The following is a 192,819-nucleotide window of genomic DNA, read 5'->3' as shown; positions in this document are numbered from 1 at the left end:
CCAGAATCCCTCCTTTTGGGCCATCCGAAAAATAAAAATCACCGATAAAAAATAAACGATAACAATTGCAAAAACCGCATATGTGTGACCCGATTGTCAACACGGTCGTATTTGACGACTGTGGATAAAAAAAGTCGAAAAATAGGGATTCTGCTCGCAGAAGAGAAAAAAAGCAGACGGTTATCCTCATCCCTGTGTGTAACGACATACACATAGGAAGGAATCTGTCCACAAACTTATCCACACCCTGTGGAAAAACCGATTAGCCTATCGGAGTTATTCACGCTTCAAAACAAAAACATAATAACAGATATAAGGCATGGCATCAATGGTTTTTTCATACTTATCCACAAACACAACCACTGGTACTAGCCACATATTCACATATCTATATTTTGTGTACAAGCTGTAGATAAAGTTGTCGAAACCTGTTTTTGTGGATAAAACGATATCCACAGACCCGGGAAATAGTTTTGTGGGGATATTTGCCTTGGAAAGGAAATTCCATCGCTGCTTGACTTTTTTTATATATGTCCTTATAATGCAAAAGAATGTCTGTGCTAGACGGAGGTGTATACGATAATGAAACCATCATTCAACCCTAACAATCGCAAGCGCAAAAAGGATCATGGATTCCGTAAGCGCATGAGCACAAAAAACGGCCGTAAAATTTTGGCTGCTCGTCGTCAAAGAGGTAGAAAAGTTCTTTCCGCGTAGGCCACATTTCCAGTGGCCTTTTTGTTTGCCAGATGATGTCGGAAAATTCTTTTTTTAGGTGGAAAGAGGAAGTCTCGCCGCGGCGTGGAACCTTTTGGTGGAGAATCATTACCTAGCTACCAAAAAAGTTCTTGATTCATGCTGTTTGAAAAGAGCGGGAGGGACGATGAAGCCTAATGAAGAGAATTTCACCGACTTTTTTATTGGGGTAGGCCGTGATTTTGTCCATGAGCTGGCTTTGCCTGACTTAGTTTGCGCCTATGCAGGAGGTTCGGTTGGGAGAGGGGAGGCAGACGCCTTCAGCGATCTCGACTTGAACCTTTTTGTGGAGGGAACAAGGGAACACCGCAGCGAAAATCATTCGTTTCGCGGTCAACTGATTCAGCTGCATGTCCATCCTGTGCCGACTGCGGATGATGTACGCGACAATCCTTGGCGTTGGCGCTATTTGCAGGAAGCACGGCTGGTGGCAGATCCAACTGGCTGCTTTGCAGACTGGTTTCCACAGATGCGTGCTTATCTCGAATCAGAAGAGGCAAAAGCGAAGATGATTGCACAGGCGAGGGCGGCGGTCGAGGAGTACGAGCGAATCGCAGATGAGGCTTTGGCAGAAGGGCGCTTGTACTCCGCTGCTTTGCTCGAATGGGCAGGGTGGCTGGAGGCCATGCAGCTGATTGCTTTCGTCTCGCAAGGACAGCTCAGCGATCGTGCGCTTTTCCAGCTCGTGAGTGGGTTAGGCGGCTGGTCGGAGCTTGAGCGGCACTTTTCCGTGAGATACGCTGCAAGAGAAGCGCTTATGGAAGGGCTGGCGGTGCTTTCCGATTATCGTGCCCACTTGCAAACGAAGGCTGGTCCAGAGGCGTTCGCACTCGGAGCGGAAAACGATGTTCTTTTGCAGCAGAAGATGGGAAGACTTTTGCAGAAGGAGCAGTATGTCGAAGCGGGGTTCCTGTTGTTTTCCGAAGCGGTTTGGCTGTATTCGAGCACAGACGCCGACAACTGGTGGGAGGAGCATCGACAAGAGCTTCCGCCAGGGCTTGGGGAGTCGCTGCTGGAGCTGGGCTTTTTCCAGATGGATCAGGCGAAGGCGGCAGAACTGCGAAGCGCAAGAGCCGAGCTGATCGCGAAAATCGGCTAAATTTCTTGCAAAGTATGTGTACTTTGGGAAAAAAGTGGACGAAACAAGGATATACTGGTAGATGCTGTTTGCGTTTTCTACTATAATTGTGATGTTAGGGGTTGTTTACCTTGCATCGTTCACACCGGCTCAAAAAAAATGAGCACTTTCAAGCGGTTTTTCAACGAGGAACTTCTGCTGCCAACAAGCAATTTGTCCTGTATTCAGCCAAGCAGGAGGGACAAGCTGCTTTTCGCGCTGGAATTTCCGTCAGCAAAAAAATTGGTAACGCTGTTATCCGCAACAAAGTCAAGCGGCTGATTCGAGAAGCGGTAGCGCGGTTGGAGTCAGTCATTCCACTCGGCCTCGATCTAGTCATCATCGCCCGTCCGGGAGTGGAAAACATGTCGCTTGAAGCCATTGAGCAATCTTTGTTGCATGTGATGAAGCGGGCCAAAGTGATCAAACGGGCACCCGTACATAATGGAAAAAGAGGGTGAAACGATGGTTGCGAAAATCATGGTTTGGTTGATTCGGGGATACCAGCTGTTCATATCTCCGTTAAAGCCTCCTTCATGTAGATTCGCGCCCACCTGCTCACACTATGCGATCGAGTCGGTTCGCCGATTTGGCGCGTGGCGTGGAGGCTGGCTGGCTCTTCGTCGCATCCTGAAATGTCATCCGTTCCACCCGGGCGGGTTTGATCCAGTTCCGGATCAACGCAAATAGCATACCTCACTGAAGCGGGGAAAAGGAGGACCACCCTTGAGTAGACGTACCCTCAGCATAATTATGCTGACTATGCTGGTTCTTGTTCTGTCAGGCTGTAACCCGACGACTGCTGCACCAATCGGGCCTGACGCAACCGGCTTCTGGGACAAATATCTCGTATATCCCTTGTCCTGGTTGATTAAAGAAAGCGCTTTGATCCTTGGCAACAACTACGGCTTTGGTATCCTGGTAGCGACGGTCATCATCCGTTTGATCGTACTGCCATTGATGGTCAAGCAAATCAAGAGTTCCAAGAGAATGCAAGAGCTTCAGCCGGAAATGCAAAAAATCCGCGAGAAGCACAAAAACGATCCGCAAAAGGCTCAGCAAGAAACAATGGCTCTGTTCCAGAAAAACGGCGTCAATCCACTCGCGGGTTGCTTGCCGATGCTGGTGCAAATGCCAATCCTGATCGCCTTTTACCACGCGATCATCCGAACAGAAGAAATCAAGACTCAAACCTTCCTGTGGCTGACGTTGGGCGAAAAAGACCCGTTCTACATTTTGCCGATCATCGCCGCAGTTACGACTTACTTGCAGTCGAAAATGATGGGACAGGCTACACAGGGCAACCCGCAAATGCAAATGATGCTGATCATGATGCCGCTGATGATTTTGGCTATCGCAGTAACCTTGCCATCTGCGCTCTCCCTGTACTGGGTATACGGTAACCTGTTCACTATCGTACAAACGTATTTCCTGTATCGTGATAAAGGCAATAAGCTTACTCCCAAGGAGGGAACCTCCAAGTGAAAAAGGTGGTAGCTACGGCAAAAACGATAGACGATGCTGTGCAAAAAGCTTTGCTGGAATTGGGTGTACCGCGTGAAAAGGCGAGTATTCGCGTCCTGGAGGAACCAAGCAGAGGGTTGTTTGGCCTGATTGGGGCGAAGGACGCCAAAGTGGAAGTGGAATACCACTACGACCCGGTTGCACAGGGACGTGACTTTCTTCAAGATGTTTTGTCTAACATGAAGGTGAACGCCAAAGTGGAGACTCGTACTAATGAAGAGGGCATCCTGTTTGATATCCAGGGCAGCAACCTTGGAATCATCATTGGCCGCAGAGGGCAGACTCTGGATTCCTTACAGTATCTCGTAAACGTCGTAGCGAACCGTCATGCGGACAAACACGTACGCATCACATTGGATGCCGAGAATTACCGGATGCGCCGCAAGGAAACGCTGGAGCAGCTGGCTGACCGGGTGGCGAAAAAAGCTTTGTCGACCAGACGGGATGTGCGGCTGGAGCCAATGTCGGCTGCCGAGCGCAAAGTAATTCACGCCTTCTTGCAAAAAAGAGCGGACGTCGTTACCTTCAGCGAAGGAGACGAGCCAAACCGATACATCGTCATTGCACCGAAAGAAGCCTCGCGTTAGGCTTCTTTTTTTGTGTCAAAAGGAATGTGTTATCGACAAAAGTCGACGTTTGCGCATGTAGGCGCAGCTTATGTCGAAGCAAACGGTTGTCCACTGTGGATAAATCAAAGCGAGGGTTGAGCTTTTCGAAAAAAGATCATACTGTGGATAACGAGAGCGGACAGCAACCTTGGACGGCAGGGTTGCTTTTTCCTGTTGATGAAGAGAGGGTGTAAAATTTACACTTTCATTTGGAATTTTTCAAGGCGATCTGTTAAGCTAATAAGTTAGTGGCTGACTTGTCTGATTGGAAAGCTTGAGGTGAAGGTCATGAAATTCGATACAATTGCAGCGGTTGCGACGCCGATGGGGGAAGGTGGCATTGCCGTCATTCGGGTAAGCGGTGCGGAAGCGCTCGAAGTTGTGGATAAGATATATAAAGGAAAACAGCGGTTGTCCACTGTGGACAGCCATACGATTCATTACGGGCACTTGTACGACCCGCATACAGGAGATCGGGTGGAAGAGGTGCTGGTGTCTGTTATGAGGGCTCCGCGAACTTTTACGCGAGAGGATGTAGTGGAAGTAAACTGTCACGGAGGAATCGTGTCCGTTGAAAAGGTGCTGGAACTGATTCTCGATAACGGAGCCAGACTGGCGGAGCCGGGCGAGTTTACGAAGCGTGCGTTTTTAAACGGACGCGTTGATTTGTCCCAGGCGGAAGCTGTCATCGATCTGATTCGGGCGAAAACGGACAGAGCGATGAAGGTGGCACTGAATCAGGTAGAGGGGAAGCTGTCGCGTTTGATCCGCCAGCTGCGCCAAAATTTGATTGAAGCCATGGCCCATATAGAAGTAACGTTAGATTATCCCGAGCATGACGTGGAGGAGTTTACGCAAAACTTCCTGCGCGGAAAATGCCTGGAGGTAAAAAGCGAGATTCAACGTCTTTTGCAGACCGCAAAGCAAGGAAAAATCTTGCGTGAAGGCTTGTCGACAGCGATTATCGGGCGGCCAAACGTGGGGAAATCCTCTCTTTTGAACAGCCTTGTTCAAGAGGAAAAGGCGATTGTCACGGATGTAGCCGGGACGACTCGCGACGTTATCGAAGAGTACGTCAATGTGCGCGGGGTGCCTTTACGTCTGATTGATACGGCAGGCATTCGCGATACGGACGATATCGTGGAAAAAATCGGGGTAGAGAAATCGCGGCAGCTTTTGCAAAAGGCGGATCTCGTCTTGCTCGTGATCAACTACAACGAACCGCTCACAGCTGATGATTATGCGATTTTTGAAGCGGCAAAAGGGTTTCAGGTCATCGTGATTGTGAACAAGTTCGACTTGCCGCAAAAAGTGGACCTGGAAGAGATCAAACGCCATTTTCCACAGCAGCCGCTCATCATGACGTCGGCGCGCGAAGAAAAAGGCATCGATTTGCTGGAGCAGGCGATCGGAGAAATTTTCTTCAGCGGCCGTGTACAGCAGGATGATTTGACGTATGTCAGCAATGCCCGGCATATTCAATTGCTGCGCCAGGCGGAAAGAGCGATTGACGAGGCGCTCGGCGGCATTGACGATCTGATGCCAGTCGATATGATTCAAATTGACATCAAAAAGTCGTGGGAGCTGTTGGGAGAAGTCATCGGAGAGAGTGTCGGTGAGGATTTGATCGATCAGATTTTCTCGCAATTTTGTCTGGGCAAGTAGGCTGGTAATAGAAAAGAAACAGTTCGTCATTCGCCGCAAGCAGGGGATGCAGGCATGGCGATGTCGCGTAGTCCGTTAGAGCGAGGAAAGCTCGCGGCACAGGCAAGAAGGAAGTCGTACTGTATTGGCAGGACGCAATCGTTTTGATGAAAAGAAAGTTGTATGCGAGATAGCACTTATGAGCAAGGGGGAAAACAAAATGAACGCTGTACCTGCGTATGAAGCAGGCTCGTTTGACGTCATCGTAATCGGGGCAGGTCATGCGGGGTGTGAGTCAGCTTTGGCTGCGGCACGCATGGGCTGCAACACGCTGCTTTTGACGATCAATCTGGATGCGGTCGCTTATATGCCCTGCAATCCGTCGGTAGGTGGTCCGGCAAAAGGCCACGTTGTACGGGAGCTGGATGCACTCGGCGGCGAAATGGGACGAAATACGGATAAAACGCATATTCAAATGCGGATGCTGAATACGGGAAAGGGTCCTGCTGTACATGCTTTGCGTGCACAGGCAGACAAGTTTGCCTACCAGCACGAAATGAAGAAAACGATTGAAAATACGCCAAATTTGATCCTTCGCCAAGCCATGGTCGAGGAGCTGCTCGTCGAAGATGGAGTATGCGTAGGGGTCATCACCCAGACAGGCGCTCGCTACAAGGCTAAGTCCGTCGTGTTGACTACCGGAACGTACTTGCGCGGAAAAATCATTCTTGGCGACTTGCAGTATGAGAGCGGGCCGAACAACATGCGCCCGTCGATTCGCCTGGCGCTGCATTTGAAAGAGCTTGGTTTTGAAATGACTCGCTTCAAGACGGGAACGCCGCCTCGCGTTCATAAAAACAGCGTTGATTTTTCCAAAATGGAGATTCAGCCTGGCGACCCTGTTCCACGGGCATTTTCTTATGAAACGACAGAATTTATTATGGACCAGCTGCCTTGCTGGCTGACGTATACCAATGAAGACACGCATGGCTTGATCAATAGCAATTTGCACCGTGCTCCGATGTACTCCGGCATGATTGAGGGAACCGGGCCGCGTTACTGTCCGTCTATTGAGGATAAAGTGGTGCGTTTCAACGATAAGCCACGCCATCAAATCTTCCTGGAGCCGGAAGGGCGAAATACAGAAGAGATGTACGTACAAGGCTTGTCCACGAGCTTGCCGGAAGACGTGCAGCTGTCCATGTTGCGCTCGATGGCCGGAATGGAAGAAGTCAAAATGATGCGCCCTGGCTATGCGATCGAGTACGATTCGATTGTGCCGACACAGCTTTGGCCGTCGCTGGAAACGAAGAAATTGCCGGGATTGTTTACTGCCGGGCAAATTAATGGAACATCTGGCTATGAAGAAGCAGCGGGCCAAGGTTTGATGGCCGGGATCAATGCTGCACGCCGCGTTCAAGGGAAACCGCCTGTCATTTTGGGCAGGGAAGAGGCGTATATCGGCGTGCTGATCGACGACCTCGTGACAAAAGGAACGCATGAGCCGTATCGGCTGCTCACTTCCCGGGCCGAGTACCGTTTGCTTTTGCGCCACGACAATGCCGATTTGCGCCTGACTGATATCGGCTATGAAATCGGCTTGATCAGCGAAGAGCGCTACAGACGCTACAACGAAAAACGCCGATTGATCGAGCAGGAAAAGGAACGTGTGGAAAATACGCGTGTACGCCCTGATATGCAACATGTGCAGGAAGTATTGCGCGCTGCCGGTTCGCCGGAATTGACAGAAGTGATCGAGCTGGCTCAGTTGTTGCGCCGTCCAGAGATCAACTACAGCCACATTGTGGCGATGGTGCCAGCCCCGGAAGTTTTGCCGGACGATGTGACAGAGCAGGTAGAAATCCAGATTAAATACGATGGCTACATCAAAAAGTCTTTGCAGCAAGTAGAGCGGATGAAGAAAATGGAGGAACGCCGCATACCAGCCGACATCGACTATCATCAAATTTCCGGCTTGTCCAAAGAGTCCCGCGAGAACATGTCCAATATCCGCCCGCTGAACATCGGGCAAGCTGCGCGTATCGCCGGGGTTACTCCTGCGGACATCTCGGTATTGATGGTGTATCTGGAGTATAAACGCGTAGGGGCAGCGGAGTAAGGAGATTAGCCAAAATGACTAAAGAACAGTTTGCCGAGGCGCTTGCCGCACAAGGCATTTCCTTAACAGAGCGTCAAAAGGAGCAATTCGACCACTTTTTCCGTTTGCTCGTGGAATGGAACGAAAAAATGAATTTGACAGGCATTACGGAAGAAGGACAAGTGTACGTCAAACATTTTTACGACTCGATCACCCCTGCCTTCTACTTTCCTTTTGACCAGGTAAAATCGGTAGTGGATATCGGAGGAGGAGCCGGGTTCCCCAGCATCCCGCTGAAAATTTGCTTCCCGCATGTGAAAATGACGATTATTGATTCGTTGAACAAGCGCATGGGCTTCTTGCAGCATGTAGCGAGTGAACTGAGGCTGGAAGATGTTCATCCGGTGCATGGACGGGCAGAGGATCGCGGGCAGGAAGCCAACTATCGGGAAAAGTTTGATCTGGTCGTAGCACGGGCTGTAGCCCGCCTGAATTTGCTTTCTGAATTTTGTTTGCCATTTGCTCAGCCAAAAGGTCATTTTATCGCTCTCAAAGGGGCAGATATTACGCCGGAGCTGAACGAAGCGAAAAAGGCAATCAAGACGCTGGGCGGCAAAACACGAAAGGTCGAGACGTTCCAACTGCTGGAGGAAGCAGGAGAGCGCAACATCGTGATTATCGAAAAGGTTGAAGCTACACCCAAGAGCTATCCGCGCAAAGCGGGCGTTCCTGCGAAAAAACCGCTGGTATAGTCACTTAATAGGTTTTAAGGAACGAAGGAAGATCGCAGTTTGATGCTGCGGTCTTTTTTTGTGTGAAAAACGTCTCGACGTTTTTCATGAAATGGGATGTGACCACTCGCGGTCAACAAAACGGTCAGGTCATGACCGTTTTGTAGGCAAAAGTCTTGGCGTCTGGCTGCAAAAAAGAGATGCGCTTGAGTGCTGATTGCCCAAAACAGTCATGGGCGGTGTGGTTTCTGGTTTCGTTTCATGGAAAAAGCTTGTGCCAAGGAGAGTGAGTGCTTTGGGGCTGATGACGTGACGGGTATTTCCGTCTTTTTTCTCGAACGGGGCTTTTCTCATGACAAAAGGGAAAGAGATCTTTTGGTGGTCTTGTGATGTGTGCAGGGGAAAGGTGTTTGTGATTGTGTATCGGTCATTGATCGATGGTGATCGGGCAAAGGAATCTACTTTTTCAAGCATGGAGTTCTTTCAGGGGGCATATACATACCAGTAACGTTAAAGAGAACGACACCTGTTCTGAGAGGATGATAGACATGGAAGAAGTGTGGGTGTCTCTTTTTCCATCAGAGCTTCCGACCATATTGCTGAGGCTGTTTCTCGCTTTTTTGGCTGGAGCCATCATGGGGTGGGAACGCGAGCGTTTTATCAAGGATGTGAGCAGACAACGAGGAGCGGGTTTTCGCACGTACAGCCTGGTTTGCTTCGGCTCATGTCTGTTTGGACTAGCTTCGATTTACGGCTTTCAGTCCAGCGGGGTAAACAACGATCCGGGCAGGGTAGCTGCTCAGGTGGTGACTGGCATGGGCTTTTTGGGAGCGGGAGCCATCCTCAAATTTAACGGTTCCGTTAAAGGCTTGACTACGGCAGCAGGGATGTGGGTTGCGTCTGCCATCGGATTGATGTTTAGTGCCGGAATGTATATTACGGCGATTGTCGCTGCTTTCTTTGCCTACCTGACTTTGGACTTTCATCGACTGTTTCCGAAGCTTTTTGCTGTCACCAAGATTTCACATCCTACAGATGAGAGCATAGGAGGAGAGGAGCGGGGCAAACACAGCGGCAGAGCCAATTTCTATGACCATGATCACGATTGATGTTTCACGTGAAACGTTTTTCCCAAGCAGGAATTGGGCAAAGCTTGCAGAATTACTTATATAAAAGAAAACCGAAGTCATTTGCCTAGAAAATGACGATAGGTCAAAGGGGATTTTTCAAAACGATCGGATAGGCAAGAAGCGTCTTTTAGGAAGGACAGTCTGTAGGGCCTGAGAACCTTGTAAGCGAGAATTATGCGCTATCCTCTAAAGGGAACGGAGGAAATGAGGGAAAGAGACATTTCTGAGGGAAAGTGGCTGACGGTCTGAAATGCGAGGAGGGCGGAAACTAGCTCTGAAGAACTAGCCTCCTTTCACAGTGTGAACAGAACATCTATCTCCACAAGCATTTTCGAAAAGACTCGATCAGGTCCGTGCATGACTGAATGGTTGTCATTCACAGTAAGCATGTACTCTTCTGGCAAAACCTTGAAAGCGCACACGCTGATGGATTTTGTCATGGAAGCGGGGATGACAAACTGTAGGCACAAGGAAATTGGGTATACGGTGAATAGTCCCTTCCAGCCGATGTATAAGAGAGACAGACAAATAGCTTCATGAAAAGATTCTGTCGTATGCATCATGCATAGACAGGGCCTTTTTTTCACGTGGAGGATTGTCTGCGCCTTCGCCAAGCAAAAGGGAATGGAAAAGATGATGTCGCGAAACGATTGGGGTGTTGTCAGCAAACGCTGCCAGGAGCTTGCTTTTTGCTGGCGATTGTTTCAAAAGACTCATCTGGTCGAGTATGCGTGGTAATGAGGTTGGAATGACTGATGAAGAAGCCCGTGCCATTGTAGCAGCAAGATTTTTTGTGAACAGCTTGGCGATGTTGATTTTTCCAGAAGCAATCACAAGCAGCAGCGTAAGGATTACCAATAGTACGGATGGAACGGGTAGAAGTGGGGGATTTTTCTATGGCAGTAAGGGATTCATTTTCTCGGATTTTTGGATTAACGGACAAGACAGAGAATGAAGAGATCAGGCAATTACCAGTCGAGGAGATTGTACCGAATCCATACCAGCCTCGAACAGTATTTGATGACGAGAAAATCGATGAGCTGTGTCAAACGATACGCACTCACGGGCTTATTCAACCGATTGTTGTACGGTTGAGAGATGGTCAGTATGAGTTGATTGCCGGAGAACGACGTTTACGGGCAACAAAAAAGCTGGGCATGGAAAGAATCCCTGCGATTATCAAAGATTTCAATGATGCGCAAACAGCTTCCATTGCTTTGATTGAAAATCTGCAGCGCGAGGGATTAACAGCAATTGAAGAGGCGGTTGCCTACCAAAAGCTGATTGATTTGCACGACCTGACACAGGAAAGCCTGGCTCAACGCTTGGGAAAAGGACAATCCACCATCGCCAACAAGCTGAGATTGCTGCATTTGCCGCAAGAGATTCAAGATGCGCTGTTGATGCGACAAGTAACCGAGAGACACGCGAGAGCCTTGATCCCGTTGAAGGATGCGGAGTTGCAAAATAAAGTGCTGGCCGAGATCGTCGAGCGAGAGTGGAATGTCAAGCAAACAGAAGTGCGAGTCAAACAGCTTCTGGAAGCAGCAGAAAATCCAAAAGCGGAAAAAGAGTCGAAGCCGCGTTGGAAGGCATTTTCCCGAGACGCTCGTATCGCCATCAATACGGTGCGGCAATCGATTGATATGGTCATGCAGACGGGTCTGCCCGTAGAGACAAATGAAGAAGACCATGATGAATTTTATCAATTTACGATTCGGATTCCGAAAAACAACAAGTAGGAATGCCGCTTAGATTGGAGCAGATGACAGCGAGGGGGTCTTCGCTGTCTTTATAGAACATAGATAGCAAAAGCAGCAAGGGGATGGCGACAAGGTCGCCTTTCTTTTTGGGCAAATGTTGAAAGTAGCAAAACATGATGGTAGGACAAAAGGAGAAAAGCAGGTAGGCGGGCAGGGAGTTTTTTCTGTTCAAAATCGATTTGTCTGTAAACGTTTGTCAGAATCAGGCGCATCTTTTCCAGCAAAAAGGGGTCAATTGGAACTGTTCGGGCAAAATTAAAGACAAATTGTCTCAATATCAAAAAAACAGCGTACGGGCAAGCATTAAATCTGGTAACATGGGTATTACCGAGCCAGATCATGCGATTAATGGCTGTTCACTTCTGTAAAATGGAAGGGCGTCTTGCGGTTTGTTCGTATCCATAGCCCAGAGGATGAACGAGTTTTTGGGCACCATGTAGCGGATGGCAGAAAGAGTGCGTAATTATAGGTAACGAGGATCACTTTTCATGGTGGAGCAGGCTGATGTTGGCAGAGTACGTTATGTGTCAGACGGCGGGATTGTTGCACGAATGGCAAGCATCGCCCTGAACTGAACGTTCAGGCTGTACAAGCAGCTGGCCAGGCAATGAAAATGATCCATTTATGAGTCAATGAGCGTAAATAGATATTGATATGGGCGTTCCGGAAGGCTGTCGATTGTTTTATGGCATAATCAGCGGCATTCCTACACGAAGAGAATGAGGTGGAGAAGTTGGGTAAAATCATTGCGGTTGCGAACCAGAAAGGCGGCGTCGGAAAAACGACTACGTCCGTCAATCTAAGTGCTTGTCTGGCCGCATTGGGGAAAAAGGTGCTGCTGGTGGATATTGATCCACAAGGGAACGCAACCAGTGGTATCGGGGTAAACAAAGCCGATGTGCGCTATTGTATTTATGATGTTCTCATTAACGACATCAGCCCCGTAGATGCGACTTTGCCTACCGAGATCGAAGGATTGATGATCATTCCGGCTACGATTCAATTGGCGGGAGCGGAAATCGAATTGGTTCCGACCATTTCCAGAGAAGTACGTTTGAAAAAAGCGCTGGAAGTAGTGAAGGACAAATACGATTTCGTCATTATCGATTGCCCGCCTTCTTTGGGGATTTTGACAGTCAATTCGTTGACTGCTGCTGATTCCGTTTTGATTCCGATTCAATGCGAATACTATGCATTGGAAGGTTTGAGTCAGTTGTTGAATACGATCCGACTGGTCCAAAAACATCTCAATTCGCAGTTGTCGATCGAAGGGGTCGTGCTGACGATGCTGGATGCACGCACCAACTTGGGGCTGCAAGTCATTGAAGAAGTGAAAAAGTATTTCCAGGAAAAAGTATACAAAACGATTATTCCACGCAATGTTCGCTTGAGCGAAGCGCCATCACATGGACAAGCCATTATCACGTACGATCCACGTTCGCGTGGTGCAGAAGTTTATTCTGACTTGGCGAAGGAAGTGGTTGGGGTATGAGTAGAGGTTTGGGAAAAGGGCTGAATGCGCTTATTACCTCCAATCTCATTGAAGAAGGGGAGCAAGTGAAAGAAGTTTCCGTCAGTGAGATTCGTCCCAACCCGTATCAGCCTCGTAAAGAATTCGAACAATCGGCTATTGATGAATTGGCACACTCCATTCGGGAGCATGGCATTATCCAACCATTGATTGTTCGGAAGAGCATCAAGGGATTTGAGCTGGTAGCGGGAGAAAGACGTTTGCGCGCCGCAAAGCTGGCGGGATTGAAACAAGTCCCTGTAGTGGTCAAAGCTTATACGGATCAGCAGTTGATGGAAATCGCCCTGATTGAAAACCTGCAAAGGGAAAACCTGAACCCTTTGGAAGAAGCCGAAGCGTACGAAAAGCTGATCGCACACCATGAGTACACGCAGGAGCAGCTTGCACAACGGATCGGAAAAAGCAGACCGCACGTAGCGAATATGCTGAGGTTGTTGCAGCTTCCCGAAAGCATTCGCAAGCTGGTCGCAGCTACAGTGCTGACTATGGGGCACGCCCGTGCACTGTTGAGTGTATCGGATGAAAACATGCAAATGCAGTTGGCAAAGGATGTCGTGGAAAAAGGTCTGAACGTCCGCCAATTGGAAGAACTGGTCAAGCAGTTGAATGTTTCACGTGAAACAAAGAAAAAAAAGCCGGCAAAAAATGAGCCGATTTTGATAGAGATGGAAGAACGGTTGCGCAGTCGCTTTGGAACCGCCGTCAAAATTAAAAAGGGCGCAAAACGCGGCAAGATCGAAATTGACTTTTATTCGCAGGAAGATTTGCAGCGAATCATTGAGATATTGAATGATGAGAAGTAAGTCCGGGAGGTAGTCATGGCGATCATCTATTTGGATAACGCAGCGTCAACTTGGCCAAAGCCACCAGGCGTGAAGGAGCGAATGGCTGAGGCCATCGAAGATTTTGCCGCTAACCCTGGTCGAGGTGGACATACCTTGGCGATGAAAGCGAGCAAGACCGTGTTTCGGACACGCGTGCAGTTATCGCGGTTGTTTGGGATTCAAAACCCGAATAACCTCTTTTTTTATCTAAATGCGACACAAGCACTCAATCAGGCGATCAAAGGCTATCTGAAAGCTGGCGATCATGTGATTGCTTCTTCCGTGGAGCATAACTCTGTCAGACGTCCGATTGAATATATGCGCCGTGAGCATCAAGTAGAAGCGACTTTTGTCGAGCCGAGAGCGGATTTCCTTTTTCATGTAGAGGACTTTGTCAAGGCGATTCAACCGAATACGCGCTTGCTGGTAGTCAGCCACGCTTCCAATCTCACAGGTGTGATTTTGCCGATCGCTGAATTGGGGCAACTGGCAAAAGAAAGAGGTATCGCCTTTTTGGTAGACGCTTCTCAAACAGCCGGGGTACTGCCGATTCACGTAGAGGAAATGAAGATTGATATGCTGGCGTTTCCTGGGCATAAAGGGCTGTATGGGCCACAAGGCACGGGCGGTTTATACGTGCATGGCGACATCGATCTGGAGCCTTTGATTCATGGGGGAACAGGAAGCCAATCGGAAGCGATTGATCAACCGACTACACGCCCTGACCGATATGAGAGCGGTACGCTGAACACGGCTGGTTTGGCTGGCTTGCAAGCTGGCGTCGATTTCATTCTCGAACGAGGTGTCGATCGCATCCGTGAGCACGAGTGGGAGCTGGCGAAGCAAACGATCATTGGTTTACAGCAAATTCCCGGCGTTCAGGTGTATGGTCCAGGGATTGAGACAGAACGGGTTGCCGTCATCGCCTTCAATATCGGGGAAGTGGATGCTTCTGAAGTCTCGTTTATTCTCGATCAGCAGTATGGAATCGCTACGAGATCAGGGTATCATTGCACACCGCTTGGGCATCAAACAGCAGGGACCGAGCAGCGTGGAGCTGTGCGTGCCAGTTTTGGGATTTTCAACACAGAGAAAGACGTAGAAGCGCTTATGAACGCCGTGAGAGAGATAGCATCCGCGTTTTCGTAATGCAGCTATAGGGGGACACAATCGTGATCTTGTTAGGCACCCTGGTAAACGCTGGCGCCATCATCGTAGGAGCCTTGTTGGGCAGGCTTCTGACGAAAATTCCTGATTCGATACGACATACTGTCATGCAGGGCATCGGTCTTGCTGTCATGATTTTGGGAGTCAAAATGAGTCTTGGATCGGGGAATTTTTTGTTGGTGATCGTCAGTATTGTGTTGGGGGCAATCGTAGGAGAATTGATTGGGATTGAAAAAGGCTTGAATCATCTGGGGCATTGGCTGGAACGAAAGGTTGGCGGAGGCCAGGGAAGTATTGCCACAGGCTTTGTGACAGCGACTTTGGTCTATTGCATCGGTGCGATGGCTGTGCTCGGAGCCATGGACAGCGGATTGCGAAACAACCATGATATTTTGTTCACCAAAGCACTTTTGGACGGATTCTCCGCCATCATTTTCACTTCGACACTAGGAATTGGCGTCATGTTTTCGGCTGTGCCTGTATTTGTGTACCAAGGTTTGCTTACCTTGCTCTCAACGCAAATCTACAACTTTGTGAGCCAGACGATGCTCGATGCGATGTTGGCAGAAGTAACGGCAGTAGGCGGCTTGATGATTATCGCTATCGGGATTAACATTTTGGAGATTAAAAAGATCAATGTGGCGAACATGCTGCCAGCATTGTTGATTGCGGCTCTCGGGGTTCCTTTTAGCGAATGGTTGTCCAAGTTTTTATAAGAGAGTGGAAAAAGATTCTTCCTGAACGGGAGAGTCTTTTTTTTGTAGGCAAAATCAGCTTTGCATATGGGACTGAGGCAGTCAAACAGTGGGGTGGGCGCGGACCTGCTGGTACGGGCAACAAAAAGCAAAGGAACAAATGCCGATAATAAAAGAGTCGATGAAATACTGGCAAGCGCACTGCCAAAAATGTTAAGAAGCTTGCAAGAGCCGGCATGACATAAAAAACCGCTATCATCAAAAGAAAATGTCGTGCGATAATGACGAGTAGAACAGAAAGCGCGTTATGGGGAGAGAAAGTCAATGGTAGGTTTTATCGTCAATCCTGTGGCGGGTAATGGCAAAGGGAAGAGAATCTGGGAGAGGATAGAGCCTGCTGTAAGTGGTCTGGGAGCTGTTTTTGTCGTCAGGGAGACATCTGGTGACGGGTCAGCTGAAAAACTGGCAAAAGAGATGATTGAAAAAGAGGGAGTAAATAAAATCATTGCCGTAGGGGGAGATGGAACCGTTCACGGTGTATTGAACGGAATCTATCAATCGGGCCAGTCATGCAAGTTTGGCTTGGTGCCGGCGGGATCAGGAAATGATTTTGCCAGAGCGCACGGGATTGCCACAAATCCTGTCGTGGCAGTAGAGCGGGTTTTGTCAGAGACAGCGGAAAAACGAATTGATTTGATGTGGATGAACGGGCGTGTTGCGGCAAATTCGATTGGTGCCGGATTTGATGCGCAGGTAGCAAGAGCGACTGATCAGGCAAAATACAAGGCATGGTTGAATCGGTGGCGATTGGGCGGTTTGGCGTATGTGATTTCCGTGTTGCGTGAACTGCGCAAATTCCAGCGCAGCAATCTCGTCATGCAAGTGGATGGACAAGTCATCAAGATGGAGGCAGCATGGCTCGTAACAGCTGCCAATATTCCGAATTACGGCGGGGGAATGAAAATTTGTCCCATGGCTGTAGCAAACGATGGTTGGGCCGATATTTGCGTCGTCAGCAATGCGAGCTGTGGGGAACTGTTGCGCGCCTTTGCGAAAATTTATTTTGGCTCTCATATTCATCATCCGAAAGTTTCATTTTATCGAGGGCGCCAGATCACGATTGAGACCGTTAGACCGTATTTGGTTCATGCAGATGGAGAGTTGGTTGGTGAAACGCCGATCGAGATGAAAATGCTGCCGGATCAGCAAGCGATTTTTGTATAAAAAAGGGACCTGTCATCCACATGGGAGTAAGACAGGCCAAAGCAATACGTATAGATGTTGAAAAGGTCGAGGGAAGATGGTCAGTCGTGCAAAACACTATCCAAACGGTTCGGCGAAGCAGCCATTGAAGTGGCTTTGGCCAAACCAGAAGCAATAATCTCTGCCATGTTCATGACGACGGCAAGACGGGTGTTTTGGAGAACGAAATACTCCATGAAGCCGCCGACATTGACGATTCCCGTGATATGGAACGTACCGACAGGCGGCAGCTCCTTTTTAACCCCAGCGCCAGGCTTTAGAGGCCCGCTGATGACGTTGATGTTGCCTACGTGGCTGAATTGGCCGAGACAGGCATCGACGGCAATCAGGGTAGATCTGGGGTGAGTTTCTTGGATGGAATCGAGCTTTTCTTTGAGATTCATCGCATGCACCGGATCGTCCAGCGTGCCGTAAATTTGCAAATGGCTTGGTGCGGCCGCTTGTAGTTTGGTTCCGACAAGAGGACCGAGTGCGTCACCCGTGGACCGATCTGTTCCAATACATACAATCACAATGTCTTCTTCATACGGTTTTAAGCGAAAGCGCTGCGCAAGGTGTCTAGCCAGATGATCCTCTGCGTTTTCACTGCGGTATTCCACTTTAAAAGGTGGCAAAGAACAGTTTTTGAGATTTTCAAATGTACTCATGGCTACCCCCACTCTTGCGGTCTTGGCTTAAAAGTTATAGAAGAGTATTCACAGTATAGTACCGATCCGTCATTTTTATACCTGCTAATGAGAAGGTTGTGTAGGTTTTGAAAAATCAGGGAAGCTGGCAAGCGGGATTTTGAACAGGTAAAATAAGAAGTGCACGAAGGAAAAGCCTTGCCAATAAGAAAGCAAAAATCCGGGAGGGAGATGGATGGAAGGAGAGACTGTACTGATTGCGTTTGATTCCACGCAGCAAGCTTTACGTGCAGAGATGCTGCTGGAGTACGAAGATATTGATATTGACACAAGACCGACGCCAAAAGAGATAACAGCCGGCTGTGCCCTTTCCATTGAATTTCCTCTGCCTGATTACTCTCGTGCCAAAACGGTCATGGAAGAGCAGCAAGTAGTCATCCGGGGATACTTTCGCCAGTTCCTGGGCAAGTACCAGGAAGTCGACGAAAACGGCAACCAGAAGGAGAGGGCAGAATGAATACAGAAAGCTTTTTTGAAAAAATATACGGTGAAATTTACAACTACGTAGCAGATGCAAACATGTGGGTAAGTATAGGGATGACGCTGCTGAAAATCGTTGGAATCATCATCGCATCGCGAATTGTGGTGTCGCTGGTGCAAACAGCAGTCAATCGCGTTTTCCAGCATCGTCAGGGAGCCAAGATACACCTGGATCAGCGCCGCGTCGATACGATGCGCGTGCTCGTCAACAACATCGTCCAGTACACGCTGTACTTCCTGGCGATTTTGATGATTTTGCAGCTGGTCGGCATCGATTTGAAGCCTGTTTTGGTGAGCGCAGGGGTGTTGGGGCTGGCAGTCGGTTTCGGGGCACAAAGTCTTGTCCGTGATATCATCACCGGGTTCTTCATTATTTTTGAAGACCAGTTCGCGGTTGGCGATGTCGTAACGATCAATAACATGACAGGTACTGTACAGGAAATCGGCTTGCGAATTACCCGTGTGCGCAGCTGGACTGGAGAGGTTCATATTTTTCCGAACGGCACGATCACGCAAGTAACCAACTTTTCGCTGCAAAATACGTTGGCTGTCGTGGATGTTTCGGTAGCGTACGAAGAGAATCTGGGTCAGGTGGAAGAAGTTTTGAAGGAAGTGCTGGCAAAAGCGCAAACCGAGCTGGACGATATCGTGGCAGAACCGCAAATTCTCGGAGTGCATGCATTGGGGCCGTCTGAGGTCGTTATGCGCGTGACAGCCGAGTGCAAGCCGAATACCCACCACGGCGTCAACCGCAATCTGCGCGCCATGATCCGCACCGAGTTTACAAAGCGCGGCATCCAGATTCCGTATCCAAAAATCGTTGCGATGTCGGGTAAGGCACAGGGGCAAGCATAGAGCAGAGAGGAGAAGAGAGATGGAAAGGAAGCAATTTGGACTGGGGGACGTTGTACAAATGAAAAAGCCGCATCCATGCGGCACAAATGCGTGGAAGGTCATACGCATGGGGATGGACGTACGAATCAAATGTACGGGATGCGACCATAGCGTAATGATTGGGCGGCTGGAGTTCGAGCGCAAACTGAAAAAAATACTGGTTCGCGCAGAGGAAGAAGCGCAGGAGCAATAGCCATTAGCGATAGCGAAAAACTTTTGAAGGACCTGTCTGTCTTTTTCTACAATGCCCGTAAACGGTGATGACGGCCAAAAGCAGCTGCACCGTTCAAACGGGAGGGATTTTTGCGATGGATGTCAGACGGTTTTGGATGCAATGGGTAGTGATGCTGGGGGTTTTGCTGGTGTTTTCACATTCAGCTGCGGCGAAGGAGCCGAGCAGTTGGAAAGTGAACATTTTGCCCGAGGACAAAGCGGTCGGAGTCGCTGTGGATGATGTGATCACGATGACTTTTTCCGGGGCGATCCAGTTGAAAAATTCTCGGGACATCACTGACAAGTCGTGGTTGTCGCTCGTCCAACTGGTGGATGAGAAGAAAAAGAAGGTGGCTTTCGCAGCCGAGTGGAACGATTCAGCGAAAAGCCTCGTGATCGATCCTGTGGGCAATCTGGAAGCGGGGAAGACGTATCGCGTCACCCTTTTGGCGAAGAAGCTAAAGGATGCGCGAGGAGAGCTGAATCCTGAGCTTTCCGTTGCTTTTGCGACAAAGGCTCCCGTGGATAACATTGCGCCACAGGCGGTGATTTTGCCAGGGCATGGAGCCAAACAGGTGAAAAGCGGTGAGAAGGTGACGCTTCAGTTTGCCGAAGAGGTGGCATTGGTGAGCGGAGAGACGCTATCCAGCAAAACAGCGGGCAAATTGGTGCGAGTGACAGATGAACAAGGCAGGGCTGTCCCGCATACGGTCACCTGGAACAAAAGCAAGCGGACACTGACTGTCAAGCCAAAAGGAAAATGGCAGCCGCACACGAGCTATCAGGTTCATCTCGTTGGCGGGCTGCTGCAAGATCGTGCGGGCAATGTGAATAACTCACAATCGTCCAGTTTCACGAGTGGCGCGAAGTAGTGAAAACGGACTGTGGATAAGCAGAAAAAAAGGATGCAGCCTTATGACGAGGCGCATCCTTTTTCCTTTTGTACGATCAGATGTATCTCCCGGTGATTGTACGAAGGTTATGACTGATCATTGTTTATCGGCTGCATAGCCTGCTAATGATCTATGTGGAATGGGGAAGGTAAGATGCACTCTTGTGCAAGCTTACCTTCAGATAGGCCGGATGGCAGCGGGAAGCTTAGTTGCAGTCACAACCTACGATTACGAGGAGAATGAAGAGAACCAAGATCAGCGCGAAATCGTCAAAGCCGTTAAAGATACCCACTTGCTAACACCTCCTACCCTAGTTTCAATACTCATGCTATGTAGGAACATGAAAATGGGTATGGGCGAATGCCCTGGTTCCGACGAAAATAAGTTATCCACACTGTATCCACAGAAAATGTGGACAACTTTTTGTCGAAAAAAGTAGAAAAAAATGGCGAGTTGAAAGCGGAGTAGCTGTGGATAGGTAGTTATCCACAATCTTATCCACAAAACTGAATTTTCTCTGGATAAATTGACTGTTGTTAATAAATATTTAAAATATTTTTATTAATAAGAAGGAGTTTCAAGGTGGAATAACGTAATTACTCTAACTAGAAATTGGAAAAGCTATATAGAGAAGGAAAAGGGGCGATTTGGATTTGAAAAAGCAAGTATTTGCATCTGTTACTGCATTGGCCATTGCACTTTCAACTGTGTCGGTACCATTCATTCCGTACAGCACACCGGCAGTCGCTTTTGCTGCTGAAAAACCAAATTATCAGACTCGCGCAGACATTCCCGATGAGTACAAGTGGAAATTGAATCATATTTACCCGACCGTGCAGGATTGGGAAAAGGACGTAGCCAAGGTGGAAGCTTTGGCGAATGCATTTACCAAGCATCAAGGCAAGCTGGGAACATCTTCGGCAGCCATGCTTGCGGCTTTTGATGATTACGTGGAAATGATGAGGCTCAATGACAAGGCGTATGTGTATGCCAACATGTCTCTCGACGTAAACTCGGCAAATGCTGATTTGCAGAAGCTGGGAGACCGTGCTGAAAAAATGTACACGCTTGTCTCGGAAAAAACCGCGTGGGTACAGCCAGAAATCGTTGCGATCCCGGATGAGAAAATCAAAAGCCTGCTCGCTGACAAGTCGCTTGCGCCGTACAAGCTGTTCATTGAAGACATGCTCCGCACCAAGCCATACTCGTTGTCCAAGGAGATGGAGGAGCTGCTGGCGAAGTCTTCGCCGCTCGGCAATGCGCCGACCAACATTTACAGCATGCTGTCCAAAGACGTGAAGTTCCCGAAAATCAAGGATGAAAAAGGCAAAGAAGTCCAGCTTACGCGGGCCAACTTTATCTCGTATATGGAGAGCAAGGACCAACGCGTGAGAAGAGATGCGTTCAAGGCGTACTACAGTGCCCTGATTGACTTCCAGGATTCTTTTGCACAGACATTGGCGGCAAAAGTGAAAGGCGACAACTTCTACGCGCAAGCACGCAAGTACAACTCTGCGCTGGAAGCAAGCCTGACGCCGAACAACATTCCGACCAAAGTATACGATGAGCTGATCGATACCGTTAACGACAACTTGCCGCTGTTGCATCGCTACATTGCATTGAAGAAAAAAATGCTCGGAGTGAAAGAGCTGCACATGTACGACATCTATGTGCCGATCGTTCCATCCGACGACAAATATATTTCCTTCGAGGAAGGGAAGAAAATCGTCACCGACGGTCTGAAGGCTATGGGCGACGAGTACGTGAAAGTGCTGTCTGACGGACTCAACGGAGGCTGGGTAGACGTTTATTCGACGGATGACAAACGTACAGGCGCTTACCAGTGGGGAGCGTATGACACGCATCCGTACGTGCTGTTGAATCATCAGGGCACGCTTGATGACGTATACACAATCGCTCACGAAATGGGTCACGCGATGCAGTCGTACTACACGAACAAAAATCAGTCGTACATCTCGTCCAACTATCCGACTTTCACGGCGGAAGTGGCTTCGACAATGAATGAGACATTGCTGTTCAAGAGCATGTACGCGCAGGCGAAGACGAAAGAAGAGAAGATGTATCTTCTGAACCACTATCTGGAGAACTTCCGCTCGACCTTGTTCCGCCAAACGCAGTTCGCCGAGTTTGAAAAAGCGATCCACGACAAGGAACAGGCAGGAGAATCTCTCAACGCCGAGGCGATCAAAAAAATCTACCTCGACATCAACAAAAAATACTACGGCAAGGACATGGTTTCCGATGAGGAAATCGGCATGGAGTGGGCGCGCGTATCCCATTTCTACAACTATAAATACTACGTATACCAATACTCTACGAGCTTTGCGGCATCCCAGGCGCTGGCGAAGCAAATCATCGACGAAGGACAGCCAGCCGTTGACCGCATCCGCAAAAACTTCCTGGAAGCAGGCAACTCGGCACCTCCGATCGAAGTGCTGAAAGCGGCAGGGGTAGATATGTCTACATCCAAGCCGATCGAGCAAGCCATGGAAATTTTCGAAGAAACATTGATAGAGCTGGAGAAATTGGTGAACGAAAAGTAAAATCGTGTAAAAACAAAGCAAAGGCTCCCTGCTGGTTGATGGCAGGGAGCTTTTTGTTGATGATGAGTTTTCGCCAGAGAGTAGACGTTCTGCGTTAAGACAACATCACGGTAACTTTGACAGACGTTTAGCGTTTAATGATGAACTTGCAAAAATCAATGACATGCAAAAAAATCCAGAAACAGCCATAAGCGTATTGTATTCATGGTAACTGTTCATGAAAGACTGGACCATAGAAAAGCCCCATAGGAAAGCGGGGAAAACAAGAAAATAAAACAATTCAGTGCTGGACGAAAGTTTAACATAGAGCAGGACTGTGATTGTGGAAATGAGTAATGTCAGAATCATATTCTGCATTTCAGCGGAAGAAATGGACATGGGAATATCACTGGAAAGCATCATCTTATACAGCCAGAGAACAACGAACCAAACAGCAATGACAGCGTTAGCACAATACATCAAAAGCTTTTTCATCATGCTCCCTCCAGATAAAGCCAGACCGTAAGTCTGAGGAATAGGCTAATCGTTATAACGGGAAAAAAAGGAAAAGGTTTCAATGAATATGTGGTGCGTCATTGCAGTATCAGATATGCTCCTTGTTCACTAAATGGCAGCTTCCCAGCCAAAACAACACCTAATAAGCAATCCCCACCCGCATCCGCAAATAATCCAAACTATTAAGCTGCTTGTACGCAAACTCGGCTGTATCGGGAACGGAAATTTGCATGCCGTCTACAGGCAGGTGGTGCGCTTCCACCCGATAGTTGCCTGTATAGCTGCCGTCTGGCAAGTAAGTCGGGCAAACAATCGTCCAGTCCAGCCCGGATTGCGCAAGCAGCAAGTATGCCTTGTGGTGTTCTTCGGCGGCGCGGGTCAGTTTTTGCCGGGATTCACTCGATTGGTAGCGCAGCAGTCCAGGGGAGACTCTGCTTTGCAAAATTCCTGCCGTACCTACCGTGACAATCCGGCTGACGCCTTCCTGCTTCATGGCATCCAGGATGAAAGGCATGCTCTCGGTGAGAGTTGTGGTTCCGTCCGTACCGAGAGCGCTAATGACTGCACTGGCTCCCGACATGGCCTGCTTGACATCGTTTTCGTTGCAAACGTTTCCGGCAAGTACGCGCACAGTTTGGGGTAAATCGTGAGGGAGTTTGTCTACAGAGCGAACCAAAACGGTCACTTCATGGCCGTCTTTCAATGCATGCTGCAAAACATGGCTGCCGACGCGTCCTGTTGCGCCGAGAAGCAGAAGCTTCATTATGTATCCACCTCATTAACGTGTGATCGGGTCAAGTGCTTTTTGTAAAGTCTAGCATGTCTTTTTTTGTCCCACCAGCTTCAGCTATCGTAGAGCTTGAAAGGAGGGAGGATTTCACGCAAGCTGCTTCCAGACAGGGTCTAAAGTTGCCACAAGGAGACAATTGTATTCTTAAAACCAAATCTATATACTTAAAAGGATGTTAGGATGATGACAAGGGAGTGTATATAGATGGGTGCATCTTGCGGGATTGTTGGTCTCCCCAACGTAGGGAAATCGACACTGTTTAATGCCATTACACAAGCGGGCGCTGAGTCGGCGAACTACCCGTTCTGTACGATTGACCCGAACGTGGGGATCGTAGAAGTTCCAGATCCGCGTCTGACCAAGCTGACCGAGATCGTGGTTCCGAATAAAGTCGTTCCGACTGCATTTGAGTTCGTGGACATTGCCGGTCTGGTAAAAGGCGCGAGCAAAGGCGAAGGACTCGGCAACCAGTTTCTCGGACACATCCGTGAAGTAGATGCGATCGCACACGTGGTTCGCTGCTTCGAGGATGAAAATATTACGCACGTGGCAGGCCGTGTCGATCCCCTGAGCGATATCGAGACGATCAATCTGGAACTGATTTTTGCCGATCTGGACTCCGTTGACCGTCGGATCGACCGCATCGCGCGCAAGGTGAAATCCGGTGACAAAGAATCGAAGCAAGAACTGGACGTGCTGGAAAAGCTGAAGGCTGCTTTCGAAGAAGGTCAGTCTGCACGCAGCGTAGAGCTTGACGATGAAGAGCGCAAATGGATTCGCGACCTGCACCTTTTGACAATCAAGCCGATGCTGTACGTGTGCAACGTAGCGGAAGACGGCATCAACGACGCAGACACCAATCCGCATGTGCAAGCGGTTCGCGAGCATGCGGCAAATGAAGGGGCAGAAGTAGTTGTCATCAGTGCCAAAGTCGAGGCGGAAATCGCCGAGCTGGAAGGCGAAGACAAAGAAATGTTCCTGGAGGAGCTTGGTTTGGCTGAGTCCGGTCTGGACCGTTTGATTCGCGCTGCCTACAAGCTGCTCGGTTTGGTTACCTACTTTACCGCAGGGGTACAGGAAGTTCGCGCATGGACCATTCGCCAGGGCACAAAAGCTCCAGGAGCGGCTGGCGTAATTCATACCGATTTCGAGCGCGGCTTTATTCGCGCAGAAGTGATTGCCTACAACGATCTGGTAGATGCTGGTTCGGTTGCGGCAGCGAGAGAGCGCGGAAAGTACCGTCTTGAAGGGAAAGAGTACGTTGTTGCCGATGGAGATGTCATGCATTTCCGCTTTAATGTTTAGTACGAAATAGTTGATTCGCCATAGGCATTTTGCTATAATACGATAATGCGAGTATTTATGGAGTGCATGTTATGCGTTTCGTTTTAGCACTCGCTCCTTGCCCGAACAGGGCCGCAAAGTCCATAAGGAGGTGAAAAGGTATGCGTCAATACGAAGTTATGTATGTATTGCGTCCAGACCTTGAAGAAGAGAAAGTAAAATCCAATGTAGCTCGTTACAGCGAAGTTGTGACTAACTACGGTGGCGAAATCTCTAAGCTTCAAGAAATGGGTAAACGTCGTCTTGCGTACGAGATCAATAAGTTCCGTGAAGGTTACTACGTTCTGATGAACTTCAAAGCGAACTCCGATGCTGTTGCGGAAGCAGAGCGTTTGATGAAAATCAACGACGACGTAATCCGCTTCATGTTTGTTCGTGATGAGAAGTAATCATTGTCGCGGTCAGAGGGGGAACCAAGATGAATAAAGTTATTCTCATCGGCAACCTGACGAAAGATCCTGAACTTCGCTACACGCCAAATGGCGTTGCCGTTGCTACTTTTACCGTGGCTATCAATCGTCCTCGCACTAACCAGGCGGGTGAGAGAGAAGCCGATTTCATTAATATTGTCGCTTGGCAAAAACTTGCCGATCTTTGTGCAAGCTACTTGCGCAAAGGAAGACAAGCTGCCATCGAAGGGCGCCTTCAGACGCGTTCCTACGATAATAAAGAAGGAAAACGCGTATACGTAACGGAAGTCGTTGCTGAAAACGTTCAATTTTTGGGCGGACGAGGCAATGAAGGCGGCGGAGATAACGCAGGATACGATCCAGGACCGGGCTTTGGTGGCGGTAACAAGCCATCCGGTCAGAGAAACAATGACTTTGATCCGTTTGGTGATCCCTTCGCGAGTGCAGGCAAGCCGATCAACATCTCTGATGATGACTTGCCGTTCTAAGAATCGTACAACTTTCACATTCCTAAGAAGGAGGGACTATCATGGCACGCAAAGGACGTCCTAATAAGCGTCGTAAAGTATGCTTCTTTAAAGTGAACAAAATCAAGCACATCGATTATAAAGATGTAGACTTGCTCAAAAAATTCATCAGCGAACGCGGCAAAATCTTGCCACGTCGTGTAACTGGTACTTCTGCGAAGTATCAACGTGCTCTGACAATCGCGATCAAACGCGCTCGTCAAGTAGCATTGCTGCCTTACACGGCTGAATAATTTACACAAGTGATAAAAAGGGGGACACAATTGCGTGGCCCTCTTTTTTCCATATTTTTTGCTAATCTCAAACGAGGTGCTGACATGCCTTCCAAAACAAAGCAATTGGCTGAAAATGCCCTGATGCTGGGTATTGCACTGGTGCTGTTGTTCCTCAGTACATATACCGTGCTGGGATCACTGGTCAGTTTCCTTTTGCCGCTGCCTTTTATTTTTCTGGCCGTAAGCCGAAGCGTGTCCAACATGGTGTGGATTTCAGTCGTATACACCTTCCTTGGGTGGATTCTCGCAGGGCCGATTGCCGCCACGATCGCATTGATGGGCGCGGTCTGGGGTTCTGCCATGGGGATTGTTTATGCGAAAAGAGGAAAGGCGCTTCCCGCGATTGTGGCCGGAGCGGCGGTTGTTTTCCTCAGTACCGTTTTTGGACTGGCTTTTATGGCGTACGGGATGAACTTCAACTTTCAGAACATGCTGGAAGAAACCGCCCGCATGCGCCCTTCCTTTGTGACCAAGGAACAGTTTGATCAGATGCTGGCTTTGGTCAAGATGGTGTTGCCTACGAGCATCGTGATGTTCAGCTTTATTTCCAGCGCCATTACCCATGGTCTGGCTGGCCTGATTGGAAGACGGATCAAAAAGCCGATTCCGTTGCTTAAGCCGATCCGGGAATGGAGCTTCCCGAGATCTTTGATGTACTACTATTTTATCGCCATGATCAGTATTCTGGTCTTCGGCGCCAGTATGCAGGGAACGTTCTGGGAAACAGCAATCATGAACGTAAAGGTCATGCTGGATGCGATTTTTACGCTTCAAGGCTTGAGCTTCTGCCTGTTTGCCGCGTACTTGTACGGGTGGAAGAGATTGACTCCAGTGCTTGTTGTCTGTCTATTTATTTTTCCGTTCTTAAGCACTATACTTAGTCTGGTAGGGATATTTGACTTAGGGCTTCGTTTGCGTGAAAAACTGGAAACAAGAGTGAAGAGGGGCTGAGGAAATGCCCAAATTCCTGTTAAAGCGTTGGTACGGGATGCATATGGTCCTGGCACTCAGCTTTAGCTTGCTGTTGTTGGGGATTTTGACCCTGCACCATTGGATGTACGGGGCGATCGGCATTATCTGCTTGATTGGCCTGATTCTATACGCCCTTCAAGCGGAAAAAGGATTCCAGCGGGACTTGCGCCTGTATTTGGCGACAGTTACCCACCGGGTGAAAAAGGCCGGAGAAGGCGTTATTCAGGAGCTGCCGATCGGAATACTCCTATACAACGAGGAAAAGGCAATCGAGTGGGTCAACCCGTTCATGACACATATGTCCGGGGATGAGTCGATGATCGGGAAAAGCCTTCAAGAGGTATTTCCCCAACTTGTGTGGAAGCCGGAACAAAAACGGCTGGAATTTACTTATAATGAGCGGGTATACGAGGTCATGGTTCGGTCCGATGAGCGTCTTTTGTATTTCAAGGACATTACGGACTTTAAAGAATTAACGACGCGTTACCATCGAGAAAAGGCTGCTCTGGCGATTATTCACCTCGACAATCTGGACGAGGTTGGACAAGTCATGGACGATCAGAGCCGCACGCTGCTGTCGACGAGTGTGGCTGGCGTGATTACAGAGTGGGCCAACAAACATGGCATATACCTTCGCCGAATCACGGCTGACAAATTTTTGGCGCTGATGGAACGGGAAGCACTTGATAAATTAGAAGAAACACGTTTTGACATTCTCGATGTGGTGCGGGAAATGACAGCCGACAACAAAATTCCGATTACGCTCAGTATCGGGGTGGGAGCGGCTGCAACTACGTACATCGAGCTGGGGCAAATGGCCCAATCGAGCTTGGATATTGCCCTTGGCCGCGGAGGAGACCAGTGCGCGATCAAGATTGGCAACAAGCTCACCTTCTACGGAGGAAAATCGAATGCCGTGGAAAAACGGACGCGCGTTCGCGCACGGGTGATTGCCCATGCGTTGCGTGATTTGATCCACGAGGCTGAGCATGTGATCGTAATGGGCCACAAGCAGCCGGACATGGATTCCATCGGTGCTTCTCTCGGTGTGCTGAAGGCTGTGCAATTGCACAATAAGGCAGCTTATATCGTCATGGATGAAGGCAACAATTCTGTAGAACGACTGATGCGGGAGATTTACGCCAATGAAGAATTGGCAGAAACATTCATCACTCCGGAGCAGGCGATCAGACTGGTAACGGGCAGAACGCTGCTCGTGGTTGTCGATACGCATCGTCCGTCTTTGGTCATTGAGCCGAAACTGCTTGGTGAGACAAGCCGGATCGTCGTCATTGACCACCATCGACGTTCGGAAGAGTTTATCGAGCCGGTTCTTCTGTACCTTGAGCCGTATGCTTCTTCGACATCAGAGTTGGTTACGGAGCTTTTGCAATACCAGAGCGAGCGCTTGAATATTGACAATCTGATCGCTACGGCTCTTCTGGCAGGGATCGTCGTCGATACGAAAAGCTTTGCCTTCCGTACGGGTTCGCGTACTTTTGAAGCAGCGTCTTTCCTGAGACGGAACGGTGCCGATACGGCTGCTGTTCAACGTTTGCTGAAGGAAGATTTGAGCCAGTACGTGAAACGGGCTCGCATCATTATGAATACAGAGACCTACAGAGACAACATGGCGATTGCCATGGGTGATCCTGCCGAGAACTATACGCAAGTCCAGGTCGCACAGGCAGCGGAACAGCTGCTCACACTTTCTGGCATCCAGGCATCTTTTGTCGTTGCCGAGCGAGGCGATGATACGATTGTCATTAGCGGTCGTTCTTTGGGCGACATCAATGTACAGTCGATCATGGAGCTGCTTGGCGGGGGCGGACACCTGACAGGGGCCGCCACCCAAATCCAGGGCATTTCCGTCAAGGAAGCGACCCGACGTTTGAAAGAAGCGATTGATTCGGTCGTGTAGGCCAATATGAAAAGGGGGAAACGATGATGAGAGTCATTTTTCTTCAAGATGTAAAAGGCCAAGGTAAAAAAGGCGAGATTAAAGATTTGTCTGAAGGCTACGTACGCAACTTCCTGCTGCCGCGCAAACTGGCAAAGGAAGCGACAGATAGCAACGTGAAAACATTGGACGCTCAAAAGCGCAGCGAAGAGAAACGTAAGGAGCAGGAAAAACTGGAAGCGCAAGAACTTGGCGTGAAGCTGGGCGAGCTGACAGTGAAAGTAGCAGGAAAAGCTGGCGAGGGTGGACGACTGTTCGGAGCGATTTCCAGCAAGCAAGTCGCACAAGCGCTGGAAGAGCAGTTCAAAATCAAGCTGGACAAACGCAAGCTGGAGATGGATGCGATCCGTTCCCTTGGCGTAACCCAAATCAAAGTGAAGCTGCACAATGAAGTAACGGCGACACTCAAAGTTCACGTGGTGGAAGAATAATGACGCAAACTTGGAGGGTGTGACGTGAGCGACCTGTTTTTGGATCGTGTCCCGCCGCAAAACAAGGAAGCGGAACAATCGGTACTCGGTGCCGTGTTCTTGTCTAAGGAAGCTTTAATCACGGCTATCGAGATTCTCCGTCCGGAAGATTTTTATAAGACAGCGCATCAGCGTATTTTTCAAACGATGGTGGACCTGTACGAGAAGGGCGAGCCAGTCGACCTGGTTACCGTAACCGCAGATTTGCAGGACCACAAGCTGTTGGACGAAGTTGGCGGCGTAACGTATTTGACGGAAATCGCCAGTTCCGTTCCGACAGCAGCGAATATCGAATACTATGCCAAAATCGTCGAAGAAAAAGCTTTGCTGAGACGATTGATTCATACGGCAACCAAGATCGCCAACGACGGCTACTCCCGCGAAGACGATGTAACAGAGATCATCGCGGATGCCGAGAAGTACATCATGGAAATCGGGCAAAATCGCAACAGTGGCGGTTTTACACCCATTCGTGATGCCCTGTTGGAAACGTATGAGCGGATCGAGTTTTTGAGTCAACGCCGCGGAGACATTACGGGTATTCCATCGGGATACACCGATTTGGATAAAATGACCGCAGGATTTCAGCGCAGCGACCTGATCATTTTGGCGGCGCGTCCTTCTGTAGGGAAAACGGCTTTTGCCTTGAATGTCGCACAAAATGTAGCTGCACGAGCTGGAGAGACAGTCGCCATCTTCTCGCTGGAGATGGGTGCTTCCCAGCTGGTACAGCGTATGATCTGTGCGGAGGGCAATCTGGACGCTTCGCGCATGCGTTCCGGGACGTTGGAGGAAGATGATTGGCAGAAGCTGACGATGGCGATTGGGACACTGGCGAAAGCGCCGATTTTTATCGACGATACGCCAGGGGTAACCGTTCAGGACATCCGGGCAAAATGCCGCCGTCTGCAAGCAGAGCGCGGCCTCGGCATGATTCTCATCGACTACTTGCAGCTGATTCATGGCCGAGGCAAAGGCGACAACCGTCAGCAGGAAGTATCGGAGATTTCCCGTACGCTCAAAGGGATTGCCCGTGAGCTGAATGTGCCCGTGATCGCCCTGTCTCAGCTCAGCCGTGGTGTAGAGCAACGGCAGGACAAGCGTCCGATGATGTCTGACATTCGTGAGTCCGGTTCGATTGAGCAGGACGCCGACATCGTAGCGTTTTTGTACCGTGATGACTACTACGACAAAGAATCGGAAAACAAAAACGTGATTGAAGTCATCATTGCCAAACAGCGTAACGGCCCTACCGGAACAGTTGAGTTGGCGTTCCTCAAAGAATTTAACAAATTCGTCAGCCTGGATCAGCGCTTCCGAAACCAGGCAGGGTAATAGAAGAAAGAGAAAAACCGAAGCCGGAGTAAATTCCGGCTTTTTTTCTTGGCCAAAAAGATTGACAAGGCCAAGTTTTCTAAATTGAATTGCCGAACATATAATCTTTCCACTATTTAAATGTTCGTATTTTCCGTTGACATGCAAGAAATGGTTTAGTACACTTAGATTGTTTCAGGCCCAAAAGGACATGATGATATCAGGAGGTGTTTTTCGATGTCAACAGTCGTTGTCGTCGGAACCCAGTGGGGCGATGAAGGTAAAGGTAAAATTACAGACTATTTGGCTGAAAGCGCAGAAGTAGTAGCTCGTTACCAAGGTGGTAACAATGCAGGCCATACCATTATTTTTGATGGTAACAAATATAAGCTGCACCTGATTCCATCCGGAATTTTCTATACTGACAAGACCTGCGTAATCGGAAACGGCATGGTAATCGATCCGAAGGCATTGGTAAAAGAACTGGAGTACATTCACAGCTTCGGATTCTCTACGAAAAACCTGAAAATTAGTGATCGTGCGCATGTCATCATGCCATACCACATCAAGCTGGATGGCGTGGAAGAAGATAGCCGCGGAGCTAACAAAATCGGTACAACCCGCAAAGGGATTGGCCCGGCATACATGGACAAGGCAGCTCGCATCGGTATCCGTATCGCAGACTTGCTCGATCGTGAAGAGTTTGCTCGCAAACTGGAGCGCAACCTGGCAGAGAAAAACATGCTGCTGGAAAAGCTGTACAATACAACTGGTTTCGAACTGCAAGAAGTGCTGGATGAGTACCTCGCTCTGGCTGAAATCATTCGTCCATACGTAGCTGATACTTCTGTTGTACTGAACGACTCTATCGATAACGGCAACCGCGTTCTTTTTGAAGGCGCACAAGGGGTATTGCTCGATATCGACCAAGGCACGTATCCGTACGTAACGTCCTCCAATCCGATTGCAGGTGGAGTGACAATCGGTTCCGGTGTGGGACCAACCAAGATCAACCAAGTAATCGGTGTAGCAAAAGCATACACCACGCGCGTAGGTGACGGTCCGTTCCTGACTGAGCTGACTGACGCTACTGGCGATCACATTCGCGAAGTTGGCTTCGAATACGGCACCACAACTGGTCGTCCTCGCCGCGTAGGCTGGTTTGACAGCGTAGTCGTTCGCCACGCTCGTCGCGTGAGCGGTATTACTGGCTTGGCGATCACCAAGCTGGATACTTTGTCCGGTATTGAGACTCTGCGCATTTGCACAGCGTACAAATACAACGGCGAAATCATCGAATCGTTCCCTGCAAACCTCAACCTGTTGGCAAAATGCGAGCCGGTTTACGAGGAACTGCCAGGCTGGACAGAAGACATCACAGGTGTTCGCAACCTGAACGACCTGCCAGAAAACGCTCGTCACTACATTGAGCGCATCACCCAATTGACTGGTATTCCAATGTCGATCTTCTCCGTAGGACCAGATCGCGAGCAAACCGTTGTTGTACGCGGCATTTGGGGATAAGCATCACGTCAATAGCATACGCCCTCGCCAGTACATGTGCTGAGAGGCGATAAGAAAAGCTGTCGATGATTCGGCAGCTTTTCCTTTTTTTACGGACAGACAAGAAACGACACCCTCTGGGCATAAGGTTAGACATAAGGAGAAATGGAGAGGTGATCGTGATGATGGGATTTGATCAAAAAGCCAAGAAGCTGCTTGGGAAAAACGTACAGGTGAAGATGATCAACGGCGTCGTGATCAAAGGAACCATGACACATTTCAACAACGGTTACCTTTGCTTCATCACCACTTACAAGCAGCAAAATGACGCTGAAAAGACAACGATTCGCAGACTCGCACTCAAAGATGTAACATCGATGCAAGAAGTGTAAGTCTGGATGTCCGCGACGAAATAAGCCATCTTTCCGTACGATCAGGAAAGATGGCTGTTTATTGTTTGCCTCAGGCTATTGCTCTCCCAGTAATGAAAATATCCCCCAAATGTTTGTCCATCTGGTGAATATTCGCTCGTCATAATTTTTATTCGACAGCAATTTACACTTGATGTTGTCGTGAAACTTATGGTAAAGTCGACATAGTTGGTTTCTTTGGGCATTTTGGCAGATAATTGGAAACTAAATTTTGGGATATATGACCTAGTCGGTATTTTTAAAATTTTCGGAAATGGAACGAGATAGTTGTATCTGTTTTCAGGAGGGACAAGTTATGCAATGGTCTGAGTGGACGGCCAAGCTGCAAGAACGGTCAGAACGTATCGTTCGAGATTGCAGCGATCTGGCGAAACGCGCAATGAAACGTACAAGCTCGTACATCCAAGAACATAAAAAGCAGACACTTTCCATCGCAGCGGGATTGGTCGTTACGGTGGCAGCGGGAGCTTCTGCACAATATTACTACACGAGCAATGTCACATCCGTTTATCATGTCATCGTCAACGGACAGGAAATCGGTGTGGTGAACGACCCGAAAGTCATTCATGACTGGACGACAGCGAAGCTGGAAGAGGAAAAAGCAAAAAAAGGTCTGAACCTGACGCTCGCTGATTATGTAACATTCCAGGAAGAGCGTGAATTTAAAGCATCTTACGACAACGATGCAGCTGTCAAAGCACTTGCTTCGATCGCAGACATCAAAGTTCAGGCAGTGAAGCTGATCATTGACGGAAAAGTAGTCGGTTACTTGCCTGATCAGGAATCAGCAGACAAAGTGCTGGCTGACGTGAAGCAAAAATATTCCGGCGTACCAGCTTTGACTGGCAAGCAAGCGGCAGTAGCAGCAGCTTCCATGTCTGAAGTGAAAGCAAACCCGGTAAAAGAAGTAACATTCAAAGAAAACGTAGAGTTGCAGACCGAACCAGTAGCTGCAGCTCAAATTTTGCCTGCCGAAAAAGTGGAAGAACTTTTGGTCAAAGGCTCTTTCAAAGATTTGAAACACACCGTAGTTGAAGGAGATTGCATCGGCTGCATCGCCAAAAAATACGGCATTACTTCAAAAGACATCTATGCCAACAACCCGGGCATTACGGAAAATACACTTTTGCAGCTCGGTCAGGAAATCAATGTGACAGCGATTCGTCCGTTGGTTACCGTACGGGTAAAGGAAGAAGTATCCCAGCAAGAAATGATCGCGTTCTCTACGCAGATCAATAACAACGAGAAGCTTCCCAAAGGGGAAACAAAGGTTATTCAAGAAGGTAAAAACGGTACGAAGCTCGTTCAATACGAAGTAGTGAAAGAAAATGGACAAGTTGTCGATCGCAAAGTTATCAAACAAGATGTAGTTGCACAGCCTGTAGCAAAGATCATGGAACGCGGAACAAAAGTGATTCCTTCGCGTGGGACAGGCCGTTTGAGCTGGCCAGCCAGCGGATATGTGAGCAGTGGCTTCGGTTCTCGTTGGGGCAGACTGCATAAAGGAATTGATATTGCCGGACAAGGGTCTGTCATGGCGGCAGACAACGGCCGCGTAAAATTCGCGGGCTGGGACGGCGATTACGGAAAAGCAATCATCATCGACCACGGCAATGGCATGGAGACGCTGTACGGTCACCTGAACACGATCAGCGTAAAAGTCGGCGATGTTGTTGAACAAGGAAAGAAAATTGGCGTTAAGGGTTCGACAGGAGACTCCACAGGTGTCCATCTCCATTTTGAGGTTCATCAAAATGGACGAGTTCAAAACCCGATTCGTTACTTAAAATAGACATGTAATTTTTGGATGAAGAAGGGCGACTCTTTGGAGGAGCCCTTTTTGTCGTATCAGGATGTTTTTGCATACAAGGGCAGGGAGTGTCTGGCAGGGGTTTCTATGCAGGCCGGACATGGTGTATTGTAGAGGAATAGCGATGTGCGAAGTGGAATTGTTATAAGGAAAAGGAGGGAGCGGGATGGCAAAACTCCTCGTGGTAGATGATGAAAAGCCGATTGCAGATATATTGAAGTTCACTTTTGAAAAAGAAGGGTACCAGGTCGTGTGCGCCTACGATGGCGATGAAGCGCTCGTTGTCGTGCAGGATGAGAGACCGGACCTGATTTTGCTGGATGTCATGCTGCCTGGCAGGGACGGGATGGATGTATGCCGCGCTGTCCGTCAAACACATGATATCCCGATTATCATGCTGACAGCCAAAGACTCGGAGCTGGACAAGGTGCTTGGATTGGAGCTGGGGGCGGACGATTACGTCACGAAGCCTTTCAGTACGCGCGAGCTGGTGGCACGGGTGAAGGCTCACTTGCGCCGCAATCGTCCGAAAGCCGAAGAGAAAGACAGCCAGCATCTGTTGCGGGTACACGAGCTGGAGATCGATTTAAATTCCTACACGGTGGAAAAAGTGGGAGAGCTGCTGGATTTGACTCACCGCGAGTTTGAGCTGCTGATGTACTTGGCCCGCCACCAGGGACAAGTGATGACGCGGGAGCACCTGCTTCAGTCTGTTTGGGGCTTTGACTATTTTGGCGATGTGCGGACAGTGGACGTTACGATTCGCCGCTTGCGTGAAAAGATCGAGGACGATCCTAGCCAGCCGAAGTACATTATCACTCGTCGCGGCTTGGGCTACACGATGCGCAATCCCGGAGTGGGAGGCACGCCTGGATGATGAGGCGGCTGTTTAAAACGATCCAGTGGAAAATGGTCGTCATCTACATGCTGCTGATCCTGCTTGCTATGCAGTTCATCGGCGCTTATTTCGCTCGGGAAGTGGAAAGCTATTACATAAATAACTTTTCAGAGGCGTTGAATGCTCAAGCGAGTCTGTTGGCGAGTCTCCTGGAAAGCGATTTGCGGCCGCGTGACGGAAAAGAACCGAGCGTGGAGCAAAATCGCCAGGACATCGACAATCTCATCAACAACCTGGTGAAAATAAACGGCGCCAACGTCCAAGTCATTGACCAGACGGGAACGGTGGTCAGCACGACAGAGGACAAGAGCACGATCGGCCAGCGTACCTCGCAGCCGGAAGTTACGGTGGCATTGCTCGGAACGCGCAGTGAATCGATGCGGATTGATCCGCGGACCGGAGCGCGAGTCAAAGTGCTGGTTCTGCCCGTAAAAGGCGATCAGATTGTTTACGGCGCTGTCTACATGATGGCTTCCATGGAAGGAACCTATACGACGATTCGCAAAATGAACGGGATCTTGGCGACGGGCACGATGTTTGCGCTCGTCATCACAGCGGTGCTTGGCGTGGTGCTCGCCCGGACCATTACGAAGCCGATCAAGGAAATGACGAAGCAGGCAAGGCTTGTTGCCGATGGTGATTTTAACAGCAGTGTGCGCGTGTACAGCGACGACGAAATCGGACAACTCGGGATGGCTTTCAACCATATGACGCTGCGGTTGCAGGAAGCGATTTTGCAGCAGGAAGAAGAGCGGGAAAAGCTCGCCGGTATTTTGAGCAACATGACAGATGGCGTGATTGCGGCCAACCGCAGCGATCAGATTATTTTGTTCAACCGCGCTGCGGAAGAGATGCTGCAAGTGCGAATGGCTGACGTCCTGCGCAAAAAGAGAACGTTGGCTGATTTGCTGGGGCTGCCCCCTGAGGACGAAATGTCGTTGTACGCCCAGGAGGAGCCGCTCTTCATTGAAATGCGCCTGCCCAATCAGGAAGAAGTTATTTTGCGCGTGACGTTTACGCCGTTGCAGCACGACAGCGGCAAAAAGGGCGGAATCATCGCAGTAGTGGCAGACGTAACAGAGCAGCAGCGGCTGGAGCAACAGCGCAGGGAGTTCGTCGCCAACGTATCGCACGAGCTGCGCACTCCACTGACGACGATCAAAAGCTATGTAGAAGCTTTGCTGGATGGTGCGGTGGACGAGCCTGATCTGTCCAATCGCTTCTTGAAAGTCACCATGTCCGAGACGGAGCGGATGATCCGTCTGGTCAACGACTTGTTGCAGCTAAGTCGCTTCGACTCCCAAGGTGTGCGCCTGCATTGCAAGGAGGCGGACCTCGGCCGGCTGTTGCGCTATGCGGCGGATCGCTTTTCCATCTTCAGCGAGCAGCAGGAAGTTCAGCTTGCCGTTGATGTGCCGAGCAAGCTCCCGCCTGTTTACATCGACCTGGATGCGATCAATCAGGTACTGGACAATTTATTGTCCAATGCGATCAAGTATACGTCCCAAGGCGGCACGGTCGTGCTCTCTGCCAAAGAAAACCGCAGCTTGAACCGTGTGCAAATCTCCATCAGCGATACAGGGATCGGGATACCTGCCCGTGATTTGAAGCGGATTTTCGAACGGTTCTATCGGGTGGACAAAGCCCGCTCGCGGGGACAGGGAGGTACTGGTCTGGGACTGGCTATCGCTCGTGAACTGGTACAGGCCCATGGCGCAGATATCGAGATTACCAGCGAATGGAACGTGGGGACGACGGTGACGTTCTGGGTCCCATTTGCCCAAGGAGGTAGTGCGGGATGAAGCGGATGCTGGAGCCTGCCAAGACCGTCTTGCTTATCGTGCTGGTAGTGTCCAGTTTTTGCCTGACAGCGATGCTGTGGGCGAACCAGCCCAATTTGCAATTTATCGAGCCTGCACAATATACAGAGTCCAAGCCCGTCAAGGAAAAGACGTTGGAGCAACTGGTCACTCCGGAGTCGGTGGTCTTTCATTACGGGGAAGAACGCCATACGCGGGCAGTCGCCACGGATGCTCCGTACAGCTTGATCGTGAGTGAGATGTCCAAGTGGATTTTTCTCGATTTTTCTCCGTATGCGTTGTCGAATGACAAGTGGGGGGAAATTGCCCGGGAAAAGTTAGGGATCGAGGTTCGCTTTCGCAGCACGATTCCTTTGTCGATTGTTGGCCGCTTGGTAACGTTTCGCGACGAGTATGACCGCGAAATCAAAGGAATCGACCGGATTTGGCTGTACTACGAAAAAGACGAGGATGTCGTCTATGCGCTATTTCTCTCCACAGAGGAAGGCCAGATGATGCGTTCGCGCACGTCGATCAGTCCGAAAGATTTGCGAGAGTCTTACCTGGCTTCCGGAAGCTCCATGCCGGAGCAAATTATGAAGGTGGTCAAACCGGAACGAACTTTTACAGCGATTGAAGGGCCGTCGCCGATTTGGAGTACGTACTATTTGCCGAAAAATCAGTCGCGCATGCAGCAATTCCGCTACAGCTATGTGCCAGTCACCAACGATCGTCTGATGGAAGCGTATTTTATCGACCAATCGCTGGTGAGACAAATCATGGAGCGGGACAAGACGGTTATTTTTACAGACGGAAGCAGATCCATTCAGTTGAGGGCAGAGCAGCAGGCGATTACTTTTACAGACCCGGCTTACCAGCAGCGGGCGCAAGAGTTGTCTGATGAGGAAAAAGTCCAAGGCGCAGTTACTTTCATCAACAAGCACCTCGGATGGCTGGATGACTTTCATTTTGAGCGGATTAAAAAAAGCTACAATGAAAAAGACCTGATTACGTTCCGGCAGTATGTGGGCGCCTATCCGTTGGTCAGCACAAGTGTGCCGATTCAGATTGATACGATCCAGATTACTTCGGAAGCGGGACAAGTTGTGACAATGAATCGCTCTCTGCTCGATTTGGACAAATATATTGGCAACAGCGAGCAGACCATCCTGTCGGGACCGGAGCTGTATCAGTTGATCAGGGACAAAAAACTGGCAGATACGGAGCAAATCACCAATGCGTATCTCGCCTATCAAACGGTCATCGGAAACGGTTATGTCGACTTGATCCCAACCTGGATCGTCGAGCTGGCGAATCAGGGGAATCTCTATATTCTCGCACGGGTGAAGCAGGGAGGGGGAGAGACGCATGGATTGGAGTAGAACCAAGACCATTCTGATCTGGGCCTTCCTGCTGCTCGATCTGTTTCTGTGCTACCAGGTGTACGTGACGCGCATCAGCTTGTGGAATGACAAGGAAGTGGCGCAGGGCGAGAAGTGGAATATGGAGATGTATCTCAACCAGCAAAATATTTCCCTGGACACGGAAGTGCCTCAGGAAACGCCCGAGATGGCTTATTTGAACGCTGAATACGTCGGGATTAATCCGATTAACCTGCATGATTTACCAGGGATTCAAGCTACGGTGGAAAAGATGTCGCTTGCGGCAAGACTTGATCCGCCGATTCAGCTTCGCGGTCAGCTGACGCCAAATGAGTTGCTGCGTCAGATCGGGCCAAAACTGATGTACGCCGATCAGTACGGGCCGGATTCGTACCAGTCGAACCAATCACGTCTGCTGTACTGGCAAGTTCACGAAAAGATGCCGATCTACATTGCCCCTTTGGAAGTGTACTTGGAAAGCGGGACGATTTTGGGATACAGGCAAACCTTTTTCCATGTACGGGAACAAAAAGGCGTGCGCCAGGTCATCTCCGGTTACAAAGCATTGCAGTCGATGGTGGAAAAGAAAATCATTCAGCCGGGAGAACGGATCGAGAATGTCAGCTTGGGCTATTACGGTTCATATGACGCGGACATTCAGGCGCTTGCTCCGGTATGGCGAGTCATTCACGACGGCAAGCAGCATTTTGTCAATGGGTTCACAGGTGCTCTGGAGCGCGCGATGGTTACGAACAGGTAGCAGATATAGACAGACTGTCAGGGAAAGTTACGGGAAGAGGGATGTTCGGTGAGATTTAGTGTGTTGGCAAGCGGGAGCACAGGCAATGCCATTTACGTAGCGACAGATCGTGTTTCCGTGCTGATCGATGTGGGGATTACGGGCAAACAGGCCGAGGCGGCGCTTCAGACGATCGGCGTCAATCCAGCCGATTTGAGCGCGATTCTCGTTACGCACGAGCACGTCGACCATATCAAAGGGGTCGGAGTGATGGCGCGGCGATACGATCTGCCGATTTACGCCAATGAAAAAACGTGGGCAGAGCTGAACGGGCAGATCGGCACGATCAAGGAAGACCAGAAGCGGCTCTTTGCCGTAGGAGAGAAGCAAGAGCTTGAGGATTTGGGCATTGAATCGTTTGGCATCTCGCACGATGCGGCGGAGCCGATGGGCTTTTGCTTTTACCATGGCAAGAAAAAGCTGAGTGTCGCAACAGACCTGGGCTATGTCAGCGATCGGATCAAAGAGACGATTCGCGGTGCGGATGCGTATGTATTTGAATCCAACCACGATGTGGAGCTGCTGCGCATGTCGCAATATCCGTGGAGCATCAAGCGGCGCATTTTGAGTGATGTGGGCCACTTGTCCAATGAAGCGGCAGGCGACGCCCTGATCGATTGTCTCACAGGGGGAGCAGAGCGAGTGTATTTGGCCCACTTGAGCAAGGAGAACAACATGATCGACCTCGCCAGACTGACGGTGAAAAACATTTTGGAGGAAAAAGGTCTGGCGGTCGGCAACGATGTGCATTTGCGCGATACATACCCTGATCGGCCGACCAAGCTGGAAGAGCTATAGGAGCGGTTTGGTCTGGGTTTGGCGACGGCTGATGGCGTTCGAAAGCTGGGCGATCGTATCGAGTTGAAAGCTCAGTTGACTATCCAGCTCGTTCACTTTTTCTGTCAGTTCGTCATGTGTCAGCAAGCCTTTGGCAACGAGGATATCGATGAGAGCGTGCAGGACAAGCGTGTTGTGGTAATCGGTTTCTTGCAGATCGGCAAGCTTGGCGATGATCTGTACCTCTTTCATATCTATCAACCCTTTCATATTGGATGGGGTCGTAAAAAGCTTCTAATCTAGCATATCCGGGCTCTCGGTGAAATATTCCGAGGGCTTTTTGCATTCCACAACCTTTCCATATTTCTCACGCGATTTTGCCGAAACCAAGACGTATACTAAGGGTGTCAAAAGGAAGCAGTCAACCAGAACTCATACATGCAAACCTGTGATACAGGTGTATAGGAGTAACGCAAACCTGTAACCCTAGTATTAGTAGAGGAAGAAGGAGAGTGTGAATCATGGGGTACTATGATGATTTGACTCATGTGGAGCGGAAAAAACGAAGCGGTTCAATCGGTCGTACTGTTCTGACGTCAGTAACGTCAGCGGTGATTGGGGGAATGGTCGTCCTGCTCATGCTGCCGACTCTCTCCAACTCCGGATATATCAACATGGTCAAGCCAGGGACAACGAATGTCATGAGCAACCCGGCAGCCAACCTGTTTGCCCAGCCTGTCTCTGTAAAGGTGGAAACGGGTACAGTCAACGCAGTGAAAAAAGTGGAGAACGCAGTAGTCGGCGTGATTAATATCGGACGAACTCGAACCAACTGGTTCAGCAATACACAAGATGTCGAGCAGGGCGAAGGCTCTGGCGTCATTTTCGAGAAAAAGGGCGGAAAAGCCCACATCATCACCAACTACCACGTAATCGATCAGGCGCAGAAGCTGCAAATTGCTTTGCCAACTGGTGAAAAGGTAGACGCGAAGGTTTTGGGTGCCGACCCGTACGCTGACTTGGCTGTTCTGGAGATCGATGGAGCGAAAGTAACGACAGTAGCCGAGCTTGGGGATTCCTCCACGCTGCAAGTAGGCGAGCCGGCCATCGCGATCGGGAACCCGCTGGGAATGAAGTTTTCCCGCACAGTGACGCAAGGTATCATCAGCTCGCTGGAACGCTCGATGCCAATGGACTTTAACGAAGACGGCCAGGACGACTGGGAGCTGGACGTTTTGCAAACGGATGCCGCGATCAACCCGGGCAATAGCGGGGGCGCACTGGTCAACATCGAAGGCCAGGTCATCGGAATCAACACCTTGAAGATTTCCAAAGAAGGCGTGGAAGGCTTGGGCTTTGCCCTCCCAATCAATGATGTAAAAGTCATCGTCAGCGAACTGATGGAAAAAGGCAAGCTGGAGCGCGCTTACCTCGGCGTGCAGCCATTCGACCTGACAAACGTGCCGCGAGTGCATTGGAAAGAAACACTGAATCTGCCGGACGATGTGCAGGCAGGGGTAGTGGTTCAAGGCGAAGTAGGCAAATTCTCGCCAGCAGGGCAAGTCGGCCTGAAGCAATATGACGTCATCGTCAAACTGGACAACAAGGACATCTCGAATGGCGCCCAGTTGCGCAAATTCTTGACCTTGAACAAAAAGCCAGGCGATTCGGTGGTCATTACCTACTATCGCGATGGTGTTAAGAAGACAGCTACAGTTAAGTTGACGAAAACACCGCAGTAAGTAGAGGCAAAGCATCGATTGGAATGACTCGTGAAATGACCCGCGCTTGCTATGGCGGCTGATGGCTTACGTATGCCGGATGCCGCTCCTTTTTCAAGCGAGGACAGACGGATGGTAGATGTAAGCTGATGCCGTTCCTCTTTCAAGCGAGGAGAGACGGATGGTAGATGTAAGCCGGATGCCGTTCCTCTTTCAAGCGAGACAGACAGATGGCATATGTAAGCCAGGCCGTGTGAGTGTAAGCGTTGCGGCAAGAAGGCAGTATGTTGGTGCTGGTGGCTTGTGGCGGCATGAAAAGCCCGCAAGACGAGCAATCATTGGTGGCAATTCCGGGACGAATTTGTCCCGTTTGCATATATGTTCCCCCCTCTATCTATTTTTAAATAGATCCCTTCATTGAAGAGCGTCGAGCTGAGATCGGCGCTCTCTTTTTTTGCTGTTTAACATGTTTGTGCTGGGGTATCTTCGCGTTCTTCCGTGCATCTTTATTTATGGTTCAGGAGGTGCTGGGAGTCCAGTGCTCTGGCGCGGGCTACGGGCTAGGTTATGACGTGACGGAGCGTCCACGATGACAAGTCAGCTTAGCTCGGTTCGAAGCAGATGGATTTGTTTTGCTGTCGTTCTGGGGTAGAATAGGAAACGACATGAAAATGCGCGGAAAAGAGGCAATGGACATGGACAAAGGCAAAATGATGGACAGCATTCAAATAGATGGGCAAAAGGTGGAGTTGGAGGCGGGGTATCCTGTACGGTTTTCTTGCATGGAGCATATAGAGCAGGAACTGGACGACTACGTAAACGACTTCGAGGCAGCGCCGGACACCTATCCGGCAAAAGCAATTGACGACGACGCAGCAGACAAGCGCTGCCGAGTATGCGGCGAGCCAGGCCAGATTGCGCTTTTGAAAGAGAAAGGAATGTAGACGATCGTGCAAATCACAATCATTACGGTAGGCAAACTAAAGGAAAAATATTTGCGCGAAGGCATCGACGAGTACAGCAAGCGCCTGTCTGCCTACTGCAAGCTGCAAGTAATCGAAGTCAGCGACGAAAAGGCCCCGGAAGAAATGAGCGCCGCCGAGATGGAGCAGGTGAAGCGCAAAGAAGGCGAGCGCATCCTGGCGCAGATCAAGCAGGACCAGTACGTAATCGCGCTGGCGATCGAGGGACAGATGTGGTCATCGGAAAAGCTGTCGGCGGAACTGGACAGGCTGGCTCTGCACGGGCGCAGCCAAGTGGCCTTTGTGATCGGCGGATCGTTGGGACTGGCAGACACGGTTCTGAAGCGTGCGGATGCGCTGTTGTCGTTTTCAAAGATGACGTTTCCGCATCAGTTGGTGCGGTTGGTGTTGTTGGAGCAGGTTTATCGGGCGTTTCGGATTAGTCGGGGGGAACCTTATCACAAGTAAAGGAAGTTTCTACAGAGACGGAATTAGCAAAAATTTGTCTACCCAACACCATACCATTTATACCCAAAAAGCCCCCACATTAGCCAGGGGGCCTTAAAACTGTCTATTCACATTACCGCCATTTAGAACCAAACATGACTACTTCGTCTTCGCAGTATCAGAATTTTTCCAAAACAATTTTCCCAATGGTCCGTCCGGATTCCAACTTTTCATGCGCGAGACGAAGGTTTGCTGCATTAATAGGCTCCAGTCGTTCAGTCAGTGTAGTTTTTATTTTTCCATCGTCGATTAAGTTCGCCAGTTCATTCAACAATTCGTGTTGTTTCATCATGTCATTGGTATGAAACAAGGACCGTGTGAACATGAACTCCCATACAAATGTTACACTTTTAGAAAACAGCAAGTCCATTTTCAGGCTCCCTGCCCAGGTAGCCTTATTTACAGGAACGATCGAGCAAATTTTACCTTGGGGCACGATGACTTCCGCCATGTTTTCAAGATGTTGAACAGTATCATTCAAGCAAAAGATATAATCTACAGCGTCAATGCCAACTTCCTTGAGCTGAGGGTGAAAAGCGTTGTTGTGGTTTATGGTAAAATCCGCACCGAGATTTTTGACCCATTGGATTGACTCTGGACGTGAAGCCGTACCGATGACGGTCAAACCTGCTGCTTTTGCAAGTTGAATGGCAATCGATCCTACTCCTCCAGCTGCACCGATAATCAGTATGTTTTTGTTTTCACCTGTATTTGCGCTAATTCCCAAACGATCAAACAGGCTCTCCCATGCAGTTATCGAGGTAAGCGGCAATGCAGCGGCGGCTGCGAAATCCAAACTTCTTGGCATATTTCCCACAATACGTTCATCAACCAAATGAAATTCACTGTTACTGCCTGGACGAGACACACTGCCCGCATAATAGACCTTGTCCCCAGGTTTAAACAATTGGCAGTCGGGACCAACTTGTTCTACGATTCCAGCGGCATCCCAACCAAGAATTTTCGGTGACTCGGCTTCGTAGTTATGTGTTTCGCGAACGCCTACGTCGGCAGGGTTGACTGAGATTGCTTTTACACGTACAAGCAAATCGCGGCCTGTAGGTTCTGGTTTATCCAAGTGCAGATCAATAAGGCTTTCCGGGTTGGATATGGGGAGGTATTGGTAAGCACCGACAGCTTTCATCTTTTGGTGAGTATTCATGGGTATCATCCTCTCAATAGGAAATGTTGTATAGTTGCATTGTAAATCGATGCAATTACTTTAAGTAAGTACGCATATTTTTATGGTATAGTATTAAAAATCAAACCATTGGGGGATAAGCTGATGGGAGACCGGAGAAATAAATATGGAGCAAGTCCGGATATGCAAGCATGTCCGGTTGAAACAACGCTGGATGTTATTGGTGGAAAATGGAAGGGGATTATTCTCTATCAGCTCCTAAACGGAACGAAAAGATTCAATCAATTAAGGCGCCTCAATCCGGGAATAACGCAGTTTATGCTCACATTGCAGTTAAGAGAGCTTGAACGGGATGGCGTCATTCATCGCGAAATATATAAAGAGGTTCCTCCGAGAGTGGAATACTCCCTTACTGATTTCGGAAGGACTTTGGAACCGATCATTATGTCAATGAAAGCGTGGGGGGAGTCTTATAAAGTACGGCTTACTGAAAATCGAACGATACAAGAAGAGGAAAATTAAGGCGGTGGGTACAAGGCCACAGCTACGGGAAGGAAATCAGATATATATCATTTGAAGGCCATCCCCGCAAAGGATGGCCTTCGTAACTTGCTGTTACAGACAGCGCGGAGAACCTTACTATGAGTAAGGGGTCGTTTTTGCGGAATGCCTTGCGGGGCATGGATCTTCAGGGAAAGAGAACGATGGATTCGTTGGAGAGGTGAATAGTGCCATGAATTATATCGAAACGAATTTAGCGGACAATATCTCATATGATGACATAGCTCAGCTCGCCTGGTGCTCTACGTATCATTTTCAACCAATGTAATCGTATGCGCGCATACAACTTGGACAAAATCAATCGTCCGTTTTTAGTTTGTCCATTGAGTACGGCACAGTTATCCATTACGATTACCTTTATACTGATAACGATTATCATTTTCTTTAATAATTTTCGGGGGAGAACTTATATGCATCGAGGATCCAAAGCATTCGTTCTATTAAGCACTTTTGCGCTGATGGGGGGACTATTGTTAGGCTGCGGCAACAACGAGGCGAAGGAAAGCCAATCGGCAAGTCCTAGCCCTGTCGCTGAAACGGCGAAAGCGTCTGCCGCAACGACTCGTATGTTCACGGATTGGGCGAAGCATGAGGTCGAAGTTCCGGTCACACCGCAGCGCGTCATTTATCATGGAGAGACGACGGGGGATTTGCTTGCCCTTGGCGTCGAACCGATCGGAATCATGAAGCAGGCTATTGAGGGCACTGTGTTGGAAGACAGGCTGCCGTCTGCCCAGGACGTTGGATTTCCGCTGAACGTAGAGAAGGCTTTGACGCTTAACCCGGATCTCATTATTTTCTCTAACTCCGACACACAGCAATACGAAGCGATTTCCAAGGTGGCTCCAACCGTCACCTTCAATACGTTCGATACGCTGGAAGTACGGATGCGCACCTTGGGCGATCTATTGAATAAGAAGCAAGAGGCGGAGGAATGGTTGGCGGCTTATACGGTTAAAGCGGCGGATATGTGGGCAAACCTGCGTGCAAACGGCATACAGGAGGGCGAAACGGCCTCTGTATTCACGATGTACCCGGGCAATCGTCTTTTCGTAATGGCAGGGGCGGGCCTCCCTCAATTCTTGTATGAAAAGGGCGGGTTCAAACCGTTGCCGATCGTTCAAGAATTAATCGACCAGCAGACCGGATTCATCGAGATATCCACGGAACTCCTTCCGAAATATGCGGCCGACCGTATCTTCATTCTGAATCCCGTCGATTCTGCGGCGCAGGATTCTACGAAAGAACTTCGTGCAAGTGAAGTTTGGCTGAATCTTCCCGCAGTGAAGAGCGGTAAGGTCTACGACTTCGATATCTTGAAAGCAAACAGCGATGCGACATCGAGGGAATGGATGATTACGGAATTGCCCAAAGTATTGTTAAATCAAAAAGGGAATCATTAACTCCCGAAACCTAAAGCCAACATGAAGAAGCTCTTCAACGCTTGTTGAAAAGCTTCTTTTTTTTATTTATAATGTCCTCAATTGATAATCGTTCTCACGCGAGGAAAGAAGGTGTCCTATGACTCCGTCTCCGACAGTCCCTATACCGCTGCATTCCTTGTTGTTTCATTATATAAATGTCGAATTGCTCAACCATGGCGCCGGCGCGGTATTAGCCGAAGAAGTTACTTCAAGTTATACGTTATTCGTGTTTAAGAGTGGTAAAGGGAGAATCTATACGGAGTCGTTCAGCGCGGCCTTCTCGACGGACAGTGTTTTTCTACTTCCGCCTGCCGCCGTTTACCAATTCGAGAGCATGGACGATGGGCGAATCGAATATTTTCGGATCGCCTTTGGAGTGTTCCATATTGAGGACGGCAAAGCCGAGCCTTACAGTCAACCTTTATTCCCGGACCGCCAAGAGCTTCGCGTTTATCCGCAGTCGCAATGGAACGAATTGTTGGCCCAGTTGTATGTTGGCCATGCAAGCCGGCACGGCATAGAGGCGTACCGTCAACAATTGCAGTTCCAGGAGGTCATTGCCTTTCTGCTGGAGCATAATATGGGGGGCGATCAGTTGCAGGGTCCCACCCAAGCGGTAGAGCAAGCGATCCAATACATGCGAACGAGCTTCCAGGACCCGATCACCGTTGTCCAGCTCGCGCGCATGGCCAATGTTCCTTCGTGGCAGTTCACGTCGATTTTCAAAGAGCTGACCGGCAAAAACCCGCTCGATTACTTGACGGAGCTGCGTATTAATTGCGCCAAAGAGTTGTTAATCCGCACGGAGAGCCCCCTTCGGGAAATAGCTGAACTTGTCGGCTTTACCGATGAATACTATTTCAGTCGGCGCTTCAGGCACATGACGGGTTTCTCGCCTAGGCAATATGCCGTCTCCATGAGACAGAACATTCTCGTTAAAGATTGGAACGGCCACGAAGTACGAATCCCTTCCAACCCGCGCCGGATTCTGTACTGCGGGGAAACCGCGGGCGATATTAGCGCGCTGGGTATTCCGTTAATTGAGAAGCAGCTCTTCTGCAAAGATACACCGCTTGATCAGGAGCTTGCTTCCAAGCTCTCGCCGGACTTAATTATCGTCGATCATTCCGATGAGAAGCTCTATTCGCAAATTTCGCGGATCGCACCCACTCTGGCCTACAATTCTCGCGGTTCGCTGAACGACCGAATGCTCATGCTCGGCGAGTGGTTCGGCAGAAAAAAAGAAGCCCAGCAATGGCTTCTTCATCATAATAGCGATACGTTGCTGATGTGGCGTCAGCTTCGGCCGCTCATACGTCCCGAGGAGACGGCTTCCGTGTTCGTCTTCCATCGGGGAAAGCGGTTGTTCGTGATGGGGAATATCGGTTTGTCCGCCATCTTGTATCATCCCGATGGCTTCCGACCTGCGGGCAAGGTCCAGCAGATCATGAAATCAGGCAGGCCATACAAGGAAATCACGGCCAAGACCATCCATCACTACGCTGGAGATCGCGTGTTCATGATGCTCCCGGAAAGCGCCGAGTCCAGGACTGCGATGGAGGAGTTCATGAACGGCCCGATCTGGAACAATCTCCCCGCCGTGAAAGACGGGTTCAGCTATGTGCTGGACGAGAGGAATTGGAACTACGAGGACGCGAGGACGAGGGTCAAGCTGCTCTCCCTGCTGCCTACGCTCTTTACGCGGTCCTCGTAGTATCACGGAGAGATAGATTATCCGGATTCTTTATCTAGTTACTTTGGCCGGAAAATATGGACTACAACGATTCAAGTGGACTATATCACAAGTGACAGCAAGCTTTCGGGAATAACCCCGTACAGAAATATTCGATAGCAGTTAGACTGAGATGTCGTGAACACGTTGCGGACGATGGGCGACATTATGAACCGCAAAACGGAAGCGGAAGCGTGGATCGCCAAGTTCGAGGAAAAGCTGCAACGCATTCGCGACCAGATCGACGTGAAGATCAAACCAGGCACGACGGCGACGAGCTTCATTTTCTATGAAGGAGAGTTTCTGATCGGGGGAACGGATGGCACGCTCGGCAAGCTGATTTATGAGGATTATGGCTTCGAAATGCCCAAGAACCTGAAAAAGTTCAAGGACGGCGGCACGGGGCTTTCGATCGAGGCATTTGTAGCCGAACCAGCCAATTACTTCTTTACACAGATGACCGAGGCAGAATTGCCAAGTTTGCTGGAGCGCTTTAAGGAGCCGCTGTATCAAGGAATCCTGGCGATCAAGAACAACCGCATCATCAACGTATCCCGCGAAAACTGGAACTACGGCCCTTACCTGGTGGATAAAGCGGTTGACGACCTGATCTCGCAAATGAAAAATCTGCAATTATAAATGATAAGGGGCCGAGTGTTGCTGGCGTGAAGCTTGGCAAATCGCAATGACCCCTTCCTTTCTTTTCCGGCATCCGATTGGGTGCCTTTTTGATTCGCTAGACAACACCTAACAATTGGAGGTGCGGTTTTTTGTGCGCGGCGCCAATCAACCATGAGCGGGCTGTGTGTGGCCACCGTTGATCGGCTTATGCGCACATCACATTTATGCGTGATCAGATGACGGCAGCAACGGAACAGGCATGAATCGACGCTGATCTTGCTAGTGTCGGCTTCGAATGAGGAAGATGAGGAGGAGAATGCCGATTAGAATGAACTACGGATTCGTGCTTACGGTGTCGCTGTATCTGAACCTCAACCTTTTTGACACGACTATAACTGTCAGTTGCATGATAGCCTGTCTTCCTAAAACGAACACAAATGACGATATAGCCGTAGCCTTCACTACATTCATAAGAATATAATGAGAATAGTTATCATCTGGTGAAGGGGTGCAAAGATGGATGAGGACGACGAACCTTACAAATAAAGGTCATGAGGACACAAGCTCTTATTTGTTCAAATTAATCAAGGTAATTCAAATGGACGATGCGAGTTTGTCCGCAGCGCTGAGTAGAGAACACCATGCCTTGCTATATGTCCATCAATCCCGGAACGGTGAAGAGACTGCTCAGATGCACTATGCTGCGCCATACACTCCCTTCGTCTGGAAGCCGGAAGCTGCTGCTCAGCCTTCATCCTGCTATGAACTTCAATTTGCGTGCTACTCACCGAAAAACAATAATTATGAGCCTCATTTATCGCCGATCCTGCCTGCCCATGTGCCAATATCGCCATTTGCCGGCATTACCGACCTCGTGAAAGAGCTGGTACAACTGCAAGGTCATGCAATGGCGATGCAGTTGGAGCAAATGAAAGCCAATATCAAGTTTCAGGAATTATTGCTGGAGCTAATGGCAGGGTCAGCTGAAGAAAAGGATGGGCTTACCGAGCAGGGCATCGAGTATTCCCGCAAGTACATAGAGCAATTTTATGCTTCGGAAATTACAAGAGAGCACCTGGCAGCATTGGCAGGTCTAAATCCGGATTACTATTCACGCGCTTTTAAAAAGAAGTACGGCAAAACGCCGATCGAGTATGTAAATCAAGTGAGAATCAAGCATGCGAAGCAATCGCTTTTGCTGTCAAATGAGTCATTTCGTACAATCGCCCATCAAGTAGGATATAGCGATGAATTTTATTTTAGCCGCAAGTTCAAGCTGGAGACGGGCATGTCGCCCACTTTTTACATCAATAAAATCAAGATGACGGATAAAATTGCTTCGTTAAAGCATTTAACAACCGGGCATCTGGTAGCTTTGAACGTTCAGCCTTATGCTGCGGTTAAAAATAATATATACCCGATTGAAGATCGCCTGGAAGACACCATTAACATCGGACAGAGCACCCCTGAACTGGAAAAACTATTAGAGGCGCGTCCTGAATTGATCATCATGCGAGAACATACCCATGAAGACTTGTCTTTGAAGGAGCAATTATACAACCAGATAGCACCAACCATTACCTTGCCTTATCACCAGGACTGGCGTATTCACCTGCAATCCATCGCCAAAGCAATAGGCAAGGCGTCAGCCGCTAATGCATGGCTTGAGCAATACGAGGAAAAAGCAGAGCGAATCCGGCGGAAATATGCACAAAAAATCGAGGGCCAGACCTTTCTGATTGTAGGGATTGGAGCGGGGGAAATGTGCATTTACGGAAAACGGAACGTCGGGACTGTCCTGTATGGCGATCTACAGCTTGCTGTACCTGCTGGTGTCGAACAAATTGCCCACTATCAGGAAACGAATGTACAAGCATTGAAACAGTACGACCCGGAACATATTATTTTGACGAGCTATAGGCACGACGGATCAGAGAGGATGAATTACGCGATCAACCGTGAAGTCCAGCAATTGTTTAGACAAGCGGATTGGCAGGAGTTGAAAGCAGTCAGAAATTCATCTGTTTATCCGATGTACCAAAGGCAGCATCTTTACACTTGCTATACCTCTTTATCCCATGATCTGCTTCTGGATCAAATGGATCAGCTGCTAGAGTCTTATATCTCCAAATAACAGTCGGATACGTCCATGTTAAAAAGAAGATAACTTCATATAATTGATAATGAGAATTAATATCGGACAACAGTAGAGGAGACTGATGTATGCAGCAGAAACCGAAGTTATTGCTATTACTGCTTATGACGATGGTACTTTCGATTTTTACAGCAGCGTGTGGTAGTGCGGATAACAAGGTATCCAATAATTCGGAGGCTAAGCCAGCCGAGCAAACTCGCAAAATTACACATCCGCTCGGCACTACAGAGATCGTGGGAACGCCCAAGAAAGTTGTGACTTTATTTCAGGGAGCGACAGATGTAGCAGTTGCCCTGAATGTGAAACCAGTTGGCGCCGTTGAATCATGGTCGCAACAGCCTGTCTATGAATACTTGCGGGACAGCCTGAAGGATGTTGAAAATCTCGGAGTAGAAACACAACCTAATCTGGAACTGGTATCCAAGTTGAAGCCGGATCTCATTATCGCTTCTATTTCACGGCACGAGAAAATCTACGATCAATTAAGCAAAATCGCTCCAACCGTTATGATCGATCCATTATACGATTTTAAAAATACGCTGACTGTCGTGGGTCAAGCACTGAATAAAGAGGCGGAAAGTAAAGTTTTGCTGGATCAGTGGGACAAGCGCGTGGCAGATTTAAAAACAAAACTTCAAACCAAGCTTGGCAGCGCTTGGCCGCTTGAAGCAACCGTATTGAATTTCCGGGAAGATCATGCGCGTATTTACGTGACTGGATTTGCAGGGGATATCCTCGATGAGCTGGGGTTCATTCGTTCCAAAACGCTACAGGCTGAAGCCGATAAAGGAACGGTTCACATGAAGCTGACGAGCGTGGAAAGCATTCCTTCGATGAATGCAAAGGTCCTTTTTGTATTCAAGTTTGACGATTCTGGAGCAGAAAAAGTGCAAAAGCTGTATCAAGAGTGGACGAATCATCCGTTGTGGAAAGGTCTGGATGCAGTAAAATCCAACAATGTACATCTGGTTGATGAAGTCACATGGAATGTCGGTGGAGGGATCATTGCCGCCAATCTCATGCTGGATGATATTTACCAACGGTTCGGATTAGAGAAGTAACATGGCGCATCTATTGTTTGACCAATCGAAGAAAATTTGGGGGTGTGTGGCTGCGTTCGTTTTGTTTATTCTGGCTGCTACAGCCAGCGTATCTCTCGGACAGATCACCATTCCCTTTTCGACAGTCGTGGATGCGTTCGTTCACTTTGACCCAGCCATTACGGAGCACATGCTTGTTCGTACAACCCGTTTAACCAGAGCGATTATTGCCATGGTTATCGGAGGAGCGCTTGCTGTTGCCGGAGCCTATATGCAGGCGCTCACTCGAAATCCGTTAGCCTCTCCGAGTATATTTGGAATTAATGCAGGTGCGATGTTTTTTATCGTACTTGCTCTTTCCATTTTTCCGGCAGCTTCGATGCTGGTCTATATGTGGGTCGCCTTTCTGGGTGCTGCGGTGGCCGCCGTCATTGTCTACTTTTTAGGCTCTTTGGGCCGAGACGGGCTGTCTCCTGTAAAAATGGTGCTGGCGGGTTCAGCCGTGGCGGCTCTGTTTGCTTCCTTTACGCAAGGGACGCTTGTCTTAAATGAAGAGAACTTGGAAAGCGTGCTGTTCTGGATGGGCGGCTCTGTCTCGGTTCGTACAATGGAGAACGTCCAACCGCTGCTGCCTATTATGGGTGCGGCTTTTATTCTTGCCTTGTGTCTGGCTCGTCCGGTGAATGTGTTGATCTCCGGGGATGACGTTGCGCGCGGTTTGGGACTGAGGCTGGGATGGGTGAAATTTGCCCTTGCTGTAGTAATCGTCGTTTTGGCAGGCGGTTCGGTTGCGATGGGGGGAACGATTGCTTTCATTGGGTTAATCGTTCCTCATATCGTCAGAGGATTGGTCGGGCAGGATTATCGCTGGATTGTTCCTTACTGCGCGCTAATGGGAGCAAGTCTGCTGCTGTGCGCGGACGTGTTGGCCCGCTTCATCATCATGCCGCAAGAGATGCCGATTGGCGTCTTGACGGCTTTAATGGGAACCCCTTTCTTTATTTACATTGCACGCAGGGGGTTTGTGAAGAAATGACAAGGCATCAGCGGATGATAGTCGTAATGGCAGCAAGCTTGGCATTGCTGGTCTGCATGGCGGGATTAACATTGGGGTCGACCCTGCTTTCTCCTTTGGAAGTGATTGCGGAGCTGTTCGGTTTAGGCGACGGTGAAAATGCTTATATTGTCATGACACTGAGACTTCCGCGGGTGCTACTGTCTTTTCTGGCGGGTGCGGCACTCGGGATATCGGGTCTTATTTTGCAAAGCGTCATTCGGAATCCACTGGCTTCCCCGGACATTATCGGGATTACGAACGGAGCGGCCGTAGCCGCTACGCTGTATACGGCGCTGTTGATGGGAAAATGGGGAGTGGCTGGCTTACCTTTTGCCGCCATGCTCGGCGCAGGAACGGTATCTCTCCTTATTTATCTGCTCTCCTGGAATAAAGGCGTGACTCCGATTCGGCTCGTTCTGATTGGGATTGGGATGGCAGCGGCAGCAGGAGCGGTTACGACGATGATGACTGTGCTCAGTCCAACTATGGTCGCTTCACAAGCGTACATTTGGATGATCGGTACTGTTTATGCGGCAAATTACGCGGAGGTTGGAGCAATGCTTGTCGTCATCGGCGTTTTGGTGCCGTTGACCCTGATACTGACTCGACCGGCGCACGTTCAAGAACTGGGAGATGATGTTGCTACAGGCTTGGGTGACGCCGTGCAGCGCCATCGAACGCTTTTTATCGTGATCAGTGTAGCGTTGGCTGGCTCTGCCGTGGCATATGCGGGTACGATCGGTTTTGTGGGATTGGTAGCTCCTCATATTGCCCGAACCTTGATTGGGCGATCGTTCTATCTGCTTGTGCCTGTAGCCGGGTTATTAGGCGGCTTTCTTGTATGTGCGGCAGATGTGATCGGAAGAACGCTGTTTTTGCCGTATGATATGCCGGCGGGAATCTTTACCGCAGCGATTGGCGCGCCGTTCTTTATCTATTTGTTGTACCGAAATCGAAACCTCTAATACCGCTCGGGAGGAGACTATCAGTTTGCAGCTAGAGACGAAAAGTTTGACTTTAGGATACGGTCACAAGACAGTCATTGATGCATTAGATCTTCAAATTCATGAAGGCAAAATCAGCGTGTTGATCGGCAGTAATGGCTGTGGGAAATCGACATTGCTGCGTTCGTTGGCACGGTTGATTAAGCCCGAAGATGGAACGGTTTTATTGGATGGCAAACAATTGGCCCAGTGGTCTACAAAAGAGCTGGCGAAGCAGTTGGCGATTTTACCGCAAGGCCCCATTGCCCCGGAGGGATTGACCGTCAGGCAGCTGGTCGAGCAGGGAAGATACCCGCATCAAGGCTTGTTGACGCCAAAGTCCGCACGGGATGAATGGCTGATTAACCAAGCTTTGGAGGCGACACAGCTGACCTTGCATGCGCAGCGAGCGGTTGATTCCTTGTCAGGAGGCCAAAGGCAACGAGCGTGGATTGCCATGGCCCTTGCCCAAGATACTCCGATCTTGTTGCTGGATGAGCCGACGACCTACCTCGACATGACGCATCAAATCGAGATTCTGGACTTGCTGTTTGAGCTGAACCGCCAAGCTGGGCGTACGATCATAATGGTCTTGCATGATCTCAATTTGGCGTGCCGTTATGCCGACCATATAATTGCGCTGCGCGATCAGCGAATCTATGCGCAGGGCAAGCCAGAGGAAGTCATATCGGCAGCGGTTGTCAAAGCGGTTTTTGATTTGGACTGCGAAGTGATTCGCGATCCGCTTTTCGGCACACCACTGGTTATTCCTTACGGGAAACGAAAGAGCTATGCTGAATAAAAGCCCAAGAGCCCCTAGAGCAAGGGGGTTCTTGGGCTTTTGTGGTGTAGAGATATTGTAGAGAAGAGGTTGCGTCTTCCTGGAGCATCGCTGGGCTTTTTTACACGCAGTCTGTTCCCGTCCTTGCAACTGGTGCCTGCAATCCATGTGGAGCATTGTTCGGGGCGCGCAATAGGGACACAAACCAATCACCCGCGCCGATTCAGCTCTGCAAACCGTTGTATATTGACCTCAAACTCCGGCACGGATTGAGTTTCCTCAGCCTGCTTGACCAATTGCACAACGAGGTCGTTGTAAGGCGTCAAAATATCTTTGCCTGCCGCGAGCCGGGGAATGACACCGTTGATGCAATCGATTTCCGTTTTGCGTTTTTTCTCCAGATCTTGCAGCATGCTCGCTTTCAGCAGGCGGGAAGCCTTCATCAGCTGGAGCAGCTTTTGCGTGCTTGGGGAAATATCCTCTTCGCGGTTCAGTTCCAGTGATGCCGGATCAAATCCGTTCATGGCCGCGAACTGCACACCGTTGGCATGGCCGACCTTGATTGTTTCATCGGCAATATGAGCAGCGCTGATCAGGCTGATTTCATGATCGAGTACCCCGCCGAATGTAGTGTTAAGCGCCGCTGACAAGCCGCTGAACGCGTTGTTAATCAGCAATTTGGACCATTTTGTTCCGACCAGGTTGTCGGAAATGTGAGTGCCTCCCACGAGGTTTAAAATCGCTTGAATCTGCTGTAGCCGCTGTGTGGTGCTACCGTCCAATTCGCCGATTTGAAAAGCATACTTTTTAAAGTGACGATACTCGGTGGTAAGCTTGGAAACGCCCGGCTCCATAAACGTAGCGCCAAATTCGACCGACCCGGCAATGACGCGCTCGCGGCCTACGATAGAAGCTACCTTTTCTTCCGGTATCCCGTTTTGCAAAGAGAGGACGACGCTTTGGTCATGCAAAAAGGGCAGCAAGTCTCGCAGGACCGAATCGTTGTGCAACTGCTTGGTCAATAGCAGCACGAGGTCGTAGACGTCTGACATGTTGTCTGGGGTGACGGCTTTTACTTTTGCCTGGAAGTCCGTCGTACCGACAATTTTGGCGCCTGACTGATTCAGAGCATCCACATGCGCCTGGTAAACGTCAATCAACTCCACCTCTTGTCCTCCGGCAGCAATATAAGCTCCGGCAACTGTTCCCAAAGAACCTGCTCCTAGTATGGCAATGCGCATTTGAATAACCTCCCTTTATTTATTAGCTAAGTAATTATATGCGATTGTTGGAGAAGCCAATGACAGCTCGGTATCATGTAGCCCATCGTCGCAGAGGTATTCATTCGATTAACCTGGGCTGCTAATCCCTATTTTAAGGCGAGTTTATTATTTAATATAATACATAATAAACTATGAATTTATTTACGATAATAAATATAGGGGTGGCATTAATCGATGGAGTTGCTTCAATTAAAATACTTTCAAACGGTCGCCTATACCGAGCATATTTCCAAGGCCGCCGAGCAGCTGAGGATTGCTCAGCCTTCTTTGAGCCTGACGATCAAAAGACTGGAAGACGAATTAGGCACAAGCTTGTTTCACCGCAAAGGAAGACACATCGAGCTAAGCCCATCCGGACGTATTCTTCTAAAGCACGTGAACAAAATTTTTACCGCCATTGAAGCTGCAAAAATGGAGATTCAATCACAGACTGAACAAGCTGCGCGGACGATCAAAATATCGATCTCGAACCCCCGATTTCTTTCAGGACTGATCAGCGAGTACATTGCTTGCCATCCAGGGGCGAAAATCCAGCAAGGAATCGGATCGAGAAGCGTGATACAGACAAGTTTGAAGAAAGGAGAACTTGACTTAGGGATCGCGGGGCCGCCGATTGCCGATGAAGAGATTGAGAGCTGCGTGCTGGTGGATGAAGATATCGTGCTGGCGCTGCCCTCCGGCCACAAGCTGGCAGGACAGGCGGCGGTATCGTTAAGCCAAGCGGCCAATGACCCGTTTATTGCCTTGGCTAACAATGAAGAATATCGCAGCTTTACCATGGCGCTTTGCGAACGGGCAGGATTCGTTCCTGCCATCAATTTTGAACTGGATTCCGGACTGTTGGCGGAGATTGTCAAGCTGGACCAAGGGGTAGCGCTGCTCCCGGTTTCCGTGTGCAGAAAATTGAATTTAACTTACGTCAAGATCGCCGATATGGATTCCACCTATACGATCGGGTTGTCCTGGCTGAAAGATCGCCACTTGCCACCGGCAGTAATCGAGCTGCGAGACTTTATCATTTCCTACTTTCAACAACGATACGAAGCATACAAGGTGTACTGACCGTTTCCGCTCGATCCGGTGTCTTAGAAGAAAAAAAGAGTAGGAGAGGAATACTTCTTGGCACATGATTCACCGAAATACCACATGAAAAAGAGCCATATTGTCCTGCTGCTAGGGTTGTTAGTGGTTGTCTTGTCCGTGTCGCGCATTTTGTGGATGGATTTGTTTCGGTATCACCAAGTGTCGATTCAGAACGGACAATTGGATTTGCGCGACTGGAACGCAGAAGATGGCGACATTGTGCTGCTTGATGGGGAATGGGAGTTTTTCCCCTCGCAATGGTTGATGGGTAGTCGATCCGACCAAGTAGCAGGCGAGAAGAAGCCGGCACTTATCTACGTTCCAGGGGGCTGGAATGAAGCGTTGAATGGCGAAAAGCCAACTCCATACGGCTTTGCTTCTTATCGCTTGCGTCTTCATGTCAATCCGGAAAAAGAAAGGCGTTACAGCATTCGTGTACCAAGCGTGCGTACGGCATCGCAACTATATGTGAATGGCCGATTGCTTGCCAAATCGGGACGGACAGCGGAATCGAAGGAAAGCTATGTTGCCGAGAATTTGCCTTATTCCACAACCTTTACGGCAGATGAAAACGGCGTAATTGAACTGGTCATTCAGGCCGCCAATTATGTAGATGGGCGAAGCAGCGGCATTGTTCGATCCATCAAGTTTGGCTCAGAAGAAACCATTGCTAAGGAAATGAAAGCATCTGTTTTTACGCAGCTTTTGGCAGCGCTGATCTTTTTGATGCATGCCGTTTATGCGCTGATTTTATATGTACTAGGAAACAAGGAGAGAAGGCTGCTTTATTTTGCGTTGCTGGCATTAACGACGGCTTTTAGCACGGTGTTAAGCAATGATGAAAAGTTGTTCCATCAATTCTTCTACATGGGCATCGATTGGGATTTCCGTCTGGCTAATTTCTCTTTCATGCTCGGAGCTTACGCTTTGCTTGCGTGTACGAGCCATCGCGAGCTGCCTTATTGGAGCAGAATATATCCGGTTTACAAAATAGTTAGCCTGGGGATTGCGGGTATTACGCTGGGTTTAAACCCCGATCAAATAACGATGCTATTCCCGGTCTATCTCCTGTTGAGTGCGATTGCCGCAGCAGTTGCGATGATCTCCATTTTGAAAAGACTGATCAAGGATGTCATGGGCAATCTGCTGCTGCTTTGTGCTTTGCTCGCGCTGATTCACCATCTGATCTGGATGCTGGTCTGGCGGGAAAGCGGCTTGAGCCTGGTCTACTATCCGTTTGATCTGATCATTTCCATCGGGTGTATTGCTTCGGTATGGTTTAAAGGTTACTTCATCATGCATGCCCAAACAAAAGAGCTTGCTGCAACCTTGCAAAGAATGAATGACCACAAAGATCAATTTTTGGCGAATACTTCGCATGAATTTAAAAATCCGCTGCATAGCATGTTGAACATGTCGCAATCTGTTTTAAGCAGGGAACGGCATTCGTTGCAGGAAAGAAGTGTCAAGGAGCTAGAGACGGTTTTATCGGTAGGACGTCGGCTGACATTGATTTTGAACGACTTGATTGACGTGATGAGTTTGCGGGAAGGCAATCCGCGTCTGCAAAAAACCGTCATTTATATTCAGCCGATTGTGACAGGTGTGATTGATATGCTGCAAATTAACGCAGAAGTGAAATCTGTGAAAATGATCAATGAAATTCCGGAACAGTTCCCTCCCGTCCACGCGGATGAAAACCGGGTGATTCAAATCGTGTTCAATTTGCTGCATAATGCGGTGAAGTACACGAACGAAGGGATGATTTCGATTCAGGCTTTTTCCAAGGAGGGAAGGGCTTATATCGTTATAAAAGATACAGGGATCGGCATGGATGAAGACATGCTCAAGCGCCTGTTCCATCCGTATGAGCAAGCCAGCACGAGCGAGACCATGATTGAAGGCGGTTTCGGGTTAGGGTTAAGTATTAGCAAGCAGCTGGTTGAACTTCATGGAGGGACGCTAGAAGTGTCCTCTGTGTTGGGAAAAGGTTCAACCTTTACCTTTTCGTTAGAGCTGGCCAATGTGCAAGAGCAGGAAGAGGTCTTTGTCCCGGCCATGTCGATTCAGGAAAAAGCGGAAAGCTTGTCGACTACGAAACGAACAGCAGTAGTCAAAGCGAAAAGCGGCCGCCCCAGCCTGTTAATCGTGGACGATGATCCGATCAACCTGCAAGTGCTCGAAGCGATCCTGCCTCCAGAACAATACGATCTAACAATGGCGACGAGCGGAAAAGAAGCGTTGGCTTTATTGGATACCAAGGAATGGGACTTGGTCATTTCCGATATTATGATGCCGCAGATGTCCGGTTATGAGCTGACGCAGATCATTCGCCAGCGGTTTACGCTCACTGAACTTCCTGTTTTGTTGCTTACGGCAAGAAGCCAGCCGGAAGATATTCAGAGCGGTTTTTTGGCGGGAGCAAACGATTATGTGACGAAGCCAGTAGATGGAATGGAGATCAAATCGCGGATTGAGGCATTAACTACGATCAAGCAATCTGTTCGGGAACAACTGCGCTTAGAAGCTGCCTGGCTGCAAGCGCAAATCCAGCCGCACTTTATATTCAATGCGTTAAGTGCTGCGACAGCTTTGAGTGACATAAATCTGGATAAGATGCGTGAATTGCTTTATGAGTTCAGCAATTTTTTGCGGTATAAATTTAAATTTGAAGACATGGGTGGACTTGTGCCGATCGAAACAGAGCTGAGTCTGATCCGTTCGTATCTGTATATTGAAAAGGTGCGGTTTGAAGAAAGGCTGGAGGTTGTTTGGGAGATAGATGACTGTGAGGAAGTAAAAATCCCCTATCTGACGATTCAGCCTCTCGTTGAAAATGCGATAATACATGGCGTGATGAAGCGCAATTCTGGGGGGAAAATTCTCATTCGGATTGCTGTCCACGAAACGCAAGTGGAGATAACCGTTGAAGACGATGGGATTGGAATGGACGAAGCCCACTTGCGACAACTGCTGGAAAGAAAGGCTAACAGCAAGTCAGGCGTTGGACTGATCAATACGGACCAGCGATTGAAGCGGCACTTCGGGACGGGACTTCATATCAAAAGCGCGCCAGGTATAGGCACGAAGATAACTTTTTATATACCAAGCACAGGATAAGTGGTTATTGGCTTCACCGAGCCGACAAGCGGGAATCGCGCTGAAAATGAACAAGCCATCCTGATAGGGGATGGCTTTCATGCTGTAGTGGCATGTGTCTATTACTCAAAAAACCGCACCAATTCAATCTCGCGCTCCACATGCGTCGTGAGAATATCCAGCTTCGGTACAGGCACGTCGGCTTTTCCGGTCAACAGCAGCTTCAGCGCCAGGTACGGGAAGTTCACCCCGGAGCGGCAAGATGCATACATTCCGCCGGAAGCACGCGGATTGATTTCCAGAAGCTTCGGTACGTTGTCCTTGTATTTGATTTGCACATTATACAGGTAGGAAAGCTGGAGCCGCTGCTGTACTGCTTCGGCTATGCTCAGCAACTCTTCGTTATGTTCCAGCTTGCGAATACGGCCCTCGACTTTTTTGCGCGGCACTGCTGCCAGCAATTGTCCTCCGTAGGCGAGGCAGTCGATGCTGTATTCATACTGGTCCAAATACTCCATAACCATGATGTCGTCAAAAGTCTCGCGCGTGGACAGCACGCGGAGCGCTTCTTCTGGCGTGATCTGATAGTGGGTTGATCGAAACAGGCGATCAAACGGATCGAGCTGATCTTCCACTACATAAAACCCCGCCCCGCCTTCGCCACGGGCAGGCTTGAAGCACACCTTGTCGCCATTTTGCTTGAGCTGTTCATAGGCAGACTGGAACTGCTCGGCCGTGTTCACAATCTGATACGCGGGAAGCGGTACTCCCGGCACGTCATGGAACAGTTGAAACAACTTGCCTTTATCCGAGATGTCCTCCAACAACTGGTGTTCCTGAGCGATCATAACCTGTGTGCCCAGCCGTTCAAATTCCTCGATATGCTGGGAGATTTCCACGAGGCGATAGTTGGGGAGAAATACGTCAATCTTGTGCTTTTGACAAAACGACAGGCAATAGTCGATGTATTGCGGTACATCGAGTGTCGGCTCCAGTTCAGCATAGTCTGCGATTTGCAGCATCACGCTATGGCGTTTCGGGTGAGTCACAAAAATCTCGAAGGCGATATTGTCAGGGTTATTGCGAATCATTTCAACGATTGGATACGCCGTAGCAAAAGTCCGATTGAACCAGAGCCGTTTTTTCATTTAAGCCAAAACTCCTTTTTGTTTTGCTTCTTCCAGCCAAAGCGGGAACTCGTTCAGCAGCAGGTCGTAGAGAGCTGCGTTTGAAATCGTGTCGATGTTATCGATTTGAAAAAAGTTGGCGTTATCGACAAAGCGTCCTTCGATTGTATCGAGCTTTTTCAACACGCCGAAGTGTGCATTGCCGATCCCTACGAATTGCCAAAACAGCGGCTTTGTGGCTGACTCGATGATCAGCTTTTGAACGGAATCGCCAGCTTCATTTGCCCCTTTTTTCACGCCGCCATCGTTGATGAACGTGATGTAGGTGGGCAGACTGCTCGGCTCTTCTTGCGTATATTTGGCGATAATATCGCGCATGACTAACGGCTCGTCGTTCCGGCCGAACTTTTCAACAGCGGCGTTTTCGAGGATGGCACGGTTTACGTAGTTTTCAAAGTCTTGCTCAGTTACGGATGGAAGTCGGGAGAAGCGATGATCATAGACCCATACGTCGAGTGTCTGGTCATCGTCAAACTGGCTGGCTACTGCCAAAATGCGTTCTACTACCTTTTGCACCGTCCCGTTTTTATAGTACGGACGCATCGAGCCGGTTATATCGAGGACCAGGGCAACCCGTGCCTTCACCTGTTGCAGCTTTTTCTTTTCCAGGACCACCTGCACGTCTTTAACAAACGATATCATCATCTAGCCTCCTTTTTTCGAAAAGAAAAGCGAGTGTCTATTGACCTCGCTTTCTGCCTTTCCTATCATGCTGTTTCCGCAACTTTGTCTTTTGAAGCATCTTGATCTCCGTGTTTGCGCTTTTTCGCCCTATGCACGATGAATGTAGCGAGGAAGGTGAGAACGAGAACACCGAAGAAGATGTAAGACTCGATGTGGAAGCCAGCTGCGCCCAGGAACATTTTCACGGAGATGAGCGCAATCAGTACGAACGCTGTCGTCTCAAATTCAGGAATACGTGCGATCAACTTCAGGAAGATTTGAGCGACACCCCGCATCATCAGGACGCCGAGAATCCCACCGAGGAACAGTACCCAAACCTGGTTGCTGACACCAAAGGCAGCCAAAACAGAGTCGATGGAGAAGGCGATATCCATCATCTCAACAGCAAGTACCGTTTTCCAGAAACCTTTTCCTTTGTTCTCGATTTCTGGTTCGTCGTCGTTGCCACTTTTGAATACGCGGTAGAGCAGCCAGACGATCAGCAATCCACCGAGGATTTGTACCGCCAGGATTGGAATGAAGTACAAGCATGCCGCCATTCCCAGATAGAGCAATACATTGATTGCTTTTTGGGCTTTCTCGTTTTCACCAACGAAGTAATCGGCCGCGATTTTGAGCAAGTAGAGGGCACCCATTACTTTGATCGCCGTCATTTTGACTAAGAAGACCCCTAAGCCGATCGCCAGGAAACGGAATAAATAGGCGCCGAGCAAGCCGTAAAACAAGGCGCGTTTCTTTTGTTTTTCTGGCAAATGATTGACCATGACTGCCAGTACAAGTGCATTGTCTGCTGACAGCAAACCTTCCAGAATGACCAACGAGAGAATAATGGTCCAGTTGGCAGGGTTCGTTAATACTCCTTGCAAGACTTCCCACGAGAAAAAGCTTGAATAGGTTTCAATCAGCCCATTCAAAAATTCCATTTTGTCTTCCTCCTACGCTATTTGCTGCCTGCGGCCCAACGCATGTTCCAACCATAGTGGCGATCCATTTGTTCGTGTCCATTGAAGTATTCGACCAGGCGCTTGATTTGGAACGTATCGTCTTTTCTCTCAATCATGGCAATGGCGCACATGATCTTGCGCGGGTCATGAACATCCATGCGGACGACGATTTCCGGGTTGTCCGCTTGTTTGATCGTGACAACACCGTCTGTTTCCGCCCATTTTGCCACACCATCGTAAATGTAGGCAAAGATCAGAACCCGACTAAACTCGCGTACTTGGTTGCCGTTAATGCGGAGGTTCTCCCCATCTGTTCTGGCTCCCGTGCGGTCGTCACCATCCAGCTCGATGAACGGGAAGTCCGTATATTGGCCAAACTTCCTGCCAAGCGCTTGAATGCACCCTTTGTATCCGTCTGACAACTCATACAAGCAGCCGAGGTCGAGATCGATGCCAGAAGATTTGTCAAAACCTAAAAACCCGATAGATTTTTTGACTTTTCTGTTCCAGTTCAGGTTTACGCTGATTTGCCCAAGCGCTCCGCTCGATTTGCGCAGGCTGATCGTTTCGCCTTTTTTCGTCAGCTCTACTTTGGACAGATTGATAGGCGGTTCCGGCGGTTGCTCAACCTTTGGCGGCGCTGGAGGAGGTGGTGGTGGAGAAGATGGTTGTTCCTGTGCCACTTCCACGCCAAAGTTTCCGCACAAGGCAGCCAGCCCGCCGTTAAAGCCGCTCCCGATCGCATTGAACTTCCATTCACCCTTGTAGCGATACAATTCACCAGTCACAATCGAATTTTCCGTAGTGAAATCAACCAATGGGAACCGAATCATTTCAACAAAGGTCACGGGGTGCATGATCCGCAAATAAAGATCGGAAACCTGACGGAACGTTTGTCCGCGTGTAATGGCATCGTAAATCGTAATGGTAAAAGCGATCTTTTCCACGTCGGATGTTATTGCCGCAAGGTCCAGTTCGAATTGCTGATTATCTCCAGAGCCGTCGCGCAAGGAAACCGCTCCGTTTACTGATCTGGGGTTTCCGTAGAAAATGAAATCTTCCTCACGATTCACTTTCCCGGACGCGCCCAGTTGAAAAGCCGATGCATCCAGCTCAATTCCGTTGCCAGCGCGCCAGCCAAGGCCGACAATTACTTTGCTCAATCCCGGAAACTGCTTAGTAATATCGACTTTTTGCCCCTTCACAATCGTCATCGTCATCACTATCACCTTTATCTTCGAAAACTTGGCTTCGCCAAAAGCATGGCGTCGCCGCATTGTGTCCAGCTTAAAAAAAGCAAGAAAGGATGCTAGTCCCTACTATCAAACTAGCATCCTCAGGTTGACGAATTACCCTGCTTGTAATCCGAAGTTATTGCAAAGCGCTTTAAGTCCGCCGGAGAAACCGCTGCCTACAGCAGCAAATTTCCATTCGCCCTGGTGGCGATACAGTTCGCACACGACGATAGCCGTTTCTACGGAGAAATCCTCGCCCAGATCGTAGCGGAGAACTTCGCGGTTTGTCGTTTCATCAACGACGCGAACGAAGGCGTTGGAGACTTGTCCAAAATTTTGTCTTCTCGCTTCGGCATCGTGAATCGTGATAGTAATGGCGATTTTTTCGATCTCCGCTGGTACTTTGGTCAGATCGATTTTGATTTGCTCGTCGTCTCCATCGCCCTCACCTGTCAGGTTGTCGCCTGTGTGCGTAACGGAGCCGTTGCCGCCTTGCATGTTGTTGTAGAAAACGAAGTCTTGAATGCCAGTCGCTTTGCCGCCTGCACGGAGCAAAAACGCCGCAGCGTCAAGGTCGAAATCAGAGCCACCATTGTATTTGTTCGTGTCCCAACCAAGTCCAACGACTAATTTGGTCAGGTTAGGATTACCTTTCGTCAGATCAATTTTTTGACCTTTGGATAAGCTGATTACTGACATGGGGAGTTCATCCTTTCCACAAATCGTAATGGGTTATTAACCGATGTTTACACCGTAATCGCGAGCCAGTCCTGCGAGACCGTCTTTGTAGCCTGCACCAACTGCGCTGAATTTCCATTCGCTTCCATGACGATACAGTTCGCCAACAACTACAGCAGTTTCAACGGAGAAATCTTCGCCGAGGTCGTAGCGGATCAGTTCCTCGCCGCTGCTTGCGCTCAGTACACGCGCATACGCATTGGATACTTGACCGAAGTTTTGGTTGCGGGTAGCCGCGTCGTAGATTGTGATGGTGAAAGCAACCTTTTGTACACTTGCGGATACTTTGGACAGGTCGATTTCGATTACTTCGTCATCGCCGTCTCCAGCGCCAGTGCGGTTGTCTCCGGAGTGAACCACGGAGCCGTCAGGGCTTTGCGGGTTGTTGAAGAATACGAAATGTTTGTCGTCTTCCACTTTTCCGAGTTCATTCAGCAGGAATACGGATACATCGAGGTCAAATTCGCCGCCGCCATCGTACTTGTTGGTGTCCCAACCAAGACCGACTTTGATTTGGGTCAAGCCAGGGTTTGTTTTGGTCAAATCTACTTTTTGTCCTTTTTGCAATGAAACGGCCATGTGTGATTCCTCCTAATAATTGGGGTTTTATTGTGATGGGAAGTACAACCGGCAAAGAGCTATGTGTATCGTCCGACAAGATGGGAAATCGAAGTATCTGCTGTTCCTTCACCAATAGCAGCAAATTTCCATTCACCAGAGTGGCGATACAATTCACCCACGATTAGCGACGTTTTCCCTGCGTAGTTATCTGTCAGGTTGAATTTGCACAGTTCCTGGGTGGTAGATGGATTCATGATGCGGATATACGCGTTGCCGATCATCCCGAAATCTTGGCGACGGCTGACGCAATCGTAAATATTTACAACGAAAATGAGTTTGTGTACATCGGCAGGGACGCGGGAAAGCTCGACAGAAATTTGTTCATCGTCTCCATCGCCATCACCCGTCAAATTGTCTCCGGAGTGAACGACGCTGCCACAACCACTTCTCTTATTTCCGAAATAGACGAGATTTGTTTCTTTTGTAAATTTTCCGTTTTCGTTCAGCATGATGACAGAAGCATCGCAATCGATGTTGGCTTGTCCACCACCAAACAGTCCGCCAAGCAGTCCTCCCGATTTTTTCACCGGGTCCCAACCAAGTCCAACCAGCACTTTGCTCAAGCCAGCATTTCCTTTGGTCAGGTCAATTTTTTGCCCTTTTTGCAAACTGATAACTGACATGTACACCCTCCACTCTGTCCGGGTTTTCACCCATTCTTTTGCAGATTACAATTCGATTATTTCATTGCATGACGATAAAATCTACATAAATTTGCAAAAAACTTCAATTTATGCCTGATTTGTAACTTTTTCGGTCGATTTCCCGCGTTTCTTGTCTAGCGTGCTCGCAGCTCCTGGCGCAAGGAGGCGAGAACCGTCTGCAAAATCTCCTCGGAAGCGCTCATTCCTGATGCTTGCGTAAAATGAAAGCTGGCTACGGCGTCATTGTGGCCGCGAAGCTGATAGATTTCCCCGTGCGGAGGAACGACAGCGAGGTGTGCTGCTTCCAAAAGCGGCATGTCCAGCAGGGAATCGCCAGCAGCAATCATCCGATCGTCTTGCTCCAATGCGCACACGTACAGGGAAGCATCGCGCTTGTTTACGGCTTGCGGTACGAGGTAGAGCTTTCGGCCCTGAATGGACATGCTCCAGTTTTGCTCAGTGACCCACTGTTCGAAGTCGCGCAGTTCGTCGACAGGCATTTTTTCGCGATCGATGATGCTGTAGAAAAACAAATCTTCAGCCATTCGCTCGCGGATGACCCACTGCTCGTGGCTGATCCGGGCGAAGCCTGCCAGCATGTCGTGGATTGCTGCGCATTCGTTGATCATTTTACTGCGCACCTGACGGCTCCATTGCTCGTCGATTTGTCCGTCACGAAGCACATGGCCGCCGTTGCTCGTAATGGCATAGCGCGGTACAAGCTCGTTTTGGAAAATGGCAATGCGTTTATACTGCTCAATCGTTCTTGTAGTCACTGGTACAAACAAACACTGCAGGTGCACCTCATGAAGCAAGTGAATCGCCAGGTCAGACATGTGCGAGATAGGCGCGCCGTCCAGCACCTCGACCACCTGAAACGGTTGTGTATGGTCTGCAAGGAAGCGCGTTCCGTACAGGAGCGTCTGATCCAGATCGCTGGCAAAAATCATTGGTTTTCCCCTCTCATCGGTCGGATAATGCCGCAGCAGGAATAGCTCATATCCGAACGTTCCTCCACCAATACACCCCTGTCTTTGGCGAGCATGATGATATGGGCAAGATTCGGGTTGTCGACTGAATCGACGAGGATTTTCCACGGCACTCTGCGCAAGAGTACGCGAGTCGTTTCACCAACCCCCGGTTTGATCAAATTGACATCATCTATTTCCAGCTCCTGCTGAATCCGCGAAATATCGTGCATTCCTTTCCAGGTTGGCACGTAGTCGTCTTCATGGCGGATCAATTCGGCTGCTTGTTCCTTGGCTTCGGCGGCAATATCGGCAAAATGGGCCGAGATCGTATCGACGAACAAGTTCGAGACATCTTCTGCGATCCATTCCCGATAAAACTTGGCTCCATGAAATTCGCCAGTTGCAAGGAGATCATCGCGGTGGACGGTACGGCTGATCAAGCCGGACACAGTCGAGTTCAGGCAAGCGCTGGGGATCAAAAAGTCTTCGCGGGTGCCAAATGTTTGGACGCAATGCCCCGGGTCAGCGAGTACAGCCAGATCGGCATCAAGCCGCAGCAGGTACTTTTGATTGAAACGGGATATCGCCTCGTGCAACACGGACGTAATCGCCCCTTTTCCCGTCCAGCCATCCACGAACTGAATCTTTTTGCCCGGATGCTGTTCCAGAATGTAGTGCAGCGCGTTTTCGTCAATGCCTTTGCCGCGAATGATCGAAATGCTGTAGTGAGGTGCATCGAGCTGATGAATTTGGCGCAAATAGCGGCGGATCAAAACACCAATGGGCGTCCCGGCCCGCGCCAGCGAGGCCAGCACAAGCTCCCTGCCTTTTCGCGCCAGAATCAATTCAGCTACGACTGCTGACGCCAGCGCCACTTTGCGTGCCGTCGTCTGCAAGGCGTGATGAAACAAGGAGATGTACTCGGCAGAAGGCTGATACTCAACAGGAAGCATTTCCGAATAGTGGGTGCCTGCCTGAATCAGTTCTTCGCGGTCTTCCGTGTTGGTTTCTTCCATCAATTCGCTGATATCTTTCAACAGGAAGGTAACATCTTCTGCTGGATAGCTCCCCATTTGGGGCGGCTTCATAAGTTCTACAGCGTATACTGATCCTCGATCCATGCGGTTTCCCCCTCTCTTGGCTGTTAGCAAAACATGACGACATACTTGTGCGGAATCGGCAGTTGAGCCAAAGCTGCATACAAACTGTTCAGCCGTTCATCGCTCGTCCCGCGTTCAAGGAACAGGAACAACTCGCTATACCGCTGCTCCGGGATGTTGTAAATAAAGTTGGGAATGGCAGGATCATCGGGACTCTCGTAGGAAAATGCATTTTGCACGGCGTAAGCTTCTTTTGCTGCCGGATGGATGGGGCTTCGCGTCGTCGATTGATACAAGACGTCGTCGCCCATAAAAGCGGCGATCATCATCGGAACGTACATAAATTCGCCCGTTCCCATACATAAGGCCCTGCCTGTGCGGTATTGCTGCAAAGCTTGTCCCAACTCGCGAAGTGTGCCGTGCAATTTACGCTGCTTCTCGGCTGTTATTCCGAAGCGGCCCGTTTCCAGCAAGTATGGTTGCGTGTTGATGAACCCTGATGGAGTGATGGAAGAAAAGGACAGCTTGGTCAGCGCAGCCGTTTCCAGCGGGATAACAACCGGGGCTGTGCCTGCGTGGGCAGAGGCAACGATTGTTTGCTGTGTCGGTTGCTCGCCTATTGCTCCGTTTACTTCAATCTCCCCTTTGAGCAGAGAAATGGCCGTGATTTTGATGTCCAATTCGGCTTCAAGCTCCTGGAATTTGCGATGATCCTCTTGGGAACGCCAATCCAGCAAGGAAGCGACGATGTATTGCTTTCGCGGGAAGTGACGCTGAATCTCGCGAATGATGTTCAACGCTGTCTTGCCAGTCGTAATCTCATCATCTACTAATACGATTGGGCACTCAGAACGTAGCAAGTTTTTATTTACCGGATAAAAGTGATGAGCTACTGCGTGGGAATGCTCTTCTTCAAAGTCAATCGTGGACGGAAGCTCATTGATGCGCTCCCTGGTCGTATGAATGTATTCGGTCTTGCTGCCAAACGCACTGAACATGCTGTGTCCAAGTGCCGTAGCCGTCTCCGCAAAGCCGATGAACAACAACGGTTCGGGCAATTCAAAAGGATGCAGCAGCAGCTGGTGAAGAATCTCATCGCTTTTTTCCTGGTGGACGATCCCTTGCACAATCGCGGGCAGCTCTGCGACTTCGAGGGAGTACCGTTCTTCGAGGAGCCGGGCGGCCAATGCCATTCCGCTCAGCACAGATGTGGCGGGACGAACGGGCAAATGCTTGCCGAGAACTTTGCTGACAAACAGAAAGCTTCGTTTTTTGTTAATGCGGGCAGCCATCTGAAACAGTGCTTCCGGCGGGAGTTGATACGGATTTTGCTGAACGCGGATGGTGATGTCCAGATTACCGAGAATATTGAAGTTGAATATTTGATGTTCGGGCGAGGAGGTTGATAAAGTTGTTATGTTCATGGAACACCCCGTACACTTTTGATTTGATCATGATTTTTTTCGCCCAGCTCGTATGCGGCTTGATTTCGTTCATCTTGTTGGCATATTGGCTCTTGGTCACGCCGTTTGTCTGGCTTTGCAGGATGGTACAGGCATCCTCGTATTCTTCTCGTGTAATCACTGCAAGGGAGTGGACAATTTTGATGTGGCTCGGGTGAATAATGGTTTTGCCAGTCAGGCCGTTTTCCTTGTCCAGCAACACTTCCTTGATCAGCCCGTCCTGCCAGTGATTCAACAGTTGTTGGCGAAGCCTTCTCCCGGATGAACCGCCGAGTTTTTGTTCAAAAGGAGACTGGCGAAGTTGCGGTTTCAGCAATCTTTCTCCGGTTCCAAAATACTCCCAGACCGGACCTGATACGACGTGCTCGCTGCCCTGGCGGGTAAACATGTTGACGATGTCGCCGATGCAGTCGCGAATCGTGGAAATATCGTAAATCGACACGTCCGGCCCCCGGCGTAATCCGAACAGGCTGGAAAAGTCGGTTGCTCCCATACGCACGTTCAGAACGAGGTGCCGGTATTTGTCTATCGTATTTTTGATAGAGAGCAGCTCGGCTGTCCGGGTCTCTTTGTAAATAACGTCGGCAGATTCCAGAATGGGCATGCCGTACACGGGAAAGGAAACATGCCGATTGCAGGATTCCAGCGCCTCCAGATACTCTTCTGCGTTGTGGCTGGTAAACTTCGGGAACACAAACCCTGTCAGGCAAATCAAGTCTTCTTGCAGCTCATCGACAATCCGGTTCATTTGGGCGACATCCCGTACCCGCACGAACATGATCGGAATATCGTCCTGGTGGATCAAGCCGTGCCGCATTTGGCTGGAAATATCGCGCACTTGCCGAATCAGCGATTGCTCCGCCTCTGGCACCTCATGATCACCGATGGCGTCTTCCAGGCAAATCACCATCGAAATCAAGCCTTCGTGTTTTTTGGTCATGACGTCCTGGGAGATGGTAGCCCGCATGGCTGGCATATAGAGCGTTGCTCCCAGTGCGTGGGCCAGCACTTCCTTTTCGGTACTTCGATTGATCGGAAGAGGGTGTATACTGAACAGTTCTGCTCTTTCATCTTCTAGCAAGTAATCAAAATGCCGCATAAAAAGAAACGACTCCCCTCTTCATCCCAATTCGCCATACGATAAAAAAACAAGACTGCCTCTGGTATAAGGCAATCCCGCTTGTTGGTTACAGCTGGAAATCGCCTGGATTCAAATTAACGGTCTGGCAAATTTCCCGAACTACCATTTTTTCTTTCTCATCAAAATCGCCGTCTGCTGCACCAATGGCACAACACACACTGATGAGAACTCGTGCTGCTTCCGAATTATTTTTGATTTTTCCGATTGCTTTGAGCGCTTCCATCTTGCCTACGCCATGATCAAATTCAAATCCGCTGACAAAATGGTTGAACCGGGCGATAACATCGTTCATATTAAAAACTTTCAATTCTTCGCTTCGGTTGATATAAGCGGCCATCTTTTGTTTTTCTGTGGAGTCTATTTGTCCATCGGCTGCGGCAACCAATGCGCATCCCGCGACGACTGCATCCATAAAGTCACGATTCTGAAACTTTTTAACCTGGTCCCGCAAGGTCGATTGCGTGCTTTTAAGCCAGTTCGAAAATGTGCCAGAAATTGACATTTTATTACCTCCATCAACAAACTTCTGAAACTATGACGCCTATGCTACAATCTTACAACATTTGATATAATTTGGCAAAATCATAACGGATTTGTAAGAATTCCAGTATTCTCTTAAATTATTTATTGTTGGTGAAAGTCTGTTTTTGCATGATTTTCGCTTAATACCGTTCGACAAAAACAGATAAATTTCCACAAACAACCAGCCTATATGTAAAAATTGATCCTTTTATACAATTGTGTGATCAAGTTCCGACTGACATAGGCTACTTGTTGCAGGCCATCGAATGTAACAATGTATGTTTGACCAGCCGGGTAGATGGCATGAATATCGTGGGGGGCAAAGCAATTGTACACATCCCCGAACGCTTTTTTGCGATGCGATCATATAATATCCCGCTATAAGGCAAAATAACGGAAGAACCCTGCCGATAACCCCGCAACACTCATCGAGCAGTGGCTTTGGTTTTTGTGCCTTTATAAGGTTTTATGACCGTTTTTCAGTATGTCTCTATTAAAAGTGCATCATTACTAAAATTTAAGGCACCTTTAATAGCATATAACTATCAATATATAGCAAATATTTTATTCTAAAGATAAAAGTGTTACACTATATACAGGTTGTAATTATTCCAGAAAAGGTGTGTACTAGGTAGCACCCTGACTTGCAACGGGGCCAGATCAGGAGCCGCCTGCATCTTTTCTCCAAATACCAGCGAGTTAGGACGGTAAAAATGAGTAGCAGACAAATGCAAACAGACGTTATCTTAATTGGTGCCGGCATCATGAGTGCGACCCTGGGGTCACTGCTGAAGGAATTAGTACCAGACTGGAAAATTACAGTGTTTGAAAAGCTCTCAAAAGCAGGAGAGGAAAGCTCCAACGAGTGGAACAATGCAGGAACTGGGCATGCTGCACTCTGTGAGCTGAACTACACCAGCGAAAAGAAAGACGGATCGGTCGACATCAGCAAAGCAATCAAGATCAATGAGCAGTTCCAAGTTTCCATGCAGTTCTGGTCTTATCTGGTGAACAACAAGCTGATCAGCAATCCGCAAGATTTCATTATGCCATTGCCCCATATGAGTTTGGTGCAAGGGGAGAGAAATGTATCGTTTTTGAAGAAACGTTTCGAAGCGATGGCAAACAATCCTTTGTTCCAAGGCATGGAGTTCTCCGATTCTCCAGAAAAACTGAAGGAATGGATTCCGCTTGTGATGGAAGGCCGCAACTCCGACGAGCCAATTGCTGCCACAAAGATCGACTCTGGAACGGATGTCAACTTTGGGGCCTTGACGCGTATGCTGTTTGATCACTTGAAGAGCAAAGACGTTGAAGTGAACTACGAGCACAGCGTTGATGACCTCAAGCGGGCCAGCGACGGTTCTTGGGAGCTGAAAGTGAAAAACCTGCATAACGGCAGTGTTCAACGCCATAAAGCGAAGTTCGTCTTTATCGGCGGTGGGGGCGGAAGCCTGCACTTGCTGCAAAAATCCGGTATCCCGGAAGGAAGACGCATTGGCGGCTTCCCGGTAAGTGGTATTTTTATGGTCTGTAAAAACCCGGATATTGTGGCGCAACATCATGCAAAAGTATACGGTAAAGCCAAGGTCGGCGCTCCGCCGATGTCCGTACCTCATTTGGACACACGTTATATCGACAATAAAAAATCGTTGCTGTTCGGGCCATTTGCTGGCTTCTCGCCTAAGTTCCTGAAAACCGGCTCCATGTTCGATTTGATCACTTCTGTCAAACCGAACAACGTGATGACGATGCTGGCAGCAGGCGCGAAAGAGATGTCATTGACCAAATACCTGATTCAGCAAGTCATGCTTTCGAAAGAACAACGCATGGAAGAGCTGCGCGAGTTTATTCCGAATGCGAAAAGCGAAGACTGGGATATGGTTGTTGCCGGTCAGCGCGTACAGGTAATCAAAGATACCGAAGCTGGCGGCAAAGGAACGCTCCAGTTCGGTACGGAAGTCATCACGGCTGGCGATGGTTCGATCGCAGCTTTGTTGGGGGCATCTCCGGGTGCTTCTACCGCAGTATCTGTCATGCTGGAAGTCCTCAAAAAATGCTTCCCGCAACATGTAACCGAGTGGGAAGTGAAGTTTAAAGAAATGATTCCTTCTTATGGCATGTCTTTGATGGACAATCCAGAGCTGTTGCATGACATTCATGTAAACACAGCAAAGACGCTGGGGCTTGACAATAAACTGGTTGCTGTCCAGTAGACGGCAGACGGTTCTTTAATCCAATCATAAGCAAGCGGCCTTTCTCCTGCATGTTGCGTTGCGGGATGAGAGGCCGTTTTATTTTGGCTGTTTGCTTGGTCAGCCGCTCGTCTGTTCGTGGATGACAGGCTGGCATGGGATTGCTACGGATAGGCCGCAAGTAGCATTTTCAAAGACTTCCCTGATTTCAAAGGAATATGTTGGAGAATGGTGGAAAAAGAAAGAGAGTCATTTCGGGAGACAATTTTCAGACAAAGTGGTGAACCGCGTGGAACCTGTATATTCGCAAATCGATGCTATCCTTTCTCAGATGCGGTCAGTCGTGCAAGCAATGTGCGAACAAGACCCTGACTTTTACGCGAAACATCCGATGCAACTGCTTGCCGAAGCAGACGAGCAAGCAATCAAAAGCGTGACGGAAACATGGACGCTGCCTGAGGAGTACGTGTACTTTTTGCAGCACTATGTTCCACAGTCTGTGTCCTGGAGCACGGATGATTATATCAACCTGGATATATACGGGGCAAAGGATTTGCCGGATGGCCAGCTCGGGTACAACTACAATCCGGTGACAGATGAAGTGATAGAGGACTGGCCGAAAAGCTTTTTGGTGATTGCTAACGACGAGGGCGATCCATACTGCATCGATCTGTCCAGAGGCGACACCGTGATTTATACCGCAGAACACGGCAGGGGAGTCTGGGATTTTGCTGTCGCGTACGACAATCTGGCGGAGTTGCTGCGCAGCGCTCTGCGACCGCGGAGCATCACGGAAACAGACGTAGAAGAGATGGAAGACTTTATATACAACAAAGTCATGATCACAGGTGCGGGTGCTGACAAGCTCAAGACGCTGCTGTTCATCAAAAAATGGTTCAAATGCGATTACGGGCAAGCAAAAGCTCATCTGGAAGCGGCTCCTCTGCTCGTGTTCAAAGGACTGGAGTCAGTCGCTGCCAAAGTCGCAAACGAGCTGGCCAGCATAGGTGCGGAGTACGAGGTAAGCGAAATCAGTTTTACGGAATTTGTGCAAAGATAGGCTGGTGGGAGCATAGGGCTTTCTTTTTATTTACCCGCATGAGCACTTGATGTATACTCTTTTAGTGATAATGATTATCATTTTCTTTATTGATCGTTATTCATTAATAGAGAGGGGCTTTGATTCAGCTATGTTTAAAAAGGAACGCCTGCTTTCTCTGCTCGGTCTGCTGCTCGTGATGGCGTTTTTGTCAGCTTGCGGCGCAACGACTGCACCTGCCACACCTGATGCTGGAAAAGCGAATGCGGGTACCGAGACAAGCAAAGACGCTGCTCCCGATACAAAACCGGCTACAAAAGTCGTAAAAGACGTGCAGGGACGCGAAGTGGAGTTCCCGGTTCAAGCGCAGAGGGTTGTTTATGTCGGCAGCAATCCGGGTGATTTGCTGGCGATCGGCGTGAAGCCGATTGGCGCCACCTTGAGCGTCATCGCGAGTCAGATTGCCTACCCTGAACAAATAAAAGGAATCGAAGACGTCGGTTATCCATACTCGCAGGAAAAAGTATTGGCGTTAAATCCGGACCTGATCATTTTCGACGACTGGGATGAAAAAGGGCTGGCGGCTCTGGAGAAGATTGCACCGACTGTCGTCACGGGGCTGGACGATGCCACACCGACCAAAGAGCGCGTGATGTTTACGGCAGATGTGCTCGGACGGACGGAGGCGGCAGAAGCTTGGTTCAAAGCGTACGAGGAAAAAGCAAAAGCGACCAAGGAGAAGCTGCAACTGAAAGGCGATGAGACTGCCGTATCGCTGCTGCTTTTGGGCAAAGAGATGTATGTGATGGGGAATCAAGGGCTGAATACGACGGTATACGGCCAGCTCGGTTTCAAGCCGTCACCAGGAACGCAAAAACTTGTAGACAAAAACGAGCGCTTCGTGGATGTCTCGAACGAAGTTCTCCCTGACTATATGGGCACCGATATTTTTCTGCTGACGGATGGTGGCAACGAGACGGTTGCCCTCCAGCAACAGTTGATGGACAGCTCCGTCTGGAAGACGATTCCGGCTGTGCAGCAAGGTCGCGTGTATATTTTGGATAGCAAATTCAACTACGATGATCCGCTGACCTTGGACTTGCTGCTGGACGAAATCGTTTCAGTCATGTCGGCGAAAGCAAACAAAAAATAACGGTCAACCGACCGGGTTATCAGAAGCTGCTCGCCACTTTTGCGGGCAGCTTTTCATTTTTCACCCGCCGCATAATCAAAGCGCAACAGGCAGCGGATCATCCGCGATGGAAATGATAAGACAAAAAGGAGTTCCATTGCAGATGCAGCTCGGGGTGGCCGGGAGTGTTATTTTGCGGGGAGGGTCGCGTGGTCGCTACCCGCGATTGTCTTCGATAAGGCGATGGACTATAGTAATAATATGAAAATGATTATCAATATCATAAATAAAACCGATTTTCTATGAAAAAGCGCAGGAGGTGGCTGAGCATGTTCAGGAATGAACGGAATCAAGGCAAGGAAAGCGGCATGGCTGCTCGTTTGTCGCTTGCGGAAGTCCGGGAGTATATCGCCAGCCGTTTTGCCGAACCTATATCGATTCATGAGCTGGCCCAGTTGACCGGACTTAGCCCCAATTACTTTGGAGATGCGTTCAAAAAAGCGTACGGACAGAGCGTGATGGATTATGTGACGGAGCTGCGCATCGGGCGTGCCAAGCAGCTTCTGCGCGATTCCGATTTGTACATGCACGAAGTGGCGCGAAAAGTCGGCTACACGGACGAGTTTTACTTCAGCAGAAAATTCAAGAAAGCAGTCGGCGTATCGCCTTCCGCATACAGCAAGGAGACGCGAAGGCGGGTAGCGGTCACGTCCACGGCCGGGACGGGAAATCTGCTCGCACTGGGGATTGTTCCGGTTGCGGCTCCGCTTGATCCGAAATGGAGTCCTTTTTACCACTATTACTATCAAGACCGGATTCCAATTCATTTAAGCTCACCGGAGACGGAGTTGGACGAGGAAAGCCTCAGAAAGCTGAGCTTGGCCAAGCCGGATTTGCTCATTTTGCACCATGAATACGACCAGGCGATTCGCAGCCAGCTTGAAACAGCCGGGATTAAGTGCGTCGAAATCAAAGCAACCAAATGGCGGGAGCAGCTTAGGGAAATGGCAGCAATGGTGGACAGACAATCAGATTGTGAGCAATGGCTGCAAGCCTACGAGGAAAGCGCAGGGCAAGCCAGGCAAAGCGTGCGCGAAGCAGTTGGAAATGACGTTTTCGTCACCTTGCGTATCTCCGGGGAGGACATCTATCTTTACAGCAACAGGGGGATTCGCGACATGCTGTACCAGGATTTGGCCCTGGCAACGATCCCGGAGCAGAAAAAGCTGTGCAACGAAGTGATTTCGCTCGACCAACTGTCTCACATTAATCCTGACAGACTGCTGGTATTGATCTGCCCGGACGCGCGGACGCGAAAATTTTGGCTTTCCTTGCAGTATCACATGCAATGGAGAAGTCTTGAGGCGGTCAAAAACAGCAAGCTGTACGTCATTCCGTCCAACCCGTGGTTTGAGTATTCCGCCCTGGCGATTATTCGGATGATGGAAGAAGCGACGCTGATGCTAACAGGGAAAAATCCAGCCTCTTCTCTTGTTCCTGTCCATGGAGTCACCTGATGTTTTCTTCTATAATCCTTTCTTGTGAGAATGGTTATCATTCGAAAAGGGGGACTTATTTATGATAAAGAGATGGAGCAAGCGACCAAGTCGCGCCCACAAAACAATGGCCCTGCTGTCAACCGTGCTGCTCGTATCCGGGCTGCTTGCCGCATGCGGTACAGAAACAGCCAAGCCACAGGACAGCAAGCAACAGACGGCAGCCGAGAGCACTCCGACCGATTCGGCAAAAGGTACTGCCCAGACAGAGGTTGCCTACCCGTTGACGGTAAAAGACGAGCTTGGTCATGAACTGACGATTCCGGCCAAGCCTGGCAAAGTATTTGCACCTGTCATGGAGGATTCTCTGCTGTCACTCGGGATCAAGCCCGCGATGCAATGGTCGAACGGGGTAAGCCCGCAAGAATACTTGCAAGACCAGCTTGGCAGCGTGCCGCAGATCAGCTTCGCTGGCGGAACCCCTTCTTTTGAAGTCATTTTGGAATCGCAGCCGGATCTCATAATTTTGCACAATTCGTATTCGGCGGAAAACGGCGCGTATGAGAAATACGCCAAAATCGCTCCCACCTACGTTTTCAAAAGCGCCTCTACTGATTTGAACAGCTCGGTTGGCACGTTGGGAAAACTGCTGGGGGTTGAAGACAAGGCGGAGCAAGCTTTGAAAAACTACGCGGACAAAGCAGCCGATGCAAAGGCAAAGCTTGCGGCAAAAGCAGAGGGTAAAAAAGCCGCGATCATCCGCTTTAACGCAAAAGGAATGTTTTTCATGAACAGCGATTACTTCAGCGGCTATGTGCTTGCCCACGATTTGGGCTTTGAACCGAGCAAGCTGGTCAAAGACGGCGCGTTTGAAGTATCGATGGAAATATTGCCTCAACTGGATGCCGACTACATTTTTCTCGTGAACGACGGCAACCAGGGGGATGCATTTTTAAAAGAATTGAAGGACAGTGCCGTATGGAAAAACGTCCCGGCAGTGAAAAGCGGCCACGTATTTGAGACATCCAATGACTACTGGCTGAGCGGCGGTTTTATCGCCCAAAGCAAAGTGATTGACGATGTGGTGAGGTTCATGCAGCCATGAACAAGATGATCGAAACACCTCATATTCCGGAGCGTTGCTACGAATACAAGCTGACATCGAAAAGACAGCTGGAATACCGGATTTTGCTCGGGAATCCAGCAGATGAGGCACCTCCCGGCGGGTATGCTGTCATCTACGCCCTGGACGGAGATGCGCTATTCCAGACGCTTGCCGAAGCAGTCAAGCTCCAGACACGCAAGCCTAAAGGCTTCGACCCCATTTTGGTTGTCGGCATCGGGTATCCTTCACGCGAGCCGTTTGATGTGGAGCGGCGATGCCGTGATTTTACGATGCATGTCGACGAAGCGTCGCTTCCCGAGCGCCCTGATGGCAGACCGTGGCCACCGCATGGCGAAGCGGATCACTTTCTCGATTTTCTCGAATTTGAGCTGATGCCGGCGATTGCCAAGGAATGGCCGATTGATCCGAACCGACAATTACTGGTCGGCCATTCGTTGGGTGGATTGTTTGCCTTGCATGCTCTGTTCACCAGACCACAATTGTTTACGCATTACGTGGCGGGCAGTCCGTCTGTCTGGTGGGCCAACAATGAGGTGCTCAAGGAAATGCAGAAGTTCAAAGCGGGCTGGCAGGGCGAGTATCAGCGTCAACTGTTGTTGACCATCGGAGCTGACGAGCTGGAGGATATGCTGGAAGGCGCAGAAGAAGTCGCCGCGGGTATGGCGACGCTTGCCGAGCAAGGTCTTCATCTGGAGTGGATAAAGTTCACAGGGGAAGACCATGTGACGGTCTTGCCTGCCATGCTTAGCCGTCTGCCGCGTTTTGTGTGGTCCGGCAAAGAACCGAAGTAAAGACAAGAAAGCGGATTGGCTGTCAAAAAGATGACAGCTGATCCTTTTTTGCGTTGCACGCTGACGAGCATCTATGATAATTTTTGTAAGGTCAACCGAGACAGACTAACCGTACAGCTGGGCGGGCGTCAATCCAGTGGCGCAAATGGCGTCCAGCGTCCAAGACTATTAAACGAGGTGCAGCATGTCGGCATATTTCATACCGATTCAAACGGCATTTATCGCATTCATCCTGCTGGGATTCGTGCTGGTCATTCCCTGGCTGATCTACAGCTATCGGAAGTACGGCTTTTTGAGCCTGTGGGCTTCCATCGTGGCCTATTCTTTTATGTACTATATGTTGTCTGCTTTGTTTCTGGTGCTGTTGCCTTTGCCGGAGTCCCGCAACACATGCGCCTACCAATCAGCGGATACCGTGTATTACTCGCTGATCCCTTTTTCCTTCGTCACAGATACGTTGAAGGATGGGGCGATCGTCTTGTCCAATCCCGCGACGTACATGCAGATTTTCAAGCAGAGCGCTTTCTGGCAGGCAGCCTTCAATTTCTTGCTGCTGCTGCCGTTCGGCGTCTACTTGCGCTATTTTTGGCAAGACAAGCGGTATTGGAAAAAGGCATTTGGCTTCGGCTTTGCCCTCTCCCTGTTCTATGAAGTCACGCAGGTAACCGGGATTTACGGCATCTACAATTGTCCGTACCGCATTTTCGACGTAGACGATTTGATGCTGAACAGCACAGGCGCGCTTGCTGGCTACTGGATTGGCCCGATCATTCTCGCCTTGTTCCCGTCCAAAAAGACGCTGCTTGCGAAAAAGGCAAAAATCGAGTCTAGCCGACTGGTGCCGCCGCTGTCGCAATTGCTGGCAGTGTGGGTCGACTATTTCTTGATTCAGGCAGTCTGGCTGGTCACGATCGGATTGTTCTCGTCCAATGACGTGATGGAGCTGGTGTACACCACGGTCGGTTTCCTCGTTGTGTACTTCGTCCTTCCGTTGCTGTGGGGCGGCCAGACAGTCGGAACGAGATTGCTGCGTTTCAGGCTGGCAGGCCCGCAAGGAGAGGTTCCTTCGTGGAGGGCGCTGTTAAAAAGGGCGTTTGCCCTGTACTTGCCTTGGGGAGTCTCGACTTTCATTGGAATCTTGAGTCGGGTGGAGATCGAGATGGATTCGGCACTGTACCCGATCCACGTCTGGATGACCGTGGTCCTCTTCGCGTGCATGGCGATCATGGTCGCCGTTCTCTGCCTGCACGTTTTGCTTGTGCTTCTGAAAAAGGGAGAGCGTACCTTCTACTTTGATGCCGCCGCCGATATCGTTCCGAGCAAAAAGTGAATACGTTGTAACCGCAACAGCAAATCTCTGAGCGAGGTTTGCTGTTATTTTTTTAAGGATTAGTTAAGGTTCGGATTAAAACGCTGTAAGGTACGGGCAGCTATAATCGTCTCAGAAGCAATCAAAAGGACACGAGGTTGGGAGAGGAAGTCATGAAAAAGAGCATGATTACGTGGATCGTCATTGCCGTCATCCTGATTGCTGCCGTGCCGCTTATGCAAAAAGTGAATTTGAACAGGCTGGGAGCAGACGTCTACTATACGCAAATTCAGGGAGAGGGCAAGAAGCTGGTCGACAAAATCGGCGGCGGAGAGACGCTGGTCCGCTACGAATACGAGTTGCCCGCCTACGATCAGGACGGCAGTCAAAAGACATTTACTTTCACGGCAGATAAACAACTGCGGGAAAAAGCATACTTGAGTCTGTTTGTGAAAGAGGGCAAAGGCGTGACTTCTTATCAGGAAGTAGCCAAGGAAGAATTGCCAAAGAAAGCGGACGAAAAACTGCAATAAAGAAAGGAGCACAAGCTAATGAATCCCTCTGTCCCGCAAAAGGAACGGATTGTCGCTTTAGATATCATTCGCGGTCTTGCCTTGTTCGGTATTTTGTTTATTAACATCAAAGGCTATATTATTCTGACGGAAGGAATGAGCATTCCTGAATTTACAGGAGTGAACCAATGGATTGATACGCTTACCCTCATTCTCATTGAAAAGAAATTTTTCTCGATTTTCTCGTTTCTGTTCGGAGTAGGGTTTTACATTTTCGCTTCACGTGCCGAGATGCGGGGAGACAGGCCGCTGCGCCGTTTTTCCCGGCGTTTGCTGATGATGTTTTTGATCGGAATTGTGCATGTGTTTATTTTTTGGGGCACGATCTTGCCAGCTTACGCACTGATTGGATTTCTCCTGCTGCCGTTTTACCGGGCAAAGCTTGCCACGATCAACAAATGGCTCGCCGGAGTTGTCGCTGTGTACGTAGTGGCGCTGATTGCCAAGCTGATCGGAACAGAAGGTGTCCTGTCTACGGTGCTTGATGTGATCATCGGTGATTGGACTTTGATTTTCACTATGTTTTTGGCTGGGTTCTCTGTCGCAAAGGCTGATCTGATCAGACGCGTCGGTGAATGCAAAAAGCAGCTGCGTCTTCTGGCAGCAGGTTTGTTGCCTGTCGTCGCTGGTTTTGCGATCTGGACGTGGTTTGCTTCGGCAGGAGCAGCCGAGAGTTTGCGACTGATCGTTTCGCTTGGCACGATTCCAACGGTCTTGTTCTATGTCGCTGTGATGTTTTTGCTTCTGGAGCATGCGGCGATTCGCGCTTTCTTCGCGCCAGTTGCCCGGGTCGGACAGATGGCGTTGACCAATTACGTGGCGCAAAGCTTTATCGGCTTGCTGATCATTTCGATCATGGGGCTGGAGTATGTATCTCCGGTGAATGTCGTCATCATCGCCAGCCTGATCTTCGTCGTCCAAATCATTTACAGCAATGTGTGGTTCAAATTTTTCGCGATGGGGCCATTGGAGAAGATGTGGCGCTTTATGACGTACGGCAAGCAAAAGGCGAAATAAGCAATCATGGCGCGCGCAAAAAGGCTGGCAGCAAAAGTCTTTTTGCGCCTTTTCTCTATGGAAGAACGGCTTGGCTTGCTAAATGGAGGGCGGTCAGGCATACTCTCACATAAAAAGGGTTCGGTTTTTAAAGGAGGCGAAGCGGCAATGTCCGGGAAAAAGGTACTGATCATTGACGACGAAGAAGATATTTTGAAGCTGATTCAAACGGTTCTGAAAAAAGAAGGGATCGAGCACGTCTGGACTTCGACCACCGCCAAGGACGGCCTGGCTCAATTTCAGGAGAAAAAGCCCGACCTCGTGCTGTTGGACATCATGCTGCCAGACGGAGAAGGTTATGAAGTATGCAAACAAATCAGAGGCTTTTCCAAGGTGCCGATTTTGTTCATCTCCGCTAAAACCGAGGAAATTGATAAAATTTTGGGCTTTGCCATTGGCGGCGATGACTATATTACGAAGCCGTTCAGTCCCAAGGAGCTTGCCTACCGGGTCAAAGCGCAACTGAGAAGAGCCGATTATGCGGTCGTTGAGCCTGTAGTCGAGGAAGATCCTGTGCTCAAGGCTGGGCCGTTTGAGCTGGACCCGCAAAAAGCAGAGCTTTTGAAGAACGGCAGTCCGATTGACTTGAAGCCGAAGGAGCTTGGGCTGATGAAGGTTTTTTTGGCAAACGCCAACAAAGTCATCAGCAAGGAAAAGCTGTACGATACGGTCTGGGGCGAGGATTTTATCGGGATCGACAACACCGTCATGGTGCACATACGCCGACTGAGGGAAAAGATCGAGGACCAGCCTTCTTCTCCCGAATATTTGATTACCGTGAAGGGTTTGGGTTATAAACTGGTGATCGAGGAGCAGTGATGGATGAAGTGGAAGGTCACAGGACGGTATTTGCTGTCCGTTGTCTTGGTTGTGATTTTGGTTATTTTCATCAATTTTTTCGTTATGCTGGGATTATTTATTGCTCAAAAAGGCTTCGACGTCCCGATTTTTCAGGATCAGGCGGCTTCTCCCGAGCAATTTACGAGAGAGTTTGAGCAGCGGCTCGATCTAGCGGGAGACAGCATCGCGATAACCGCGGAAGGAAAAGACGAGCTGCAAAAGAAAAACGCCTGGCTACAGATTCTGGACGAAAACGGCAATGAAGTGTTGACTTACCGAGTGCCCGCCGGACTAAAGAAGCATTACACGCCCGCAGACATGATTCAAATGTACAAATACCAGGAAGTAGATGGGGATACGACCGTTTTTGTCGGGGAAAAGGCAAGTGCAGCAAAGCGCTACAGCTACTTGATCGGGATTGAAAACCGCGACTTGAACAGGTACGTCATTTTCTACGACAACCAGGTTATCTTGCGCGCATTCAATGTAGGGCTCATCATTTTTATGATCGACATCCTGATCGCTTTGTGGATTGGCTATTGGTTCAGCAAGCGGCTTACGCAGCCTATGCATTCGCTGATCGACGGGATCAAGCAGTTGGCGAACAATCAGTTTTACGTCCATTACAAACCGGAAGGCGTCTACCAGCACGTATTCGATAACTTGAATCAGCTGTCGCACCAGTTGCAGGCGAACGAAAAGGAGCGCAAAAAGCTCGATCAATTAAAAGAGGAATGGATCGCCAACATTTCCCACGACATGAAGACGCCGCTTGCTTCGATTCAAGGCTACTCGGAAATGATCAAGGACCCGGACTATCAGTTTACATGGGACGAGATCAGGGAGTACGCAGGAATTATCGAGAAAAAGTCAGTGTATATCAAAGAAGTCATCGAAGACCTCAATTTGACGACACGCTTGCGGAACAAAGAACTGTCCATTCAAAAGAAGACGGTCAACATCGTTACCCTTTTGCGCGGCATCGTGATCGACATCCTGAACGATCCCAAGTATGCGAAGCGCCACATTGAGTTTACGGTAGCCGAAGAGTTCATCCCCGTGGAAGTCGACGAAATCTTGATGGTGAGAGCGATCAACAATCTGATTTACAATGCGATCGTCCACAATCATGACGAGGTAAAAATTGAGGTGAGCGTGGAAAAGCAAGAACGCGTGCATATCTCGATCAAGGACGACGGGAAAGGGATCAAGAAGGCGGAGCTGGAGCGGATTTTTGACCGCTACTACCGGGGAACGAACACAGGCGATGCCCACAAAGGATCGGGGCTTGGGATGGCGATCGCACGCGATATCATCGACGCACACCAAGGCGAGATTGTCATCAGCAGCGAAGAAGGACAGGGGACGTCGATTGAGATTGTGTTGTAAGACGTAGACTAAGGCGAGACACCTGCATAAGGTGTTTTCTTTTTGTGCAAAAGAATTTATTTTATCTATCATATATTTTTTAATTTTATATAATCCGAATATATTGATTTACCAGCTATTTTTCCAGGGAATATAATTGTTATTATCAAAAAAACGTATTACAATAAACAAGTGTTGCTGAAGTAAAGCATTAATAGGGAGAAGAATAATCTGACCAACTATTAGGAATGCTTTACAAGAGCTCACATGAAGTGGATGGTTTGCCCATGTTCCACAGTTTTCTGAGCATACGCTAGCCAAGGCAGAGAGGAAGAAGAACCGAAGTGGAAAACAAAGAATTGAAAAGGGGTCTGGAAGCTCGTCACATTCAGATGATCGCTTTGGGCGGCACGATTGGTGTAGGGCTATTCATGGGCTCTGCAAGCACGATCAAATGGACAGGTCCATCCGTAATGCTTGCTTATGCAATTGTAGGAATTTTTATATTTTTTATCATGCGCGCCATGGGAGAAATGCTGTATGTGGAGCCAAGCACTGGCTCATTCGCAACTTTCGGGCATAAGTACATTCATCCGTTAGCTGGTTATTTGACGGCCTGGAGCAACTGGTTTCAGTGGGTAGTCGTCGGGATGTCGGAGATTATCGCGGTCGGGGCGTATATGAAGTATTGGTTCCCTGATTTGCCAGCCTGGATTCCCGGGATTATTGCCATGGTGATTTTGGGCGCAGCGAACTTGTTCTCCGTTAAATCGTTTGGTGAGTTTGAGTTCTGGTTTGCCATGATCAAGATCGTTACGATTGTGTTGATGATTATTGCCGGACTTGGCCTGATTTTCTTCGGAATCGGCAACGGCGGTCATGCGATTGGCTTATCCAATCTGTGGGAAAATGGCGGTTTCTTTACCGGCGGCTGGACAGGCTTTTTCTTCGCTTTGTCATTAGTGATCGGGGCTTATCAAGGGGTTGAGTTGATCGGGATTACGGCTGGTGAGGCAAAAGATCCGAAGAAGACGTTGACCAGCGCGATCCAGAGCATCATTTGGCGGATTCTGATTTTCTACATCGGTGCGATTTTTGTAATTGTAACCGTTTACCCGTGGGATCAATTGCAGTCGATCGGCAGTCCGTTCGTAGCGACGTTTGCCAAGATCGGCATTACCGCAGCAGCGGGACTGATTAACTTCGTAGTCATCACCGCAGCGATGTCTGGCTGTAATAGCGGGATTTACAGTGCAGGCCGCATGCTGTATACACTCGGTGTCAATGGACAGGCGCCGAAAATTTTCACCAAGCTGTCCCATAACGGTGTGCCGCTTTTGGGAACGATCGGTGTTCTCGTCGGCTTGGGTGTCGGCGTCATCCTGAGCTATATCGCGCCGGAAAATCTGTTTGTGTACGTGTACAGCGCGAGCGTGCTTCCAGGGATGATTCCTTGGTTTGTGATTTTGATCAGTCAAATCAGATTCCGCAAACAAAAAGCGGCCGAACTGGGCAACCATCCGTTCAAGATGCCGCTCGCTCCACTGACGAACTACATTACCATCGCCTTTTTGCTGATGGTGTTGGTCGGAATGTGGATCAACGATGACACGCGCATCTCGCTGATTGCCGGGATCGTGTTCCTGGGGATCGTGACACTTAGCTTCTACGCTTTTGGCATTAACAAAGCCGTTCCGCTGGATGAGCAAGCACAAAGCGGCGAGCGAAAATAAGTATGCAGCAGAAAGGGACATCAGCGACGATGTCCCTTTTTTATTTAGACGCGACATGTACGACACGCATTCGAAAAGCGGAAAAGTGGAAGGCTGATGGAGGGAATGCAGTTGCAGACTTGAAATTTAAGATAGAGATTCTTAAAATAAAGATATTATTCGGAGCGAGAAGAATAGGGAGGGCTTTGTGGTGGAGATTGGCATTAGCACGTTTGTAGAGACGACTCCTGATGCACAGACAGGGGAGGTCATCAGCCATGCGCAACGATTGCGGGAAGTCGTCGAGGAAATTATTTTGGCCGATCAGGTAGGACTGGATGTATTCGGCGTGGGCGAGCATCATCGCGAAGATTTTGCGGCGTCTTCACCTGCGATGGTGCTTGCGGCTGCTGCGCCACAGACCAAACGGATACGGTTGACCAGCGCAGTTACCGTGTTGTCTTCTGCTGATCCGGTGCGGGTTTTTCAGGATTTTGCTACACTCGACGCGATTTCCAACGGTCGCGCAGAGATCATGGCGGGTCGAGGTTCTTTTATCGAGTCTTTTCCGTTGTTCGGTTATGACTTGAACGATTACGACGAGTTGTTCGAAGAAAAGCTGGAGCTGCTGCTGAAAATTCGCTCGTCGGAAAAGGTGACCTGGCGAGGCAAGCATCGTCCGGCCATTCAAAATCTCGGCATTTATCCGCGGCCAGTGCAGGACCCGTTGCCCGTCTGGATTGGCAGTGGCGGGAATACGCAGTCGGTAATCCGGGCAGGACTGTTGGGACTTCCGCTCGTTCTCGCGATTATCGGAGGGCGTCCGGTGCAGTTTGCGCCGTTAGTCGAGCTGTACAAGCGGGCAGCGATCCAGGCAGGCCACGACCCGCGAAAGCTGAGCGTGGCTTCCCATTCACACGGTTTTGTCGATTGGAACACGGAAGCGGCAGCGGACAAATTTTTCCCGCCAACCCAGCAAGTAATGAACGTACTCGGACGGGAGCGCGGCTGGGGGCATTACGACCGATCGAGCTTTGACGCGGCGAGAAGCTTTGAAGGCGCGCTGTATGTCGGCGACCCGGAGACGGTGGCAGCGAAAATCATTCACCTGCGCAAACAGGTCGGGGTTACCCGCTTCATGCTGCACGTACCTGTGGGCACGATGCCGCACGACCAGGTTATGCAGGCAATTCGGCTCCTGGGCAGCGAAGTCGCACCGCGCGTACGCGAAGAGGTTGCGAAGTGGGAAGCGACCCAGTAAGTACATTCGGGAAGAGCGCAAGGCAGTCGTTGCATCAGGCAACAGGCTGTCTTGTTCTTTTTTTTCGTCCAAATGTTTTTTCGAGCGAAAAAGGGAGAGACATAAATGGCAGATGAATCGTATAACTTGTAAGCAAATTCCAATCTGTCCATAAGGGTGAGTTTCCAGTGAAAAAAGCGCTCATCGTCTGCTTTGCGTTGGTCGTCGTGGCGGGCTTGCCAGGTTGCAGCCCGGAACAAGCCGCCAATCAGAGTCCAGTAACCATATCGGAAGGCAAAGGCACGTCCCAAGTGGAGGAAGCACAAAATTCTCCCGAGTATAATCAAATCTTCAACTATATGAAGGAAGAATCGAAAAAGGCTTTCTCCGCGCATTACGAATTGCTCGGTTTCGAGTTGTCTGATTATCAGGAGTCGAATGTGGCAGGAAAGGTGGAAGCTACTTTTGGCTACAAAGTGATGTACAAAAATTTTGACAAAGACCCGGACACCGTCGCCTACATCAAGGAGGCAAAAGAAAAGGGCGATCCCCACTACCAGCAGCTTCACGATGAATATTTGCAGCAAAAAGAAATGAATTTTCAGCTGAAAGCCGTCATCGAAAACGCCGATTCGGTCACGCTTTATACCAATGTGAATCCGAAAGGGATACAATGGGAGAAGGTTGTCATGTCTGATTTTATTTTGGAGAAGTAAGCGAGTGCGAGTAAACCGATTGTTATCCATGCTGCTCATTTTATCGCAAAAAGGGATGGTCACCGGAAAAGAGCTTGCCGACCATTTTGAAGTTTCCTTGCGAACGATTTATCGGGATATCGAAAAAATAGGGGAAGCAGGCATTCCCATTGCTTCGCTTGGAGGACGGGGTGGAGGGTACTACTTGATGGAACATTATCAGGTAGACAATCTGTTTCTGAACAAAGAAGAAGCCAATCTGTTTCTGGCAGTAGTGAACGATCTTGATTTTCTGTTCGGCAAAAATGAGGCGTTTAACGATGTGCTGCTCAAGCTCGGGCATACATGGAAAAGGGACAGTGGCGCCGCAGACAAGTGGAGCGTGGACATGTCCCATTTCAGCATGGAAGAGGAGCTGAGAGAGTACCTGCTGCTCATGAATCGGGCGATCACAGAAAACAGGCTGCTTCACTTCGAATACATCAACAGAAACATGGATGCTGCGTGCCGAGTGGCAGAGCCTGTGCAGATCGCGTTTACGTCCGGGCACTGGTTTCTCGTTGCTTTTTGCCGGATTCGCAATCAGTACAGAAGGTTCAAGCTCGTGCGGATGAGGAACCTGACCATCGGGGAAGTTTTTGCAAAAAGAGCGGCTTCCCGAGAAGAGATCGCAAAAACGATCGAAGCGAGCTATCAGGAACGCGGGGTTACGGTGACATTGCGGTTTTCCAGCCGGATTGGTGAACAGCTCACCGAGTATTTTTCCAAAGAGAGTATTACTAAAGGAACGGACAGTCAGTACATCGTAGTGAAGTCGTTCCCGTATGAGGAAGGGCTGCTGAAGTTCATTCTGGGCTTTGGCAAGGACTGCGAGATTGTCGAACCTCACTTCCTGCGGGAAGAATTAAAAGAATACGTTCGGGAACTGATGCTTTCCTACAATGGCTGACAGACTGGTGTCAGTCATTTTGTTTTATAGTGGGGGTGTGAAGACAATGGCTGGTGAAACGGATGTGATCAGGCATGACAAACTCGCTTTCCTGCACAGCAACATGGCTGCGGCGTCAGGGGCGCATGCTTTACTGTCGCTACTCGTTGCGACAAGACGCTCCTGCGGTTATTTTCATAGCGGGTTTGGGAGATAGCTGCGAGACGTGGGATAAGGTGCAAGCCCGGATCGCGCAGATGGCATCGACCTTTTCCCATGACAGGGCGGGCATCGGCAAAAGCGAGGCGGCCGCCAAAGTTCCCCGGACTTGTGCTGACTTGGTGGAGGAGCTTTGCGAGCTGATAGCGCAGACCCCCGTAAAGCCGCCCTATATTTTGGTCGGCCACTCGTTTGGCGGATTGGTCGCCAGGCTGTTTGCCAGCCGCTTCCCGAAACTGGCAGCAGGCATGGTACTGGTCGATGCAGCCGCCGAGTATAAAGAGCTTGCTTATGAAAAAGTGCTGCCCGCCGCGTTGATCGCGGAAAATCGGGCGTATTTGGAAAATCCGCTGTTGAACCGGGAGCAGATTGATAAACCGCAAAGCTACAGGCAAGTCTCGGCGCATACAGGCGTGAGCCGTATGCCTTTAGCGATCTTGATGCGAGGTCGGCCAGATTACGCACAAAATGATTGGCCCCACGAGGAAATCTTGCAGATTGAACAACAGTTGCAAGCCGATTTTCAAAGACTGTCGACGGCGAGCCGGATCCAGGTAGCCAAGGACAGCGGGCACGATATTCATCATGACGACCCTGAACTGGTGGCGGAAGAAATTACGATAATCGTGAATGAGGTGCGAAAAATGAGCGAAATCAAGCAGCAATTTGTCCGGGATATGGAGAGAATCGCAGCGAATCAATATCAGCTTGGCGCAGGTGAAAAGCCGGGGGACTTCGTGGAGCTGATGCTGCAATACATCGGCGACCCCGATCCACAGTTGCGGGATGAATCGATCTATCCGACGTTTTACGCCTGGATTCATCGCGAAAACAAGTTCACAGAGGGCGAGCTGCGCCGTTTGCTGCTCGTGTTGACGGATGAGCAGCATTTGTTTTATCAGATTGGCAGCGCCGGGGATGACAGCGTGTTTACGCGAACTTTTTCTGTCCTGCCGATCGCTTTGATTTTGGGACAGCATCGGAAGCAGCCTTTTCTCGATCAGACCGATTTCGAGCATGTCAAACGGGCGCTGCTGCGGTATTACAGGGGGGAGCGGGATTTGCGCGGCTACGTTCCCGAGGGCGGCTGGGCGCACAGCGCGGCTCACGGAGCGGATGCGTTGGACGAGCTGATTCAGTGCCCGGAGAGCGATGAGGCGTTGCAGTTGGAGGTGTTGGACGCCATTGCCGGGATGCTGCACAATGGCGCGCATATTTTTTGCGAGGAAGAGGACGAGCGGATGGCGACGATTGTCCATATGATGCTTGGAAAAGAGTTGCTGCCGATTGAGCGGATTGCCGATTGGATAAACAGTTTGGCTGAGTGTGGCAACTGGCCGCGGAGCCGCAGCCAACGCATCGCCCAGGTGAACAGCAAGCAATTTTTGCGTGCGCTCTTTTTCAGAAAAACAGGGCCGCAGAGCTGCGATCAGCGTGTCGCAAGCGCAATAGTGGGTGCAGAAGCGAAGCTGAACCGATTTGCGGAGTGAAGGGCTTGCATAAATATTCTCCTATCGAACGTTCAGTTCCTCAAAATGTATTGCGAGGAACTGGGCGTTTTGCTGAATTTTTCGAATGAATGGTTTCAAAGAATTGGAAAGTGGGGTATATTGCTAGGTGGGTAATAATGCTCAGCTTGTGAATGTGGGTGACCATAAAAGCACGCGAGGGAGGCGGCAGTTTGAAGACGACGCTATTTGCGCAAGAAACCCCTTTACATAAAGTGTTTTCCGATGATTATTTGTTTACCATTCCATCTGTACAGCGGCCTTATTCGTGGACAACGAATGAGGCTGGAGAACTATTGGATGATTTACTAGATTTCATGGAGCATTACAACGTAACGGAACAAAATGTTGGAGATGTAGAGGAACCATATTTCCTTGGCAGTATCGTGTTGGTAAAAAAAGATGGGCCTCAAGCCGAAGTTTTGGACGGACAGCAACGGCTTACCACTCTGACAATTCTGCTTGCGGTTTTAAGAGATTATTTGGGCGATGACTATGCCTCAGAGATTGATAGTATGATAGTTCAAAAAGGAAGCAAGATTAGGAACATAGCGGATACGTATCGGCTTTGTCTTCGCAATCGCGACAGTGATTTTTTCAAGGTAGGTATCCAAGAGCGTGGTGCCACACAAAATCTCAATGCAGGCACTCCGGTGAAAACAGACAGTCAAAAAGCAATTCGGGACAACGCGCTGTACTTCTTGGAACGTCTGAATGAATTAGAGCCACAAACTGTGAAGGCTCTGCCTGGGGTAATCGCTACGCTTTGTTATATTGTGGTAGTCTCCACTCCGAATTTTGATTCAGCTTTCCGAATCTTTACGGTGCTGAACGACCGCGGACTCGATCTTATGACGAGTGATATTTTCAAAGCACAAGTGATTGGGGACATTCCACAGCATGAACAGGATCACTACACCAATAAGTGGGAGGATGTCGAGGTCTCACTGGGAAGAGACCGTTTTAACAAGCTGTTTGATCACATGAGAATGATTATTCAAAAGCGAAAGGGTAGCGCTAATTACAAGGACGAGTATAGCGAAATCTTTTCTACAATAAGCGGAAGTCGGTTCATTGATGAATACTTAATTCCATATGGAGAGATTTATCTAAAATTAGTTAATTATAATTCTTACTTTGGGCAACAACCGCAGCTTATTAAAGTGTTGAGCTTGTTAAACCGAATTGATAACAGTGACTGGATTCCACCCGCAATGTTTTACTTGCGTAAGCACAATCAAAAGCTGGACATGTTTCTTAATCGCCTTGAAGTGCTGGCTGGCACGAGCATGATACTCCGGAAAAATTTCAATTGGCGCATGTCTCGCTACTCTCAAATTTTAAGGGAGATGGATAAAGGAGTAGATGTCTTTTCCAGTGAATCTGCTCTCGAGGTTTCGGATGAGGATAAACAAGAAGTGCTTCGTATGCTGAACGGGGATGTTTATACAGATCTGAAGGATACGGCAAGGCGATACCTTCTTTTGCGCTTGGATTCACTTTTGACACCGGGGCAGCCTTACTACGATTACTCCGTCATCACGGTTGAGCATGTCTTGCCTCAAACGCCCAAACCAGACAGCGCTTGGATGAAGCATTTTGATAATCCGTCCGAGTATGTCCATAAGCTGGCAAACTTAGTTTTGCTTACGCGTGTGAAAAATGCCCAAGCTAAGAACTACGATTTTCAAAAGAAAAAAGCATCTTATTTCCAAACTAGTAATGGTATCAGCTCGTTCGCGCTAACCACTCAAGTCATTCAGGAAAAAGAGTGGACGCCAGCTGTTCTGGAGCATAGGCAAAAAAATTTGATTGGTTTACTAGAAACGGCTTGGAACTTGCGCACGACAACTTCTCTGAACGCCTAACCGTAAACCAAAAACACAAGGACACTTTCGATTCCATGCGGAGGTGTCCTTTTGGCATGTTTGCCTCTGCGCAAAATGATTATGTGAAATTTTCTGAATACGGTTTGACATTCTTTTTTCTCGGGTGATATGATCTAAATGAAATAAAACGAAAGTATACAAAATAAAACGAAAGACAAAATAATCGCTGTAGTAAGGAAGTGAAGCATCATGCTGGCAGCTGAACGGCACAGCAAAATACTCGAGCAATTGAGAGCGGAGCAAAGCGTGACAGTCAGCGAACTCAGTCAGGCTCTCGATGTATCGGAAGTGACGATTCGCAAAGATTTGATCAAGCTGGAAAACGACGGGCTGTTGACGCGCATACACGGAGGGGCGACGATCACTGACTTTCTCCCTGTGGAACGCAGTTTTACCGAAAAGCTCGCGGAGCGCAGCGAAGAGAAGCTGGCGATTGCCCACCAGGCGCTATCCCACATCCAGCCTGGCGACACGATCATGATCGGCGCCGGAACGACGACGATGGAGCTGGCCAAGCTGCTGCGCGGGATGAACGATCTGACGGTAGTCACCAACGCGGTCAATATCGCGATGGAGCTGAACAGCCAGGGAAAACATCACGTCATTTTGATCGGCGGGGAGATGCGGCACAAGTCGTTTGCGCTCGTTGGCTCTGTTGCCGCAGAAAACTTGCGAAATCTGTCTGTCTTCAAATGCTTCATCGGAGCCGATGGCATCCATCCGGAGCATGGACTGACCACATTGAACCTGGCCGAAGCGCAGATCAACCAAGTAATGATGGAGCGGGCGAGAAAAGTGTACGTGCTGGTCGACTACAGCAAGTTTGGCGAAACGCATTTAGCCAAATTTGCCGGAGTGTCTGACGTGGACCGGATCATTACGGATGCAGCCGCACGCCCTTTTGTGGAAAGGTACGTAGAGCTTGGCATCAACCTGGAGCTGGCCAGTCCGCAAGGGGTATCGAGATGAAGCTGAGCAAGGGAATGGGGGAATCGTTATGGCGTTAGTATCATCGACACAAATGCTTGGGGAAGCGCGGGCGGCAGGGTATTGCGTCGGGGCGTTCAACGTTCACACGCTGGAAATGCTGCAAGCGGTAGTGGAGGCGGCAGAGGAAGCGAACGCGCCGCTGATTTTGCAGACAACGGTTGGGACGGTGCGGCATCTGGGACCGGAGTATGTGGCTGCGATGGCCCGGGTGGCGGCTGAGCGCGCTCGGGTGCCGATTGCCCTGCATCTCGACCACTGTCAGGAGGAGGAGCTGATCGCCCGGTGCATCAAGGCCGGGTATACATCGGTCATGATTGATGCCTCCATGCACCCTTTTGCGGAAAACGTGGAGCGGACGCAGCGGGTGGTGACATTGGCGCGGGCTTTTGGAGTCAATGTGGAAGCGGAGCTTGGCAAAGTCGGCGGGGTCGAGGACGATCTGGTCGTGGATGACGCAGACGCTTCTCTGGCTGACCCGCTCGAATGCGAGCGTTTTATGGAGCTGACAAAAGTCGATACGCTCGCACCAGCGATTGGGACGGCTCACGGAATCTACAAAGGGGAGCCGCGCATTGATTTTGTCCGCCTGGAGGAAATTGCCCGGCGCGTCCCGGCACCGCTAGTGTTGCATGGCGGCTCCGGGATTCCTGAAGCGCAAGTCAAACGGGCTGTCGCGCTGGGGATGGCGAAAATGAATGTGGCGACAGAGCTGCGCATCGCCTTTTCCAATGCGATTAAAGCAACGTTCGAGGAGCACCCAGCAGAAAACGATCCGCGCACCTACATGAAGCGGGCCAAGCAAGCCGTGAAGGAAGTGGCGCTCGCCAAGATGGAGATGTGCGGTTGCACGGGAAAAGCGTTGGTCAGGTAAGGGTAAGCCAAAACAAGCGATAGCGAGGAAAGGGACGATTGGCATGCGTATCAATCTGGATGATGTGAAGGTTTTGCGAGAGCTGGATACGATTCGGGCGTTGCAGGACACAGAAGCGTATGAGGAGCAGTTCCAGGCAGGTCTGAAATTATCTGATTATTTCGATGTATCAAACATTTCTGCTCCGATTGAAAATATTTTGGTACTGGGCACGGGCGGCGGCTCGGCTGCGAGCGTCAACCTGATCAAATCGTATTTGTTTGACGAGCTGCAAGTCCCGCTGCAACTGAATCAAGGCTACACGATCCCGGCTTTTGTCAACGAGCGCACGCTTGTGATCGTCGTCAGCCACTCCGGCAACACCGAGGAAGTGGTTAGCGGGTATGAGGCCGCGATTGCCAAAGGCGCGCAAGTAGCTGTCATCACCGCAGGCGGAACGGTGCTCGACATGGCGCGGGAAAATGGGCATGCATACTTGCTTGTGCCAGGCGGAATGATGCCGCGGATCGTGCTTGGCTATATCTTTTTGCCGATCCTCGCCATCCTGACCAAGTTGCAGCTTGTTTCCGACAAGCGCGCCGAGGTAGAGGAGACGATTGCCCTGTTTCGGACCTGGAAGCAGGAATACGGGCCAGATTCGCCGATTGAGCAAAACGAAGCGAAGCAAATCGCGGTGGAGCTGGATGGGCTGGTGCCTGTTGTGTACGGAACGCTACCTTATTTTGATGCTCCGGCCTGGCGCTGGAAAAATCAGTTGGGGGAAAACAGCAAGCTGATGGCTTTTTGGAACGCCATTCCGAGCTTGCATCACGACGAGGCGGTCGGCTGGGATTCTCCTGCGGCTCTTTTGAAAGGCTTTCATTTTACACTGATTCGAGATTGCGAGGACAGCGAAAAGACGGTGAAGCGGGTAGAGATTAGCGCGGATATTTTGCGAGAGCGCGCAGGGGCGGTGCGGGTTGTGCATTCGCGCGGCGAGTCACGTTTGGCCCGGTTGTTTTCCATCGTTTATTTGGCTGACTTTGTCTCCCTGTATGCTGCCTTGATTAGAGGTGTTGACCCTACCCCTGTGGAGGTCATCAATTTGTTTAAACAAAAAATGGGGCAGCCGCTCGTGACCGTGCAGGTGAAATAGCCATGCTCGTCACAGTGACGCTGAATGCGGCGATCGACAAAACGTACCGCCTCGCTCATTTTCGCGCGGGGGAACTGCATCGCACTCAGGAAGTATGGAGTTTGCCGGGGGGAAAAGGCATCAATGTAGCGCGGGTCGCGAATACGCTGGGCCAAAAGGTAGTGACGAGCGGGTTTGTGGCGGGGCATAACGGGAGGTTCATCGCCGAAGGATGCAACCGCGAAGGGATAGCCACCTCGTTCGTCGAGGTGCAGGGAGAGTCGAGGCTGTGCCTGACTTTTCTCGACGAGCAGGCAAAAACGGTGACGGAAGTATTGGAACCGGGGCCAGCGGTTGGAGCGGATGAGCTGGCTTTGCTGCAAGCGAGGTTGACGCGCTTGGCCCAGCAAGCGACGTATGTGGTTTTTTCCGGGAGCTTGCCGCGCGGACTTCCGGTGAACACGTACGCCGTACTCATAAAAGGGCTGGCTTCCTCGGGAGCCAAATGTGTTCTCGATACGAGCGGTGCGGCGCTGGCAGAAGGGATCGGGGCAAAGCCTGAGTTGATCAAGCCGAATCAGCCCGAAGCGGAGGCGATTCTCGGCTACTCGCTGGACAGTGACGATGCCCGGTACCGAGCCGTTCGCGAGCTGTGCAGGCGGGGCGCCAAGCGGGTGCTGCTCTCGCTGGGACAGGAAGGAGCCTGGTTCGGCGATCAAGACCAGACATGGCGCATTTCGGCTGTCCCGTTGACCGAAGCAGAAGTGAACAACACGGTAGGGTGCGGCGATTCGCTGCTTGCCGGAGTGCTGACCGGGCGCATGCGCGAGCTGGCATGGCCGGACGCGATCCGGTTGGGCATGGCTTGCGCTGCTGCGAATACAAGCTCGTTTGGGGCAGGCGTGGTGACGGCTGGGGCCGTTCAGAGCATGATGAACAGGCCGATGCATGTGGAGCAGGTTGGGTAAAGGAGAGGAGGGAGTGTCATGCGTCATGTAATCGGGCTGGATGTCGGCGGCACCACCATGAAAGGCGCGGTTATGGACGAGGCAGGGCGGATTTTGGTTCGGGGAGAAAAGGAGACGCGGGTGTACAACGATTTGCCCATTCTGATTGAACGAATGGCTGGGCTCATTGATGAATTGCGGAAGCAAGCAAAAGGGAGCGTCGAAGCGGTAGGCATCGGCTTTCCCGGTCCGTTCGACGCCGAGCGCGGCATATCGGTACATTCGCCCAATTTTCAGCTCCATCAGGCGGACATTCGTACGCCGCTCGCCAGGCTGGTCGACTTGCCGCTGTTTTTTGACAACGACTTGCGCACGGCTACGCTTGGGGAAGCCGTATTCGGAGCGGGACGGAACGCGTCTCACCTCGTCTTTGTACCACTCGGCACAGGCGTGGGAGCGGGGATCGTGAACGAAGGACGGCTCGTTACTGGCAGCAGCGGGTTTGCGGGAGAGATTGGGCATGTCCATGTTCCCGGGCTGACCGCTGCCTGCAATTGCGGCAAGATCGGCTGCGTCGAGACGGTCGCTTCTGCTACGGGAATCGCGAGGCTGGCCCGCGAGCGACTTGCTCGGTCGTTGGCGGACGGAGCGCCAAACGCGGAACCGTCGTCGGTCATGCATGCCTTGTGCGGCGGTGAGCTGGAGCGTCTGACAGCGGAACACGTGGCAAAAGCGGTTGCGCAGGAGGATCGGCTGGCGATCGAGGTATGGGAAAAAGCGTGCGACGTCATCGGCTGGGCGCTGTCTGTCCTGATCAATGTGTTCAACCCGCAGCTTGTTGTGGTAGGCGGAGGCGTTTGCCGTGCCGGGGAACTGCTGCTTGCGCCTGTGCAAAAAAGCGTAGCGCGCTATGCCATGGATGTCGTGGGACAGCAAGCCAAGGTTGTTTTGGCGCAGCTTGGGGCAGATGCAGGAATGTTGGGTGCGGGAGCGCTGGCGCTGCAAGCGATGCAGCGGGAACAAGGCACTTGCGAATCGTTACGAGGATAAAGGAGTGGACGCAGATGAAACAACTGAATGACTGGGCAAACCATCAGCTGCTGCAAAGGAACCGCTTGCCGGCTCGGGCTTACTTTTTATCGTACCCGGAGGCGACGCAAGCATTGACTTACGACAGGGGCGCGACCCCGTGGTTTCAGCTGTTGAATGGGCAGTGGCAATTCGCCTATGCGACATCGCCGCTGAGTGCCCCGGATGACTTTTTTGCCGACGACTATGACGCTGCGGAGTGGGGGCGAATCCAGGTTCCGGGTCATTGGCAGCTGCAAGGCCATGGGAAGCCGCATTATACCGACTTGTACTACCCGTTTCCCGTCGATCCGCCGCATGTGCCTTCCGATAATCCGACTGGCTGCTACTTGCGCGAGTTTACCGTTTCGCCAGAATGGGAACAGCATCAGGTCATTTTGCGATTTGAAGGGGTGGACAGCGCTTTTCACGTTTGGCTGAACGGCGCAGAGGTTGGCTACAGCCAGGGAAGCCGCCTGCCGTCCGAGTTCGACGTGACGCAATTGCTGCGTACCGGGAAAAATCGTCTCGCGGTTCAGGTGTATCAATGGTCGGATGGAACGTATCTCGAAGACCAGGACATGTGGTATTTGAGCGGCATTTTCCGCGACGTGTCGCTGATTGCCCGGCCCAAGCTGCACGTCAGGGATGTGGCGGTCGTAACCGAGCTGGACGACAAGTATCAGGATGGCATCCTGCGTGTGCGCGTACATGTGGAAAACAGCGGGGCGGAGCGACTTGGCGGGGTAAGCGTGACAGCCAAATTGCTCGATCAGTTCCGGCAGCCTGTGGCGGCGGAAGTGCAGCGGATTGGCGGTACGGTTGAAGCAGGCCAGGAAACGCTCCTCGATCTGCGGTTGCCCGTGTCAGGGCCGAAAAAATGGTCGGCGGAGGAGCCGAATTTGTACCACTTGCTGCTGGAGCTTGGGCAGGAGGCGAGCGGAACGGTGGAGGTCATTCCGATTCGCGTCGGCTTCCGTTCGATTGAGGTAAAAGGGAACAACTTTTTCGTCAATGGCGTGCCCATTCGTCTGAGCGGCGTCAATCGGCACGATCACCACCCCGATCTCGGGCGCGCCGTTCCTTTTGAAACGATGCGCGAGGACGTGCTGATGATGAAGCGCCACAACATCAATGCCGTTCGCACCGCGCATTACCCGAACGATCCGCGCTTTTACGACTTGTGCGATCAATACGGTCTGTACGTCATGGATGAAACGGATTTGGAGACGCATGGCTTCCAGTTGACCGGGAACATCAGTCAGCTCAGCGACGATCCCGAGTGGGAGAACGCCTATGTCGAGCGGATGGAACGCATGGTCGAGCGGGACAAAAACCATCCGTCGATCATCATGTGGTCGCTCGGCAACGAATCCGGCTTCGGCTGCAATTTCCGCGCGATGGCGGCGTGGTGCCGACAAGCCGATCCGACCAGGCTCATTCATTACGAGGAAGATCGGGAAGCAGAAGTATGCGATGTGTTCAGCACGATGTACTCTTCCGTCGAAAAAATGATGCAGCATGGAGAAAACGAGCAATTGCAAAAGCCGCATATCATGTGCGAGTACGCTCACGCGATGGGCAACGGTCCTGGCGGCTTGCGCGATTACGCCGACGTCTTTGACAAGTATCAACGCCTGCAAGGCGGCTTTGTCTGGGAGTGGATTGACCACGGTCTGCGTCAATGGACGGAAGATGGACGGGAGTATTTTGCCTACGGGGGAGATTTTGGCGACTACCCGACGAACGGCAACTTTGTCATCGACGGTTTGATCCGTCCTGACCGCACCCCGTCGCCTGGTTTGCTCGAATATAAAAAAGTGATCGAGCCGATTACGGTAGCCGCAGTCGACTTGAAAGAAGGCGTCGTCACTCTGCACAATCGCTACGATTTTTGCACGCTCGATCACGTGCGGATGGTTTGGAGCATCACCGCAGATGGACATGTTTTGCAAAGCGGAACGATGAGTCTGCCTGACGTAAAAGCAGGAAGCCGTGCAGACGTCGTGATCCCGTATAAAGTGCCGGAGTTTGCAGCAGAGCAGACCGATTATTGGCTTACCGTATCATTTGTGCTTGCCCAAGATGAGACATGGGCGCACGCCGGGCATGAGCTTGCCTGGGCACAATTCGCTTTGCCAGTGTCCGCACCGCAGCCAGCAGCAGCGGTTTCCCGGAAAATCTCGCCTGGACATCTGGAAGCGGCAGAAACGAAGCGAGAGATAACACTTGCAGGCGGCGACTTCCGGTTTGTTTTTGACAAAGCAGACGGCGTGCCCAAAAGCTGGGTGTTTGCGGGCAAGGAATTGCTTGTTGCGGGGCCGCGGCTGACGTTTTGGCGGGTGCCGATCGACAATGACATGTACGTGGTAGAAGACTGGCGCAAGGCGTTTCTGGACCGTTTGCAGACACGGGTCGACTCGGTCGCTTTGCAGCAGGAACGCGATGATCGCGCCGTCATTGTTTGCGATGTGCGGATTGGCCCGCCTGTCTACGCTTGGGCATTTGCCTGCCGATACACGTACACGGTATTCGGAAACGGCGAAGTGCATGTTGAGGTGCAGGGAACACCGCACGGCACGCCGCCAGCCATGTTGCCGCGAATCGGCTTGAAGCTGTTGATTGCCAAAGATTTGGAGCGCGTATCCTGGTACGGCCTCGGCCCAGGAGAGTCGTACAGCGACAGCAAGGAAGCGAATCGCGTCGGCGTATACCACGCCAGTGTCGATGAGCTGTACACGCCGTATGTGTTCCCGCAGGAAAACGGAAACCGCACGGACGCGAGATGGATGTCGATCACCGATCAGCGCGGGATAGGTTTGTTCGCGAGCGGCCAGCCGACGATGGATTTCAGCGCCCTTCGCTACGATACAGACGATCTGGAGCAGGCCAAACATGTGACCGACTTGGTGAAAAGGGACTATGTGACGCTGCATCTGGATTATCGGCAAAACGGTCTGGGAAGCAACAGCTGCGGTCCCAAGCAATCGGAACAACATGCGTTGCGTCCAGAAGCATTCCGCTTCCAGCTGCGCCTCGCTCCCTTTTCCAAAGACGCCATTTCGGAAATCCAGTTGAGCAAACAGCAAATAAGTGACTAAAGCACACCTATTAGCCACCTGAAAAAAGTTGTACAATTTAATTAAAGATTGAATAGTGCAACTAATCGAATAATGGTGGTGGTTCTGTCACATGAAATCATGGTTGCTCGTTCCGCGCAGAAGTATCCACGCCAAGCTGCTCGCTTGTATGCTCATCGCCGCCATCATCCCGCTGTTTATTCTCGGCAGCATGGCTTACTGGAAGTCGTCGATGGTCGTGCGGGAGCAGTTTGGCACATCCGGGGAGTACATTGCGACACAGCTGCAAATCCAGATCGACAACTACCTGAGTCAAATGCGCTACATCGCCTACGACATCAACACGTACTTGTCCGACCCCACGCTGATCGTCATGCGCGAGGAGCAGCCGAAAACATACGCGGGCTTTCTGGAGCAAAAAAACTTTGAACGTTTCTTGGGGGCGTACAGCACGCAGGATACGAAAGGCATCTTCATCGTGACGCCCTCGGGGTATTTTTTCGGGAAAAATGTGATCAACGGGCAAGACTTGCAGCGCGAACAATGGTGGAAGGCGTTGCCCGCGAAGCTCACAGGGGAGAGCTGGATCGGTTTTTACACCCCTCGGCATTACGTCGGGTTTGAACAAACCGAATTTCGCCATAGCGAAAAGGTGCTGGGACTGGTCGTGCCTGTTCTCAGCGGTTACGGCGTGCTCAAGGACAGCCGGATTTTGATTGAAATGAAAGCCGGAAAGCTGTTTCAGCTGTTTCAGAAGCTGGAAGACGACATGAAGGCGTACGTAACGATTACCGATGAAAACGGCCGCCTGATTTACCAGACAGCGGGCCGTTTTACCGAACAAAAAGACGACATCGTCTGGAACAAGCCGCTGGAATCGAACAACTGGATGATGCAGGTGCGCTTGCCTTACGAGCAGATGAATCGTTCTGCCGATGTGATTGGCTCTTTTTTCGTGGCTGCCCTCGTCTTGTCGGCAGCGCTGGCAGTCATGCTCGCCTATTTGTTTTCCCGACGAATCACCGGAAAAATTCGCAGGCTGGAAGAAACGATGCGGCTGGTCGGCACGGGCGAGCTGCAAACGCGAGCGACAGTCGATACGGAAGACGAGCTGGGCAGGCTCGGCGTGAGCTTCAATCAGATGGTCAGGAAAATCCAGACGCTGGTCGCTGAGGTGAGCAAAACCGAGCAATTGAAAAAAGAGGCGGAGCTGCGCGCCGTTCACTACCAGATTAACCCACATCTGTTGTTTAATACGCTCAACTCCATCCAGTGGAAGGCAAGGCTCTCCGGAGCGAATGAAATCGGCAGCATGCTCTACCACCTGATCAAAGTGCTGGAAGGCAACCTCGACATCTCGCAGGAGCTGGTGCCGCTGGAAAAGGAACTGAAGACAGCCGGGCATTTTTTGGAGATTCAACAGTTTCGCTACGGGCCTGTCTTTTCGTTTGAGCAGGACGGCGTGGAGGCGTGCAGCCGTTATTTGATTCCGCGCATGACGCTCCAACCGCTCTTGGAAAATATTTTTTTCCACGCTTTTGAAGACGGAGAAGGGATCATCCGGATTGCGGTTCAGGAAGAAGCAGGCATCGTGACGCTGCTGTTGCGCGACGATGGCGCGGGAATCGAGCCGCAGCGGCTTGCCCAGCTCTTGGACCCGGAACTGAAACGCTCCAGCAAGCGGGGTCTTGGCGTGTTCAATGTGGATCAGAAATTCAAGCTTCATTTTGGCAAGGAATACGGGTTGAACATCTCGTCAGTCAGAGGAGCAGGAACCACGATTCAGATCACATGGCCGAAAAGGGAGGAAGTGCCTGATGAGCATCAAGGTAATGATTGTGGATGATGAGGTGCTGGTGCGAAAAGGTCTGAAGGCGATGGTGCCGTGGAGCCGTTACGGTATGGAGGTAGTCGCGGATGCCCCGAATGGGCGCAAGGGCTGGGAAGCTTTTATGCAGATTCAACCTGAGCTTGTGATTACCGATATCGTCATGCCGGAAATGGATGGTCTGGAGCTGTGCAGGCGGGTCAAGGAACAGGCGCCGCAGACGAAAGTGCTCTTGCTGAGCTGCCACCGCGACTTTACTTTCGCCCAGCAGGGAATCTCTCTCGGTGTGTCTGGCTATTTGCTCAAAACCGAGTTTCAGGATGATGAGTGGGATTCCCTGCTGCAAAGGATGAGAGCTGAGCTGACAGGGGAGAAAAAGCAACCGCCTCAACCTCGCGAACGGCAAAAGGAGTGGAGGCTCGAATTTGGAACATGGCTGACGGGCTTGAATCGCGGCTTTGAGCAAAGCCTGGCTGCCATGCTGGAAGCGCAGTGGGGCTGGATGAACGATGCCACGCGCGTATGGTTGCTGGCAGGCATGGGCGAGTATCGGGAAGAGCAGGAACGGGTAATGTTGTCACGGGAGCTGGATACGACCTGGGAATGGATTCCGTGTGGAGATCACCGCTTCCTGTTTTGTCCCGCTGATTCGTGCAGGCAGGTGGAATCGCTGCTGGTGGAATGGAAGCTGGCCGGAACCGTGACAAGCTGGGAAACGGCGGGTCCTTTTAGCGGGCGCGAGCAGTGGCTGCTGACGGTGCGCACGCTGTACAAGAAGACGGAATGGGCGAAAAAATTCGGCGTGATGCAGGATGCGTGGCAGGAGCCGATTCGCCAGGCCGTTCACTATGCGCTCGATCGGCTGGACACGCCGCTGACGGTAAGCGAGGTTGCTTCACAGGTCGGGCTGAGCCGCAGCCACTTTAGCGTGTTGTTTAAAAAAGGCGTGGGCGAGAGCTTCGGGGAGTTTCTCGACAAGCGTCGCGTGAGAATCGCGCAAGGCATGCTTGGCGAGACAACGATGTCGATCCAGGAAGTGGCGGAACGCGTCGGTCTGCCTGACGCCAAATACTTTAGCAAATGGTTCAAAAAATACACAGGCATGAGTCCCAGTCATTACCGTTTCAAACAAAAAGAGGAGTCTGGCCGAACAATCGTCCACTCCACCGCGCAAACTTGATTCGGCCCGGAAAAAGGAAACAAATTCGCGTACTAATTACGAACAGATGGCGGTTTCCCCATATTTTTTCTTTCATTAGAATGGAGAAAAATCAGGCTGTAACTCAAGGGGGGGCACAGATGAAAAAGATGGCGTCAAAATGGATGACAGCCGGGATGGCACTACTTCTCGCTGTAGTGACGGGTTGTTCGCAAAGCCAGCCAGCAGAGACACAAAACACGGGCAGTAACACTGGCAGCACAACGCCGACATCGTCTGAAAAAAAGGAAACGGTTACATTGCGCTTTGCGACATGGGACACGGATGAAATGCTGAAAATTCAGCAAGATATCGCGAAGAAATTCGAACAAAAAAATCCCGGCGTGAAAGTGCAGGTCGAAGCGTATGCCGATGGTTTTGACCAGAAGCTGGTCGCGGCATTCGGTGCGAAAAACCCGCCGGATGTCATGTACATGTGGGATTTCCCGACTTACCATGCGTCGCTTGAGCCGCTGGATGAATTTGCAAAAAAAGATTCGACAGTCGCCATCGACGACTTTTATCAAGGGCTGTTGAATTACAACCGCTACAACGGGAACTTGTACGGATTGCCTGCCGGGTTCTCGACGCGCGTCATGTTTTACAACAAAAAGCTGTTCAACGAGGCGAATGTGCCACTGCCGACAGACGGCTGGACGTACGACGACTTTAAAGCAGCAGCCAAACAGCTGACGATCCGTGAGAAGAAGCAGTACGGATTTGCCGTTCGCTCTGAGCCGGATACGTACGACCTGCAGGAAGTGGTCTGGAGCAACGGCAGCAGCTTTATCAGCCCGGATGGAAAATCGATCGATGGATTCATGAATAGCAAAGAAACCGCGCAAGCTTTGCAAGTTTTCAGCGATCTGACGAAGGAAAAGAGCGCGGTGCTCGTCGGAGGCAAAAATCAGCAAAGCGGAAACGACTTGTTCAAAGCTGGCAAACTGGCGATGTATGACAACGGCGTATGGTCGCTGGAGTCTTACAAAAAGGCAAACGTCGATTTCGGCACGGTCGTAATGCCGCAGTTCCCTGGCAAGCAGGGCAAAGGTGTCATCGCCACTTCCTCGGTGTCGATCGCCAAAGATTCCAAGCATAAGGAGCTGGCTTGGGAGTTCGTGAAATACTTCGTTTCCAGCGAAGCGATCAAAATGCGCACGTCCGATCTGCCTGTACGGATCAGCGTGGTTCAGGAGAAAAAGCTCGATCAGGACACCCTGTACGCTCCGTTTTACAAGATGCTGGAGAAGTCGAACGATACGCCAGCGTTCCTTTTGCACCCGCATTGGAACGAGATCAATCGCAATCTCTCGGCGGCGGTCAATGCGATCATGCTGGGCCAAAATGCCGAAGAGCTGCTGAACAAGGCGGTCAAGGACTCCCAGAAGTACATGCAAAAATAAGGGAAGGATGTCAGGGACGTGAAAACAGAGACAATCGTGACGCTTGAGCAGCCTGCCATGACCGTACAACCCAAAAAAATGAACTGGGGGGCGCTTCTCACCCCCTATCTTTTTATCCTCCCATGGATCATCGGCTTTCTCGCTTTTACGCTGGGACCGATGCTGTTTTCGCTCGTAATGAGCTTTTTTGACTGGCCTGTAGTGGGGGAGGTTACCTTTGTCGGGCTGGACAACTACGTCAACATGTTTACCGATGACCCGCTGTTTTGGCAATCGCTTTGGGTAACGATCAAGTTCGCCCTGCTGTTTGTGCCGCTCAATCTGATCATCGCCCTGTTTTTGGCGATCATGCTTAACCAAAAAGTGCGGGCAAGCGGCTTTTTCCGGACGGTGTTCTACTTGCCGAGCGTGATTTCCGGCGTGGCGCTGGCGATGATTTGGGCATGGGTGTATGACGGCGAGTACGGCATTTTCAACTACTTGCTCAGCCTGATCGGAATTACCGGGCCGGATTGGTTGAATGACACGTCGTGGGCGCTCGTCGCCATGGTCATCGCCAGTCTGTGGGGGCAAGGCTCGATGGTGCTGATTTTTCTCGCGGGGCTGAAAGGGATTCCCGAAAGCTTGTATGAAGCTGCATCCATTGACGGCGCGGGTACGGTGCACAAGTTTTTTCGCATCACACTGCCGATGATCAGCCCGACGCTTTTGTTCAACCTGATCATGACGATCATCAGCGCGTTTCAGCAGCTCAGCCTGGCGCTTTTGCTCACCGGGGGCGGGCCGTTGCAATCGACTTACTTTTACGCCATGTACGCGTACGACAACGCCTTCAAATACTTCAAGATGGGGTATGCGTCGGCGAACTCGTGGTTTATGTTTTTGATCATTTTGGTGCTGACTTTCATCGTCTTCAAAACATCCGGAGGCTGGGTGTACTACGAAGGTGACAATCGCAAGGGAGGGGAGGAAGCTTGATTCGCAAAGCGATATCGTATACGAGCTTGATCTTTTTCTCCTTTCTGTTTCTGGCTCCGTTTTACTGGATGGTCTCTACTGCGTTGAAGTCGGATCAGGAGATTTACACGTATCCGCCCAAATGGATTCCTGACGTCTTGCACTGGGAGAACTTCGCCAATGCGTGGATGTCGCAGCCGTTCAATCTGTTTTTGCAAAATTCGTTGAGCGTGACGCTCTTGACGACGATCGGCCAGCTGATTTCCTCATCGCTGGTGGCATACGGGTTTGCCAGATTTACGTTTAAAGGCAGGGACTTCCTGTTCATGGTCGTGCTGGCGACGATGATGATTCCGTGGGAAGTGACGATGATTCCGCTGTATATGGAATTTAATTACTTGAACTGGATTAATACCTTGAAGCCATTGATTGTGCCCTCCTTTTTCGGGGCGCCGTTCTATATTTTCTTGATGCGTCAGTTTATTTTGACAATTCCTCGCGAGCTGGATGAAGCGGCACGCATCGATGGGGCAGGCCCGTTCCAGATTTACGCGCGCATCGTGGTTCCGCTGATGATGCCTGCGCTGATTTTGATTAGCGTCTTCAATATTATGAACACCTGGAATGATTATTTGGGGCCGTTGATCTTTTTGAATGACCAGAGCCAGTACACTTTGACGCTCGGGCTTGCGCAGTTCAAAGGCATGTACGACGTGGAAGCGACCGGGCTGATGGCGGTCACGATCCTGATCTCGCTGCCGCCGCTCGTGCTCTTTTTCCTCGCCCAGCGGTATATCGTCGACAACGCGGCAGGGGTCGGCATCAAGTGAGGAGGCGTGGCAGGTGAAACATCGGGAGAAATGGGAAGGGGCATTCTGGTCGGTTCATCAATGCGGAGAGTGGCTGTTGCGGCTGGCAGTAGCCCACCTGCTCTGGATCGGCGGCACGCTTTTGGGAGGCGTCGTGCTTGGCATTTTTCCGGCGACCGCAGCCATGCATGAGGTGCTTGGCGGGCAAGGCTCAGGCGGAAACAGGGATGACAGAGGAATCGCAGCGGCTTTCTGGTATGCGTACCGCCGTTACTTTTGGCGAAGCCAGCTATTGGGATATGCCCTGTTGCTGTCGGGAGTCGTGTTGTGGGGCGACCTGATTTTTTTCCTTGGTTTGGGCACAAAATGGAGCCTTGTCTGCGCAGCTTTGTTGGCAGGAATCAGTCTTCTGCATACCGCGATTTGCTGTCACGCTTTTGCCTTGCTTGTGCGCCTGGATCGCGGCTTTTGGGCAGGAATCAGGCAGTCGTTCTGGGCGGTGGCGGCTTTTCCCCTGCACGCTATGGTGACGGTCGGCGGCGTGTTTTTGTGCGTGGGCATCATGCTTGTCTTGCCTGCGCTGCCGATCTTGTTGGGGGCAAGTGCGCTTGTCTGGTGGATGGCAGTGCGGACGGTTCGCTTGCTGGAAAAGTGCGAGCGCAAAGCAACTACACAGCAACTACGGGGTGAAACATATGCAGTTTGATTTGGGAATCGTTCCTTTTAGCCGATACGGGTCTTTTCTCGTCGTTTCCCGGCTTGGCAGCGACAAGCGGGCAGAGGGACTGTACTTGCGCAACGTGCGTGGCGGAGACAATCGTGACGGAGCTGTATTTCGCCTGGAGCTGGTAGACGGCGGGGTGGCCGTTCCTTTTGAAGCAGTCGCTACGCCAACTGTGCTCGTGCTGCGGGCAGAGCAAGGCGAGCTGGAATTGTGCATGGGCGAGCCGCAGCTTGTTCAGGTTCGCGGACGGGGTGTCGGCTTGCGGCTGGTGGTGGAATCGGAGGCCGCGGATTACGTCATGCCAGCACCAGCCGACTGCCTGGTAGTCAACCATTTTACGACCGAGCTGTACTTTCGACTGACACCGCTTGCTGGAAAAGTGGCGGTAGAAGACGCGTGGAAGGCGACGCGAGACAGTCAGGTCAAGCTGTCGTTTTTGCCTGACGGTCAGACGGGTGAGCTGGAGGGCGTAATCGAGGAATTTCAGACGGTGTGGCGAGAGCGCAGCTATCCTGATTTTGCTTCCGGTCGCGCTCGGGTGGAGCAAGAGTATCGCGAATGGCTGGGACAGACTCTGCCACTTTCGGAAGCTGCTCGTGAAGACGGGCTGGCAGAAGCGCGCGAGCTGGCAGCGTATATAACGTGGTCGTGTGTCGTAAGGCCAGAAGGGTATTTGCCGCGTCCGGCGATGTACATGTCGAAAAACTGGATGACCAACATCTGGAGCTGGGATCATTGTTTCAATGCGATGGCCTTGACTCGCTGGAATTTGCCGCTCGCCTGGGATCAGTTGATGGTGTTTATCGACAGGCAGGATGAGAGCGGCGTGTTCCCCGATTTTATCAACGACAGGTATGCGCTCTGGAACTGCTGCAAGCCGCCGATTCACGGCTGGACGCTGGGCTGGATGCTGGCGCGCAACGACGATGTTACCGATGAGATGCTGACAGCGATATACGAGCCGCTATGCCGTTGGACGGACTGGTGGTTCCGCTACCGCGATGATGATCAGGACGGCATTCCTCAATACAATCACGGCTATGATTGCGGCTGGGACAACAGCACGGTTTTTCTCGACGGAACACCGATTGAAAGCCCGGATTTGCCCGCGTATCTCGTGTTGCAAATGGATGTGTTGGCGGGAGTGGCGAAGCGGTTGGGCCGGGATGACGAGGCGCAAGCCTGGGAAGAAAAGTCGGAAGCGACTTTGCAGCGATTGCTGGCACAGCATTGGGATGGGAAAAAGTTTTTTGCGACACGTTCGGGGAGCGACCAGCCCACCCGAGGTGACAGCTTGATCTGCTACATGCCGCTTGTGCTTGGCGAAAAGCTGCCCGAAGCGATGCGTGAGCAGATGATCGCAGACGTGCAGCAGCGTTTTTTAACGGACCACGGACTGGCTACGGAGAGCCCGGCAAGCCCGTTTTACCGCAGCGATGGCTACTGGCTCGGCCCGATTTGGGCGCCGGTGACCATGCTGTTGGTCGATGGTTTGCGCCGTGCGGGCGAACAAAAGCTTTCCCAGGAAATTGCCCGACGCTTTTGCCGGATGGCGGCGGCAAGCGGGATGGCGGAGAACTTCGATGCCCTGTCGGGTGCGGGACTGAGAGACAGGGCGTTTACGTGGACGTCCAGCGTGTTTTTAATGTTGGCGCATGAGTATGTGTGAGTGACAAAAAAGGACGATGGCTGCTGGAAAAGAGCGTAGCCATCGTCTTTTTCACCTTCCTTGCTAAGGAGTAGGGTTTTCTTTATAAGGATAGGTAATTTTCAAGCGGTAATAATCGTTACTCAAGTACTTATATTGTATCTTTAGAATTTTTCCTCCTTCATAAACTAAAAAACTTGATTCATTGACCAAAGCATGAAAGCTGCTAATCTTTCCTTCGTTTTTCAATATTGGCAATACTTCATTGTAAAAAGCATTAAACTCATTCTCATTGGAGTACGTCCGATAAAATGGTGAGCAGCTGTCTGTTATACCTTCAAAAACTGTACGTTCAGGAAGTGGCAGTTTGAGTTCCTCACACTGGAAGGAATGGCTAGGGGCCAGATAACTTTTTAGAGCATGTTGAAATTCTCTGTCCCAAAAAAACAATTGAATAAGGATGAGCAAGGAAAGAGCAAATACGATCTGCCACTTCCTTTGGCGCCATCCTGCGCGGCGAAGTACCAAAGAAAAGTAGATTAGGAAGATGACAAGAAAGAACAGGGAGTAAAAAATGTGGGACAGGGGAATTGGCATAGATCCTCCATGGTGAGCGTGTATTGCATTTTGAAATACAAAGTCATAACAAACCGCACTTCACTATCTGAAATACTATTTAGTTGTGTTTTATCGAAACATAGTAGGTAGACAAATAAATGGGGCGGATATAAGCGTCTTTAGAAGTCGCTCCCCAGTGATCATTTATCCTAAGAAACTCGTAAGTCCATACGTGGCGTGTATCATTGCTATCTCGAAAAGTTGCCTCGTATTCTTTGGCTCCCTTAACAGTGACTGTATGATCATAGTAAGGTTTCGAGTCCATGCTATAATACCCTGGCCCATCACTATCTAAATAGTTTTTAATATCGTCGTAATCTGGGGTGACTATTTCTTCATCATCACTTGTGGATTGAGATGAATCCCCTACTGCGTTAGCTGCAATTTTGTATAAGTTAGCATTATCCCAAGGATAGACCCCGTTGTCCGGTTTAACAAAGTATTTTGATTTAATCATTGCGTCGTATGCTTTCTTTTTATTGGAAGAGGATAAGTTAGAGTGATAGTTCATAATTTCTAATGTGCTAATTAATGCGCAATCATTATCGTAGTTATCCCATGGACTATCATCCTGATTTATTTCAGGAACATAGTAAGATTGGCTATACTCTTCGGATACTTTGACATTTGTATATCCATCATTTTCTAAGTATTTTTTTAACCATACGCCTGGATCTGTAATATAGTCGCCGTCGTATCCTTCGTTAGCACCTGAAAGAAAAGTTGAAAATAGTGAATCTAGCGTATCTTCAGTGGTATTCTCCCATTTATTCTGCATCTGAGTAGTGTTTATAATTCTCTTTTTGTTTGGCTCGCTATTGTTTTCCCTCTTCAATTCATCTATTGACTTTCCTTTATCCTTACCTTCAATTACAACGCCATCGTGATTAACTGAAAAATGCTGAAACTGGTTAGAATATAAAGTTTTGTTATTATCGAAATATGAAGAATCAATCTTTTCAAAGGAGAATTGAAGCAGCTCGCCGCTATCGGAGTCCACAATAACGAACCCTTCTGTGAAAATAACAAGAACCTCTGATAAGCGATCTTCCAAGTCATGCACAGGAATAATTTTCTTTACTTTAAATATGCCTTTCTTTATTTGTTCAGCCCAAGGGGATTCTGTATCGACTGCGGAAATAACCATACTCTCCATTAGAGCTTGAGCGGTGCCATTTGCTATTTTTTCAAGATCGTTTGTACTAAGTATTGATTTCCTATTCTTGGGAATATATTTTCCGATTTCTTTTACAAATCGCTCGTTACTACTTTTACTGATGAGCATAGATGAAGAAGACTCTTTTGCTACTCCGGTATCTGGATAAGCTAAAGTTGATAAAAGAAGTGCGCCAGCAACTAGTAAGAGATTTTGTTTACTCATACTACCTTCAAAGTAAAAAAATGTAATTAAATCACTTTGAGTATATTTATTATACATTTTATTGTCAATATTTTACCAATCTTTAACATTCATTAAAAATTGTAACACATTCCCTTAACATTCAAGGCTTATAGTAAAAGCAACAAGCAAATAGCTTCGGAACCATTGGGTGGAGACATGTGAAAACCCATAGTTTCTTCGTACGTGCGCCAGGTGGCATGCGGAAGGACTATGTGTTTTTTTTGTGTCTCCCTTTTTGTGTTCCGCTCAAAACGACAGGAGGAATCAGAGGATGAAACGTGGTTGGCTTGGCTTGACCTTGGCAGTGGCAATGGTGGGTATGGTCGGTTGCTCTGCGGCGGGAAGCGCAACTGGAGCAGCTGGGGGCGCCGGAAAAATGGCGATTGTGTACAACAACTCTGATGAATGGGCGAGCTTTGGCACGATTCGCCAGGCGTTCAAGGATAAGACCGGGATCGAAGTACCGAATGACAATAAAAACAGCGGCCAATCCGTGACAGCGATGATTGCGGAAAAAGACAGCCCGATCGCCGATGCGGTCTACTACGGAATCGTCTTCGGCTCTCAGGCGGTCGAGAAAGATTTGGTGGAAGGCTACAAGCCGCCGCATTTTGACGAGATTCCCGCAGCGTTGAAAGACGCTGACGGCAAGTGGATGACAGTGCACTACGGCGCGATCTCGTTCATCGTCAACAAGCAGGCACTGGGCAGCACCCCTGCGCCACAATCGTGGGCAGACCTTTTGAAGCCGGAATACAAGGGCAAAGTCGGATTCCTCGACCCGTCCTCGGCTGCCGTAGGCTACAGCGTGACCGTAGCGGCCAACCTCGCCATGGGCGGCGATTTGGACAACTGGAATCCGGGCATCGATTACTTGAAAAAGCTGGAGGCAAACGGAGTCATCCATCCAAAAGGAACAGCCAATGCCAAAGTGATGAAAGGCGAAATTCCGATCATTATCGACGCCGATTTCAACGGCTACAAGATGAAGTACGAAGAAAACGGCCCAATCGATGTGGTCATTCCAAAAGAAGGCTCGCTGAAGCTGCCGTACGCCATGTCGATTATCAAAAATGCGCCGCATAAAGAGGCCGGACAACAATATCTCGACTTCCTGCTCTCCGACGAAGGTCAGCAAATGTTCGCCAAAGGCTTTGTCCGCCCGATCCGCAACGTGCAGATTCCAGGCGAGGTCGAAAGCAAGTTCTTGCCAGCGGCTGATTATGAGCGCGTCCGCGACGTTGACTTTGCGAAAATGAATCAGGTTCAAAACGCTTTTATCGAGCGTTGGAAGAGTGAAGTTCTTGCCAACTAGAGGAGTTTGTCTATGAAAAGAATGGGCGTTGCCGTCTTTGTCTTACCGATTTTCCTGCTGTTTGCGTTCTTTTTCCTGTATCCGCTCATCGTGCTGGTCGTAGCGAGCTTTCAGCGCGGCGGCGAGCTTACGGCGGGCAATTACGCTCAGATCATCACCAACCCGCAGTATTTGCACTCGCTGTGGAACAGCTTGTGGCTGTCTCTGTCCGTGACCTTGGTTGCGCTGGTTTTGTCTGCTGTGCTCGCCTTCTTTTTGGCCCGGCATTCGTTTCCGGGGAAGACGCTTTACTTTACGCTGCTGACTTTTCCGATCTCTTTTCCGGGCGTTGTCGTTGGCTTCATGATCATTATTTTGTTTGGTTCGACGGGCATTTTGCCGATGTTGTCCGAGCTTTTGACCGGGGAAAAAAAGCTGGTGTTTGCCTACACGATTGCCGGAATTTTTTTGGCCTACCTGTATTTCGAGATTCCGCGCATTGTGATGACGCTGTACGGGGCGATCAAAGATTTTGACCAGACGCTGGAGGAGGCTGCCCGAACTATCGGGGCCACGCCATGGCAGGCGATCCGCTATGTGGTGCTGCCGACGCTTTATCCGATCTTTCTCTCGGCGGGAGCACTTGCCTTTTCCACGTCGATGAGTGCATTCGGCACAGCTTTCACGCTGGCGAACGACTTCGATATTTTGCCGATCCTGATGTACAACGAGTTCACGCTCAATTTCAACATTGAAGTAGCCAGTGCGATCGCGGTCGTCATCGGGCTTGTCTGCGTGGGAATTAACCTCGGGTATCGCGTGCTGGTCGAGAAGGAGGGGCGTTCTTGATGCAAACAGCAGGAAAAGCGTTGGTTTACGTGCTGGTTTTTCTGATCAGTGCGCTCATCCTCTCTCCCTTGTTGTTTACCGTTGCCGGATCGTTTGCGGTGTACTGGGGCGCTGACATGTATTCGGCGGGCGTAACCTTGTCCTGGTATGCAAAAGTATTCGAGAAATTTGGGCATACGATTGGCTTTACGCTGGTGCTCGCTTTTTGCACGGTGCTGGTCAATACGGTGCTGGGCACGATGGCCGGCTACTGGTTTTACCGTTGGAAAAGCCGCTGGGTGTTTGTGCTGGAGGAACTGCTGTCTTTGCCGATCGCCGTACCAGGCATTGCGATTGCCCTGGCGCTGATTCAGACGTATCCCGCGATGCGCGCATCCGGTGCCTTGATGCTGGTCGGGCATGTAATCATTACGTTTCCGCTGATGTTTCGGACTGTGCTCGGCACGCTGCGGACAAAAGATTTTCGCACGCTCGACGAATGCGCAGCTACGCTGGGAGCCGGGCCGATGTACCGCTTTTTCCATGTGATTTTTCCGAGCATTCGCGGGGCGATTCTCTCCGGTGCCGTCATGGTATTCATGCTGTCGCTCGGCGAGTTCAACATGAACTTTTTCCTGTACACGCCGCTGACGGTGACATTGCCGATCGGGCTGTACGAAGCGTACTCGACGCTGCGGATTGAATTGGGCAGTGCGTACACGACACTGTTTTTGGCGATGGCGATTCCGCTGATGTACTTGCTGCATCGCCTGAACCAGAGTTCGGCCTTTTCGCGAAACGGAGGGGTGTAGATGGAGGAGAGCACGGTGCAATCGATGGAAATTGCCATTCGTGGCGTATCAAAAACTTTTCAGGATGGAACGACGGCCTTGCAGCCGATCGATTTGCAGGTAGCGGCAGGCGAGGTGCTGGTGCTGCTTGGGCCATCTGGCTGCGGGAAAAGCACGCTGCTGCGGATGATTGCCGGGCTGGAGCAGCCGACAGCCGGACGTATTTTGATCGGGGATCGCGACGTTACCCAGCTTCCGCCGGAAAAGCGGGGGATCGGCTTTGTTTTTCAACAGTACGCCTTGTTTCCTACGATGACGGTGGAAGAAAACATCATGTTCGGCATGAAGCTGCGCAAAATCGGCAAGCAGGAGCAGAAGGCCAAGCTGGAGGAACTGCTCGCCTTGATGAACTTGACGGAGCTGCGCAAGCGACTGCCTATTCAGTTGTCTGGCGGGCAGCAGCAGCGTGTGGCGATTGCTCGCGTGCTGGCGACTGACCCGATGATTTTGCTGATGGACGAGCCGTTGACGGCACTGGATGCCAAATTGAAGGAGCACCTGCGGTTGGAGCTGGCCCAGTTGTTTCGCAAGCTGCACATTACGACGGTATACGTGACGCATGACCAGACAGAAGCGATGGCGATTGCCGACCGGATTGTCGTGATGAACAAAGGGGTCATCGAGCAGAGCGGTACGCCGAAAGAGATCTACCTCAAGCCGAAATCTTCATTTGTGGCCCAGTTTGTCGGGCAAGTGAACCGCTTGCGCGCAAAGGTCAAGACAGCGGAGCGTGGCAACGTCCTTGATTTGGGATTTTACCAGCTTCCGTACAAAGGGGAGAGCCGGGCAGTCGCGGACATCGACGTGTTCCTTCGCCCGGAGGACGTATATCTCACGCAAGAAGCAGGCTTTTCTGCACGCGTGCAGGACGTGATTTTTCTCGGCGATCATTACCGCGTCATTGCCGAGTCCGGCGGGCAAAAGCTCGTTATCGACGTCGGAAACGACACGCTGATCCACGAAGGAGATCAGGTGCAACTGGAAATACGCGAAGACAAAATCATTTACGCATGAGGTGACGGGGATGAAAAAAGAAATTTGCTACTCCGACTTGGCGCTTTTGACGCAGCCGATTGAGGCGAATATCGAGCTGCTTCTGGAACACGGGGCAGACAAAATCGAGCTTTTGATGGACGGGCTGCAATGGGATGCCATGGACGATCAGATCGCCCGCATGAGCAAAGTGCTGCCTCAGTACAACGCAGGGTACACGGTGCACCCGCCAGCGTGGGACACCAGCTTGACCAGCGAGAACAAAGCGATTCGCGAAGCGTCTTTTTCCGAGTACGCGAAAGCGATCCAGTTCGCGCATAACATCGGGGCAGAGCATGTCGTGATTCACCCCGGCTTTTGCTTCTCGCCCGTCTTTGACAAGGAAATTGCCCAGATGCGAGCGGCTGACGCGATTCATCGCCTGTGCAAAATAGCCGCGCCGCTCGGCGTGAAGCTGGCTGTGGAAAATGTAGGTTACAAAGGCGCGTCGATTTTCAGCGAAGCGGAATTTGCGGCTTTTCTGGATGGCATGGACAGCGTCGCAGGGTACTTGCTTGACACTGGACACGCTTATTTGAACGATTGGGACATTCCGGCACTCATTCGCAGTATTTCGCACCGACTGCTTGCCGTGCATTTGCATGACAACTACGCAACAGGAGACGATCATTTGCCGATTGGAGAAGGCGGCATCAGCTGGGAGCCTGTTTTTGCCACACTTGCGCAGACCGCGCCGGATTGCCAGCTGATTTTGGAATATGCGCCGGGCACAGAGCTGGTCAAGCTTCAGCAAGGAAAAAGCATGCTGCTGGAGCGATTGCAGCTCGTGTAAGCAAGCAAACCGCACTACTACCATGATCAAAAGGAGTGGAGAGGGAGCATGAAAAGAAAGCAGACGAAGCAAACAGGCAAAACAGGAACGCAAAAGAGGGCAGCGGCAGCATCTGTACTTGCGTTGACCGTCCTGCTCAGCAATGTCCCGGTGCATGCCGAGAATGCGACAGCGGTCACTGAGACAGAAGCAGGAAGCAGCACAGCAGGCGACACGAAGGCAGAAGAGACTGGGACAGACGCGACAGAAACCGGAGCAGCTGAAGACGCTACCGCTGGCGAGAGCGGCCCAGCAACTCCGGAAGCGCCAGGGGAAGTGCCCGCAGGTGATGCCGAGACGACACCAGGAGAAGCTCCTGCCAAGGTGCCGACTGATGCGCCAGCTCCAGAGGAAATTCCTGCTGTACCGAGCGTGGAAGCTTTGCAGATCATGCAAGACTCGCCGATCAAAATTACGGAAATTTTGTACGATGCAGACGGCTCCGACGATGGAACCGAGTTTCTGGAGATTTCCAATCTGGGAACGAAAACCGTCGATATTAGCGGCTACATGATCGGCGATGAGGAAACAAGAGGCGGCGGCGAGGGAATGTTCGCTTTTCCGCAAGGCACGAAGCTTGCTCCCGGACAATCCATCACGATTGCCCAATCGTCGCTGATCAACAAGGCCAAATACCGCTATACTCCCGATTTTGAGCTTCCGCCTGTCGAGCAGTACAACCCGCAAGACGACCCGGATGTGCCGAATTTGCTGCCGACCGATTGGGCAACAGGGACGATTGTCATGGCAAACGGCGGCGATGACGTGCTGCTGATGGACGACAAGTACAACGTTCTCGACTATGTTCCATACATCAAAGACACGACTTTTAACGGCAAAAAAGTCAAGGCGGCCAAGCCGTTGAACAACTTGGGCGAATCTTTGCAGCGAATCAAGCAAACGGGAGATGCTTCGGTCGACTTTTACTCGCTGTTCCCAAGTCCGGGAACGTGGAGCGACAAGGAGCCGGAAGAACCGGACTTTGGTCCGAGCGACTCTTTGATCATCACAGAGGTTATGAATGATCCGCTGTTTGATGAAAGCACGGGCGAATTTGTCGAGATTACGAACATATCGGATAAAGCTATCGACATTAGCGGCTATTTGATTGGAGATGAAGAAACAAAAGGCGGCAGCGAGGGAATGCACGCGTTCCCGCCGGGGACAATCATTCAACCGTACCAGCCAATCGTTGTCGCCCGTTACGCGGATGGCATCGTAGAGCGTCACCAGACGAAACCGGACTTTGAAATTTTCGAGTCGATGGACGATGTACCGCAAATGCTGCCGACGAAGTGGGCTACTGGCAGCCTGTATTTGGCTAACAGCGGCGATCATGTGATTTTGGCTGATCCAGAGGCGCGCGTCATTGACGCCATGGTATACGGCGATGCCAAATTCCCGCAAGTAACGGCACACCCGGGAGTGGCAGGCGGTCACACGATGGAACGCTTGACAGGTGAAGATACGAACGACGCTTCCAAAGATTTTGTCGACCAGCCTAATCCGACTCCGGGAGGTCTTCTGTTCGGCCCGGATGCTCTCGTAGACAAAATTCCGAAATCCGATTTGAAAGACAACGTCCTGATCGTGAAGGAGCCAGAGACTGGTGTTGTATCGCCAGTGACAGTAATTGGCTGCTATCAATCCGGCGATGTCTCGGCATTGGCTTCGTCCGGTGTTTCCTCCGTATTTTTGATCGTAGGCAAAAATATTGACGGACAACTGATTGTGTCGGCGGGAGACAGACCGCTTTTGGCCGATGCCCTCGATCAATTGGCGAACAAAGCGATTCCGATTTTGTCCATCGAATCGAAGGAGCTGGTGCCAGCTGTTGACCAACTGTTGACAGAGCGTTCCTTGACGGATGTGCACATCGTATCGAGCAACCCGGAGATTGTTCGTGCAATGCGGGAGAACAACGATGAGTACCGCGGCGCGATCCTGGACGGTGTGGACGAGCTTGATTTGGCCAAGCAAAAGCAGTTGGTAAAAACCGTGCGCGCCAGCAAATCGAACGTGCTGATTTTGCCTTACGACCGTGTGAATGCGGAAGTGGCTCGCTATTTCCGTCTGCGGGGAATTACGGTATGGGCAATTGAAAAAGCCGGAACCGTGCAGCATCACGATCTGGTCAGCATGGGTGTGCGCGGAATCATCTCTGCACAGCCAGAAACGGTGTTGTCTGCTCTGGCAGCCTATCCGACCGAGACGTTGACACAGCCGCCAATCGTCTACGCGCACCGCGGCATTCCGTCCAAAAAGCCGGAAAACACGATGTATTCGTTCCAGGAAGCGATTGACCTGGGAGCAGATATCGTGGAGACGGACATTCATAAGACGAAGGACGGCAAGCTTGTCCTGATTCACGACTTTGAGCTGGAGCGCACGACAAACGGCACGGGAAAAGTAAAAGACTACACGCTGGCAGAGCTTCGCGCACTGGTTGCCAACAAGCAAGACCCGGAAAACCCGGACTGGTACCAGCCTGAGATTACAGATGCCCGCATCCCTACACTCGACGAGCTGCTGGAAGCGGCAAAAGGCAAAGCCGTACTCGATCTGGAAGCAAAAAGCATCGGCTACGAAAGAGAAATCATCGAAGCCATTGAAGCGCATGACATGGTGGAAGACGTCATTCTTTGCAGCTTCAGCTCGGAAGTATTGAACCGTTTTGCCGCGTTGAATCCCGAAGTCGGACTTGGCTATGTGCTGAGCGGCTCCAAGCCGGAAACGAAGAAGGATCAATACGCGGAGAAGCTCGTCACAGATGCGATTCAGCTCAATGCCCAATACTTCCTCGACCAGGCGATTTTGACACCGGAGCTGGCGCGCTACGCCAAGCATCGCGGATTGCCGCTCGGCGTGTACACCGTAAACGAAAATGCGCAGATTGAAGAAGCGTTGCGTACAGGTGTGAGCGGGGTTGTTACCGACTACGCACAACGTTTGCTGACAGCGCCAATTCGCGTCGATGCGCCGCAAAGCTCGCTGGAATTGACCGCAGGTGAAGTGAAGCCGCTCGAAGCGATCATCGACTATCGCGTGGCGGAAGACCAGTTGGCGCCAGCCCGCATTCGCCTGATTGACAACCATGACGCCGCAGTGGAAGTGGCAGCAGACGGCAAGAGCCTGATCGCCAAAAAGGCTGGCACAGCCAAGGTTCAACTGAGTGTGGAAGTGCCATCTGGCGGCAAGACGTGGAAAATGGTCACGACCGTGATCGAAGTGAAGGTCAATTAATTGTTTCGCGAAACAGGAGGGGGAGCTGCTTCCCTCTCCTTTTGCTACTATGACGTTTGTGCGAAATCAGAGGACAGACCTTGAAACTTCTGAACATTCGGGATACTCTTGATGAAAAGGCTTGATTCGTAGAGCGGAGGGTGGTTGATGCATGCTCGAGGAAAGCGTTTCGTTGCGGATGTGGAAACGTTTTGTTCAAGAAGGTGTAATTGACTCAGCACGAATCAACAAACGGATTACAGAATCGTGGCATCGCTGCAAAAGCAGCCGGGTAAACCCGTATGCAGGCACAGGGCAGGTTGTACTCGCCGGGGATGCGCTGAAAAGACAACAGGAGAATAGTCGCCTGCTGCTGGAGCTTGCCTTGCCGCAAATTGACCGACTGTCGCCTTTTATCCACGACGTGGGGATGATCGCGCTCGTGATTGACCCCGAGGGCTACGTCTTGAGCATGCGTGGCGAAAAGCGGGCGCTTCACGATGCCAATGCGATCAATTTTGTCGAAGGGGTACGCTGGACAGAGGATGAGGTGGGCACGAACGCAATCGGCACGGCGCTTTTGGCAAAAGAAGCGATCATGGTCAACGGAACCGAGCACTATTCGGTTGCCTCGCATCGCTGGAGCTGCTTTGCGGCCCCCATCCGGGACGACAGCGGCTCGCTGCTCGGAATCATTGACGTATCAAGTCCTGTCGAGCGCAGTCACCCGCAGACGATGGCGACTGTCATGACGCTTGCTTACTCCATCGAGCAGGCTTGGATGAAGCAGCGGCAGCAGGACGAACTGGAATTGCTGCAACGCGCCATGATATTGCCAGGCGAAGGACAGCGGCCCATCATTTTTTGCAACCAGGAAGGCCGGGTAGTGTATGCGAGCGCAGATATACGCAAGCGAATCGCCAACTGGACCAATCTGAGAAGACATGAGGTTGCGGAGTACGGTTTTTTCGAAGCGCGGCAAGCGCCGTTGTTTTCCGAACGTCATCCGGGCTTGATTGGCTGGGTGATCGAGCTGGCGACAAGCGATGCGGGATTTGCGCGGATGTTTGTGAACCGTTCCTCCTCATTCCGCTTCCAAGGCGAGCCGGGAACGAGCGCAGCCTTTTGCAACGTCCTGCGGGAGCTGGAGCGGATCGCGCCGACGGACGGGAACGTGGTGATCTATGGCGAAAGCGGCACGGGAAAAGAGTTGGTCGCACAAGCGATACACGACAACAGTCCGCGCCGGGAAGGGCCGTTTGTGGCAGTCAACTGTGGCGCTATACCTCGCGAGCTGATGGAAAGCGAGCTGTTCGGGTATGTGGAGGGGGCATTTACCGGAGCGCGCCGCCGCGGATATACAGGAAAGCTGGCGCAAGCGAACGGCGGCACGTTGTTTTTGGATGAGATCGGGGAGATTCCCGCTGCCATGCAGGTCGCTTTGCTGCGCGTCCTGCAAGAGCGAAAAGTCACGCCGATCGGCAGTACGGAAGAGCATGCACTGAATATTCGCGTCATCGCCGCTACGCATCGCAATTTGCGGCAACAGGTGAGTGAGGGCAGCTTTCGCGAGGATTTGTACTATCGGCTGCACGTCCTCCCTGTATCACTGCCGCCGCTGCGGGCGCGAAAAGAAGATATTCCGCTGCTGATTCGCCACTACTGTCACAAAAACGGCTATCAGCTTGATTTGCCAAAAGCGTTGCTGGATGAGTTGATAGCGTATGATTGGCCGGGCAATATACGCGAGCTGTACAACGTTGTTGAACGTCTGCGAGTCCTTCCCCGAGAGGATTGGAAGCGGTTACTTTGCGATGTGATGCAGGCAGGAGCTGATTATGAGTTGCGTCCGCAGGCAAGACAGTCGATTCAGCAGCCGTCTTTTTACGAAGCCGACTCGCTCTGTTACCGCGAACAACTGGAGCGGCAGACGATCGTGCAAGCTCTGGAAAAAAGCGGCGGCAGCGCTTCGGTAGCGGCTGAGCTGCTAGGTATTCCGCGCAGCACTTTTTACCGCAAGCTGAAAAAGTATCGGCTCTGACGAAAGAGCACGAGAGGGGGATCACGCATGCCATTTTATTGGTGGGAGCAAACGCCTGTTCAACTGCTTGCTACGGTCTCCCGGCCGTATCGCGGGGAGGTGTTGATCCCTTTTAGCGTAGACGAGGCGTATGCCCGGCTATGTTCACAGGAGCCGACGACTGCTCCTGTCATTCACTTGTGGCGGCATGAAAAGGCGATTGTTTTGGGCGCGCGTGATGCCAAGCTGCCGCATGCGGCTGAAGCTGTGCGACAGTTGGAGGCAGCGGGGTATCAGACCGCTGTCCGTCCATCAGGCGGGGCTGCCGTTCCGCTGGCGCCGGGAGTGATCAACTTGTCGCTGGTGATGCCTGTTGCCGCTTCTGACTTGAATCCCGAGCCGTTTTTTCTGCGGATGGTGGAGTTGATTCGTGCGACGTTGGGCGACGACGGAGCGAAAATGAGCAGCGGTGAAGTAGAAGGGGCTTATTGTCCGGGCACTTACGATCTCGCCATTGAAGGATATAAATTTTGCGGGATCGCCCAGCGGCGTTTGACTCGGGCGGTTGCGGTCCAGGCGTTCATCAATGTCGAAGGCTGCGGGCGCACGTACGAAGCGATCATCCAGTCTTTTTACGAAAAGGCAGCTATGGGCGCTCCCGTCGAGCAGTTTCCGCAAGTACAGCCGGGGCGGATGGCAAGCTTGTCCGAGCTGGGAGTGTCCGGGGGAGTGGAAGGGTTTGTCCTGCGCTTGCAGGAACTGCTGCACGCACACGCGGAGTCATCTGTTGCGGTGCTGGATGCTTGTCCAGACTCGCTTGCGCACGAGGCGAAGCAGGCGCTCGATTTGTTAAAAGGCAGGCATCGTCAACTGGTCGGTTCTTAAAAAGAACCGGCTTTTTTTGTGCGTGAAAATCGGTTCGGCTTTTTCATGAAAAACGTATGAAAGCTCATGAACGCGGATGTACCTTTTCGCGTGCAATCACACGGTCATGACGGCTGGATCGTATCTGTACAGTCGGGAAACCGATCTCAAGTGAGCCTTCGCTCCACAAGCTGCTGTGAGAAAAAATGAGACAAAACGGGACGATGTCTCACTTTGTACTACCTGGTGCCGACAGTCCAAGCAGAAAAAGCCGCAAAACCGCGCAGTTGCTGGCTGGCACAGAGATTGCACATAAGAAAAGGCAAGAGCGATCGACCGGGTCGTTCCAAACAAGTCACGATGGAGGAGGCGTATCTGATGAAAGTAATCCAGGCGGAAGAACAGGTGCTGTCCCGTGAACAGGCGAAATGGATGTACCGCAAAATGCTGGAGATTCGCAAGTTCGAGGACGCTGTTCACGTATTGTTCGGACAAGGCAAGCTGCCAGGGTTTGTCCACTTGTATGCAGGGGAGGAAGCGATTGCGGTGGGGCTTGGCGTCCATCTGAACCAGCAGGACAGCATCACCAGCACACATCGCGGCCACGGCCACTGCATTGCCAAAGAATGCGACTTGAATGGAATGATGGCAGAGATATACGGAAAAGCAACTGGCTTGTGCAAAGGAAAGGGAGGCTCCATGCACATCGCTGACCTGGACAAAGGCATGCTGGGCGCGAACGGGATCGTCGGAGGCGGTTTCCCGCTGGCATGCGGCTCTGCCTTGACCGCCAAGCTGAAAAAGACCAATGCGGTCAGCGTTTGTTTCTTCGGAGACGGAGCCAACAACCAGGGCACCTTCCACGAAGGCTTGAATTTGGCGGCAATCTGGAAGCTGCCTGTCGTATTTGTAGCGGAAAACAATGGCTACGGAGAGGCGACGCCGTTTACATACGCCTCCAGCTGCACACATATCGCTGATCGTGCAAGCGGTTACAATATGCCGGGAGTGCGCGTGGACGGAAAAGATGTGCTGGCTGTTTACCAGGCGGCCGAAGAAGCGGTTGCCCGTGCGCGGCGGGGCGAGGGGCCGACTTTGATCGAATGTGTGACCTACCGCAACTACGGCCATTTTGAAGGGGATGCGCAGAAGTACAAAAAAGAGCTCGACAAGCAGGAGCATCTCAATGAAAAGGATGCGATCACTTCTTTCCGCAATCATTTGACGACATCGCAAACCATGTCTGACACAGAGCTGACAGAAATCGAGCAAGCCGTGGACAGTGCGATCCAGGAAGCGATCCGCTTCGCCGAGGAAAGTCCGTATCCGAGTGCAAGCGAACTGCTGACTGACGTCTACGTGTCGTACTAAGAGAGGGGGATGGAGGACATGACGAGAAAAATCAGCTTTTCCGCAGCGGTTAATGAAGCGATGAAACTGGCGATGAGAGCCGATGAAAACGTGATTTTGCTGGGCGAGGATGTGGCTGGCGGGGCGCAAGTCGACCATTTGCAGGACGATGAGGCGTGGGGCGGCGTACTTGGCGTGACCAAAGGGCTTGTGCAGGAATTTGGCCGCGAGCGCGTTCTGGATACGCCGATTACCGAAGCTGGCTACATCGGCGCTGCGATGGCAGCGGCGGCAACAGGCATGAGGCCGATTGCCGAGCTGATGTTCAACGATTTTATCGGCAGCTGTCTCGACATGGTGATGAACCAGGGGGCGAAATTCCGCTACATGTTTGGCGGCAAGGCACAGGTGCCGATCACGATCCGCACGATGCACGGAGCAGGCTTCCGTGCGGCAGCACAGCACTCGCAGAGCCTTTACGCCATGTTCACGCACATCCCCGGCATCAAGGTGGTTGTGCCGTCCACACCTTATGAGGCAAAAGGCTTGCTGCTTGCCGCCATCGAGGACAACGATCCCGTCATTTTCTTCGAGGACAAGACGTTGTACAACACGACAGGAGAAGTTCCGGAAGAATATTACACCATTCCGCTCGGTGTTGCGGATATCAAGCGTGCGGGCAGCGACCTGACGATTGTCGCCATTGGCAAGCAAGTTCAGACGGCGCTTGCGGCAGCCGAGCAATTGGCGAAAAAAGGGATCGAGGTCGAGGTGGTCGATCCGCGCACGCTGTCACCTCTCGATGAGGATACGATTCTCGCCTCTGTCGCCAAAACGAATCGCCTGATTGTGATCGACGAAGCGAATCCGCGGTGCAGCATCGCAACCGATATCGCCGCGTTAGTCGCCGACAAAGGCTTTGATACGCTGGATGCACCAATCAAGCGGATTACTGCGCCGCATACACCTGTTCCGTTTTCTCCGGTGCTGGAAGATTTGTATCTCCCATCGCCGCAAAAGGTCATTCAGGTCGTGTCGGAAATGATCGGAGACGAATCGATCACGGTCGTTTCCTGATCGACTGGGAGCACTCGGCGTCGGCAGCAGCTAATGCCGGGTGCTTTTCGCGCTGAAAAGGGACAGACAAAATAGGAGAGGAGAGAGCGGGATGGCAGAAAATATCATCATGCCCAAGCTGGGAATGGCGATGGTGGAAGGAACGGTGATCGCCTGGAAAAAACGGGAGGGCGAGGCGGTCAAAAAAGGAGAGGGCATCGTCGATATCAGCTCGGAAAAAATTGAAATGGAAGTAGAGGCTGCAGCAGATGGCGTACTGCTGAAAATTGAAGTTCCCGCGGGTGGCGTCGTTCCTTATGGCACCGTGCTGGGGGTAATCGGGCAGCCTGGCGAATTGGCAGCCACTCCTGCGGTCGTTGCCGAGGCGCACGCCAAAGCCGAATCGGCTGCAACGCTGGCGACCGCTGACGGACAGAGCGCTGCGACAGGTACGAGTGCAGGTGCATCCATAGCCGCGACAGCTGTTCTGGAGCGCCCGCGCGATGGCGTGAAAATTTCTCCCGTAGCTCGCAAAATCGCCGAGGAAGCAGGGTTTGACTTCACCACGATTGCCGGGACAGGGCCGCAAGGAAGAATCACCAAGGAAGATGTAGAGCGCGCGATCAAGGCTGCGCAGGAAACCGCAGCACCGCCAACGGCAGCCCAGGCAGCTCCCGTAGCTATCGCAGTAGAAACAAGCGAACGGGCAGCCGACCGCGCAGCGGAAAGCCAGCTGGAACGCATCCCTGTCGCTGGCATGCGCAAGGTGATTGCCGAGCGGATGTATCAGAGCCTCCAGCAGAGCGCCCAGCTGACCATCACGATGCAGGCGGATATTACAGAGCTTTTGCAGCTAAAAGAGAAGCTCTCGCCGGAAATCGAGAGCCGCTATCAGCTCAAGCCGTCTGTCACGGACTGGATTGCCCGAGCAGTAGTCTTGGCGCTTGCCAAGCACAAGCAAATGAACAGCGCGCTTCTGGACGACCGGATCGAGCTGTATGACGACATTCATTTGGGTGTGGCGGTAGCCCTCGACAAAGGTCTGGTCGTCCCGGTCGTCCGCCACGCCGGAAAAATGACGCTCGTGGAGCTGTCGCGCCAGCTGAAATCAGTGAGTGCGCGTGCCAAGCAAAATCAGCTCGCACCGGAAGAAATGAAAGGCTCGACTTTTACGATTACCAATCTCGGCAGCTACGGCGTAGACACGTTTACCCCTGTGTTGAACCCGCCGGAAACCGGAATATTGGGCATTGGCGCGGCAAAAGACACCCCCGTGTTCGTCGGTGACGAGTTGCAGCGACGAAGCCTTTTGCCACTCTCGCTGACTTTTGATCATCGCGTACTCGACGGCGCTCCGGCAGCGGCGTTCCTGGCGACAGTCCGGTCTTATCTGGAAGCGCCGCACAGTCTGCTGATCTAGGAGGGAAGAGCATGTACGATATCGCGATCATCGGCGGAGGCCCTGCGGGTTACGTAGCTGCCATCACAGCGGCGCGTGCCGGGAAACAGGTTGTGTTAATCGAGAAAAAGGAACTCGGCGGCACTTGCCTGAACGAAGGCTGCATGCCGACAAAAGCGCTGTTGGAGTGTGCAGACACGTATCAGCACGTGCTTCATGCCGAGCGCTTTGGCATCGAAAATGCTGCTGACCATGTACAGGTCAATTGGGCAAAAATCAACGCCTACAAACAAAGCATCGTGCAAAAGCTGACCGGCGGCGTGCACTATTTGATGAAGCGCAATCAGGTACAAGTGATACGCGGCAGCGCAGCCTTTGAAAATGAGCGTGCGCTCCTGGTAGAGACAGCCAACGGCACGAGCAAAATCGAAGCAGAGAAGTTCATCGTAACGACGGGGGCGGAGCCGATCGCCCTGCCTTTTGCCCCATTTGATGGCGAATGGATCATGCACAGCAGCCATTTCTTGTCGCTGGAGACACCTCCGCCTGTGCTCGTAATCGTAGGCGGGGGAGTGATCGGCTGCGAGTTCGCTTCCGTATACAGCAGGCTGGGGAGCCAGGTGGTCATAGCGGAGATGGCTGAGCAGCTGTTGCCGGGAGAAGACCCGGACATTGCAGCGTTTCTGGAACGAAGCTTGAAACAGCAAGGAGTGCAGATTCATCTTTCCAGCAGTGTCGAGGCGCTCGATCGCACGACGCAGACGGCGCGCATCCGTACACCGGAAGGAGCGGCGGAAATAAAGGCCGATGCTGTGCTGGTTGCGATCGGAAGGAAGCCGCGTTTGGACGGACTGCTGCTTGAGCGGGCAGGGGTCAAAGCTACAGCGCGCGGGATAGAGGTAAACGAGCGAATGCAGACAAGCCAGCCGCATATTTTCGCGGCGGGTGACGCTTGCGGTGGCATCCAGCTTGCCCACGTGGCCTTTCATGAAGGCGAAGTCGCTGCCCGCAACGCATGCGGGGAAGAAGCCATGCTTAACCTGCGCGCGGTGCCGCGCTGCATCTATACGTCGCCAGAGGTCGCTTCCGTCGGATTGACCGAGCGTCAGGCCAGGGAGAAATACGCTGGGCTGCTCGTGGGCGAGTTTCCTTTTTCAGCGAACGGCAAAGCGATGATTTTGCAAGAGACAGCGGGAAAAGTAAAAGTGCTGGTGGAGCCGACGTATCACGAGATCGTAGGAATTACGCTGGTTGGGGCGGGGGCAACGGAACTGATCGGCCAGGCCGCGCTCATGATGCATGCCGAAATGACCGCCGACGCGATGGAAAACTTTATCGCGCCGCATCCGACACTATCAGAGATTTTGACAGAAGCCGTACGCGGTGCGCTCGGGCACGCCATTCATGGCTAATGGGTCAGGGAGCAATTATGCCTCCACCATGCAGGAAAGCCCATCCTATGTTAAAATGAGCCGTAATTGGATGGAGGTATGAAATGCATGAGTAAATTGCCAAATTGCCCAAAATGTAATTCCGAGTACACGTACGAAGACGGAAGCATGCTCATCTGCCCGGAGTGCAGCCACGAGTGGTCACTGCAAGGGGATGCCGAGGATAGCGGAGAAAAAGTCATCAAGGATGCAAATGGAAACGTCTTGCAAGACGGCGATACCGTAACAGTCATCAAAGATTTGAAGGTAAAAGGCACTTCCCTGGTAGTGAAAATCGGGACGAAAGTAAAAAACATTCGCCTCGTTGACGGCGACCACGATATTGACTGCAAAATCGACGGCTTCGGCGCGATGAAGCTGAAATCCGAGTTTGTGAAAAAAGTATAGAGATTGCCAGGCCAGCTTCCGTGGAGGAGCTGGTTTTTTCATTCTTGTTTGCGGGAGGCACTATGATTCGCTAAAATACACGTATGCATTTCCAATAATAGGATGATTTCAGCGATTTCATCAGAAGTGATGAGGTGAGTGTCGATGCAATTTCTTGATGCCAACAAGCAATGGACGCCAGAATTTATGCAATATATCGAGCAAACAGCGAAGCCATCTGTCAAGTTAACGCTCTCCAAAGAGCCTGCGACGATAACCGACAGCAAAGTGGGAGGAACGCCGTGGCTGCCTCCGCAACTCTCGATCCCGCAAGACGAAGACGGAAGAGATTATTTGTTCATCGCGCAAATCAATTGGGCACAGATGCCACCGTTGGAAGGGTATCCGACGAGTGGACTTACCAGCTTTTTTGTAAAACAGGACGATACTTTCGGCTTGCTCGACCAGGCTTTTCACGTCTGGCATTTTCCTGACGTGATCGACTCGGAGCAGATCGATCCGTATCAGCCCGAAGACCCCGAGTTGTACAGTCCCGTTTTGGGCGGCCCGTACAAGCTGACGGGCAAGCTGGAAAAACAGCTGATTCCTTACAAAAATCACAGGGCAGATCAGTACCAGCTCCCTACCGATCAGGATGAAGTGGCCTATTCGAAATACTGGGATCTGACAGATGCAAGCGGGTCGCGGATCGGAGGCTACCCTTACTTTTCGCAGGACGATGTCAGAGAAGAAGAAATGGAGCTGCTCTTTCAGCTGGATATGGAAGGCGATCACAAGAGTTACTATGTTTCTTGGGGCGACAGCGGGGTAGCGAACTTTTTCATTCGCAAGCAAGATTTGCTTCGCTTGGATTTTTCCCAAGTTTTTTATACGTGGGATTGCTTGTAATTATTTTGACCAAAAGGGGTGAGCACGCAATGGTGCGTATAGCGGATGTTCAGACTTTGATTCAGGAAGCGAAAAAAACAAGATTCAAATACTTGCTGTTCTGGGGCCACACTCCAAAGCAGCAGGGCGTTGTCGATAAAGCGTGCTTCAGCCAGTGGTATCCGGCTGCTTTCGAGGAGGATGGCGTCCGCTACTTGACGGCAGAGCACTACATGATGGCAAAAAAGGCGGAGCTGTTTGGCGATCATGCAGTACGTGAGGAAATTCTCCGCGCACAGCATCCGAAGCAAGCGAAAACATTGGGACGAAAAGTTCGCTCCTTCGATGAAAAAATTTGGGATGCGCACAAAAGCGAGATCGTCCGCCAGGCGAACCTGCTCAAATTCGCGCAACATCCCGATTTGAAACAGTTTTTGTTGAATACACAGGACCGGGTTCTGGTTGAAGCAAGTCCGTACGATCGAATTTGGGGAATTGGTCTGGGGGCGGATCATCCACATGCAGAGCGTCCTGAGCATTGGCGCGGTGAAAATTTGCTCGGTTTTGCGCTGATGGAAGCAAGAGAACAGCTGCGGTCGTGATCAGCCTTCGGGAAGGAGCAGGGGCATGCGAATTACAAAAATGGCGCAGGAACCGATCGAGCAATTCCCCTACCTGACAGCGGGAGCGGGCGACAAAGGAGTCATCCAAAGCTGGCTGCCGATTTATTTGGGGGAAATGGCTGAGATGCCAGATTGGTGCGATGCCGTTATCGTGACATCTGATTTGCAGGGTGTGACGGAATCTGACGAGCATGAGCAAGTGTTGCTGGGAGAAGTGCTGCCAGCCTTTGTTTCGCTGTTGCTGCAAGTCGAGAAGCTGTCGGTACGTCCGGAGCGCACGCTAGTATTGCTGTGCGGTGATTTGTACGCCGATCCGCTAAAAAGGGGAAGCAGCGGCGATCCACTCTCCGTGTGGACTGCTTTTCGCCAAGAGTTCGGGCATGTAGTCGGTGTGGCGGGCAATCACGATTTGTTTGAAGCAGATTCTATCGGGAAGCTGCGCAATATGGAGCGGGTCAAGCTCATTTCTGAACCGGAAATCGTACTGGCGAATCAGCTTCGCATCGCGGGTTTGGGAGGAATTATTGGCCGTTCGGACAAAGCGAATCGCCGGGATTTGCCGTCATTTTTGCAATCGCTTGCGGCGCTACTGCGAAAGGAGCCGGATGTGTTGCTGTTGCACCAGGGGCCAGACGAGCCTGCTCTGGGGCTTCCGGGAGTGGCGGAAATCAGAACGAAGCTGCAACAGCACGCTCCTACGCTGGTTTGCTGCGGACATGTGCATTGGGCGGAGCATTTGGTCGAGTGGACACAAGGGACGCAAGTATTGAATGCGGATGGGAAATTGTTTGTGTTTACGAGGGCAAACGAAAAAAGTGATTGAGCAAGGTTTCCCGTTGCCAACCACTTTTTTCAATTGGAACGGTTTAGGAAAGTCAGAACAGCTACGACAAACATAGCTTGTTCAGCTTTTTGGCGTTACTTCGCGGAAGAAGCAGCAACGCGCAACTGCTCATTTTTCATCAGAAGAGTAGAGAAGTTTTGAACAGAGGCAGAGAAAGGCTTTTTGCCACCTTTACTTTTAAAAGTTGGGATCATAACCATCACGTAGTCCTCCTTTCCTATGGTATGGGAATATCTTCTATAGGATAGCATTTAAGTTTCTTTACCGTCAATTGGCTGTTTGGTCATGCCCAAATAGGCGACAAGTCGGGATAGCTCCACTCTGTAGATGTTTTCCTGACCAAAATGCCCCTCTTGCTCACCGACAACCTGCGCGAATTTGGAATAAAGCCGATTCAGGTAGTCATCTTCACAACGCGCACAAAACTCAACATATCGCGCTTGATGATTGACGGCTTGAATCTGCTCTGCGAGATAGCGAAACCCCCGCAAAAACACTCTGCTGCTTCGATAGTCCAGGGAGACGAAGACAGAGTGGATGAAAGCAGTCTCCCCGTCTGGAGCTGCTTCCCGCTCCGCATTCATGAATTGATAATGCCCCCAGCCAATCACTTTGGTCGACCCCTCCTCGATCAAAATGACTTGCGAGTCGGAAAGAAAACCAAGGAGATGAATGAGAGAGTCGGCGAGCGAAAAGGACGGGCTGAATGCATGACGGTTTTGCAGAAAAAAGAGCGTAAACTGGGCGTAGTCAAGATCGCTGTTACAGCTTCTAAATTGGACGAGCATCCCGTTCCCCTCCTGCTATTTTTTTCGTTCCAGTATGATTTGTCTGACATGGGCATCAATCTCAGGATGTTTGGTCAGGATGTAGAGCAATACTTTGCGTTGCAGCGTCAAACATACGCAAGGCGCAAGGGCCGTCACAGTTGCTGTCCGGGGAACATCCTCCAGGAGAGCGATTTCGCCAAAATGGTCGCCATCTTCCAGAACGGCAAGCCGGATGGGGCCTGACTCGGCCTCGCCAGACTGTTTGCTGACTTCGACACGCCCCCGGGCGATCAGGTAGAACTTTTCACCTGTCTCGCCTTCCGTGATGATCGGCTGTCCGGCTGCGAACGTCTCTGTATTGAACAGATGGGAAATATCAGCCAGTACGTCGGAACCGACACCGCGGAAAAACGGGAGCATGGACAAGCGCGCCGGATCGATGGTTGCTTCCTGGCCGCTATCCGAGATGGACAAGCCGCTTTGCTTGTCCCACAGCTCTTTGTAGTACCCGTCTTTTGCCAGAAGCTGCATGTGGCTGCCAGCGTCGACGAGCCTGCCTTGTTCAAACACAAAAATTTGATCGACTCCCGTGATGGAAGCGAGGCGGTGTGTGACGGTAATGACCGTCCGATCGCGGGACAATCGTTCAAATGTCCGGTTAATCGCCGCTTCCGCTATCGGATCGAGGGCAGAAGTCGCTTCATCGAGCAAAAGCAGTCGCGGATTGCGCAAAATCGCGCGGGCAATCGCCAGCCGTTGCCGTTGACCGCCTGAAAAATTGCTGCCTTCGTCCAACACCATCGTGTCGTACTGATCGGGCAGCGTCATGATGAAATCATGAATTTCCGCCTGTTTGGCGGCTTCGACGATTTCCTGCTGCGTTGCATCCGGTTTGCCGAGCCGAATATTTTCAAGCAGCGACCCGTGAAACAAAAAATGATCCTGCAAAACAATGCCGAGTTGTTCACGGTATGAGCCGCGGTTTAGAGATTGCAGGTTTTGGCCGTTTAGCCGGATCGCTCCGGAATCAGGCTCGTAAAAGCCGAGCAAAAGCTGGAGCATCGTGCTTTTCCCGGAACCGCTGGCACCGACAAAGGCAGCTTTCGTCCCTGCGGGGATGTGCAGGGTCACATCGCGGATCACCGGATGGTCGGACTGGTAGCCAAACGTAACACCATCTACAGTCACGTCCGGCACAAGACTTGGGAGCGGCGGAGCGTGCGGGTTGTCGAAAGCTTCGCGCTGCTCCGAAAACACTTTTTGGATGCGCTCCATGCTGACTTGCGCATCCGTAATGATCGGGAGTGTAAAAGTCAGGTTAAACACAGCGTTGCCCATCGATGTATACATGGTGAAGAAAGCGACGAGCGAACCGATTGTAATATGGCCTTTGAGGGCGAGATAGGAGCCGAAGCCAATAATCGTGAAGTTGATCAGCAACAGACTGACCATCGGGAGCCGTTCCAATTGCGCGTTCATCATATTTTTGCGGTAGCTGCTGAGCAATAGCGACTGGAGCCTCGTGTTGAACTTGGCGATCATGGCTTGTTGTAGGTTGAAGCCTTTGATGACTTTTTGCGCCTTCATGTTTTCCTGCACGTCGCTGGTCAGTGCGGCCAGAAGCTCTTTGTAAGCGGAGTTGATCGCTTGGGCGCGCTTGCCAAGCAAATACGGTCCGAGAAAAATCACGATTGCTCCTGCCAAAATGCACAGGGCAAGCGTCCATTCGAGATAAAACAGGACAATCGTGCTGATGATGACAACCGCGAGAGACTGCAACCCTGTCGTGAACAGGACGCCTATAGCTCCTTCGATGGCGGGGAGATCCACGGAAAAATGCGAAACCAAATCACCGGAGCGGGACTTTTGATAGAAGCCGATCGGCAGATGCTGCATGTGAGCGAACAGCTTTTTTCGCAAATCATTTTGCACACGGGCATTCAGTTTGGCGAGGGCGTAGTCACTGACTACTCCTGCGGCAAGGCAGATGACACCCGTGATGCCGAGCACGAGCATGATCAAGCTGAAAAAGCTCATATCTTTTGGCTCAATCGCTTTGTCGATAATGATTTTGAAACTGAGGGGAGCAAAAGATATGAAAGCGAGGTCAAGAGCGAGCGTGAGGAAAAACAAAGTGGCCAACAACTTGTGGGGACGTATGTAGCCCAGTAAGTTTTTGAGAACAGCCAGCATGGTAACGTCTCCTTCTATGAGTTGAAAAGCGCCGTTTGACGGAATTGGGAAGCATAGCTTTGCCACTCGGAAAAAGAAGCCCGATACTCATCGAGCGGACCAGAGTCCGTTTCCAGGCTGGCAGTGAGCGAGGATATTTTGCTGAACAGCCTGCGCAAAGAGTCGTCGGAAGGGGCAAAAAATCGGAACTCCTGTACCTGTTCCTCGCCATGGGCAAGGTACTGCGTGAAATACTGTAAGGCGTACAGAAACAAACGAGTGCAGCGGTGCTCTTCTGCGATGCAGGCAACTTGGATTTGGACAATATGCCGATCTTCGTACTGGCGTTCACCTGTTCCGCGAATGTACGAAAATGCCCCGATCACCTGATTGTCCTCGTTGCAAATGAGAAAAGCAGCTTCCCCCATGAGCAGAGGGCTGGCAAGGAAGCTCAGCGTAACGGGGAAAGGGTAAGGCAGGCGAATATGCGCGTAATTTTCCAACAAAAATGCCAAATAGGCATCGTAATCCAATTCAGAAGAACAGACGGAAAAGGAGTAGTTCATTTGCTCCAATGCGCCTCCTTGGTTATGTCATTGGTTAAGAATACCGTATTTTGTACGCATGGTAAATTGGTCTGATCACAGAAGCGCTGACCATCTGTCGTTCTTTTTGCAAATTTTGACGCAGATAAAAAGGAATTAGGAGGAAAGGCGCAGAATATTCGATTACCACGATTTTCCCATCCAGCTATCCCGCCTGTTTTCCCATCCAACATGTCGCATCCCATGAAGTGAGGTTACTGCATTGATCAAAGACGTTGTGAGTCGTTTGTTCACGCATGGACAAACGAAGATCGAAGGGCCGCTTTTCCGGCAAGTTTTGCTGCTGACGCTTTTTTACACGCTCATCATGATGGCGACTGTCATCGGGACAACTACGGCAGACACGCTGTTTTTGAGTCACTACGACACGAAGCAGCTTAGCTACATGTATTTGTATATTACGATAGCGGTTGTGATCGCGGGTATCCTTTTCCAGAAGCTTTCCGAACGAATGCCGGCGCATCGCTTGCTGAATCAATCGATTTTGTATGTCGGTCTGTTCAGTGTTTTGACGGGACTGGCGTTGAAAACAGGAGCCGCGTGGATTTATCCGGTGATGTTCGTGGGGTATGAAGCGAACAGTGTGTTGGTTACGATGGCATTTTTTACGTTTATGGCATCCGTACTTGATGCGAGGCAAGCAAAGCTCCACATCGGCACCGTGGCAGCTGGTGGTGTCGGCGGTGCGATTGTCGGTGGCTTCGTGACCAGTACCATGGCTCCCCTGATCGGCACCGAACAACTGGTTTACGTCTTCGCAGCCCTTGTCTTGTCCGGTTTGTGGTTTGTCAGACGACTTTCTGCGGCATATGATACGCATGAAAAGCTCACTCCTCCTGATAGCCCTCCTGGAAATGATCAAGCACCAGACCACCCTCAAGGAAATTTGTTCAAACAAATCCCCATTCTCAAATACATTGCTGTCATCATCGGGACGATATCCGTCGCCATTACCCTTAGCGATTATCAGTTTAAAATGACGCTGGCGCAAAGCTTGACAGAAGAAGAGCTGGCCCGGTTTCTCGGCCAATTTTACAGTGTAGCTGGCATCATCTCTTTCATCTTTCAGATTTTTATCTCGACTCGTCTGCTTACCCGTTATGGAATTGTCCCGTCTTTTCTTGTCATGCCGCTTTGCATGCTGACAAGCTCAGTTGCCTTCTGGTTTGCGCCCGTTCTCGCCGTCGCCGTTGTCATGAAAGGCAGCTACAGGGCTTTTGCCGAGACGATTCACCAATCGGTCAGCGAGCTGATGTACTTTCCGATTCCGGCTCATTTGCGGGGCAGGGCAAAAGGACTGGTCAACGGCGTGATCGACTACGGGATGAGCGGTGTGGCAGCCATCTTGCTCATCGTTTTGGCAGACCGCATCAGCTTGACCAGTTTCAGCTTCATCACGGTGCCCATGCTTGCTGTCGCTGTCATCGCCATTTTTCCCGTGAAAAAAGAATACGTGCACATGCTGCTCGCTACTTTGCGCACCAGACAGGAAGCGGCGGAGCTTGACTTGTCCGTGTTGCAGGCTCCGTATCTCATCAAGGTGATGGAGGATCGCAGCAAAGAGACGTCTGACATGGAGCGGCTGCACGCATTCCGACTGTTGGCGCGGCTTCCGGGGATTTCGCTGACACGGCATCTGGAAGCGCTTTTGCGGGAAGCTCCGCCCGTGCTGCAAATCGAAGTGTTGCAGTATATCGAGCAAGAGAGAGTACCTTCCTGGAAACCGTATGTGTTCCCTTTGCTCCACGCGGAGAATCGCCAACTGCGCGCGCAAGCTATTCAAACATTTGCGGCATATGCCGATCAAAGTGAAAAAAGAGTGTTGCTGGATTGTTTGCACGACCCTGCCATGGAGATTCAGTTTGCCGCCATTTATGGACTGCTCAAGTATTTTGGCCCGGATGAACAGCTGTACGCTTCGCTCCAGAGCTTGCTGCACGATGTCAGCCCATCTGTGCGGCGCCTTGCACTGGCAACAGCGGGTAAACTGGCCGATGAGCGCTTGCTCCCGGATCTTTTCCAGCAGCTTGCGAACTCCGGATTGAAAAAAGAGGCGCTCGCCGCTTTGTCCGGGTTTCCGGTGGAGACGTTGCTTATGCAGCTTCAAGCCGAATGGGACCGACCGGAAGCCGACGAGACAATCTCCCATTTCACTGCGCGAATCGTAGGACAGCAGGCTGATGCAAAGACGTACCCATTTTTACTGCAAGCGTATGAAAAGGCACCGACGAGCATTCGAAGCGAGATCGCAGATGTGCTGGTCAAGCTGAAGACGGGGGAGCCGCAGGACAGTCAGCGGCTTGCGGGGTTGCTTGAATTGGAAGTGCGGCATGTCCACAATGGACTGCGCGCCTTGCAGGAGCTGAGTCCGCATCCAGACACGGCATTGGTTATGGATGCTTTGCAATACGAAATAGAAGTGAGCATGAAAAATATGTTTGCCTTGCTGGCGCTGCTTTACGAGAGAAGATCGATGGAAATGATCCGGTTCAATCTGGAGAGCGGCGACGAGCGGCAAAAGGCAAATGCACTGGAAGCTTTGGATCAATGGCTGTCCAATCAACTGCGTGCGCTAATATTGCCTGTTGTTCTCGCGAAGTACGACAAGCAGTCGATGGCCAAAAAGGCAGATGCGCATGTATGGCAGTCTCTTTTTGCAAAAGGAGATGCCTGGTTGCAGACTTGCCTGACTTATTTGTCCCATGCGGATCGATCCTTCGTCTGGCAGAGCGAAAGAGACTTGACCGAGGAGGAGCACAAACGGCTGACCATCGTGGGCTTCCTCAAACGAACAGGCTCATTCTCCGATTTGCCAGGCGGCATATTGGCAAAGCTGGCTGCGCGCATGTCTCATCGCGATGTGGAAAACGGCACGGCGATCATTCGCCAGGGAGAAATGGGGCAGGCGATGTACTTGCTGCTTCGGGGCGAGGTCGATGTCGTCAAAGATCACCGCGTCCTGCAGCATTTGCAGGAAGGCGAACTTTTTGGCGAGATGTCCCTGTTTGACAGGGAGGAACGCTCTGCTAGTGTAATCGCCACTTCTCCGGTCACCATTGGCATGATTGACGAGGAAGAATTTGCGGATTTGCTGCACGGCAACATGGAGTTTGCCCTGCGCGTAGCGAGTGTGCTGAGCAGGCGCATCAGGGCGATGAATGAGACGGGCGGGGGGCGGAATTTGCAGAGCAGGGATGTTCCCGAATTACCCGATCAAGCCAGCCGGACGATTCCGGATGAAGCGGAGAGAGCTACCCCATCATTGACAGAAAAGCTCATGGTTTTGTTCAAGGTAGATATGTTTGCCTCCTTGTCCCATAGCCAATTGGCAGCTTTGGCCGAAGGAACCACAGAAGTGAGGTATCGCGCAGGTGAAACGATCGTGCATTACGGTGAGACGGGGGATGCCATGTACGGCATTATCGCGGGCAGCGTTCGTGTGGAGCGCGAAGGACGAGCGATTGCCGAGCTGCACCAGGGAGATGTTTTCGGCGAGATGGCTTTGTTGGAGCGTTCCCCGCGCTCGGCAACCGTAACAGCGCTGGAGGATGCGAGACTGGTGAAAATCAGTGATGAGCTGTTTTACGATTTTTGCCTGGAAGACGAGACGGTCATTACAACGATCATCGCGGCACTGGCGGCAAGACTTCGCCGGATGACCGCAGAAGCGGCAAGCGAAGGGGCAGATGTACGCTGAACATGAGCATGGCACAGGAAGCCGCCCCCGGTTGCTGATAAAGGAGACGAAGGGAAAGTGAGTGCATTTAGCCAGTTTGACGTATTGTTTCTCGCCCATTTGATCGGCGACTATTTGCTGCAAACAGAGTGGATGGCCAAGTACAAGGCGCAGCAGTGGAGACCGCTTTTGGCTCATTGCTTTGTGTATACGCTGGTCGTGGGCATTGTAGCGTTTTTGTTTTTGCCGGGAGGACTTTCCTGGTGGGCGATTGGCCTGATTTTTGTGTCCCACGTCATTTTGGACCGCAGAGGGTTCGTCGGTTTTTGGTATCGTCGCGTAATGGGTGTGACAGACGAGAAGAGCAAATGGCTGATGATTATGGTCGACCAAATTTTCCACCTGATCATTCTCGCAGCAGCGGTAAGCATTTCTGTCTGAGTCTGAGTGCAGCGACGATGGAGTAAGGAGACGAAAGAGCGATGAATAAAAAAATCCGGAATTACTTGCTTGCGGGCAACGTCCTGACGTTCCTGCTTTGTCTGGCTTTGCTGTTTACCGGGTCATTGCAGGTGCTGGGCCGGGCCTTGTACGACTACAATCAGCAGACGACGATGACCCACCAGCCGAACGAAGATATTATCGTGATCGAGATCGATCAGGAGTCGCTTGATTTGATCGGCACGTTTCCCTGGCCGCGCGATATTTACATACCGCTGCTGGAGCAGATCGCAGGCGCCAAGGCGATCGGCTTTGACATCACGTTCACGACGAAGAGCGAAGATCCTGCTGTCGACCAGGCTTTTGCTGCCGAGCTTGCCAAGCATAACAATGTCATTATTCCTTCCTATGCCGAGATGGAGAACTTTTTCCGCAAAGAAACCAAGGTGAAAAAGGACGAGCTGGTGAAGGGGCAGGCTCTGTACAAGCCGATACCCGAGATTGCCGCCGCTTCCCAAACCGCGCATATCAACGCGTTGCTTGACGAGGACGGAGCTATTCGGCGCACGTGGCTGATGCTGGATACGCCGGAAGGGCCGATCCCGTCGATGGCGTACAAAATGGCGGAGATGGCCGGGGCCAACGTCCAAAACTTTTTAACCGACAATCCGCAGGCGGAAATCCCGATCAAGTACAACAGCACGACAAAAGATTTCATGAGCATCCCGTTTTACATGGTAGTAAACGGTGAGGTGCCGCCGGAAACTTTTCAGGATCGGATCGTCCTGATCGGCTTTGCGGCAGCAGGAACAGACGCCCATCCTACTCCTGTCGACAACCATATGTACCTCGTATACGCGCACGCCAACATTATCGATCAACTGCTGCGTCACGAAAAAATCGCGATAACCGATCAGTGGTACGTGCTGTTGCTGATGCTCGTCATCATGGTCTGCTCGGTCTGGGTAACGTGGCGGACGAAAACAGTAACGAGCATCGCGCTGCATTTTCTCGGTACGGTGGCGCTGCTAGGCGGTCAGTGGCTGCTCTATTCCTCGACTTTGCACCACTTCGACGTGATTTACCCGCTCGTGGCGCTGTGGCTTGTGTACGTGGTGAATCTCGCGGTGAAAACTTTTTTCGAAATGAAGCAAAAGCAGTTTATTACCAAGCAATTCGGGCGTTATCTGTCGCCAGAGCTGGTGAAAGAGATCGCCAAAAGCGATGCGGAACTGCCCCTTGGCGGCGTCAACAAGGAACTGACGATTTTGTTTTTGGATATACGCGGATTTACCCCGTTGTCTGAAAAGCTGAAGCCGGAGGAGATCGTCGATTTTCTCAATATGATGTTTGACATGATTACCAATCAGGTGCTGGCGAACAAGGGCACGATCGACAAGTTCATCGGGGATGCGGCAATGGTGTTGTTCAATGCCCCTTTGGATGTCGCCGATCATGAGTATTGCGCTGTGAAAACTGCTCACGAGATTCAGAATGGGATGAAAAGTGTGCAGGCACATATTTTGCAAAAATACGGCGTCGAGGTCAGCATCGGCATCGGCATCAACACGGGTAATGTGGTAGTCGGAAACATCGGCTCTTACTTGCGGGTGGACTACACAGCCATTGGAGATGCGGTGAACACGGCCGCGCGCATCGAGTCCAATGCTTCCGCCAACCAGATTCTCGTGTCGGAGGAGACGTACAGGCGGACGAAAGATTTTTTCCACTATCGCGATGTGGGTGAAAAGCAGATGAAGGGCAAAAGCGAGGCTATACGGCTGTACGAGGTCGTAGACTTCCTTGCTGCGCCCCGCTAACAAAACGTGAGAGGTGAGTGACAAGTGATGGATCAGCCGATCAAACAACCTGTCGGGCTGGCAAAAGTGTTGACGGTCCTTGGCATGCTCTGTTTCCTCCTGCTGGGAATGGCTACAGGGACAGAGGCAGAGACGGCCCGGGTAGCCAAGGTCGAGCAAGTGACAGGGACTGTGATGGTGAAAAAGGCAGGCGGCACGAAAGAGTACAAAGCGTTCAAAAGCATGAGCCTGAACAAAGGGGATCAAATATCGACAGGCCCCAAATCAAGTGTAGTGCTCTCCATTGTGGATCGCGATGATGAGATTACCGTCAACGAAAATACGATCATCTCGCTGGCGAAGCTGCAAGAGGCGGCAAATGGCAAGCAAACGAGCGTCCAGGTGACATCAGGTTCAGCGTACATCAAAGTAAAATCGCTGACGAAGCAATCCGATGAGTTTTCCATCCAGACGCCGACTGCGATCATGGGAGTGAGAGGGACACAGTTGCAGGTGACTGTCGACCCGCTGACAGGCAAAAGCAGTGTTTTTGTGGCAGCAGGGAAAGTCCAGGCAGAAAATCGTACGGACAGCAAGCAGGTCATGGTGTACCCGTTGATGCAGCTGTCCATGTTCGATGGAAGCAAGCAACAGCCGCCAGCTTCCCAGGTCGCTTTTATTCGCCCGGAGGATCTGCTCAATACGATGTCGCCTGCGCTGCTGGAAGCGATGATTCGCAACAAGGCGATGATGGATCAGGAAAACGATGAGTGGATCGAGCAAATGAAGCGGCATTTGACTGACAAAGCAGCAACAGGAGAGCTTCCAGGCCTTCCGCTGAATGAACAAAGGGATTTGGAAGAATACGCAAATAACATGAACGTCTGGCTGAATAACTTGGTCAAAGAAGCTCTGGCAAACAACAAGGTGTCAGAGAGCGATATCCGCGATCTGGTCAATCAGGTCAACAAGGATTTGCAGCGGAAAATTGAACTGAGCGGGAACGTTCCTCCGGTCGAGTGGAGCGAGCTGCAGCAGCAAGAAGCACGAAACAAGCTGCTGGAATTGGAGCGGGAACGGCAACGAAAAGCGCTGGAAGAACAAAAGCAGCGCAATGCTGCTAGAGAAAACATTTTGCAGAAAATCCAGGAAGAGCAGGAGCGCCTTGAAAAGCTGAGGGAAGCAGCGCGTCAGCAGGAACTGGACAAGCTGAAAAATAGCATACCGACGGTTCCGACAGGATCAGGTACAGGAACTTCCGGAGGCGGAGGCGGTTCTGGCTCAAGTGGCTCCGGTTCGGGAGGTTCGGGAGGCTCAGGAGGTTCCGGCGGTTCCGGCGGCAAGGACAAGGACCCGGGAAAAATCGTGCGCATCGCTGATCTGGAAGAAACGATTCGCGCAGGAGTCAGCTATCATTTGCCCGGTACAGTCCTGGCTCAAATGGAAGATGGCACAAAAAACAAAGTTTCTGTGACGTGGGAGCAAACGACAATCCATACCGACAAGACGGGAAGCTTCTCTTTTATCGGGAAAGTGAGCGATTACAAAAACGACGTCCGTCTCCTTCTCCACATCTATGCGCCGTTTGGGAAACCAGTCAAGCTGCACAGTGGAACCATGTTGTTCGACAAAGGCTTCGAGCTGGATATGGGAGCCAATCCACTGCCGGAACAGGCAACGGTAACGATTCGAGAAGTGAAGCAGGAAAGTGCGTTGGAACAGGCTGGTCTTGTCCTCAGCTTTGCCTTTGAAGGGATTGAAGTGAAGCAGCCTGTCACATTGTCTTATCCGTTGAAGGCACGAGAGAGCCGGGCGGACGTCGGCGTCTTTTACAAGCGCTCAGATGACCGTTGGGAATACGTGCACGGAACCAGCGTAGTTGATGGCCGGGTCATTGCCAGTGTGGAGCATTTCTCCACGTACGGCGTGTTCCATGCTCCACAGGCAGCGCCAGTGCTTGCTTCGCCAGAGGCGGGATTGGTGGACGGAAATCCTGATATTACACTACAGACAGATACGCCGGGTGCAACCATCTACTATAAAAATGGCGGTCGCTATGAGCGCTACGAGCCGGGTTCGACCATTCATCTGACCACAGGAGCGGTAGAGGCTTATGCCACCGCTGACAACATGCGGGACAGCGAGGTGGCGAGATATGCCTATACCACGGTGTCAGCGAGCGTAAAAGACAGTCAGCATGTCGAGCTTACTTTTTCTGAACCGATTCAAAGCGGCTCGGAAGCTGGCGTTACTTTGCAAAATGGCCGATTCTACCGTTTTGACATCCCGGCAGTGAACGGCTCGCAAACGTTGGCAGTCGCAAGTGGAACGCAAATTTCAGATCACACCGTTCTGTTGACGCTGGCAAGCGATACTTCGACGATGCTGCAAAATCGTTATGTCGTGAAGTTTTACGACGAGTCTGGCAGCTATGCGGCGCAGAGCAATTCGTTTTTGCTCGGCTACGTGCCCGAGCAGCCCAGACCACAACCTGAGCCGGAAGTTGGCACCATCGATATTGATATCGGCCAGGACGGATGGGTTTATATCAGATGGGATCAGGTGCAAGATGCAGAAAGATATGAAATTTGCCTGACGGACAATGCGTGCGAGACGCTTTTGCAGCCCGCAGGCCCAGGTCAGCTGGAGTATGAGTTCAAGGACTTCTCGTATCGGCAAAAGTATACGGTGGACGTGACCGCTTACAATGCGCGCAACCAGATTATTGCCAAAGGAAGAGACTTTTTCAGAGTAGTAGCCGAACCGGAATATATGAACGTAGGAGCAACAGCCACCGGATCATCGGTCAGAGTCACCTGGAATGAGGTGAGCGACACGGTTAAGTATTCGGTTTGCCTGGAAGATACGTGCGAGGAAGTTAGCAATAGTCAGGAATACACCTTCGCCAATGTGTCAGCAGGGAGCTATGAAGTCAAAGTAAGGGCATTTGATGAGTTCGATCAGGTGGTGGGCAGGGGATATGCAGATGTCACCGTGGAAGAGCCGGGCCCAGGTCCGATTCCTCCACCACCGCCGCCACCTGTCGAGCCAGGGCCAAGCCCGCTCGTTCAGCTCATTCAAAACAGGCCGCTGTTCAGCCAGCTTCTCTAGCAGAGATCATCGAACAGCGGACAAGGAGGGACTTTCGCATTGATACGTAAAAAGCGAAGCATATCGAAGGCAGCTGTGTTGGGCGTGTTTGCTCTGGCTGTATGGGCAGGTGCTGTCCCGGCATTTGCGGCGACAACAGAACCTGCCCCCGTGGCAGACAAAAAGATCGTAGCTGGCTCAGGACAAACGGGCGATGAAAACGGTGCCGCCCTGTCCGCATCGTTTCGCGAACCGTCGGGGATTGTCGTCTTGCCCGACGGCGCCGCCTATATCGCGGACTCCGCAAACCACAGCATTCGCAAGCTGGCTGCCGGACTCGTATCCGATTACGCCGGGCTGACGGTATCCCGCGATGCAAAAGGCTTGCCGGAAGGAATGTGGCTCGATGGCCCACTGAATCAGTCGATGTTTCAACAGCCTCAAGGCATGGCAGCAGATGCACAAGGAAACCTGTACATCGCAGATACCGGCAACCATGTCATCCGCAAAATCACCACGCAGGGGACGGTCACGACGCTTGCCGGGGATGGCGTGCAAGGACACCAGGATGGGACAGGAAAAGCAGCGCGTTTCTACTCCCCTGGCGATCTCGCTGTCGCTGCTGACGGAACGATTTACGTGGCAGATACGTTAAACCATGCGATTCGCAAAATTACCGCGGATGGCAAAGTGACGACCTTGAACAGCCTGTCGGAGCGGATTGTGCAACTTGCCCCCGGATATGTAGAGCGAGCGGGTGATTTTCGCGACGGAAAGCTGAAAGAAGCTAAGTTCAATGAGCCAACCGGAATCGCCATCGATGGACAAGGCAATCTGTACGTGAGCGACACGGGCAACCAACGGATTCGCTATATCGATCTGAAAAACGGGACGGTAGCTACCGTAGCGGGGGCTGCCACGCTGACTTATCCGCAAGACAGCCTGTACGCAGCGGGAGGCCAGGCAGACGGAGAGGCAAGTTCCGCCCAATTCCAGTTTCCAAAAGGAATCGCGGTAACAGCGGAAGGCGGACTGGTAATCGCCGATAGCCGCAACCATGCGATTCGCTACTTGCATAATGGCAAGGTCACTACGCTGGCTTCCTCGTTTGATCAGCCAGTCGATGTGGCAGCAACAGGGCAAGGGAGCATCTGGGTAACAGATTCGTCCGCCCAGACCATTTTTCAGGTGAGCCTTCCGCCGCAGAGCAAATAGACGTAACGCTTGCAACGACCTCTGATTCATGGAGGTCGTTTTTCTTTTTCAAAAAATCTACGTCTACAGGCGAAAGAACTCCCTGCACAGGTAGAGGAGGGCAAGCTTGATTATTACTATCAAAAGTAACCCCCTGCTATCGTCACTCACCTGTACAAATGACCGAAAAACAAAATGAGCTGAGAAAGGGAGAGGAAAATGGAAATCAAACAAATGGACGGGCAGCCGATTTACAAAGCTGTCGCTGCTACGACCGTAGACGTTCACCAATTCACGCAAGAGCTGGATGGCATTTTGGCAGCGCAAAAGCCTTTCGGGTTGATGATGGTCAAGCCTAGGGAAGCGGGCGAGGAACGCAATCAGGAGGCAGACCGCGAGTTCAGGAACACCATGGCAAAGTGGCTAAAAGCAAACAAGCCGAAAATGAGCACGTATTGCGTCGGTCTGGCGACGATTGCCTCGAACGAAGCGGAATGGCAAAAGTACGCCGAGTCAGCAGCGAAAATGACCAGCAGCATATACGGCTGCCCGGGAGCCATGTACCTGGAGGAAAATGAAGCGGCGGCCTGGTTGCAAGAGCAGATCAACTACTACGCGACCAAATGGAAGCTGAACGAATTTTAACAAAGAAGTGCCGTGAAAGCTTGTCTTGAAAAAGACAAGCCTTTTGCTGTTTGCAGACAAGCATGCCCTGGTCTGTGGGCGCAGCTTTGCCGTAAACAAAATGACGTTAATTATCGCAATGAACTTAAAAGCGTTAATCAGCACAATATTTATTTTGAAAATAGCGGTTGTTACAATAAACCCGTCCTTCATCGATAATAATTCTCATTATCATCAAGAGGGGGTAAACAAAGAAATGAGCAAAAAAAGCAGATTCAGACAGTGGGGGCATCTCGCTTGGAGTCTTGCCCTGGCATGCGCGGTCGTCCTGACCGGATGCGGCAGCAGCGAGACAAAAAATCAGGCTGCCAGCCAGGACAGCGCACAAGCTGCACAAAAACGGACAATCAAGCATGAGCTTGGCGAAACCGAGATCACCGGAGAGCCGAAACGTGTCGTGGCACTGGAGTTTTCTTTTGTCGATGCGTTGTGGGAGCTTGGTGTAACCCCTGTGGGCATTGCTCACGAAAAAGAAACCGATGTAGAGGGACTGCTCGGACAAAAGATCGAATACACGTCTGTCGGCACGCGTCAACAGCCGAATCTTGAAGTCATCAGTACGTTGAAGCCTGACTTGATCATCGGCGATTTGAACCGCCACAAGGACATTTACAAGGAGCTGCAAAAAATCGCTCCGACAATCATCCTGAAAAGCCGCAATTCGACTTACCAGGAAAACTTGACTTCATTCACTGCAATCGGGGAAGCGCTGAACAAGCAAAAAGAAGCCGAGCAGCGCCTGGTCAAGCATAAGGCTGTCATCGACGAGCTGAAAAAGAACATTCCTGCCGGAGATTCCCGCACCGTGATGCTCGGCGTGTTCCGTGCAGACTCGCTTTCGGCACACGGAGCCAAATCGTTTGACGGTGAATTGCTGGAAATGGTCGGGATCAAAAACGCCATTCAGGATGCAGCAGAACCGACCGTGAAAATCAGCCTGGAGCAAATGGTGCAGTGGGACCCGGACGTCATTTTCCTCGTGGAAGCTGACGATGCGCTGCTCTCGGAATGGAAGCAAAACCCGCTGTGGAACAACATCACCGCCGTGAAAAACAAAGAAGTGTACCAAGTGAACCGCGATCTGTGGACGCGTTACCGCGGCTTGAAATCGGCGGAAAAAATCGTCACAGAGGCCAGCGAGATTTTGTACAGCAAGAAGAAGTAAAGGAAGCATGACACATGGAAAGGAAAGGGGCCGGATTGCGATCTGGTCTTTTTCTGTTTGGTTCTGATGAGAACGCATGAGGCTGCCAGAGCTTCGCAATGGCGCTGCCAAGCCTTCCATGGATCGCGTGCGCAGGAGGTGCTTACTAGCTTGATGACCATGAGACGAACGAATAAACGTTCCCTCGTTCAGACGTGTATTTGCCTGACAGTGCTGCTCGCTATCGGATTATGGCTCAGCCTGTTTACGGGTGTAGCCGCGATTCCGCTTCAGACCGTTCTCAAGCAGTGGAGCTTGACGGAACCGTCCAAGGAGCTGCTCATTTTTCAAACGATTCGCCTGCCGCGAGCCGTTCTGGGAGCGTTGATCGGAGCGAATCTCGCCGTAGCCGGAGCGTTGATGCAAGCCATTACCCGCAATCCGCTCGCTTCGCCGCAAGTTTTTGGCGTCAATGCCGGAGCGTCGCTTGTCGTCGTCCTGGCGATCCTTTTTTTGCCTAGCATCGGTTCGGCAAACTTGATTTACTTCGCTTTTGCCGGAGCGATCCTCGGGGGCTTCACTGTGCTGGGGTTTGCCTCTTCCAGAGGAATGACCAACTTGAAGATTGCGCTGGTCGGGATGGCGGTACATCTGCTGCTGACCTCCATTACAAAAGGATTGATCATTTACAATGAGCACATTTCCGACGTCATGTTTTGGCTGTCCGGCTCGATCAGCGGAGCGACTTGGGCGGATGTCCGAATGATTTTGCCCTGGTCTGTGCTTGGGCTGGCGCTTGCAGCGGGCTTGGCTGGGTCATTGTCGGTCTTTCGGCTGGGCGAGGAAGTAGCGATGGGCTTGGGGCAAAAAATAGTGGTCGTGCGGCTATTGGCTTGTGCAGCTATTGTAATACTGGGCGGAGCGTCAGTAGCTGTCGCGGGGGCTGTCGGGTTTATCGGGCTGATGATCCCGCACATTGCCAGAAAGCTGGTCGGCACAGATTATCGCGCGGTCATTTTTGCCTCTGCCTGGGGCGGGGCTGTTTTGGTGACGTACTCGGATGTTGTCGCCCGCTTGATTTCGTTCCCGTTTGAGTCGCCGGTCGGGATTGTGACCGCTTTGCTCGGCACGCCCTTTTTTCTTTACTTGGCGCGAAAAAAAGGGAGGGAGCTGGTGTGAAGGTGGGTACAACAGCAGCGAGCAGCAAACGGAGTTCGCGTAAAGCCATCGCTCTGTTTGCCCTGGCAGCGGTGACGATTGTGGCGGCGTTTCTTGGCATGAGTGTCGGTTCTGTTTACGTTGCTCCCGGCCAGATCGTGGCGATTTGGACCGGAGAGTCGTCCTCGCTGTCGTTCATCGTGGAAAACTACCGCTTGCCAAGGGCGATTCTGGCGATTTTGGCGGGAGCGGGCTTCGCGATTTCCGGAGTGATTTTGCAAGGGATGATTCGCAACCCGCTTGCTTCCCCGGATGTGATCGGAGTAACAAAAGGAGCGGGCTTGTTCGCCGTAGCGATTATTTTATTTTTCCCCCATGCATCTCCGCTCGTGCTTCCGCTGTTCGCCTTTCTGGGGGCGTTGGCCGTTGCGCTTGCCCTGATCGCGTTTGCCAGAAAGAGCGGGGCGCAGCCGAGTACATTTGCGCTCGTCGGTCTGGGGGTAGGGGCGGTCTGCCAGGCATTGACGGAATTTGTTCTGGTGAAATACCCGATGCAAGCCAACGATTCGCTCGTATGGCTGGCGGGAAGCTTGTGGGGAAAAGGCTGGGATGAAATATACGGCTTGCTGCCCTGGCTTTGTGTCCTGATTCCTGCCGCTTTCGCCTTGCATCGGCAACTGGATATTATCAGCCTGGACGAGCACAGCTCTACGGGGCTTGGCCTTAGGGTCAGCCAGTCCCGCTACGGATTGTTGCTGCTCGCAGTCGCATTGGCAGGCGCTTGCGTCGCTGCGATTGGCTCCATCGGTTTTATCGGGCTGCTCGCTCCGCAAATAGCGCGCAAGCTGTTTGGCAACCAGCACCGGATGTTGTTGCCGGGAGCGGCGATCATCGGGGCGCTGATTTTGCTCATCGCAGACGCGATCGGGCGGGGAGTGAATCCGCCAGTCGAGATTCCCGCGGGAATTTTGACAGCGCTGATCGGTGTGCCCTACTTTTTGTACCTGGTGCGGGTGGAAAAGAAGCGAACATAGCACATGCAGGCAAAAATAACCCAAGAGGAGCCGTCTGTCTTGCGAAACTAGCAAAACAGGCGGTTTTTTCGCTCTATGCGCCGCTGCCTGATCGCCAAAAGGCACAGCCCGCAAAATCATAAAATGACGGACAGGGGCCAATGCTACTATTGGCAGCTTCCTTCCCGCTAATTTCCTTTTATGGTAGACTGTCATGTAAGTGTTTGACGCCCTTCATTCCTAATTAATCAGGTGGTACACACATGCGCTCTATATGGCAGATTTACAAGACGGACTGGATCAATATTTTCAAAGTACCGACGGGGATTTTCCTGATCATCGCGATCATCCTGCTTCCTTGCCTGTACGACTGGGTGAACATCAAGTCAGTCTGGGACCCGTACGCCAATACCCAAGGGGTAAAGGTTGCGGTGACGAGCGAAGACAAGGGCGCGACAGTGATGGACAAAGAGATCAATATCGGGGAAGAGCTGCTAAAAAGCTTGCAGCACAATGAAAAGCTGGGCTGGACGTTCGTGACGAAGGAAGAAGCCGAACGCGGCGTGGATCGCGGCGATTATTACGCCAGCATCCTGATTCCCGCCGACTTTTCCGAAAAGATTACCGGAATCGTCAATGGTCGGCTGGACAGGCCCGAAGTCATTTATACCGTCAACGAAAAAGTAAATGCCGTGGCTCCGAAAATCACCTCTTCGGGTGTATCGGCGATTGCCAAGCAGATCAACGAGAGCTTCACGGAAGCGGTCAGCGAAGCGCTTTTGACCAAGCTGACGGAGATTGGCGTGAAGCTGGAGGAGCAGCTGCCGACCATTCGCAAGATCGAGAGCGGCATTTTCGAACTGGAAAGCAAGCTCCCGGAGATTCATGCGGCAGGTCAGAAAGTGTTGGAGATCGAAAAAAAGCTGCCGGACATTCATGAAAAAGCGCAAATCATCCCGGAAGTGGAGAAGCGCATCCCCGAGATTAACCAGGCGGCCGATGCTCTTTTGAAGATTCAGCAAAACTGGCCGCGCATCAACGACGCTGCTTCCGCCGTCATCGCGATGGAAGAAAAGCTGCCGATGATCGATCAGGCGGTCGGGCGCATCGTCGAGCTGGACCAAAACTTCGGCAAAGTGACCAATGCGGTGACTACGGCCACGCAAAAGGCCAGTCAGGCAATTGAGATTGTTTCGGCGGCACAAAATGCCTTGCCGCGCATCGGAGAATTGGCTGACAAGGGAGTCGATTTTGCCGATCGGCTCAATCAATTTTTCACGGCGCATGACGGCGCTTTTGAAACAATCGCTCCGCTCATCAAGCAAAATCTCATTTTGGCTCAGCAGGCGTCCGATGCGCTTGTGCAACTGACAGACAGGCTGCTGCAAATCAATCCCGAACGATTGCCTACAGCTGCCGAAGTGCAGGCTGTGTCTGACAAGCTAGGCAAAGCTGCGCGTATCGTCGAACACACCTCTGCGCTGGTCGACAAGCTGAACCGCTACATTCCGGGGCAGCCGCTGACGCCTTTTTCCGAGCGGCTCCATAAGCTGGAGGAGAAAATGCATCGGCAAATCGAGATTCTCGATACGATAGCAAAAGCGTTGGCAGACGGGAAAAAGCCCGCAAGAGACTTGAGCGAGAGTCTGAATCAGTTGGCGAAAAACACGAGTGCGGAGCTGGGAGACATCCTGGCGCGCTACGATAGCGAAATCGTTCCGAAAATCGCGGAGGGCATTGAAAAGCTGAAAACAGTCGTGGGCGATTCCGCCGAACTGCTGCAAAAAGCAAAAGACAAGCTGCCGGATATCGAGGCGATTTTGAAAGAGACAAAAGCCGGACTGGAACTGGGGCTGGCCGAGCTGAAACGAATCGAGCAGGAGCTGCCGCAGATTCAGGCGCGGGTCCATGAACTGGCGCAAACGTTGCAAAGCAAGTCCGAAGCGTTTGCCAAAGCGATCCACACGGCAGCGCCGTTCCTCAAGCAGCATTTGCCAGAAATCAAGCAAAAGCTCGACCAGGCGGCTGGCTTCATCCAAAACGATTTGCCGCAAGCCGAGGCGGAGCTGACCAAGCTGGCTGACTTTGTCCGCAACAAGCTGCCTGAGGTGGAGAACGGCGTCCACCGGGTAGCCGAGCTGGTGCGCGATGATCTGCCCAAGCTGGAGAGTGCGATTGCGCAAGCGGCGGACAAGCTGAGAGAGGTCGAGGCGAACAATCACTTTGCCGATCTCGCCAAGCTGCTGCGCGGGGATATCAAGCGAGAGAGCGAGTTTTTGGCAAGTCCGGTGCAGATCAAGGAAAACCGCAAATATCCGATTCCCAACTACGGTTCGGCAATGTCGCCTTTTTACGGAGTATTGTCGCTATGGGTAGGAGCGACCTTGCTGATTTCTTTGCTCAAACCAGACCCGGAGAACCCGGACGGACGCTACAAGCCGTACCAGCTGTACCTTGGCCGTCTGGGCACATTCGTGACAATCGGGCTGTTCCAGGCACTGTGTATTACGCTCGGTGACTTTTACATTTTGGAAGCGTATGTGGCGGACAAAGTTCCGTTTGTCCTTTTCGCGATGCTCGTCAGTATGGTGTTCGTGACGATCACGTATACGCTGTTGTCGGTATTCGGCAATGTCGGCAAGGGTATCGCGATCATTTTCATGGTCTTCCAGTTTTCCAGCTCCGGGGGCACGTTCCCGATCAGCATGACGGCGCCTTTTTTCCAGGCACTCAATCCGTTTATGCCGTTCACCTACGCGATCAGTTTGTTGCGTGAAGGGGTCGGGGGCGTCCTCTGGGAGACGGCGATTCGGGATATTCTCATGCTGTGCGGCTTCATCGGCATCAGTCTGTTTATTGCGCTGGCCTTGAAACGACCGCTGAGCGGGCTGATTCAAAAATCGATGGAAAATGCGAAGAAAACGAAGATCATCGGGTAATCCGCTCGGCCATGATGCCAGCCTGTCAGTAGATGGGCTGGCTTTTTCTATGGCTGAAATATCCAATATTTAGCAAAGAAAAGAATTGTTAATTTTCAAAATAACTGATATATTGAGAGCAAACTTCATACGTGTACAAACAGGTGCAGATAAATTCAACACTTTTATCTGCTTAAAAGGGAAGTTCGGTTCGAATCCGACGCTGTCCCGCAACTGTAATTGGGAGCGATTCGAAGATACCACTGTTTTCGCCAGCCGAAAATGGGAAGGTTCGAAAAGCGATGATCATAAGCCAGGAGACCTGCCTGTTTGAGCGCAACATCAATACCTACGAGGATAGGGGGTGTTAAGTGCGAGATGGATAGGCGTGTTTTTGATTTTCACAATCAGCATGCTTATTTCGGTATTCATTCGCCTCTTAACAACTTCTGCGGAAGTTGTTTTTTTGTGCGGATTTTCAGGAGGGTACGTGACGGATGAGTGATTTTTTGTTTGGAACGGTGGAGTATTTCACCAACGATTTTCAGGCGTGCATTATGAACAACTTGACGATAGAGAACCCGAGCGCGATCAAAGCGCATTACGCGAAATTAAAAGCAGAGGTCATCAGGCGAGCAGAAAATCAGGCAGATCAAGAAAAGCTTTTGCACAATCTCGACAAGGCTTATCAACGTCTAAAGGTCAACTTAATCGGGGCGGAGGATGAAGAGAATGGGAGCTGAAGAAAAGTTTTTTCCAGGTCTGGAAGGTGTGGTCGCTGCGGAAACGAGCATTTCCTTTTTGGATACGAAGCAAGGGGAAATCGTCATCAAAGGGTACGATTTGATCGAGCTGTCCAAAGCGCATCGTTACTTGGATATCGTCCATCTTTTGCTGGAAGAATCGTTGCCGAACGAACAGCAAAAGCGCGAAGTGGAAGAAAAGCTGAAAGCCGAGTACGACATACCGAACCAAGTATTCGACATGCTCAAGCTGCTGCCGGAAAAAACGCATCCGATGGACGGCTTGCGCACCGGGCTTTCTGCGCTTGCCGGATACGACAGCCAACTGGACAACTGCACGGCGCAAGCCAACAAGGAGCGGGCTTACAAGCTGCTGGGCAAAGTGCCGAACATCGTCGCCAACAGCTACCGCGTGATTCAAAAGGAAGCGCTGATCGCGCCGCTGCCGGAGCTGTCGTACAGTGCGAATTTCCTGTACATGATCACGGGCAAAATCCCGTCCGACTTTGAAGAAGCCATTTTCGACCGTTCGCTTGTTTTGTACAGCGAGCATGAGATGCCTAATTCGACGTTTACGGCACGCGTCATTGCCTCGACGATGTCGGATTTGTACGGGGCGTTGACCGGGGCGGTCGCTTCCTTGAAAGGGAACTTGCACGGCGGCGCGAACGAAGCGGTGATGCACATGCTGCTTGAGGCAGGCTCGGTCAAGGAGTTTGAAGCTTTGCTGGAGTCCAAGCTGGCCAACAAGGCGCGGATCATGGGCTTCGGGCACCGCGTGTACATGAAAAAGATCGACCCGCGCGCACTGATGATGAAGGACGCCCTGAAGCAATTGTGTGATGCAAAAGGCGACGACTTGCTGTACCAGATGTGCGAGGCAGGCGAAAAAATCATGGAGCGCGAGAAGGGCATTTACCCGAATCTGGACTACTACGCCGCTCCGGTTTACTGGATGCTGGGGATTCCGATTCCGCTGTACACACCGATCTTTTTCAGCGCAAGAACAGTGGGGCTGTGCGCACACGTCATCGAGCAGCATAGCCACAACCGCCTTTTCCGTCCACGGGTCAACTACATCGGCCAACGCCACGCCTAAATCCAATCCAAGCAGAAAGGAATGAGTCGCTTGTTGAAAATGAATGATCGCACGAAAACAGACCAGTTGCTGGAGGAGATCGCAGACTATGTGCTGACGAAGGAGATTACGAGCGAGGAGGCGTTCCAGACCGCGCGCTACGTGCTGTTGGACACGCTCGGATGCGGCATTTTGGCCTTGTCCTATCCCGAGTGCACGAAGCTTTTGGGGCCTATCGTCCCGGGCACAGTCGTTCCGAACGGCAGCCGTGTTCCCGGCACAGCGTATGTGCTTGATCCTGTGCGCGGAGCGTTCAACATCGGATGCATGATTCGCTGGCTCGACTACAACGATACGTGGCTGGCAGCCGAGTGGGGACATCCGTCCGACAACCTGGGAGGCATTTTGGCTGTAGCCGACTATGTGAGCCGTGTGCGCCTGGCAGAAGGAAAAGAACCGCTCGTCGTGCGCGATGTTTTGGAAATGATGGTGAAGGCGCACGAGATTCAGGGAGTGCTCGCGCTGGAAAACAGCTTGAACCGCGTGGGGCTTGATCACGTTCTGTTCGTCAAAATCGCCACGACTGCGGTCGTGACGAAGCTGCTGGGCGGGGGCCGGGAAGAGATCATTAACGCCTTGTCCAACGCATGGATCGACAATTCCAGCCTGCGCACTTATCGTCACGCACCGAATACGGGATCGCGCAAGTCATGGGCTGCGGGAGACGCGACCAGCCGGGGCGTGCATCTGGCATTGATGGCGCTAAAAGGCGAAATGGGTTACCCGTCCGCACTGTCTGCGCCAGGCTGGGGATTCCAGGACGTTTTGTTCAACAAAAAAGAACTGAAGCTCGCTCGACCGCTCGACTCCTACGTGATGGAGCACGTGCTGTTCAAAGTATCGTATCCGGCAGAGTTCCACGCCCAAACCGCAGCAGAGTGCGCCGTAACGCTGCACCCGCAAGTCATCGACCGACTGGAAGAGATCGATTCCATCACGATTACGACTCATGAATCGGCTATCCGGATTATCGACAAGGTCGGCCCGCTGCACAATCCGGCTGACCGTGACCACTGCCTGCAATACATTACCGCCATTGCTCTGCTCAAAGGAACGATTACAGCGGAGCATTACGAAGACGAAACCGCCAGCGACCCGAGAATAGACAGTCTGCGCGCGAAAATGAAGGTGATCGAGAACAAGCAGTACACGTACGATTACCTCGATCCGAACAAGCGCTCAATCGCAAATGCGGTACAGATTCACTTCAAGGATGGAACGAAGACGGAGAACGTCGAGTGCGAATATCCGCTCGGACACCGTTTCCGCCGTCAGGAAGCGATTCCGAAGATCGAGGAAAAGTTTTCGGATACATTGCGTACCCATTTCCCAGCCGGGCAGCAGCGCAAAATCGAGCAAGTCTGCTTTGACCACGAACAATTGGGGCAGATGCGCGTGAACGAGTTTATGAATCTGTTTTTGATCGGATAAGGAGGCGTTTGGCTTGGCGTGGATCGTGGATCAACCTATGACGCAAAAAGATCTGGCTGAGCAGCTGCGCTCGCTCATGTCGGCGCCTGACATTTTGCAAATACCCGGAGCGCACGACGCAATGGCTGCTATCGTCGCCAAACAGGCGGGCTTTTCGGCTCTGTACTTGTCAGGGGCTGCCTATACCGCGAGCAGGGGCTTGCCGGATTTGGGCATCGTCACTTCATCCGAAACGGCTGAACGCGCGAAAGACCTCGTACGAGCCACCAACTTGCCTGTGCTGGTCGATATCGATACGGGATTTGGCGGCGTGCTGAACGCGGCCCGCACCGCGCGGGAAATGGTCGAAGCTCACGTCGCGGCGGTTCAGATCGAGGATCAGCAGCTTCCGAAAAAGTGCGGTCACTTGAACGGGAAGCAGTTGGTCACAACCGAAGAAATGGCGCAAAAAATCAGCGTCATGAAAGAAGTCGCCCCTACTTTACTGATTGTGGCACGGACAGATGCGCGTTCTGTGGAGGGACTGGAGGCAGCGATTGCGCGAGCCGTCGCGTATGTGGAAGCGGGAGCGGATGCCGTTTTTCCGGAAGCGCTGGAATCGGAGGCGGAGTTCCGTTTGTTCGCGGAAAAGATCAAGGTGCCTTTGCTCGCCAACATGACCGAATTTGGAAAAACGCCGTACTATTCGGCGCAGCAGTTTGCCGAGATGGGCTACCAAATGGTCATCTATCCCGTGACGTCGCTTCGGGCAGCCGCGAAAGCGTATGAACGCATTTTCTCGCTGATCAAGACGCACGGGACGCAAAAAGCAGCGCTGTCCGACATGCAGACCCGTAGCGAGCTGTACGAGGTGATCTCGTACTACCGATATGAGGAGCTGGACAACCGGATAGCCAAGACGGTTCTCACAGACGAACAATAGCGCCAGACACATCGTTGACGGCACACCATAAGAGGCGATGATACGCATCCTTGAGCAAAATGACTGCTTGCTGTGAATCGGATCATCGCCTTTTTTCTCTTTTGTTTGCAGGTGAAAGGAGGGGGCAGGATGGAAACAGCCGAGCTGCGCTGGTATCAGGATGGGTTTACGCCCGAAGATTTTACCGAGGAAGATCAGCTTATCGCCAAAACGACCGAGTTGTTTGTCAAACAAGATGTGGCCCCGAAAATGATGGCGATCGAGCAACACGATTATGCCGCAGGGAGTAAGTTGTTTGGCAAGGCAGGCGAGCTTGGCCTGCTCGGGATCGAGGTGCCCGAGCAATACGGCGGGCTTTCCCTGAACAAAAAAGTCGCGGGACTGGTCGCGGAAAAGATGGGGTTTGCCGGGTCGTTCAGCGTGTCCTTCAACATTCATGCAGGTGTGGGAACTTTGCCGTACGTCTATTTTGGCACGGAGGAGCAGAAGCAAAGCTACTTGCCCAAGCTCGCCGCGGGAGAATGGATCGGCGCGTACGCATTGACAGAGTCCAATGCCGGATCTGACGCGCTGCACGCGAGAACGAGCGCGGTGTTGAACGAGGATGGAACTGGCTGGATTTTGAACGGGGAAAAACAGTGGATTACAAACGCGCAGTTGGCGAATGTGTACGTTGTTTTTGCCAATACGAGCGAAGGCATGACGGCGTTTATCGTGGAACGGACGTATCCGGGAGTGTCTGTCGGGCCGGAAGAGAAAAAAATGGGGATCAAAGGCTCGTCCACGGCTACGTTGCTGTTGGAGGATGTGCATGTTCCGCAGGCAAATGTCCTCGGCAAACCGGGGCAAGGCCATCGGGTCGCGCTGAACATTTTGAACATGGCGCGGCTAAAGCTGGCGTTTTCCAACATCGGCTCGGCCAAACAAGCGCTACAACTGGCGGTCACGTACGGAAAAGTCCGCAAGCAATTTCAAAAATCGCTCGTCGACTTCACGATGATCCAGGAGAAAATCGCCAATATGGCGGTGTCCATCTACGGAGCGGAAAGCGCAGCCTACCGCACAGCCGGGGCGCTGGATGACGCTTTGCAAGCCGTAAACGACAGCGAAGACATGCTCAAAAAGCTTGCCGATTTTGCCATGGAGTGCGCGATCAATAAAGTGTATGGCTCCGAGGTGCAGGATCAAGCCGTGGACGAGGCTGTGCAAATACATGGCGGGTATGGCTACATGCAGGAATACGAGGTAGAACGTCTGTATCGCGATGCCAGAATCAGCCGAATTTTTGAGGGAACCAACGAAATCAACCGATTGACGATTGGCAAAATTTTAATGAAAAAATATGCAGGCAGCCCCGAATCACTTCCACTCTCTCCGGTGATCGCTGGCGGTGAAGCCGGGCGAAACGAGCGGTTTGTCGCGTTTGCCAGACGTTTGTGTCAGCAGTCTTTGTACACGATTGGGCATTCCGCGCTACAGGTTGACCAGGAGCAAGAGTATTTGCGCCTCTTGGCTGACATCGTGAAGGACTTGTACGTCATGGAATCGGCACTGCTCCGTACGCAAAAGGCCATCCGTACGAACGGTCCGGGTAAAGAAGCGATCAAGCAAGCCGTCGCAGATGTATTGTGCGAGGAAGGGTATCGGCGGGTAGAGGAAGCGGCGATATCGCTTGTATCCGGCGCGGAGACGGATGCGCAGAAGCGGGCGGAAATCCTCCAGCAAATTCGCAATCTTCCAGTGCCCCTCTACGAAAATCTGTTTGTAAAAAAACGGGCGATTGCCAAAGAGATCACGAATCGCGCGCGTTATTTTGTGTAGCGGGAAGTGTGCAGAACGAAGGGAGGAAAGATGAATATGTACGCATTTGCCAAGGTCAATAAGGACGCCGGAGTCACAACGGTGGAGATCAATCACGCGCCAGCAAATACGCTATCGTCGGCGTGCATTCATGAGCTGCGCGCCCTTTTTCGGGAGCTGGACCAGGATGAAGAGACGAAGGCCATCATCTTGATGGGAGCGGGCCGCTTTTTTGTAGCAGGGGCGGATATCAAGGAATTTGTTTCGGCATTCGGCGATCCGGAAAAAGCGCTTGCTCTGGCCGCGGCCGGGCAAGCTCTGTGCAATGAAGTCGAAAACATGCAAAAGCCTGTCATTGCCGCAATCAATGGCCCTGCACTGGGCGGCGGGCTGGAATTGGCGCTTGGCTGCCACTACCGGATCGCTGCACAAAATGCGATTGTAGGCTTGCCTGAGTTGAAGCTGGGCTTGATTCCGGCTTTTGGCGGAACACAGCGGCTCAGCAAAGCGGTCGGCACGGCGCTCGCGACGCAGCTCATTTTGAGCAGCAAACAGCTGACGGCGGAGGAAGCGGCCAGCCTCAACCTGGTGCAGGCTGTCGTGCCTTTGGAAGAGCTGCTGCCTACAGCGACGATCGTCGCCCAGTCGCTCATCGAAGGGAAGAGCATGACAAGTGTGACGCGAGCGCTTGCGTGCATTACGCATAGCGGTCAAGGCAGCTTGGCGGAAGGTTTGGAGAAAGAGCGGGAGAAATTCGCCGAGCTGTTCGCGACCGCAGATGCCAAAGAAGGCATCCAAGCTTTTATCGAGAAGCGGCAGCCGCAGTTTACTCATTCCTGACAGGAGGAGATTTGATGACACAAGACGTTCTGTTTTCCGTTGGCGAACACGGTCTGGCGACGATCACGCTGAATCGTCCCAAGGCAATCAATTCGCTTACGCACGAGATGATTGCAGCGATTGGACAACGTTTGCAAGAGTGGGCGAGTGATGAGCAGGTTCGGCTGGTGGTTGTAAAAGGCGAAGGGTCGAAGGGGCTTTGCGCTGGCGGGGATATCAAAGCGCTGTACGAAGCGAATACAAGTGCAGAAGCCATGGAAAAAGCTGTCCGTTTTTTTGCGGACGAATATCAGGTGGACCAGTTGATTTACGAGTTCGCCAAGCCAGTGGTCGCCGTCCTCGACGGGGTGGTGATGGGTGGAGGCGTAGGGTTGACTTACGGTGCCAGCCACCGCATTGTGACGGAACGCACGAAGTGGTCCATGCCGGAAATGAATATCGGCTTTTTCCCCGATGTAGGTGCCGCCTATTTTTTGAATCAAGCGCCAGGACAAATCGGCAAGTATCTCGCCTTGACTGCCGCGATCATTCAGGCTCCCGATGTATTGTACAGCCAGGCAGCAGACGCGTATATGGCGAGTGAGCGGCTGGAATCGTTTCTGCTTGCGCTGGAGCAAAAGGATTGGTCAGCGGCGGGAGACGGAACGGAGGCTGAGTTGAACAGGCTTGTGGCTACCTATGCAGAAAATCAGGAAGGGGCAGGGAGGCTTGCCGGAGTGCGCGAGCAGATTGATCGTCATTTTGCTTTTGCCACGCTGGAGGAAATCGTTGCGTCCCTGGCAGCAGAAGAGAGCGAGTTTGCGAGAGAAACAATCGAGGCTTTGCTGTCAAAATCACCAAGCTCGCTGAAAGTCACCTTGAAGCAGCTGATTGACGGAAAAAACAAGACGAGAGAAGAATGCTTTGCGACTGACCTCGTGCTTGCGCAAAACTTCATGCGCCATCCCGATTTTTTTGAAGGGGTGCGCTCGGTGCTCATCGACAAGGACCGCTCTCCGCGTTATGCGTACCGCACGTTGGCAGATGTTTCGCCAGAGCTGGTGGAACGGTTTTTTCAGGCGAGTGACAGTGTGGCGTCATCTTGATCGAGAAAAGTGTCTGGCTGGGAAGGAAGCTCCCGGCTGGGCACTTTTTTGCGTGCTGCTTATCCCGCTACGTCGGATCGCAATGGGTGCAAGCTCCTTTTGATCGCCTGCCTCATATAAATGTACATCGTATGAAATGGCAAAAAGGAGCGTCTACATGTTCATCTACACAGTAAAACCGGGTGATTCTCTCTATTCTGTCGCCGCGAAATTCGAGGTTCCGATGGCGGTCTTGCAATCGACCAACGGTTTGACAGTAACGACGCTCGTGCCCGGGCAGGATTTGGTTATCCCGACAAAAACATACATCGTCCAGCCAGGCGATTCGCTGTATGCCATCGCCCAGATGAGTTTTGTGACTCCAAAGGCGTTGCAGGAAGCGAACGGACTGACTTCGTACGCGCTTACTCCCGGCAAAAGGCTCAGACTGCCAACCAGAGCCAAGTATCCAGTGGAAAACTTCAGTTATTTGCTGCTGACGACACCGGAAAATGACGAGAAAATCATCGTCAATTCAGCCGCGAACAACACGTATTACGGCATTTTCGAGCACCATCTTTTGCCTGGGGGTGCTCTTAGCCAGCTGGACGATGCGGCTGTCATTCGTGCCAGCAGACGGCATCGTGTTGCGCCGCTGGCCGTCATTACCAATCTGACGGCAACGGGCTTCAATGCAGAGCTGGTTCGGCAAATCCTGAACAGTCGCGAGCAGACCCAACGTCTGATCGACAACATTTACACACTGGTGCGGACGAAAAATTACGCGGGCGTAAACATTGACTTCGAGCTGGTTCGCCCGCAGGAACGCGATTTGTATACGAACTTCCTGCGCGCTTTGCGGCAGCGGTTGAAGCCGCACGGTTACTTTCTTTCGGTCGCGCTGCCTGCGAAGACAAACGATGAAGTCGAGTGGCTGAAAGGCTACGACTACAAAGGGATCGGCGCGGCAGTGGACTTCGTTTTTCTCATGACGTATGACTACCATGAAGCAGGAAGCGAGCCTGGCCCAGTCGCCCCGATTGGGGAAGTGCGCCGCACGATCGAGTACGCCATTTCCCAGATGAACCGGAAAAAAATCATTTTGGGAGTCGCGCGTTACGGCTACAACTGGATGATGCAGGGAGACAACGTCGTGAGCGCGCAGCCTGTGAGAGTAGCCGATGCTGTCCAGCTATCGATGCGCTACACGGTGCCGATCCAGTTTTCTGCCGAGTACCAGCAGCCGCATTTTACGTACTGGGATGAAAATGGGAGGAAGCACATTGTCTGGTTCGAAAACGTGCGCGGCCGCGCTGAAAAATACAGGCTGGTTTACGAGTACCGTCTGCGCGGTGTAGGCGCGTGGCAGCTCGGCTTCGAGTTCCCGCAATCGAAAGTGTTGATTCCGTTCTTTTTCACGGTGAAAAAAGTGATCTAACCAAGCTGGTATGAGACAACAGTCGTCTGTGAACAGGGCGGCTGTTTTCTGGATTTTGCGTTATTATAGGCACCTTGTTTTACATCGTCCACTTGTTGAAGACGGAGCAGCCGCGAATCATTGAGCAGCGACTGCAAAGAAGCTTGCACCGCCCGCCTGACCGGAGCGACAAAAAGGTTGAAGAGCAGGGCATGGATGAACAAATTTGATCAGATCAAACATGGTTGGGACGATTGTCAAATTACCGTAAAGCTCTTGTGAAAAGCGGTTTTTCAGCAGGCGAATCCGCTATGATAGGGGAAGAAGCGCGAGAGAGAACGGAGTGAATCAACATGCTGGCACCTGATCAGGAATGCACCTTGACGATTTTGCAAACGAGTGATTTGCACGGGAGCATTTTCCCGCATTCTTATGCCAATCATGAGCCAAAAGAGCTGGGATTGGCCAAACTGGCAGCCCGAATCAGGGAAGAGAAACAGCGGGCGGATCAGTTGCTTGTCATCGACTGTGGCGACCTGATCCAAGGTACGCCGCTTGCCTATCACCATGCCCGCATCAGCCACGAGCAGCCGAACCCGATGATTCTCTGTCTGAACGAATTGGGCTATGATGCCGCTATACCGGGAAACCATGAGTTTAATTACGGGTTGCCGTTTTTGCAAAAGGCGATGAGCGAAAGCCGCTTCCCCTGGCTGTGCGCGAATTTGACCGATGCGGACGGAAAGCCCTTTTTTGGCCGAGCGTACACAGTCAAGCGCTTTGCAAACGGACTTGCAGTAGGCATAATCGGCCTGACTACTTCTTATATCCCGCATTGGGAAAATCCGGCGCATATTGCTGGCATTCAGTTTCGCGATCCGGTCGAAACGGCCCGCTACTGGGTGCGCTTTTTGCGCGAAGAAGAAGCGGTCGACGTTGTTGTGGTCGCCTATCACGGCGGGTTGGAACGGGATGCCGAGACAGGGGAACCGACCGAACCGCTCACTACGGAGAATCAAGGATACGAGCTGTGCGCATCTGTCGAGGGCATCGATGTTTTGCTGACGGGACATCAGCATCGGATGCTCGCTTCCACTGTTCACGGTGTCGCGATCGTGCAGCCGGGGCACGAAGGACGGATGGCGGGAAAAGTCGTCCTGAATTTGCGGGCAAAGGAGTCGCGATGGGAGATTAGGCAAAAACAGGTCAGTCTGCTGTCGGCAGAGGGCGTGCAGCCAGATGCGTCCCTGCTGGAGCTGGCAGCGGATTACGAGGCAGAGACGCAGCAATGGCTGGATCAGCCAATCGGTCGAATTGAAGGCAATATGCGCATAACTGATCCGCTGGCGGCGAGATTGCAGGAGCATCCGTTCATCGAGTTTATCAATCGGGTGCAGATCGAGATGTCAGGGGCCGCGATTTCGAGTACGGCGCTGTTTGACAATGCCGCAGCCGGATTTGCGGAAAACGTGACCATGCGCGATATCGTCAGCAACTACATTTATCCGAATACGCTAAAAGTATTGCGTGTGACCGGACAGGATATCAAGGATGCATTGGAGCAGACGGCAGGCTACTTTGATCTGAACGAGACGGGAGAAATCGTCGTCAGCCCGCGCTTTCTCGCACCAAAGCCGCAACACTACAACTATGACATGTGGGAAGGCATCGAATACCGGATCAATGTCGCAAAGCCGCTGGGACAGCGAATCGAATTTTTGACGCAAGAGCACAAGCCGCTTGAGATGGCTGCCGAGTACGAGGTCGTCATGAATCATTACCGTGCGGGTGGGGGCGGCAACTACACGATGTTCCAGCACAAGCCAGTCGTTCGCGAGCTGGCGATCGAGATCGCGGAACTGCTGGCGACGTACTTGCTGGAACGAAAAGTGGTCAAGGCGACTGTCAATGCGAACTGGAGCGTGGTTGCGATTGGCGGGCAGGGGAGCGGCGGGTAAAGCGGAGTATAAGGAAAAAACGTAACGAGATAAGGAGTTCCCATTCGTATGGTTGATATGAGGTTACATATTGCTGTACCTTCAGATGACATCGATTTTCGCTTTATCGAAAGAGAAGCAAACACTTCCTTTTTCTCTATTCAGAACAAAAGTGGAATTCAGAGAGCCATAGATCCAAGCGATAGCAATTTTTTAGAGGCACTTTTGATCACGTATCAAGGTAAGTCAGTATCTGATTTCCGTTTTTGTGATGTCAGGCTGCTAACGCAATTGATTGCCGTGGTTGAGGATTACTACTTGAGTGCCAAAAAAACAATTAGCGAAGACATTTACGGTCTTGGCGTAATTACAATCGGTCTGAGACAAACGGGTGAAAACAAACTGTTGTTAACAGCTGTAAAAGACGGAAATACGATTGTACAGGCTGAATTGCCAGAGAAAGAATGGATAGATAAGTTGTTTGCATTATGTAGAGAGTATTTTTCTTGCCTTATTCAATACGGAATTGCTGAATCGTTTCATACAAAGCAACTATCCGTTATATGTGAGTATGAAAAAAGATAAAAGGATACATACAGAAAAAACCTTGGGTAAGAAACAACCAGTGTGATTCCTTTCGTGGAATCACACTGGTTGTTTTGTCTAACAAAACAATACGAGCTAAGAGTCCTGCTGGAACACCATGAAGAAATCAGGGCGCAGAACGCCCTATTCCTTATCCGTTTTTTTCAAATAGGCTCTCCATGTAATGGCCCACTGTTCGGGATCGTCCAGCACCGATTCGATGACGCGGTGGCCTGTGCTGTTGTGGGGGGCGGTTTGGACGATTTCCGGATTTTCGTATGCTTCCTGGGAGATGTGGGTCAAGGCTGCGATGTATTCGTCCAGCTCGGCTTTGGAATACGACTCGGTCGGTTCCAGCGTGAACGGCTCCGGCACGATATAAGGGTGATGGCTGGTCCAGTAATGGTGGGCGAAGTCAGCCATGCGCCGCTGGACATCGTAAGTCGTGACGCCCGTGTCTTCGGTGAGCTTCTGCCAGCTGTAGCGAACCTGTTCCAGGCGGCGGCCCTTGATATACGGGGCACTGGCGCCGCGAATCTGCAAAATTTTGTGGTACAAGTAATTGTTGTTGAGGCAGGCGATTTTCGCTGCTTCTTCCAGCCCTTCCGCTCCGAGCGCCCGAATCCAGGCGTAGGCGCGCAGGACAGCCGGCGGCACGCCGTAGAAGCTGCGGACTTTGCCGATGCTGTTTTTCAGCTCACGCTTGTAGTAATAACGCTCTCCGTCGAAGTCGACGAGCGGACCCGGCAGGAACTCCTCCAGCTTTTCCGTCACGCCGATGGCTCCAGTCGCAGGGCCGCCGCAGGCATGGGGGATGGAAAAGGTTTTGTGCAGGTTGAAGAAGCACATGTCGAAGCCAGCTTCCAAGGCGCGGGTAATGCCGAGCAAACCGTTGGCGTTTGCCTGGTCGTAGCAGCAAAGCCCTCCTGCGGCGTGAACCACGTCGGTAAATTCCTTGATGCGGGAGTTGTAGATGCCAGTGTCTTCCGGATTGGCTACGGCAAAAGCAGCCGTCCGTTCCGACACAAGCCCTTTCAGCGCCTCCAGATCAGGGTAGCCGTTTTCGTCGGCAGGCACGTAAATGATTTTGAAGCCTTTGACTGCGGCGGTTGCGGCTTGCGAAGGGTGCGAAAAGTGCGTTGTCAAAAACTCGTTGCGCAGCTCGCCTTCGCCGCGGGATTCGTGGTATTTGCGGACGATAGAGGCTTGCGTAAGTAGTGCCTGCGTGCCGCTGCCCGGCTGGAAGGAGAATTTGTCCATGCCGGATACTTCGCGCAAAAACAGGTCGAGCTTGTAGGTGATTTCCAGCATGCCCTGAACGGTGGACTCGTCTTGCAGCGGGTGCAGCTCCGCCATTTTGGGCGAGCGGGCGAAGCGCTCGTTGATTTTCGGCGAGTATTTCATCGTGCATGTGCCTTGGCCGATCTCGACGTTAAAGTCCGCGCCGAGCACCTCCTGCGACAGGCGGGAATAGTGGCGAATCACACGGAACTGGCTGATTTGCGGGAGATTGGGGCGCTTTTTGCGGCGCAGACTGTCTGGAAGCTGAGACACACCGTCTCCGACAGATGCGACAATCTCCTGCTCGACGGGGGGAACCTCGACTCCTCGCTCGCCGGGCTGGCTCAGTTCAAAAATGACAGGCTCATCCCACTTGGCCTGGTGGAAGCGTCTGACTTTGTGATCGCGGGGAATCCGCTTCATTTTCCCGATCGTTCCTTCGGATGTTTTCATCGTTGATCTCCTCCTTTTCCTGTTTACACGATGCTTGCAAGCGCAGTAGCGAGCGCGTCGATCTCTTCTTTGGAATGGACTTCTGTCACGCAGAAAAGGGCGCATTGCTCAAGCTGCGGATCGTGCGCGGTCAGGTCGACGCCGCCGAAAATGCCGCGAGAGAGCAGAGCCGCGTTGATCTCCTTGACCGTTTTGCCTGTTTGCGAAAAGTCGATGACAAATTCTTTGAAAAACGGGCCGGAAAACTTCAGCTCGACGCCAGGCAAGGAGGCGAGCTGCTTCGCGCCGTACTGGGAGCGTTGCATGATGCCCTGTCCAAGCTCTTCCATGCCGTCCGGCCCCATGGTCGCTAAATACACGCCTGCGGTAATTCCCCACAGCGCGGTTTGCGTACCGACAGATTCCTTGCCTTTTTCCCGTTTGGCAAAAGAGGTGCGGTCGTACGCCACATCCCCGAAGCCATACTCGCCTTCGACTTCTGTCGGCGCGATGCCGAACAGGCGGGAAGGGTATTCCATGACGAAGGTTGGATCGTCGTGCGTCGCGATAAACCCGGATTGACCGCCGCCGTAATGCATGTGGACACCGAGTGGTTGCAAATCGCCGCACACGATATCCGCTCCGTAGTTGGCGGGCGCTTCCATGACACCGAGCGAGCTTGGGTCGACACCGACGACACACAAGGCCCCGGCAGCGTGGGCGAGGTCTGCAATCAATTGTCCGTTCGTTTCCAGCGAGCCGAGGAAGGACGGATTTTCAAAATAGACAGCGGCAGTGTTAGGGCCAAGCTTCGCCTGCAAGTCTGCCAGATCGATAGCTCCGGTATCTTCCGTGAAGTCCACCAGTGTAAGCGTCAGATCAGGGGAGGTGTAGTTTCGGATGATCAGCAGCTTGTCGGGATGGATGTTTTTCGGGAGCAACAGCTCGGTGCGCTTCGTAATGCGCGCTGCCATGCGCAGCGCAGTAGAAGCAGCCTGTGCCCAGTCAAAGGTCGGAACGTTGACGACATCCATGTCGACCAACTCGGCAACCAGGCTCTGGTATTCAAACAGGGCTTGAAAACGTCCTTTGTCCTCGTATGGCTCACCTGCATAAGCGGTCAGAAACTCGGCGCGCGAGTTGATTTCGTCGCACACAGCCGGAATGAAGTGAGGCCAGCAGCCAGCCCCGAGAAAGCTGATGTATTCTTTCGTCGTAATGTTTTTGTTCATGAGCTGGTTGACGTGTCGCTCCAGCTCGTATTCGGTCAAAGCAGGGGGAATGTTCATTTTTTCTTTCAGGCGCAGCTCCTGCGGAATGTCAGCAAAAATCTCCTCAATGCTGCCCAGCCCGATTTCCTTCAGCATCTGCTCTTTGACAGCGGGCGCTGAGTTCGGGATGTACGGATGTGCAAAAGGTTTGGCGCTCATGTATGTGTCCCTCCATTTTTTCATACTTTTCTGTCATGTCATGTAAGAATGTAAGAACGGAAAGCCGCTTCTAGGCCAGTCCGCCGCCATCTACGACCAACACGGAGCCTGTCACCCAAGTCGAGAGGTCACTGGCAAAAAACAGGACGGCGTTGGCGATATCTTTTGGCGTGCCAAGACGCTCCAAAGGTCGGCCCTGCGCGGAGGAGATGAGGAAAGCCCCTTCTTCCTTATTCAGCTGGCGAGCTTCTTCCCGCAGCAGTGGCGTGTCCGTATCGCCAGGCGAAACGCAGTTGACGCGAATGTTCTCCGGGCCGTGATCGATTGCCATTGCCCTTGTCAGGTTGACGATGCCTGCTTTGGCTGCGCAGTAGGCTGCTGCCTTGTCGCCGCCTTTGATGCCCCAGCCGGAGCCTGTGTTGATAATGCTGCCGCCGCCGTTTTTCGCCATGATTGGAATGACGAACTTGGACAGGTTGTACGCCCCTTTGAGCGATACATCGATGACGAGATCCCACTCGTCTTCCGCCAGCTCGACGACCGTTTTGCGCCGGATGACGCCAGCGTTGTTGAACAAAATATCGATGCGGCCAAAAGCTTGCTCCACCGACTCGGCCACTCGCTGACAATCAGCTTGGGAAACGACGTTGCACATAAAAAACTGGGCGAACCCGCCAGACTCGTTAATCTCGCCTGCGGCTTTTTCTCCAAGCTCCTGATTGATGTCGAGCAGCATGACCTTGACGCCGAATTGAGCGAGACGCTTTGCAGTGGCAAGGCCGATGCCGGAAGCGCCGCCTGTGACCAAGGCAATTTTTCCATCCAGTTGAAAAATATCGTTAACGTTTGGCAAGGTTGATCGATCCTCCCTGGCTGTTTCATTTCTTTTGCTTTTGTGATCTTACATGTTGCAAGCTCTGTGCCAATATTTTTTTGGCAACGATTTTCCGAGTTCTGATGCCAGAAATGGCGATTATGCCGTTCTTCGCCAGAAGCGCAGACACGTATTGTTTGCCACGATTGACAAACGATTTGCCATTTTTGACACGGCAAAAGGCAATTTGATTGTAAGGTATCTGAATTTTTAATAAACTAAAAGGAAGAGGAAACAAAGGGGGATGCGCATGCTTTCGCTGGAACGCTACAAGCCGGCTATCGAAAAAGTGATCACTGGCATTTCGGACATTTTAAACGTCGATGCAGCCGTCATCAACGAACGTGGTTTGCTGGTGGTCAGCACAGAGCGCTATCTGAAACAGAAGGGCAACCATGTGCATATCCCTTCGCTGCAGTTCATCTTGTCAAAAGGCCAGTTTCTCGTAGACAAACCGGGTTTTATGGAAATGTGCGAGGGCTGCCGTTTTCTTGACAGTTGTCCGGCAAAGGTCGAGCTGCTCTCGTCGATCAAGATTGCGGATCAGGCGATTGGGATTGTTTCCCTCACGTCTTTTACAAAAGAAGGGCAGCATCGCCTGTCCAAGCATACAGAGAAATACCAGCAAATTTTGCTGGAAATAAGCGAGTTGATTACGACGATCGTCCAGACTCATTCGGCTACCCAAACCAGCTCTGCCGATGAAGAAAAGCTTTTGCTGGAAGGGGCGCTTGATACGCTGAACGACGCGTACCTGACTTTTGACCGCAGCGGCAATATCATCCATACTAACACCAGCGCCCGTACGCTTTTGGCTCAAAACGAGCTGCTTCCCGCCGACATCTCGCGGATGTTTCTACCGTCCTTGTCAGGCATGGCGGCGCACTATTTGCCAGTCGCCAACTGTCTTGTCGACAAGCTCGATGCTTCGGCGGAGGCGACGCCAATCGTTGTCGACAATCAACTGATCGGCGGGGTTTTGCGTGTCCCGCGGGAGTCTCCTGCGACTGCGCTGCCGCAAGCGGGGCAGCGACGTTCACTGTCTCTGAGAGATGAGGGCTTGGATCATCTGGTTGGCAGCAGCGAGGCGATTCGCGAGGTCAAGGACATCGCAAGGAAGATCAAGGACAGCAGCTCTACGGTGCTGATCACGGGTGAAACAGGAACGGGAAAAGGGCATCTAGCAAAAGCGATCCATGATTCCGGCAACAGGGCGTTTTATCCGTTTGTAGCGATCAACTGTGCGAGCATTCCCGAGAGCTTGTTTGAAAGCGAACTGTTTGGCTATGAGGACGGAGCTTTTACAGGGGCCAAAAAAGGCGGCAAGCCGGGACGATTCGAGTTGGCAGATGGCGGGACGCTGTTTCTCGACGAGATTGGCGATATGCCGCTGTCTTTGCAAGCGAAGCTGCTGCGCGTATTGCAGGAAATGGTGGTGGAGCGTGTCGGTGGAACGAGAGCATTTCCGATCAACGTTCGCGTCATCGCGGCCACGAATCAGAATTTGGAGGAGCTGGTGGCGAACAAGGCATTTCGCGCCGATCTTTACTATCGGCTGAACGTCATTCCGCTCCACGTTCCGCCGCTTGCTGAAAGGCGGGAGGATATCGAGCCGCTGGCGAATGCCTTTTTGCAAAAATGCGTGACGAAAACGGGGCGCAGCTTTTTCGGCTTTTCCCCCGATACGTTGGCTGTGCTCAAGGCGTATGACTGGCCGGGAAATGTCAGAGAGCTGGAAAACGCGATCGAATATGCGATGAACATGGAGAGCGATTCCGTCATCACGCCAGGCAGCTTGCCGCCCCGGCTGCGCAGTCGGTTGGTCACTGGCTACTCTGCTGCGACGACTGCGATCAAGGCGCGCGTCGCTGATGTGCAAGCGGACGCGATCCGCGCTGCTTTGCAAAAGCACGGAACCGATCTGAAAGGAAAGCAGAAAGTAGCGGAAGAGCTGGGAATCGGAATCCGCACGCTGTACCGCAAGCTGAAACTGCTGGGCATATAGCTGGCATATAGGAGGGCGACAAAATGGGTGAGTTCGATACTTTGTTTCGGCAACGAATTGGCATTCCAGAAACTGAGACGATTCCTTTTGAAAAGCTGGACTTGGTTCTGGAAAAAAGCAGCGCTGGCTATCCCTTTTGAAAATATGCGCGTCATCGAGCAACAAACGAAAGCGATCACCAAAGAAAATGTGATGAGCAAAATATTGGTGGAGCGGGAAGGCGGGCTGTGCTACGAGCTTAACTCGCTTTTGTATTTCTTTTTGCTGGAAAACGGCTTTGATGCCGTTTTGACCAGAGGGGTCGTGTATAAGCCTGCGGAACGAGCCTTTTTAACGATTGGCCGCACGCATCTGACGATTGTGCTCCGTCATCAAGGGCGGCAGTATTTAGTGGATACGGGGTTTGGCGGGAACTTGCCGCTGAAGCCTGTTCCGCTGAGCGGCGAGACGGTGACTTCTGCTAATGGAGAGTTTCGTGTAGGCAGAACGGACAGCGAGTATGGGAGCCATGTGCTGGAGATGAAGTTGAAGCACAAGGATACGGAGTGGAGAATCGGGTATGCTTTCGACCCCGAAAGGCCGATTGCCGGGCTATTCGAATGCGACGAGATTCAGACGATTATCGCTGATCACGCGGAGTCTCCTTTCAACAAAAGCCCATTGCTTACGCAGTTGACGCCTACGGGAAACATCACTTTGACGAATGCCACGTTTACTGAGTGGGTCGATGGGCGTGTGACGAAGGAGAGCGTTGACGAAGCTAGATTTAAAGAGTTGGCCAGGCGGTATTTTGGCTGGCGGGATTGGGATTGATGACTGTTAGGCTTTGGGCGGATCGTGGTTTTTTGAAAGATTGATCTGGGGTGGAAATTTTTAGTGCGGGTGTTGAGCGGAGCTGTAGTGGAGAGAGGAAACAGGAGAAACCGCGGCAGGGACGTGGGCCTCTCGCGGGGAAGCGTGGACTGCCCGTCTCCGGCGAAAAAGGAAAACCGCGTCAAAAGCAGCGAGATCGAGGAAGCGGACGCACGTTGCCGCTTAAAGGCGTGTTTTCCTTTTTCGCCTGCGCCTCGGAAGGAGTCTCAAAGCCCTTTCGCTTGTTTCTCCTGTTTCCTCGGCCAACGTGTGGCTTTGGTCGGACATCGCTTTTGGATGGTTGATCAGGGGGGAAAATCCAGAGCAGAAATTGAACAAGTTTTTTCATGAACGGGTTGTATGAAGCGACCGTCTTCAAGAAGACTCTTGCTCATGTTTCTGTGTTTTTTTGAAATCCCCGATCACGCAGACTACAAAGCGTCAGCTCAAACAAGCTTTTTGGCATTGGCATTTCCTTTGAAACCCGCGCCGACCACAACCAGCCCCTGACGAGGAAAGAGACGAAATCCGCGAAAGCTCTTTGGGATACCGACCGAGGTTCCGAGGAAAAAGCGAAACACGATTTTAAGCGTCAACGTGCGTCCGCTTCCCTGAGTCCGCTGCTTTTGACGCGGTTTCGCTTTTTCCCCGGAGCCGTGCAGTCTAGACCCACAGGGGGTATCCCAAGAAGCTACAGCGATTCGTCTCTTTCCTCGCCACGCCTAAAGTACCGATGAAGCAAACTACAAAGCGTCAGCCCGAGCAAGCTTTTTGGCATTGGCATTTTTCCTTGAAACTCCCGCCGACCACAACCAACCCCTGACGAGGAAAGAGACGAAATCCGCGAAAGCTCTTTGGGATACCGACCGAGGTTCCGAGGAAAAAGCGAAACACGGTTTTAAGCGTCAACGTGCCCCCGCTTCTCTGAGTCCGCTGCTTTTGACGCGGTTTCGCTTTTTCCCCGGAACCGTGCAGTCTAGGCCCACAGAGGGTATCCCAAGAAGCTACAGCGATTCGTCTCTTTCCTCGCCCCGCCTAAAGTACCGATGACACAAACTGCAAAACGCCGCCCTAAAAGGAAAAAAGGCTTCGCACACAACACCGTGGCGGAGCCTTCCATCGTATGTTTTATCAGTTAGCAGCTTGTTGCGGCAAATACTTCAACGGATCAACAGGCGCTCCATCTTTGGTCATCTGGAAAAGAAGATGCGGCCCCGTGCTGCGGCCTGTGCTTCCCAGCAACCCGATAAGCTGGTCTTGGGCGACGAGTGCGCCTTGCTCGACCTCCAGCTTTTCCAGATGCGCGTAAACGGTTTGGTAGCCGTCTTCATGCGCAACGACAACGTGATTCCCCGATTTTGCATCATAAGCGGCTTTGATTACAGTTCCGGCGGCAGACGCTTTGACAGGAGTGCCCTCTTTATTCATGATGGAAATGGCGTACTGCTCGCCGCCACTTACAACCTCACCCGCGACAGGCAGGTGGAACAGCGGCTCTTTGCCCCATGTTTCCTGGGCGCCTGTCAAAGTGAATGCGCCCAAAGCGATAATGGCGCTTATGCTGAAAGCGGCCCATGTATACGTGGTCCTTTGAAATCGACGGATCATGTGGATTCTCCTTTTGATGTATTTTTTTGAACTGGCAAACCCGGCGGTCAGGGCGCTTTGCTGTGGGTTCGCATACAATTCCAGCGCTTTGACCATGGTGTAGCCGTACGCTGTCACTTCCGATTCGCGCAAACAAGCAAGGGTCATGGCGTCGCAAGCAACCTCCTGATCTTGCCTCATGCGGAAAACGGCGTACCACATCAGCGGATTGAACCAGTTTAGAATCAGCAGCGCGTGTGCCAGGCCGTTCACAGCGATGTCATGCCGTTTGTAGTGACAAAGCTCGTGCAAGAAAATATGGCGCAATTCGTCTGCATCGAGCTTTTCCAAAAACAGCGCGGGCAAAAGAATCCGCGGCCGCCAAATCCCCAGCAAGGCAGGACTTGTCACGGCGCTACTGATCGACAACGGAATAGAAGCGGCGATATCTAGCTGCTTTTTGCAACTCGCATACAGTTGTAAAATCGCAACGTCTTGCACTGGCTGCATGTCCAATTTGCGTGCCGAAAAGCTGCGGGCTGACCAGGCTGTCGCAACAGCAAAAACAATGACCCCGAGCAGCCACAAAAAAGAGAGCGGGCCGAACCAAAAGAAACGTGCCTCTTCCGGCATGGATGTATATGTATCTGGATGCGCGACAAAATGCGGCGGCTGAAGAGGAACATCGACTTGCAAAGCAGCGGTTCCAGCTCGGGAGGACGGATAGGGCACGGGTGTGGAAAAGGCAGCTGGCAGCCAATTAAAGAGACTGAGCGGACTTGCGAGAGACAAAGGAACAGCCAGCTTGATGATCAGCAGAAACCAGACGCCATAGTGAAAGCGGGCAGGCAAATATCCGCCCAAAATCAGCTTGAACAGCAAAATCACCAGCACCAGAAAGCTTGCTTGCAGGGAGTTGAGCGAAACCCAGGAAAATGTCGCGTGCAGGAGCGAAACTAGCCATTCCACAGAGCTATTTCTCCTTCTCCGCCAAAATATTTTTCAACTCTTCTATTTCCTTGGCTGAGAGTTTCTCTTCCTGCAAAAAGTGGACGAGCATCGGCTTTAGCGCTCCCCCGTAGACGCGCTGCAAAAAAGACTGCCGCTCGGTTCGCTTGCATTCTTCTTCGCCGAGCACAGGCGAGTAATAATAGACGCGATTGATTTGTTCAAACGAAATGACGCCCTTTTGCAAAAGGCGGCTGAGCAATGTCTTGATGGTCTTTTCCTTCCAGGTCTTGTTGTCGCGCAAGGCAGCAATCACTTCAGATGCCGCAGCCGGGGATTTGGCCCAGAGGACCTTCATAATCTCCCATTCGGCATCGGAAATTCGCGGATGATCATCCATTAACGACAGTCCTCCTTGGATTACAATTGTAGTCGATCGACAATTATAGATTACATTTGTAATCTTGCGTTGTCAACTCTCTCTGTTGCATATGAAATCTTTCAAATCCGACAAACGAAAAAGCCTCAACAGTCCCTGTGATCTGTTGAGGCGAAGCATGGCAGCCGTCTTTTATCGTAAAGTAGCATACAAAAACGCAGGAGGGATCGGGCATGGAAGTAATCGAGCAGTTTGGCAATATAGACATTTATTTGTTTGATCAGTTGCTAAAAGGGCGGATACAAAAGCAGATGCGCATTCTCGACGCAGGCTGCGGCTCAGGGCGCAACCTCGTTTACTTTTTGCGCAATGGCTATAAGGTTTACGCCGTGGATCAGTCCGCCCAGGCAGTAGAAAGCGTGCACAAGCTCGCAACGGAGCTGGCGGCGAGCGATTGGGCAGCAGATCGTGCGCGCGTAGAAGCGGTTGACAACATGAGCTTTGCCGACGAGCAGTTCCAGTTTGTCATCAGCAACGCTGTCCTGCATTTTGCGGAAAATGATCAGCATTTCCGGCAGATGCTGCAAGAGCTGTGGCGGGTGCTTGCGCCAGGCGGCGTACTTTTCATGCGTCTGGCTTCCTCGATCGGGATTGAGCATGCCGTGCAGCATTTGGGCGATGAGCGGTATTTGCTCCCGGATGGCAGTACGCGTTTTCTCGTAAACGAAGAGCGGATGCTCCAAGCGACAGCTGACTTGCAGGGCATTTTTGTGGAGCCGATCAAAACGGTAAATGTAGCCGGGCAGCGCTGCATGAGTACGTGGTGCATACAAAAGCCCGCGCTCTAAAAGTCGCGCAATTGGTCAAAGCGCTCGAACAGAGGCGCGAGGTCGATGGCGAGTCCTTGTGCGGCAAGGCTTTGCTTGGTCGAATCTAGCAGGCCGTGCAGCACGACATAAATTTCTTCCCGCTCGACTGTTTCGATAAAGCCTGTGCGCCGATCCATTTTGTTAAAGGCCAAAGTGTACGCTGCAACCAGCTCAAGCAAGGCAGCTTCGAGGTCGGCCGCTTTCGGAAGCTCGCTGGCCTGTTTTTGCAGGGCGGTGAGGGCAGTCGCAGTCTTTTTGTACTGATCAGCCGCTTTTTTGGCTTGTGCCGCCGTAATATTCTCCCTGCCGTCCCAATCGCGGAACGGATTGGTCAAATTGTTTGCGAGCCACTCCGGATTGCGCGGCTTCGTGATGGACAGATTCAGGCCGCGTTTGCTCTCCTGTTTGTAGGCAGTCTTGATGCTTTTGGCGGCATCTGCTGGCAAGCTGGTCATCCACAGTGTCGAGAGCTTTGGCAATTGTTGCGGCGGCGGAAACTGGTCTGCTGAAAAGCCGAATATGTCGTACGTCGAAAAGGAAGCAAGCTTGCTCAACTGACTGATGCTGTCGAGGTTGCTGATCGTTCCCGGTTTTCCCCACAGACGCATTTCTTGCAATTCCGGAAAGCGTTGGACGATAGGCAGCAAGTCCAGCTCCGTCACCTGATGCAGGTGAAGTCCTGCCAAACGGGGCAATCCGTGAAAGTCTGGAGGAGATGAGGTAAATCCAGCACTCAACCAATAGCCGTCCTCGTCCGCCTCTATGTGCAAGTCGGGTGAGATGTCGCTGCCTATCGTCAAATTGGTCAGCCCTTTGTTGAGCGTCAGCTTCTCCAGACCTTGGGCATTTTGTATAAACAACTTGCGAATCTGGCTGCCGTTGAGGTCGATGGACGACATCGGCGTTTTGCCCAGGTGAAGCTCAATTATAAACGGATTGTTTTTGACAAAAGCCAGCAAGGAAGCTGATGCTTCTGCTGCATGGATTTTGGTGAGGCACGGGAGTTTTTCCAGCTCGGAAACATCATCAAGCTCGGCCAGCATGTCTTCCCAAACGACATTGGTGGAGCGGCGAAGGCTCCTGGTTCCCAAGGTGATGAGCGCGTCATCCTTTGCGGCTTGCTTGAACAGTTGGCGCTTCTCTGCGGGAATTTGCTCCCACTGCCATTGACGGTAGATGCTGCCGCCGACATTCCAGGTGCCGTAGCTGTTTGTTTCTCCCGGAAGGAGCGGCGGGATATTCCCTGCCTTGATGTAGTCTTTCGGTACGGCAGCCTCGACATAGCTGTGCTGCAAGTTGTTGTTCCAAAAATAAAAGTCGCAGGATAGCGGCTTCATCGTCAACAACTCCGCTTCATCAGGGAGCGTGTCGCTCAGCCAGTCCAGTTCGAGCAGGCTGATCAGCTTGGAGGATTTGCCGGAGTCGGACTCCTTGAACGAAGTCACCTGGCACGCTGTATATTTTTGCAGCTTTTCTACGAAAACGCAGTAAATATCTCCAACTGCGGGGATCAAACGAATCATCCTTTCCGTTTTGGGAATCTTAACCCATTTGGCGCTTCTTAGCGTATTTTTACATATTGCCAAGATTTTGGCTATGCGACGAAAGTGCCTGTATGGGCAGCTTTCGTTGTCGTGGCAAGCTGCATTTTCTATAATGGAGGGAACGAAAGCGGCACCAGTTTGGCTGGCGCAAGAGGAGGCGGGCGAATGAAGAAAGATGAGAGCCGACAGCAGTGGATGAGCCGCGTTCTGGAAGGAATCGTGGAAACGTCCCGCGATCACCTGCTGATTACGGACCCCGAGGGCTACATTCAGCTGGTCGGTGATTCCTCCTATGACATGTACGGAATCGGAAAAGAACAACTGCTGGGGAAAAATGTGATCGAGCTGGAAAAAGAGAAAGTATTTTCCCCGTCTGTGACGCGCAAGGTGATGGACACAAAAACACCGCAAACGATGATGCAGGAAATTCCCGGCGGCAGAAAGCTGATGGTCACAGCCTATCCCCTCTGGAACGAGGACGGCAGCATGCATTCGGTGATCAGCTATTCGCATGACCTGACAGAAATCATGGAGCTGAAACGGCGCTACGAGAGCCTGACCGAGCAATTGAAGCAGTTCGAAACAGAGATTGAGGAGCTGCGCGAAAAAAATCAGGAAGGCTTCGTCGCAGTCAGCCAGCCGATGCGCGACATTGACCGTCTCATCAAAAAGGTCGCCATGGTCGATTCTACGGTGTTGATCCTCGGCGAGTCCGGGGTCGGAAAAAACGTCATTGCCAGCCAGATTCACCGCCATAGCCGCCGATCCGCCGGGCAATTCGTGGAGATCAACTGCGGCTCGATTCCGGAAGGGCTGTTGGAGTCGGAGCTTTTCGGCTATGAAGCGGGAGCTTTTACAGGCGCTGGCAAGCAAGGCAAACAAGGAATTATCGAGCTGGCGAACCAAGGCACGCTGTTGTTGGACGAGCTGGGGGAGCTGCCGCTGACCTTGCAGGCCAAGCTGTTGAAGGTGATCCAGGAGAAACGGTTGCAGCGCGTAGGCAGCATGCAGTATCGCGATGTCGATTTTCGCCTGATCGCTGCTACCAATCGCGATCTGGAGAAGATGGTGAAGGAGGGCAAGTTTCGCCAGGACTTGTATTTCCGGCTGAACGTCGTGCCGATCCACGTCCCTGCTTTGCGAAATCGCCCGGAAGATATCGCCGCGCTCCTCAAGCTGGTCGTGCGCTCGCTGAACGAGCGATACGGGATGAACAAAAAGCTGGACGCCGCAGCTACTCACGCTTTGCTGCACTACGATTGGCCGGGGAATGTGCGGGAGCTGGAAAACGTGCTGGAGCGGCTGGTGGTAACGGCAGATGAAGAAGTAATTACGTCGCAGCACTTGCCTGCGGAAATCAAGGCGGCAGGGGAGGAGCAGACGGCAATGGAGCCGAGTGTTGCGGCTGCCAAAATGTCGCTGCGGGACGCGATGGAGCAAGTCGAGGAAAAGTGGCTGCGCCATGCGGCAGAGCGTTGCCGGACTACAGCGGAGATGGCCGAGTTTTTGGGAATCAGCCAGCCATCTGTCGTGCGCAAGCTGCAAAAATACCACATCCGTCCCCGTTAATTCAAAAATGAATTTTTAATTCAAAAATGAATCGAACTATTTACAGGTTTCGATTCATTTTTGAATTAACGGAGATTTCTGCTATGCAAAAAACGCGCACCACAGCAGGCTTTCTCGTTTGGCACGGGTATTGCTACATATCGGAGTCGAAAGCATCACCTAAGCTGTTATCATTCTCATACAAGGAGAGATTACGATATGTCCAAACAACGCAAATTCGCCAATGTAGCTGCTGGTGTTCCAGGTCCGAAGGGGACCGCTTTGATTGAAAAAAGAAAACAGTTCGTGCCAAAAGGCATCGGCAACAACACGCCGGTTTTTGTAGAGACGGCGTCCGGGGCGCTCGTGACAGACGTCGACGGCAACACGTACATCGATCTGGCAGGAGCGATCGGAACGCTCAACGCGGGCCACTGCCCGCAAGAAGTGGTCGAGGCGGTAAAAGCGCAAATGGACAAATACATTCATCCTTGCTTCCACGTCGGCATGTACGAACCGTATGTGGCGCTGGCAGAAAAACTGGCTGAAATTACGCCGGGCAGCTTTGAAAAGAAAACGATGTTTGCAAACAGCGGCGCAGAAGCCGTAGAAAACGCGGTGAAGATCGCGCGCAAATACACAGGACGCCCTGGCATCATATCTTTTAGCCGTGGATTCCACGGACGTACTTTGCTCGGCATGTCGCTCACGTCCAAAGTAAAGCCGTACAAATTCCAGATGGGGCCGTTCGCGCCAGCTACCTACAAGGCTCAGTTCCCGTACCCGCTGAACAAACCGGAGTCCATGACAGAAGACGAGTACGCACAATTTTGCGTCCGCCAATTCGAAGACTTCCTGCTGACAGAAGTCGCGCCGGAAGAAGTAGCGGCCGTCATCATGGAGCCGATCCAGGGCGAAGGCGGATTCATCGTGCCGCCAGTATCGTTCGTGCAAGGCGTATTCCAAATTTGCAAAAAGCACAATATCTTGTTCATTTCCGACGAAATCCAAACAGGCTTTGGCCGGACCGGGGCGATGTTCGCTTCCACTCATTTCGGAATCGAGCCTGATATCATTACCATGTCCAAATCGCTTGCAGCCGGTTTGCCCATCTCCGCTGTAACAGGCCGCGCAGAAATCATGGATGCGCCGAATCCGGGTGAAATTGGCGGCACGTATGGCGGCAGCCCGCTCGGTTGCGTAGCGGCACTTGCTGTAATTGAGAAAATGGAGCGCGAAGACTTGTCCGGACGCGCCAGAGAGATCGGCAAGGCGATCAAGTCGCATTTTGAAGCCCTGCAAAAAGAGTTCCCTGTCATTGCAGATATTCGCGGATTGGGTGCCATGTGTGCGGTAGAATTTATTGATCCACAAACCAAACAGCCTGCAAAAGAACTGGTAGCCGGGCTGACCAAAGGTTGCTACGAATCCGGTGTCATCGTGCTTTCCGCAGGGGTACACAGCAACGTGCTGCGTTTCCTGTCTCCGCTCGTGATTACCGATGAGCAATTGCAAGAAGCGCTCGACATTATGACCGATGTGTTGAAAAGCCAGTACGTGACCCACTAATTCACCAGGGAGGTACGCATGAAAAAGCATCTGTATATTAACGGACAATGGAAAGAAGCAAACGAGTACGCGCCACTCTACTCTCCTTATTCCGGTGAGCTTTTGGCGGAGATCGCACAGGCTGACGAGGCTGACGTCGATGAGGCGATCCGCGCAGCGGCTGCGGCGGCAAAAACGATGGCAAAGCTGCCAGCCAGCCAGCGCGCACTGATTTTGGAAAAAGCGGTGGCGATCATGGAAGCGCGCAAGGAGGAGCTGGCAGTGATTCTCGCCCAGGAAGCTGCCAAGCCGCTGCGCACAGGACGGGTAGAGATCGCCCGCACGATTCAGACGTACAAATTCGCGGCCGAGGAAGCGAAGCGCATTCACGGGGAAACCGTTCCGCTTGATGCGGCTCCTGGCGGCGAAGGCCGACTTGCTTTTACCGTTCGCAAGCCGATTGGCGTAGTCGGGGCGATTACACCGTTCAACTTCCCGTTCAACCTGGTGGCGCACAAAGTCGGCCCGGCGATTGCGGCAGGGAATACGGTCGTATTGAAGCCCGCGAGCCAGACGCCGCTCAGCTCCTTGGTCCTCGCCGACATTTTTGCGGAAGCCGGATTGCCGGAAGGGGCGCTGAATATCTTGCCAGGAAAAGGCGCGGTCGTAGGCGAGAAGCTTGTCAGCGACAGCCGCATTGCCGCGATTACGTTTACAGGCAGTCCTGCGGTCGGAATCGCGATGAAAAACAAAGCAGGTCTGAAGCGCGTGACGCTTGAGCTTGGTTCAAACTCTGCCGTCATTATTGACCAGACGGTTGAGATTACGCAGGCGCTGGTTGATCGTTGCGTGGTGGGCGCATTTTCCTTTAGCGGGCAGGTGTGCATTTCGCTGCAACGCGTCTATATTCACCAGAGCAAGTACGAGGAGTTTCTCGATAAATTCAAGACTGCGACAGAGAAGCTCGTCCTGGGCGATCCGTTGCAGGAGGCGACAGACATGTCCTCCGTCATTTCGGCAAAAGACCACGAGCGGATGGGAGCATGGGTACAAGAAGCGGTTCAGGCGGGAGCGCAGGTCGTGACAGGCGGCAAAGCAGTGAACGAGCGGCTTTTCGCTCCGACGATCCTGACGAACGTAAGCGCCCACTCCTCTGTCTCTTGCCAGGAAGTATTCGGCCCAATCGTTGTAGTCACTCCGTTTGAAGCAATAGGCGAGGCGATTGAAGCCGTGAATGACTCCCGTTTCGGGTTGCAGGCGGGTATTTACACGAGCGACATTCATGCAGCGATGCGCGCAGCCGAAGAGCTGGAAGTGGGCGGCGTGATGATCAATGACATCCCGACCTTCCGCGTGGACAACATGCCGTACGGTGGTGTCAAAGACAGCGGATTTGGCCGCGAAGGAATCAAATACGCGGTTGAAGAGATGACAGAGTTGAAGTTGATTGCCATCAAGCTGTAAAAAGTTTTGAGCGAGAAGCAAAGACGAGCCGTTATGCGCTCGTCTTTTTTTGCGTGATAGCACGTCTTGCGATCGGTTTAATGTTCGATTTATAACGGATGTTAATATGGGAAATAACTATAAAAGCAATGATTTACCGATTAAAAACGAACATTAATTAGTTTTTGTTTGAAAAAGATCGTCTTTTATGTTACCTTAACTCATGTGAAAAAACGGTCATTTGTATACAGCAGCGAAGTGAGGAGAAGGACAACATGGAATGGAAAGACATAGTAGCGGCCCTCAGTGTCGTATTGAACGGCTTGCCGCAAGGGCTGTTGGCATTGTCTCTTGGCTTTGCCTCCGTGCCGACGGCTCTGGCCTTTCTGGTAGGCGCAGCGGGCAACGCTCTGACAGGCTCTGTCGCGGTCGTATCCTATCAGGCGGAAACGATTGCCTTGGCGGGAACGATCGGAAAAAGCATGAGAGAACGACTGTCCATGATTTTTGTTGGCGGAATTATTATGACCATCATCGGTCTGTTTGGTTTTCTGGAAAAGATCGTCGATTTTATTGGCCCGGTCATTACCAATGGCATGATGGCAGGTGTCGGCATCATGCTGGCGCGGGTGTCGTGGGAAATGGCTCGCAACAACATGCCTGTTGGTGTCACTTCGATGGGGAGCGGGTTGCTGACGTATTTCATCACAAAGGATCTCGTCTACACCGTGACGATCTCGGTGCTCATCTCCAGTCTGGTCGCCATCCTGCTTAAACAAGGAAGCTCGATCAAGCCGATTGCGAACGACCGTCTTGTTCTGCAAAAGCTGACGTTTTCCCCTGGCATTTTGCGCGGAGCGATGGCGATGGTTTGCCTCAATATCGGGGCGAACATCGCTTTTGGACAAATTAACGGTGAAATCGCCAAATCCGATGTGAACATTGACACGCTCAGCGTAATCTCCAGCGTGGCCGATATGGTGTCGGCACTGTTCGGCGGAGCGCCGGTAGAGGCGATCATTTCCGCTACGGCAGGGGCGCCCAACCCGGTTGCGTCCGGTGTTTTGATGATGGTGCTGATGGCGGCGATTCTGTTTGCAGGTCTTTTGCCGAAAATCGGCCGCTACATCCCGAGTGAATCGATTGCCGGGTTCCTGTTCGTGCTCGGGGCCATCGTGACGGTGCCGGGGAATGCGACTGCCGCTCTGACAGGGGGAGAAGCTTCGTCCGGTTTGATTGGCGGAACAACGATGGTGGTGACGGCGATTTCTGACCCGTTTTTCGGGATGCTGGCAGGCTTGCTGATGCGAGCATTGATCCATGCATTTGGGATGTAGGGACGCAAATCAGGAGGGATTTTTTGTGGATAAAACATACACGCTGGAAGTGGCAGGCGTAACGCGCGAGCTGCCGATTATGCCGATAGCAGACAACCTTAGCATCGCGAGCTTCGTCATCCTGGGCGATACAGAGTTGGTGACGGCAGCGGCACCACTGCTTGCCGAGAAGCTCCCGGAAGTCGATGTATTGATTACGGCGGAAGCAAAAGGCATTCCTTTGATTTTTGAAGTATCCCGTGTATTGAAGATGAAAAAGTATTACGTTGCCCGGAAAAGCACGAAGCCGTATATGGATGCTCCGCTGATCAATGAAGTCGAATCGATTACTACGCAGAAAAAGCAAATTCTTTGCCTGGATGGCGCGGATGCCAGAGAAATTTCCGGCAAACGCGTCGCGATTATCGACGATGTCATCAGCACAGGCAAGTCGCTGCAAGCGATTGAAGATCTCGTAGTCAAGGCAGGGGGCCATGTCGCAGCGAGAGCGGCTATTTTGGCGGAGGGAGACGCAGCCAAGCGCTCGGACATCATCTTTTTGCAAGAGCTTCCGCTGTTTTTCCACGAATAGAAGTAAGTTCAGCGCAACATAAAAAAACCTTCTCAACGATTGCTGAGAAGGTTTTTTGCTTGTGGATATAAGGCAAGGTTGAAGGCTGCATTCGCATGAGTCACGCGCAACTACTGCAAGTAGTAAATCGCCCGCGAGCTGATGATTCCTTTTACTTCTTGCCCTTCGGCGATCTTTTGCTCGATATACGGGATACCCGCCTCTTGCAGACGGATGCGATTGGCGTTGAAGTGGCGGAAGTCGACGATCATGGTCTTGTTGCTCGCCTTGATTTCCTGAAGCTGTTGCTCGGCCATTGCGTTAATGGACCTTTGTCCCAGCATGTGGGCGCTGCCAACGAGCAGCATGTTGACCAGCATGACAGCGAGCAGGATGCGGCTGCCGTAGCGGGTGAGCGCAGCTTGTGCGTCCCAACTTGCCAGCGTGACGAGAAGCGGGATGAGCCAAAGCTGCGGAACGTACCGCGCCCACCAGCTTTCCGGGTTGATCAGGACAGTGATGAGCAAGATGATGCTTGCGACGAGGAACGGCAAGGCTTTCCTGCGCTTGCGACCGAAAAGCAAAGCAAGCACGATCAGGAAGGCAAGCAGCACCGCGCCGCCAAACCACGGTCCAAAGCCCGCCACTCGCACGTCCGGAGCCAGAAACACCTTCAGTTCCTGCGCGGAGAAGGTAAAGGGCCATTTCAGCGTCGTTTCTTTTGGCGTAGCGATATTTTCCGATTGGGCGAACAAGGAAATGCCAAGCTTGCTCAGCGAGTTGATGTCTTTAAAGTCGTGCGGGCTGTTCGAAGTCATAATATCCACCGCGCCCTTGCCCGCCAGCGGGTAGAAAGGATGTCCCTTGGCAAGCGTATTGGTGACGTATGGATTGTAGCCGACAACGACGACGGTAATGACCAGACTCGCGGCGAGCCACGCCAGAACGGTTTTCCAGCGTTTTTGGCGATCGCAGAAAAAGAACAGCACCAGCAAAGCGCCGCCAAGCAGTACGGCATACACCAACGCTGTGAACTTGATCTGCGCAAGCAACATCAGGGCAGAGCAGAGAGCGAGCATGGTCCAGGTGTGGTAGCGTTTGAGCAGCAAATACCCGAGCGCGCAAATGATCAGCACGAGCGAGCCAAGCTGTCCGTCAATGTAAAAGGACGTCGCTTGCGACACGACGACCGGATTGCAGGCAGCCAAAATCGCCAGAACGACCGCCAGCCCCTTTTTCGCAGGAAAAGCCGTCCGCAGCGCTGCCAAGCTGAGGAAGAAGGACGCAGCCATGAGCAGCAGGTTGAAAATTTTCCCGACTTCAATCTGGTTAGTCACCTTGTACATGACCGAATCCAGCATCCAGGGCCCTTTGGCGTAATGGTTGATCCACAGGTGGAAGGCAGACAAGATTTCCTTGTTGTCCATTTCTTCGATCGGCTTGCCTGGGGGCTTGAGAATCGGGGCATCGTGCACCGGATTCCAGCCATTCGTAAGCAAGATGATGGCTTCCTGGTGATACGTTTGTCCATCAAAAGACAGATCGAACGTATTGGCGCTAATGTACCAGCCGCCCCCGATGACGATGGCCAACCCTGCGAGCAAGGCGACCAGCCAGGTCGGGCGGCGCAAAGGAACAAACGTGGCCGTCATGGCCAGCAGGCAAACAAGAGCGGCCAGGACAGACAGCCAGAAGCTGACCGCAGTAACCGGGATGCCCAGCAAAAAGAAAGTCGACGTAACGAGTACGATCGAGGCGATAAAAAACAGCAAGGTCGCCCCGATTACAAACGAGTAAGTAGCGGTACGGTTATTCATGAATGTAATCTCCTGTTTTTGAATCTACAGAACAGGGAGGTTTGCAGCCAAAAGGTGCAGGACGGTGGCGAGAATGATCCCCAGCACCAGCCCCCCGGCAATTTCCCATTTGGTATGACCCATGCTCTCGCGCAACGGCTTGGACAAAAGCTGCTTGTCCGGGTGTTCTTTTGCCAGCGCATTGAGAGCGGCGGCATGCTTGCCTACGGCTCTGCGCAGTCCGGTGGCGTCGATGATCACGATAAACGTTACGGCGACCCCGAGTCCGAATGCCGGATGAGTGAAGCCCTCCTGCAAGCCGATCAAAAATACGGTGGTGACCATGACCGTTGTATGCGTGCTGGGAAACCCGCCGTTCCCCACCATGTTTTTTGCTTCTTGCCCAAATCGGAGGTAATTAATCAAAAATTTGGTTATTCCAGACACAAGCCAGCCGATAAACGGCGCCAGCGCATATAACATGACTACGCTCCTCTTTCGTGATGATTATGACTGGGAGATGACAACGACGCCTACGACGATGATTGCCAGCCCTACGATACGGGTGAGCGACAACGGCTCTTGAAAGATCAGAAAAGAAAGTCCGGCTACCAGGACGTACCCGAGGGCCGCCATCGGATAAGCGTAAGAAAGCTGAACTTTTTCCAGCGCGGCAATCCAGATAAACGCGGAAAGCCCGTAAAGCGCCAAACCGACCATGATCGGCAGGTTCGTAAAATAGTGCAGGAACTTCAACACCAGCGCGTCATTGTTGCCAGAGAGGGAGGACGCCCCCATTTTCATGGCAATCTGACCACTTGCGCTGAGAATGACCGAGATGAGGATAAGAACGATGGATGGCATAGTTTGATCCACAACCTGTCTGTGCAATTAAAATTCAAAGGTGTAAATAATGCCGGCTACGGCGATGACGTAGAGCAGTACCGTGATGAGAATCGGCTTGTCCTGGAGCAGAACTTTTTCAGGGCTGCCGCCTTTGTCCGTAATCGTAATCAGGTACAGGTAGCGGAAAATGCCGAAGATCACCAACGGAATCGTCCACATCAAATGAACGGTTCGCCCGGAGGTAAAGGTGAACAAGCTGTAGCTGATAATCGTGGCTGTCGTGACAATCGTATTCAGTTGATTCAACAATTCGGACGAATAGCTGTCCAGTACCTTGCGATGCGTGCCTTTGTGGGCTTGCAGCAAAAGCAGCTCATGGCGTCGCTTGCTGATCGCAAGAAACAGGGCAAGCAGCATGGTACAGAGCAAGAACCATGGCGTAAACGGCGTGTTGATCATCAGGCTGCCCCCGATGGCCCGCAAGACAAATCCGGACGAGATAATCATCACGTCGAGGATGACGACATGCTTCAGTTTGAGCGAATAGGCGACGTTGAGCACAAAATACACCGTGAGCACGACGCCGAACAGTCGGTCAAAATAAAAGGCCGAAAACAGCGAGCCTGCCAGCAAAAATACCCCGAACGACAAGGCGAGCGCAGGCGGCAGCGCGCCGGAAGCCATCGGACGGAATTGCTTCTCCGGGTGGTTCCGGTCGTTTTTAATGTCTACGAAATCGTTCAAGATGTAGACACAGCCTGACACGAAGCAGAACAGCAGGAAAGCAAACAGCGATTTGCCGATGACATCTGTGCTGACTTTGTGCAAAGAAAAGAGCAGTGCCGCAAACACGAGCAAATTTTTGGTCCATTGGTGTGGACGAAGCTGCCGAATTAACAGATAGACCATATTTTGGCGGACGCGCGAAGTCGTTTTGACGTCGACTTTTACAGAGTTTGATGTTGCCCCCATATTTCTCTCCAATCCATAAGGAATCTTACCATCCTACTAATGACGAATCATGTAAAACGAAAGTTACATCTGTTGCAAGATAACGTTTAATTTTGTCGTAAAATGGGCGGGTTGTCTATACCTTTTTACAGCATTTGTGAGATTTTGGCGGAGGGAAATGAGAGAATGCATCATTTGAAGGTTGTATGTCCCTATGAAAAACGCAGCTTCCGGCACGGGTGTCATGCCAGTGAGCTGCGTTTTATGCTGGTGTGCTTAATTTGTCCGCGGAACGCCTTTCGCTGGCTTTTTCCACGAATACAGCGACAGGTTCACCAAAATGATGGCGAGAATGACAAGCTGCGGAATCGTCGTTTCCCAGTTCGCGTAGATGCCCAGATTAGGCAAATGGAGCAACAGCTCCGAGCTGTGCGCCGGCAGGCTGCCCGTGACTTGCAGGGCGTGTACGCTGACCCCGATGAACTTGAAGGCCATGTAATAGAGCAGCAGGCTGGCAACCAAAAAGAACGGACGGACGGGAATCCGCGAGCTGAGCCTGATGAAAGCGAAGCTGATGATGGCGAGCAAAAGCAGCGCGCCACCGATCCCGAGCAAAAGGTTTGTCATGGAAATCGATGCTGCCATCCCCATGTAAAAAATGATCGTTTCCGCGCCTTCGCGAACAACTGCGAGGAAGGCCGTGAAGGCAAGCGACCACAAAGCGCCTTTTGCCAGAGAGGAACCGATTGATTTCTGCACAAACTCGTTCCAGGCTTGCAGGTTGGACTTTTTATGCAGCCAGGCGCCGATTGTCACCATGAACACGACAGCAATAAGTCCTGTAATGCCTTCGATCGTTTCCCGCGAGCTTCCTGTAGTGAGATTGGAAAAGACGATGCTGAGCACAATCGCGAGCAGCGCGGAGGCAACGATACCAAGCGCCGCCCCTGACCAGACCCATTTGCGCTTGTCCGCATTCCCTGACTTTTGCAGGAACGCAAGCAGCGACATGATGATCAGGATCGCTTCCAAGCCTTCGCGGAACAAAATCAGTCCTGCGTCCCACGCTGTATAGGAGGCGGCGGTAGCAAACGGCTCAAGCTCGACTTTCATTTCGCCCAGCAGAGCCGCTGCTTTTTCCCATTGCGGCGGGTTGGACAAGATCAAGGTCGGCACGGAAACCATCTTTGCTTCGATGCTGCTGTAGGTGGCTGGCGACTTGGTCATGACCACGCCTTCTACCAAAGGCCACGAGGCAATAAACGTGTCCATTTTTCCTGCGGCGTCGTCGGCCTTTTGGCTGGCGATGTCCGTTTCTACCGAACTGATCAGCTGCAAAAGCGAGGAGATCGTTGGCTGTTCCCCTGATGCGACGGCACTGGAGCCAGGCGCCACTGATTTTCCTGCTACGTAGTCTTCGACGGCTTGCTTCAACGTTTGCAGTTTTTCCGTACTTTTTTGTGCATTCGGCGGCTCGGTATTCAAGGCGATGCGGGCGCCGCTAATTTTTACTTCCATATCACCATAGACGGAGGCGTTTTCTGAGCGAACCAGACTCTCCGCCTTGTACCAGCCTGTTACGAAGCTGTTGTACGATTGCTTGGCCTGGGGCCAGTTGTTTTCCGAGATAGCAGTCAGACTTTTCTCCAGAAAAGGCAGCAAGTTGGCGATTTGCTTGTGCGCTTTTTCCTTTGGCTGACCTGCTGATTCTTTGCTGGTTACGTAGCGGTCGGCTGCTTTTGCCAGATTGGAGATGGCAGCCGTGGCTGCTTCGGGATTCGACTGTATTTCGCCGAGTGCCTGCTGGGCTTGCTCAACCGCTGCCGACAAAGCCTGAGCCTCTGCTGACGTATCGTCCGTGTTCGCGTCCCAGACGGCTTTCAGGCTGGTTACGGCTTTGGTAACCTCGTCCCAGTTCTTGTCTCCGCTGCTGATCAGCGCATCGCTGGAGAGCGCGATCAGCTGTTTGAGCTGATCAGGTGCGAGCGGAGCGGCAATGGCAGTCGACAGCCCGGAGATGAGCAGCAGGAGGCAGAGGAAAACGGAAAAAAGATAGCGTTTCAAAGTATTCACTCCATCCATGCTAGTTGGTTAGAACAGTGTGTCTCCGATGTAGCCGCCTTCGCTTACACCCGGAAGACATGCATAAAGCCCACTGCCGACATGGGTGATGTATTCGTTCAGCAAGTCGACTGACGCGAGTTTTTGTTGCATCGGGATGAATTGCTTGCGCGGGTCGCGGTTGAAGCAGATGAACAGCAGTCCGGCGTCAAGCTGCCCGGTGCGGACATCGAGTCCGCTGGAATACGAATAGCCGCGGCGCAGAATTTTGACTTTGCCTTCCATATGCGCCAAGGCTACGTGAGAATCAGCCGGAATGACCAGGTTGCCCTTGGCGTCTTTGCGATTCAGCTCCAGATCGTCGAACTCGTTTGCTTTTCCGAGCGGTGCGCCAGAATCGCGATGTCGGCCAAACGTGTTTTCCTGATCGTCCAGGGCTGAGCGGTCCCATACTTCGATTCGCATGCGGATTCTGCGCATGACCATGTAGCTGCCGCCAGCCATCCAGGCCGGATTGTCCGACGGTTGCGCCCAGACGATTTCATCGGCAGCGGCCGGGTCGTCGACTTTCGGGTTGTTGCTTCCGTCTTTAAAGCCCATCAGATTGCGAGGGGTAGAGCCGCTTGGATCGGCTGCGCCCGTGCGCTGGAAGCCTTCCTGAACCCAGTGCAGCACAGCTTTTCCGCGCGCGATTCGAGCCAGGTTGCGCAGCCCGTGGAAAGCAACTTGCGGGTCGTTGGCGCAAACCTGGACGACGATGTCTCCATCTGACCATTCCTTGCGAATTTCGTCACTGTTGAAGCGGGGCAGATCGACCAGGGCGGCGGGCCGCTTGGCAGACAGACCGAATCGTTCGTCGAAAAAGGAAGCGCCCAGTCCAAAAGTAATCGTCAGCCGCATCGGGTTGAGCCCGACGCTCTCTCCTGTATCGACAGGCGGGAGGTGCGGGCTGCCGCTCTCCTCATCTACCGTCTTGCCAGCCGCCAAACGGGCTGCGGCGGCCGTCCAGCTTTGGAACAGCTTGCGGACGTCGTCCAATGATGTCGTCGTTAAATCAAAAGCACCCATGCAGATAAAATCCTGCATAGGTGTAATGATCCCGGCCTGATGCTTCCCGTAAAAAGGGATAATGCCGTCGGAAAGAACAGGGGTCGCAGCTGCTTTCTCGCTGGAAGGAGTTGACGGCATGAACGATTTCATGCCAGTCGCGCCCAGAATCAGCCCGAGTCCTCCTACGCCAGCGAGCTTCAGCGCTTCACGACGAGTAAATTTTGTCTGGTCGTTTTCGGGATGCTTGTTGTTCATCAGTTAGCCTCCAATGATGGTGCCCATTTTGGACAGTGGCTCAGCCAATGCATCCAGAGCTTGGCTCAGTTTTTTCACTTCGTCTGGCTTCAATTCTGTGTACAGCACATATCCGCCATCTTTGCGGTAAGGAGCGAGGGCCGCGTCCAGCTCAGCAAAACGGGTTTCGATCTCTTTGGACAGAGCCGCGTCTTTGGCATCAACAGCAGGCTTCAGCACTTTGAAAATCTCGTTTGCGCCTTCTACGTTTGCTGCGAAATCGTACAGGTCAGTGTGGGAGTAACGCTCTTCCTCGCCTGTCACCTTGCTGGTAGATACTTCATTCAGCAGTTCTACAGCGCCTGTTACGAGCATTTTTACATCGATCTCCACGCTTTCGACTTTGACGCGGAGTTGTTTGACGTCTTGCAGCAGCTGGTCTGCTACAGCGCCCGAATCAGCAACCGATTTGGTTTCCCACAGAGCTTTTTCCAGTTTGTGATAACCGCGCCACTCGTTATCTGGAACATCGCCTTCGCGAGCATCGATCCAAGGGTCGAAATCACCCAAAGATTCGGCGATTGGCTCGATGCGCTCGAAGTAGGCGCGAGCTGGAGCGTATTCTTTTTTCGCTTTCTCCATATCGCCAGCTTTAACAGCTGCGGTAAAGCTTTCGGTTGCTTTTACCAGTTGGTCTGTCTGTTCGATGACCCATTTGCGGTAGTCGTCGATCGGAGCTTTCAAATCAACAGCGGTAGTAGCTGCTGGCGTTTCAGTAGCAGCAGGTGCAGCAGGTTGAGTTGCCTCAGGTTTTTTCTCTTCTTTCGGCGTCTCAGCGCTTCCGCAAGCAGATAGCATGAGAGACGAGCCGAGTACAACTGCGGACAACGGATAACCCCATTTTTTCATCATGTGAAAACATCCCCTTATTTATCATATAAGTGTGTACTTATTCGTTGATAATAAAAATCATTATCATCCCAGAAAGTAATGTAAACCTTTCATTGTATCTTTGCAATATTTTTTTACAGCTTGGTCAGTGGTTTATTTCGCCTGGCGAAAAAAGAGAGCAGAAAAAAGACGAACAGCCGCCGAATCGCTCGACAGCTGCTTTTTCGTTCTCTCAATTAGCCAAATATTTCAGAAGAATTTGTTCTACGTGGAGCAGGTGTTCAGTCATTCTGGCTTGGGACGCTTCCGGGTCTTGTCGCTTCACGGCCTCGTAGATCGCTTTGTGTTCGAGAAAAAACTGTTCGGAGACAGAGCGGTTGGAGTAAATCTCGACTCTTCTCGTCTCGCGAATGCCAATCTCCATCTGCTTGGAGATCGATTCAAACAGATGCACGAGTATGGAGTTGTGCGTCGCTTTGGCGAGCGCCAGGTGAAAGAGCAGATCGGTGCGCTCGCCTATGTCCTCGTTTCCGATATGCTGCTCCATCTCGCTCAAAATTTCTTCCAGGGCGTGCAGGTCATGCTCGTCCCGTTTGCTTGCAGCGATGGCAGCGTTGGCGACCTCCAGCGATTTTCGCGCTTCGATCAATTCAAGAATGGTCTGGCGATTGTTGCGCAAGCCTTGCAGATCAGGCAGCAAGCTTTGGACAGGGGAGCAGGTGCTTTTCACTGTGCAGTGGCCGCCCTGGCGAATCTCGATCAGCCCCATTGCCTTGAGGGCACTAAGCGCTTCGCGGGTGGTAGAACGCCCGACACCGAATTGCTCCGACAGCTCCTTGGTGGAGGGGAGCTTGCTCCCGGCTTGCAGTTTGCCGCTGAGAATGAGCGTTTTCAATTGCTCCGTAATGTGTTCATAATGGTTTTTTTTCGCGAGCCTGGAGAGATCCATTTCAACACTCCTGTACAATCCGTTTTTTTCCAAATTCATTGTAACACAAGAGAAAATGCGAGAAGAGAGGAGGGTTGAGGTTATGAAGAAGCTTGTGTAAACTGTTCATCAACAAGGGTGACTTCAAACGGTTCATCGCAGGAAGAACGAGGGGAGCGTAACGGATGGCGAGACAAAAACTGCACATCGATGAACTATATGAGGTATCGGGCAAAATTTTGGTGGAAAAAGGGTACGCGGGCTTTCACTTCAAGCTTGTGTCCGATCAGTTGAATGTGAGCCGCAGCACGATCTACGAATATTTTTCCAACAAGGATGAATTGATTGCTTCTTTAATGGTGCATCTCATGGATACGATTATGGCCGAGTACAAAGACACGGATGAGATCGCGCGGCCGCTTGCGAAGCTGCGGAACATGTACGATTCGTTCATGAAATACGCAGACATTCACCAGATTTTGTTGTTTGCTCCTTTCGTGAACGGGGCTGCATCGCCGAATGTGGAAAAGGCGATGACGACGCTCAGACAACAGCACTATATATTGAACAAACTTTTGACAGACGTCATTGAAGCTTGCAAGGAAGAAGGCACGATTCGCCGCGAAATTCCTAGCGAGCTGATCGCTGGCTTGCTGTTTCAATCGATACAAATTCCCAAAAGTCGCAAGGTCGCGGAGGAGGAGTGGCACAACCTGATTTTTCAGGTGATGCTGGATGGATACGGCGTCAAAATGTAGGGTAGCGCCTGGGCATTCGCGGCCTTTATTTTTTGTCCTTTTTTCGACACTTCTGTCAGACGTAGTGCAATGACGTGAACAACTGCAATAAGATTAGAGCGTCTACGAAAAGAATGATTCTGAACATTCGGCATACATCTGGAGGTTTCTATGATGAGCTTTACACAAGTAAAGTTCATGGGCGAAGGAAGGGATCGATTTTGAATCAGATGAAGCAACGCGTGATCGTGCTTTCCAGTGCTCTTTTGCTTGCTGCATGCAGTCCAGCTGCCTCTGATAAGGCAGCAGTGGAGCAGACCACTGTCAAACGAGTGGCAGTTACCCAAGTGAAGGAAGAGGCTTTTGGGCAGGTGGCGAAGTGGTCCGGCATTTTAACGCCAGTGGAAGAGACGCAGGTGTCGTTTGAAATAAATGGCCGCATCGTCACGCTGCTGGCAGAAGCAGGCGACTATGTGGAGACGGGGAGTGTCCTTGCCAGTCTGGATGGACGCGATTTATCGTTACAGGCTGCAAGCGCGGCGGCATCGGTTCAGCAGGCCAAGGCGCAATTGGCGCAAGTGACGAACGGCGCTCGCGCAGAGGAAGTGCTGCAAGCGCAAAACAATCTGGACAAAGCCAAGGCGCTCATGGATAAGGCAAAAGCGGATTTGCAGCGGTCGGAAGTGTTGTTCCGCCAGGGCGCTTTGTCGACAAACGATTGGGAAAACGTTCAGAACAAGGCGGCATTGGCCGAAAAAGATTGGGAAAATGCCAAAGAGACGTATGCCCTGGTTGCAGAGGGGCCGCGCCAGGAGCAGAAACAACAAACCGCTGGCGTGTATCGGCAGGCGGTAGTCGGCCAGCAGCGGGCCGCTTTGACGCAGACAAAAGCAGATTTGACCGCGCCCATCTCCGGTGTCGTGCTGGAAAAGCTGGCTTCGGTCGGCCAACTGACATCTACCGGCACACCCGTATACCGGATCGGCAATGTAGATGCGCTGCTGATCCAGCTCGCCGTTCCGGATCGTGACATCGGCTTCTGGAAAAAGGGAGACGAGGTTACCGTTACTTTGTACGATCAGAAACGAAGCGGAATCGTGCAGCGCGTGTCGCCCGCAGCCAGTCAAGGGAGCGGGACTGTCCCTGTCGAGGTGCGGGTAGAGAATCCCGACCGCGCTTGGCTTGCAGGGCAAGTCGCTACGGTCGTTCACGAGCATCAAGGACCAAAGGGCATTTTTGTCCCTGTACAAGCGGTGCAAAGCAGGGGAGAAACGCAGCCGTACGTTTTTGTTGTCCGGGATAACAAAGCGGCAAAAGTTCCCGTGACACTCGGCACGATCGTTGACAACCAGCTGCAAATCACATCCGGTCTCACCATTGGCGAGCAGGTGGTTACCAAAGGGGCGGAGCAATTGTTCGCGGGCGATACGCTGGAAGTCTCGACGGGTGAGCGGCCATGATCGACTTTTTGATCCGCAAGCAAAAAATTACGCTGCTGTTTTTCATCATGGTAGTTCTGGTCGGGGTG

General features: G+C 51.5%; 168 protein-coding genes, 2 pseudogenes and 1 riboswitch (1 of these 171 running past the window's edge). Of the genes and pseudogenes, 129 read left to right on the top strand and 41 right to left on the bottom strand.

Annotated features, from left to right (window positions below; translation table 11 throughout):
- Window positions 1-579 precede the first annotated feature (579 nt).
- The 10 genes from rpmH (at window position 580) to HP435_RS28575 (ending at window position 9,587) form a co-directional block, all read left to right on the top strand.
- Entirely contained in the window at window positions 580-717 is a 138-nt protein-coding gene (gene rpmH / locus HP435_RS28620) for a 50S ribosomal protein L34 (protein WP_217022156.1), read from the top strand.
- Window positions 718-883: 166 nt separating this feature from the next.
- Entirely contained in the window at window positions 884-1,855 is a 972-nt protein-coding gene (locus tag HP435_RS28615; RefSeq protein ID WP_173598908.1) for a nucleotidyltransferase, read from the top strand.
- 110 nt (window positions 1,856-1,965) lie between these two features.
- Window positions 1,966-2,334, top strand: coding sequence for a ribonuclease P protein component (rnpA, locus tag HP435_RS28610; protein ID WP_063231695.1), 369 nt, complete (start codon window positions 1,966-1,968; stop codon window positions 2,332-2,334).
- A 4-nt stretch (window positions 2,335-2,338) separates the two neighbouring features.
- Window positions 2,339-2,563 (top strand): membrane protein insertion efficiency factor YidD, encoded by a 225-nt coding sequence (yidD, locus tag HP435_RS28605; RefSeq protein ID WP_122962228.1) that lies wholly within the window; start codon window positions 2,339-2,341, stop codon window positions 2,561-2,563.
- 36 nt (window positions 2,564-2,599) lie between these two features.
- Entirely contained in the window at window positions 2,600-3,358 is a 759-nt protein-coding gene (yidC, locus tag HP435_RS28600; RefSeq protein WP_122962229.1) for a membrane protein insertase YidC, read from the top strand.
- Entirely contained in the window at window positions 3,355-3,984 is a 630-nt protein-coding gene (gene jag, locus HP435_RS28595) for an RNA-binding cell elongation regulator Jag/EloR (RefSeq protein ID WP_122962230.1), read from the top strand. Before yidC ends, jag begins: the two co-directional genes overlap by 4 nt.
- Window positions 3,985-4,293: 309 nt before the next feature.
- Window positions 4,294-5,670: a tRNA uridine-5-carboxymethylaminomethyl(34) synthesis GTPase MnmE gene (mnmE, locus tag HP435_RS28590; protein ID WP_122962231.1), complete on the top strand. Its 1,377-nt coding sequence runs from the start codon at window positions 4,294-4,296 to the stop codon at window positions 5,668-5,670.
- Window positions 5,671-5,869: 199 nt separating this feature from the next.
- Window positions 5,870-7,768, top strand: coding sequence for a tRNA uridine-5-carboxymethylaminomethyl(34) synthesis enzyme MnmG (gene mnmG / locus HP435_RS28585; RefSeq protein WP_173598909.1), 1,899 nt, complete (start codon window positions 5,870-5,872; stop codon window positions 7,766-7,768).
- A gap of 14 nt (window positions 7,769-7,782) precedes the next feature.
- A complete protein-coding gene (rsmG, locus tag HP435_RS28580; RefSeq protein ID WP_173598910.1) occupies window positions 7,783-8,499 on the top strand; it encodes a 16S rRNA (guanine(527)-N(7))-methyltransferase RsmG in 717 nt (238 codons plus the stop codon).
- Between the two features lie 527 nt (window positions 8,500-9,026).
- Entirely contained in the window at window positions 9,027-9,587 is a 561-nt protein-coding gene (locus tag HP435_RS28575; RefSeq protein WP_173597197.1) for an MgtC/SapB family protein, read from the top strand.
- 555 nt (window positions 9,588-10,142) lie between these two features.
- On the opposite strand, the gene HP435_RS28570 is transcribed toward HP435_RS28575, so the two are convergent.
- Complete coding sequence (locus tag HP435_RS28570; protein WP_173598911.1) at window positions 10,143-10,442, bottom strand: hypothetical protein; 300 nt, start codon at window positions 10,440-10,442, stop codon at window positions 10,143-10,145.
- 62 nt (window positions 10,443-10,504) lie between these two features.
- On the opposite strand from HP435_RS28570, the gene noc reads away from it, so the two are divergent.
- From noc to HP435_RS28540, 6 genes are all read left to right on the top strand, one after another.
- Entirely contained in the window at window positions 10,505-11,350 is an 846-nt protein-coding gene (gene noc, locus HP435_RS28565; protein WP_122962235.1) for a nucleoid occlusion protein, read from the top strand.
- A gap of 754 nt (window positions 11,351-12,104) precedes the next feature.
- On the top strand, window positions 12,105-12,863 hold the full coding sequence (locus HP435_RS28560) for a ParA family protein (RefSeq protein ID WP_063231686.1): 759 nt from the start codon (window positions 12,105-12,107) through the stop codon (window positions 12,861-12,863).
- The gene (locus tag HP435_RS28555; RefSeq protein WP_173598912.1) at window positions 12,860-13,705 is read left to right on the top strand and encodes a ParB/RepB/Spo0J family partition protein; all 846 of its coding nucleotides are present in this window, start codon (window positions 12,860-12,862) and stop codon (window positions 13,703-13,705) included. Before HP435_RS28560 ends, HP435_RS28555 begins: the two co-directional genes overlap by 4 nt.
- Before the next feature lie 15 nt (window positions 13,706-13,720).
- A complete protein-coding gene (locus tag HP435_RS28550) occupies window positions 13,721-14,875 on the top strand; it encodes an aminotransferase class V-fold PLP-dependent enzyme (protein WP_122962237.1) in 1,155 nt (384 codons plus the stop codon).
- 23 nt (window positions 14,876-14,898) lie between these two features.
- Window positions 14,899-15,609, top strand: coding sequence for a DUF554 domain-containing protein (locus tag HP435_RS28545; protein ID WP_122962238.1), 711 nt, complete (start codon window positions 14,899-14,901; stop codon window positions 15,607-15,609).
- A gap of 303 nt (window positions 15,610-15,912) precedes the next feature.
- Entirely contained in the window at window positions 15,913-16,812 is a 900-nt protein-coding gene (locus tag HP435_RS28540; RefSeq protein WP_122962239.1) for a diacylglycerol/lipid kinase family protein, read from the top strand.
- Window positions 16,813-16,892: 80 nt separating this feature from the next.
- Here HP435_RS28540 and yyaC read toward each other — a convergent pair whose 3' ends face one another.
- The gene (yyaC, locus tag HP435_RS28535) at window positions 16,893-17,498 is read right to left on the bottom strand and encodes a spore protease YyaC (protein WP_122962240.1); all 606 of its coding nucleotides are present in this window, start codon (window positions 17,496-17,498) and stop codon (window positions 16,893-16,895) included.
- 214 nt (window positions 17,499-17,712) lie between these two features.
- Between yyaC and HP435_RS28530 the strand changes: the two genes are divergently transcribed.
- From HP435_RS28530 to HP435_RS28515, 4 genes are all read left to right on the top strand, one after another.
- On the top strand, window positions 17,713-17,994 hold the full coding sequence (locus tag HP435_RS28530) for a putative Se/S carrier protein (protein ID WP_122962241.1): 282 nt from the start codon (window positions 17,713-17,715) through the stop codon (window positions 17,992-17,994).
- Complete coding sequence (locus HP435_RS28525; RefSeq protein ID WP_173598913.1) at window positions 17,991-18,872, top strand: mechanosensitive ion channel family protein; 882 nt, start codon at window positions 17,991-17,993, stop codon at window positions 18,870-18,872. The genes HP435_RS28530 and HP435_RS28525 overlap by 4 nt, the downstream gene beginning before the upstream one ends.
- A 19-nt stretch (window positions 18,873-18,891) precedes the next feature.
- On the top strand, window positions 18,892-19,104 hold the full coding sequence (locus tag HP435_RS28520; RefSeq protein ID WP_063231675.1) for a DUF951 domain-containing protein: 213 nt from the start codon (window positions 18,892-18,894) through the stop codon (window positions 19,102-19,104).
- A gap of 115 nt (window positions 19,105-19,219) precedes the next feature.
- The gene (locus HP435_RS28515; protein WP_173598914.1) at window positions 19,220-19,996 is read left to right on the top strand and encodes an Ig-like domain-containing domain; all 777 of its coding nucleotides are present in this window, start codon (window positions 19,220-19,222) and stop codon (window positions 19,994-19,996) included.
- Between the two features lie 226 nt (window positions 19,997-20,222).
- Here HP435_RS28515 and HP435_RS28510 read toward each other — a convergent pair whose 3' ends face one another.
- Complete coding sequence (locus HP435_RS28510; RefSeq protein WP_016739383.1) at window positions 20,223-20,309, bottom strand: YjcZ family sporulation protein; 87 nt, start codon at window positions 20,307-20,309, stop codon at window positions 20,223-20,225.
- 361 nt (window positions 20,310-20,670) lie between these two features.
- Here HP435_RS28510 and pepF point away from each other — a divergent pair, with 361 nt between their 5' ends.
- A complete protein-coding gene (gene pepF, locus HP435_RS28505) occupies window positions 20,671-22,581 on the top strand; it encodes an oligoendopeptidase F (RefSeq protein WP_122962397.1) in 1,911 nt (636 codons plus the stop codon).
- A gap of 105 nt (window positions 22,582-22,686) precedes the next feature.
- Here pepF and HP435_RS28500 read toward each other — a convergent pair whose 3' ends face one another.
- Together HP435_RS28500 and HP435_RS28495 are read right to left on the bottom strand one after the other, a co-directional pair.
- A complete protein-coding gene (locus tag HP435_RS28500; RefSeq protein WP_229049782.1) occupies window positions 22,687-23,055 on the bottom strand; it encodes a hypothetical protein in 369 nt (122 codons plus the stop codon).
- A 160-nt stretch (window positions 23,056-23,215) separates the two neighbouring features.
- Window positions 23,216-23,839, bottom strand: coding sequence for an NAD(P)-dependent oxidoreductase (locus tag HP435_RS28495; RefSeq protein WP_173598915.1), 624 nt, complete (start codon window positions 23,837-23,839; stop codon window positions 23,216-23,218).
- A 231-nt stretch (window positions 23,840-24,070) separates the two neighbouring features.
- Between HP435_RS28495 and ychF the strand changes: the two genes are divergently transcribed.
- The 16 genes from ychF (at window position 24,071) to HP435_RS28415 (ending at window position 40,558) form a co-directional block, all read left to right on the top strand.
- Window positions 24,071-25,171: a redox-regulated ATPase YchF gene (gene ychF, locus HP435_RS28490; protein ID WP_122962245.1), complete on the top strand. Its 1,101-nt coding sequence runs from the start codon at window positions 24,071-24,073 to the stop codon at window positions 25,169-25,171.
- A gap of 140 nt (window positions 25,172-25,311) precedes the next feature.
- On the top strand, window positions 25,312-25,599 hold the full coding sequence (rpsF, locus tag HP435_RS28485) for a 30S ribosomal protein S6 (protein WP_047070274.1): 288 nt from the start codon (window positions 25,312-25,314) through the stop codon (window positions 25,597-25,599).
- Window positions 25,600-25,628: 29 nt separating this feature from the next.
- Window positions 25,629-26,108: a single-stranded DNA-binding protein gene (locus tag HP435_RS28480; RefSeq protein WP_063231668.1), complete on the top strand. Its 480-nt coding sequence runs from the start codon at window positions 25,629-25,631 to the stop codon at window positions 26,106-26,108.
- Window positions 26,109-26,149: 41 nt separating this feature from the next.
- Window positions 26,150-26,380: a 30S ribosomal protein S18 gene (gene rpsR / locus HP435_RS28475; RefSeq protein ID WP_005831740.1), complete on the top strand. Its 231-nt coding sequence runs from the start codon at window positions 26,150-26,152 to the stop codon at window positions 26,378-26,380.
- A gap of 84 nt (window positions 26,381-26,464) precedes the next feature.
- Window positions 26,465-27,373 (top strand): DUF2232 domain-containing protein, encoded by a 909-nt coding sequence (locus HP435_RS28470; protein ID WP_173598916.1) that lies wholly within the window; start codon window positions 26,465-26,467, stop codon window positions 27,371-27,373.
- Between the two features lie 4 nt (window positions 27,374-27,377).
- Complete coding sequence (locus tag HP435_RS28465) at window positions 27,378-29,315, top strand: DHH family phosphoesterase (RefSeq protein ID WP_063231664.1); 1,938 nt, start codon at window positions 27,378-27,380, stop codon at window positions 29,313-29,315.
- Between the two features lie 26 nt (window positions 29,316-29,341).
- Window positions 29,342-29,785, top strand: coding sequence for a 50S ribosomal protein L9 (rplI, locus tag HP435_RS28460; RefSeq protein WP_122962248.1), 444 nt, complete (start codon window positions 29,342-29,344; stop codon window positions 29,783-29,785).
- A 24-nt stretch (window positions 29,786-29,809) separates the two neighbouring features.
- Window positions 29,810-31,159 carry a replicative DNA helicase gene (gene dnaB, locus HP435_RS28455; RefSeq protein WP_122962249.1) on the top strand — a complete coding sequence of 450 codons (1,350 nt, stop codon included), beginning with the start codon at window positions 29,810-29,812 and terminating at the stop codon, window positions 31,157-31,159.
- A 216-nt stretch (window positions 31,160-31,375) separates the two neighbouring features.
- Entirely contained in the window at window positions 31,376-32,662 is a 1,287-nt protein-coding gene (locus HP435_RS28450; protein WP_122962250.1) for an adenylosuccinate synthase, read from the top strand.
- 161 nt (window positions 32,663-32,823) lie between these two features.
- Window positions 32,824-33,033 (top strand): hypothetical protein, encoded by a 210-nt coding sequence (locus tag HP435_RS28445; protein WP_007780462.1) that lies wholly within the window; start codon window positions 32,824-32,826, stop codon window positions 33,031-33,033.
- A 334-nt stretch (window positions 33,034-33,367) separates the two neighbouring features.
- On the top strand, window positions 33,368-34,864 hold the full coding sequence (locus HP435_RS28440) for a M23 family metallopeptidase (protein ID WP_122962251.1): 1,497 nt from the start codon (window positions 33,368-33,370) through the stop codon (window positions 34,862-34,864).
- 184 nt (window positions 34,865-35,048) lie between these two features.
- Complete coding sequence (gene yycF, locus HP435_RS28435) at window positions 35,049-35,759, top strand: response regulator YycF (protein ID WP_122962252.1); 711 nt, start codon at window positions 35,049-35,051, stop codon at window positions 35,757-35,759.
- Window positions 35,759-37,582 (top strand): cell wall metabolism sensor histidine kinase WalK, encoded by a 1,824-nt coding sequence (gene walK, locus HP435_RS28430; protein ID WP_122962398.1) that lies wholly within the window; start codon window positions 35,759-35,761, stop codon window positions 37,580-37,582. The genes yycF and walK overlap by 1 nt, the downstream gene beginning before the upstream one ends.
- Window positions 37,579-38,961 carry a YycH family regulatory protein gene (locus HP435_RS28425; protein WP_173598917.1) on the top strand — a complete coding sequence of 461 codons (1,383 nt, stop codon included), beginning with the start codon at window positions 37,579-37,581 and terminating at the stop codon, window positions 38,959-38,961. The genes walK and HP435_RS28425 overlap by 4 nt, the downstream gene beginning before the upstream one ends.
- A complete protein-coding gene (locus tag HP435_RS28420; protein ID WP_173598918.1) occupies window positions 38,948-39,721 on the top strand; it encodes a two-component system regulatory protein YycI in 774 nt (257 codons plus the stop codon). The genes HP435_RS28425 and HP435_RS28420 overlap by 14 nt, the downstream gene beginning before the upstream one ends.
- A gap of 48 nt (window positions 39,722-39,769) precedes the next feature.
- A complete protein-coding gene (locus HP435_RS28415; protein ID WP_063231647.1) occupies window positions 39,770-40,558 on the top strand; it encodes an MBL fold metallo-hydrolase in 789 nt (262 codons plus the stop codon).
- Here the strand turns inward: HP435_RS28415 and HP435_RS28410 are convergent.
- Window positions 40,553-40,789: a hypothetical protein gene (locus HP435_RS28410; protein WP_173597202.1), complete on the bottom strand. Its 237-nt coding sequence runs from the start codon at window positions 40,787-40,789 to the stop codon at window positions 40,553-40,555. The genes HP435_RS28415 and HP435_RS28410 overlap by 6 nt on opposite strands.
- Before the next feature lie 269 nt (window positions 40,790-41,058).
- Between HP435_RS28410 and HP435_RS28405 the strand changes: the two genes are divergently transcribed.
- Window positions 41,059-42,279: a S1C family serine protease gene (locus HP435_RS28405; RefSeq protein ID WP_122962257.1), complete on the top strand. Its 1,221-nt coding sequence runs from the start codon at window positions 41,059-41,061 to the stop codon at window positions 42,277-42,279.
- 142 nt (window positions 42,280-42,421) lie between these two features.
- Here HP435_RS28405 and HP435_RS28400 read toward each other — a convergent pair whose 3' ends face one another.
- Window positions 42,422-42,634 (bottom strand): hypothetical protein, encoded by a 213-nt coding sequence (locus tag HP435_RS28400; protein WP_173597203.1) that lies wholly within the window; start codon window positions 42,632-42,634, stop codon window positions 42,422-42,424.
- Between the two features lie 319 nt (window positions 42,635-42,953).
- Here HP435_RS28400 and HP435_RS28395 point away from each other — a divergent pair, with 319 nt between their 5' ends.
- A complete protein-coding gene (locus HP435_RS28395) occupies window positions 42,954-43,202 on the top strand; it encodes a CxxH/CxxC protein (protein ID WP_229049781.1) in 249 nt (82 codons plus the stop codon).
- A gap of 6 nt (window positions 43,203-43,208) precedes the next feature.
- On the top strand, window positions 43,209-43,688 hold the full coding sequence (rlmH, locus tag HP435_RS28390) for a 23S rRNA (pseudouridine(1915)-N(3))-methyltransferase RlmH (protein ID WP_063231642.1): 480 nt from the start codon (window positions 43,209-43,211) through the stop codon (window positions 43,686-43,688).
- A 157-nt stretch (window positions 43,689-43,845) separates the two neighbouring features.
- On the opposite strand, the gene HP435_RS28385 is transcribed toward rlmH, so the two are convergent.
- Window positions 43,846-44,889: a zinc-binding alcohol dehydrogenase family protein gene (locus HP435_RS28385; protein ID WP_173598919.1), complete on the bottom strand. Its 1,044-nt coding sequence runs from the start codon at window positions 44,887-44,889 to the stop codon at window positions 43,846-43,848.
- Window positions 44,890-45,012: 123 nt separating this feature from the next.
- On the opposite strand from HP435_RS28385, the gene HP435_RS28380 reads away from it, so the two are divergent.
- The 9 genes from HP435_RS28380 to HP435_RS28340 all read left to right on the top strand — a co-directional run bounded on the left by HP435_RS28380 (window position 45,013) and on the right by HP435_RS28340 (window position 55,243).
- Entirely contained in the window at window positions 45,013-45,390 is a 378-nt protein-coding gene (locus tag HP435_RS28380) for a winged helix-turn-helix transcriptional regulator (RefSeq protein ID WP_122962262.1), read from the top strand.
- 449 nt (window positions 45,391-45,839) lie between these two features.
- Window positions 45,840-46,832, top strand: a complete 993-nt coding sequence (locus tag HP435_RS28375) for an ABC transporter substrate-binding protein (RefSeq protein ID WP_173598920.1) — start codon at window positions 45,840-45,842, stop codon at window positions 46,830-46,832.
- Window positions 46,833-47,079: 247 nt separating this feature from the next.
- A complete protein-coding gene (locus tag HP435_RS28370; RefSeq protein WP_173598921.1) occupies window positions 47,080-48,567 on the top strand; it encodes an AraC family transcriptional regulator in 1,488 nt (495 codons plus the stop codon).
- Between the two features lie 156 nt (window positions 48,568-48,723).
- Window positions 48,724-49,224 (top strand): ABC transporter substrate-binding protein, encoded by a 501-nt coding sequence (locus HP435_RS28365; protein WP_173598922.1) that lies wholly within the window; start codon window positions 48,724-48,726, stop codon window positions 49,222-49,224.
- 502 nt (window positions 49,225-49,726) lie between these two features.
- Window positions 49,727-51,340: a helix-turn-helix domain-containing protein gene (locus HP435_RS28360; RefSeq protein WP_122962267.1), complete on the top strand. Its 1,614-nt coding sequence runs from the start codon at window positions 49,727-49,729 to the stop codon at window positions 51,338-51,340.
- An 89-nt stretch (window positions 51,341-51,429) separates the two neighbouring features.
- Window positions 51,430-52,422, top strand: a complete 993-nt coding sequence (locus HP435_RS28355) for an ABC transporter substrate-binding protein (RefSeq protein ID WP_173598923.1) — start codon at window positions 51,430-51,432, stop codon at window positions 52,420-52,422.
- A 1-nt stretch (window position 52,423) separates the two neighbouring features.
- Window positions 52,424-53,437 (top strand): FecCD family ABC transporter permease, encoded by a 1,014-nt coding sequence (locus HP435_RS28350; protein ID WP_122962269.1) that lies wholly within the window; start codon window positions 52,424-52,426, stop codon window positions 53,435-53,437.
- Window positions 53,434-54,423 carry a FecCD family ABC transporter permease gene (locus HP435_RS28345; protein ID WP_173597210.1) on the top strand — a complete coding sequence of 330 codons (990 nt, stop codon included), beginning with the start codon at window positions 53,434-53,436 and terminating at the stop codon, window positions 54,421-54,423. Before HP435_RS28350 ends, HP435_RS28345 begins: the two co-directional genes overlap by 4 nt.
- 25 nt (window positions 54,424-54,448) lie before the next feature.
- Window positions 54,449-55,243, top strand: a complete 795-nt coding sequence (locus tag HP435_RS28340) for an ABC transporter ATP-binding protein (protein WP_229049780.1) — start codon at window positions 54,449-54,451, stop codon at window positions 55,241-55,243.
- Window positions 55,244-55,431: 188 nt separating this feature from the next.
- Here HP435_RS28340 and HP435_RS28335 read toward each other — a convergent pair whose 3' ends face one another.
- Window positions 55,432-56,463 carry a ketopantoate reductase family protein gene (locus HP435_RS28335; RefSeq protein WP_122962272.1) on the bottom strand — a complete coding sequence of 344 codons (1,032 nt, stop codon included), beginning with the start codon at window positions 56,461-56,463 and terminating at the stop codon, window positions 55,432-55,434.
- A gap of 216 nt (window positions 56,464-56,679) precedes the next feature.
- Between HP435_RS28335 and HP435_RS28330 the strand changes: the two genes are divergently transcribed.
- Window positions 56,680-57,567: a LysR family transcriptional regulator gene (locus HP435_RS28330; RefSeq protein ID WP_173598925.1), complete on the top strand. Its 888-nt coding sequence runs from the start codon at window positions 56,680-56,682 to the stop codon at window positions 57,565-57,567.
- A 57-nt stretch (window positions 57,568-57,624) separates the two neighbouring features.
- Window positions 57,625-60,708: an ATP-binding protein gene (locus HP435_RS28325; RefSeq protein WP_173598926.1), complete on the top strand. Its 3,084-nt coding sequence runs from the start codon at window positions 57,625-57,627 to the stop codon at window positions 60,706-60,708.
- A gap of 101 nt (window positions 60,709-60,809) precedes the next feature.
- On the opposite strand, the gene HP435_RS28320 is transcribed toward HP435_RS28325, so the two are convergent.
- The 12 genes from HP435_RS28320 to HP435_RS28265 all read right to left on the bottom strand — a co-directional run bounded on the left by HP435_RS28320 (window position 60,810) and on the right by HP435_RS28265 (window position 71,917).
- Window positions 60,810-61,835: an ATP-grasp domain-containing protein gene (locus tag HP435_RS28320; protein ID WP_173598927.1), complete on the bottom strand. Its 1,026-nt coding sequence runs from the start codon at window positions 61,833-61,835 to the stop codon at window positions 60,810-60,812.
- Window positions 61,836-62,516 (bottom strand): vWA domain-containing protein, encoded by a 681-nt coding sequence (locus tag HP435_RS28315; RefSeq protein ID WP_229049779.1) that lies wholly within the window; start codon window positions 62,514-62,516, stop codon window positions 61,836-61,838.
- A gap of 65 nt (window positions 62,517-62,581) precedes the next feature.
- On the bottom strand, window positions 62,582-63,481 hold the full coding sequence (locus tag HP435_RS28310) for a TerC family protein (protein WP_122962277.1): 900 nt from the start codon (window positions 63,479-63,481) through the stop codon (window positions 62,582-62,584).
- Between the two features lie 17 nt (window positions 63,482-63,498).
- Window positions 63,499-64,722, bottom strand: a complete 1,224-nt coding sequence (locus HP435_RS28305) for a TerD family protein (RefSeq protein ID WP_122962278.1) — start codon at window positions 64,720-64,722, stop codon at window positions 63,499-63,501.
- Between the two features lie 129 nt (window positions 64,723-64,851).
- Complete coding sequence (locus HP435_RS28300; protein WP_122962279.1) at window positions 64,852-65,436, bottom strand: TerD family protein; 585 nt, start codon at window positions 65,434-65,436, stop codon at window positions 64,852-64,854.
- A gap of 36 nt (window positions 65,437-65,472) precedes the next feature.
- Window positions 65,473-66,054 carry a TerD family protein gene (locus HP435_RS28295; protein WP_063231632.1) on the bottom strand — a complete coding sequence of 194 codons (582 nt, stop codon included), beginning with the start codon at window positions 66,052-66,054 and terminating at the stop codon, window positions 65,473-65,475.
- A 59-nt stretch (window positions 66,055-66,113) separates the two neighbouring features.
- On the bottom strand, window positions 66,114-66,719 hold the full coding sequence (locus tag HP435_RS28290; protein WP_122962280.1) for a TerD family protein: 606 nt from the start codon (window positions 66,717-66,719) through the stop codon (window positions 66,114-66,116).
- A 155-nt stretch (window positions 66,720-66,874) separates the two neighbouring features.
- Entirely contained in the window at window positions 66,875-67,690 is an 816-nt protein-coding gene (locus HP435_RS28285; RefSeq protein WP_122962281.1) for an HAD family hydrolase, read from the bottom strand.
- Complete coding sequence (locus HP435_RS28280) at window positions 67,687-68,832, bottom strand: cysteine protease StiP family protein (RefSeq protein WP_122962282.1); 1,146 nt, start codon at window positions 68,830-68,832, stop codon at window positions 67,687-67,689. The genes HP435_RS28285 and HP435_RS28280 overlap by 4 nt, the downstream gene beginning before the upstream one ends.
- Before the next feature lie 23 nt (window positions 68,833-68,855).
- Complete coding sequence (locus tag HP435_RS28275; RefSeq protein ID WP_173597214.1) at window positions 68,856-70,235, bottom strand: phosphoribosyltransferase family protein; 1,380 nt, start codon at window positions 70,233-70,235, stop codon at window positions 68,856-68,858.
- Entirely contained in the window at window positions 70,168-71,373 is a 1,206-nt protein-coding gene (locus HP435_RS28270) for an HpcH/HpaI aldolase/citrate lyase family protein (RefSeq protein WP_173597215.1), read from the bottom strand. The genes HP435_RS28275 and HP435_RS28270 overlap by 68 nt, the downstream gene beginning before the upstream one ends.
- Before the next feature lie 88 nt (window positions 71,374-71,461).
- Window positions 71,462-71,917, bottom strand: a complete 456-nt coding sequence (locus HP435_RS28265) for a tellurite resistance TerB family protein (protein ID WP_063231626.1) — start codon at window positions 71,915-71,917, stop codon at window positions 71,462-71,464.
- Between the two features lie 691 nt (window positions 71,918-72,608).
- On the opposite strand from HP435_RS28265, the gene HP435_RS28260 reads away from it, so the two are divergent.
- From HP435_RS28260 to HP435_RS28110, 31 genes and pseudogenes are all read left to right on the top strand, one after another.
- Window positions 72,609-74,153 carry a malate:quinone oxidoreductase gene (locus HP435_RS28260; RefSeq protein ID WP_255679267.1) on the top strand — a complete coding sequence of 515 codons (1,545 nt, stop codon included), beginning with the start codon at window positions 72,609-72,611 and terminating at the stop codon, window positions 74,151-74,153.
- Window positions 74,154-74,421: 268 nt separating this feature from the next.
- Complete coding sequence (locus tag HP435_RS28255; RefSeq protein ID WP_229049778.1) at window positions 74,422-75,192, top strand: SMI1/KNR4 family protein; 771 nt, start codon at window positions 74,422-74,424, stop codon at window positions 75,190-75,192.
- Window positions 75,193-75,322: 130 nt separating this feature from the next.
- Window positions 75,323-76,324, top strand: coding sequence for an ABC transporter substrate-binding protein (locus HP435_RS28250; RefSeq protein ID WP_173598930.1), 1,002 nt, complete (start codon window positions 75,323-75,325; stop codon window positions 76,322-76,324).
- Between the two features lie 308 nt (window positions 76,325-76,632).
- Window positions 76,633-77,820, top strand: a complete 1,188-nt coding sequence (locus HP435_RS28245) for an ABC transporter substrate-binding protein (protein WP_122962287.1) — start codon at window positions 76,633-76,635, stop codon at window positions 77,818-77,820.
- Window positions 77,821-77,881: 61 nt separating this feature from the next.
- Complete coding sequence (locus HP435_RS28240; RefSeq protein WP_173598931.1) at window positions 77,882-78,904, top strand: ABC transporter substrate-binding protein; 1,023 nt, start codon at window positions 77,882-77,884, stop codon at window positions 78,902-78,904.
- On the top strand, window positions 78,901-79,716 hold the full coding sequence (locus HP435_RS28235; protein WP_173598932.1) for an alpha/beta hydrolase: 816 nt from the start codon (window positions 78,901-78,903) through the stop codon (window positions 79,714-79,716). The genes HP435_RS28240 and HP435_RS28235 overlap by 4 nt, the downstream gene beginning before the upstream one ends.
- A gap of 184 nt (window positions 79,717-79,900) precedes the next feature.
- Complete coding sequence (locus HP435_RS28230) at window positions 79,901-81,046, top strand: VanZ family protein (RefSeq protein WP_173598933.1); 1,146 nt, start codon at window positions 79,901-79,903, stop codon at window positions 81,044-81,046.
- Between the two features lie 152 nt (window positions 81,047-81,198).
- Window positions 81,199-81,558, top strand: coding sequence for a YxeA family protein (locus HP435_RS28225; protein WP_173597222.1), 360 nt, complete (start codon window positions 81,199-81,201; stop codon window positions 81,556-81,558).
- Between the two features lie 18 nt (window positions 81,559-81,576).
- The gene (locus HP435_RS28220) at window positions 81,577-82,614 is read left to right on the top strand and encodes a DUF418 domain-containing protein (protein WP_173598934.1); all 1,038 of its coding nucleotides are present in this window, start codon (window positions 81,577-81,579) and stop codon (window positions 82,612-82,614) included.
- A gap of 147 nt (window positions 82,615-82,761) precedes the next feature.
- Window positions 82,762-83,472 carry a response regulator transcription factor gene (locus HP435_RS28215; protein ID WP_122962291.1) on the top strand — a complete coding sequence of 237 codons (711 nt, stop codon included), beginning with the start codon at window positions 82,762-82,764 and terminating at the stop codon, window positions 83,470-83,472.
- Window positions 83,473-83,475: 3 nt separating this feature from the next.
- Complete coding sequence (locus tag HP435_RS28210; RefSeq protein ID WP_173598935.1) at window positions 83,476-84,882, top strand: sensor histidine kinase; 1,407 nt, start codon at window positions 83,476-83,478, stop codon at window positions 84,880-84,882.
- A 323-nt stretch (window positions 84,883-85,205) separates the two neighbouring features.
- A complete protein-coding gene (locus HP435_RS28205) occupies window positions 85,206-86,594 on the top strand; it encodes an amino acid permease (protein ID WP_122962293.1) in 1,389 nt (462 codons plus the stop codon).
- A 190-nt stretch (window positions 86,595-86,784) separates the two neighbouring features.
- Window positions 86,785-87,834, top strand: a complete 1,050-nt coding sequence (locus HP435_RS28200) for an LLM class flavin-dependent oxidoreductase (RefSeq protein ID WP_122962294.1) — start codon at window positions 86,785-86,787, stop codon at window positions 87,832-87,834.
- A 167-nt stretch (window positions 87,835-88,001) separates the two neighbouring features.
- A complete protein-coding gene (locus tag HP435_RS28195) occupies window positions 88,002-88,529 on the top strand; it encodes a hypothetical protein (protein WP_122962295.1) in 528 nt (175 codons plus the stop codon).
- A gap of 4 nt (window positions 88,530-88,533) precedes the next feature.
- Window positions 88,534-89,457, top strand: coding sequence for a helix-turn-helix transcriptional regulator (locus tag HP435_RS28190; RefSeq protein WP_173598936.1), 924 nt, complete (start codon window positions 88,534-88,536; stop codon window positions 89,455-89,457).
- Between the two features lie 74 nt (window positions 89,458-89,531).
- Window positions 89,532-90,254: pseudogene (locus HP435_RS28185) on the top strand (alpha/beta fold hydrolase); the annotation flags it as partial.
- A 45-nt stretch (window positions 90,255-90,299) separates the two neighbouring features.
- On the top strand, window positions 90,300-91,145 hold the full coding sequence (locus HP435_RS28180) for a DUF2785 domain-containing protein (protein ID WP_229049991.1): 846 nt from the start codon (window positions 90,300-90,302) through the stop codon (window positions 91,143-91,145).
- A gap of 191 nt (window positions 91,146-91,336) precedes the next feature.
- Entirely contained in the window at window positions 91,337-93,031 is a 1,695-nt protein-coding gene (locus HP435_RS28175; protein ID WP_173598937.1) for a DUF262 domain-containing protein, read from the top strand.
- Window positions 93,032-93,241: 210 nt separating this feature from the next.
- Complete coding sequence (locus HP435_RS28170) at window positions 93,242-94,021, top strand: DeoR/GlpR family DNA-binding transcription regulator (protein ID WP_173597228.1); 780 nt, start codon at window positions 93,242-93,244, stop codon at window positions 94,019-94,021.
- A gap of 28 nt (window positions 94,022-94,049) precedes the next feature.
- Window positions 94,050-94,913 carry a class II fructose-bisphosphate aldolase gene (locus HP435_RS28165; RefSeq protein ID WP_063231603.1) on the top strand — a complete coding sequence of 288 codons (864 nt, stop codon included), beginning with the start codon at window positions 94,050-94,052 and terminating at the stop codon, window positions 94,911-94,913.
- Window positions 94,914-94,956: 43 nt separating this feature from the next.
- Complete coding sequence (locus tag HP435_RS28160; protein ID WP_173597229.1) at window positions 94,957-96,048, top strand: bifunctional phosphoglucose/phosphomannose isomerase; 1,092 nt, start codon at window positions 94,957-94,959, stop codon at window positions 96,046-96,048.
- A 2-nt stretch (window positions 96,049-96,050) separates the two neighbouring features.
- Window positions 96,051-96,995 carry a 1-phosphofructokinase family hexose kinase gene (locus HP435_RS28155; RefSeq protein ID WP_173597230.1) on the top strand — a complete coding sequence of 315 codons (945 nt, stop codon included), beginning with the start codon at window positions 96,051-96,053 and terminating at the stop codon, window positions 96,993-96,995.
- 18 nt (window positions 96,996-97,013) lie between these two features.
- The gene (locus HP435_RS28150) at window positions 97,014-98,024 is read left to right on the top strand and encodes an ROK family protein (protein WP_173597231.1); all 1,011 of its coding nucleotides are present in this window, start codon (window positions 97,014-97,016) and stop codon (window positions 98,022-98,024) included.
- Between the two features lie 14 nt (window positions 98,025-98,038).
- Window positions 98,039-101,143, top strand: coding sequence for a beta-galactosidase subunit alpha (gene ebgA, locus HP435_RS28145; protein WP_173598938.1), 3,105 nt, complete (start codon window positions 98,039-98,041; stop codon window positions 101,141-101,143).
- Window positions 101,144-101,234: 91 nt separating this feature from the next.
- Window positions 101,235-102,968: a cache domain-containing sensor histidine kinase gene (locus HP435_RS28140; protein ID WP_173597233.1), complete on the top strand. Its 1,734-nt coding sequence runs from the start codon at window positions 101,235-101,237 to the stop codon at window positions 102,966-102,968.
- On the top strand, window positions 102,940-104,130 hold the full coding sequence (locus tag HP435_RS28135) for a response regulator (RefSeq protein WP_122962304.1): 1,191 nt from the start codon (window positions 102,940-102,942) through the stop codon (window positions 104,128-104,130). The genes HP435_RS28140 and HP435_RS28135 overlap by 29 nt, the downstream gene beginning before the upstream one ends.
- Window positions 104,131-104,249: 119 nt before the next feature.
- Window positions 104,250-105,551, top strand: a complete 1,302-nt coding sequence (locus tag HP435_RS28130) for an ABC transporter substrate-binding protein (RefSeq protein ID WP_173598939.1) — start codon at window positions 104,250-104,252, stop codon at window positions 105,549-105,551.
- 57 nt (window positions 105,552-105,608) lie between these two features.
- On the top strand, window positions 105,609-106,529 hold the full coding sequence (locus HP435_RS28125) for a carbohydrate ABC transporter permease (RefSeq protein ID WP_173597297.1): 921 nt from the start codon (window positions 105,609-105,611) through the stop codon (window positions 106,527-106,529).
- Window positions 106,526-107,338, top strand: a complete 813-nt coding sequence (locus HP435_RS28120) for a carbohydrate ABC transporter permease (protein WP_083955838.1) — start codon at window positions 106,526-106,528, stop codon at window positions 107,336-107,338. Before HP435_RS28125 ends, HP435_RS28120 begins: the two co-directional genes overlap by 4 nt.
- Window positions 107,339-107,351: 13 nt before the next feature.
- Window positions 107,352-108,023, top strand: a complete 672-nt coding sequence (locus tag HP435_RS28115; protein WP_122962307.1) for a YesL family protein — start codon at window positions 107,352-107,354, stop codon at window positions 108,021-108,023.
- Window positions 108,013-109,710, top strand: a complete 1,698-nt coding sequence (locus HP435_RS28110) for an amylo-alpha-1,6-glucosidase (RefSeq protein WP_173598940.1) — start codon at window positions 108,013-108,015, stop codon at window positions 109,708-109,710. Before HP435_RS28115 ends, HP435_RS28110 begins: the two co-directional genes overlap by 11 nt.
- A gap of 63 nt (window positions 109,711-109,773) precedes the next feature.
- Here the strand turns inward: HP435_RS28110 and HP435_RS28105 are convergent, their stop codons facing one another.
- Together HP435_RS28105 and HP435_RS28100 are read right to left on the bottom strand one after the other, a co-directional pair.
- Window positions 109,774-110,286 carry a hypothetical protein gene (locus HP435_RS28105; RefSeq protein ID WP_122962309.1) on the bottom strand — a complete coding sequence of 171 codons (513 nt, stop codon included), beginning with the start codon at window positions 110,284-110,286 and terminating at the stop codon, window positions 109,774-109,776.
- A gap of 79 nt (window positions 110,287-110,365) precedes the next feature.
- A complete protein-coding gene (locus HP435_RS28100; RefSeq protein WP_173598941.1) occupies window positions 110,366-111,688 on the bottom strand; it encodes a hypothetical protein in 1,323 nt (440 codons plus the stop codon).
- A 292-nt stretch (window positions 111,689-111,980) separates the two neighbouring features.
- On the opposite strand from HP435_RS28100, the gene HP435_RS28095 reads away from it, so the two are divergent.
- The 16 genes from HP435_RS28095 (at window position 111,981) to HP435_RS28020 (ending at window position 130,608) form a co-directional block, all read left to right on the top strand.
- Entirely contained in the window at window positions 111,981-113,024 is a 1,044-nt protein-coding gene (locus HP435_RS28095; protein WP_173598942.1) for an extracellular solute-binding protein, read from the top strand.
- A 12-nt stretch (window positions 113,025-113,036) separates the two neighbouring features.
- Complete coding sequence (locus HP435_RS28090; RefSeq protein WP_122962312.1) at window positions 113,037-113,852, top strand: ABC transporter permease; 816 nt, start codon at window positions 113,037-113,039, stop codon at window positions 113,850-113,852.
- Window positions 113,852-114,643, top strand: a complete 792-nt coding sequence (locus HP435_RS28085; RefSeq protein WP_122962313.1) for an ABC transporter permease — start codon at window positions 113,852-113,854, stop codon at window positions 114,641-114,643. Before HP435_RS28090 ends, HP435_RS28085 begins: the two co-directional genes overlap by 1 nt.
- Window positions 114,644-115,696: an ABC transporter ATP-binding protein gene (locus HP435_RS28080; RefSeq protein WP_229049777.1), complete on the top strand. Its 1,053-nt coding sequence runs from the start codon at window positions 114,644-114,646 to the stop codon at window positions 115,694-115,696.
- 10 nt (window positions 115,697-115,706) lie between these two features.
- Window positions 115,707-116,507, top strand: coding sequence for a sugar phosphate isomerase/epimerase family protein (locus tag HP435_RS28075; RefSeq protein WP_173598943.1), 801 nt, complete (start codon window positions 115,707-115,709; stop codon window positions 116,505-116,507).
- Between the two features lie 48 nt (window positions 116,508-116,555).
- A complete protein-coding gene (locus tag HP435_RS28070) occupies window positions 116,556-119,789 on the top strand; it encodes a glycerophosphodiester phosphodiesterase family protein (protein ID WP_229049776.1) in 3,234 nt (1,077 codons plus the stop codon).
- Between the two features lie 151 nt (window positions 119,790-119,940).
- Complete coding sequence (locus tag HP435_RS28065; protein WP_173598944.1) at window positions 119,941-121,809, top strand: sigma-54-dependent Fis family transcriptional regulator; 1,869 nt, start codon at window positions 119,941-119,943, stop codon at window positions 121,807-121,809.
- A gap of 27 nt (window positions 121,810-121,836) precedes the next feature.
- Entirely contained in the window at window positions 121,837-122,673 is an 837-nt protein-coding gene (locus tag HP435_RS28060) for a lipoate--protein ligase family protein (protein ID WP_173597240.1), read from the top strand.
- A 357-nt stretch (window positions 122,674-123,030) separates the two neighbouring features.
- Window positions 123,031-124,023 (top strand): thiamine pyrophosphate-dependent dehydrogenase E1 component subunit alpha, encoded by a 993-nt coding sequence (locus HP435_RS28055; RefSeq protein WP_122962319.1) that lies wholly within the window; start codon window positions 123,031-123,033, stop codon window positions 124,021-124,023.
- Between the two features lie 18 nt (window positions 124,024-124,041).
- Entirely contained in the window at window positions 124,042-125,079 is a 1,038-nt protein-coding gene (locus HP435_RS28050) for an alpha-ketoacid dehydrogenase subunit beta (protein ID WP_173597241.1), read from the top strand.
- A gap of 91 nt (window positions 125,080-125,170) precedes the next feature.
- On the top strand, window positions 125,171-126,478 hold the full coding sequence (locus tag HP435_RS28045; RefSeq protein WP_173597242.1) for a dihydrolipoamide acetyltransferase family protein: 1,308 nt from the start codon (window positions 125,171-125,173) through the stop codon (window positions 126,476-126,478).
- Window positions 126,479-126,489: 11 nt separating this feature from the next.
- Window positions 126,490-127,869 (top strand): dihydrolipoyl dehydrogenase, encoded by a 1,380-nt coding sequence (gene lpdA, locus HP435_RS28040; RefSeq protein ID WP_173597243.1) that lies wholly within the window; start codon window positions 126,490-126,492, stop codon window positions 127,867-127,869.
- Between the two features lie 87 nt (window positions 127,870-127,956).
- A complete protein-coding gene (locus HP435_RS28035; protein ID WP_122962323.1) occupies window positions 127,957-128,295 on the top strand; it encodes a zinc ribbon domain-containing protein YjdM in 339 nt (112 codons plus the stop codon).
- Window positions 128,296-128,439: 144 nt separating this feature from the next.
- A complete protein-coding gene (locus HP435_RS28030) occupies window positions 128,440-129,183 on the top strand; it encodes a YwqG family protein (protein ID WP_173597244.1) in 744 nt (247 codons plus the stop codon).
- A gap of 29 nt (window positions 129,184-129,212) precedes the next feature.
- The gene (locus HP435_RS28025; protein WP_122962325.1) at window positions 129,213-129,764 is read left to right on the top strand and encodes a riboflavin biosynthesis intermediates N-glycosidase; all 552 of its coding nucleotides are present in this window, start codon (window positions 129,213-129,215) and stop codon (window positions 129,762-129,764) included.
- A gap of 25 nt (window positions 129,765-129,789) precedes the next feature.
- Window positions 129,790-130,608, top strand: coding sequence for a metallophosphoesterase family protein (locus tag HP435_RS28020; RefSeq protein WP_173597245.1), 819 nt, complete (start codon window positions 129,790-129,792; stop codon window positions 130,606-130,608).
- Window positions 130,609-130,703: 95 nt separating this feature from the next.
- Here the strand turns inward: HP435_RS28020 and HP435_RS29185 are convergent, their stop codons facing one another.
- The 4 genes from HP435_RS29185 to HP435_RS28005 are packed head-to-tail and all read right to left on the bottom strand — an operon-like array spanning window position 130,704 to window position 134,137.
- Window positions 130,704-130,832 carry a hypothetical protein gene (locus tag HP435_RS29185; RefSeq protein ID WP_255679194.1) on the bottom strand — a complete coding sequence of 43 codons (129 nt, stop codon included), beginning with the start codon at window positions 130,830-130,832 and terminating at the stop codon, window positions 130,704-130,706.
- A 48-nt stretch (window positions 130,833-130,880) separates the two neighbouring features.
- Entirely contained in the window at window positions 130,881-131,417 is a 537-nt protein-coding gene (locus HP435_RS28015; RefSeq protein WP_173597246.1) for a GNAT family N-acetyltransferase, read from the bottom strand.
- A 15-nt stretch (window positions 131,418-131,432) separates the two neighbouring features.
- A complete protein-coding gene (locus HP435_RS28010) occupies window positions 131,433-133,592 on the bottom strand; it encodes an ABC transporter transmembrane domain-containing protein (RefSeq protein WP_173597247.1) in 2,160 nt (719 codons plus the stop codon).
- Between the two features lie 14 nt (window positions 133,593-133,606).
- Window positions 133,607-134,137 (bottom strand): hypothetical protein, encoded by a 531-nt coding sequence (locus tag HP435_RS28005; RefSeq protein ID WP_122962403.1) that lies wholly within the window; start codon window positions 134,135-134,137, stop codon window positions 133,607-133,609.
- Window positions 134,138-134,378: 241 nt separating this feature from the next.
- Between HP435_RS28005 and HP435_RS28000 the strand changes: the two genes are divergently transcribed.
- The 20 genes from HP435_RS28000 (at window position 134,379) to HP435_RS27905 (ending at window position 163,170) form a co-directional block, all read left to right on the top strand.
- Complete coding sequence (locus tag HP435_RS28000; protein ID WP_173598945.1) at window positions 134,379-137,873, top strand: cyclic nucleotide-binding domain-containing protein; 3,495 nt, start codon at window positions 134,379-134,381, stop codon at window positions 137,871-137,873.
- A gap of 57 nt (window positions 137,874-137,930) precedes the next feature.
- Window positions 137,931-138,293 (top strand): DUF3307 domain-containing protein, encoded by a 363-nt coding sequence (locus HP435_RS27995; RefSeq protein ID WP_173598946.1) that lies wholly within the window; start codon window positions 137,931-137,933, stop codon window positions 138,291-138,293.
- Window positions 138,294-138,334: 41 nt separating this feature from the next.
- Window positions 138,335-140,113, top strand: coding sequence for a CHASE2 domain-containing protein (locus tag HP435_RS27990; RefSeq protein WP_122962331.1), 1,779 nt, complete (start codon window positions 138,335-138,337; stop codon window positions 140,111-140,113).
- Window positions 140,114-140,140: 27 nt separating this feature from the next.
- Window positions 140,141-143,203 (top strand): Ig-like domain-containing protein, encoded by a 3,063-nt coding sequence (locus HP435_RS27985; RefSeq protein ID WP_173598947.1) that lies wholly within the window; start codon window positions 140,141-140,143, stop codon window positions 143,201-143,203.
- Between the two features lie 39 nt (window positions 143,204-143,242).
- Entirely contained in the window at window positions 143,243-144,397 is a 1,155-nt protein-coding gene (locus HP435_RS27980) for an NHL domain-containing protein (RefSeq protein WP_173598948.1), read from the top strand.
- Between the two features lie 198 nt (window positions 144,398-144,595).
- A complete protein-coding gene (locus tag HP435_RS27975; protein WP_173598949.1) occupies window positions 144,596-145,021 on the top strand; it encodes a hypothetical protein in 426 nt (141 codons plus the stop codon).
- A gap of 235 nt (window positions 145,022-145,256) precedes the next feature.
- Window positions 145,257-146,225, top strand: coding sequence for an ABC transporter substrate-binding protein (locus HP435_RS27970; RefSeq protein WP_173597251.1), 969 nt, complete (start codon window positions 145,257-145,259; stop codon window positions 146,223-146,225).
- A 153-nt stretch (window positions 146,226-146,378) separates the two neighbouring features.
- Window positions 146,379-147,383 (top strand): FecCD family ABC transporter permease, encoded by a 1,005-nt coding sequence (locus HP435_RS27965; protein ID WP_173598990.1) that lies wholly within the window; start codon window positions 146,379-146,381, stop codon window positions 147,381-147,383.
- A gap of 47 nt (window positions 147,384-147,430) precedes the next feature.
- Window positions 147,431-148,396, top strand: coding sequence for a FecCD family ABC transporter permease (locus HP435_RS27960; protein ID WP_304502711.1), 966 nt, complete (start codon window positions 147,431-147,433; stop codon window positions 148,394-148,396).
- Between the two features lie 242 nt (window positions 148,397-148,638).
- The gene (locus HP435_RS27955) at window positions 148,639-151,314 is read left to right on the top strand and encodes a YhgE/Pip domain-containing protein (protein WP_173598950.1); all 2,676 of its coding nucleotides are present in this window, start codon (window positions 148,639-148,641) and stop codon (window positions 151,312-151,314) included.
- A 124-nt stretch (window positions 151,315-151,438) separates the two neighbouring features.
- Window positions 151,439-151,638: riboswitch (cobalamin riboswitch) on the top strand.
- Window positions 151,639-151,790: 152 nt separating this feature from the next.
- Window positions 151,791-152,036, top strand: coding sequence for a hypothetical protein (locus tag HP435_RS27950; protein ID WP_122962338.1), 246 nt, complete (start codon window positions 151,791-151,793; stop codon window positions 152,034-152,036).
- A complete protein-coding gene (mmgD, locus tag HP435_RS27945) occupies window positions 152,026-153,135 on the top strand; it encodes a citrate synthase (RefSeq protein WP_122962339.1) in 1,110 nt (369 codons plus the stop codon). Before HP435_RS27950 ends, mmgD begins: the two co-directional genes overlap by 11 nt.
- Window positions 153,136-153,174: 39 nt before the next feature.
- A complete protein-coding gene (locus HP435_RS27940; RefSeq protein ID WP_370641115.1) occupies window positions 153,175-154,605 on the top strand; it encodes a bifunctional 2-methylcitrate dehydratase/aconitate hydratase in 1,431 nt (476 codons plus the stop codon).
- A gap of 13 nt (window positions 154,606-154,618) precedes the next feature.
- Window positions 154,619-155,527: a methylisocitrate lyase gene (gene prpB / locus HP435_RS27935; protein WP_173598952.1), complete on the top strand. Its 909-nt coding sequence runs from the start codon at window positions 154,619-154,621 to the stop codon at window positions 155,525-155,527.
- A gap of 129 nt (window positions 155,528-155,656) precedes the next feature.
- Window positions 155,657-157,348, top strand: coding sequence for an acyl-CoA dehydrogenase family protein (locus HP435_RS27930; protein WP_173598953.1), 1,692 nt, complete (start codon window positions 155,657-155,659; stop codon window positions 157,346-157,348).
- Window positions 157,349-157,378: 30 nt separating this feature from the next.
- Window positions 157,379-158,167: an enoyl-CoA hydratase-related protein gene (locus HP435_RS27925; protein WP_173598954.1), complete on the top strand. Its 789-nt coding sequence runs from the start codon at window positions 157,379-157,381 to the stop codon at window positions 158,165-158,167.
- A gap of 14 nt (window positions 158,168-158,181) precedes the next feature.
- Window positions 158,182-159,252 carry an enoyl-CoA hydratase/isomerase family protein gene (locus HP435_RS27920; RefSeq protein WP_173598955.1) on the top strand — a complete coding sequence of 357 codons (1,071 nt, stop codon included), beginning with the start codon at window positions 158,182-158,184 and terminating at the stop codon, window positions 159,250-159,252.
- A 157-nt stretch (window positions 159,253-159,409) separates the two neighbouring features.
- The gene (locus HP435_RS27915; protein ID WP_173598956.1) at window positions 159,410-160,669 is read left to right on the top strand and encodes a glycoside hydrolase family 18 protein; all 1,260 of its coding nucleotides are present in this window, start codon (window positions 159,410-159,412) and stop codon (window positions 160,667-160,669) included.
- A 332-nt stretch (window positions 160,670-161,001) separates the two neighbouring features.
- Window positions 161,002-162,606 carry a bifunctional metallophosphatase/5'-nucleotidase gene (locus tag HP435_RS27910; RefSeq protein ID WP_173598957.1) on the top strand — a complete coding sequence of 535 codons (1,605 nt, stop codon included), beginning with the start codon at window positions 161,002-161,004 and terminating at the stop codon, window positions 162,604-162,606.
- Between the two features lie 48 nt (window positions 162,607-162,654).
- A complete protein-coding gene (locus HP435_RS27905) occupies window positions 162,655-163,170 on the top strand; it encodes a hypothetical protein (protein ID WP_173598958.1) in 516 nt (171 codons plus the stop codon).
- A gap of 144 nt (window positions 163,171-163,314) precedes the next feature.
- Here HP435_RS27905 and gcvPB read toward each other — a convergent pair whose 3' ends face one another.
- The 3 genes from gcvPB to HP435_RS27890 form a co-directional block, all read right to left on the bottom strand.
- Window positions 163,315-164,904: an aminomethyl-transferring glycine dehydrogenase subunit GcvPB gene (gcvPB, locus tag HP435_RS27900; protein WP_173598959.1), complete on the bottom strand. Its 1,590-nt coding sequence runs from the start codon at window positions 164,902-164,904 to the stop codon at window positions 163,315-163,317.
- Window positions 164,905-164,927: 23 nt separating this feature from the next.
- Entirely contained in the window at window positions 164,928-166,313 is a 1,386-nt protein-coding gene (gene gcvPA, locus HP435_RS27895; protein ID WP_173598960.1) for an aminomethyl-transferring glycine dehydrogenase subunit GcvPA, read from the bottom strand.
- A gap of 70 nt (window positions 166,314-166,383) precedes the next feature.
- Window positions 166,384-167,166, bottom strand: a complete 783-nt coding sequence (locus tag HP435_RS27890; RefSeq protein ID WP_173598961.1) for an SDR family NAD(P)-dependent oxidoreductase — start codon at window positions 167,164-167,166, stop codon at window positions 166,384-166,386.
- Between the two features lie 271 nt (window positions 167,167-167,437).
- Here HP435_RS27890 and HP435_RS27885 point away from each other — a divergent pair, with 271 nt between their 5' ends.
- Window positions 167,438-169,192, top strand: coding sequence for a sigma-54 interaction domain-containing protein (locus HP435_RS27885; protein ID WP_173598962.1), 1,755 nt, complete (start codon window positions 167,438-167,440; stop codon window positions 169,190-169,192).
- 23 nt (window positions 169,193-169,215) lie between these two features.
- Window positions 169,216-170,005: pseudogene (locus tag HP435_RS27880) on the top strand (arylamine N-acetyltransferase).
- Between the two features lie 1,170 nt (window positions 170,006-171,175).
- Here the strand turns inward: HP435_RS27880 and HP435_RS27875 are convergent.
- Both HP435_RS27875 and HP435_RS27870 read right to left on the bottom strand, forming a co-directional pair.
- On the bottom strand, window positions 171,176-172,600 hold the full coding sequence (locus HP435_RS27875; protein WP_173598963.1) for a M56 family metallopeptidase: 1,425 nt from the start codon (window positions 172,598-172,600) through the stop codon (window positions 171,176-171,178).
- 4 nt (window positions 172,601-172,604) lie between these two features.
- Window positions 172,605-172,979, bottom strand: a complete 375-nt coding sequence (locus HP435_RS27870) for a BlaI/MecI/CopY family transcriptional regulator (protein WP_173598964.1) — start codon at window positions 172,977-172,979, stop codon at window positions 172,605-172,607.
- A gap of 212 nt (window positions 172,980-173,191) precedes the next feature.
- Between HP435_RS27870 and HP435_RS27865 the strand changes: the two genes are divergently transcribed.
- Complete coding sequence (locus tag HP435_RS27865; RefSeq protein ID WP_173598965.1) at window positions 173,192-173,806, top strand: class I SAM-dependent methyltransferase; 615 nt, start codon at window positions 173,192-173,194, stop codon at window positions 173,804-173,806.
- On the opposite strand, the gene HP435_RS27860 is transcribed toward HP435_RS27865, so the two are convergent.
- A complete protein-coding gene (locus tag HP435_RS27860) occupies window positions 173,803-175,350 on the bottom strand; it encodes a hypothetical protein (protein WP_229049775.1) in 1,548 nt (515 codons plus the stop codon). The two genes, HP435_RS27865 and HP435_RS27860, sit on opposite strands and share 4 nt — an antisense overlap.
- Before the next feature lie 186 nt (window positions 175,351-175,536).
- Between HP435_RS27860 and HP435_RS27855 the strand changes: the two genes are divergently transcribed.
- The 5 genes from HP435_RS27855 (at window position 175,537) to HP435_RS27835 (ending at window position 181,818) form a co-directional block, all read left to right on the top strand.
- On the top strand, window positions 175,537-176,940 hold the full coding sequence (locus HP435_RS27855; RefSeq protein WP_173598967.1) for a sigma-54 interaction domain-containing protein: 1,404 nt from the start codon (window positions 175,537-175,539) through the stop codon (window positions 176,938-176,940).
- A 198-nt stretch (window positions 176,941-177,138) separates the two neighbouring features.
- Window positions 177,139-178,488, top strand: a complete 1,350-nt coding sequence (gabT, locus tag HP435_RS27850; protein ID WP_122962358.1) for a 4-aminobutyrate--2-oxoglutarate transaminase — start codon at window positions 177,139-177,141, stop codon at window positions 178,486-178,488.
- An 18-nt stretch (window positions 178,489-178,506) separates the two neighbouring features.
- Window positions 178,507-179,931, top strand: a complete 1,425-nt coding sequence (locus HP435_RS27845; RefSeq protein WP_122962359.1) for an aldehyde dehydrogenase family protein — start codon at window positions 178,507-178,509, stop codon at window positions 179,929-179,931.
- Window positions 179,932-180,185: 254 nt separating this feature from the next.
- Window positions 180,186-181,247 carry a solute carrier family 23 protein gene (locus tag HP435_RS27840; protein ID WP_173598968.1) on the top strand — a complete coding sequence of 354 codons (1,062 nt, stop codon included), beginning with the start codon at window positions 180,186-180,188 and terminating at the stop codon, window positions 181,245-181,247.
- A gap of 25 nt (window positions 181,248-181,272) precedes the next feature.
- Complete coding sequence (locus tag HP435_RS27835; RefSeq protein WP_122962361.1) at window positions 181,273-181,818, top strand: phosphoribosyltransferase family protein; 546 nt, start codon at window positions 181,273-181,275, stop codon at window positions 181,816-181,818.
- 110 nt (window positions 181,819-181,928) lie between these two features.
- Here HP435_RS27835 and HP435_RS27830 read toward each other — a convergent pair whose 3' ends face one another.
- The 8 genes from HP435_RS27830 to HP435_RS27795 all read right to left on the bottom strand — a co-directional run bounded on the left by HP435_RS27830 (window position 181,929) and on the right by HP435_RS27795 (window position 190,575).
- Window positions 181,929-183,614 (bottom strand): hypothetical protein, encoded by a 1,686-nt coding sequence (locus HP435_RS27830; protein ID WP_173598969.1) that lies wholly within the window; start codon window positions 183,612-183,614, stop codon window positions 181,929-181,931.
- Window positions 183,615-183,638: 24 nt separating this feature from the next.
- A complete protein-coding gene (locus HP435_RS27825) occupies window positions 183,639-184,076 on the bottom strand; it encodes a divergent PAP2 family protein (RefSeq protein ID WP_122962363.1) in 438 nt (145 codons plus the stop codon).
- A 24-nt stretch (window positions 184,077-184,100) separates the two neighbouring features.
- The gene (locus tag HP435_RS27820) at window positions 184,101-184,457 is read right to left on the bottom strand and encodes an SMR family transporter (RefSeq protein WP_122962364.1); all 357 of its coding nucleotides are present in this window, start codon (window positions 184,455-184,457) and stop codon (window positions 184,101-184,103) included.
- Between the two features lie 27 nt (window positions 184,458-184,484).
- Window positions 184,485-185,411 (bottom strand): decaprenyl-phosphate phosphoribosyltransferase, encoded by a 927-nt coding sequence (locus tag HP435_RS27815; protein ID WP_122962365.1) that lies wholly within the window; start codon window positions 185,409-185,411, stop codon window positions 184,485-184,487.
- 255 nt (window positions 185,412-185,666) lie between these two features.
- On the bottom strand, window positions 185,667-187,463 hold the full coding sequence (locus HP435_RS27810) for an FTR1 family iron permease (protein ID WP_229049774.1): 1,797 nt from the start codon (window positions 187,461-187,463) through the stop codon (window positions 185,667-185,669).
- Between the two features lie 18 nt (window positions 187,464-187,481).
- Complete coding sequence (efeB, locus tag HP435_RS27805) at window positions 187,482-188,756, bottom strand: iron uptake transporter deferrochelatase/peroxidase subunit (RefSeq protein ID WP_173598971.1); 1,275 nt, start codon at window positions 188,754-188,756, stop codon at window positions 187,482-187,484.
- 3 nt (window positions 188,757-188,759) lie between these two features.
- Window positions 188,760-189,647 carry an iron uptake system protein EfeO gene (efeO, locus tag HP435_RS27800; RefSeq protein WP_122962368.1) on the bottom strand — a complete coding sequence of 296 codons (888 nt, stop codon included), beginning with the start codon at window positions 189,645-189,647 and terminating at the stop codon, window positions 188,760-188,762.
- Between the two features lie 211 nt (window positions 189,648-189,858).
- Window positions 189,859-190,575, bottom strand: a complete 717-nt coding sequence (locus tag HP435_RS27795; RefSeq protein WP_173598972.1) for a FadR/GntR family transcriptional regulator — start codon at window positions 190,573-190,575, stop codon at window positions 189,859-189,861.
- Window positions 190,576-190,739: 164 nt separating this feature from the next.
- On the opposite strand from HP435_RS27795, the gene HP435_RS27790 reads away from it, so the two are divergent.
- From HP435_RS27790 to HP435_RS27780, 3 genes are all read left to right on the top strand, one after another.
- On the top strand, window positions 190,740-191,312 hold the full coding sequence (locus HP435_RS27790; RefSeq protein WP_173598973.1) for a TetR/AcrR family transcriptional regulator: 573 nt from the start codon (window positions 190,740-190,742) through the stop codon (window positions 191,310-191,312).
- Window positions 191,313-191,521: 209 nt separating this feature from the next.
- Entirely contained in the window at window positions 191,522-192,751 is a 1,230-nt protein-coding gene (locus HP435_RS27785; RefSeq protein ID WP_229049990.1) for an efflux RND transporter periplasmic adaptor subunit, read from the top strand.
- Window positions 192,748-192,819 carry the 5' portion of an efflux RND transporter permease subunit gene (locus HP435_RS27780; protein WP_173598975.1) on the top strand. 3,021 nt of this gene lie beyond the right edge of the window, so only the first 72 of its 3,093 coding nucleotides appear in the window; it begins with the start codon at window positions 192,748-192,750; the stop codon falls past the right edge of the window. Before HP435_RS27785 ends, HP435_RS27780 begins: the two co-directional genes overlap by 4 nt.

It is taken from the genome of Brevibacillus sp. HD3.3A (assembly GCF_013284375.2).
GTDB classification, from domain to species: Bacteria; Bacillota; Bacilli; order Brevibacillales; family Brevibacillaceae; genus Brevibacillus; species Brevibacillus parabrevis.
This window is presented reverse-complemented; position numbering and strand designations above follow the sequence as displayed.

Coding starts and splice junctions, on each gene's coding strand:
- noc (WP_122962235.1), top strand. CDS start 10,505: ATGGCAGTAAGGGATTCATTTTCTCGGATTTTTGGATTAACGGACAAG.
- HP435_RS28480 (WP_063231668.1), top strand. CDS start 25,629: ATGAATAAAGTTATTCTCATCGGCAACCTGACGAAAGATCCTGAACTT.
- HP435_RS28470 (WP_173598916.1), top strand. CDS start 26,465: ATGCCTTCCAAAACAAAGCAATTGGCTGAAAATGCCCTGATGCTGGGT.
- HP435_RS28420 (WP_173598918.1), top strand. CDS start 38,948: ATGGATTGGAGTAGAACCAAGACCATTCTGATCTGGGCCTTCCTGCTG.
- HP435_RS27965 (WP_173598990.1), top strand. CDS start 146,379: ATGACCATGAGACGAACGAATAAACGTTCCCTCGTTCAGACGTGTATT.
- HP435_RS28285 (WP_122962281.1), bottom strand. CDS start 67,690: ATGATTTTTGCCAGCGATCTGGATCAGACGCTCCTGTACGGAACGCGC.
- HP435_RS28525 (WP_173598913.1), top strand. CDS start 17,991: ATGAATACAGAAAGCTTTTTTGAAAAAATATACGGTGAAATTTACAAC.
- HP435_RS28450 (WP_122962250.1), top strand. CDS start 31,376: ATGTCAACAGTCGTTGTCGTCGGAACCCAGTGGGGCGATGAAGGTAAA.
- yyaC (WP_122962240.1), bottom strand. CDS start 17,498: ATGAGTACATTTGAAAATCTCAAAAACTGTTCTTTGCCACCTTTTAAA.
- rpsF (WP_047070274.1), top strand. CDS start 25,312: ATGCGTCAATACGAAGTTATGTATGTATTGCGTCCAGACCTTGAAGAA.
- HP435_RS28465 (WP_063231664.1), top strand. CDS start 27,378: ATGCCCAAATTCCTGTTAAAGCGTTGGTACGGGATGCATATGGTCCTG.
- HP435_RS28165 (WP_063231603.1), top strand. CDS start 94,050: ATGGCGTTAGTATCATCGACACAAATGCTTGGGGAAGCGCGGGCGGCA.
- mnmE (WP_122962231.1), top strand. CDS start 4,294: ATGAAATTCGATACAATTGCAGCGGTTGCGACGCCGATGGGGGAAGGT.
- HP435_RS27840 (WP_173598968.1), top strand. CDS start 180,186: ATGGAATGGAAAGACATAGTAGCGGCCCTCAGTGTCGTATTGAACGGC.
- mmgD (WP_122962339.1), top strand. CDS start 152,026: ATGGGAGCTGAAGAAAAGTTTTTTCCAGGTCTGGAAGGTGTGGTCGCT.
- HP435_RS28170 (WP_173597228.1), top strand. CDS start 93,242: ATGCTGGCAGCTGAACGGCACAGCAAAATACTCGAGCAATTGAGAGCG.
- HP435_RS28385 (WP_173598919.1), bottom strand. CDS start 44,889: ATGAATACTCACCAAAAGATGAAAGCTGTCGGTGCTTACCAATACCTC.
- HP435_RS28495 (WP_173598915.1), bottom strand. CDS start 23,839: ATGAAGCTTCTGCTTCTCGGCGCAACAGGACGCGTCGGCAGCCATGTT.
- HP435_RS28080 (WP_229049777.1), top strand. CDS start 114,644: ATGGAGGAGAGCACGGTGCAATCGATGGAAATTGCCATTCGTGGCGTA.
- HP435_RS28045 (WP_173597242.1), top strand. CDS start 125,171: ATGGCAGAAAATATCATCATGCCCAAGCTGGGAATGGCGATGGTGGAA.
- HP435_RS28135 (WP_122962304.1), top strand. CDS start 102,940: ATGAGCATCAAGGTAATGATTGTGGATGATGAGGTGCTGGTGCGAAAA.
- HP435_RS28540 (WP_122962239.1), top strand. CDS start 15,913: ATGGTAGGTTTTATCGTCAATCCTGTGGCGGGTAATGGCAAAGGGAAG.
- HP435_RS28330 (WP_173598925.1), top strand. CDS start 56,680: ATGGAGTTGCTTCAATTAAAATACTTTCAAACGGTCGCCTATACCGAG.
- HP435_RS28085 (WP_122962313.1), top strand. CDS start 113,852: ATGCAAACAGCAGGAAAAGCGTTGGTTTACGTGCTGGTTTTTCTGATC.
- HP435_RS28320 (WP_173598927.1), bottom strand. CDS start 61,835: ATGAAAAAACGGCTCTGGTTCAATCGGACTTTTGCTACGGCGTATCCA.
- HP435_RS28140 (WP_173597233.1), top strand. CDS start 101,235: ATGAAATCATGGTTGCTCGTTCCGCGCAGAAGTATCCACGCCAAGCTG.
- HP435_RS28125 (WP_173597297.1), top strand. CDS start 105,609: ATGACCGTACAACCCAAAAAAATGAACTGGGGGGCGCTTCTCACCCCC.
- HP435_RS28275 (WP_173597214.1), bottom strand. CDS start 70,235: ATGAACATAACAACTTTATCAACCTCCTCGCCCGAACATCAAATATTC.
- HP435_RS27845 (WP_122962359.1), top strand. CDS start 178,507: ATGAAAAAGCATCTGTATATTAACGGACAATGGAAAGAAGCAAACGAG.
- rplI (WP_122962248.1), top strand. CDS start 29,342: ATGAGAGTCATTTTTCTTCAAGATGTAAAAGGCCAAGGTAAAAAAGGC.
- ychF (WP_122962245.1), top strand. CDS start 24,071: ATGGGTGCATCTTGCGGGATTGTTGGTCTCCCCAACGTAGGGAAATCG.
- HP435_RS27985 (WP_173598947.1), top strand. CDS start 140,141: ATGGATCAGCCGATCAAACAACCTGTCGGGCTGGCAAAAGTGTTGACG.
- HP435_RS28240 (WP_173598931.1), top strand. CDS start 77,882: ATGATAAAGAGATGGAGCAAGCGACCAAGTCGCGCCCACAAAACAATG.
- HP435_RS28215 (WP_122962291.1), top strand. CDS start 82,762: ATGTCCGGGAAAAAGGTACTGATCATTGACGACGAAGAAGATATTTTG.
- HP435_RS27870 (WP_173598964.1), bottom strand. CDS start 172,979: ATGGATGATCATCCGCGAATTTCCGATGCCGAATGGGAGATTATGAAG.
- HP435_RS28440 (WP_122962251.1), top strand. CDS start 33,368: ATGCAATGGTCTGAGTGGACGGCCAAGCTGCAAGAACGGTCAGAACGT.
- HP435_RS28225 (WP_173597222.1), top strand. CDS start 81,199: ATGAAAAAGAGCATGATTACGTGGATCGTCATTGCCGTCATCCTGATT.
- HP435_RS28180 (WP_229049991.1), top strand. CDS start 90,300: ATGAGCGAAATCAAGCAGCAATTTGTCCGGGATATGGAGAGAATCGCA.
- HP435_RS28070 (WP_229049776.1), top strand. CDS start 116,556: ATGAAAAGAAAGCAGACGAAGCAAACAGGCAAAACAGGAACGCAAAAG.
- HP435_RS27955 (WP_173598950.1), top strand. CDS start 148,639: ATGCGCTCTATATGGCAGATTTACAAGACGGACTGGATCAATATTTTC.
- efeB (WP_173598971.1), bottom strand. CDS start 188,756: ATGAACAACAAGCATCCCGAAAACGACCAGACAAAATTTACTCGTCGT.
- HP435_RS27925 (WP_173598954.1), top strand. CDS start 157,379: ATGAATATGTACGCATTTGCCAAGGTCAATAAGGACGCCGGAGTCACA.
- HP435_RS28015 (WP_173597246.1), bottom strand. CDS start 131,417: ATGCTCGTCCAATTTAGAAGCTGTAACAGCGATCTTGACTACGCCCAG.
- HP435_RS27790 (WP_173598973.1), top strand. CDS start 190,740: ATGGCGAGACAAAAACTGCACATCGATGAACTATATGAGGTATCGGGC.
- HP435_RS28355 (WP_173598923.1), top strand. CDS start 51,430: ATGCAGCAGAAACCGAAGTTATTGCTATTACTGCTTATGACGATGGTA.
- HP435_RS28025 (WP_122962325.1), top strand. CDS start 129,213: ATGGTGCGTATAGCGGATGTTCAGACTTTGATTCAGGAAGCGAAAAAA.
- HP435_RS28250 (WP_173598930.1), top strand. CDS start 75,323: ATGTTTAAAAAGGAACGCCTGCTTTCTCTGCTCGGTCTGCTGCTCGTG.
- HP435_RS28295 (WP_063231632.1), bottom strand. CDS start 66,054: ATGGCCGTTTCATTGCAAAAAGGACAAAAAGTAGATTTGACCAAAACA.
- HP435_RS28520 (WP_063231675.1), top strand. CDS start 18,892: ATGGAAAGGAAGCAATTTGGACTGGGGGACGTTGTACAAATGAAAAAG.
- HP435_RS28060 (WP_173597240.1), top strand. CDS start 121,837: ATGCCATTTTATTGGTGGGAGCAAACGCCTGTTCAACTGCTTGCTACG.
- yidD (WP_122962228.1), top strand. CDS start 2,339: ATGGTTGCGAAAATCATGGTTTGGTTGATTCGGGGATACCAGCTGTTC.
- HP435_RS28035 (WP_122962323.1), top strand. CDS start 127,957: ATGAGTAAATTGCCAAATTGCCCAAAATGTAATTCCGAGTACACGTAC.
- lpdA (WP_173597243.1), top strand. CDS start 126,490: ATGTACGATATCGCGATCATCGGCGGAGGCCCTGCGGGTTACGTAGCT.
- HP435_RS28550 (WP_122962237.1), top strand. CDS start 13,721: ATGGCGATCATCTATTTGGATAACGCAGCGTCAACTTGGCCAAAGCCA.
- HP435_RS28050 (WP_173597241.1), top strand. CDS start 124,042: ATGACGAGAAAAATCAGCTTTTCCGCAGCGGTTAATGAAGCGATGAAA.
- HP435_RS28110 (WP_173598940.1), top strand. CDS start 108,013: ATGCAGTTTGATTTGGGAATCGTTCCTTTTAGCCGATACGGGTCTTTT.
- HP435_RS28530 (WP_122962241.1), top strand. CDS start 17,713: ATGGAAGGAGAGACTGTACTGATTGCGTTTGATTCCACGCAGCAAGCT.
- HP435_RS28065 (WP_173598944.1), top strand. CDS start 119,941: ATGCTCGAGGAAAGCGTTTCGTTGCGGATGTGGAAACGTTTTGTTCAA.
- HP435_RS28160 (WP_173597229.1), top strand. CDS start 94,957: ATGCGTATCAATCTGGATGATGTGAAGGTTTTGCGAGAGCTGGATACG.
- HP435_RS28345 (WP_173597210.1), top strand. CDS start 53,434: ATGACAAGGCATCAGCGGATGATAGTCGTAATGGCAGCAAGCTTGGCA.
- rsmG (WP_173598910.1), top strand. CDS start 7,783: ATGACTAAAGAACAGTTTGCCGAGGCGCTTGCCGCACAAGGCATTTCC.
- gcvPB (WP_173598959.1), bottom strand. CDS start 164,904: ATGAAAACATCCGAAGGAACGATCGGGAAAATGAAGCGGATTCCCCGC.
- HP435_RS28555 (WP_173598912.1), top strand. CDS start 12,860: ATGAGTAGAGGTTTGGGAAAAGGGCTGAATGCGCTTATTACCTCCAAT.
- efeO (WP_122962368.1), bottom strand. CDS start 189,647: ATGATGAAAAAATGGGGTTATCCGTTGTCCGCAGTTGTACTCGGCTCG.
- HP435_RS27855 (WP_173598967.1), top strand. CDS start 175,537: ATGAAGAAAGATGAGAGCCGACAGCAGTGGATGAGCCGCGTTCTGGAA.
- HP435_RS27915 (WP_173598956.1), top strand. CDS start 159,410: ATGTTCATCTACACAGTAAAACCGGGTGATTCTCTCTATTCTGTCGCC.
- HP435_RS28100 (WP_173598941.1), bottom strand. CDS start 111,688: ATGAGTAAACAAAATCTCTTACTAGTTGCTGGCGCACTTCTTTTATCA.
- HP435_RS28515 (WP_173598914.1), top strand. CDS start 19,220: ATGGATGTCAGACGGTTTTGGATGCAATGGGTAGTGATGCTGGGGGTT.
- HP435_RS27975 (WP_173598949.1), top strand. CDS start 144,596: ATGGAAATCAAACAAATGGACGGGCAGCCGATTTACAAAGCTGTCGCT.
- HP435_RS27905 (WP_173598958.1), top strand. CDS start 162,655: ATGGTTGATATGAGGTTACATATTGCTGTACCTTCAGATGACATCGAT.
- HP435_RS28245 (WP_122962287.1), top strand. CDS start 76,633: ATGTTCAGGAATGAACGGAATCAAGGCAAGGAAAGCGGCATGGCTGCT.
- HP435_RS28425 (WP_173598917.1), top strand. CDS start 37,579: ATGAAGCGGATGCTGGAGCCTGCCAAGACCGTCTTGCTTATCGTGCTG.
- HP435_RS28265 (WP_063231626.1), bottom strand. CDS start 71,917: ATGTCAATTTCTGGCACATTTTCGAACTGGCTTAAAAGCACGCAATCG.
- HP435_RS28155 (WP_173597230.1), top strand. CDS start 96,051: ATGCTCGTCACAGTGACGCTGAATGCGGCGATCGACAAAACGTACCGC.
- HP435_RS28400 (WP_173597203.1), bottom strand. CDS start 42,634: ATGCAAACGGGACAAATTCGTCCCGGAATTGCCACCAATGATTGCTCG.
- HP435_RS28005 (WP_122962403.1), bottom strand. CDS start 134,137: ATGAACTACTCCTTTTCCGTCTGTTCTTCTGAATTGGATTACGATGCC.
- gabT (WP_122962358.1), top strand. CDS start 177,139: ATGTCCAAACAACGCAAATTCGCCAATGTAGCTGCTGGTGTTCCAGGT.
- HP435_RS28350 (WP_122962269.1), top strand. CDS start 52,424: ATGGCGCATCTATTGTTTGACCAATCGAAGAAAATTTGGGGGTGTGTG.
- HP435_RS27950 (WP_122962338.1), top strand. CDS start 151,791: ATGAGTGATTTTTTGTTTGGAACGGTGGAGTATTTCACCAACGATTTT.
- HP435_RS28090 (WP_122962312.1), top strand. CDS start 113,037: ATGAAAAGAATGGGCGTTGCCGTCTTTGTCTTACCGATTTTCCTGCTG.
- HP435_RS28310 (WP_122962277.1), bottom strand. CDS start 63,481: ATGGAATTTTTGAATGGGCTGATTGAAACCTATTCAAGCTTTTTCTCG.
- HP435_RS28220 (WP_173598934.1), top strand. CDS start 81,577: ATGAATCCCTCTGTCCCGCAAAAGGAACGGATTGTCGCTTTAGATATC.
- HP435_RS28030 (WP_173597244.1), top strand. CDS start 128,440: ATGCAATTTCTTGATGCCAACAAGCAATGGACGCCAGAATTTATGCAA.
- HP435_RS28235 (WP_173598932.1), top strand. CDS start 78,901: ATGAACAAGATGATCGAAACACCTCATATTCCGGAGCGTTGCTACGAA.
- HP435_RS27815 (WP_122962365.1), bottom strand. CDS start 185,411: ATGGGGGCAACATCAAACTCTGTAAAAGTCGACGTCAAAACGACTTCG.
- HP435_RS28105 (WP_122962309.1), bottom strand. CDS start 110,286: ATGCCAATTCCCCTGTCCCACATTTTTTACTCCCTGTTCTTTCTTGTC.
- HP435_RS28230 (WP_173598933.1), top strand. CDS start 79,901: ATGTCGGCATATTTCATACCGATTCAAACGGCATTTATCGCATTCATC.
- HP435_RS28315 (WP_229049779.1), bottom strand. CDS start 62,516: ATGATATCGTTTGTTAAAGACGTGCAGGTGGTCCTGGAAAAGAAAAAG.
- HP435_RS28020 (WP_173597245.1), top strand. CDS start 129,790: ATGCGAATTACAAAAATGGCGCAGGAACCGATCGAGCAATTCCCCTAC.
- HP435_RS27970 (WP_173597251.1), top strand. CDS start 145,257: ATGAGCAAAAAAAGCAGATTCAGACAGTGGGGGCATCTCGCTTGGAGT.
- HP435_RS28010 (WP_173597247.1), bottom strand. CDS start 133,592: ATGCTGGCTGTTCTCAAAAACTTACTGGGCTACATACGTCCCCACAAG.
- HP435_RS27860 (WP_229049775.1), bottom strand. CDS start 175,350: ATGATTCGTTTGATCCCCGCAGTTGGAGATATTTACTGCGTTTTCGTA.
- HP435_RS27785 (WP_229049990.1), top strand. CDS start 191,522: ATGAAGCAACGCGTGATCGTGCTTTCCAGTGCTCTTTTGCTTGCTGCA.
- HP435_RS28360 (WP_122962267.1), top strand. CDS start 49,727: ATGAGGACGACGAACCTTACAAATAAAGGTCATGAGGACACAAGCTCT.
- HP435_RS27830 (WP_173598969.1), bottom strand. CDS start 183,614: ATGAATAACCGTACCGCTACTTACTCGTTTGTAATCGGGGCGACCTTG.
- HP435_RS28410 (WP_173597202.1), bottom strand. CDS start 40,789: ATGAAAGAGGTACAGATCATCGCCAAGCTTGCCGATCTGCAAGAAACC.
- HP435_RS27795 (WP_173598972.1), bottom strand. CDS start 190,575: ATGGATCTCTCCAGGCTCGCGAAAAAAAACCATTATGAACACATTACG.
- rpsR (WP_005831740.1), top strand. CDS start 26,150: ATGGCACGCAAAGGACGTCCTAATAAGCGTCGTAAAGTATGCTTCTTT.
- HP435_RS28075 (WP_173598943.1), top strand. CDS start 115,707: ATGAAAAAAGAAATTTGCTACTCCGACTTGGCGCTTTTGACGCAGCCG.
- HP435_RS28575 (WP_173597197.1), top strand. CDS start 9,027: ATGGAAGAAGTGTGGGTGTCTCTTTTTCCATCAGAGCTTCCGACCATA.
- HP435_RS28305 (WP_122962278.1), bottom strand. CDS start 64,722: ATGACGATGACGATTGTGAAGGGGCAAAAAGTCGATATTACTAAGCAG.
- HP435_RS27990 (WP_122962331.1), top strand. CDS start 138,335: ATGAATAAAAAAATCCGGAATTACTTGCTTGCGGGCAACGTCCTGACG.
- HP435_RS27825 (WP_122962363.1), bottom strand. CDS start 184,076: ATGTTATATGCGCTGGCGCCGTTTATCGGCTGGCTTGTGTCTGGAATA.
- HP435_RS27885 (WP_173598962.1), top strand. CDS start 167,438: ATGCTTTCGCTGGAACGCTACAAGCCGGCTATCGAAAAAGTGATCACT.
- ebgA (WP_173598938.1), top strand. CDS start 98,039: ATGAAACAACTGAATGACTGGGCAAACCATCAGCTGCTGCAAAGGAAC.
- HP435_RS27920 (WP_173598955.1), top strand. CDS start 158,182: ATGACACAAGACGTTCTGTTTTCCGTTGGCGAACACGGTCTGGCGACG.
- HP435_RS28375 (WP_173598920.1), top strand. CDS start 45,840: ATGCATCGAGGATCCAAAGCATTCGTTCTATTAAGCACTTTTGCGCTG.
- HP435_RS28615 (WP_173598908.1), top strand. CDS start 884: ATGAAGCCTAATGAAGAGAATTTCACCGACTTTTTTATTGGGGTAGGC.
- HP435_RS27940 (WP_370641115.1), top strand. CDS start 153,175: ATGAATGATCGCACGAAAACAGACCAGTTGCTGGAGGAGATCGCAGAC.
- HP435_RS28380 (WP_122962262.1), top strand. CDS start 45,013: ATGGGAGACCGGAGAAATAAATATGGAGCAAGTCCGGATATGCAAGCA.
- HP435_RS28300 (WP_122962279.1), bottom strand. CDS start 65,436: ATGTCAGTAATCAGCTTATCCAAAGGTCAAAAAATTGATCTGACGAAA.
- HP435_RS28405 (WP_122962257.1), top strand. CDS start 41,059: ATGGGGTACTATGATGATTTGACTCATGTGGAGCGGAAAAAACGAAGC.
- HP435_RS28335 (WP_122962272.1), bottom strand. CDS start 56,463: ATGCGCATTGCCATACTAGGAGCAGGTTCTTTGGGAACAGTTGCCGGA.
- HP435_RS28055 (WP_122962319.1), top strand. CDS start 123,031: ATGAAAGTAATCCAGGCGGAAGAACAGGTGCTGTCCCGTGAACAGGCG.
- HP435_RS28280 (WP_122962282.1), bottom strand. CDS start 68,832: ATGGATCGAGGATCAGTATACGCTGTAGAACTTATGAAGCCGCCCCAA.
- gcvPA (WP_173598960.1), bottom strand. CDS start 166,313: ATGAGCGCCAAACCTTTTGCACATCCGTACATCCCGAACTCAGCGCCC.
- mnmG (WP_173598909.1), top strand. CDS start 5,870: ATGAACGCTGTACCTGCGTATGAAGCAGGCTCGTTTGACGTCATCGTA.
- HP435_RS28500 (WP_229049782.1), bottom strand. CDS start 23,055: ATGAAAAAGCTTTTGATGTATTGTGCTAACGCTGTCATTGCTGTTTGG.
- HP435_RS27910 (WP_173598957.1), top strand. CDS start 161,002: ATGCTGGCACCTGATCAGGAATGCACCTTGACGATTTTGCAAACGAGT.
- yycF (WP_122962252.1), top strand. CDS start 35,049: ATGGCAAAACTCCTCGTGGTAGATGATGAAAAGCCGATTGCAGATATA.
- HP435_RS28095 (WP_173598942.1), top strand. CDS start 111,981: ATGAAACGTGGTTGGCTTGGCTTGACCTTGGCAGTGGCAATGGTGGGT.
- HP435_RS28150 (WP_173597231.1), top strand. CDS start 97,014: ATGCGTCATGTAATCGGGCTGGATGTCGGCGGCACCACCATGAAAGGC.
- HP435_RS28290 (WP_122962280.1), bottom strand. CDS start 66,719: ATGTCAGTTATCAGTTTGCAAAAAGGGCAAAAAATTGACCTGACCAAA.
- walK (WP_122962398.1), top strand. CDS start 35,759: ATGAGGCGGCTGTTTAAAACGATCCAGTGGAAAATGGTCGTCATCTAC.
- HP435_RS28130 (WP_173598939.1), top strand. CDS start 104,250: ATGAAAAAGATGGCGTCAAAATGGATGACAGCCGGGATGGCACTACTT.
- HP435_RS27930 (WP_173598953.1), top strand. CDS start 155,657: ATGGAAACAGCCGAGCTGCGCTGGTATCAGGATGGGTTTACGCCCGAA.
- HP435_RS28270 (WP_173597215.1), bottom strand. CDS start 71,373: ATGCGGCATTTTGATTACTTGCTAGAAGATGAAAGAGCAGAACTGTTC.
- HP435_RS27820 (WP_122962364.1), bottom strand. CDS start 184,457: ATGCCATCCATCGTTCTTATCCTCATCTCGGTCATTCTCAGCGCAAGT.
- HP435_RS28210 (WP_173598935.1), top strand. CDS start 83,476: ATGAAGTGGAAGGTCACAGGACGGTATTTGCTGTCCGTTGTCTTGGTT.
- HP435_RS28395 (WP_229049781.1), top strand. CDS start 42,954: ATGGACAAAGGCAAAATGATGGACAGCATTCAAATAGATGGGCAAAAG.
- HP435_RS28445 (WP_007780462.1), top strand. CDS start 32,824: ATGATGGGATTTGATCAAAAAGCCAAGAAGCTGCTTGGGAAAAACGTA.
- HP435_RS27865 (WP_173598965.1), top strand. CDS start 173,192: ATGGAAGTAATCGAGCAGTTTGGCAATATAGACATTTATTTGTTTGAT.